Here is a 166028-nt window from a genome sequence, read left to right as displayed (position 1 = left end):
CCTTGAAAATTGGCCATCGCCATCGCGATTTCGTCATTCTATGGCGAAGCAAGGAGCGAAGCGACGCGGCGCAGACCATAGAATCCATTCCGTGACGTTGAGGCGTTACCACGGTCCAGAATTCTGCTCCGCTGCACCCCTCGCGCGAGGTCACGGAATGGATCCTCGGGTCTGCGCGCGTCGCTTCGCTCCTTGCTCCGCCCGTGGATGACGAAGTTCGGGCGCTTCGGCTAATCTCTGAGGTCTGCGATCCGCTTCGTTCGGCAAAGGTGTCGATCACGTTCGTGATTAGCCGGAACGCTCGTCAGGTTGTCATTCTATGGCGTCGCTCGCCCGTGGATGACGAAGTCTACGCTTGCAAAATCCGCGTGACAAAGTTTGACGTTTACGTAAAAAGAAGGTGCGAGATCGACGGATGGTTTCGCTTCGGCCATGCACTAGGATTGGCTGGAACGCAGGAGGAACAGATATGTATCGCGCGCCGGTCGAGGACATCGCCTTCACGCTGAAGCAGGTGGCCGGGCTGAAGCCGGCGCTGGACGCCGGCACCTTCGGCGATCTCGGCGAGGATATTGTCGATGCGATCCTGGCCGAGGCCGGGCGCTTCGCCAGCGAGGAGGTCGCTCCCCTCTACAAGATCGGCGACGAGCAAGGTGCTGTGCTCAAGGACGCCTCCGTCACCACGCCGCCCGGCTGGAAGGAACTCTACCGGCGCTGGATCGACGGCGGCTGGAACGCGCTGTCCGGGCCGGAAGAATTCGGCGGCCAGGGCCTGCCGACGATGCTCGGCGTCGCCGCGCTCGAAATGTGGAATTCCGGCGCCATGGCCTTCGGCATCGGCCCGACGCTCACCATGGGCGCGGTCGAGGCGCTCGACAAGCACGCTTCGCAGGAACTCAAGGCCAAATACCTCGCAAAACTCGTCTCCGGCGAGTGGATGGGCACGATGAACCTGACCGAGCCGCAGGCGGGCTCGGATCTCGCGGCCTTGCGCAGCCGTGCCGAGCCCGTCGGCGACGGCACCTACCGCATCTTCGGCCAGAAGATATTCATCACCTATGGCGAGCACGATTTCACCGACAACATCGTGCATCTGGTGCTGGCCAGATTGCCCGACGCGCCGGCCGGAACGCGCGGCATCTCGCTGTTTTTGGTGCCGAAGTTCTTCGTCAACGACGATGGCTCGCTCGGCGCCCGCAACGACGTCTTCTGTTCCAGCCTCGAGCATAAGCTCGGCATCCATGCCTCTCCGACCTGCACTATGATCTATGGCGACGGTTTCCAGGGCGCCAACCCCGGCGCCATCGGCTGGCTGATCGGCGAGGAGAACAAGGGCCTGGCCTGCATGTTCACGATGATGAACAACGCCCGCCTTGCCGTCGGCATGCAGGGCGTGGCCGTCGCCGAGACAGCCACGCAGAAGGCGATCGCTTATGCCAATGAGCGCCGCCAGGGCAAGGCCTCGAACTATTCCGGCTCCGGCATGGCGCCGATCGTCCATCATCCCGATGTGCAGCGCAGTTTGCTCACCATGCGGGCGCTGACCCAGATCGCCCGCTCGATCAGGTATTCCTGCGCGCATGCGCTCGATCGCGCGCGCCTCGGCGAGGGCGAGGCCGCCGCCAATTGGCGCGACCGCGCCAACCTGCTGACGCCGCTTGCCAAAGCCTTCTCGACCGATGTCGGCGTTGAGGTCGCCTCGCTTGGCGTCCAGGTGCATGGCGGCATGGGCTTCATCGAGGAAACCGGTGCCGCGGCGCTTTATCGCGATGCTCGTATCGCGCCGATCTATGAAGGCACCAACGGCATCCAGGCGATCGACCTTGTGGCGCGAAAGCTGCCGCTTGGCGGCGGTGAGCATGTGCATTCCTATATCGGCGAGTTGAAAGCGATGGCCGATGCGGTGCGCACGTCCAACATCGAAGGCTTCGGCCGCACCGCAGACAATCTCGACCGCGCGCTGTCCGATCTCGACGAAGCGACCCGCTTCTTGCAGAAGCTGCTTGCCGGCGGCAAGGCGGACGCCGCCATGGCCGGCGCCACGCCCTATCTGCGCCTGATCTCGCTCGCCGCCGGCGGCGCCTATCTGGCGCAAGGCGGGCTCGCCGACCGTGGCCGCATCGCGCTTTGCCGCTTCTTTGCAGAAAACCTGCTTGGCGAGACGCGCGCGCTGAAGGAGCGCGTCATCGACGGCGCCGAAAGCCTCGCTGCAGCCGGCAAGGCGCTGATCTCCGCCTGAATAGCCCGACATTCGAAGGAACCGATAGTGACCGACCATATCCTCGTCGAGCGCCAGGGCGCCGTGCAGATCATCCGCATCAACCGCCCGGACAAGAAGAACGCGCTGACGCGCGCCATGTACGCGAAGATGTCGACCGCGCTTGCCGAAGGCGATGCCGATCCGGCGGTCCGCGTGCATGTGTTCCTCGGCGTTCCGGGCGCCTTTTCCGCCGGCAACGACCTTGCCGATTTCCTGGTCATCGCCACTGGCGGCGAGGGCGGCAACGAGGTCTGGGATTTCCTGATGGCGCTGGCCAAGTCCGAGAAGCCGATTGTGTCGGGCGTCGACGGTATTGCGGTGGGCATCGGCACCACGCTCAACCTGCATTGCGATCTGACATTCGCTACGCCGCGCACGCTGTTCCGCACGCCCTTCGTCGATCTCGGCCTTGTGCCGGAGGCCGGCTCAAGCCTGATCGCGCCGCGGCTCCTGGGACGGCAGGGCGCCTTCGCGCTGCTCGGCCTCGGCGAAGGCTTTTCGGCCGAGCGCGCCAAGGCGGCCGGTCTGATCTACGACGTCGTCGAAGAGAGCGCTCTGGAAAGCGCGGTGCTGGCCGCCGCCGGCGACATCGCCGCCAAGCCGCCGCAGGCACTGAAGATCGCGCGCGACCTGATGCGCGAACCGCGCGAGGAACTCGTCGCCCGCATCAAGGTAGAAAGCGAGCATTTCCGCGAGCGGCTGAAATCGGACGAGGCGCGCGCGGCGCTGACTGCGTTCATGACCCGCAAGAAGGGATAGGCGCGAAGCCCATCCGGAAAGGGGCGCCCTCTGTGGCGGACGCCCGCGGACTTGTCACGTTAGCTTCTTGGCCGCCTGTTCATCTAGCGCCTTGCCGAAAGCCTCTGCTGTCCATCCGGCTTCGAGCGCGCGGTGGAACAGCGCTTGCTGCGTTTCCGGCGCCAGCCCGCCGATCGGCGGATCGCGATCGAGATTGGTCGGGAAGGAATAGCCCTCCGCCGTCGAGGCGATCGCGTTGGCGGCCGCTGCCTTCGAAATCGCGCCTTCTGCCAGCATTGTCTGGATCGCGGGATAGAGCGCGCGGCTCATCCTAGTGCGGTCCACGCTCTCCATCGCGCGGCCGTAACCCGAAGACACCTGCAGCAGATTGGCCATGCGCCGGATGTCGGCGGAGCGGTTGTTGCCGGCGGCATGGAACAGCGCCGGGTTGAAGAAAGCGGCATCGCCCTTTTCCAACGCAAGCTGCACGTGATGCTCGGCGAAATACGCCTTGAACTCCGGCAGGCCGGTGGCGAGATATCCGGGCAGATAGGCCTGCGAGTAGGGGAGGTAGAGCGTTGGGCCGCTCTCCAGCGGCATATCGCAATGGGCGACGGCCCCCTGCAGCGTCAGCACCGGCGAGATGGAGTGCACATGCACCGGATAGCGCTCGATCACTTCGGGGGTCTGGAAGCCCAGATGATAGTCGCGATGCGCCGATTGCGCGGCGCCTCCGGGATTAACGCAGTTGATCTGCGAGGTCATCTGATAGGCCGGCCCAAGCCAGGCTTCCGAGATCAATGCGATGATGTCGTTGCCGTAATAGGCGGCGAAGGCTTGCGGATCGCGCAGGCAGAATTTCTCCAGCGCATTCCAGATGCGATCATTGGCGCCCGGCTTGGCGAAATGGTCGCCGCCGCCGGTCCCGATGGCGTGCTGCTCGGCGATCATCTCGTTGAAGAGCTTGGTCGCCCTATCGATCGGCGCCGTGTCGGCGAACGCTTTCTTGAAGGCCACGACGCCAGGCCCGCTGGTCATCGCCTCGACCCACTCCGCCAGCAGCGCCTTGCGTGTCTCGGGCTCGGCCGCCGCCTTGCAGACAGCATCGCCGTCATAGACGAGCACGTTCTTTTCGACGCCGGCGGCGAAGGGGTAGTCGGCGAGGTTGGTCGCTTGCTCGACGATCGCCCGGAAGCCTTCGATGTCGCACTGGTCCTTGGTCAGCCAGACCCGTTCGGACCTGACCTTGGCTGGGTTGTCGGCCTTCATGACGCATCCTCCTGTTGCGATCCCGGTTGTCGTTGCCGTATACCGCAATCTGCGGCGCCGGTTGCCTCCAAAACACCTCAAAAACACCTCAGAAGATGTCTCGCCCCTTTCTCGTCAAGGATATCGCTCTCCAGGCCGGGCTCAGCCTGGCGACGGTCGACCGCGTCCTCAACGAGAGGCCGGGCGTGCGCGAGCACACCGTACGGCGGGTCAGGCAGGCTATCGGCGAGCTTGAAAAGCAGCGCGCCCAGATCGGCCTTTCCGGCCGCAAGCTTGTCCTGGACGTCGTCATGGAAGCGCCGTCGCGCTTCAGCGAGGCGGTGCGCCAGGGGCTCGAGCAGGCGATGCCGTCGCTGCAGCCGGTGATCTTTCGCGCGCGCTACCATTTCGCCGAGACGCGCGGCGTCGGCGACACGGTCGCCATCATCGAGACCTTGCGGCGGCGCGGCAGCAACGGCGTGTTCCTCAAGGCGCCCGATGTCGCGGAGGTCAGGAGCGCGACGGCCGGGCTCATCGCCGCCGGGATTCCCGTCGTCACCCTGGTGACGGATCTTCCCGACACCGGGCGACAGGCCTATGTCGGCATGGACAATCGGGCGGCCGGCGAGACCGCGGCCTATCTTCTCGGCGAGTGGCTTGGCGGCGGACCGGCGCGCATCCTCGTCACCATCAGCAGCAACCGGTTTCGCGGCGAGGAGGAGCGCGAGATAGGCTTCCGGCAAGCGCTTCGCGAGCGCTATCCGGCGCTCGGCATCGTCGAGGTCAGCGAGGGCCATGGCCTCGACCGCAACACCGGCATGCTCGCGCTCGCGGCCTTGCGGGCTAACCCCGACATTGCCGGCGTCTATTCGATCGGCGGCGGCAACCGTGCCATCGTCGAAGCCTTCGCCGCGCTCGGCCGCACGTGCCGCGCCTTTGTCGGGCATGATCTCGACGCCGACAATCTCGCGCTCCTACGCGCCGGACGTGTCAGCGCCGTGCTGCATCACGATCTCGGCCACGACATGCGAAACGCCTGTCTGCATGTCATGCGCGCGCATGGCTTGCTGCCGAAATCGCCGGTTTCGGGCATGGCCAACATCCAGATCATCACGCCCTTCAATGTGCCGCAGGCGGCTGGCAACACATAGGGGCAATGCCACAGTGCTTCAGGGATAAAGCCTGACCTTGTCCCAACCGCCTTGCGCGTTGCGCGAAAAGACGACCCGGTCATGCAGGCGGAACGGCCGGTCGTGCCAGAACTCGATCGTTTGCGGCATGATGCGGAAGCCCGACCAATGTTTCGGCCGCGGGATCTCGCCGATCGCGTAGCGCGCCGTGTATTCGGCCACCGCCTTCTCCAGCGCGAAGCGGCCCTCCAGCGGCCGCGACTGTTTCGAGGCCCAGGCGCCGATGCGGCTGCCGCGCGGCCTGGTCGCATAATAGGCGTCGGCCTCTGCGTCGCTGACGATCTCCACCGGCCCGCGCACCCGCACCTGGCGGCGCAGCGATTTCCAGTGGAAGCACATCGCCGCCTTCATGCTGCCAAGAATCTCGCGGCCCTTGGCGCTCTCGAAATTCGTGTAGAAGACAAACCCCTTTTCGTCGAACCCCTTGAGCAGCACCATCCGCACATCCGGCATGCCGTCGGCATCGACGGTTGCCAGGGCGACGCCGTTGGCGTCGTTGATCTCGCTTTTGGTTGCGTCCTCCAGCCATGCGGCAAAGAGCCGGAACGGCTCCGCAGCCTCTGTGAAGTCACTGCTTGTTAACTCGGTTTCGTTCATAGTTTTCCAAATTTTTAATATTGCGGGAGGAGTTCGCCGATTGTCGCGTATCGCGCAAGCTTTTGACAGCGGGCAATGGAGCGTTATCGCTTCGGCCAGTGCCAAGGCTGCGCTGTTGACGTTGGCGCTTCCTCTTGCCGCCTGCGGCGCCGGCGGGTTCAGCCTGGAAAAGGCGGAGGTCGATCGCTCGATCATCACCTCCAGCGCGCCGTCCTCGCCCGCGGCTCCGGCGGCGGCCGACAAGGACTCCGATCAGACCACCATCGGCAACGCCGTTTCCTCCGCCGACATCAAGGAACTGGGCGGCCAGTCCGTGCCATGGGCCAATGCCGACACCGGCTCGCGCGGCGCAATCACCGAATTGGTGGAACTGAAGGATGGCGGCCTGACCTGTCGCCGTTTCAGCGCCACGCGCGAGAGCTTCGACGGCGTTGCCCTCTACAAGGGCGAGCTGTGCCTGGCCGGCGCCGGCGGCTGGCGCATGCAGGAATTCAAGGCGCTCTGATTTCGGGCACTCTGATTTTCGGGCGCCAATTCCCCTTGCGCCACTGGAATTTCTTCCTATGCGAGCGCATATAGGGGGCGACCCGTGAATTCAATCTCTCTTGCAGGCAGGAAGCATGCGCGACCCCTATGAGGTGCTGGGCGTTGCCAAGAACGCATCGGCCAAGGACATAAAATCGGCTTATCGCAAGCTCGCCAAGAAGCATCATCCGGACCAGAATCCGGATGATCCCAAGGCGAAGGACCGTTTTGCCGCCGTCAACCAGGCATACGAAGTCGTCGGCGACGAGAAGGCGCGCGGCGCCTACGATCGCGGCGAGATCGACGCCGAGGGCAAGCCGAAATTCCAGGGTTTTGAAGGCGCGGCCGGCGGCGATCCATTCGCCGGGTTCCGCCGTCAGCAGGGCCCGGGCGGCGCGCATTTCGAGTTCCGTAGCGGACGTCCGGGCGGCGATCCGTTCGACGGCAACAGCGACATCTTCAGCCAGATCTTCGGCGATGCCTTTTCCGGCGCCCGCGGCGCCGGCCGGGGCGATCGCCGCCAGCCTGTCCAGGCGGCCGACCTCAACGTCACCATGGACATCAGCATCGAGGAGGCAGCCAGCGCCGATAAGGTGACGGCGATGTTTCCGGACGGCCGCAAGGTGGCGGTCAAGCTGCCGGCCTATGTCGAGGACGGCCAGACGATTCGTCTGAAGGGCCAGGGCGAGCAGGGCCAGGGCCAGCCGGGCGATGCGCTGGTCAAGATCCACATCCGCCGCCACGCCCGCTACCGCATCGAAGGGCGCGACCTGCATGTCGATCTGCCTGTCGATCTGGCCGACGCCGTGCTCGGCGCCAAGGTGGCGGTCGAGACGCCGACCGGCAAGCTCGCGGTCAACGTTCCGGCATGGTCGAGTTCCGACAAGGTGCTGCGCCTCAAGGGCAGGGGCCTGCCGGAAAAGGCCGGCGGCCATGGCGATCTTTATGCCCATGTGCGGCTGATGCTGCCGGAAGGCGGCGATACCGAGCTTGAGGCCCTTATGCGCCGCCAAAAAGGCTGATCGGCGGAATTTTGTTCCTGGTGCAGTGTCTTTTGGGCGCTTGAAGGGGCTTTGTGCCTGTGCGATAGGGCTCTCCACAAAGCAGATATTCTTGCGGAGAGCTTGCACATGGCAGGTGGACAGGGCCTGATGGCCGGTAAGCGGGGCCTTATCCTGGGCGTTGCCAACAATCGGTCGATCGCTTTCGGCATCGCCAAGGCGTGCGTCGATCATGGCGCCGAGATTGCGCTGACCTATCAGGGCGAGGCCTTCAAGAAGCGCGTCGAGCCGCTGGCGGCCGAGCTCAACGCGCATGTCGCGGGCCATTGCGACGTGACCGACCCGGAAAGCCTCGACGCCGTCTTTGCCGACATCGCCGGGCATTGGGGCAAGCTCGATTTTCTCGTCCACGCGATTGCTTTCTCGGACAAGGACGAGCTGACCGGCCGCTACGTCGAGACGACGCGCGACAATTTCCTGCGCACCATGGACATTTCGGTCTATTCCTTCACCACCATCGCCAAGCGCGCCGAGCCGCTGATGACCGATGGCGGCTCGCTTTTGACGCTGACTTATTACGGCGCCGAGAAGGTGATGCCGCATTACAACGTCATGGGCGTCGCCAAGGCGGCGCTCGAAGCGAGCGTGCGCTATCTCGCCGTCGACCTCGGCGCCAAGAAGATCCGCGTCAACGCGATCTCGGCCGGTCCGATCAAGACGCTGGCCGCCTCCGGCATCGGCGACTTCCGCTATATCCTGAAGTGGAACGAGTACAATTCGCCGCTCAAGCAGACGGTGACGCAGGAAGAGGTCGGCGATTCCGGCGTCTACTTCCTGTCGGATCTGTCGCGCGGCGTGACCGGCGAGGTCCATCATGTCGATTCCGGCTACCATGTCGTCGGCATGAAGGCGGTCGACGCGCCGGATATCTCGACCGTCAAGGACTGATCGCCTCCGCTTATCATCCGTCCAGGCCCTGGCCCGACCTACGGAAGACCTGATGTACCCGCTCGTCTACATCGCGCGCCACGGCCAGACCGAGTGGAATGCCGAGCACCGCCTGCAGGGTCAGGCCGACACCGACCTCAACGATTTTGGCCGCGAGCAGGCGAGGCTCAACGGCCGGCGGCTGGCGGAGCTCGTCAGAAATCCTGCGGATTTCGACTTCGTCGCCAGCCCGATGCGGCGCACCCGCGAGACGATGGAACTGGTGCGCGAAGCGATGGGGCTCGATCCCTCCGCCTACCGCACCGATGCGCGCCTGGTGGAGATAAGCTTCGGCGACTGGCAAGGTTTTACCTTCGCCGAGCTCGAGGAACGCGCCCCCGGTTCAACCAACGGCCGTCGCCACGCCAAATGGGATTTCCAGCCGCCCGGCGAGGGCGCGGAAAGCTACGAGATGCTGCTCGAGCGGATCAAGCCGTGGCTCGACGCGCTGCGTCAGCCGACCGTCTGCGTCACCCACGGCGGCGTCATCCGCTGCTTCTTCCGCTTCGTCGCGGGCTTTTCCAAGCAGGAAGCCGCCGGCCTCGAGGTGCCGCAGGACCGACTGCTGCGACTGGAAGGCCGGAGCTTGGAGTGGTTGTGAGGAAGACGCCTCTGCTTCGTCATTCTAGGGCGAAGCAGGAGCGAAGCTCCGTCGCGGAGACCCTGGAATCCATGCCGCGACCTAGGTCAAATGGTAAAAACGGTGCAGAAGAGAACTCGTTCTGCACCGCTGCAAAGCGTCGACGTAACGGAATGGATTCTAGGGTCTGCGCGCGTCGCTACGCTCCTTGCTTCGCCCTAGAATGACGAAACACGGACGCTTCAGCCTCCAACTCGAAAGCTAATTCTGGTCGCTGTCCGGCAACTGCATGTCCGTCACGACATTCTCGCCATTGGTCACGTCAAAGGCGATGACGATGTCCATGCCGGGCTTCAGCGAGTCGATATCGGTCTCGGCGTTGAGCTTGTAGGCCTTGCCGTCGTCAAGCGTCAGCGTCAGCGTGTCCTTGTCGACCTTCTTGATCAGGCCTTCGGTCTGGCCGGCGAACGCGGCGGCGGTGGAAATCAGCAACATGGCGCAGGCGGCGCCAATCAGGGTACGCATCGTCGTCCTCTTTGGTCATTGCGCCGGCTGGTCAGCGGCGGATCCTCAACGGCGGATGGGAAGAGAGCAGAAACCAACCGAATGTGTCAAAACTAAATCCGCCAGATCACAGTTTGATGCAGCCGTTTGACCACTGTGGAAAACGCCAATAGAAGGCAAGCCGGCAGCGCCGCGCGTGCTTTTGGATGCGCAGGGGATGCTGCACCACTTCAGGTTGCCGGCTCCGCCGCCGGGCAGGGCGTTTTCCATGTCTCATAACACATTCGGCCATCTCTTCCGCGTCACCACCTGGGGTGAAAGCCACGGCGCCGCGCTCGGCTGCGTTGTCGATGGCTGCCCGCCTGGCATTCGCTTCAAGCGCGAGGATATCCAGGCCGAGCTCGACCGCCGCCGCCCTGGACAGTCGCGCTTCGTCACCCAGCGCCGCGAGCCGGACGAGGTCAAGATCCTGTCCGGCTTCATCCTCGACGAGGACGGCGAGACGATGATCACCACCGGCACGCCGGTGTCGATGCTGATCGAGAATGTCGACCAGCGTTCCAAGGACTATGGCGAGATCGCCCGCCAGTACCGGCCGGGCCATGCCGACTATACCTACGACGTCAAATACGGGCTGCGCGACCACCGCGGCGGCGGCCGCTCCTCGGCGCGCGAGACGGCAGCCAGAGTGGCGGCGGGCGCCTTGGCGCGCAGGATAGTTCCCGGCATGACGGTGCGCGGCGCGCTGGTCTCGATGGGCGAAAAGTCCATCGATCGCGCCAACTGGAATTGGAATTTCGTAGGCGATGCCGAAAACCCGTTCTTCACACCCGATCCTGCTTCGGTGCCTGTCTTCACCCGGTATCTCGACGGCATCCGCAAGGCCGGCTCCTCGGTTGGCGCGGTGATCGAGATCGTCGCCGATGGCGTGCCGCCGGGCCTCGGCGCGCCGATCTACGCCAAGCTCGACCAGGACATCGCGTCGGGCCTGATGTCGATCAACGCCGTCAAGGGCGTCGAGATCGGCAACGGCTTCGAGGCGGCCCGCATCACCGGCGAACAGAACGCCGACGAGATGCGCATGGGCAATGACGGCAAGCCGGTGTTTTTATCCAACAATGCCGGCGGCATCCTGGGCGGCATTTCGACCGGACAGGCGATCGTCGCCCGCTTCGCCGTCAAGCCGACCTCGTCGATCCTGACCCCGCGCCAGTCGATCGACAAGGACGGCAAGGATGTCGAGGTGATGACCAAGGGTCGCCATGACCCTTGCGTCGGCATCCGCGCCGTGCCGATCGGCGAGGCCATGGTTGCCTGCGCGGTCGCCGATCATTATCTGCGGCACAGAGGACAGACAGGGAAGGCAGTAGGCAGTAGGGATTAGGCAGTAGACCGCCCGACACAGCCGTTTTCTTTCTTCTACTGCCTACTGCCTACTGCCTACTGCCTAATTCCTGCGAGCGAAGCGAGCGCGCCATGCCATACGACCAGAAGAAGATCGTCGAAGCGATCCGCGCCTTCGAGCGCGGCGAGATCGTCGTCGTCATGGACGATGACGGGCGCGAGAACGAAGGCGATCTGATCGTCGCCGCCGTCCACTGCACTCCGGAGAAGATGGCCTTCATCGTCCGCAACACCTCCGGCATTGTCTGCACGCCGATGCTGCGTGACGATGCCAGGCGGCTGAACCTCGCGCCGATGGTGGCGGACAATGACTCCGCCCACACCACCGCATTCACGGTCAGCGTCGATTTCAAGCACGGCACCACGACCGGCATTTCCGCCGACGACCGCACGCTCACCGTGCGCAACCTTGCCAACGGCAATGTCGGCCCGTCCGATTTCGTGCGTCCCGGCCACATCTTCCCGCTGATCGCGCGCGAAGGCGGTGTCTTGATGCGCTCCGGCCACACCGAGGCCGCGGTCGACCTCTGCAAGCTTGCCGGCCTGCCCCTGGTCGGTGTCATCTCCGAACTGGTCAACGACGACGGCACGGTCAAGCGCGGCCCTGAAGTGCAGGCCTTCGCGGAACAGCATGGCCTGAAGCAGGTCTCGGTCGCAGACCTCATCGCCTACCGCCAGCGCAAGGAAACGCTGGTCGAGCGCGTCGCCTGCTCCGACATCGACACGCCCGGCGGCAAGGCGCAGGTCTTCACCTACACGCTGCCCTGGGATTCCATGCACCATGTCGCGGTCGTCTTCGGCGATATCCGTGACGGCGAGGACGTGCCGGTGCGCCTGCATTCGGAAGATGTCGTCACCGACGTCTTCGGCACCAGCCATCGCCTCGACGGCATCATGAAGGCGATGGGCGAGCGCAGGCGCGGCGTCATCGTCTATCTGCGCGAAGGCTCGGTCGGCGTCGCCCACCAGGAGCGCAAGCGGCCCGCGAGTGGCGAGCGCGAGGACCATGAGGAAGCCCGCCGCCGCGAGAACGAATGGCGCGAGATCGGCCTCGGCGCCCAGATCCTCAAGGATCTCGGCATCTCCTCGATCAACCTGATCGCCTCTCGCGAGCGCCACTATGTCGGCCTCGAAGGCTTTGGCATCCACATCGCCAAGACCGAGATTCTTTAGGCTGCCGGGGCGCCGAAGGTCCTGGCGGCAGCCCCGCCGGCGTTGCTGATTGACCAGAGCCTCCGCGACGGAGGCGATTGGCCGGGGCCTCCGCGACGTCGTCATCTCGGGTCTATGCCCCGCTTCGAGTCGCTCCGCCCGTGAATGACGAAGTCGCGTAGGTCTCGGCTAACTTCCAACGTCTGCGATGATGATCGGACGGCCGAATAATCGTCACTCCGCAGGCACCACCGCTTCGCCCCTGTCCGCGTCGCAATCGCCCGTCGCCAGCCGGCACTGCCCGGCAAGCACGGTGGCCAGCGCGATCGCCCCGGCCGCCACCGACACCCAGAACCCGTTCTGCGGACCGAAATTGTCGACCATCCAGCCGGCGGCGAAGGAGCCCAGCGCCATGCCGATGCCGATGCCGGTGGTTACCCAGGTGACGCCTTCGGTGAGCATTGCCGGCGGCACGTGGCGCTCGATCAGGCCGAAGGCTGTGATGAAGGTCGGCGAGATCGCGACGCCGCTGACGAAGACCGCCAGCGCCAACGTCGGCACCGTGTCGGCGAAAAGCAATGGCAGCGTGGTGAGCGCGATCACCGTGACCGCGACCGCGAGTTGCCGCTGCAGCGGCGCCTTCAGGCTGAGCGCGCCGACGATGATGCCGAGCACGAAGGATCCAAGCGCATAGACGCCGATGACGAGGCTTGCAGCCTCGGGCTGGCCGAGCGCCTTGGTGATGGCGACGGTGGTGACTTCCGTGGTGGCGAAGGTCGCGCCGACGAAGATCAGCGCGAAGGTGATGATCTGCACCGGCCGCAGGCGGATCGCCGAACCGGCCGCGCCATGTTCCGCCGGACGTACCGGTGGCTCGGACGAGCGCTGCAGCAGGAATGCCGCCGAACCGAGCGCGAGCAGCAACGTGCTGACCACCATGCCGGCTTCGGGAAACAGCGCCGCGCTCAAGCCCACTGACAGCGAGGCTCCGGCGACATAAACCAATTCGTCCGCAGCCGATTCGAACGCGAAGGCGGTGCTCAACTCGGGACGATCGCGAAAAATCTCGGTCCAGCGAGCCCTGACCAGCGCCGGGATGTTGGGCATGGCGGCGGCAAGCAGCGCCGACCCGAACAGGGTCCAGGCCGGCCAGTGCTGGTTGGCCGCCACGATCAATGTCGTGAAGGCAAGCACCGAGACAAGCGTGGTCGGCAGGGCAATCGCGCTTTGGCCAAGCTGATCCACCCATCGCGAGATCTGCGGTGACAAAACAGCATTCACAAGGGCGTAGGTCGCGGAGACCGCCCCGGCCAGCCAATATTCGCCATGCGTCTGCGAGAGCATCGCCACGATGCCGATCGGCGCCATGGCGATCGGCAGCCGCGCGATGAAGGCGGCCGCGGCAAAGCCTTTCGTGCCGGGAGCCCGAAAGATGTCCGCATAGGGGTTTCGCATGATCCTGCTCCTCGACAAGGTTGCATACTAAAACTACATGCGCTGCGTATGAATGTGAGATAGTTCATACGCTGCGTATGTCAATTGGCATACGAGGCGTATGTTAGTAGAGCCAGAGCCATGCACAGACCGCGCAAGGAGATGATCGCCGAAACGCGCGCCAAGCTGATCGCGGCCGCCCGCCACGCCTTCGGCACGGTCGGCTACGCCGAGGCCTCGATGGACGATTTCACCGCGTCGGCCGGCCTGACGCGCGGCGCGCTCTACCATCATTTCGGCGACAAGAAGGGGCTGCTGCAGGCGGTGATCGCCGAGATCGACGGCGAAATGGCTGTACGGGTGAACGAGGTGGCTTCGAAGGCGCCGACCCGCTGGCAGCATTTCGTCGATGAATGCACCAGCTATATCGAAATGGCGCTGGAGCCGGAAATCCAGCGCATCATGTTCCGCGACGGCCCGGCGGTGCTCGGCGACCCGGCGCAGTGGCCGAATGCCAGCGCCTGTATCGCCTCGATGACCGACCATCTGACGAAGCTGCAGGACGAGGAGGTGGTCGTTCCAGAGCTTGATCCCGAGACGACCTCACGGCTGATCAATGGCGCCAGCAGCCAGGCCGCGCAGCGCATCGCCAATTCGAACGATCCCGAAGCGACGTCGAAGAAGGCGATCGCGGCGTTCAAGCAACTGCTCGAAGGCTTGCGCAAGAGGGTTTGACGGCACGCTTGGGTAACCAAGCCACCGGGTTGTGCACCGCTTTCCGGCCGGCACAACCCCGCCGCGATTGACAATCAATAGGGCGAGCGCATCCTCCACCGCCAACTCTTACAGCGCCGCGCGTTCTTTGAACGCGCAAGGACGCTGTAAAAACTTTGATTCAGCGCATGGCCCTTCCCGAAATCGATTCCGATTTTCGGGATCATGCGCGGGGGTGTGGAGAGTCGGGGCATGTGGGACTTCAGCATCGCCAAGTCGGTGTCCATCATGATGCGGACATGGCCGTTCATCGTCTTTCGCATGATCGTCTATTTCGGCATCACGGTCGCCTACATCATGGCGACCGGCACGGGCGCCAGCGTCGGCTACGGCGTCGGCCACATCTCGACCGATCCCGACGGGCCGATGTCCTTCGCGCTGTGGGGCGGCGTGGTCGGCTTCGGCGTCGTGTCGATCGCCGTCTACTGGATCCGCGAATACATCCTCTATGTGCTGAAGGCGGGCCATATCGCCGTCATGGCGCATCTGATAGACGGCCACGATGTCCCTGACGGGCAGAACCAGATCGCCTATGCCAAGGAAGTGGTCACCCAGCGTTTCGCCGAGGCCAACATCCTTTTCGTCGTCGACCAACTGGTCAAGGGCGCCATCCGCGCCATCACCGGCCTGATCGGCGGCATAGCCGCCTTCCTGCCGATCCCGGGCCTGAGCGGCCTGGTCGGCTTCATCAACACCGTCATCCGTATCTCGCTGACCTATGTCGACGAGATCATCCTCGGCTACAACATCCGCATCAATTCGAACTCGCCCTTCGAGACGGCCAGGCAAGGTGTCGTCCTCTACGCCCAGAACGGCAAGCACATGGTCAAGAACGCCGTCTGGCTGGCGGCGATCATGTGGGGCGTGTCCTTCGTCATCTTCCTGTTGATGCTGGCGCCCGCGGCCGCGATCCTCTGGGTCATGCCGGGTCAGCTTGCCGGCTGGGCTTTCGTGCTGGCCATCGTCTTTGCCTGGGCCTTCAAGGCGGCCTTCATCGAGCCCTTCGCCATTGCCTCGCTGATGCAGGTTTATTTCGAAGCCATCGAGGGCCAGGTGCCCAATCCCGAATGGGACCACCGGCTGGCCGAGGCCTCATCCAAGTTCAGGGAACTGCGCGACAAGGCGCTGGGCTCCTTCGGCGGCGGCTCGCGCTGGGATACGCCCCGGGCCGCTTGATCAGGATTTCGAAGGACCGCCTAAAGCGCGTCGCGTCGAAACGGATTCACGCGACGCGCTTTAGGTCGTTGCTTGATGCATGTCGTTGTCGCAAAACCGAGGTCACTTTTGCGCGACATGCATTAGCCTTGCGATCGCCGATTTGAGCGGCGCCTCGCCGGCGCCGCGGAAAGTCTCGCTCATCACAAGCTCCGGCAGCGGCAGGCGCTTGCCCCAGCCATGCGCCTCGAGATCGGGCTTCGGCGCGAAGGCTGAGACGCGGCCGACGCAGAGATAGGCGATCGGCGTCACATGTTCCGGGATCGACAAGAGCTGCTTCAGCGCTTCCGTCTCGATGATGCTGACCCAGCCGACGCCGACACCCTCGGCCCGCGCCGCCAGCCAGAAATTCTGCACCGCGCAGACGGTGCTGTAGAGGTCCATCTCCGGATTGTGCCAGCGCCCGAGCGGCGAATCCTTCGACCGCTGCCGGTCGCAGGTGATGCACAAATTGAGCGCGCTTTCGCAGATGCCCTCGAGCTTAAGCTTGCGGTACAGCGCCTGCCGTTCCGCCTCGATCGCCGGCAGTTCCTGCTCGCGCGCGGCGAGGAACAGGTCGCGCACCTGCCGACGTCTGCCTGCGTCGCGGATGACGATGAAGTTCCACGGCTGCATGTAGCCGACCGACGGCGCATGATGCGCGGCGGTGATGAGCCGCGCCAACACGCTGTCATCGAGGTCGTCGGGGACAAAATGGCTGCGCACGTCACGCCTGGTGAACATCGCCCGATAGACCGCGTCGCGCGCCAATTGGTCAAAGTCGTCGCCGCTCGCGGCGATCGCTGCTGCCGTCATCGCTTTTCCCCTTGCGACAAGCAGTCCCCCGCCTGACCAAGCGGAAAACCATGTCTGCCGGGCCGGTCTTCTGGCTCGGGATCCTCCCGCATCCGGCGCCTTCCCGTCATCGACAGTGGCTTTGCCGGCGCGGTCCCCCTCACAGCGTTGGGCACGCCACGGAGTTCAACCGTGTTCCCGATTCTCCCGCGTCGCGGGCACCAGGCAGCGAAGAACCTTACCGCGAAGCTTGCGCCGCGCCAATGGCGCCAGCGACATGGGCTGGCGCAATTTTCCCCAGCCATTCGGCTTTCAAACATGGTCATCCGCGCCGCCGGTGCCTAGATTAGGCGCCATGGCCACCCGTCTCTACACGCACCCGATCTTTCTGGAACACCTCACGCCGCCCGGCCATCCCGAGCGGCCCGACCGCCTGCGCGCCATCGAACGCGTGCTCGACGACGAGGCTTTTTCGGCGCTCGACCGCGTCAAGGCGCCCGAAGGCGATGAGAAAACGATCCTCTATGCGCATCCCGAGGATTTCGTCGAGCGCGTGCGCGCGGCGATCCCTGAGAACGGCATCGTCTCGATCGACGCCGATACCAGCGCCAGCCCGAAAAGCTGGCAGGCCGTGGTGACGGCGATCGGCGGCGCCAACGCGGCGGTGGACGACGTCTTCGAGGGCCGTGCCGCCAACGTCTTCGTCGCCGCCCGTCCGCCGGGTCACCACGCCGAAAAGACCACCGCGATGGGCTTCTGCCTGTTCAACACGGCCGCGATCGCCGCCCGCTACGCGCAGAAGAAGCATCAGGTCGAGCGCGTCGCCATCGTCGACTGGGACGTCCACCACGGCAACGGCACACAGGACATTTTTTGGGACGACCCGTCGGTTCTCTATTGCTCGACGCACCAGATGCCGCTTTATCCCGGTACCGGAGCGAAAAGCGAAACCGGCGCCGGCAACATCGTCAATGCGCCGCTCGCGCCGCAGACCGGCAGCGACCTGTTCCGCGACGCCTTCCTGTCGCGTGTGCTGCCCTCGATCGATGCGTTCGCGCCGGACTTGATCATCATTTCCGCCGGTTTCGACGCGCACCACCGCGATCCGCTCGCCGAGATCAACCTGACCGAGGACGATTTCGACTGGGCGACCGGGCAATTGATGGAGCGCGCCGGCCGCCACAGCTCCAACAGGCTCGTCAGCCTGCTGGAAGGCGGCTACGATCTGCAGGGACTGGCATTTTCAGTCGCCGCCCATGTCGGGCGGCTGATGAAGGGATAGGCTATGGCATTGGAAGGCAATGAGGACGTCAAGGCGATGAGCTTCGAACAGGCGCTCGACGCGCTGGAGAAGATCGTCGATGATCTTGAGCGCGGCGACGTCCCGCTCGACCAGTCGATCAAGATCTACGAGCGCGGCGAAGCGCTGAAGGCGCATTGCGACCGTCTGCTGAAAGCGGCCGAGGACAAGGTCGAGAAGATCAGGCTGTCGCGCGACGGCAAACCGGTTGGAACGGAGCCGCTCGACGCTGAGTAATTTGGACGACGGTGGGGCAAAGAAAGCAGGTAAGGAGTTCAAGCTATGTGCCGCAACATCAAGACCCTGGCCAATTTCGAGCCGCCGGCGACCAATGACGAAGTGCATGACGCAGCGCTGCAATTCGTGCGCAAACTGAGCGGCTCGACCAAGCCCTCCAAGCGCAACGAACATGCCTTCCACCATGCCGTCGAGGCGATCACAGCTGTCGCGCGCGAATTGATCGATTCGCTCGAAACCAACCAGGAACCGCGCAATCGCGAGGAAGAGGCGGCCAAGGCGAAGGCCAGGTCGGCGCTGCGTTTCGCCTGAGGATCCGATATGAGCTTTTTTCCGGGAAACGATCCTGAACCGGGCGATGCCTTCGCCTGCGACCAGATCGAGCTGATGGTCGTCCCCAACGCCAAGGACATTGGCGGCTTCGAGGTGCGCCGCGCCCTGCCGACGGCGAAGCGCCGTCTGGTCGGGCCGTTCATCTTCTTCGACCGCATGGGACCGGCGATCCTGCGCGCCGGCCATGCGCTCGACGTGCGCCCGCATCCGCATATCGGGCTGTCCACCGTCACCTACCTGTTCGACGGCAAGATCAGGCATCGCGACTCGCTCGGCACTGAAATGGTGATCGCGCCGGGCGACGTGAATTTGATGACCGCCGGGCGCGGCATCGTCCATTCCGAGCGCACGCCGGAGGAGTTGCGCGGCGCGCCGATGTCGGTCTCCGGCCTGCAGACCTGGCTGGCGCTGCCCGACGGCAAGGAGGAAATTGCCCCGGTGTTCGCGAACACATCGGTGGCCCGCTTGCCGCAGATCGATGCCGAGGGCGTCAGCGGCCGCGTCGTCATCGGCGAATTCTCAGGCCTGCGCTCGCCCGTGGCGACCGCCTCGGACACGCTTTATGCCGATCTGCGCTTAGCGTCGGGCGCGAGCGTGAAGATCCCGGCCGATGCCGAGGAGCGCGCCATCTACACACTGGAAGGCGAAGTCTCGATCGCAGGCGATATTTTCCCGGCCGAGCGGCTCCTGGTGTTCAAGCCGGGCGAGGAGATCGTCGTTTCCTCCGAGCGCGGCGCGCATTTCATGCTGTTCGGCGGGGCTTCGCTCGGCTCCAAGCGCTACATCTGGTGGAATTTCGTCTCGTCCTCCAAGGAACGCATCGAACAGGCCAAGCAGGAATGGAAGACAGGCCGCTTCGATATCGTTCCCGGCGATGAGGAAGAGTTTATCCCGTTGCCCGAAGGTTAGGATAGGCGTCGTCGGCGCGTCACTGGCGCGCATTTACATTCGTCCGCCGGCGGCCTATTCCGCGCATGATTATGGCGCAATCTGCTGATAGCGCCGTGTTCGATCGATAAGGCAGGACGCGCCCGAGTGAAGCCAGACACGCCGCTGCTCGACAAGGTCCGCATTCCGGCGGATTTGCGGACGCTCGATGAGGGCGCGCTGCCGCAATTTGCCGCGGAACTGCGCGCCGAGCTTATCGACGCCGTCTCGCAGACGGGCGGCCACCTCGGCGCCGGCCTCGGCGTCGTCGAGCTGACGGTTGCCCTGCATTATGTCTTCGACACCCCGGCAGACCGGCTGATCTGGGACGTCGGCCATCAGGCCTATCCGCACAAGATCCTGACCGGCCGCCGCGACCGCATCCGCACGCTGCGCCAGGAGGGCGGCCTCTCCGGTTTCACCCGGCGCGCCGAGAGCGAATACGACCCGTTCGGCGCCGCGCATTCGTCGACCTCGATCTCGGCCGGCCTCGGCATGGCCATGGCGCGCGACCTGTCGGGCGGCCGCAACAATGTGATTTCCGTCATCGGCGACGGCTCGATGTCGGCCGGCATGGCCTTCGAGGCGCTGAACAATGCCGGCGCGCTCGACGCCCGGCTGATCGTCATCCTCAACGACAACGACATGTCGATCGCGCCGCCGACCGGCGCCATGAGCGCCTATCTGGCCAGGCTCGCCTCCGGCAAGGCCTATCTCGGCCTGCGCGATTTCGGCAAGAAGCTGACATCCTATCTCGGCAAGCGCGCCGACCGCGCCATCACCCGGGCGGTCGAGCATGCGCGCGGCTACGTCACCGGCGGCACCCTGTTCGAGGAGCTCGGTTTCTATCACATCGGCCCCATCGACGGGCACAATCTCGAACATCTGATCCCGGTGCTGAAGAACGTGCGCGACAACGGCAAAGGCCCGGTGCTGGTCCATGTCGTGACCCAGAAGGGCAAGGGCTACGCGCCGGCGGAGGCCGCGGCCGACAAATATCACGGCGTCAACAAGTTCGACGTCATCACCGGCGCGCAGGCCAAGGCGCCGGCCAACGCGCCCGCCTACACCAAGGTGTTCGCCGAAAGCCTGATCCAGGAAGCGCGTGAGGACGACCGTATCGTCGCCATCACCGCCGCCATGCCGAGCGGCACCGGCCTCGACCTGTTCGGCGAGATATTTCCGCTGCGGACCTTCGATGTCGGCATCGCCGAGCAGCATGCGGTGACCTTCGCCGCCGGGCTGGCCACCGAAGGCTACAAGCCCTTCGCCGCCATCTATTCCACCTTCCTGCAGCGCGCCTACGACCAGGTCGTCCACGACGTTGCGATCCAGAAATTGCCGGTGCGCTTTCCCATCGACCGCGCCGGTTTCGTCGGCGCCGACGGCGCCACCCATTGCGGCGCTTTCGACACCACCTTCCTCGCTACGCTGCCGGGCTTCGTCGTCATGGCCGCCGCCGATGAGGCGGAACTGCGCCATATGGTGCGTACCGCGGCGTCCTATGATGACGGCCCGATCGCCTTCCGCTATCCGCGCGGCAACGGCGTCGGCGTCGACATGCCGGAGCGCGGCTCGCTGCTCGAAATCGGCAAGGGTCGTATTCTCAAGGAAGGGACCAAGGTCGCCCTGCTTTCCTTCGGCACGCGGCTGCAGGATTGCCTTCTGGCCGCTGAGGAACTCGGCGCGGCTGGTCTCTCCACCACGGTTGCCGACGCCCGCTTTGCCAAGCCGCTGGACGAAGATCTCATCCGGCGCCTCGCCCGCTCGCACGAAGTGCTGGTGACCGTGGAGGAGGGCGCGATTGGCGGTTTCGCCAGCCAGGTGCTGCATTTCCTCGCCCATGAAGGCCTGCTGGAAAGCGGCCTCAAGGTGCGCCCGCTGGTCTTGCCGGACATGTTCGCCGACCATGCGAAACCCGAAAAGATGTATGCCGATGCCGGCCTGGATTCGGTGGGTATCGTGCGCACGGTCTTCGCGACGCTCGGCCGTGGCGTTCAGGCGCAGCGTGCCTGAATCAGGACTTCAAGACCTGAATCGTTTTGCCGGCTTCCGGATGTAACTATCTGTTAACGCTCCCGTTTGGCGGTTCGCTTACCCTGTCTCTTGGCCGATTTTCAACGGCGCCCTGCTAGAAGCTCGAGCCAGGCAGGGAGACAACAAAAATGAAAACGCTTCTGTGCGGCGTGGCCCTTTTGGCTGCCATGGCCGCGCCTGTGACAGCCGAAACGCGTTACGACCGCAACCTTGAAAAGGCGGTGCTGGATATCGTCGCCGGCAAGATGGGCAACATCCGCGGCGCCTTCTCCTACAGGCAGGTTCCTCAACTCGTCATGGTGCCGGAAGCGACGACGCCGGCTGTGCCGGCGCCGGTCGAGCCGCCGCGCAAGGAAGCTTCCGGCAATGATGGCCTGACGCCGGCCGTCGAGCGCCGGGTTTCGCGAACCGTATTTTAGAACCACATATCGCGCACGCAGCGGCCGTCGCGCGGCAGGTCGTCATACGTATCGAGGCCGTCGAAATGGTCGATCGGCAGGTCGGCGACGTCCTCGGGCGGCGCCAGTCTGACATTGACGGCGATGCGCGTGCGGCCGCTCTTGCCGGAACGCAGGCCGCGCCAGGCGACGACGCAGGCGCAGGTCGGGCAGAACAGGATCTCCAGCGAAGGTTCGGCCACCCCGGCGCGCGTATAGGATTTCAGCGGCCCGGCGACGCGAATGCGCTCGTCGACATAGTCGTAGGCCCAGAGCGTGCCGTAGCGGCGGCAAAGCGTGCAATTGCAGGCGGTGATTCCACCGGGATCGCCTTCCAGCGTCCAATGGACCGCGCCGCAATGACAGGTACCCTTCAGCATCGCCACCTCCACCGACTGACGAACGGCCCGTTCCTGTCCGCATTCTGCAGCCTGTCGCCCGATATTCAAACCCATTGCGTTCGCGCCCGGCCTTCGCCAATGAAGGCCGATGAGTTCCCCTTTGCCAGCCAGCCAGCGCCAGCGGCTCGACGAATTGCTCGTCGGGCGCGGCCTGTTCGCCAGCCGCTCGCGTGCCCGCGACGCGATCGAGCGCGGCACGGTAACGGTTGACGGCATCGTTGCCCGCAAGCCCGGCCAGGCTGTCGCGCCGGACTGCCTGGTCGCCATCGACGATCCGGCGCAGGCCTATGTGTCGCGCGCGGCATTGAAGCTGATCGCCGGCCTCGATCGTTTCGGCCTCGATCCTTCCGGAAGCGAGGCGCTCGACATCGGCGCCTCGACCGGCGGCTTCACCCAGGTGCTGCTCGAGCGCGGCGCGGCGCATGTCACGGCGATCGATGTCGGCCACGGCCAGATGCATCCCGACATTGCCGGTAACCCGCGTGTGACGGTGATCGAGGGGCTGAACGCCCGCGACCTGACGGCGGCCGATCTCGGCGGCCGCGCTCCCGCTTTCCTGGTCTGCGACGTCAGCTTCATCTCGCTGAAGCTGACGCTGCCGCCGGCGCTGCAATTGGCGGGCGAGGGCGCCAGGGCAATTCTTCTGGTCAAGCCGCAATTCGAGGCCGGGCGCGAGGCCATCGGCAAGGGCGGCCTGCTCAGGCAGCCAGAAGACGCTGAGCGCATTGCTGTCAGCTTGGCTGATTGGCTTGCCGGCATTCCCGGCTGGCGGGTGCTCGGGCTGCACCCGTCGCCGATCGAAGGCGGCGACGGCAACCGCGAGTTCCTGCTCGCCGCCATAAAGGATGCGGGGTCGCGATGAGCACACGCTTCACCGTCGCCAGACTGGGCTCGCAAGGCGACGGCATCGCCAACGCCGAGGGCGGGGAGGTCTTCATCCCCTTCACGCTGCCGGGCGAGACGGTCACGGCCGCGCGCCAGAGGGATCGCGCTACGTTGATGTCGGTGTTGGAAGCCTCGCCGCTCAGGATCTATCCGGCCTGCCGTCATTTCACCGAATGCGGCGGCTGCGCGCTGCAGCATTACGAGGCTGAAGCCTACCGGCAATGGAAGCGCGAGAAGGTCGTGCAGGCGCTGAAGGCCAAGGGCATAGCTTGCGAGATCGCTGCGCTGGTGCCGTGCGTGCCGCACACCCGCCGCCGCGTCACCTTCAGCGCCAGGCGCACCGATGCCGGCATGCTGCTCGGCTTCGTGCGCGCCCTGTCCTCCGAGATCATCCCGATCGACGAATGCCCGATCTCGCTGCCGGCGATTGTTTCGGCGCTCGATAAATTGCGTGCTCTGGCCGGATTGGTCTGCGCCACGCCGAAAGCGTTCCATATGACGGTGACCGTCACGGCTTCGGGCCTCGACATTGCCGTCCATGATGCCGGCAAGCTCGGCGACCACCAGCGCCGCATCGCGTCGAATTTCGTCATGGCCGAGGGCCTGGCGCGGCTTTCCGTCGACGGCGAGATCGTCGTCGAACCGAAGAAGCCGGTGGTGCAGTTCGGATCCGTCGCCGTCGCCCTGCCGCCCGGCGCCTTCCTGCAGGCGACGGAAGCCGCCGAGCAGGCGATGGCGGACCTTGTCGGCCAGCACCTGTCGCGCGCCAGGAAAGTCGCGGACCTGTTTGCCGGTTGCGGCAGCTTCGCGCTGCGGCTTGGCGTGAAGTCGGAGGTCCATGCCGTCGAAGGCGATGCGCCGGCGCTCGCCGCACTCGACCGCGCCTTTCGTTTCGCCGGTGGCCTGAAGCGGGTGACCAGCGAACGCCGCGACCTTTTCCGCCGGCCGCTGACCTTCAAGGAGCTGAACGCTTTCGACGGAGTGGTCTTCGATCCGCCGCGCGCCGGCGCCGAGGACCAGTCGAAGCAGATCGCCCGTTCCGACGTGCCGCTGGTCGCCGCCGTCTCCTGCAATCCGGTGACGCTGGCGCGCGATCTGCGCATCCTGATCGATGGCGGCTATACGCTGAAGAGCGTCACGCCGATCGATCAGTTCCTGTGGTCGCCGCATGTCGAGGCCGTGGCGCTTTTGGAGAAGCCGAAGCGGCGGCGGTAGCCTTGCCGGTTGCAGCTCACTTCACTCAAATGGCGACTTGCCTTACGAGCTCGGCAAACGTTTCGCCGTGCCGCCGCGCTGGTTGATCGAAACCCAGCTGTTCGGGTTCTGCTGCGACTGCCGTTTCAGGAAATAATAGCCGGTGGCGTTCCAGGGGCGGATCTCGTCGACCAGATTGTCCAGGACGAGATCGCCCTTGTCGGTCTTCACCGTCAGGATGGTGTGGCCCTCATCGTGAAGGTCGCGCACCACCGTCATCAGCAGCGCCTGCCGGGGAAATCCCGCTTCCTGGAGAAGCTTGCGCTTGTAGAGCGCGTAGATCTTGCAATCGCCCTTGCCGTCCACCGGATAGTCCCAGTGGTCCATCATCGTGCCCCAGTGGTCGTAATTGCTGACGGGCTTGATGGAGCGGTTCGCCTTCTGGTTGATCCGCTTGAGGATGCTCATGTTCTGCGCGGTCAGCTTGACGCTCGTGGCAGGCAAAGCGCGCACCTTGCACTCTTTCGGCCGGCGATGGCAGAAATCGAGCCAGCCGTAGGGGACGCTGGTGCTTGCGCCGACCGTGGCGTAGCTCGCAGCAGGTCGTGTCGTCGTTAGCTTGAACAGCGACGACTGCGCCGCTGCAGGGCCTATTTGCAGCGAAGTCGCACCTATCAACGAAACAAAACCAAGGAGGAGGGAAGAGGTCAGGACACCAGGGGAACGCTGCATTGCCGACACCACCGCAACGAGAAGACTGGCGAGAAGCTAATGCGCAAACGCCCGCCCCGCCAATTAAACAATTAATAATGTCCTAACACGATTGTGTCTGGCGTAAGGCAGAGGCTGCCCCTCTTCCGGAGTTGGCATCAATCCGAGCGTGGCACTGCCGCGCTTCGGCGAGTACGCTCGCGTCCATATCTTCAAGTGTTTTTGGCCCGCCAGCACGCTGTAGGATTCCAAACACGTCCTGCGGCCGCATCGGTGCAAAGGCCGGCACCGGTTTCAAATCAACGCCCTCTGGCGCGTTCTCGGATTTGGATATGATGGCTACACGCTCGAGTGAAATGTCTTTGGCAGACGATTCTACCGGAACGGCGCCAACCCCTCAAACCCTCGTCCCGCCCACCGTCATCTGGTTCATCCGCAGATGCGGCTGGCCGACCCCGACCGGCACGCCCTGTCCGGCCTTGCCGCACATGCCGATGCCGCTGTCGAGCTTCAGGTCGTTGCCGATCATGCTGACGCGGTGCATGGCGTCCGGCCCGTTGCCGATCAGCATCGCGCCCTTGATCGGCTGCGTCACCTTGCCGTTCTCGATCATGTAGGCCTCGGTGCAGCCGAACACGAACTTGCCCGACGTGATGTCGACCTGGCCGCCGCCGAAGGAGACGGCGTAAATGCCGTTCTTGACCGAGGCGATGATCTCCTCCGGCTGCATGTCGCCCGCGGTCATGTAGGTGTTGGTCATGCGCGGCATCGGCTGGTGCGCATAGCCCTCGCGTCGGCCGTTGCCCGTCGCCTTCATGCCCATCAGCCGCGCGTTCTGGCGGTCCTGCATATAGCCGACCAGTTTGCCGTCCTCGATCAAGACGTTGCGCGCCGACGGCGTGCCTTCGTCGTCGACGGTGAGCGAGCCGCGCCGCTCGGGGATGGTGCCGTCGTCGACCACGGTGACGCCCTTCGCCGCCACTTGGCTACCCATCAGGCCGGCGAAGGCCGATGTCTTCTTGCGGTTGAAGTCGCCTTCGAGCCCGTGGCCGACCGCCTCGTGCAGCATCACCCCCGGCCAGCCGCTGGACAGAACGATGTCGAACGTGCCCGCAGGCGCCGGGACCGCTTCCAGATTGACCAGTGCCTGCCGCAGCGCCTCGTTTGCCGCATGCTTCCAGCTCTCCTCGCTGACGAACTCGCCGAAACTCTTGCGGCCGCCCATGCCGTAGGAGCCGCTCTCCTGCCGGTCGCCATCGCCGACCACGACGGAAACGTTGATCCGGACCAGCGGGCGGATGTCGCGCACGATCTGTCCGTCGCCGCGCACGATCTCGACATGCTGCCACGAGGCGGCGAGCGAGGCCGTCACCTGGCGCACGCGCGCATCCTTTGCGCGTAGCCAGCCGTCGATCTCCTGCAACAGCTTGGCCTTGGCCTCGAAGGAAGGCGAGGGGATCGGGTTCTCGTCGCCATAGAGGTGGCGGTTGGTGCGGGCGGGCGCTCCGGCCAATGTGCCGGAATAGCCGCCCTTGACCGCCGAGACGGCGTCGGCCGCGCGCAGCAGCGAGGCTTCGGAGAGATCGCTGGAATGCGCATAGCCGCTGGCCTCGCCGGCCACGGCGCGCAGGCCGAACCCCTGGTCGGTGTTGAAATTGGCCGTCTTCAGCCGGCCATTGTCGAACATCAGCGCTTCGCTTTCGCTGTATTCGAGGAACAACTCGCCGTCGTCGGCGCCCTTGATGGTCTCGGCGACGATCTCCTTGACGCGATCGTCGGAAATGTCGAATTGGCCGATCAGGCTGTTCATGGCAAATCCATTCTTGGAAACAAATCGTTCCTCGGCATGTAGGCGCGAAGCCGCCGTCGCACAATCGTCAACAAGGCCAAGTCGGCGATTACCCCGCCATCACTTGCCGTTGACGAAGTCCTTGATGTTGGCGGCCATCGCGTTCCAGTTGGAAAACTGCTCCTCGAGATTGGCCCTGGTGATGCCGCCGGCGAAGCTGACATCCATCCTGAAATTCGAACCGTCGCCGGCATAGGCCTTTACCCAGCGGTATTTCGCGTTCCAGACATTGGCCTGGTCGGCGGTCAGCGGGTCGGTGTAGCCGGTCGAGAATTGCAGCGACTTGCAGTTGTCGTGATCCTCGCAGCCATAGAAATAGATCACGTATTTGACGCCCTCGATCCGGCCGGAAAGCATCGGATCGCCATTGTCGTCCTTGTCCATCCTGGCCGAGCCGAAGCCCTTGGCGATGTCGAGGATCGCCGCCGGGTCGGGCGTCTGGAGGATTTCGGCATCCTCGGCCCGTACGGCCGAAACCGTGCCGATCAGCGCCAGACCGATAATGAAAGCGGATAAATTCGCGCGCATTGAGCCTCCTGCCGCCAAATGCGCATTCGCCACCGACCTCAGCGTCAGGAGCGGCGCATGGGCAAGAAGATCAAGGTAGGGCGGCGAAACCTTCCGCAAAGCCCTTGAGGTCGACGGGAATGCCGATGCCTTCCTCGGGCGTCTGGAAGACGATGAAGGTGGCCGAGGTGCCGCTCTTCAACGTGTCGAGCAGCGGCTTTTCGAGGATCACCTCGGCATAGCAGCCATCCTGGAAGCAGCGCACGAAATAGGCGCGGCCGATATCCTTGCCATCGACATTGAGACCGAGGCCGTTGGGGAGCAGCACGCCGAGCGGCGCCAGCACGCGCAGAATCTCGGCCTTGTTGTCGGCGGTGCGCAGCACCACGACCGAAAGCCCCATTTCAGGGCGGTCCTCGGCGACGACGTTCTGCATCATCACGCATTGCTCGGAGGTAGCGCCTGCAGGCGTATCGCAGATGATCGACCACGCGCCATGCGTCGACTTCACCGTGCCGCTCGGCGGCGTGGCGTTGTTCGGCGAGGCAGCGGCGCCAACGGCTACGCCGACACCGAGCAAGGCGATGGCAAGGACGACCTTCGCCAGGGTTCTCGAAAGCCAGGAAGTCATAACGGCTCCATTGCGAATCACGGCACTTTAAGCCGCGCCGGGGCCAAGTAAAGGACGAGACCGCCGCCGGTCCGCCCCGATACCGGCAATTCCATGCTTTTCCAAAGCAAATTCGCCCGAATTGCGACCGTGGCGCATATAGCGCGGCGAGCGCCGAACACGGCCTTCGGCTTGCGCGCAAAAATGCCGCACGGTTTCCTCCGCTCCTTCCTTGCGGAGGGAAATAGAGTATGGTTTGAACCACCCTAGGGACAGACCGGGATTCCCGATCCCGGCATCATCGATTATTGGTGCGATCGGATCGCGGGAAGTGGGAGACGAGAGGGCGATGAGGAAATTCCTGGCAAGCGCTGAATTCTTTGCAGGTGCGGCAGCTTCGGCCGTGCTCTTCTCCAGCGCGGCGGCCCATGCCGACCAGCCGCGGCCATGGGAGATGACCTTCCAGGCTCCGGCCACCGACATGATGCGGCAGATCGAGCGGTTCGGGAACTACACCATGTGGTTCATCGTCCCGATCACCATCCTCGTTCTGCTGCTGTTGCTGGTTTGCATCGTCAAGTTCCGCGCCAGCGTCAATCCGGTGCCGTCCAAGACCAGCCACAACACGCTGATCGAAGTGATCTGGACGGTCGGGCCGGTGATCGTGCTTCTGCTTATCGCCATTCCCTCCTTCCAGCTGCTCACCGCGCAATACACCCCGCCGGAAGAAGCCAAGCTCACCGTCAAGGCGACCGGCAACCAGTGGAACTGGGATTATGAATACCAGGTCGACAAGACCTTCTCCTTCAATTCGGCGGTTCTCCAGGATGCCGACCGCGCCAAGGCCGGCAAGGAAGATCGCGGCCTCTATCCGCGCCTGCTCGCGGTCGACAACGAGCTGGTCGTGCCGGTCAATACCTTGACCCGTGTGCTGATCACCGCCACCGACGTCATCCACTCCTTCGCCGTGCCGTCCTTCGGCATCAAGATGGACGCCGTGCCCGGCCGCACCAACGAGACCTGGTTCAAGGCGGAGAAGGAAGGCCTTTACTACGGCCAGTGCTCGCAGCTCTGCGGCAAGGACCATGCCTTCATGCCGATCGCCGTCCGCGTCGTGTCCGACGCGCAGTTCAAGACCTGGCTTGATACGGCCAAGACCGACGTGCCGGCCGCCAACAAGGCGCTGATGGCCGAGATCGATGGTACCAACAAGGTAGCGGCCGCCGGCAACTGATGCCGCGGGTTAGCAAGATTTAGGGAACGGAGCGGAACATGGCAGAGGCTGCAGCTCACGATCACGGCGACCACAGGCCGCATGGCTGGGTCCGCTGGGTCTACTCGACCAACCACAAGGACATCGGCACGCTCTACCTGATCTTCGCGATCATTGCCGGCATCATCGGCGGCGCGCTCTCGGTCGCCATCCGCATGGAGCTGCAGGAGCCGGGCATCCAGATCTTCAGCGGCCTGGCACAGATGGTCTATGGCATGCAGGGCGACGCCGCCATCGACGGCGGCAAGAGCATGTACAACGCCTTCGGCGCCGCGCACGGCCTGATCATGATCTTCTTCATGGTCATGCCGGCGCTGATCGGCGGCTTCGCCAACTGGATGGTGCCGATCATGATCGGCGCTCCGGACATGGCCTTCCCGCGCATGAACAACATTTCCTTCTGGCTGCTGCCGCCGGCCTTCATCCTCTTGCTCTCCTCGATGTTCGTGCCGAGCGCGCCGGGCGCCTTCGGTGTCGGTGGCGGCTGGACGATCTATCCGCCGCTCTCGACCTCCGGCCAGCCCGGCCCCGCGATGGACCTCGCGATCCTGTCGATCCACATTGCCGGCGCGTCGTCGATCCTCGGCGCCATCAACTTCATCACCACCATCTTCAACATGCGCGCTCCCGGCATGACGCTGCACAAGATGCCGCTGTTCGCCTGGGCGGTGCTGATCACCGCCTTCCTGCTGCTGCTCTCGCTGCCGGTCCTGGCGGGTGCCATCACCATGCTGCTCACCGACCGTAATTTCGGCACCTCCTTCTTCGTGCCGGACAATGGCGGTGACCCGATCCTCTTCCAGCACCTGTTCTGGTTCTTCGGCCATCCCGAGGTGTACATCCTGATCCTGCCGGGCTTCGGCATCGTCAGCCATATCGTCTCGACCTTCTCGAAGAAGCCGGTGTTCGGTTATCTCGGCATGGCCTACGCCATGGTCGCGATCGGCGCCGTCGGCTTCATCGTCTGGGCGCACCACATGTATACGACCGGACTGTCGCTCGACACGCAGCGTTACTTCGTGTTCGCCACCATGGTCATCGCGGTGCCCACCGGCGTGAAGATCTTCTCCTGGATCGCCACCATGTGGGGCGGCTCGATCTCCTTCAAGCCGCCGATGCTGTGGGCGCTGGGCTTCATCTTCCTGTTCACCATCGGTGGCGTCACCGGCGTTCAGCTGGCCAATGCCGGCCTCGACCGCTCGCTGCACGACACCTATTTCGTGATCGCCCACTTCCACTACGTGCTGTCGCTGGGCGCGGTGTTCGCGATCTTCGCCGGCTGGTACTACTGGTTCCCGAAGATGACCGGCTACATGTACTCGCCGGTGATCGCCAACACCCACTTCTGGGTGACCTTCGTCGGCGTCAACCTGATCTTCTTCCCGCAGCACTTCCTCGGCCTCGCCGGCATGCCGCGCCGTACCGTCGACTATCCGGATGCCTTCGCCGGCTGGAACATGGTCTCGTCCTACGGCTCCTACATCTCGGCCGTCGGTGTTGCGATCTTCCTCTACGGCGTGTTCGAGGCCTTCCAGAAGAAGCGCGTCGCCGGCGCCAATCCGTGGGGCGAGGGTGCCACCACGCTCGAATGGCAGCTGCCTTCGCCGCCGCCGTTCCACCAGTGGGAACAGCTGCCGAAGATCAAGTAAGCAGCGTCCCGACGCATACGAGGCCGCCGGCTTGTCCGGCGGTCTTGGCCAACGGAATGATGGACTTTAAGTACGCATGGCCCTTGCCGAAGACAGATTGATGGAGGAAGCGGGTTTTCGCATGTCGGAAGCGACCGCAGCCGATTTCTTCGCCCTGTTGAAGCCGCGCGTGATGTCGCTGGTCGTCTTCACGGCCTTTGTCGGCTTGGTCGCGGCGCCCGTCGCCATCAACCCGCTGCTGGCGATGATCGCCATCCTGGCCATTGCTATCGGCGCTGGCGCCTCCGGCGCGCTCAATATGTGGTACGACGCCGACATCGACGCGGTGATGACCAGAACCGCCGGGCGCCCGGTGCCGGCCGGCCGCGTCACGCCGGGAGAGGCGTTGAGCTTCGGCCTGGTGCTGTCGGTGCTGTCGGTGATGACGCTGGGCGTGCTGGTCAACTGGCTGTCGGCCGCGCTTCTCGCCTTCACCATCTTCTTCTATGCCGTCGTCTACACCATGTGGCTGAAGCGCTGGACGCCGCAGAACATCGTCATCGGCGGTGCCGCCGGCGCCATCCCGCCGGTAATCGGCTGGGCCGCGGTGACCGGCTCGGTCAGCCTCGAAAGCGTGATCCTGTTCCTGATCATCTTCCTGTGGACGCCGCCGCATTTCTGGGCGCTGGCGCTGTTCAAGTCCGACGACTATGCCCGCGCGGGCATCCCGATGATGCCGAATGTCGCTGGCCAGGCTTCGACCCGTCGGCAGATCTTTGCCTATGCGCTGATCCTGGCGCCGGTCGGCGTGCTGCCCTGGGCGCTCGGCTACACCACGGCCGGCTATGGGGTCGTCTCGGCGGTCCTCGGCGCGGGCTTCGTCTGGTATGCCTGGAAAGTGCTTGCCATGGCCGACGACGACCGCGCGATGAAGCCGGCCAAGGCCCTATTCGGCTACTCGCTGCTCTATCTCTTCGCGATCTTCGCCGCCTATCTCGTCGACTGCGTGGTCGGGCGCGCCCTTATGATGGGGGGAATATGATCGTGGCCGACAAGAAACTCGAACTGGTCACGCTGACCGAACGCCAGCAGAAGGCGCGTCGCAACCGCTCCATCGCCATCGGCGTCGCGCTGGCGGCATTGGTCGCCATCTTCTATGCCGCCACCATCGTGCGCTTCGGCCACACCGGGGCCAGCATCACCGGCTCCGGCCTGTTGGGAGGCGGCTGATGGGCGGCGAGACCAGCAGCAAGCCCCGCAAGGTGAACAACGGCATCGTCGCCGCCGTCTGTCTCGCCTTCTTCACCGGCATGGTCGGCATGGCCTATGCGGCGGTGCCGCTCTACAAGATGTTCTGCCAGGTCACCGGCTATGGCGGCACCACGCAGCGCGCCGAAAAGCAATATGCCGGCCGCGTGCTCGACCGCGACATAACAATCCGCTTCGACGCCAACACCAACGGCATTCCGTGGCGGTTCGAGCCTGTCGCCCGCTCGGTGACGATCAAGATCGGCGCGACGGCGCAGGCGCATTACAGCGCCACCAACAAATTCGACCGCACCATCACCGGCCGCGCCTCGTTCAACGTGCAGCCGGAAATGGCCGGTGCCTATTTCAACAAGGTGGAGTGCTTCTGCTTCACCGACACGACGCTGAAGCCCGGCGAGACACTGGACATGCCGGTCGTGTTCTATGTCGATCCAGACATCGTCAACGTGCCGGAACTCAAGGACTTGAAGACGATCACCCTGTCCTACACGATGTTCCCGGTCGAAAAGAAACAGCCGGTCGCCTCGTCGGCGCCGGCCGCTGGCAGCAGCAACAAAGTTCCAGATTCCGACGCAAGCCTCGGGGGTTGATATGGCAGACGCGCACGCAAAACCACAACACGACTACCATCTCGTCAACCCGAGCCCGTGGCCTTTCCTGGGATCCATCGGCGCGCTGGTCACCGCCATCGGCGGCGTCTGCCTGATGCAGTATCTGAAGGCCGGCAACTTCCCGGTCTTCGGCCACAACATCGCCAATCCATGGCTGTTCTTCATCGGCCTGATCATCGTGCTCTACACGATGTTCGCCTGGTGGTCGGACACCATCAAGGAAGCGCATGAGGGTCATCACACGCGCGTCGTGTCGCTGCACCTGCGCTACGGCATGATCATGTTCATCGCCTCGGAGGTGATGTTCTTCGTCGCCTGGTTCTGGGCCTTTTTCGACGCCAGCCTGTTCCCGGGCGAAGCCTCGCAATATGCCCGCGCCGCCTTCACCGGCGGCGTCTGGCCGCCGAAGGGGTTGGAGGTTCTCGATCCCTTCCACCTGCCGCTCTACAACACCATCATCCTGCTTCTGTCGGGCACGACGGTGACCTGGGCGCACCACGCGCTGCTGCATGGCGACCGCAAGGGTCTGATCAACGGCCTGGTGCTGACCGTCGGCCTCGGCATGCTGTTCACTATGGTGCAGGCCTACGAGTACATGCACGCCCCCTTCGCGTTCAAGGATTCGATCTACGGCGCCACCTTCTTCATGGCGACCGGCTTCCACGGCTTCCATGTCATCATCGGCACCATCTTCCTGCTCGTCTGCCTGGTGCGTGCGATGCGCGGCGACTTCACGCCGAAGCAGCATTTCGGCTTCGAGGCGGCCGCCTGGTACTGGCACTTCGTCGACGTGGTCTGGCTGTTCCTGTTCAGCGCGATCTATGTCTGGGCCTCGAACGGCGCGCTGATCGAAGGCCACTGATAAAAAGCAATCCGGGAAAGCACGTAGCGATTTTTCCGGAATTTGCTTTCGGGAGTTTTGAAGGCGGCCGCGGCGACGTGGTCGCCTTCTTCTTTTCGGCGCAATGGCCGGCCATCGGTAGGTCATGTGGGCGAAAATTCCCTTGGCCATCTGCGCGTATCTGATCACCACAGGCTCACTGCTCGACAGGGGTATGTGGCCCGGACAGACGGTCGATCTGGTGCGTGTCGAGAAATCGCAACGGCAGTTGCAACTGATCGGCGGCGGCCAAATCCTGCGCCGCTACAGCATCGCGCTCGGCGGCGATCCGGTCGGCCACAAGCACCGCGAGGGTGACGGGCGAACGCCGGAGGGGCGCTATGTGCTCGACTGGCGCAATCCCAACAGCGTCGCGCACAGGTCGATCCATATCTCCTATCCAAATGCCGACGATAAGGTGGCGGCGAAAGCGCTGGGCGTCGATCCAGGCGGCCTCATCATGATCCACGGCCAGCCGAACGGTTTCGGTTGGCTGGGCAGGCTGCTTCAAATGGTCGACTGGACCGACGGCTGTATTGCGGTTACGAACCCCGATATGGATGAAATCTGGACAAGGGTGGCCGACGGCACACCGATCGAGATCATGAAATGAGCGAAGCTCTCTAAATGAGTGAAGACAAGGCGATCTGGCCACCCATAGATCCGATCTCGGCCGGCCTGCATGGCCGCTGCCCGCGCTGCGGCGAAGGCAAGCTGTTCTCGAGTTTCCTCACCGTCGGCAAGCGCTGCTACAATTGCGGGCTCGACTATTCCTTCGCCGATGCCGGCGACGGACCGGCGGTGTTCGTCATCCTGATCATCGGCTTCGTCGTCGTCGGCCTCGCATTGTGGATGGAGGTGACGTTCAGTCCGCCGCTCTGGCTGCACTTCATGTTGTGGATACCGCTGGCGCTGGTGCTGTGCCTGACGGCGCTGCGCCTGATCAAGGGCGTGCTGATCACCTTGCAGTATTCGAAGAGGGCCTCCGAGGGCAGGCTGGATTCCAACGAATGAGCGGGACGACCAGTTTGGTTGCCGGCCGTTCACGGCCGCGTACGGCGTTGCTGCTCGGCCTCGGCCTTGTCCTGTTCGCCGTCCTGATCGGGCTCGGCACCTGGCAGGTTCAGCGCCTGCATTGGAAGGAAGGCCTGCTCGCAACCATCGATAAGCGCACGCATTCCGCGCCGTTGGCTCTAGCGGACGTCGAGAAGGAATTCGCCACTTCCCATGATGTCGATTACACGCCGGTGACGGTGACCGGCACTTTCCTGCACCAGCGCGAGCGGCACTTCTTTTCCACCTGGCAAGGCGACAGCGGCTTCAACGTCTACACGCCCCTGCAGCTCGAGGATGGCCGCTTCGTGCTCGTCAACCGCGGCTTCGTTCCCTACGACCTCAAGGATCCGGCCAAGCGCCGACAGGGCGAAATTGCCGGCAAGGTGACCCTGACCGGGCTTGCCCGCAATCCGCTGCCTGGAAAACCGTCGATGATGCTTCCCGACAATGACGTCGCCAAGAACATCTTCTACTGGAAGGACCGCGACGTCATGGCGGCGACCGCCGGCCTGCCCGCCGGCTTCGTGCTGGTGCCGTTCTTCATCGATGCCGACAAGACGCCGAACCCTGGCGGCCTGCCGGTCGGAGGCGTCACCATCATCGACCTGCCGAACAACCACCTGCAATATGCGGTCACCTGGTATGGCTTGGCCGCCGCCCTTGCGGCGGTGCTTGTCCTCAGGCTTCGCCGCCCAGCGAATGAAGCATGAAGCCTCCTGCTCTTGACAGGGCGGGGGTGTGCACCTCATTTCGCCTTGAGCAATTCCGGGAAAGGTGTGAGCGGCTTTCCGTCCGGAATTGCGTCAAAACAAAGAGATCGATTCCGACCGAACCGGCCCGTTTTAATGACTGAGAAAAAGCCACCGCTGACGATCAGGCTCTGCCAGCCACGCGGCTTTTGCGCCGGCGTCGACCGTGCCATCCAGATCGTCGTGCTGGCGCTGAAGAAATACGGCGCGCCGGTCTATGTCCGCCACGAGATCGTGCACAATCGTTACGTCGTCGAAGGGCTGCAGAGCCTGGGCGCGGTCTTCATCGAGGAACTGTCCGAGATTCCGCCGGAGCATCGCCAGTCGCCGGTGGTCTTTTCCGCGCATGGCGTGCCGAAGTCGGTGCCGGCGGATGCCGAGGCGCGCAACCTTTTCTACCTCGATGCCACGTGCCCGCTCGTCTCCAAGGTGCACAAGCAGGCGATGCGCCACCAGCGGCTCGGTCGCCATGTGCTTTTGATCGGCCACGCCGGGCACCCCGAGGTGATCGGCACGATGGGCCAGTTGCCGCAAGGCGCCGTGACGCTGATCGAGACCGAGGCCGATGCGGCGCGCTTCGTGCCGGTCGACGCTTCGGCCCTTGGCTTCGTCACCCAGACGACCTTGTCGGTCGAGGACACCGCCGGCATCATCCGGGCGCTCCAGGAGCGGTTTCCCGAATTGCACGCGGCCGCGGCCGAATCGATCTGCTACGCCACCACCAACCGCCAGGAAGCGGTGAAGGAGACGGCGGCGGGCGCTGATCTTTTCCTTATCGTCGGTGCTCCCAATTCGTCCAACTCGCGTCGCCTTGTCGAAGTGGCGGAGCGCGCGGGTGCCACGATGTCGCTTCTCGTGCAGCGCGCCGCTGAAATTCCGTGGGATGAGATCGCGGGGATCGGGACGCTCGGCCTGTCGGCCGGCGCATCGGCGCCGGAGATCATCGTCGATGAGATCATCGACGCGTTCCGCCAGCGTTTCGACGTCACCATCGATCTGGCCATCACGGCCACGGAAACGGAGGATTTTCCGGTGATGCGGGTTTTGCGCGATGTCGAACTGACGGCGGCCGACATGGCCTTCGTCAATGGAGCGGCGTGAAACCGGATGGCCGTCTACACCGACGTCAACGAGAACGAACTCAGCGCGTTCCTCAAAGCCTATCCGGTAGGCGAATTGCTCTCCTACAAGGGCATCGCCGAAGGCACCGAGAATTCCAATTTCCTGGTCCACGCCTCGACCGGCTCCTACATCCTGACGCTCTACGAAAAGCGCGTCGACAAGGCCGACCTGCCGTTCTTTCTCGGCCTGATGGGCCATCTCGCCAGGAAGGGCATTTCCTGCCCGCTGCCGGTCACCGCCGATAACGGCACCGTCATCGGCACGCTCGCCGGCCGGCCCGCCGTCATCATCACCTTCCTCGAAGGCCTGTCGTTGCGGCGGCCGACGGCCGCGCATTGCGCGGAAGTCGGCAAGGCGCTCGCTAGCCTCCATCTTGCCGGCCAGGATTTTCAGATGAGACGGCCGAACGCGCTGGCGATCGACGGCTGGCGCAAGCTCTGGGCGGCCTCGCGCGAGCGCGCCGACGAGGTCGAGCCGGGCCTGGCGGCCGAGGTCGATGCCGACTTTGGCGATTTCGAGCGCAACTGGCCGACCGGCCTGCCGCGGGGCATCATCCACGCCGATCTGTTCCCGGACAATGTCTTCTTTCTCGGCGAGAAGCTGTCCGGGCTGATCGACTTCTATTTCGCCTGCGACGACCTCTACGCCTATGATGTCGCCACCTGCCTCAACGCCTGGTGCTTCGAGAAGGATTTTTCCTTCAACCTGACCAAGGGGACGGCGCTGCTGGCCGGCTACCAGTCGGTGCGGCCGCTCCAGGGTGACGAGAAGGCGGCGCTGCCGATGCTGGCGCGCGGCTCGGCGCTGCGCTTCATGCTGACCCGTCTCTATGACTGGCTGACCATTCCGGATGGCGGGCTGGTGATGAAGCGCGATCCGACCGAATATATCCGCCGCATGCGCTTTCACCGCGCGATCCGATCTCCTTCCGAATACGGACTGACATGAGCAAGCACGTTGAAATCTTCACCGACGGTGCCTGCTCCGGCAACCCGGGGCCGGGCGGCTGGGGCGCGATCCTGCGCTTCAATGGCGTTACCAGGGAATTGTCGGGCGGCGAAGCCGAGACCACCAACAACCGCATGGAGCTGCTTGCCGCCATCACCGCGCTCGATGCGCTGAAGGAGCCTTGCACAGTCGATCTCTACACCGACAGCAAATACGTCATGGACGGTATTTCCAAATGGATCCATGGCTGGAAGAAAAACGGCTGGAGGACCGCCGACAAGAAGCCGGTGAAGAACGGCGAGCTATGGCAAGCGCTCGACGCAGCCAACCGCCGCCACAACGTGACCTGGAACTGGGTCAGGGGCCATGCCGGCCATCCCGAAAACGAACGCGCCGACGAACTCGCGCGCGAAGGCATGGCGCCGTTCAAGAAGGGCTCGGCAGTGTCTGCAACGCCGAAGCCGGCAGCGACGCCGAAGCCGGCCACACCGGCAAGGCAGACGGCAACCCCAAGGGCACGTCGCTCCACCCAGAGCTATTGATTTCGGCGGGCTAGCTTGCACTCTGACCGGAGAAGCACGTCGTGCCGATAGCCTATTACATCACACACCCGCAGGTGCGCATCGACGCCGACGTTCCGGTGCCTGAATGGGGATTGTCCGACGTCGGCCGGGCGAGGGCGGTCGCCATGCTCGACCAGCCCTGGGTCGGCTCGATCGGCCGCATCGTGTCGTCCGCCGAACGCAAGGCGATCGAAACCGCGGAAATCCTGGCGGGACGTCTTCATCTTGCGGTCGAGGTGCGCGAGCGGACGCACGAGAACGACCGGTCGGCAACCGGCTTCCTGCCGCCGCCGGAATTCGAAGCGGTCGCCGATCAGTTCTTCGCCAGGCCGCACGAGAGCATCCGAGGCTGGGAACGGGCTATCGATGCGCAGAGCCGCATCGTGGGTGAGGTCGAAGCCGCGCATGCGGCCAGTGAAGCCGACATCGCCTTCGTCGGCCATGGCGGCGTCGGAACGCTGTTGCTCCTCCATCTCGATGGACGGGAAATCAGCCGCAAGGCGGATCAGCCGGCGGGCGGCGGCAACTACTTCGCCTGGGATATCGGCTCACGCCGCTTGATCCATGGTTGGCTGCCGATCGACTGGCCAGCAGCGCGGAGCCTCTGATTGTCGGCTGAACTCAGAGAAGCAGCAGCACCATTGATTGCATCTCCGAAAAGGGAGTATTATTTACTACCATAGAGCAAGGATAGCACCCCATGCCAAACGTGGAAAAGTTAAGCGTAGCCGTCACGACGCAACAGGCGGCCGTCATGCGCGAAGCTGTGGAAGCTGGCGAATACGCGACAGCCAGCGAAATCGTGCGCGAAGCGATGCGGGACTGGTTGGCCAAGCGCGAACTTCGGAAAGAGGATGTGCGGCGGCTTCAGCGCTTGTGGGACGAAGGGAAGGCAAGCGGAAAACCGGAGACTTTGGACTTCGATACCTTACGAAGGGAAGCGCGGCAGAAGCTGAAGGACGCTTCACCAAATGGTCGTTAGGATAGTCTGGTCGCCAACGGCAAAAGCCGACCTGATCGATATCTATACCACTATAGGCGCCGAGAACTTAAAGGCAGCGGACCACTACTACGAATGGATCGAGGATCGAGTTGCACAACTCGTGGATCAGCCACGCATGGGCGTCAGACGCCCCGACATTCGCCCTTCGGCGCGAATGCTTGTCGCGGCTCCGTTTTTGCTCCTTTACGAAACGGTCCCAGATACGGACAGCGGTCCGGTCGATTTGGTGGAGATCGTACGCGTTGTCGACGGTCGCAGGGATTTGAACCGTCTCTTCTGACCAATCACCTTATCAGCAGCGCCGTCGAGAACATGCCGAGCGCGAACACCGTGTGCGCCACGAGGTTGAGCGCGCGCACCTTCGTCGGATTGGGGAGCTTGGATGCCGCCCAGCCGGCGCCCATGCCGGGCGCCAGCAGGAACCAGCCGGCCCCGACGGTGACGATGCCGAGGATGAAGGCCGGCAGGAAGGTCGGCACCGCCAGCCAGCTTGCGCCGGCAAGCATCACAAGGATTACGCCGTAAAGGATGCCGACCAGGTAGTGAAAAACCCAACCCAGCGCCTTTTCATGCGCATAGGGCGCGGCCTTGCCGATGTCGTCGTGGAAGACCTTTCCGGGCAGATGCCGAACCCAGCGCCCGACCATGCCCCAATTGGGCAAAGGCTGGCCGATCGCCTTGTTGAGGACGATCGCCCAGATATCCATGAATACCGTGGCGCCGATGCCGATCGCCACCGCGCGCCAGATTGTGTCGAGCATCAGAGCATGATCCCGAACCGGAGGTCAGCGCACGCAAAAAGTGAGAACCGGTTTTCGGACAAGATCATGCTCCAACAAAGAGTGAGATCAGGATGTCGGGTCAACGAAACGTCATCCTGATCTAGAGCTGCTCGAGGATTTTTGCCGCGCCGCTCTCGTCGACGCCCGGCTTGGTTTCGACGTTGATCGCGACGACCTTGCCGTCGTCGACGATCATCGAAAAGCGCTTCGAACGCAGACCCATGCCGGCTGCGGAAAGGTCGTTGTCGAGTCCGACCGATTTGGCGAAATCGCCGCTGCCGTCGGCGAGGTAGAGGATCTTGCCTTCGCCGCCGGTGAAACGCGCCCAGGCGCCCATGACATGCACGTCGTTGACCGAGACGACGGCGATCGTGTCGACGCCGCGCGCAAGAATGGCGTCATGGTTTTCCAGATAGCCCGGCAAATGGTTGTTGCTGCAGGTCGGCGTGAAAGCGCCGGGGACGCCGAACAGCACGACCTTCTTGCCGGCGAAGATCTCTTTGCCCTTTATATCCTTCGCGCCATCAGCGGTCATCGTCTTGAAGGTCACGTCGGGCAGTTTTTCGCCAACCGCAATGGTCATGGGAGCCTCGCTTGGGGGATGGGAAGGATCGATGCCTTCGATATCGGACCGGACGATTTCCCGCAACCGCTGACCAAATGCTGGATCAAGGGAAAGGCAGCAGCCCGTCCACCGAACCCTCGGCACTGGTCAGCGTGTAATAGAGCCCACCATCGGTCGGCGTCGCCGACGGCCGGTCGAGGATCGGCACGGTGAAGACGAGCTTGCCGTCCTTCTCGCTGCGCACCGGCGCGCCGAACATGTAGTCCCGCTCGCCGGCGATGAAGAAGTCGACGGATTCCGGATTGCCTGGCGACTGCGCCTGGACGACAAGGGTTTCGTGGTCGCCGGGCAGCACGCTGACGCCGAAATCGGACCGGGCCGGAGAGGGCAACGTCGCGAGCGCGGTTTTCACCAATGCGGCGTCGGTGGCGTTGTCGGGATCGGCCCCAGGATCGACGCTGAGCCGGGTCTGCACCGGAATGCAGATCGTCTCGCAGATGCCCAGGAAGACATGGGCGTCGATGGTCGCCGGCTGGTCGGGCGAAGACAGCGTGAAGGTCACCGGCAGCGACACCGGACGGTCGTACCCGGCCCATTTGCCGTAGCCGTCGTCATGCCGCTGCGGCGGCGGGAACGACAATTGGGCGTCTGAGATGTTGGTGCTGCCGGATATGTCGAGCTGCGGCGGCACGCCGGCGTCGCCCGGATCGCGCCAATAAGTCTTCCAGCCGGGCTTCAGCGCGATGTCGAGCACCCCGTGGATCTTGCCGGCCTCGTCGGGCTTGCCGGTGGTCACCAGCCGAACCTTGCCGCCTTCACTGTTGTACCAGATTGAGGAGGAGGCCTCTGCCGGGAGGCTTGCAGCCCACCCGAAAACGACGCCGAGAACCAGTATTTTCATGTATCGCATGGCGGTGATTTGACCGTCCGTTCTTGGCCGCGCAATGACTTCATCGCTCTCCCGGTATCATATTTGCGTTACATCGGGGACTGGCACCATCTTTTCGGCGCAGCCGAAACGCGTTACGCTCAAGCCATGGACTTGCTGCGCCACAAGAAGTCGACCGCCGGACGCGGTTTTCTCGACGACCAGTTCCTGATTGCCATGCCTGGCATGAAGGACGACCGTTTCGCGCGCTCCGTCATCTACATCTGCGCCCACAGCGACGAGGGCGCGATGGGCCTGATCATCAACCAGACGCAGCAGATGCTGTTTCCGGACCTGCTTGTGCAGCTCGGCATCATGAACGAGCAGGAAGCGATCCGCCTGCCGGCGCATACGCGCGATTTCGTCGTGCGCAACGGCGGGCCCGTCGACCGCAGCCGCGGCTTCGTGCTGCATTCGGGCGACTATCGCGTGGAATCCTCGCTCAACGTCTCCGACGACGTCTGCCTGACGGCAACCGTCGACATCCTGCGCGCCATCTCGACCGGCCGTGGCCCGCGCCATGCGCTGATGGCGCTCGGCTATTCCGGCTGGGGCGCCGGCCAGCTCGAAACGGAGATCGCCGAGAACGGCTGGCTCACCTGTCCGGCGACGCCCGAGCTTCTCTTCGACACCGACATCGAGCGCAAATACGGCCGTATCCTTGCCTCGATCGGTATCGACCTTGCCCATCTCAGCGCCGCCGCGGGACACGCCTGAAGCCCAACGCTCGCGGTTGGCAGGAACGCTCGCGACTTCGCCATTCTCGGGTCAAGCCCGAGGATGACGAAGCGATGGGCCTCTAATGCATGTCGCGCAAAAGTGTGTGGCGGTTTTGCGATAACGACATGCATGAAAACAAAGGGCTTAAAGCGCGTCGCCTGAATCCGCTTCAGCGCGACGCGCTTTAAGCCTGCGTCAGCGGATACTGCTCCTTCAGCGTCTTCAGCACCTGGTCGCCGGGCATCGGCGCGCCGAACATGAAGCTCTGGACATATTCGCAGCCCATTTGGCGCAGCTCCAGCGCGTCGCTTTCGTCCGAAATGCCTTCCGCCACGACCGAAAGCCCGAGCTCATGCGCCATGTTGACCATGGATTTGAGCAGCACCGCGCGCTTCGGCGTGGCGTCGTCGACGAAGCTCTTGTCGATCTTGATCGTGTCGAAGGGGAAGCGCGTCAGATAGGAAAGCGAGGAATAGCCGGTGCCGAAATCGTCGAGCGACAGCCCGATGCCGAGCTGCTTCAGCTTGCTCAGCACATGCGCCGTCTGCTCGGGATTGTCCATCACCAGCGATTCGGTGAGTTCCAGCCGGAAGCAGCGCGGCTTCAGATTGGCACGCGCGATGACGGAGCGGACGTCGCTGACGAGGTCGCGGCGGATGAGCTGGCGGCTCGACAAATTGACCGAGACCGAGAGCGGCGCGTCGCCGATCTGCTTCTGCCAGGAGGCCAGGTCTTCGGCCGCCTGCTGCATGGCGAACAGGCCGAGCTGCACGATCAGCCCGCAATTCTCGGCCACCGGGATGAAGTCCCCCGGCGGGATCATGCCGCGGCGCGGGTGGTCCCACCGAAGCAGCGCCTCGAAGCCGGCGACGCTGCCGTCCTCCAGCCGCACGATCGGCTGGTAGGCAAGCGTGAACTCGCGCCGCTCGATGGCGCGGCGAAGGTCGGATTCGAATTGCAGCCGGTCGGTCCCGACGGTGCGGAAGGCGGGCCGGAACGGTTCGATCCTGTCGCCGCCGAAGCGCTTGGCCTGGTGCATGGCAAGCTCGGCGTCCTTGACCATGTCCTCGGCCGAGGTCTGCGCCGTCGTCCAGGTGATCAGGCCGATCGAGGCGGTCAGCACGATCTCGCGCTTGGCGAAGGTGATCGGGTTGTTGATTGCGTGTTTGATGGCGTCGGCGATTGCCGCGATGCGGGCAGGGTCCTGCTCCGAAAGCAGCATCAGCGCGAACTGGTCGCCGGCAAAGCGCGACAGCGAATCCTTCGGCTTCAAGAGCCGGTGCAGCCGGCGCGCGACGGTGAGCAGAATGGTGTCGCCGGCCGAAATTCCGAGACCGTCATTGACTTGCTTAAAGCGGTCGATGTCGATGATGAAGACCGTGGGGCGCACCTTCTCCTCGGTGCGGGCGATCGAGATGATCGCCTCCAGCCGGTTCATGAACAGTTCGCGGTTCGGTAGGCCGGTCAGGTTGTCGTGCACGGCATCGTGCAACAGCCTTTCCTCGGATTTCTTCTGTTCGGTGACGTCGACCATGGTGCCGACGCAGCGGATCACCTCGCCGTCGGAGCCGATAACCGGTCGGGCGCGCAGCGAGAACCAGTGGTAGTGGCCGTCGGCGCCGCGCAGGCGGAAGTTCTGCGCCACCTTGCCGCGGCGATGCTCCAGCACCACGTCGAGCGTGGTGCGGAACGTGTCGCGGTCGTCGGCATGCAGCACCGGCAGCCAGTTGCGCGCCGCACCCCCAAGGCTGTTGGGCGCAAGGCCGAGCTGCAGGCTGATGTCCGGCTTGGTCACCACCCGGTCGCGCAGCACATCCCAGTCCCAGACGATGTCGCCCGAGCCGGCGACGGCGAGCGCCTGCCGCTCGAGGTCGGAGAACAGGCCCTGGTGCAGCGCGCCGCCGGCAAAGGCGTGCTGCATGACGGTGAAGCCGATCAAGAGGATGATCAGGATCAGCCCGCCGCCCAGCGCCGGCTGGGCGATGTCGTTGTCCAGCATGCCGGTGATCGCCATCCACGACCCGCATAGCCATAGGAGCACCATCACCCAGCTCGGCACCAGCATGATCGCGCGGTCATAGCCGCGAATGCCGAGGAAGATGATGAGGCCGAGACCCGTGAGCGCGGTGGCGGCGAACGAGATGCGGGCAATGCCGGCGGCGACCGCCGGATCGACTATGGCCACGCCCGCGATTAACAGCAGTCCGAAGATCCAGACCAGCGCGCCATAGCTGAAATGGCCGTGCCAGCGGTTGAGGTTGAGATAGGCGAACAGGAACACCACGAAGGTTGCGGCCAGCGCCACCTCCGTGCCGGCCCGCCATATCTGCTCGTTGCCGGGCGATATCTCGATGATCTTGTTGAGGAAGCCGAAGTCGACGCAGATATAGGCCAGCACCGCCCAGGCGAGCGCCGCGGTCGCCGGGAACATCGAGGTTCCCTTGACCACGAACAGGATCGTCAGGAACAGCGCAAGAAGCCCCGAAATGCCGATGACGATGCCGCGGAACAGCGTGTAGGAATTGACCGAGTCCTTGTAGGAGTCCGGTTCCCAGAGATAGACCTGCGGCAGTTTCGGCGAGGCGAGCTCGGCGATGAAGGTCACCACCGTTCCGGGGTTCAGCGTCACCCGGAACACGTCGGCGTCCGGGCTTGTCTGGCGGTCGAGCGCGAAACCCTCGCTGGGCGTGATCGCGGCGATGCGCGTCGAGCCGAGGTCGGGCCAGAAGATGCCGGAATTCACCAAGCGGAAATGCGGCGCGACGATCAGCCGGTCGAGCTGCTGGTCGGTGGTGTTGGCGAGCGCGAACACGGCCCAGTCGCCGCTCGAGCGCGCGTCATTGGCCTCCACCTCGATGCGCCGCACGATGCCGTCGGGGCCGGGCGCGGTCGAGACCTGGAAATTCTCACCCTGGTTCCGGTAGATCTCGACGGCGCCGGACAGGTCCAGCGCCTTGTCGTCGCGCGCGATCTTGATCGGCTCGACGGCGAAAGCCGGCATGGCCGAAAAAAGCGTGACGACGACCGTCATGATGAGGGCGAACAGCGACGCTAATCGCGGAAAATTCGTCACAGTCAGCCCTTCGTTCCATCGCCCGGCGGATCGTCCGCGATCCGGGCGTAGAGGTAGTGATCCTGCCAGATGCCGTTGATCCTGAGATAGGATCGCAGAAGTCCTTCGCGCCGGAATCCGGCTTTTTCAAGCACGCGGATCGACCGGGCGTTTTCGGGAATACAGGCAGCTTCGATCCGGTGCAACCGCAGCGTATCGAAGGCGAAGCGCGAGACGAGCTTGACCGCATCGGTCATCAGGCCGCGGCCGCCGAATCGTTCGCCGATCCAGTAGCCGATATGGCCGCTCTGGGCGACGCCATGGCGGATGTTGCCGAGCGTGATGCCGCCGGCAAGCTTGCCGCTCGATTTCTCGAAGATGAAGAAGGCGATCGCCGTGCCTTGCGCGTAATCCTCGCGGTAGCGGCTGATGCGCAGGCGCCACGCGGTGCGGTCGAGCTCGTCCGGCTGCCAGCGCGGCTCCCAAGGTTCGAGGAAAGCGCGGCTTTCGCCGCGCACCGCCGCCCATTCGCGGTAGTCGTTGGTCAAGGGCACGCGCAGCGTGACCTTGTCGCCCTTCAGTGCCGGCAGGTCACGGCGAAAGAAAGGGAGCGCGAACACGGCGCTTGTTCTAAGCGGATATTCGTGGGATGCCCCACGAATATCTGCTTAGATTCCCTGGTTTTTCGCAGGCCCTGATCGCAAAATGGGACACTTTTGCGGAACCTGCTTAGGGGTCAGACGGCGAGCCGGCGGGCCGTCGTCTGCGGGCCCGCAAGCGATTCGAGGATCGCCTCGTAGGGCGCAAGCGTGCCCACGGGGCCGACCGCGGTAAGCGTCGGCTTGGTCGAGAACAGCCGCGAGGAGAGGTCGGTCAGCCGCTCGACGGTCAGCGCCGAAAGCCGCTCCATCAATTCCTCCTTGGCGATCGGCCGTCCGAACAACAGCAATTGCCTTGCGATCTGCGAGGCCCGGCTGGCCGGGCTTTCGGCCGACATGATGAGCCCGGCGCGGTATTGCGCCCGGGCCCGGTCGAGTTCTTCCTGCAGGATGCTTTCGCCGGCCTTCTGCAACTCGCCGATGATCACCGGCACCAGCTTGGCGATGTCGCTCTGGCCGGTCGCGGCATGCACGCCGAAGATGCCGGTGTCGGAAAAACCCCAGTGGAAGGCATAGACCGAGTAGCAGAGGCCGCGCTTTTCGCGCACCTCCTGGAACAGCCTCGACGACATGCCGCCGCCCAGGATCATCGACAGCACCTGCGAGGCGTAGAAATCGCGTACATGATAGGCGCGGCCCTCGAAGCCGAGCACGATCTGCGCATCCATCAGGTCGCGATCCTCGCGGAAGTCGCCGCCGACATATTGCGCGTATTGCGGGATGTTGCCGGCCGCCTTGGCGCGGAAACCGCCGAGCCGCTTCTCGACCTCGCGCACGAAATTGTCGTGCTTGACGTCGCCGGCGGCCACGATGACCATCCGCTCGGCGTCATATTGCCGCTCGATGAAGTCGTGCAGTTGCTTGGAAGTGAAGGATTTGACCGTCTCCGGCGTGCCCAGGATCGAGCGGCCGATGGTCTGGTGGCGGAAGGCCGTTTCGGTGAAGCGGTCGAAGACGATGTCGTCGGGCGTGTCGTGCGCGGCGCCGATCTCCTGCAGGATCACATGCTGCTCGCGCTCCAGCTCCTCCGGATCGAATTCGGACTCCTGCAGGATGTCGGCCAGGATATCGACCGCCAGCGGCACGTCGCCGGACAACACTCTTGCATAGTAGGACGTCGTCTCGACGCTGGTGGCGGCGTTGATCTCGCCGCCGACATTCTCGATTTCCGAGGCGATCTCGAAGGCGCTGCGGCGCTTTGTGCCCTTGAACGCCATGTGCTCGAGCAGATGGGCCATGCCATGCTCTTCGTCGCGCTCGTTGCGGGCGCCTGACTTGACCCAGGCTCCGAGGGCAACCGATTCGATGCTTGGAAGGGTTTCGGTGGCGACTGTCAGGCCGTTCGACAGACGGCTTACCTCAACACCCATATGGCAAGTACTCCCTAACGCGCCGCCCGCGAGTGGCGGTTCACATAATCTTCCACCATTTTCAAGTCGGATGGAAGTATCGTGTATTTTTCGTCGGCTGTCATCAAGCCGCCTAGCCATGCGGGCAGGGCAGGGGTGACGCCGCTCGCTGCCTCGACCGCTGCCGGGAATTTCGCCGGATGCGCGGTGCCGAGCACCACCATGGGCACCGGACCGGAGGCGTGGGCGGCCGCGACATGAACGGCGGCGGCCGTGTGCGGATCGAGCAGGTAGTTGCTCGCTTCCAGCGTCGCGCGGATGGTGGCGGCGACCTCATCGACGCTGGCGCGGCCGGCGTCGAATTCGGCGCGGATGCGCTTGAGTTGGCCTTCCTCGATGGTGAAGGCGCCCGACTGCTTCAGGCCGTTCATGTAGCGCCTGACCGTCTCGGCGTTGCGACCGGCCGCCTCGAACAGCAGCCGCTCGAAATTCGAAGACACCTGGATGTCCATCGACGGCGAGGTCGTGGCGAACACGCCCTTGGTGCGGTATTCGCCGCTCGCCAATGCGCGCGCCAGGATGTCGTTGTCGTTGGTGGCGATGATCAGCCGCTCGATCGGCAAGCCCATGCGCTTGGCGGCGTAACCGGCGAAAATATCGCCGAAATTGCCGGTCGGCACGGTGAAGGAAACCGGCCGATCCGGCGCGCCAAGCGAGAGGGCCGACGAGAAATAATAGACGATCTGGGCCATGATGCGGGCCCAGTTGATCGAATTGACGCCCGACAGCGACACCCGGTCGCGAAAGGCGTGGTCGTTGAACATGTCCTTCACCAGGCCCTGGCAATCGTCGAAATTGCCTTCGACCGACAGCGCGTGGACGTTTGCCGCGCTCGACGTCGTCATCTGCCGCTGCTGCACCGGCGAGACCTTGCCGTGCGGGAAAAGGATGAAGATGTCGGTGCGGTCGCGGCCGGCGAAGGCGTCGATCGCGGCACCCCCGGTGTCGCCGGAGGTCGCGCCGACGATGGTGGCGCGCTGGCCGCGTTCGGCAAGCGCATGGTCCATCAGTCGCGCCAGCAACTGCATCGCCACGTCCTTGAAGGCCAGCGTCGGGCCGTGGAACAGCTCGAGGATGAAGGTGTTTTTCCCGGTCTGCACCAGCGGGCAGACGGCCTCATGCCGGAAAGTCGCATAAGCCTCGCGCACCAGCCGCTCGAAGACGGGCGCCGCGATCTCGCCGCCGAGGAACGGCGTCAGCACGCGGATGGCAAGGTCGGGATAGGCAAGCCCGCGCATGGCGCGGATGTCGGTGGCTGAAAATTGCGGCCACTCGCGCGGCACGTAAAGCCCGCCGTCGCGCGCCAGGCCGGCCAGCACCGCGTCGGAAAATCCAAGCGCGGGCGCATCCCCGCGGGTACTCACATATTGCATCTTCAAAGGCCCATTGTTGCCGGTCGCGTCATCCACGGCAATTGGTTAATTTTCCGAGCCGGCTCAGTCGCATTTTTGCCGCGCGGTTGCTATACGTCACCGGCTTTGTGAGAGGGAAGTGCAGTTTCATGGCGTTTTATTCGGTCAACCGTCGTTTTGTCGCGGGTCTGGCGCTCGCCGGCTTTATGCTTGCCGCCGCCGGCTGCCAATCGAGCGACAATGGCATCCTGGACCTCGGTTTCGGCAAGAAAACGGATCCGACCGCGCCGCCACCGCCGCCGGATCCCAAGATCCTCGCCAGCCAGCTGCGCGCCTATTGCCCGAAAGTGACGCTGCGCGACGGCACCGCCTATTTCAACACCTACGCCAAGGGCACCGCGGCGAAGCCGAAGAAAAAGAAGCTTGATCCCGCGGCGCAAGCCGAGGCCGAGGCAGCCGCCACGGCCGCCCAGACCGGACCAAACGGCCAGCCGATCGACCCCGATCACGATCCGTCGAAGGTCATCTACCAGGCCTCGATCACCGACGTGACACGCGATTGCACCCATGCCAACGGCCAGATGTCGATGAAGATCGCCGTCGCCGGCAAGGTCGTGCCAGGGCCAGTCTTCGCGCCCGGCACCGTCACCATGCCGATCCGCATCGCGGTTCAGCGGGGCGACGAGGTGCTTTATTCCCAGCTGCATCAGTACCAGGTGCAGGTCACCGACCCGTCGGCCGCTACCCAGTTCGTCTTCGTCGACAGCAATGTCGTGGTGCCGGAGCCTTCCGCGCGCGACTATCAGGCCTATGCCGGCTATGACGAGAACACGCCGGCTACGGCCGCCGAAAAGTCCAAGGGCAAGAGGAAGAAGCGCGCTCCGGCCACGAACTAGCCTAGGCGTCCTCGGACCACTCCGACAGCGCGGCGATGGTGCCGTTCAGTTCCGCCCAGCGCCGGATGACCGTCTCGGCGCCGGCCTCGGTCAGCGCGTCGGCATGGCCCGGATAGCTGTGTCCCGCGCCGGTGAAGCCGATGACGCGCATGCCGGCCGCCCTGGCGCCGGCGATGCCATGCACGGAATCCTCGATGACGAAAGTGTTCTTCGGGTTGGCGCCGAGTTGCTCGGCGGCGTAGAGGAATACGTCAGGCGCCGGCTTGGTCTTCTTGCTGGGAATGTCCAGCCCCGAAAAGATGCGGCCGGCGAAGAACGGCAGCAGCCGCACCTTCTCCAGCATGAATTCGACCCGTTCGGTGCGCGAATTGGAGCAGACGGCGCGCGGCGCGGTGACTGCGGCTACCGCCTCGCGGGCACCCTCGATGATGCGCACGTCTGCGCGCAGCTTGCGGTCGACCAGTTCCTCGGCGCGGTCGATCAGCGAGGCCTGGAATGGAATCTGCGACTTCTCCTCGACCCGCAGCATGATGTCCTTGAAGGTGAGACCGGCATAGGTCTCGGCAAGCTCCTCGGCCGAAATCTCGAATCCGGCCGACGTCAGAAGCTCGGCCTCGACCCGCGCGGCGATGATTTCGGAATCGACGAGCACCCCGTCGCAATCGAAAATGACAAGATCTGGCTGGGGCATGGCAATCCGGGAAATGTTGGGGAAAAGGCCTATTGGCTTAGAGCATGACGCCGAAAAGTGTGGAGCGGTTTTCGGAGGGCATCATGCTCTATTTCTTTGATCTAGGCGGCGCGGCATACACCAATGGACCGGCCTGCGCAAACCGCGTGAGCCGGGCGGCGAGCCTTCACCGAATGTTTACGCTGATCGGTAACCATAACAGCCAGTAAACCGTAACGCGTTCTTTTGGGTGTTTTGATGTCTGCCGTGCGTCTTATCGACGAGCTTTCCCAATCTCCCCAGCAGTCCGAATGGCTGGACACGATCCTGAAGGGCGATTGCGTCGCCGCGCTGGACAAGCTGCCGGAAAAATCGGTCGACATCATCTTCGCCGACCCGCCCTACAATCTGCAGCTCGACGGCGACCTGCGCCGGCCCGACCAGTCCAAGGTCGACGCCGTCGACGACGACTGGGACCAATTCGAGAGTTTCGAGGCCTATGATGCCTTCACCCGCGCCTGGCTGCTCGCGGCGCGGCGCGTGCTGAAGCCCAGCGGCACCATCTGGGTCATCGGCTCCTATCACAACATCTTCCGCGTCGGCGCCCGCATGCAGGATCTCGGCTTCTGGATCCTCAACGACATCGTCTGGCGCAAGACCAACCCGATGCCGAATTTCCGCGGCCGCCGCTTTCAGAACGCGCATGAGACGATGATCTGGGCCTCGCGCGACCAGAAGGCCAAGGGCTACACCTTCAATTACGAAGCGCTCAAGGCCTCGAACGACGATCTGCAGATGCGCTCCGACTGGCTGTTCCCGATCTGCACCGGCGGCGAGCGGCTGAAGGACGAGAACGGCAACAAGCTGCATCCGACGCAGAAGCCGGAAGCGCTGCTTGCCCGTATCATGATGGCCTCGACCAAGCCGGGCGACGTCGTGCTCGATCCCTTCTTCGGCTCCGGCACCACTGGCGCCGTCGCCAAGCGCCTTGGCCGCCATTTTGTCGGCATCGAGCGCGAGCAGGCCTATATCGACGCTGCCAATGAGCGCATCGCCGCGGTGCGTCCGCTGGAAAACGCCGACCTCACCGTGCTTTCGGGCAAGCGTGCCGAGCCGCGCGTCGCCTTCATCAGCCTGATCGACAACGGCCTGGTGACGCCGGGCGCCACGCTTTACGACGCCAGGAAGCGCTGGGCGGCGAAAGTGCGCGCCGACGGCACGCTGGCGATTGGCGACAGCGCCGGCTCGATCCACAAGATCGGCGCCGAAGTGCAGGGGCTGGATGCCTGCAACGGCTGGACCTTCTGGCACTATGAGCGCAGCGGCGGCTTGACCCCGATCGACGAATTGCGCCGCATCGCCCGCCTCGGCATGGAGCGGGCAGGGGCCTGAGCCGCCAGCCCCTCTTGAATCAACACCTCAACGGATCGCCGCAAGCGATTCAGTTCAGGCCGCAATCCCGAACCGCTGAAGGTCTGCTTTAAGCGTCCTGGCGTCGGTGAACAGCACCGACTGCCAGCCGGCGGCCCTGGCGCCGTCGACATTCTTCTGGCTATCGTCGATGAACAATGTGGCGGATGGCTCGAGACCGAACGCAGTCACGTGATGATCATAGATGGCGCGGTCCGGCTTGATCTGGCGGATGTCGGCCGACACGGTCACGCCGCGCGGCCGGTTGAGAAAGTCGAAACGCTGCCGTGCTTCGGCAAGCGTGTCGGCGGCGAAGTTGGTCAGCATGGTCACATCGTGGCCGCGCTCGATCAGGCCGAGCATGATGGCGACGCTGTCGTCATAGGCATGCGGCACCATCTCGTGCCAATGGCGGCGGAAGTTACGGATGTTCTCGGCGTGATCGGGATGCTCGGCGATCAGCAACGCCTCTGCATCTTCCCATGTGCGGCCGCGATCCTGCTCGATGTTCCACTCGCTGGTGCAGACATTGTCGAAGAACCATTTGCGCTCTTCGGCATCCGGTATCAGCCGGCTGAACGCAAGGTCCGGATCGTAATGGATCAGCACCTTGCCGATGTCGAACACGATATGGCGGATTTCGGTCATGCAGGCCTCTTTGCACTGTGCGGCGACGGTTTCTTGGTCGCGCCCGGTATCGCCACCTCGATTGCCTTTTTCATGACAGTCGGCAGCGCTTCCCCGGAAATATCATGAGCCAGCGACCAGAAATGCCCGTCCGGCGCGTCGCCTTTGACGCGGGCATGGAAGATTTCGAGTTCGAGCGCGAAATGGGTGAAGACGTGCCCGATCTGCCCGGCGCGGCGCCAATCGGCGACAAAAGGCGCGGCCTCGGCCGTCGTGGCGCCGTCAACCCGCGCTGTCCAGCCGGTGGTCGGCACCTCGGTCATACCGCCGAGCAAGCCCTTCTCGGGCCGCTTGCGGAGCAGGATGGCGCCGTCCTCGCGCTCGGCGACGAAGGCGGCACCCTTGCGCAGCGGCTTGTCGTCTTTCGGCAGCCGGACCGGGAAACGTTCAGGATCGCCGGTGAGAATGGCGCTGCAATCCTCGCGGATCGGGCAGAGCATGCAGCGCGGCCGCTTCGGCGTGCAGATCGTCGCGCCGAGATCCATCATCGCCTGGGCAAAGTCCCCGGGCCGCGTCTGCGGCACCAGTTTTTCGACCAGCGCGCGGATCTGCGGCTTGGCCTCGCCGAGCGGCGTTTCGATCGAATAGAGACGGGTCACGACCCGCTCGACATTGCCATCGACGACCGCCGCTGGCCGGTCGAAGGCGATCGCGGCGATCGCCGCCGCGGTATAGGCGCCGATTCCGGGCAATTCGCGCAGACCCGCCTCGGTGTCGGGAAAACGGCCGCCTCGGAGCGCCACCAGGTCGGCGCAGGCTTTCAGGTTGCGCGCCCTGGAATAATAGCCGAGCCCGGCCCACGCCTTCATCACATCCTCGGCGGGCGCCGCCGCCAACGCTTCGACCGTCGGCCATTTCTCAACGAAATTGCGGAAATAGGCTTTCACCGCCTCGACCATGGTCTGCTGCAGCATCACCTCGGACATCCACACGCGATAGGGATCGGCCCTTGCACCGCGCGCAAACGCAGCGGGCGTGACGCGCCAGGGCAGGTCGCGGTGATGCGCGTCATACCAGGCAAGCAGGCGGGAGGCGATATCCGGGGATCCAGCTTTGCTGGTATCTCCGGATCCGATATCGCCGAATGCGGCCTTCTGTGATGCCTTGCAGGTCTGATCGAGCGGTGCCATTGATCGGATGAGCTGGGGAACTGGAGAACGCACATGGCAGGGAAAAGGCGCTTCGGCAATCCCGTTCCGGTGAGCGATCTCGCCACCGAGATCCTCGACCCGGTGCTGAAGAAGCGCGCCGGTATCTCGATCGGGCTGGTGCAGTCCTGGGAAGAGATCGCCGGGCCGCGCCTGGCCGCCCACTCGCGGCCGGAGAAGATCCAGTGGCCGCGCCGCTTGCACGAGGACGATCCGTTCGAGCCGGCGACCTTGATCATCGCCTGCGAAGGCATGGCGGCGTTGCATCTGCAGCACGAGGCCGGCGAGGTGATCAACCGCGTCAATGCCTTCCTGGGTTTCAACGCGGTCGGCCGCATCAAGATTCTGCAAAAACCGGTGCTTTCGCAAAAGGCGCGGCCGAAGCCGGCGCCGCGCCCTCTGAGCGAGGCGGAGAAGTCGAAGCTTTCGGTTCTGGTCGGCCAGATCGAGGATGACGGCCTGCGCGCTTCGCTGGAGCGGCTCGGCGCCACGATTATGGGTGAAAGGAAGCCCAAAGGGTCGTAAGAAGCGTCATGAATGCGTCACCAATCTCGCGCATTCGTGATGCTTGTGATCAAGTTTCGCGATTGGATTGGGGATCGCGATGCCTTAATTCGCGCCAACTCTCGCCTTTTCTAGCCCTTGCATTGCAAAATCCAACCGATATCAGGTGATTCGCATGAACCGTGCCCCGTCTGGCAAAAGCTTGTCTCGCAGAAACCTTCTGACCGCGCTGGCTGCTGTTCCTGCGGTGGCGCTGCTTGCCGCATGCAGCGAGTCCGGCGAGGAGGCGAAGGCAGCCGATGTGAAGCCGGCCAACCCGTCGACGCCTGCCAAGCCGGCCGCCACGCCGGCGGCGGTCCAGGTGCCCGAGGCGCAGGGCACCGTGGACATGACGGAACTGCTCAAGCCTGGCGCGCTGCCCGACAAGCAGCTCGGCAAGGACGACGCCAAGGTCACCATCGTCGAATACGCATCGATGACCTGCCCGCATTGCGCGCATTTCAACGACACCACCTTCCCACAGTTGAAGTCGAAATATATCGACACCGGCAAGGTCCGTTACATTCTGCGCGAATTCCCGTTCGACCCGAGCGCCGAGGCCGGCTTCATGCTGGCGCGCTGCTCGAAGGACAATTACTTCGCCATGGTCGACGTGCTGTTCAAGCAGCAGCCGAGCTGGGTCGGCGTCAACAACACCAAGGAAGCGCTGCTGCAGATCTCGAAGCTGGCCGGTTTTACACAGGAGTCCTTTGAGTCCTGCTTGACGGACCAGAAACTTCTGGACGATGTGAGAGCAGTCCAGAAACGCGGAGCGGACGAGTTCAAGGTCGACTCGACGCCGACCTTCTTCATCAACGGAAAGACCTACAAAGGGGCGATGTCGATTGAGGAAATGTCGGCCATCATCGACCCTCTGCTCTGACATCCAGGCCGCGCCGAAGCGGTCCGGCTTCGGCGCGCACGCCTGTAGTGTTGGGCGGCGCGAATGAAATTTTCGCGCCTTCGCCTCCTCGGTTTCAAATCCTTTGTCGAGCCCGGCGAGTTCGTCATCGAACGCGGGCTTACCGGTATTGTCGGGCCGAACGGCTGCGGCAAGTCGAACCTCGTCGAAGCTTTGCGCTGGGTGATGGGCGAAAGCTCCTACAAGAACATGCGCGCGTCCGGCATGGACGACGTGATCTTCTCAGGCTCCGGCGCGCGCCCTGCGCGCAACACCGCCGAAGTCACGCTTTTCCTCGACAATACCGACCGCACGGCGCCTTCCGCCTTCAACGACGCCGATGAACTGCAGGTGTCGCGCCGCATCGAGCGCGAGGCGGGCTCGCTCTACCGCATCAACGGCAAGGAAGCGCGCGCCAAGGACGTGCAGCTTCTGTTCGCCGACCAGTCGACCGGCGCACGCTCGCCCTCCATGGTCGGCCAGGGCCGTATCGGCGAGCTGATCCAGGCCAAGCCGCAGGCCCGCCGCGCCCTGCTCGAAGAAGCCGCCGGCATCTCCGGCCTGCACACGCGCCGGCATGAGGCCGAGCTTCGGCTCAAGGCGGCCGAGCAGAACCTCGAGCGGCTGGACGACGTCGTCGGCGAGCTGGAAGGCCAGATCGAGAGTCTGAAGCGCCAGGCCCGCCAGGCGTCGCGCTTCAAGAACCTGTCGGCTGATATCCGCAAGGCCGAAGCGACGCTGCTGCATCTGCGCTGGACGCTGGCAAAAACCCAGGAAGGGGAGGCGCGTTCCGCGCTTGCCGTCGCCACCACACTGGTCGGCGACCGCGCCGCCGACCAGATGGCGGCGGCCAGGGAGCAGGGCATCGCAGCGCACCGGCTGCCGGACCTGCGCGACGCGGAAGCCGCCGCTGCTGCCGCCTTCCAGCGCCTGTCGATCGCCAAGACCCAGATCGAGGAAGAGGCCGGCCGCATCCGCGCCCGCCAGACCGAGCTCGAACGCCGCCTGCAGCAGCTCGACGCCGACATCGCCCGCGAGGAGCGGATGGTGCGAGACAATGCCGACATCCTGGAGCGCCTGCGCACCGAGGAAGCCGGGCTCAATTCGGAAAACGCCGGTGCCGCCGAGCGCGAGGCGACCACGCGCGCCGCCTTCGAGCAGGCCGGCGCGACGCTCTCGCAGAGCGAAGCAAAACTTGCCGCGCTGACCGCCGAGCGCGCCGAGGCGGCCGCCTCGCGCCACCAGATCGAGCGCTCGCTACGCGAGACTGCCGAGCGCCGTGATCGCTTCGCCCGTCAGCTCGCCGAGGTCGACCGCGAGCTTTCCGACATCGTCGCGCGCATTTCCGGCCTGCCGGATCCGGCCGAGAAGCGGCTGTTCGTCGAGGATGCGCTTGCCCGGCTGGAAGAGAGCGAGGCCGGTGCCATTGCCGCCGAGCAGGCCGTCGCCGAGGCCCGCACTGCTGAAAGCGCCGCAAGGCCTCCGCTGCAGGATGCAAGGGCCGAACTGGCGCGCATCGAGACGGAAGCGCGCACGCTGGCGAAGATCCTCAATGCCACCAGCGGGGGCGATCTTTTCCCTTCGGTGCTGGAGCAGATCAGTGTCGAGCGCGGCTACGAAACCGCACTTGGCGCGGCCCTTGGCGAGGACCTCGACGTTCCGCTCGACCGCAGCGCTCCGGTACATTGGGGCGAAAGCTCGGTCCAGCCCGGCGATGCGTCGCTGCCCGAAGGTGTGAAGAGCCTGGCCAGCGTCGTTCGCGCGCCGGCGCAGCTTGCCCGCCGCCTCGCGCAGATCGGCATCGTCGACGCCGTCGACGGCCGCCGGTTGCAGGCGCTTCTGGCCCCCGGCCAGCGGCTGGTCAGCCGCGATGGCGCGCTCTGGCGCTGGGACGGCTTGACGGCGAGCGCCGACGCTCCGACCGCCGCCGCGCTGCGGCTGGCGCAGAAGAACCGCCTGGCGGAGCTCGATGCCGAAGCCGTGCAGGCGACGCTTGTCGTACGCGAGGCCGAGGAGGCGTTGACGCATGCCGAGCAGGCGATGCGCCAGGCAAGCGATGCCGAGCGCAATGCGCGCCAGGCCGGCCGCGACGCCCAGCATGCGCTGGATGCGGCCCGCAACGCGCTGGCCGAGGCCGAGAAGGCCGGCGGCGAGCTGTTGAGCCGGCGCGCCGCGCTTGAAGAGGCACGCGCTCGCATTGTTGACAGCCATGAGGAGACGCAGGCCGCTTTCCTCGAAGCCGAGGCGATGTTGCAGGACGCGCCCGATCTTGGCGACCTGCAATTGCAGCTCGAACAGGCCTCCGCCAACGTCTCGCGCGACCGCGCTACGCTCGCCGATGCGCGCGCCGTGCATGAAGGGCTGCGGCGCGAAGCCGAGGCGCGCATGCGCCGGCTGGACGCCATCGGTGCCGAACGCAAGAACTGGCTGGAGCGCGCCGAGAATGCCTCGACGCAGATCGCGGCCCTTGGCGAGCGCAAGGCCGAAGCCGAGGCCGAGCGCGAAAGGCTGGCCGACGCGCCGGACGAGATCGACGCCAAGCGCCGCGCCCTGCTGACGCAGCTTTCCGAGGCCGAAGCTTTGCGCCAGGCGGCGAGCGACCGCCTGCAGGAGGCGGAGAGCAAGCAGGCCGAGCTCGACAAGGCGGCCACCGCCGCCATCCAGTCGCTCGCCGAATCGCGCGAAACCCGCGTCCGCGCCGAGGAGCGGCTCACCGCGGCGGATGAACGCCGCGCCGAGGTCGAGGCGCGCATCCAGGAAGCGCTCAACACGCCGCCGCGTCTGGTCATCAAGCATACCGGCCTCGAAGCCGACGACCCGATGCCCGACATGGCCGAGATCGAACGCCAGCTCGACCGATTGAAGATCGAGCGCGAGCGGCTCGGCGCCGTCAACCTGCGCGCCGAGGAAGAGCAGAAGGAATTGTCGGAGCGGCTGGAGACCATCGTTTCCGAGCGCGAGGACATCATCGAGGCGATTAGAAAACTGCGCCAGGCGATCCAGAGCCTCAACCGCGAGGGCCGCGAGCGGCTGCTGTCGGCCTTCGAGGTGGTCAACGGCCATTTCCAGCGGCTGTTCTCGCATTTGTTCGGCGGCGGCACGGCCGAGCTGCAGTTGATCGAGTCCGAGGATCCGCTGGAGGCGGGGCTGGAAATCCTCGCCCGTCCGCCTGGCAAGAAGCCGCAGACCATGACGCTGCTTTCCGGCGGCGAGCAGGCGCTGACGGCGATGTCGCTGATCTTCGCCGTGTTCCTCACCAACCCCGCGCCGATCTGCGTGCTCGACGAGGTCGACGCGCCTCTCGACGACCACAATGTCGAGCGCTTTTGCAATTTGATGGACGAGATGTCGAAGACCACCGAAACCCGCTTCGTCATCATCACCCACAACCCCATCACCATGGCGCGCATGGACCGGCTGTTCGGTGTCACCATGGCCGAGCAAGGCGTCAGCCAGCTGGTCTCGGTCGACCTGCAAGCGGCCGAGGCGATGCGCGAGGCGAGCTGAGCTCGCCTTTCTCACGTTCAACGACCAATCCTAGTTCTCCGGCGCCGTCGCCGGCGCCGTATAGCGGCGGCGCACGGCGTCGATCACCAGCTTGCGGCTCTCGTCGGCCGACAACGCCTTGTTCTTCTCCGCGTCTGCTGTTTCGTTGGCGAGTTCCTTGTCCCTGATCTGCTGGCGGAACCATTTGGAATAATCGCCGGCGCGCAAATGGTATTCCCATGTCTTGTCGTCGATACCTTCCGCCATCTGGGCGAAGATGATGAGATTGTGAGCTCGCAGATTCATCGCCTTCTTCGGCCCGGTGAAATAGAAGCTGCCCGCCTCGTCGAGCTCGCCTTCGGCATATTTGCGGCTGTGCCGCTTCAGCGACTGGTCGGGCTCGACCGCCTTGACCGTGAACGGCTTTTTGTCGTCATGCGGCCGCCAGAACAGCACCCGGTCGCCCTTGGGCAGCGGAATGTCCTTCGGCGCCTGGAGCCCTGTTTCCTTGCAGAAGGTCTTGATCACGCCCTTCGCGTTGGGCCCAAGCGCAATCACCGCCGTCACAAGGCCGAGCGCATCGGTCGAGATTGCTTCCGGATGGACAGTGATCAGCACCGTGCCGGGCAGCTCGATCGAAAGCACGGATCGCGTATCTCCGCGTCGCTTGGGCATCAAATGATGCGCCTCGTCGATGATCAGCCAGTGCGGCCTTGCCGTGCGATAGCGGACATTGCCGAGGCCGGGTAGCAATTCGGCGAAGAAATCGGGACGCTCATCGACCTTCAGCGCCAGGCCGTTGACCACGACATTGTTCTGCGGTTTCTCGATCAATTCCAGCAATTGTTCCTTGTTCGGCGCGGTCGAGCCGTTGCCGAGCGGCACCGCGCCTTTCAGTCCGTCATAGTCGCCCTCGGGGTCGAAAATGCAGAATTGCAGACCTTTTTCGACCAGCCGCTCGGTGAGCGCCGTGGCCAAGGTCGATTTGCCGATGCCCGAGCTGCCGGCGATCAGCACTGTTTCCATCGGCGACAAGTAGATGTCCTTGCCGCGTGAGGTCCCGAGCAGCACGCCGCGCGAGCGCTTTTTGGCCAGCGGATAATCGCGCTTGGTCAGCTTGCGGATCAGTTCCTCGACGCCTTTGCCGCGCGGCGCCTTGGTGACAAGGTCGGCGGTTTCCTTGACCGCGGGCAGCGCGTTGGCCACCGCGACGCTGCAGCCCGAGGCCCTGAGGAAAGCGTGGTCGTTCTCGGCGTCGCCGACGGCCACGACATTATGCGGCGACAGCTTCAGGTCCTCGAGCGCAGCCGCCAGTCCGGTTGCCTTGTTGATGCCCGAGGGCAGGATCATCACCGCGCCCTTGTTGAAGATGATCTCCAGCTCCAGCCCGAGCTTCTTGATGACGTCGAGCACCGTCACCTGGTGCGGCTCCCAGGTGGCGACGATCGAGCGCCCAACCGACAGCGGCTTCACGCCGCGCTTCTTGAGCCCGTCGATGAGATCGACGGAAGGCGAGGGCGAGATCGTGCGTTCTTCCTCGCTGGCCGGCGTGTAGATCAGCGCGCCGTTTTCAGCGACGACCTTGTCGAACAGGAAAAGTTCGGGAAAAACCTCCTTGAGGTCGGGCAGTTCGCGGCCGGTGACCAGGATGAGCTTGCGCCCCGATTTCTTCAGCTTTTCCAGCGCCGAGATCGTGCTGGCCGTGACCAGGCCATCATGCGCCAGCGTGCCGTCATAGTCGGTGGCCAATGCCATGAAATACATCGGTTTAACCTCTCCGCCGGCTGTTTTTCGCGCCCGCCGGGAGTATCCGGCTTGGCGGACAACAACGCCTGGAGGCGGAAAAGGTTTAGGTCGAGCACTGGATTTCTCGGGCCGGCGCTAGGCCGTCGCGCATCGCAGCGACTCGCCCATGCGAACGAAACGATCGGCCACGAAGAGCTCAATCCGCCCACTTGCCGTACGTCGACGCCTTCGTTACTGCGATCTGATGGCGACGCACAAGCTTACCAACACCACTTGGCACAATGTCCTCGGTACGATCGCGCCGGCGCTCACAATTGCATCCGGCGATGTCGTGAGGACGGAAACGCTCGACGCTCAGGGCTTCGACAAGAACGGTGTGCAGCGGTCACGAGGGCCGAACCCTATGAACGGCCCGGTCTTCGTGACGGGAGCCGCACCTGGCGATGCGCTGCGTGTGGAGATCCTGCGCATGGACCCGATCCGCTCTTCCGGCTGGACGATCTCGTCACTGGCTGCAAACGTTGTCGATCCGGAGGCTAGTCGTGGGCTGCCTGCAAGGGACAAAGTCACTTGGCAGATCGACCTGGAAGCTCGAACTGTGGTGTTGCAGGAGCCGCCGCCAGGTCTCGAGCACTTCATTTTGCCGGTCGAGCCGATGATCGGCTGCTTCGGCGTGGCGCCATCGATGGGCCAGGCTTTCTCCACCGCGACCAGCGCAGAAAATGGCGGGAACATGGATTACCGCGGGTTTCGGCCCGGCGCGACCGTTTGGTTCCCCGTTGCCGTAGAGGGTGCGCTCTTCTTCGCGGGCGATTGCCATGCGGCGCAGGGCGATGGGGAGATCGTTGGAACCGGGATCGAAACCTGCTTTGAAGTTGAGCTTCGCTTGACTGTGGAAAAAAACAGACGGTTGACATGGCCTCGTGGCGAGAACGAGACCCACATTTTCTCTGTTGGTAATGCTCGTCCGCTTGATCAGGCCCTCCAGCACGCGACCACGGATATGTTCGACTGGTTGACCAGTGACCACGGCTTGTCCGCCGCTGCCGCATCGCATCTGATGGGACAGGTTGTCCGGTATCACGTCGGAAACGTTTTTGACCCTGCCTATACGATGGTTTGCCTGATCGAAAAGCGATGGCTTCGGGCCTCCACCGGCTGACGGGAGCAATTCCAGGAAAAGCGTGAGCGGTTTTCCGTTCGGAATTGCGTCAAAACAAAGAGGTAGGGCGGTTCGCTGTTTCCGTGAAACCGTGAAACGCACGAGTGCAAGCCACGGCGCCAACAACCATACCATCCGTTTTGACTGGCCGATGGCAGTTGGCTGGGGCGCCAGGATTCGAACCTGGGAATGTCGGTACCAAAAACCGATGCCTTACCACTTGGCGACGCCCCAGCAGGCGGGGCATGCCCGCTGCGCGCGGCCTTATAGGACGAGGCGGAGCAAAGCTCAATGCCGGCTGTGCATGAAACACGACGGCAATTCGTCCCGGCTGCTCAGGCGCGGCGATTGATTAGCCGAAGATAGAGCTCGGCATAGGCTCGTCCCATCTTGTCGGCGGTGAAGAGGTTGGAAAACCGCTCGCGCGCCGCCCGTCCCCATTTTTCCGCTTCCTCGGGCGAATCGAGCAGGCGGTCGATCGCTTCGGCAAGGCGGGCGGGATCGGAAGGCGGGACGATAAGGCCGGTGACGCCGGCCTTATTCACATAGGAGGTTCCGGTTCCGATCTCGCATGAGATCATCGGCTTGCCGCACATCGCCGCTTCCGCCAGCGAGACGCCATAGGCCTCGGAACGCTGGTTTGAGGGGAAGACGAAACCGCTGCAGGTGTGAAGCAGGGCCATCTTCTGTGGTTCGGAAATTTCACCGAGGAAGATGACGTTGTCGCGGCCGAGTCTTTCGGCCTGGCGTTTCAACTGCTGCCCGATCGGTCCCGACCCGGCGATGACGATCTTGCACCGCACCCGGTCCGCGGCCTCGACAAGGATATCCAGCCCCTTATAATAACGCAGCACACCGACGAAGAGCACGAAAGGCTCCGACACCATCGATTGGCACCAGGCGTTGTCTGCAGCCGTCGGCACGGGATAGGCGCTCTGGTCTATGCCGATCGGGATGACCTGCGATTTGGCCCTGAATTTTCTCAGCGTCGCGCTCGAGCCCAGATAATCGGGCGATGTCGCCACGATCGCGTCGACATCGCCAAGGAAGCGCTGCATCAGCGGATTGTAGAACGGCAGCAGCAGGCGCTGCTTGACGATATCGGAATGGTAGGTGACGACGGCCGGCTTGCCGTGGCGTGATCTGAGATGCGCTATGTCCATGACCGGCCACGGAAAATGGTAGTGCACCAGGTCGGATTGCCGTGCGAGCCTGTCGAATTTACGAAAAACCTCGCGCGAAAACCCTGTCGATGCCAGCTCGAAATCGAGCTTCGCTTTGACGGCTATATGGCCGTCGATCCGCCCGGTGTTTTCCTCAGGCGCGCTGCTCAGTGACAGCACCTGCGTTTCGATGCCATAGCCGGCCGTGCTTTCGGCGATGGCATGGATGGTCCGCTCGACGCCGCCGAAGCTGTCCGGCCAATATGTCTTGAAGAAATGCAGGACTTTCAAACAGGCGTCTTTCGTCTTAACCGGATGGCCTGCTCGAAGATATGCCGCATGCCTTCGGCGTGATTCTTCCAGGTGAAGCGCTCCACGTTGCGGCGCGCGCCGGAAGCAAGCTTTTGGCGCGATTGCGCATCGAGGCAAAGATGACGAAAGCCACTGGCGATCGCCGCAGCATCGCTGGGGTCGACCAGAACGGCGCCTTCGCCGGCCACTTCCGGCATCGACGACGTGTTCGACGTCAGCACCGGTTTGCCGTAGGATTGCGCCTCGACGATCGGGAAGCCGAAGCCCTCGTAGAGCGATGGCATGGCCAGAAAGAGGCAGTTCGCATAAAGCGTCGACAGCACGCTGTCGTCGACGAAGCCGGTGAAGAAGATCTGTTCCTCGAGGCTGCCGCGGCGTACCTCGTCCGCCAGGCCGGTTTGCTTCCAGCCGGTGCCGCCGACGATGACGAGATCGCAGCCCGAGCGGACGCTTTCAGGCAGCAACCCGTAGGCCTTGATGAGGTTGCCGAGGTTCTTCCGGGGCTCCAGCGTGCCGACGAAAAGCGCGTAGGGTCTCGCGATGCCGAGAGGCGCTAGGCTGGAAAAGCCGCCCGGCGCGGGCAGGGGCGTGGTGCCGGGAGCGATCGTGCGGATCGGCGTCTGCAGCCACGGAACCGCTGTTTTTAACGCGCTTGCCGTGGCGTCGGAATCGGTCACCACGACATCGGCCCGGCGTAGCGCGGGTTTCATCAGCAGGCGCTCGCCGAGCAAAGTCCGCATACGCATGGTTTCCGGCGCATGCAGCCAGACTAGATCGTGGATGGTCACCACCCGCGCGATCCGGCTGTCCAGCACCAGCGGCAGGCGGTGGGACGGCCCCCAGAAAACCTCAACCGCGTCGCGCGCGGCCCAGGCCGGCAGGATCGCTTGCCCCCACAAGGCCCGGCCTGAAAGCGATCGGTATCGATCCGTCCGCAAGGTAACGGCGCGCGGCAACTCGTAATCGGCATTGATCGGGGCCGGAGCGTAGACGCAAACCTCCGCGCCGAGTCCCGACAGCGCCTTGATCGACTTGTGGACGAACCGGCCGATACCATCCGTGGCCGATAAGAGGTTCCTGCCGTCGACGCCGATTCTCAAAATCGTCTCTGGAAGCGAGTTATATTAGGAATTTCGGATGCTTGCACTGTGTGACCAAGGGCCAGTTTTGAATGCTTCTTCCATTTCGACTCTGTCGCGAGCCTACTCCAAACATACATCCGGTCAAATCAGTCGGATTCGAAGGGAAGAGGCGAACTCTATCTGGGAAAAATTCTTGCGCCTCAGCCTCAGGATGGTAGATGCACGGAGTATCCGCCCCAAAACTCGACGAGTGCACAGCTGCCGAAACTTATTATCCAGATCCCATGCTACAACGAGGCGGAGACGCTTGCGACGACACTGGCCGATCTGCCGCGCGACATCGCGGGGTTCGACAGTGTCGAGTGGCTGGTCATCGACGACGGAAGCACCGACAGCACCGTGAAGGTGGCCGAGGAAAATGGCGTTGATCACATCGTGCGCCATACCAGCAACCGTGGCCTTGCTTATGCTTTCATGACAGGCATCGAGGCTTGCCTCGCGCGCGGGGCCGATGTCATCGTCAACACGGACGCGGACAACCAGTATTGTGCCGAGGATATCCCGTCGCTTGCCAAGCCCGTACTCGAAGGCCAGGCGGATATGGTCGTCGGTGCGCGTCCAATATCCGAGATCGAACACTTCTCGCCACTCAAGAAGCTTTTGCAGAAGCTGGGCAGCTGGGTGGTCCGAGTGACCAGCAAGACCGACGTGCGGGACGCCCCGAGCGGCTTTCGTGCGATATCGAGGAACGCCGCGCAGCGGCTGATCGTATTCAGCAACTACACCTACACGCTGGAAACCATTATCCAGGCCGGGCGCAAGAACATGCGCGTGGTTTCCGTGCCGGTCCGCGTCAACGGCGACTTGCGGCCGTCACGGCTGGTCAAGAGCATCCCCTCCTATCTGAAGCGTTCGGTCTTCACGATCGTGCGCATTTTCGTCATCTATCAGCCGGCGCGGTTCTTCGGTGCCGTGGCGGCCGTGCTCTTCGGACTGGGCTTCCTGATCGGGTTGCGCTTCCTTTATTTTTATCTGACGGAAGGCGTCAGCGGCCATGTTCAATCAGTTGTTCTGGCGGGCGTGCTTCTGACCATGGGCTTCCAGTCCCTTCTGGTCGCCTTCCTGGCCGACGTGATCGCTGCCAATCGCAAACTTCTCGAAGACATCCGCTACACACAGCGCGTCATGCAGGGACAAGCCGGCAACGAATCTTCTGCCTCGAACGAAAGGAAGGGCTGGACATGAAGGTGGCTGGCGGACAGGCAGAAGACGGCATCGTTATCGGTAACACCTACGACAAATATGGCACGCGAAACCCGATCGCGCGCCGGATGGTCGAAGGTTTCGACAACGCGCTTTCCGGGCTGGTGGCGAAAGTTAAGCCCGGCACTATTCACGAGGTCGGATGCGGAGAAGGATATTGGATCATCCGCTGGCTTGGTGAGGGCATTGACGCGCGTGGCACGGACTTCTCGAGACAAGTCATCGACATGGCGAAGGCGAATGCTCGCGGGCGCGACATGGATCCGGGACGTTTTGCCGTCCGCAGCATCTATGATGTCGTGGCAGAACGCGACAGCGCAGACCTGATCGTATGCTGCGAGGTGATGGAGCATCTCGAGAAGCCGCAACAGGCGCTGCAGGCGCTGCAGCGTATAACGACTTCGGACCTTATCCTGAGTGTGCCTCGCGAGCCGCTTTGGCGGATCCTCAATCTGGCGCGCGGCAAATACGTGTCGGCGCTGGGAAACACGCCGGGTCATCTGCAGCACTGGTCGCAGGGCAGTTTCGTCTCGCTGGCGTCCCAATTTTTTGAGGTCGTCGAGGTCGTGTCGCCGCTTCCGTGGACGATGTTGCACTGCAAGCCGAAGAAAAGGCATTGACGATGGCGCTTGGCCCGCGTGCCAAGACCTGGCTTGGCCGCATTGGGGCTTTCCTGGGGTTGGCCGGTGTCGTGTTCGTGGGGATCAGGCTCCACGGCTACGCCGGAGAGATCGACTTTCGCCGAATGGGAGCTGGTAGTTACGCCGCCATCGCGGCCCTGGCGGGCGTCTATGGAGCGTCCAACCTGCTGCTGGCTCTCGGCTGGCGGCACCTCATGCATCACGCTGGCGTTCAGGTTTCACGGTCTTGGGCCGTTCGCGCTTACGCTGTCTCGCAATTGGCCAAATACGTTCCCGGCAATATCTTCCAGTTCGCGGGACGGCAGGCGATCGGTCTGGCGGCCGGTATCGGCAACGGACCGCTGGTCAAGTCCACCCTTCACGAACTTGCCTTTCTCGTCGCCGGTGGGGTTCTCTTTTCGCCACTTGTGTTGCCGCTGGTCCTGACCGGCCTGCCGAATTGGCTCGGGTGGATTTCTTTCATAGCGGCAGTGGCTATCGTGCTTTGCGTGGCCGTTCGTGCCGGCGGTGCGGATTTTGGCGCGGCCGCGGTCTTCTATCTCGCCTTCCTGGCGCTCTCGGGTGTGGTCTTTGCCGCGGCCTGCGATCTGGCGGGGGGCACCGGCCGCGTGGCGCTCTACCCTGCAATAGCCGGCGCCTATGTGGTTGCCTGGCTCGTGGGTCTAGTCACGCCGGGCGCGCCGGCAGGCATAGGCATCAGGGAGGCGATCCTGCTCGTCCTTCTCGGCGGTTTGAGCACTGGTCCGATCATCCTGCTGGCGGTGGTGATCGGGCGGATCATCACTGTGCTGGGCGATCTTCTTTTTTTTGCCGGCGGGCAGATCGCCGGGTATTTCTATCGAACAGGCGATGAACGAGGCTGAAGAACGCAGCAGATCGTTGGATGATGCTGGCCGTTCAGGGTAAATCACGAGAGGCGACGACAATGCTCAAGACCGCTGCGCTCAGAATCCCGCAGATCAGGAGGTTGTGGCAGGATCGTGCCGATCTTCTGGCCCAACGCGATGTTTTATATCGGGAGAACGCGCATTTGCGATCAAGGGGGGCGGAGCAGGGCAGTATATTCTTCCACTACAACTGCGGTTTCGATGCGATGGGCACCATCAACAGCCATGCGCGGACCGACCTGCAGCCGGATCCGTCTTACGTGACGAATTTTCTTGGTGTCAAAATTTCACCCCGGTTCTTTCCGGGCATTCTTGACGGCAAGGCGGGGAGCATTGAGCCAGTGCCTATCCCCGCCAACTGGCATGCCGACATTGCCGAGTGGGCGGCCACGCTCAGAGCGGTCGACCTCGCGTCGGACCGGTTCCGCGTGGTGGAACTTGGATGCGGTTGGGGGTGTTGGCTGAACAACACCGGTGCCGCCGCGCGCCACAAGGGACTTGCGGTCGAACTGATCGGCATCGAAGGCGACAGCGAGCATGTGGCCTATGCCCACGAGGCGATGGCCGCCAATGGCTTTTCAGGCGGTGAGTACCGCATCATCCATGGCGTCGCCGCGCCGCAAAAAGGCGTGGCGCTTTTTCCCGTGGTCGAAAATGCGGGCGCATCCTGGGGCTCCGAGCCGATCCTGAATGCGACGCCCAGACAGATCCAGGAGGCGTCGGCGTCCGGCGATTATCAACGGCTCGATGCTTTTCCTCTGTCCGAAGTCGTCAAGAACGAGCCGGTCGATCTGCTGCATATCGATATCCAGGGCGGCGAGGCAGATTTCATCGCCGCCGCCATCGCCGATCTCAACCGGTTTGTCCGCTACATCGTTATCGGGACGCATTCACGCCAGATCGAGGGCCGGATCATGAGCACACTTCTAAGCCATGGCTGGAAGCTCGAGATGGAGCGCCCCGCCATTATCAGGCTGGCCGACGGGCAGCCGCAAATTCTGGTGGATGGCGTTCAGGGTTGGTGGAATGCCGGCACCACGTAAGGCCACGGCAACTCGCTGAGACACTTGGGGTTTCAGACTGTATGGGGAACTCTGGGTGGTATGCCGATCAATTTTACGCGCCTCACTTGAAGAGCGCGATCGCGGATGGTGGCGAATTCGTTGTAGCCATCAGGGTTGCCGCGCTCCCATTTTATCGATGTCCGTTCGTTCCTGATCGCGATCGTTCCTGCTTATCCAGCTTTTTCCGCGGCAGCCAGCGACGCGTCACCCATCAAGCGCAACTCTTTCTTCAGGTGCAAACCAATCGGCAGCAATCGACAGTTACGGATGGTCTTGACGATAGCGGCCCCGCGCCATACTGCAAGGCATGTTTGAATTTGAAAAATGGTCGCACGCGCGACCGACTTTGGCGGACGTTCGCTTCATTGCAGGGGTGCTTGCGTTCGAAGTGGCCTTCGTCGGCGCAGCCTCTGGCGGCGACGACATTACCGAAATCCTACCATCCTAGACCGCTGACATGTGGCTGTGGAACGTGGATTTACGGAAGCCGGCCGCCTTCGCCGGGCTGATGATTGTGTGCCTGCTCTTTCCTAGGTTCGGCCAAGCCTATCAAATCGCCCAGGTTTGGTACGATCAGAAAGAATACCTGACACTCCTGATGGCGGCAGATCAAGGTCAGGCGGCGTGGGCCACTGCACAAAATTATATGGGGCCGGGTTATCTAGCGGCGGTCCAGACACTCAAAAGCGCATTCGCGCTCGATTCAATTGGAGCGCTTGTTTTCCTCAACCGGGTTTGCGCGGCGGCGGCCATCGCGCTTCCAGCGTTCGTTTACGGTATGCGTGCGCCGTTCGATATCTCGCGTTTCCCCCTATCGACGGCGGTGTTCGCCATCTTCGTGACCTCGACCCTGTACCTTTATCAGTCGGGTGTGCCGTGGTCGCATTTTGTCGCGGCGCTTCCGGCAGTCGCTTTCGTCTTGCTGCTGTCGAATAGGCGCAAAACACCGATGGTTATCGGCGCGGCTGGCGCAGCCTTCGGTATCCTCGCGTCGATCCGAGCGTTTGAGGCGCTGGCGCTTGGTTCGCTGTTGGTGACCTACGCCATGGTCTGGTCGCTGATCAATTTCCGCAGGATTTCGAAGATTAGCCTGCTCGGTTCAGCCGCAATGTTTCTAGTTTTTGCTACAGTTGGCTATAGTTTGCACGGTATCGTTCTTGGTCACGTTCATGTATATACGCAATATGCCGGTGGCATGGATCCAGAGTCTTTCAAAGGATCGGTGCTCCGGATCAAGGATTTTCCGGTGAAGTTCGTGCAATTCTTCATTGATCCTTGTTTCTACTCAATCTGCAGCGAGGTTAATTATACGGCCGGCACGCCATTCATTTTCCAACCAGACCCGACACTGATGAACTGGTGGAAACCCTTCGCGCTGCAGATCCCGTTCTTCGTTGCGACGACGATTGTGGGACTGCCACTGCTACTTGCATGGCCCCGCGTGCTGAGGTCAGTCTTCACGGATCCGGTTCTGTTCGTCAGTATCGGTGGCGCCTACGGGATCACCTTCGTCTATATGTGCTTCATCGTCGGCGGGGGGGATCAGCTGAAGTACGGATTTGCGCGGGAACTCTTCACGCCGTCACTCCTCCTAATGATCGCCATTCTGCATATACTTGAGGCCGGATACCTGTCGCTCGTCAGGCGGGCAGTCGCTGTTTTCGCGATGGCGCTTATCGCGATCGGGGGGTTGCAAGTGGTCCCCGCGATCTATGGGTTTGTTCGGCTGGACAGCACCTATATCGCGAAGGCAACCGGCGAGCAGGATTGCAATGGCGATTCCTGCCATTTGAGCCTGCACTATTTCAATTCGGCCGGCGAAGAACTTGATATCCCTCTCGATGACCTAGTAATGGTCAAGGTCACCTGTGGCGACGAAACGACGTTCTCGGGCGTCGTTGATCCCGACGACTTTTCCTACAGCCCAAAGGACTGCGCCACAGGTGCTGTCGTGACAGCACTTTCCACCACTACCGGAATAACGAGACGGACACGCGATCTCGGCGTCGGCGCAATCATAACGCAAGCCGCACGCTGATCCTGCAACTAGCCTGCCTTGCGGGCGATCATGATCCAACCAATCGAGCCTGGCTCGGCCTCGAAATGCTCGATCTCGAAGCCGCATCGTTTTACGCATCTTGAGATGAAATCGGCGCTCCAGCCGCTTTCAAACCAGCCGAACTTGCGAATGCAATAGACGGACAGCGGGTCGGTGCGAATGCCCCAATGCTTCCACATATCGTTAACCGGTTCGCCCGCCAGCATCAGCTTGCCGCCGGCCTTCAGCCTGCTGTGGACCAGCGACAGCGTCTCCCATGGCTTAACCGCATGGTGCAGGCTTTCATAGTAGAGCGCGGCGTCATACAGGCTGTCGCCGGGAATGTCCTCGAAGCTGCCTTGCACCGCTCCAACTTTGTGCCCGATACGCTTCGCCCTTGTGTTGACCAGTTCGACGAAGCGCGGATTGATATCGAGACCGGTGACTTCAAGCCCACAAAAGGCCATCAGCTCGCAGCTCGTACCCCAGCCGCAGCCCATGTCCAGAACGTGATCGCCAGACATTAGTCCAGAATATTGAACAGCGCGCGAGACTCGTACCGTGTGTAGTGCTACCGAAGTGGGCGGAAAAAGCGTGTATGGGTTCGCGCCGGCAACATGGTCGGCCAGAATGAAATCGGTCAGCTCATTGGCTTGCTGGTTCAAGTCACGCACAGAGATTTCCTTATAAAGCTCAATCTGTTGCGCAACATATTCCTCGCCGAACGGATCCAGCTTCTGATTTACCTTAGTCTCAGGAGCATAATGAGTTCCACGCCAGAACTCATCGGTCTGAGGGGAGCCTGGCGGCCCAACATTGTCGGAACTTGCTACGAACGAATCGAGAGTGTTCCGCGTAATTATCTTCGTTTGCCGCCAGTCCTGTGTCGTCTTGGGGCTTTTGCGAGGCGCGCCGCTTTTTATGAGGTATTCGGGGGATTGTCGTAGACTCGCTCGAAACGCTTCGACGCTTGTGTGAGTGGCTAAATGCGCCGTCACCACGGCGTCAGACTCGGGGGAGCGATCGAGCAGTTCTTTGTAACCGGCGATGATATCGTGGCGTTCGATCATGCGTTCCGGTTTCTGCCCGACCCGCGACGTGGCGAGCCGGCCTTGGAGTCGCCGCAAGAACATTCGAGCCGTCCTCGTTTTTTTGCACGAGCGAAATTTAATGACCAGTACCAAGCACGATTTGCATCCACTGCCGCTGCCGTCAATCCCGGTCGCTCCTGTGAAGCTGCGGCCTCCTCAACATTGGCTACTAGACGCCCTTGCGTGCGTATTGGATAACGTTAATCGCCCGAGCAAGAGATATCTGGTGCGCAGTTCGAAGAGTTAAAATCGACTGATACAGAGATGGGAAATATGACGCGGATTTGGCGGTATTTAGGGATTAATCCAGGTTCCAAGATCCAGGGGTCGCCGGCCCCAGAAGAGAAGAGAGCGGAAAGCGCGATGCACGGTGACTTTTATTTGCCGACCGAGGTTTTTGCCAGAAGCGGGTCGGAGCCGTACATGGAGTATTCCCATCCGGTCGCAAGCGATTTTTATCATCCCCTATTTGGCGATATGCTGGCTAGGTTGGGTCACCCGTTTCAGATGCATCGCAAGCTTTGGGAGTATGCGTACATCGATTTTCAGCTGCGAAAGCTGAAGAAAATTTCGCCTGGAACCCGGGGTCTGTGCTTCGGTGTCGGTCAGGAAAAATTGCCGGCGATTTTTGCTGCCTCAGGATGTAAAATCATGGCAACCGATGCTCCACCTGAGATAGGCGAACATTGGGCCGGGTCAAAGGAGTATGGTAGAGACGTTATGGATTTGAATTACGATGGGGTCATTTCCCCAGATGAATTCAAGAAACTTGTGCAGTATCAAAATGTAGATATGAATAATATTGGCGAAGAATTAGCAGAATACGACTTTTGCTGGTCCGCTTGCTGCCTGGAACATCTCGGAAGCCTGAAACTTGGCCTCGATTTCATAAAGAACAGCATATCCACTCTAAGAGTGGGCGGTGTTGCGTGCCATACGACGGAGCTGAACCTTTCTTCGAACACAGAAACTGTGGAGACGGGGGGGACGGTCCTGTACCGTTTAGCGGACCTTCAAACGTTTGAGGCCGAAATCCAAGCAATGGGCCATGAGATGCAACCACTCCGAATTGCCGCTCCCGCTTCGCCCGTGGATCACCATATTGACGTACCGCCGTACCAGCACAATCCTCATTTAAAACTGTTGCTTGAGGGTTATGTCTCGACTTCGGTTGGAATCACCATTGTCCGGCGCAAATAAGCGGCTCTTCAATTTTACAAAGGCACACGTAGCGGGCTGCCAAACCAGGCCACCCCTTCTTGCACCAGTTCGATATCCATGAATTCGGCGCCCCGCGCTTTCCACTCCATCGGCACCAGAATCGGAAGAAGGATCGTCTCGCCCGGCGGCAGCACGAGCGGGATTGGCGTACGCGGATTGTCGTAAAACAAATCGCCGCCTTCGCCGTTGAGCAGATGGTAGCTTAGCGCTATCGCTAAGGAGCCGTCTTCCTTGCCGGCGCTCGACCAGACTTCGGGGCTGAGGTTGGAGACGGCGACGATCGCCTTCAGGGCCTTCGCGTCGTCGGTGGGGTAGGGACCCTCGACCAGGCGCAAGCGATGCTCTCTTCCTTCCGGCGGCAGCGGCTTGGTCATCTTCGTACGGCCAAGGTACGAAGGCGGTGCGAACGGCTTTGGCGAGCGCGGCTCGTAGGTCTTGTACCACCTGTCACCCAGCACCACGTCCCGCAACTGCTGCGCGCTTTCCGCCCAGGTCGGCCATGCCGCTGCGTGGTGTTCTCTCCCTTGCGGTGTTTTGTCGGTCGTAAATCGCCGCACCTGGTCGGCCATCGCTTCGGAATTGCCGGTTTCGAAAAAATAGGCTTTCGCGGCGCCCTGGCCGACTTCGCGGAAGACGGCTATGTCGCTTGCGATTACCGGTTTGCCGAAATGGCCCGCCTCCACAATGGGCAGGCCGAAGCCTTCGGCAAACGAAGCCGCGACCAGCGCGTCACATTCGGCGTAGAGCTGTTGCAGTTGGCCATCATCGGCCTTTTCGTGCCAGAAAAGGCGGTGGCCGAATTCGGGGTGGGAGCGGATGCGTTCGGCAAGGTAGGACACCCCCCAGCCCAGCTTGCCGACGATAACCAGCCGGTCTTGCCTTCCTTCCGACCACAGTTTTTCGAAGGCGGCGAGAGCGACGGCATGTCCCTTGCGCGGCTCGAGCGTGCCGACCATCAGGAATGAAGCCGCATCCTGTTTTCGCGGCGCCGAACCGGTAGGGGCCGGCGGAGCGCCGCCGAAATCGGCTCCGAGTTGCCAGTACCCGACCTTCATGCGGCGCGGGAAGTCGATTGCCTCCAAAAACGCCAGCAATTCGTCCGCGACGGCCCGCGAAATACAGATGAAAGCAGAGGAGTTGGAGAGGGCGGCTGAGAGCCAGTGCGCGAAAACAGGAGGCACGGCGGGGTTGCACATCGCCGGAGCGAACAGCGGTACGGTGTCGTAAAGGCAGGTTACGATGTTGCCGCCGCGAAGCCTGCACGCCCGCCATTGATGTTGGTGGATTGAGTAAAGGTGCCAAGAACTGTCAAGCATCAGCAGAGTGTCGTCGCCGACATAAACCCGATTGCGATCGAGCTTCTGCGGGACTCGAAGATTTCGACCGTTCAGTTCGTAGAAACCCGACTCGTCATCGCAAAAAACAAAGCCAACCTTATCCTGCTTCGCAGGAGGCGCCGCAGCTAACTCCCGGCAAATATTCGTGACCACGCGCTGGATGCCGGTTCTATGGTCGATGAGCGACGTGGCCGTGGCGTCGACCAACAGACGTTCCTCTCGCGAAGTCCACGGTTCCGCCAGACTGAAAACGGTCGGAGCCGTTGTCTCCAGGCTTCCCTCTTTCCTGAGCGTCTTGGCGATACGCTTTCTCGACGCTTCGATCGTGCTCACATCGGCTCGCCTGAGGCCCGCCAGACTTTCGATCGTTGTTGTGGCCGTCTTTTCCCAGGTAAACTGACCGGCCCGCTCCTTAAGCAAAAGCTTTGCTTGATGATGTTTCTTTTCCCTGACGGCAAGTATCATCGCATCCGCCAGTTGATCGGCTGACGCCGGGTCAAAAAGCAACTCCTCCTGCCCGACGACTTCCGGCAGCGCGCCGGCCCGGGCGGCGACTACGGGGGTTCCGCAATACATGGCTTCGAGCGCGGTCAGTCCAAACCCTTCCATCAGTGAGGGCTGGACGAGGAGCTCCGCCTTTTCGTAGAGGGAAACGAGATCTTCATCGGATACATGGCCAAAGGCCATCAAACGCTCAGGCGTAAGACCCAATTCCAGCCAGCGAGAGGTGAGGCCGCTAAGCAAATGGCGCGGCGCGTCGCCCGCCAGCACCAGGCTCAACCGGTTGTCCGGCCACCGCTTGTCTAAGAGCTGAAAGGCGTCGATCAGGGTCTTTACGTTCTTCCTCCCGTCAAGCGCTCCAACATACAAAACAAAATTACCCGGAAAAGCTAAACTGGAATTGGTCTGGCCATGCAGGCGAATGAAGCCCGACGAAATTCCGGCGGAGATGTTCTGGGATGGAACCTGCCCGAGTATGTCCTTGAGCTCTGCTTGCGAGAACGCGGAAATACAAAGGTTTAAGTCATACCTTTTGTGGGATTCGAGCCTTCTTTTATAATATTCTCTGTTGGGATTTGTATCGAGATACAGATCGCTGAAGCGGTATGGAATAGCATCATAAAAGATCGAAGCAATTGGCGCGGCGCAAAGGCGATCCGGAAGCAGGGGTACGCTGGGATCACCTGCCCCCTCGAACGGGCTGGTGGAGAGCGCAACGTCGGGTGCCAGGCAGTTGACATGATGGGCCAGCGCGAATTCGCTGTGGCGCCGTTCGGTCGTATAGCCTTCGATGGCCTCTCCCGACCGGGCAGCCCCGTGCCAGACGTGAATATTGTCGGGGGCAATCAATTCCCTCACGGCTTCCCTGGCGAGCAGGGCCTCGTCGGGCATCGCCGCGTTGAATGAAATCAACAGCTCGACCTCGGGGTGCTGCCTGGCGATGGCGCCGATGAGCTCCGTCACATAGCGCCCGATCCCGCGCAGGCGGCTCGCCGTTTGCAGGCACTGGCCGTCGACCCAAAGTCGCATGGTGGCTCCTATTGACGCGGCAGGCCGAGCAAACGGCGCCACTCATGCAACGTGGTCGGGTCCGGCTCGAGCGACCAGAAAGGCCGTGCTGGATCCACAGGGTGCAAGCGCGCGTGCGAGTAGAGAATAAGCTGCCGTTCGAGCGGCGGCGCCAGCCGCACAACACCTCGCAAGAGACTGAGGATCCTCGGTCTGCGCCTCACCCACAGCAAGCCATGATCCATGAAGAGCGTCACCCCTTGTTTGGGCGCGCGGCTCATCCGCATGGCGCGGGCCTTCACTGAACGCAGCGGCGCCGTCATCCTCCATGAGCTTGTGCGGGCAATGGCCTCCAGTTCGGCGGTCCGCTGGCCGAGCATTGCGAGCGTCGCGGCATGGCCCTTGCCGGTCTCTGCGATATAGTGATGGAGCCGGCCGATCTCGGTGTCCTTTTCCTCGATCGCGGCGACCTGCTTGGCGAAGGTGGTCCGTTCGGCGGCGTGGCTTTTCTCGGTCTCGGCGATATGGTGATGGAGCCGGTCGATTTCGGCGTCCTTTTCCTGGCCGAGCTTCTCGATCGCGCCAGCGAGCTCGGCATAAGCGGCTCGCTCGACGGAGTGGCCGTTCTCGCTCTCGGCGATATAACGGTGAAGACGGGCGATCTCCTTAGAGGCGTGAGCGGCACCTTGGTTCCGCTCGTCAAGCGCCGTTTTCAGATTGGTGATCTCGCCGTTCAATCTATGTGCGAAAGGTGAGTTCGACAGTCCACTCAGTGTGAAATCGTCGAAAATGTTGGGAGGTGCGCCGAAGACTGGTCTCAGATCGGAATGCGCTTCATGAAGATAGAAGCGATTGAGACCGTCGAAATAGACAAACGTATAACCCATCGCGAGCACGGCGGGTTCCCAATCGAAATAACTCTCGTCCCTCGAAAGTGGAATGGTGCTTTCGATGACGAGAACCCATGGCCTGACTGGAGATGGCTGCCAACTTGCGATGGTTTCGGCTTCCATGCCCTCGACGTCGATCTTCAGCCAGTGGATTTCCCGGTCGGAATAACGATCGAGCAGTATCGACAGAGGCAAGGTGGTGACTTCGATGGATTTAGATACGAAACCCATATTGGCGTGCATTGCCGCGATCTCGTCATTGCCAGTGCTGAGACCGGTTTCGGGAATTTCGTGGAACGTCGCGGTTCCCTCATGCCGCGCGATCGCGACTTCGAGCACCTCCTCGTCAGATCGCGCGACGCGGAGCTTTGCCGCATTTGACGATATCGGCTCGACATGGACGCCCCGCCAGCCATGTTCATAAAACGCCAGGCTGACTGAATCCACGATCGGGTCCTGGGCGCCGATGTCGATGTAGAAGCCGTGCTCGACAGACTTGAGGGCACGCCACAATATGACGTCTTCGAAGTTCTGTGCGTATGAGGTGATCATCGGAGCTCGCGAAACATCTGTTCCTGTTTCAAGCCGTGCCCCACGCCAAAATACGCCGATAAGACCTCGCTGGCAGGCCCGTCCATGCGCACGCGGCCATGCTCCATCCACAGAATGCGGTTGCAATTCTTCTGCAGTAACTCGCTAGAGTGGCTGGCAAGGATCAAGATCTTGGTCGTGTTGACGATCTCGCGCAGCCGCTTGTCGGCTTTCTGCTTGAAATCCTCGTCACCGGTCGAAAGCCATTCGTCCATGACCAGTATTTCCGGTCGGATAGCCGTGGATGTCGAGAACGCCAGGCGAAGCTGCATGCCGGACGAGTAGGTCCGGAACGGCATGTCGAGAAAGTCACCCAGGCCGGTGAATTCGGCGATATGGTCGAACTGCTCGCGCAATTGTTCCCGCCGCATGCCCATCATCGCTGCGCGCAGCTTGATGTTTTCGCGGCCCGTCGCTTCCGGATCGATGCCAAGCGAGATGTTAATGAGCGACACGCACTCGCCGTGTATCACGGCAGATCCGCTGGTCGGCCTGTAGATGCCGGATAACACGCGAAGCAGTGTCGTCTTGCCGGAGCCGTTGTGGCCGACGAGGCCGATTCGGTCTCCCTCTTTCACCGAAAAGCTCACATCCTCGAGACCGCGCACGATGACATGGCCGTCACCCCGGCGGTCGATTGCACCTCCGGTCGCGACGCTGAGTACCCTGTTCTTGAGAGAACGGCTGGCCGCGTTGAATACCGGGAATTCCACCGAGACGCCGGTCAGTTTGATGGAAGCCATGCTCAGAGCCAATAAGGAATACGATGACGGTAGCGGCCGAACAGCAGCAACGCCACGATCCAGCCTACGACTGCGAGCGCGATGCATACTACCCAACTGGTCGCAAATGGCACCCCGCCCAGTAGCGGATCCCGCACGACACTGATCAAATGGTAGAAAGGGTTGAGGTCCAGAAACAGGTGCGAAATGCCCTCTGGCAGTGTCCGTGCCATCCACATTACTGGCGTCAGGTACATCATCACCTGCAGCAGGTTCTGCATCACTTGCGTCATGTCGCGATAACGCGCGCACAAAACGCCGAGAATGAGCATGATCCACAGCAAGTTGAGCGACAAAATGACAAAGCCGGGCACAGCCAGGAAAACGTTCCATGTCGGAGCGCGTCCGACCACTAGGAGGACGATGGGATAGATGAGAATATTATGGCCAAGAATGATGGCGTTGCGATACTGCGTCCGCAGCACATGGGTGAACAGCGGCATGCGCACCTGAAGGATGATGCCCTCGGCCCCTATGAAGGCGGTGCACCCCTCGTTGATCGCGGTCGAAATGAAACTCCAGATAATCAGGCTGACGCAGATGTAAGGAAGGAACTCGTCCATTGGCGAGCGGAAAAGGCTGCCAAAGACAAACCCGAGCGCGCCGATCAGGACGCCCATGTTGATCGTCAGCCAAAACGCGCCCACGCGCGAGCGGCGATAGCGCTGGGCTACGTCCTGCCAACTGAAAGTTGTCGCCAGATAATGTTTCTCGAGCGCGGTGCCGATATCGGCGAATGCCTCTGCAAGGAAGCCTGTTCTGGTTGGCAGCATATATCCCGTTCGTTTTCTGCCCAGGCCCGACTGTGCGAGAGGTGCGATACATTATTGGCCGGGAGACATCAAGTTTGGTGAGCCATTTCTGCGACCGGATTTTGCGAGGCGCGTCGCAGACAAAATCGCATGGCTTATCCGACGATGGTCTTCTTACGGCATCCGCCTCGAACAGCTAAAGAGATTTCTTCATGTCCCACAAGTACGGGCCTGGCGCCCAATATCGGCATGAGCGCGGAAGGAGAATACGATGATATTCCGCCTCATGCGGCCCGGCTGGTTCGGCAGACGAACGCAGGCGCAGGACCGTCCAATTTACTTCCAGCATATTCCTAAAACAGCCGGCACTTCCATAAGGACTTGGCTACATTCCCACTACGGCGACCGGTTCTGCCCAGCAGGCCTTGCGGACGAGTTGGTGGCGCTTCCACCGGAAAAATTGCGCAGCTATCAGGCATTTGGGGGTCATTTTCATGGCTATCTCCAACCCTATCTTGGTCGCGACTTGATGACGGTCACCGTGTTGCGCGAGCCCATGGCCAGGACACGGTCCCACTGGCATCACGTCCGCCGTGTGCTTGTGCATCCCCATCATCCCAGGGTGAAAGGCCAGACCTTCGCTGAGTTTGTGATGGATGACCTCAATCGGGAGATGATCGAGGACTACCAGGCTCGGTACCTGATAAAACTGCCGCTGAGCATGGCGACGATGGCCACTCGCTTTTCCGAAGCCGAATACGCGCGGTTCGCCCTCGCCGTGTTGTTGGAACAAACGTCGCTGTCTGTGCTCAAGCCGGAATTGCTGGAGGGCGCCAGAACGACGCTCAAGGGTATGGCGGTAATCGGAACGACTGAGCGCCTTCATGATTTCCTCGTCGAAGTCGCCAATTTGGCAGATATCCCGCCGCCCACGGCCGAGGAAGTGCCTCGGGCGAACGTCACCGAACGAGACGGCGCCGAGGAATTGCCGGGAGAAGCACTCCGGAGGCTACGAGACCTAACGCGAATTGATCAGGAGCTATACGATGCAGCCATTTGATCTTCCGATACCAGGCTTCGTCGTTTAGTCGCGACACGGGCATTGCCGGCTCGATTTTCTGTTCCGCCCATTGGCCTCAGGCTGCGCCTATTGAGGGACGGATCAAATGACTTCTTCGTTTTTCGTTGAGGAAAGAAAACATGAGTGCTCTTACGCCTGAGGAGTTCGTCACAGTGCTATATCGTTGCTGTTTGGGCAGAGAGCCGGATCCGGATGGACTTGCAAGCTGGTCCGGCCAGATGCGCTTGCACGGCGATCCAACTGCGGTGCTCGCAGGTATCATGGCCAGCGAGGAGTTCCGCCTCAAATCTGCAGGGGATCGCGGAATCGAGACGCGGTGCGCTGCAATCGCCGACGGTGCGCATCGCGCTCTGCGCAGGCCGCTGCGCATTGTCGACGTCGGTGCCCAACTGCTTGGCGCCGGATCCAATCCATACGACCCTTTGGTATTTCATCCACCCGTGGAGATCATCGGCTTCGACCCGCTCGAGGAACGCCTTGTTGAGCGGGCTGAGGTCGAGGGACAGCAAGGGATCAAGCTGCTTCCCTACGCCATTGGCGATGGCGACAGGCATACGCTTTACATCAACAATGACGATGCAACCTCGTCGCTATATCCGCTAAACACGACATTCAACGCCTCCTTCAACCACCTGCGCGAACTGCACACCGTCGATACGCAGGCTGTCGACACAAGACGCCTTGACGACGTCCTTCCGCCGGGCGCTGTGGATTTCCTTAAGCTCGATGTGCAGGGCGGAGAACTGATGGTCTTGAAATCCGCCCGGCGGACCCTGGGTGGCACGGCCGTCGTGCATTGCGAGGTCGAGTTCGCGCCGATTTACGCTGGCCAACCGCTCTACCCGGAGATCCAACAATTCCTCAACGAATACGGATTCGAGCTGATAGACCTGCTCATTCCCGGCCGCTACCACTACGTTGCGCATGACAGTGGAACGGCCCAGGATCGGTTGCTTTGGGCCGATGCCGTGTTTTTTCGCGTGACCGATGACCCCGACACACTGCGCGCCCAGTCATTGATCGCCGCAGCGGTGTATCGCAAGCCCACACTCGCCGCACGGCTGCTTAGCGCCTCCGGCTGACACGCGATAGTCCAGGTCAGGCATCTGGGGATGCAGGCCTGTTCACGCCTTGGCCACCTGTGCACGGCAATCCGTCAGAATCGCTGCAAGCGTATCTTCGAAGCGATGTTCGGGTGCCCAGCCAAGCAGGGCCCGGGCGCGGCTCGCATCACCCACGATCGATGGCAGGTCGCTCGGCCGCATCCGTGACGGATCCCGCTCGGTGACGATCCTGACGCTGCTTTGCGCCAGCAGTCGATCGAGAATGTCTCCTATCCGCCAGGAAAGGCCGGATGCGACATTGAAAATGGTGTTGGGCGCCATATCTTTGCTATTTGAGACCGCCCGGGCATAGGCATCGGCGATGTCACGCGCGTCTAGGAAGTCGCGCCGCGCGTCAAGGTTGCCGACGCGGATGACTGGAGCGGCCAGGCCTGCCTCGATCCGAGCGATTTGCATGGCGAAGGCCGGCACGGCGAACGCCTCTGTCTGGCCCGGCCCGGTATGGTTGAAGGGCCGCATGCGAACACATTTCAGGCCGCGGCACGCCAGCGCGCCCACGGCAAGATCGGCCGCAGCCTTGGTCACAGCATAGTCGTCGATCGGGGCAAGTAACGTGTTTTCATCGAGCGGCCGTCCGGTATTGGCGCTTTCGCCATAGACCAGGCCTGACCCGACATGGATCAGCCAGCAATCCGGAACCTTGTCGAGGATGGCATGGGCGACATTGAGCGCGCCCTCGACATGAATGCGCCATGTGTTCTGCGGGTTGGCCTGGGCGGCGCCGAGCGCCGCGAGGGCCGCCAGGTGAATGACATGCGTCGGCCGATGACGGACAATGGCGTCATGGACGGCGGTCGCGTCGGTGACGTCCAACGGCTCGACCTCGCCGAAGGCAGGGTGCGGACCGCCATCCTTGGACGTGGCGACAACAACGACATCGGGACCGCAAATTCTGCGCAGCGCGTCGCAAACATAGGGGCCGACGAACCCGCTCGCGCCGGTGATCAGAACACGATACGTCAAGTTGCTGCCGACCATAAATGCGGGGCCTTCCTCTGCCTGGAGCGTTTCCATCGTTTCACGGAACCGGTGACCGCTCTATCTCTTTGTTTTGACGCAATTCCGGACGGAAAACCGTTTCAGACTTTTCCTTGAACCTGCTCTAGGTGCGACGGGCGGAATGACGCACGAGATCGGCGTCCATCATCTCCTTGATCATCTCTTCCAGGGAGATCGTCGCTTCCCATCCGAGCTTCGCCTTGGCCTTGCCAGGATTGCCGAGCAGGATTTCGACTTCCGCCGGCCTGAACAAGTCGGAATCGATCACAAGATGGTCATCCATCTTCAGCCCCACATGCTCGAAGGCGATACGGCACATGTCGCGAACCGTCGTCGTCCTGCCCGTGGCTACCACATAGTCGTCGGGCTGGTCCTGCTGCAGCATCAGCCACATGGCGCGGACATAGTCTTTCGAATGGCCCCAGTCGCGCTTGGCGTCGATGTTGCCCAGGCGCAGTTCCTTTGCCAGGCCCTTCTTGATGCGCGCGACGGCGTCCGTGACCTTGCGGGTCACGAATTCGATGCCCCGAAGCGGCGATTCGTGGTTGAACAGGATGCCGCTCGAAGCGTGCAGGCCGAAGCTCTCGCGATAATTGATCGTGATCCAGTGACCGTAGAGCTTCGCCACCGCATAGGGGGAGCGGGGATGGAAAGGCGTCGTCTCCGACTGCATCGGCTCCTGGATAAGGCCGTACATCTCTGACGACGAAGCCTGATAGAAGCGCGCTTCGGGGATTTCGAGGCGCAGCGCCTCGAGCACATTGGTGACGCCGATGCCGGTGACGTTGCCCGTCAGTATCGGCTGCTGCCACGAGGATTTGACGAAGGATTGTGCGGCAAGGTTGTAGACCTCGTCCGGCCTTATGTCGCGCATGGTTCGGGCAAGGCCCGACAGGTCCGTCAGGTTGCCGTCCACGATCCGCACGTCTTTCTCGATGCCCAGCCATTTCAGGCGTGTGGTGTTGACGTCCGCCGTGCTCGAACGCCGCGCAAGTCCGTGGACCTCATAGCCCTTCGCGAGCAGGAGCTCAGCCAGATAGGCGCCGTCCTGCCCGGTAATGCCGGTTATCAATGCTGTCTTTGTCATCAATGCTCTCAGTATGTTTTGGTGATTCTCTCCCAAGCCCTGTTGCGTCGCGGCCCGCCCCAGCCCTGCGGGCACCAATGAATCGCTATGCGCGACCGTATACGTCGTCGAAGCGCACTATGTCATCCTCGCCAAGATAATCGCCGCTCTGAACTTCGATGATCACCAGATCGATCTTGCCCGGATTTTCCAGCCGGTGCTTGTGGCCGCAAGGGATGTAGGTCGACTGGTTCGTCGCCAGGAACAGTTCCTGATCGCCGTTGACCACTTTCGCCGAGCCGCTGACCACGACCCAATGCTCCGAACGATGGTTGTGCATCTGCAGGCTTAGGCGCCGTCCGGGCTTCACTTCGATGCGCTTGATCTTGAACCGGTCGCCTTCCTCCAGAACCGTGTAGGTACCCCATGGCCGGTGCACCGTCGAGTGCAGCAGGTGCGCCTCATGTCCTGAAGCCTTGAGTCCTTCGAACAGTTTCTTGACATCCTGGACGCGGTCGCGGGATGCCACCAGCAATGCGTCCGGGGAATCCACGATGACCAGATCGTTCACGCCGACAGTGCCGATGACGCGCTTGTCCGAGCTGATGTAGCTGCCGGCCGTGTCCACCGTGTGGACATCCCCCCGTATCCTGTTCCCGCGATCGTCCGCCGGGGTCAGTTCCGCCATGGCGTTCCACGATCCGATGTCGTTCCACTCCATCTCGCAGGGAACCACCGCAAGATTGCGCGTCTTCTCCATTACCGCGTGATCGAGAGAGATGCGGGGCGCAAGCGCGAAATGCTCGGACGAAAGTTCGATCTTGTCGGACTGCCCGTTGTTGAATTGTCCCTGCTCATAGCTCGCGGCAACCGCCTTGAGGACGGCAGGGCAGTGTGCGGCCATAGCATCGAGCATGGTTTGCGCCTTGAAGCAGAAGATGCCGGCGTTCCAGAAAAAACTCCCTGACGCTAGGTAGGTCTTAGCCGTGTCGAGGTCCGGTTTCTCTACGAAACGGATGACCTTCTCGCCGTCGGCCTCGATATAGCCGAAGGCGGTGTCTGGACGGCTTGGCCATATGCCAAGCGTGGCGATCAGCCCTTGCCGCGCATGCTCGATGGCCCGGCCCATGACATTTGTAAATGCGGGCAGGTCGCCGATCATGTGGTCCGCCGGGAAGACGCACAAAATTGCGTCCGGACCCTGCGTTGTATTGGCGTGAACAACAGCCGCAGCAACCGCGGCGGCCGTGTCACGCGCTTCCGGCTCAAGAAGGAAAGTATGCGGCGGTATTGCCGGAGAAAGTTCGTCGAAATCGTCTTTTGTCAAGAAAAGATGATCCCTTGACGTTACCGCGACAAGCTCCGCGACATCCTTCAGCGAAGCGGCACGCAGCACGGTGTGCTGAATCAGCGAGTGCCCATCCGCAACCTTGAGAAAAGGCTTTGGATGCGACTGCCGCGACGCCGGCCAGAGCCGCGATCCGGCGCCGCCGCTGATGATGACGGGGACCACTTTCATTCGATAGCCTCTCGCTCGTCTGATACTGTGCTGTCCCGCGCCCGTTCCAGCGCCATTGCCACAATTTTGGTCGCCCTGTCATGGCTGGCGGCCTCGGCATAGCAACGAAATTCGGGGGCGTTGCCGGAAGGCCGCAGATGGATGATCTCGCCGCTGCTCATCCGTGCCCTGAGGCCGTCGGTCTCATCGACGTCCGTGACGGTGCCGAAGGGGGCAAGGAATTGCCGCAACGCATCGCGGTCGGCGAGCTTGCGCATCAAGCCGCGCGATGCCTCGACAGGGAAGTTCTCGAGCCGCTCGCTGGCGCAGACCGGAAGGTTCCAACTTTCGCGCAGGCCCGACAGCGTTTTTCCGGTCGATGCCGCCGTGCCCAGCACCGCCAGGATGGGCAAGAACGAATCCCGCGTCGGCAGCGCGGACAAGACCCTGCCGTTCACCTGGCAGTCCGACCCCAGAAGAACCCCGCCATTGGCTTCGAAGCCGACGACGATGCCGCGGGTCGATTGCGCGCCCTCCATGCCCGCTATGACGAAGGGGGACCCGACCTTGGTTCTCCTGACGTTGAACCCGAAGGCCTCGGAAATGCCTGAATTGGAGGTGACCGGCGTCACCACGATGTCGGCCTTGAGGAACAGCGCCGTCGCCAGCCCGATCAGGTCGCCGCGGAACAACTCGCCCTTGTCGTCGATGACGAGAGGGCGATCGGCATCGGCATCGGCCGAGAGCACGGCGTTGAATTTGAATTCGCGCACCCAGGCTTTCATCTTCGCCATCATTTCCGGGCCGACGGCCTCGGTATCGACCGGCACGAACGTTTCCGTTTTGCCTACGGGGATCACATCGGCGCCGTAGGATCGCAGAACCTCGACCAGCAGCGCCGCCGCAACGGTGCTGTGCTGGTAGACGCCGAGCCTCATTCCGGACAGGGCGCCAGGGGGGAGAATGCCGCCGACCCGGTCTCGGAAGGCCACGCGCGCCTGTTCGTGGGCGGTCTGCCACTCGGCGGGAGCCGGCGGCCACGGATACTGGTCCGACAGTTCAGCGACATAATGGGTGATCGCTGCCTCGTCCGCCTTGTCGATCTCGCCCTTCGGCCCGTAGAACTTGATGCCGTTGCGGTCGGCGGGGATATGCGATCCGGTCACCATCAGCGCCGCGGCGCCGTGCAGGCGGGCATAAAAGGCGAGCGCGGGTGTAGGGATGGGGCCGCAATCGACCGGCTGGAAGCCGGCTGCGGCCAGGGCCGCCATGCAGTCCTCTGCAATTGCCGGACTGCTGTCGCGCAGATCGCGTCCGACGAAGACCTTGCCTTGCTGAAACCCGGTCGACCGCAAGCGCCGGGCGAAACCCTCGGTATAAAGCCCGCTTGGCCTCCCAACCAATTCGGAAGCCAAACCCCGAACGCCGCTTGAGCCGAATTTCATCAGTCTGCTTTTGCCGTTGGAAGATCGCCGCTACTTATTGGAGTGAGCAAGACTGTCAACAGCAAAAGATACCTTGAAATCCGCGTCTTTCCTAATATCCCCATACACCCAGTTCGTTGCCGGCCGGATCTGTGAAATGAAACCGTCTACCACCGGGAAAGGCGAAAATTGGCTTGATGATGGTGCCGCCGGCACTCTCGACAGCGTCCAGCGTTTCCTCGAGGTTTTCGCAGTAGATGACCGGAAGCGGCTTGGCCGGCGCTTCTCCGGCATCCGCCTGGAAGCCGCCGTCGAGCCCTTCGGCAAAGGCGGCATAGGTCGGACCGTAGTCGGTGAACGACCACGAAAAGGCGGCGCTGTAGAAGGACTTGACGCTGTCCAGCCTGCCGCCTGTCGCCGGCAGTTCGAGATAGTCGAGTTTTCCGTTGAGTTTCATCACGCTACTCCACTATGTTCCCTTTATGTTCTATATCGCACCGCCCCCCTCCCGCAAGTCTTTTTGACGCAGCTTTTGCTTAATCGATTGTAGTTGCGATGCCCGCTGGGCCGGTGCCTTGCCTTTCGCACTGCAGCATCCTATCGCTCGGGTCGGGGAAGGCGGGGAACCGGGCAATCATCCGGATGTTCTATCTTCCACGAACTGGAGGGCAAGCATGACCAAGTGGGTTTACACCTTCGGCGACGGCGCTGCCGAAGGCCGTGCCGGCGACCGCAACCTTCTCGGCGGCAAGGGTGCCAATCTGGCCGAGATGTGCAGCCTCGGGCTGCCGGTGCCGCCCGGTTTCACCATCACCACCGAAGTCTGCAACGCCTATTACGCCAACGGCCGCACCTATCCCGACGCACTCGAGGCGGATGTCGTCTCCGCTCTCGATCATCTCGGCCGCATCACTGGCCGCCGCTTCGGCGACCCGTCGAAGCTGCTCCTGGTTTCCGTGCGCTCCGGCGCCCGGGCCTCCATGCCCGGCATGATGGATACGGTGCTCAATCTCGGCCTCAACGACGAGACGGTCGAGGCCCTGGCCGCCGATTCCGGCGATGCGCGTTTTGCCTATGACAGCTACCGCCGCTTCATCCAGATGTATTCCGACGTCGTGATGGGCCTGGACCACGAAGTGTTCGAGGAAATCCTCGAGGACGAGAAGGCGAGCCTCGGTCACGAGCTCGACACCGGGCTCTCGGCCCAGGAGTGGCAAGGCGTGATCGGCCTCTACAAGGCCAAGGTAGAGGAAGAGCTCGGCAAGCCGTTCCCGCAGGATCCGCGGGAGCAGCTCTGGGGCGCGATCGGCGCCGTGTTCTCGAGCTGGATGAACAACCGCGCCATCACTTACCGGCGCCTGCACGACATCCCGGAAAGCTGGGGCACGGCCGTCAACGTCCAGGCCATGGTGTTCGGCAATATGGGCGACACATCCGCGACCGGTGTCGCTTTCACCCGCAATCCCTCGACCGGCGATCGGCAGCTCTACGGCGAGTTCCTGGTCAACGCCCAGGGCGAGGACGTGGTGGCCGGCATCCGCACGCCGCAGAACATCACCGAAGCGGCGCGCATCGCCGCCGGCTCCGACAAGCCGTCGCTGCAGAAGCTGATGCCCGACGCCTTCCAGGCTTTCGTCGACATCTCCGACCGGCTGGAAAAGCATTACCGCGACATGCAGGACCTCGAATTCACCATCGAGCGCGGCAAATTGTGGATGTTGCAGACCCGCTCCGGCAAGCGCACCGCCAAGGCGGCGCTGAAGATCGCCGTCGAGATGGCCAGGGACGGGCTGATCACCAAGGAGGAGGCGGTCGCCCGCATCGATCCGGCTTCGCTCGACCAGCTGCTGCATCCGACCATCGACCCGAAGGCCGCGCGTGACGTCATCGGCATGGGCCTGCCGGCCTCGCCGGGTGCGGCCACCGGTGAGATCGTTTTTTCCTCCAGCGATGCCGAGGATGCCAAGGCGCAAGGCCGCAAGGTAATCCTGGTGCGCATCGAGACCAGCCCCGAGGACATCCACGGCATGCATGCCGCCGAAGGCATCCTCACCACGCGCGGCGGCATGACCAGCCACGCCGCCGTGGTGGCGCGCGGCATGGGCAAGCCCTGCGTGTCGGGCGCAGGCTCGCTGCGTGTCGACTACAAGGCAGGCACGCTGCTCTCGATGGGCCAGACCTTCCGCAAAGGCGACATCATCACCATCGATGGCGCCAACGGCCAGGTGCTGAAAGGGGCGGTCGCCATGCTGCAGCCGGAGCTGTCGGGCGATTTCGCCGCCATCATGGAATGGGCCGACGCGGCGCGCCGCATGAAGGTGCGCACCAATGCCGAAACGCCGCTCGACGCGCGCATGGCGCGCTCCTTCGGCGCCGAGGGCATCGGGCTGTGCCGCACCGAGCACATGTTCTTCGATGGCGACCGCATCGTCGCCATGCGCGAGATGATCCTGGCCGATACCGAGAAGGACAGGCGTGCGGCACTGGACAAGCTGCTGCCCATGCAGCGCTCGGACTTCCTCGAACTGTTCGAGATCATGGCCGGCCTGCCGGTGACGATCCGCCTGCTCGATCCGCCGTTGCACGAATTCCTGCCCAAGACCGAGGCCGAACTCGCCGAGGTCGCCGCGGTCATGAACGTGTCGGCGGACAAGCTCAGGCAGCGCACGGAGGCGCTGCACGAATTCAACCCGATGCTCGGCCATCGCGGCTGCCGGCTCGCGGTCTCCTATCCGGAGATCGCCGAGATGCAGGCGCGCGCTATCTTCGAGGCGGCGGTCGAGGCCGGCCACAAGGCCGGCGCGCTTGTCGTGCCGGAAATCATGGTGCCACTGGTCGGCCTCGTGAGGGAGCTGGAATATGTCAAGGCGCGCATCGACGCGGTCGCGCAGAGCGTGATGCAGGAGAGCGGCACCAAGATCGATTATCTGACCGGCACGATGATCGAATTGCCGCGCGCGGCGATCCGCGCCCATGTCATCGCCGAGGCGGCCGAATTCTTCTCCTTCGGCACCAATGATCTGACGCAGACCACCTTCGGCATCTCGCGCGACGATGCGGCATCCTTCCTCGAAACATACCGGCAGAAAGGCATCATCGAGCAGGATCCGTTCGTGTCGCTCGATGTCGACGGCGTCGGCGAGCTGGTGCGGATCGCGGCCGAAAAAGGCAAGGCGACGCGGCCCGGCATCAAGCTCGGCATCTGCGGCGAGCATGGCGGCGATCCGGCCTCGATCCGTTTCTGCGAGGAGGTCGGCCTCGATTACGTCTCGTGCTCGCCCTACCGGGTGCCGATCGCCCGGCTGGCGGCCGCGCAGGCGGCCGTGGCGGCGGCGAAGGGCGCTGCAAAACGCGCTTCCTGATGCATGTCGCCCAGAAGTGCGCAGCGGTTCTGGGACAACGACATGCATCAAGACAAAGACTTGAAGCGCGCGGCCTGAATTCGTTTCAGCGCGGCGCGCTCAAGGGGCATTCGGATACCTTACGGTTTTGTATGCAATGTCACGCGAACGTGCGCGTGACGGCCCTGAATCTCGACACCGTTTCAAGCGACCTTCCGACACCGAATTTATTGGTGTCGGAAAATCCATGTTGCAGATTTCCCCATCCGCTTACCGCTCGATCCTGATCCTGCAGACCAAGTTCATCGGCGACATCGTGCTTGCCTCCGCGCTGGCGAAGAACCTGCGGCTTCAATATCCGGGCGTCCGGATCGTGTTTCTTTGCGAAGCGCATTTCGCCGGCTTCCTGACTGCCCATGGCATAGCTTCCGAGGTCGTCCCCTTCAGCCGTGCCAAGATGCGTGGCTCGCCGCTCGAGCGGGGTCGCGAGCTCTTCCGCATGGTGCGCACATTGCGGCAGCACCGTTTCGACATGACCATCGACATCACCGATTCCAAGACCTCGCGGATCATTTCCGAACTGGTCAACGCTCCGGTCAGGGTCGGCTATTTTCCGACGGAGCGGCCTTTGCGCTGGCACGAGCGTCAACCCGCCAACGTCAGGATGAAGCCCTTCGGATTTGGCAAGACGCATTATCTCTACCGCTATCTGTCTCCGTTGGAGGCGCTGGGCGTCGATCTGCGCGTCAGGGCGCCGGCCATTCGCCCGCTGCCCTTCGAGACGACGCGCGCCCTGGCCTTGCTCGCCAGGCACCAGATCCGGCCAAACGCTTTTGTTGCGGTCCATGCCGGAGCAAGCTTCGTGGGCCGCCGGTGGCAGCCGGAGCGGTTTGCCGAGGCAATCGACAGGATCGTCCGCGAAACCGGCCTGCGCGTGGTTCTGGTCGGCGGCCCGGACGAGAACGAGGCAACCGACAGGATCATGGCCGCGGTCAAGACGCCAGTCCTCAACCTGGCAGGCACGCTGCGGTTGGAAACGCTGCTGGCGCTGCTCAGGGAGGCTCGGCTGTTTCTCGGCAACGAAAGCGGGCCGATGCATATGGCGGCCGCGGCCGGCACGCCGGTCGTCGGCCTGTTCGGCCTGACCAGCCCGGTTCGCTGGGCGCCGATCGGGGTGCCCAGCATTTCGTTACGGCCATCCATGCCTTGCGACTGCGTCGGCGGCGACCTTTGCCGCCGGACCGACCCGCGCAAGGCATGCTGCGTCTGGCGCCTGGAGGTCGATCCGGTCGTCGACGCTACGCTCGAACTGCTGGCGCGCACCGAGATGCTCCTGGAGGCCGCGGTCTGACATTCGCCGGAAAGTTGCCCGTCGGCGGCGCGCCCTTTTGGACCAATCCCAGGAAGGTATGAAACGTTGGGCGCGGCCCCTTCGCCTTTTCCGTGAAAGGCGCCTGTCGGCGCGCGAGTCACTCTGGTCCACGATCTTGCCATCTTGTATATGAGAGCCACGTGAAACAAGCGCATGACGGCTCCACATGTCGACGTCTCAGCCCAGCTTCGTGGACTCCGATCCATCCGGCGCCCGGACACGGGTGTCGCAGCTTCTCTCCGGCCCTGTCCGGTCGATCCTGATCCTGCAAACGAAGCACATTGGCGATCTCGTTCTTTCCTCCGCGTTGGCGAGGAATCTGCAGCTCGAATATCCCGGCGTGCGCATCGTCTTCCTCTGCGATGGCCGCTTCGCCGGCCTCCTCACGGCCAACGACATCGCCTCGGAGGTCGTGACATTCCGCCGTTCCCATATGCGCGGCACGCCGCTGCGGCGCACGCAGGAGCTCATTCTCACGCTCCTTAAGTTACGCCGCGGCCATTTCGATATGGTCGTCGACATCACCGACACGAAGACGTCGCGATTCATCTCAGGACTGGTTGGTGCACGGGTTCGCGTCGGATATCACCCGTCAGAAAGGCCGCCGCGTTGGCTCGAGCGCCAACCTGCCAATGTCAAGGCAAAGCCGTTCGGCTATGGCGAGCAGCATTTTCTCTATCGTTACCTTTCGCCGCTGGAGGCGCTTGGCATAGAGTTGCGTGTGCGGGATCCCGACATTCGGCCGCTGCCGTTCGAGACGACGAAAGCCTTGGCCCTGCTGGACAAGTTCTACCTTCGGCCGAACGCCTTCGTCGCGGTGCATGCCGGTGCAAGCTTCCCCGGACGCCGCTGGCAGCCGGAGCGCTTTGCCGCCGCGATCGACCGGATATCGGCTGAGACAGGTCTGGACGTCGCCCTGGTCGGCAGCCCGGACGAGAACGAGGTGATCGAAAAGATCCTGGCGGCTGCGAAGACGCCGATCGTCAATCTGGTCGGAGCGCTCCCGCTCGACACGCTGCCGGCGCTGTTCAAGCAGGCGCGGCTGTTTCTCGGCAACGACAGCGGCCCCATGCACATGGCCGCCGCGGTCGGCACGCCCGTCGTCGGCCTGTTCGGCCTGCAGAGCCCGGTCCACTGGGGGCCCGTCGGCGTGCCGAGCATCGCGGTGCGCCCGGCCATGCCTTGCGATTGCATCGGCGGTGACCTGTGCGAACGGCCTGACCCCAACAAGGCGTGTTGCGCTTGGCGCCTGGAGGTCGACACGGTCGTCGATGCCGTGCTCCAGCTGCTGGCGCGAACAGAGTTGGCGCTGGAGACCGCGGTCTAAGCGAAAGCAAATTTTCGCGATTGCTGCTTTTTGCGCTGTTTGCCGTCCCGATTTTCGCCTAGATGCGGGCTTTGTAGAGGCAAGTTTTGTTGGCGCGGCGCGGAGAATGCCCGAACGTGCCGGTTTGGAACGAATGATGGGCGTGCTTCGAAATTCCCTTTGCGCGATGGCGCTGTCGCTGTTCGCGGCGTCGGCGGTCAAAGCCGCGCCGCTGCTCGAGCCGACGCTGCATGTGAAGCCGCAGGGCCTCGAGGTCGGCGGCGGGCGCGTCGCGCTGACGCTCGATGCCTGCGGCGGCAAGACCGACACGAGGATACTTTCGGCGCTCGTCGACAACAGGATACCGGCGACGATCTTCGTTACCGGCATCTGGCTGAAGCGCAATGCCGAAGCCGTCGAGATCATGCGGGCGCATCCCGATCTGTTCGAACTGGAAAACCACGGCGGCCGCCACATTCCGGCGGTCGATACGCCGCAGAAGATCTACGGCATCCGCAGCGCCGGCAGCCCGGACGCCGTGCAGGCCGAGGTCGAATCCGGCGCCGCCGCGCTAGCCGGCGCAGGCGGGCCCGCGCCAAAATGGTTTCGCGGCGCAACCGCCGAATACAGCCCCTCGGCGATCGCCATGATCCGCAGGCTGGGCTTCAAGATCGCCGGCTTCTCGGTCAATGGCGACGGCGGCTCGCTGCTCGGCGCGAAGGAAACCGCGCGCCGCATTGCCGCCGCCAAGGACGGCGACGTCATCATCGCCCACATCAACCAGCCGACCCATGCGGCCGGCGAGGGCGTGGTTCAGGGGCTGCTCGCCTTGAAGCAGAAGGGCATGACCTTCGTGCGCCTCGACGATGCCGAGGGCATAGGCAACGACGGCACGACGGACTGAGTTGCCATGATATTCAGGTGAAGCCGGCCTGCGAACAGCGAGTTCCTGCGCTTCCGACCTTCGCCAGCCGAAGCACTCATGAATGGCACGTCAGTTAAGGTTACGGCCGGCGTAGGCCGGTTCTCGGAACTCGCTTTTGTCGGCTCGGCCTGACCTGAATCTCAAGGCACCTCTGGCGGGCCAACAAAGGCTCAGCCCGGCTCAGCCTCGACCGTTACCTTGCTCGTATAGAATGCGCCGTGATTGCGGATTTCGGCCATCTCGTCGAATGGCGTCTCATAAGCCCACATTGCATTTTCGCCGACGTCGCCGGCTTCGCGGACGCTCCAGTAGCTGGCATCCCCTTTGTACGGGCAATGCGTCGAGTGCTCGGTGGCGGCCAGCTTGTTGAAATCGATGTCGTCGAACGGGATGTAGAAGGCATCCGCGTAGGGCGGCTCCGACAGCACCTTGGCCCGGGTCGACCGGGCGATGACGGTATCGCCCGCGCGCACGATGACGCTGCCGCGATAGGGTTCGACGGTGATCGCCTTGTCCGGGTTGCGCTGGAAGCCGGGGGCGGGGTTGGCGAGCTTGTCCATGAATGGGTCTCCTTGGGGGAGATTTACATGTGTCGGACAAGCGCGTCGCGCAAGCCCGCGCGGCGCGAGGTGTCATCACCATTCATTGAATGTCTGTCACGCAGCCGTCAGGCGGCCGTCTTGAAGGCATCCATGAGGCTGGCATAGGCGGCGGCAATGCCCGCAACCGGATTGGTGCTTCTCGCCGCGGTTTCGACCTTCAGCGCGCCGCCGCTGGTCGGCAGCGTCAGCAGCAGGAACTGACGATTGTCGGCGTTGCCAACGCAGGCCGCGGCGACATGTTCACCCTCGGTCCCGTTTTCGACGCGCATCTTGAACAGCAACGTTCCGCCGACGGCCTCCAGCGCGCCGCCGACGACTTCGGCAAATTCATCTTCGGAAACTGTTTTGGTGTCCGGCGTCAGAACGTCCAGACTTTCGGCAAGCGTGCTTTCGAGAGCCTTATCGTCGAGCTGCGCGTCCATGCGAACCACTCCATTCGCCAATCTCACCCAGCCCGTTAATCAAGCTTAACGGCGACGATGGCCGGATTATGGCGGTTTTTCAGGTTCTTCGATCCATCCACGGGCTTCTACTTATAGCGGCTGGACAAACCGCCGGTTCGTTCCACAATGCGTGAAACAAACGACGCGAATGCGCAAAGGGGAGGAACAGATGCTTGGATTGATGCAGGAATGGCCGCTGCTTTGCCACAAGCTGCTCGACCATGCCGAACGCCAGCACGGCGGCAGGGAGGTCGTGTCGCGTTCGATCGAAGGCCCGATCGTGCGCACCACCTTCGCCGAAATCCATCACCGGGCGCTCAAGGTGGCGCAGCGGCTGGAGCGTGACGGCTTCAGGCTCGGCGACCGCATTGCAACCCTTGCCTGGAACACGGCCCGCCATATCGAGGCCTGGTACGGCATTATGGGCATCGGCGCGATCTATCACACGCTCAACCCGAGGCTTTTTCCCGAGCAGATCGCCTGGATCATGAACGATGCGGAGGACAAGGCGATCTTCGTCGATTTGACCTTCGTGCCGCTCCTGGAAAAGATCGCCGGCGCAATCCGGTCGCTGAGAAAGGTGATCGTGCTGACCGACCGGGCGCATATGCCGCAAACGTCGCTGGCGAATGCCGTCGCCTATGAGGAATGGCTGGCCGAGGCCGATGGCGCCTTCGCCTGGAAGGCGTTCGACGAGAACACCGCCGCCGGCATGTGCTACACCTCGGGTACGACGGGCGACCCGAAGGGTGTGCTCTACAGCCACCGCTCCAATGTCCTGCACGCCATGATGGCCGCCATGCCCGACGCCATGGGCATATCCACCCGGGATGTGATCCTGCCTGTCGTGCCGATGTTCCACGCCAATGCCTGGGGTCTCGGCCAGAGCGGACCGATGATCGGCGCCAAGCTGGTGATGCCCGGCTGCAGGATGGACGGAGCCTCGATCTATGATCTGCTCGACACCGAAAAGGTGACGTTCAGCGCGGCCGTGCCGACCGTCTGGATGATGCTGCTGCAATATCTGGAGGAGACCGGCAAGAAGCTGCCTCACCTGAAGAAGGTCGTCATCGGCGGCGCGTCCTGTCCGCGCGCCATCACCGCCAAGTTCCAGGACAACTACGATGTGCAGGTGGTGCATGCCTGGGGCATGACCGAGATGTCGCCGCTGGGCACGCTCTGCACCCTGAAGCCGCAATATGAGACGCTGACTGGCGAGGCGCGGCTCGATGTCCAGGGCAAGCAGGGTTTTTCGCCCTTCGGCGTCGAAATGAAAGTGACCGACGACGACGACAACGCGCTGCCCTGGGACGGCAAGACCTTCGGACATCTCAAGGTGCGCGGCCCCGCGGTGGCCCGCGCCTATTATGGCGGCGCCGGCGCCGAGCAGTTCGATGCCGATGGCTGGTTCGACACCGGCGATGTCGCCCATATAGACGCCAGCGGCTACATGCAGATCACCGATCGCGCCAAGGACGTCATCAAGTCCGGCGGCGAATGGATATCGACCATCGATCTCGAGAATCTCGCCGTCGGCCATCCCGACGTGGCGGAGGCGGCGGCTATCGGCATCCCGCATTCGAAATGGGGCGAGCGGCCCTTGCTGGTCGTCGTGAGCAAGCCCGGCAGGGAGCCGAGCAAGGGCGACATCCTGACCTTCATGAGCGGCAAGGTGGCGAAGTGGTGGATGCCCGACGACGTGGCTTTCGTCGGCGAAATTCCGCACACCGCCACCGGCAAGATCCAGAAGACCAGTTTGCGCGACCAGTTCAAGGGTTACCGCCTGCCGACGGATTGACCAAAAATGTTTGATCTTTCGGCTTCAAGCCGGCGTCAAAAACCGCTAACTCTCGGCGCGGGTTGGGACGACACGGCACAGAATGGCATCTATTCCTGAACGGCAGACGTCGAGGGCGGCCGGCTGGTCGCGGCGGATCGGGGCATTTTCCCTCGTCCTTTTGCTCACCGTCATTGCAGCCTACAGGCTGGGTCTCGTCGACACACCGCCTTTCCTGTGGGTGCTGGCGGTCGTGGCGCTGCTGGCGGCGCTTGCCCTGTTGCTGGCTGGTCTCGGTCTGTCCAGGGTCTGGAGTTTCGGCGATCGCGGTGGCCGCGATCTCAGCATCGGCGCGCTGCTGGCGCTTCTGGTGCTGGCGCCATACGGCGTCGCCGTCTACTGGGCGACGATCTATCCGCCGCTGCGCGACATCTCGACCGATCTCGACGATCCGCCGGTACTGGACACCAGCGAACGCACCGCCGACATGAACGAGCTGTCGCCGCCCACCCCGGGCGAACAGAGCCTGCAGGCCGACGCCTATCCGCTAGTTAGCGGGCGCAGCTACAACCTGCCTTTCGAAACCGTCGTCGACGCTGTCGAAACCGTGCTCGACCGCCGCGACTGGCAGCTGACGGCACCTTATCCCGACATCAACGGCCAGAGCGAGGCGACCATCAATGCGCTGGCCAAGGGCTTCGTGCTCGGACTGCCGGCCGACGTAGCCATCCGCGTCACCGACGACGGCGAGCAGGTCGTCGTCGACATGCGCTCGGCCTCGCGCTACGGTCGCTACGACCTCGGCGACAACGCCGCCCGCATCACGGATTTCCTCGGCGAGCTCGACCAGGAAGTCGCCGGGCAAGTCGGCGCGGCGCCGGCCGAGTGATCAGCCGGCGGGACTGAAAACACCGTCGATGGCAGGCTCGCCGTCGGTTGCGACCAGGCCGCGCGCGACCAGATCCTCGAGATGGGCAAGCACCGAAAGCCCCGCGGCGCCGTGCAGCCGCGGGTCCGTGTCGCGATAGATCGCCCCGACCATCTCCTTGATCGTCCGGTCTCCGGAACGGATCCGCTCCAGGATCGCCCTTTCGCGCATCTTGCGATGCGTCTTGAGGCCGCGCATGAACCTTCGCGGCGCGGTCACTGGCCCGCCATGGCCCGGCAAAAGCAAGCGATCGTCGCGCGCCAGCAGCCTGTCGAGGGAGCTCATATAGTCGGCCATGGCGCCGTCCGGCGGTGCGACGATCGAGGTCGACCACGCCATGACATGGTCGGCTGAAAACAGGGTTCCGGTTCCCTCGAGGGCAAACACGGCGTGGTTGGCGGTGTGGCCGGGCGTCAGCACGGTGCGGATTGCCCAGCCGTCGCCCTGGGTCAGCGCATTGTCGGCCAGCACGACATCGGGAACGAAGCCAAGGTCGGCGCTGGCGTCGAGCGGATTGACCTCGGGTAAAGGCCGGGCCGGTCGATGCGGGCCTTCGGCAAGCGTTGGCGCGCCGGTCAGCTCTTTCAATCGCGCCGCGAGCGGCGAATGGTCGCGATGGGTGTGGCTGACGAAGATGTGGCTGACCGGGCGGCCAGCGATCGCGGTAAGCAACGTCTCGAGATGGGCGTCGTCTTCCGGGCCTGGGTCGATCACCGCCAGAGTCTCGCGGCCGACGAGATAGCTGTTGGTGCCGTGGAAGGTGAACGGGCTCGGATTTATGGCGGTGATGCGCAGCACATCCGGCGCAACCGCAACCGCCCGGCCATAGGCGGGATCGAAACTGGTGTCGAATTCAAGGGCCATGCCGGCGGGCTCCGTTGCAATGCGGCAAAGTGATTGCCGCCCGATACGGAAGCCAATATAGGAAAATTAGTGCATGTCGCCCAAAAGTGCGCAGCGGTTTTGGGAGAACGACATGCAGCGACACAAAGTTTGAAGCGCGTTGCCTGAAATCCGTTTCTGCGCGGCGCGCTTCAAGCTAGCAAATCAGCCACCCAATAGATTAGCCAGAATGGGGAAGACCATGGCAACTGCAACCACGATGCGCCCGCTTGTTTCTCTCACTCTGCCGGATCGGGGCGCTGCCCGGCTCGCGACTCAGCTCTTCCTGGCACTCGTCGGAACCCTGCTGCTGACGCTTTCGGCCAAGACCAAAGTGGTGCTCGGCCCGGTCGACATTTCGCTGCAGACGCTGGCCGTGCTGTTGATCGCCTCGGCGTTCGGCCTGCGGCTGGCCGTCGCCACGCTCCTTCTCTACCTCGCCGAAGGCGCTTTTGGCTTGCCGGTTTTCCAGGGTACGCCGGAAAAGGGCATCGGTATCGCCTATATGCTGGGTTCGACGGGCGGCTATCTTGCCGGCTTCGTGGTCATGGCGGCGATCGCCGGCTGGGCCGCGGATCGCGGCTGGGACCGCAATCCGTTCAAGCTGTTCGGCGCCATGCTGACGGCGGAGGTCGTCATGATGGCCATGGGCTTTGCCTGGCTGGCGATCCTCATCGGGCCGGAAAAGTCCTGGCAGTTCGGCGTCCTGCCCTTCATCGTCGGCGACCTGATCAAGGTGGCTTTGGCCGCCAGCCTTGTGCCGGCCGTGTGGACATTGCTCAAGCGCGGCTGAGACAATCGGCGAGAAAAGGGCCGGCGGGCGACAAGCGCCGGCCGGCCCTTTTTCATGGCGCTGTCGGATTTCGCTCGAAACCGCCTTATGCCAGATGATAGAAAGCGATGAAGTAACGTCGGGAAGCAGTCGAAGCCGACATTGACAAGCCAGCGCCCGAAAACTAAGCACGGGCAACTTGGCGTCGAGGCGGGGGCCGCGGTAGTTCAAGGAGAGCTTGTTGAAAGGAATTATCCTTGCGGGCGGCAGCGGAACACGTCTCTATCCGCTTACATTAGCGATTTCTAAGCAGATACTGCCGATCTACGACAAGCCGATGATCTATTACCCGCTGAGCGTGCTGATGCTCGCGGGAATTCGCCAGATTCTCATCATCTCGACTCCGCGCGACTTGCCGGTCTTTCAGGCATTGCTGGGCGACGGTTCCGAATTCGGGCTGGAATTGTCCTATGCCGAGCAACCGCAGCCCAACGGTCTCGCCGAAGCCTTCATCATTGGCCGCGAGTTCATTGGCAACGACAGCGTGTCGATGATCCTTGGCGACAACATCTATTTTGGCGGCGGCCTGTCGCAACTCTGCCGCGAGGCGGCGATCCGCGAGGGCGGCGCCTCGGTCTTTGCCTACTATGTCGACGATCCTGAGCGTTATGGCGTGGTTTCCTTCGACAAGGCGTCCGGTAAGGCTCTGACGATCGAGGAGAAGCCGCAAAAGCCGAAGTCCAACTGGGCCGTGACCGGTCTTTATTTCTACGACAACAACGTGGTCGACATTGCCTCGACGATCCGCCCTTCGGCGCGCGGCGAGCTCGAGATCACGGCGGTCAACAACGTCTATCTCGAGCGTGGCGAACTGCATGTCCACCGTCTCGGCCGCGGCTATGCCTGGCTCGACACCGGCACGCATGACAGCCTGCTCGAGGCATCGTCTTTCGTGCGCACGATCGAGCATCGCCAAGGCATCAAGATTGCGTGCCCCGAGGAGATTGCGCTGGAGCAGCACTGGATCAGCGCCGACAAGGTTCTGGATCGCGCCTTTCGGCTCGGCAAGAACGAATATGCCGCCTATTTGCGCCGGCGGGTGGCCGATCTGATGGAGGAACGCGGTGCTTGAGGTCAGGCCGCTCGGCCTCGATGGCGTGCTGGAGATCGTGCCGAAGCGGCATGGCGACGCGCGCGGCTTTTTCAGCGAGACCTGGAATGCCGAACGCTTCGCCGAAGCCGGCATCGATCTCGCCTTCGTGCAGGACAATCATTCCTATTCCGCCGCCGCCGGTGTGCTGCGCGGCCTGCATTACCAGTTGCCGCCGCGCGCGCAAGCCAAGCTGCTGCGCGTCATCAGGGGCAGCGTCTTCGATGTCGCGGTCGACATCCGCCTTGCCTCGCCGAGCTTCGGCAAATGGGTGGCGCTGGAGATATCGGCCGAAAAGGGCAACCAGGTCCTCGTGCCGAAGGGTTTCGCGCATGGTTTCGTCACGCTCGTGCCGGATACCGAAGTTCTCTACAAGGTGACCGACGCCTACTCACCCGGGCACGACCGCTCGATCCGCTTCGACGACCCAGCGATCGGCATAAAATGGCCGGCGATCGCGGGCGGCTTCCAGCTTTCGGACAAGGACCGCAACGCGCCCTTGCTCGGCCTGGCGGAGGTGTTCGCGTGAGGAGGGATGGCGGCATGAATTTTCTGGTCACCGGAGGCGCCGGCTTCATCGGCTCGGCCGTGTGCCGGCATCTGTGCGCCAATCCGGCCTATCGCGTCACCAATCTCGACAAGCTCACCTATGCCGGCAACCTCGCTTCGCTGAGGCCGATCGAGAACGCGCACAACTACCGCTTCGAGCAGGCTGATATCTGCGACGAGCGCGCGGTGCTGGAGATCTTGCGCCGTGACGACATCGACATCGTCATGAACCTCGCCGCCGAGAGCCATGTCGACCGCTCTATCGACGGCCCCGGCGCCTTCATCGAGACCAACATCGTCGGCACCTACCGCATCCTGAATGCCGCGCTGGAATACTGGCGCGGACTGTCCGAGACTCGCCAAGGCGGCTTCCGCTTCCATCATGTCTCGACCGACGAGGTCTTTGGCGACCTGCCTTTCGACGGCGGCATGTTCGTGGAGGAGACGCCTTACGCGCCGTCCTCGCCCTATTCGGCCTCGAAGGCGGCATCCGACCATCTGGTGCGGGCCTGGCACGAGACCTATGGCCTGCCGGTGGTGCTTTCCAACTGCTCGAACAATTATGGCCCCTATCATTTCCCGGAAAAGCTGATCCCGCTGGTCATCCTCAACGCGCTCGACGAGAAGCCACTGCCCGTCTATGGCGCCGGCGCCAATGTGCGCGACTGGCTGTTCGTCGAGGACCACGCGCGGGCCCTTGAACTGGTGGCCACCAGGGGGCAGCCGGGCGAGAGCTACAATGTCGGCGGCAATTCCGAGCGCACCAATCTCGGCGTCGTCGAGGCGATCTGCGATCTTCTCGACCTAAGGCGGCCGCGCGCCGGCGGCAAGCGCTATCGCGAGCTGATCGCCTTCGTCACCGACCGCCCCGGCCATGACCGGCGCTATGCGATCGACGCCTCCAAGATCGCGCGCGACCTCGGCTGGGCGCCGCGGGAGGACTTCGACAGCGGCCTGGCAAGGACCGTCGACTGGTATCTCGACAACAAATGGTGGTGGGGGCCGATCCGCGAGCAGCGCTACGACGGCGCGCGGCTGGGCCGAGCTACGGCGGAAAAGCGCCCGATCGAAACGTCCCGGTCGAGAACGCCCAAAATGCAGGGGTCGAAAGCAGCCCGGCCGGGAACGCGGCCGAGAGCAGGAAGGTAACCACGTGAGGCTTGCCGTCACCGGACGCGAGGGCCAGGTAGCCGCAAGCCTGGTCGAGGCGGCGCGGGGCCGCGACGATGTCGAGGTCGTGGCCGTCGGCCGGCCGGCGCTCGACCTGGCGCGGCCAGACACGGTGTTCGCAGCCCTCGAAGCGGCAAGGCCCGACATCGTCGTTTCCGCCGCCGCCTACACCGCCGTCGACCAGGCCGAGGACGAGAAGGACCTGGCCTTCGCCGTGAACGCCGCCGGCGCTGGCAAGGTGGCCGAAGCCGCGGCAAGGCTCGGCGTGCCCGTCATCCATCTGTCGACCGACTATGTGTTCGACGGCACCAAGAACGGCGCCTATGTCGAGACCGACCCGACCGCGCCGCTCGGCGTCTACGGCGCCTCCAAGCTCGCCGGCGAAGAGGCCGTGGCGGCCGCCAACCCCCGCCACCTCATCCTGCGCACCGCCTGGGTGTACAGTCCCTTCGGCAGGAATTTCGTCAAGACGATGCTGCGCCTCGCCGCCGACCGCGACGAGATTCCAGTCGTCGCCGATCAATGGGGCAATCCGACATCCGCGCTTGATATTGCCGACGCCATCCTGCATGCGGCGGCGAAACTGGCGAATGACAAGAATTTTGCCGCCTTTGGCGTCTATCATCTGGCGGGCGAGGGCGACACCAACTGGAGCGGCTTTGCCCGTCACATCCTGGATACGAGCCAGGCCCTTGGCGGTCCGCATGCCCGTATCCTCGACATCGCAACCGCCGATTACCCGACAAAGGCAAGGCGGCCGGCCAATTCGCGGCTATCGAGCGCGAAATCGGCGGCCGCATTCAGGTGGAACGCTCCGGATTGGCGGGAATCGACCGGAGCTGCCGTAGGTCGTATCGTCGCCGACCGTTCGGCCTCGGGACGTTGATCGACAGCCCGTGCCATGGAATAGGTCCGAAGCGATCTGGCGCGCCGTATAGAGACAGTCCGATGCGATGAACGAGGCGTCGTAGAAGGATGCTCTGAGATGACCGCGGGGGAGCAAATGGCCATGCCCTGCCCCTTCGTCAACACCACAGCGCAATGCAAACAAAAAACCTCTGGCTCTCCCGCTCGCTCCGCGCTAAGGCGATAACCGGGTTACGGGGGTAGGGGATTTGCAATCCAGGGTGGTGGCGGACGCTGGTCGGGCCGGCGCCGTTCTGGTAGGCATATCCCGCGCCTGGAGCCAGTACTGCCCAATGACCGCATACGTAGAAGCCGTATCGGAACTCCGACCGAGGATGCGGCGCGCCATCATCATGATCCAGGACCTCGTCATGGTCCTGGTCGCGGTTGCGCTTAGCCTCATCCTGTCGCAGTCGCGGCTTTCCTTCGACGCGTTCTCTTCCGGCGGGCTGGCCTGCTGGGCGCTCATCGTGCTCATCGCCCATCTGCTGTTCCGATCCAGCGGCCTCTACAACACCGTCTGGCGCTTTGCCTCCACGCCCGACTTCTTCAACATCCTGAAGGGCTGCGGCAGCCTGACGGTGATTCTCTATCTGGCCTCGCTTGCCTTCCGCTTCTTCTTCCAGCCGGTCGCCGGCCTCAACGAGCGCCAGTTCATCGTCTTCTTCCTGGTCTCCTTCACCATCATTTCGGCGCCCAGGCTCTATTATCGCTTCCTGCGCGACGGCGCGAGCTGGCGCATCCTGCGCCGCGCCGCCGGCGATGCCTCGACCAAGCAGGCGCTGTTCATCGGCCGGCTGAGCGAGGCGGACCTGATCGTCCGCTTCACCCGCACGGCCATGCCTGCCGAATACGCCATCGCCGGCATCATGGCCACCGAGAGCGACGCGCCGCTCGGCACGCGGATCCAGGGCGTTCCGGTCGTGGCGCTGCGGCCGCGCCTGGTCGAGGTGCTGGAGGAATATGTCAAGGGCACGGAAAACCTCGACCTCCTGATCTTCGGCCAGGGGGTCGAGCGCGAGATCGAGGACTATGCCGAGCTGGTGCGCATCGCCCGCCACAGCGGCATCGCCGTCGTCCAGTTTTCCGGCCTGTCGGAACTGGGGCAGGGCGGCAAGCTGGTTCTCGATGCCGTCGAGATGGCGACCATCATGCGCCGTTCGGCGGTCGCCACCGACATCACGCGCATCGGCGCCTTCGTCGGCGGCAAGCGCGTGATGGTCACCGGCGGCGCCGGCTCCATCGGCCGCGTGCTGGTCAAGCGCGCGCTGGAACTGGGCGCCGAGGCGGTGCTGGTGGCCGACAATTCCGAGTTCGGCATCTTCCAGCTCGATCAGCAGACCGACGACGGCGAACGCGACCGGCTGACCAGCCGCATCGTCGACGTCACCGACCGGCCTCACATGACGCGCCTCGTCAGCGAGTTCAAACCCGCGATCATCTTTCACGCCGCGGCGCTGAAGCACGTGCCGCTGCTCGAGGAGAACTGGGAAGCGGCGATCGAGACGAATGTCTTCGGGACGCTCGCCTGCGCCGAGATCGCCGCCGAATGCGGGGTGCCGCAGTTCCTGCTGATTTCCAGCGACAAGGCCGTCGACCCGACCTCGGTGCTGGGCGTCACCAAGCGGGCGGCCGAACAGGTCGTCTCCTCGCTGCATGAAGCCCAGGCGGCCTCGCGGCCGCCGCGTGCTGGCGCGGCAAATGGCCACCATGCCGGCGCCCCCGATCTGCATCATTCGGGCACGAAATTCATCGCCGTGCGCTTCGGCAACGTCTTCGGCTCCAACGGCTCGGTGGCGACCATCTTCCAGGCGCAGATCGAGGCCGGCGGGCCGGTCACCATCACCGACCGGCGCATGACCCGCTATTTCATGACCGTGGCCGAGGCCGTCGACCTCGTCATCATGTCGGCCGCCGACGCCGAGCAGCGCCGGGGCGCGGATGACTACGCCATCTACATGCTCGACATGGGCAAGCCCGTGCCGATCCTGGAAGTCGCCGAAACCATGATCCGCATGGCCGGCAAAAGCCCCTATACCGACATTCCGATCCGCTTCACCGGCATCAGGCCCGGCGAGAAGCTGCACGAGACGCTGCATGCCGAGAACGAGGAGGTGGTCAAGCTCGACACCGCCAAGATCTTCGGCCTCAGAACCGGCGTCATCGAATGGCCGAAGATCGAGGCGGCCCTGCCGGCGCTGGTGGCCGCGATGCATGATCGCGACAAGGGCGCCGCGCTTACGGTGCTGGCGGGGCTACATCAGGACCAGAACATTCCAGATCGCGACATGCCGAAAGCGGCAGGGCAAACGGCTTAGCCTGACTTGTTCATGCGCAGCCACCCAAGTGTACCCGAATACAGGCTGGATGTGCCGCTATTGTTCCCCTTTTGGCGACGGATCTGAGCGATGACCGCGAAGCGCGCGCTCGACCTCGCGGTCGCCGTTCCGATGCTGGTGGCGGCGGCTCCCGTCCTGCTTGTCGCGATGCTGGCAATCCGGGCAACATCGGCCGGCCCCGCCATCTTTTCGCAGATCCGCGTCGGTCGGGGAGGAGCCCTCTTTGCCTGCCGCAAATTGCGCACGATGTATCGCGCAACGCCTTCCTTGCCCACGCACGAAGCGCCGGCCGGTTCGGTCACCGCGGTCGGCAAGGTGCTGCGGGCAACCAAGATCGACGAATTGCCGCAGCTCTGGAACGTGCTCAACGGCGAGATGAGCCTTGTCGGCCCTCGTCCATGCCTGCCGACGCAGGCGGAACTGATCGAACGGCGCAGGGAACTGGGCGTGCTCACCGCACTTCCAGGCATCACAGGGCTCGCGCAGATCAAGGGGATCGACATGTCCGATCCAAAACTTTGCGCGGAAACCGACGCGGCCTACATCAAGGCCGCCTCGACCAGCCTGGACCTCAAGATATTGCTGGCTACGTTCTTTTGAGGCGCTCCCGGAAGGAAAGCTACGGCGAAGGCGCCGAGCCTGGCCGCTTTCCGGAATCGTTCTGACCGGCCTGCCGCGCCAGTTCCTCAAGCCGGCCGAGCGTGTCGGTTTCCGGCATCCAGCCCTCCGAGGCCAGCAGGGACGGGTCACAGATCTGCGTCGCCATCAAGGCTTGCCATGGCGCCTGCCGGCCAAGCAGCGTGGCCAGCAGGCGCAGCGGCAAGGCCGGCATGGGGAAAAGCCGGGCCGGTCGGCCGTATCCGCGCCGGAACGCGGTGATGATTTCGGACACCGCAACCGGCGAAGCATCGCTGAGCACATAGATCGGGCGCAGCGGCGTGGGACGGGTCAGAAGATGCATCACGGCGCCGGCCACGGCGTCTTGCGAGACGAGCGAGCGAACCGCCGTCAGGGCGGCTTCTGGCAGCGGCAGGCCGTTGGCAGCGAGGCGCGTCAGCCCGCGCAGATTTCCCTTCATGCCTTCGCCATAGACCGGCGGCAGCCGCAGCGCCGTCGCCCCGGCGCGCCCTGCCGCTGCGAAAGCCTCCAGCGTTTTGATCTCGCCTTCGCGCTTGGAGCGCCCATAGGCGTCTTGCGGGGCAGGGGGCGTGGTCTCGTCGATGGTGCCGCTGAAACCGGCGCCCACCACGGCGCGGAGCGAGGAGAGATAGATGAAGCGCCCGTCGGTGCGCGCGGCCGCCGCCCGGGCGAGCCGTCCGGTCAGCATCGCATTGACGGCCTGGAAGTCGGCCTCGCCGGCGTTGCGGTCATTGTTGAGCGCCGCACAGTGGACGACATGCGTCACCTCGCGCATCAGCGCCAGGAAGGCTTCGTCCGACGCATCGGCGTTGGGCAGCGCGACGGCATCGTCCACGCCCGCCAGTTGCTGCGGCTGGCGAGAGGCGATCCGTATGCCGAATCCGGCCTCACGCAACCGGCTGACGACCCGGCGTCCAATGAAGCCTGTCGCGCCGGTGACCAGGACCTTCATGGTTGCAGGCTGGCGTCCGGCGCCGCCGCAGGCGCGCTTCTCCCGGTTGGCGCTGCCGTCCGCCCGGATGCAAGGTAGGTCCCCGAGATCAGGAACACCATCAGCGTCGCGTCGAGGATGTCGTGGCCGACCAGGATGCCGGCCATTCCGCCGGTGAGATAGGTGATGACCGCGACAAGGACGATCGTCGCGCCGAACCGCTCCACCGGATCGACGCTGAGGCGCAGCGTCCGTGCCGCGTTCCAGGCAGCGACGACGAAAATCGACGCCAGGGCCAGCGCCCCCAGCAGACCGGCCTCGACCAGCGCGGTCAGGAAGCCATTGTGAAAATGGCTGAAACCCGCGCTTAGGCCGAACTGCTCGTGAAAACCCTGCTTCATCAGCGCCCGGCTCGCCGAGATGCCATGGCCGAAAATCGGCATGTCGCGAAACGCGGCAAAGCCGATTTCCCACATCGCTACGCGCAGGCCGAGCGCCGTCGAATGGTCACCATTGGCGTTCAGCGCATCCCAGTCGCTGACCAGGAAGTCGGTTCTATCCAGCACGGCGCGGGAGCCGATGGCGGCGATCACAAGGGCGACCACGACGCCGATCGCCACGAAGCGTGCCAGGCTGGCGCCGGTGAACCGGCGACGGTTGATGAGAAGCACGACGATGCTGGCGATCGGCACGGCCACCCAGATCATGCGCGATCCCGAATAGACAATCGCAATGACTCCGGCGACCGCCGCCAGGACCAGCAGCTTCCAGCGTTTCTCGATGCCCGACAGCGCGCCGGCAAGGCATGTCATGACGGCAAGGCAGGTAACGGTTGCGAAGACGATCGGATTGCCGGCGCCGCCCTCCGCCCTCACGCCGAGCCGATGATACTGGAACACGGCCATCGCCAGCGCGCCGAAGCAGGCCGCGGTGCTGGCCAGAATGGCGATGCGTGCCAGCGCGCTCTTCTCGGTGATGCTCCAGGTCGAATAGGAGATGGGGAAAAGCAGGAAGGTGATCAGCGGCAGGAAAAACCGTAGATCGGCGGCCAGCGTGCCGTTGACGATCGAAGCCAGAACCATGGCCGCGCAATAGGCATAGATCGCCACCGTGACGGCGAGCATCGGCCGGTCGATGTTGAAGCGCCGGCGTTTCGCGGCCAGAAGCATCGCGGACCACACACCACCGGCATTGAAGGCGATGCTGACCAGCGATCCAAGCACCGGCGGCGAGAAAAAGCAGACGATCGAGAAATAGATGTTGATCTGTGTGGGCGTGAGGTGGCGCCGGAGCGTTGTAAACGGGTTCAAATGCTTGCTTCGCAATTTTCCAGGTTGCGCCCGGATCCATGGAGCCAGCCAGAGGCCGCCTCGCCGATCTCCGTTTGCCGCGCCTTGCCCGTTCCCCGAGCCCGTATAGCGGCTGGCGCCGCTCCGCGATAGTGCGGTCGACGATGTTGCGGCAGAAATCCCCGATCCAGGCCACGATCGGACGGCCTCGGAATTCCCCGGACGCCACGGGCTTTCTCCGCTTCCGCGTTTTCGATGGCTCCGGCAGGATTTTCCGCTTTGCCGGCCGCGCTTGGAAAATTCGTTCTCTAATCACCTCGCGCCGCGCGGGTCTTGCATTGTTATCGGCGGCGCCGATCTGTTAGAACGCCCGCACGAAACAGTTTGTCTGAAGTGAAATCTGCGCCCGGGGGGCATGGAATTGCGCCTGCGATGCAAGATTTCCGCTCCACGGCACGAAAGAACGCTCGACGCTCCATGAATATCGCGCTCACGCATCTGCAGCGGCTCGAGGCCGAATCCATCCACATCTTCCGCGAGGTCGCGGCATCTTTCTCCAAGCCGGTGATGCTCTATTCGGTCGGCAAGGATTCGTCCGTGCTGATGCATCTGGCGATGAAGGCCTTCTATCCGGCCAAGCCGCCTTTCCCGTTCCTGCATGTCGACACCACCTGGAAGTTCCGCGAGATGATCGCCTTTCGCGATCAGATGGCGCAGAAGCTTGGCTTCGACCTTTTGGTTCATGTCAATGAGGATGGTGTTCGCGAGGGCATCAACCCCTTCGATCATGGCTCCAACACCCACACCCATGTGATGAAGACGGTGGCGTTGCGCCAGGCGCTCGACAAATACGGCTTCGACGCCGCATTCGGCGGCGCCCGCCGCGACGAGGAGAAGTCGCGCGCCAAGGAGCGCATCTTTTCCTTCCGCAACGCCCAGCACGCCTGGGACCCGAAGAACCAGCGGCCGGAAATGTGGAAGATCTTCAACACCCGCATCGCGCCGGGCGAATCGATCCGCGTCTTCCCGCTGTCCAACTGGACCGAGCTCGATATCTGGCAGTACATCCTGCAGGAAAACATCCCGATCGTGCCGCTCTATTTCGCCAAGGAGCGGCCGGTGGTCGAGCGCGACGGCATGCTGATCATGAAGGACGATGACCGCATGCAGCTGCGCCCCGGCGAGGCGGTCGAGAACCGGCTCGTGCGCTTCCGCACGCTGGGATGCTACCCGCTGACCGGCGCGATCGAGTCCGACGCCGACACGCTGGAGGCGATCGTCGGCGAGATGCTGACCGCGCGCACCTCCGAGCGCCAGGGCCGCCTCATCGACCGCGACGAGGCCGGCTCGATGGAAAAGAAGAAGCGCGAGGGTTATTTCTGATAATGCGCCACATCATGGCAAAAAGCCTCGCCCCGACCGATTCGATCCGCGACTACATGGCCGCGCAGGAGAAGAAGTCGCTGCTGCGCTTTCTCACCTGCGGCTCGGTCGACGACGGCAAGTCGACGCTGATCGGCCGTCTGCTCTCCGACACCAAGCAGATCTTCGAGGACCAGCTTGCGGCGCTCGAGAAGGATTCGCGCAAGCACGGCACCACCGGCGACGACATCGACTTCGCGCTGCTGGTCGACGGGCTGGAGGCGGAGCGCGAGCAGGGCATCACCATCGATGTCGCCTATCGCTTCTTCGCCACGCCGAAGCGCAAGTTCATCGTCGCAGACACGCCCGGTCATGAGCAGTACACGCGCAATATGGCAACGGGCGCCTCGACCGCCGATCTCGCCATCGTGCTGATCGACGCGCGCCAGGGCGTGCTTCGCCAGACCAGGCGTCATTCGATCATCGCCTCGCTGCTCGGCATCCGGCACATCGTGCTTGCGGTCAACAAGATCGACCTCGTCGGCTTCGACGAGACCGTGTTCGACCGGATCGTCACCGACTATGGCGAGTTCGCGAAGGAGCTCGGCTTCGTCAGCATCGCGCCGATCCCGATGTCGGCGCGCTTCGGCGACAACGTCACCAGCCGTTCGGAGCGCACGCCCTGGTATTCCGGGCCATCGCTGATCGAGCATCTCGAAACCGTGTCGGTCGACGAGGCCGCCGTCGAGCTGCCTTTCCGCTTCCCAGTCCAGTATGTGAACCGCCCGAACCTCGATTTCCGCGGCTTCGCCGGGACCATCGCCTCGGGTGTGGTCTCTGAAGGAGACGAGGTCGTCGTGGCCAAGTCGGGCAAGGCGTCCCGGGTCAAGCGCATCGTCGCGCAGGGCGGCGACCTCGAGCAGGCGGTCGCCGGCCAGGCGGTCACGCTCGTCCTCGAGGACGAAGTGGAGGTGTCGCGCGGCAACCTGCTGGTGTCGCCGGCCGCGCGGCCGCAGGTCGCCGATCAGTTCGCCGCCAACATCGTCTGGTTCGACGAGCAGGCGCTGCTGCCCGGCCGCTCCTACGTCCTGCGCACCGAAACCGATCAGGTCAGCGCCACGGTCACCGAGCTTAAATACCGGGTCAACGTCAACGATTTCGCGCATGAGGCGGCGAAGTCGCTCGACATCAACGAGGTCGGCGTCTGCAACCTCTCGACCCGCGCGCCGATCGCCTTCGATCCCTTCGCCGAGAACCGCACCACCGGCGCCTTCATCCTGATCGACCGCATCACCAACGCCACCGTCGGCGCCGGAATGATCCTGCATTCGCTGCGCCGCGCCGAAAACATCCATTGGCAGTCGCTCGATGTCGGCAAGCGCGGCCGCTCCGACCTGAAGAACCAGCGCCCGGCGGTGTTCTGGTTCACCGGCCTTTCCGGCTCCGGCAAGTCGACCATCGCCAATTTGTTCGAGAAGAAGCTGTTCGCGTCCGGCCGCCACACCTACATCCTCGACGGCGACAATGTCCGCCACGGCCTCAACCGCGATCTCGGCTTCACCGACGCCGACCGCGTGGAAAACATCCGTCGCGTCGCCGAGGTGGCCAAGCTGATGGCCGATGCCGGCCTGATCGTCATCGTCTCCTTCATCTCGCCCTTCGCCGCCGAACGACGCGTAGCGCGCGAGCTGATGGCCGAAGGCGAGTTCGTCGAGGTCTTCGTCGATACGCCTTTCGAGGAATGCGCAAGGCGCGATCCGAAGGGCCTTTACGCGCGCGCCTTGAGCGGCGAGATCAAGAATTTCACCGGCGTGGATTCTCCTTATGAGGTGCCGCAGAATCCGGAAATTCACCTGAAGACTCTCGGCAGGAGCCCGCAGGAGATGGCGGAAGCCCTGGAACACTGGCTGACCGAGCGCGACATTGCCGAGGAGCAGTACGACAATGGCGGCGGTATCTGACGACGAGGCGATGTTGGGCGTCTTCGAGCGCCTGGCACTCGAAGCCGGGCGCGAGGTGATGCGCGTCTTCCACGAGGGCTGCGCCGTCGACAGTAAGGCCGACTCTTCGCCGGTGACGGAAGCCGATCGCGAAAGCGAGAAGATCATCCTGGCCGGCCTGCGCGCTGCCTATCCCGAAATCCCTTGCGTGGCCGAGGAAGAGGTGGCGGCAGGCATCGCAACGCCTGATCTTGACGGCGCTTTCTTCCTGATCGATCCGCTCGACGGCACCAAGGAATTCGTCAACCGCCGCACCGATTTCACCGTCAACATCGCGCTGGTCCGCCATGGCGTGCCGGAAGTCGGCGTCGTTTTCGCGCCGTGCACGGGGCGCTTTTTCTCCGGACGACCCGGCAAGGCCGAGGCGCTCGAGGTCGATCCCGATTATCGCGTGGCCGGCCGCCGGCCGATCACGGTGCGGGCAGGCGGCTCGCCGCTCGCCGTCGTCGCCAGCCGCTCGCACAACACGCCGGAGACCGATGCCTTCATCCGCGATCTCGGTGCCGCCGAGATCGTCTCGGTCGGCTCGTCGCTGAAATTCTGCCTGCTCGCCGCGGCGGAAGCCGACGTCTATCCGCGCTTCGGCCGCACCATGGAATGGGATACGGCGGCGGGCGACGCGGTGTTGCGCGCCGCCGGCGGCATGACCCGCACCCTGGACGGCGAGCCGCTCGTCTACGGCAAGCGCAACCAGGCGAGCGACAGCGATTTCGCCAACCCGCATTTCATTGCAACGGGGAAGACCGCGGCTTAGGGCAGCGTTGCCAATTATCGATGCTGGCGGGACAGAGGGGGGGCGGCGCCGACCTTTCAGGCTTTAAGCCGCCGCCACATGCGCCGAGTTCGACCCGATATAATTGCGGATCGTCTCGATGATGCGGTCCTGGTCGGCCTCGCTCAAATAGGCGTGCATCGGCAGGCAGAGGATCTGCTTTGGCAATGCCTCCGAGACGGCGAGGCCGGTCGGCGTGCGCGGATAATCCTTGTAGGCCACCTGCTCGTGCAGCGGCTTTACATAATAGATCACCGACGGAATGCCCTTTTCACCGAGATGGGCCTTGAGCCCGTCGCGTTTCGGCGTCTCGATCGCATACTGCGCCCAGGCCGAGCGGCCATGGCCAAGATTGCGCGACGCCTTGACGATGTCGCCGAGGCCCTTGGCATAGCGGTCGGCGACGGCCTGGCGCGCCACCATCTCATCCTCGAGGATGGCGAGCTTTTCGATCAGGATCGCCGCCTGCAGCGTGTCGAGGCGCGAATTGATGCCGACGCGGACATTGTCATATTGCGTCTCGCCCTTGCCGTGGAAGGCGAAGGAGCGGAGCTTGTCGGCCAGCGCGCCGTCATTGGTGAACATGGCGCCGCCGTCGCCATAGCAGCCAAGCGGCTTGGCAGGATAAAAACTGGTCGAGCCGACATGGCCAAAAGCACCGCACATCTTGACGTCGGCGGAACCGCCGATCGACTGGCCGTCGGCGGAACCGCCCATCGACTGCGCGGCATCCTCGATCACCAGAAGGTTCTCGCGCTTGGCGATCGCCATGATCGCCTCGTAGTCCGCGGAGAGCCCGAACAGGTCGACGGGGATGATCGCCCTCGGCTTCAGCCTTCCTTCCTTCTTGATCATCTCGATCGCCGCTTCGAGGCTGGCGATGTCGATGTTGTAGGTGTCGCGGTCGACGTCGACGAAGACCGGCTCGGCCTTGGCCAGCGCGACGACTTCAGCCGTCGCGGCAAAGGTGAAGCTCGGCACGAACACCGCATCGCCCGGGCCGATGCCGGCGGCAAACAGCGGCAGAAGCAGCGCGTCGGTGCCGTTGGCGCAGGCGACCACATGCTTGACGCCGATATAGGCCGCCAGCTTGTCCTCGAATTCGGCGACCTGCGGGCCGAGGATATAGCGGCCGTCCTCGACGACTTTGTCGATAGCGACCTTCAGCCGGTCGCGGATACGTTCGCGCTGTGCGCCAAGATCGATGAACTGCATGTCGGCCTCAATGCCTGTAAAACCGGCCCGCTGGTAACAGACTTGAACCGGCTGAGAAAGCCGGCGGCGGCCGGGCGCAAATTGCCCATGTGTCGCAGCGTGTTACCGACTTTGCCGGCGCAATGCTTGAAAAAGCCGGAAATCCGAGCTTTGAGAGGTGTTTTCCGGCCCCTCTTGTCGCGTCGTTCCACCGATGGGAAACATAAAGTGATCGGCCGCGAAGGGCGGGCTCACGTCAGTCCCCGCGCCGGATCAGGCGATCTCGTGCCGCCATGGCGGGTTGGCGCCGGCCCGCGAAACCGTTACCGCGGCGGCCTTGGCGCCGAGTTCCAGCGCCTTGCGGATGGCGTCCTCGGAGAGGCTGCCGATCGCCGCCTTGGTGAGCAGGCCCTGCTCGTGCAGCGAAGCCAGGATGCCGGCATTGAACGTGTCGCCGGCGCCGACCGTGTCGATGACCTTCACCTTCTGCGGCATGACGGTGACCTTGTGCGCCTTGCTGTAGCCGACGGCGCCTTCGCCGCCATGCGTGACGACGATCAGCTGCGGCCCACGCTCCAGCCAGTTGCGCACCACATCCTCGTGCGAGCCGGCCTCGTCGAACCATTTCAGGTCCTCGTCCGACAATTTCACGATGTCGGCCATCGCCATCATCTCGCGGATGCGTCTGAGATGCTTGGCCTTGTCCGGAATGAAGTTCGGCCGGATGTTGGGGTCGAGCATCATGACGCGGCTTTGGTGCTCGCGTCGCATGAATTCCTCATAGGCCGAGCCCGCCGGCTCAGAGATCAGGCTGATGGCGCCGAACAGCATCGCCTCGATCTCGGCCCCGAGCTTCGGCAGGTCCTCGATGGTCAGCATGCGCCCGGCGGTGTTCTCGTCATAGAAAGTGTAGGCCGCCTGGCCGTTGGTGAGCCGCACGAAGGCGAGCGTGGTCGGACGAGGCGAGGTGTGCGCATAGGTGGAACTCACCTTGCTGGCGCCGAGCGCGTCGCGGAATTGGCCGCCGAACAGGTCGGAGGAGAGGCCGGAAAAGAAGCCTGCCGGGGCGCCGAGCCGGCCGAGCGCGATCGCCGAGTTGAACACCGCGCCGCCGACATAGGGCGCGAACGCCGCTTCGCCTTCCGTCGTGGTGCGCGGCAGCATGTCGATCAGGGCTTCGCCACAGCAAAGGATCATGTCGTCTTGGTCTCCGGCGGATGGATCACGCCCTTGCGGATGATGATGTTGGCAAAGAGCCTGGGTTCGCTGGTCGCCACGATGGCGTGCGCGGCCTTGACGCGTGCATAGAAGTCGGGCCCGGCCAGCGCAACCACCTTGTGGCCCGGCGCGCGCACGGCGCAAACCGCTTCCATCTCGCGATGCACGGGGTCGGCGAGCGCCGGGTCGCCCTGCACCGAGGCCCGGAACAAAGCCTCCGGCACCGCCTCGTCCACCGGCAGCACGCTGAGCACGGCGTCGAGGACGGCTATGACGTGGTGGCCGTCCGCGCGGATCAGCCGCCGCGCCTGTTCCTCGGCCGGATAATTGCCGTCGACGATCGCGATCTCGTCGCCATGGCCCATTGCCCTGAGCGTCGCCAGGAACTGGGGCCCGAGCAGCGGCGGGATGCCGATCAGCATGTCAGGCGCCCCCGGACGTGTTCGGTCCGATCAGGAAGCGCTCGGAGAGCGGCAGGCTGGCGCCGCCCATGGCGCGTGCGTGGATGCCGACCGTTCCCTCGCGCACGACAGGCAGTTTCAGTCCTTCGGCATCGATGCGGGCGATCGCTTCCGTGACGGCATCGACCAGCCGGCGCCGCACATCGAGCGGCATCCAGCCATCGATGACCGCCGCTTCGAAATCGATGACCGACGAGGCAGCGACGATGGCATAGGCGAGCGCCCGCGAGGCGCTGGCGATCCACTCGTCGAGATCGGCGCCGATCTCGCCCCATTCCTGCGGCGAGGTCCAAAGATAGGAGCCGTCGATGCCCTTGGCGGAGAGCGCCCTTTCCAGCATCGCGATCGAGGCGACGTCGATAAGCTGCGTCGGCTTGCCGTCCGGCCCCGGCACTGGCATCGAGCCCAGCGCGCCGGCGTTGCCTTTCGGCCCGCTGTAGAGGCGGCCGTTGAGCACGATGCCGCCGCCGGCGAAGGCGCCGATATAGAAATAGACGAAATCGCGCGCCGCGCCGGCCTGCCCGAAGACGAGCTCCGCGCCACAGGCCGACGTCGCGTCGTTCTGCAGGTAGACGGGAAACTCGCACTGCCCTTGGATGTCGGCGCGGATGTCGCGATGGCGCCATTCGTCCATGATCTCGCGCGGCGCGCCGGCCGTGTCGACCCAGTTCCATAGCTCGAACGGCATGGCGATGCCGAGCCCGGCGATGCGCGTGTCCTGAGCCGGCGTAAGCGCGCCGCGCATCGTCTTGATGCCGGCGGTGACGAACTCGACGGTCTCGCGCGGTGCGGGATAGCGGTAGGAATGCTGCAGCATGGCGCGCACATTGCCGAGGAAGTCGATCAGCACGAGCTCGGCGCTGCGGCGGCCGATCTTGAGGCCGATGAAAAAGGCGCCTTCCGGATTGAGCGCCATCGGGATCGAAGGTTGGCCGATCTTGCCGCGCAGCGGCGCCTGGCGCACGAGCAGCTTGTCTTCCTCGAGCTCGCGCATGATCACCGACACTGTCTGGGCAGACAGCCCGGTCATGCGCGCAATGTCGGATTTGGCCAGGCTGCCATGCTGGCGCACCAGGGACAGCACGAGCCGCTCATTGTGGTCGCGCATGCCGCTCTGGTTGGTGCCGCGATGCAGCCGGCTTTCCAAAGCCTCGGGCGAACCGTGCCTCGCAATGCCGGTCTCCACCCTGTTCCTCCCGTCTGTTTCCCCTCGATGCTTTTCGTTCAGAATGAGTGAACAGCGCAAGAGTGTCAATAATAAATAAGAGTGATTTAATTATTGACAGCCGTTACGGACTGGTGTCTCTTTGACATCGCGCCCACACTGGGAGAACTTCGGTGGGCGCTCCGCAGGCGCCGGTTGGCCGGCGCCGGAGTGGTTCACTGGGAGGAAATCATGCGTAAATGGACTATCCTGAAGGCGGCCGTTGCCGGTCTTGCCTTTTACGGCGCGATGGCCACGGCCTCGTATGCCGCCGACATCGTCGGCCTGATCACCAAGACCGAGGGCAACCCGTTCTTCGTCAAGATGCGCGAAGGCGCGCAGGCCAAAGCCAAGGAGCTCGGCCTCACGCTGCAGACCTTTGCCGGTAAGTTCGACGGCGACAATGACAGCCAGGTCGCGGCCATCGAGAACCTGATCTCGGCCGGCGCCAAGGGCTTCGCCATCGTGCCGAGCGATTCCAGCGCCATCGTGCCGACCATCAAGAAGGCGCGCGATGCGGGCCTGCTGGTCATCGTGCTCGACACGCCGCTCGATCCGATCGACGCGGCGGACGCCACTTTCGCAACCGACAATTTCAAGGCCGGTGAGCTGATCGGTGAGTGGGCCAAGGGCACGCTGGGCGACAAGGCCTCCAGCGCCAAGATCGCCTTCCTCGATCTCGCCACCAACCAGCCGACCGTCGACTATCTGCGCGACCAGGGCTTCATGAAGGGCTTCGGCATCGACATCAAGGATCCGAAGAAATACGGCGATGAGGACGACGCGCGCATCTGCGGCCATGAGATGACCGGCGGCGCCGAGGATGGCGGCCGCACCGCCATGGAAACGCTGCTGCAGAAGTGCCCGGACGTGAGCGTGATGTATACGATCAACGAGCCGGCGGCGGCCGGTGGTTACCAGGCGCTCAAGGCGGCCGGCAAGGATGACGGCTCGGTCCTTGTGGTTTCGATCGATGGCGGTTGCCCGGGCGTCAAGAACGTCGCGGCCGGCGTCATCGGCGCGACCTCGCAGCAATATCCGCTGAAGATGGCCGCCATGGCCATGGAAGCGATCGAGAAGTTCGCCAAGACCGGCGAAAAGCCGAAGCCGACCCCCGGCAAGGAGTTCTTCGATACCGGCGCCACGCTGATCACCGACAAACCCGTCAACGGCGTCGAGTCGATCGACAGCAAGAAGGGCGCGGAACTTTGCTGGGGCTGATGCCCTTCCTAATACCCGCAACAACGGACTAAACTCACCGAAAGGGCGGCTCCGGCCGCCCTTTCCCGAAACACGGGATCCTGGGAGGGGATAGAGATGAGCGACGACGCAACCGGCTCAGTCTCGGCCGAGCGCGGCCTTCACGGCAGCGATCAGTCCGTGGCGAGCTTCGACGAAGACCGGGGCTCGGTGCTGAAGAGCATCCAGCGCTTCCTGCACGAATACCCTACGGCCATCCCGTTCATCGTGCTGGTCATCGGCATTCTGATCTTTTCGGTTGCGGCGGGCGGACGGTTCTTTGCGCCGTTCAATCTTTCGCTTGTCCTGCAACAGGTCACCATCATCGCCTTTCTGGGCATTGCCCAGACGCTGGTCATCCTGACCGCCGGCATCGATCTTTCGGTCGGCGCGATGATGGTGCTGTCGTCCATCGTCATGGGCAGGCTGACCGTCACCTACGGCGTGCCGGTCGAATTGAGTTTCATGCTGGGCCTGCTCACGGGTCTTGTCTGCGGCCTGATCAACGGCGTGCTGGTGGCGGTGATCAAGCTGCCGCCCTTCATCGTCACGCTCGGCACCTGGAGCGTCTACGGCGCGATGGTCATCTACGTCTCGCATTCCGAGACCGTGCGCGCCCAGGACATCGAGGCGGCGGGACCGCTGCTGCAGTGGCTGGGCCACACGATCAGGTTGGGAGGCGGCGCGGTGCTGACCTACGGCGCCATCGCCATGATCCTGACGGCTCTGATCATCTGGTATGTGTTGAACCGCACCGCCTTCGGCCGCCATGTCTACGCCACCGGTGACGACGACGAAGCCGCACGCCTCGCCGGCATCAACACCCGCGGCGTGTTCATTGCCGTCTACACGCTGGCCGGCTTCATCTGTGCCGTCGCCGCCTGGGCGCTTATCGGCCGCATCGGCGCCGCAAGCCCGCTCGGCAACCAGACCGCCAATCTCGATGCCATCACCGCCGTGGTGATCGGCGGCACCTCGCTGTTCGGCGGGCGCGGCTCGATCGTCGGGACATTGTTCGGCGCGTTGATCGTCGGCGTCTTCCGCAATGGCCTGGCGCTCGCCGGCGTCGACTCGCTCTGGCAGGAGTTCACCGTCGGCATCCTCATCATCCTCGCCGTCACCATCGATCAGTGGATCAGGAAGATTTCGGCATGAGCACCCAGTCGATTCATCAGGTTCCCATTCTTCAGGCCAAAGGCCTCAACAAGCGCTACGGCAGGGTGGTCGCTCTCGACAATGCCGATTTCGACCTGATGCCGGGCGAGATCCTTGCCGTCATCGGCGACAACGGCGCCGGCAAGTCGACGCTGGTGAAGGCGCTGTGCGGCGCGGTCATCCCGGACTCCGGCGCGATCGAGCTCAACGGCCAGCCGGTGCATTTCCGCTCGCCGATCGAGGCGCGCATGGCCGGCATCGAGACCGTCTACCAGAACCTGGCCTTGTCGCCGGCGCTGTCGATCGCCGACAACATGTTCCTCGGCCGCGAGCTGCGTAAGCCGGGTTTTGCAGGGCAATGGCTGAGGAGGCTTGACCGCTCGGCCATGGCGCGCATCGCCCGCGAGAAATTGTCCGAGCTTGGGCTGATGACCATCCAGAACATCAACCAGTCGGTCGAAACGCTCTCGGGCGGCCAGCGCCAGGGCGTGGCGGTGGCCCGCGCCGCGGCGTTCGGCAGCCGCGTCGTCATCATGGACGAGCCGACCGCGGCGCTCGGCGTCAAGGAAAGCCGCCGCGTGCTGGAGCTGATGCTCGACGTCAAGAAGCGCGGCCTGCCGATCGTGCTCATCTCGCACAACATGCCGCATGTCTTCGAGGTGGCCGACCGCATCCACATCCATCGTCTGGGCCGTCGCCTCGCCGTCATCGATCCTAAGCAATATACAATGTCCGACGCCGTCGCTTTCATGACCGGCGCCAAGGCACCGCCGGAAGTTTTGGAGACGGCCTGATTGGGCCGTCTTGTTCCGGCACACGACCATTGGCCAGCCGTCTAAATCGATTGAGTATATGTTGCAATGCACTAGGATGGGCTGGGAGGAACGATACAAGCCGTTATGATCACGCCAGTTGAACGAGAGGCGAAATGACATCCGCCATGACGATCGAAGCCCCTGTTCTCGACAATCCCGATCCCAAGACCCTCGCTGAGGAGGTCTTGATGTCGCTCAAGTACCGGGTCGGCAAGGACACAACCGTCGCCACGCCCTATGACTGGTTGACGGCTTCGATCAAGGTCGTCCGCGACCGCATCGTCGACCACTGGATGCAGGCAACCAAGGAAGCCTATGACCAGCAGGAAAAACGCGTCTATTACCTTTCGCTGGAATTCCTGATCGGGCGCCTGATGCGTGACGCCTTTTCCAATCTCGGCCTGATGGAGAACATGCGCGAGGCCCTGTCCTCCCTCGGCGTCGACCTCGACCTCATCGCGGGGCTCGAGCCGGACGCCGCGCTCGGCAATGGCGGCCTCGGCCGTCTCGCCGCCTGCTTCATGGAAAGCATGGCGACCGTCGATATCCCCGCCCATGGCTACGGCATCCGCTACGCCAACGGCATGTTCCGCCAGGAAATCCACGGCGGCTGGCAGGTCGAGCTGCCGGAGACCTGGCTCGATCACGGCAATCCCTGGGAGTTCGAACGGCGCGAGCGCTCCTTCGAGGTCGGCTTCGGCGGCTCGGTGGAATCGATCACCTCCAAGGACGGCCGGCTCGAACGCCACGTCTGGAAGCCGACCGAGCATGTGCTGGCAGTTGCCTACGACACGCCTGTCGCCGGCTGGCATGCCAGGCGCGTCAACACGCTGAGACTTTGGTCCGGCATGCCGATCGATCCGATCCTGCTCGACAAGTTCAACGCCGGCGACCACATCGGTGCGCTGGCCGAAAGCAACAAGGCCGACGCGCTGTCGCGCGTGCTCTATCCGGCAGATTCCCACATGGCCGGGCAGGAGTTGAGACTGCGGCAGGAGTATTTCTTCTCCACCGCCTCGCTGCAGGACATCGTGCAGCGTCATCTCAGCCAGTATGGCGACCTGAAATCGTTGCCCGACAAGGCGGCGATCCACCTCAACGACACCCATCCCGCGGTCGCCGTGGCGGAGCTGATGCGGCTCCTGATGGATGTCCACGGCATGGACTTCGACCAGGCCTGGGACATCACCAAGCGCACCTTCGGCTACACCAACCACACGCTGTTGCCCGAGGCGCTGGAAAGCTGGCCGGTGCCGCTGTTCGAACGTCTGCTGCCGCGCCACATGCAGATCGTCTATGCCATCAATGCGCAGGTGCTGCTCGAGGCCCGCGCCACCAACCAGTTCTCGGGCGATCAGATCGCCCGCATCTCGCTGATCCAGGAAAATGGCGACCGCCGCGTGCGCATGGGCAATCTGGCCTTCGTCGGCTCGCATTCGATCAACGGCGTCTCGGCCCTGCACACCGAGCTGATGAAGGAGACGGTGTTCGCCGATCTCCACAAGCTCTATCCCGACCGCATCAACAACAAGACCAACGGCATCACGCCCAGGCGCTGGCTGATCCAGTGCAACCCGGGCCTGACCTCGCTTGCCCGCGAGGCGATCGGCGACCGCTTCATGGACGACATCGAGGCGATCAAGGATCTCGATCCGCTCGCCGACGACGCGGCGTTCCGTGAGAAATTCGCCGCCGTGAAGCGGCAGAACAAGGTGAAGCTCGCCAACCTGATCGCCGATCGGCTCGGCGTTCGGCTCGACCCGTCGGCGTTGTTCGACATCCAGGTCAAGCGCATCCACGAATACAAGCGCCAGCTCCTCAACATCATCGAGGCGATCGCGCTCTACGACCAGATACGCTCGCATCCCGAGCGGGACTGGATGCCGCGCGTCAAGATCTTCGGCGGCAAGGCGGCGCCGAGCTACCACAACGCCAAGCTGATCATCAAACTGGCCAACGACGTCGCGAAAGTCATCAACGGCGATCCGTCGGTGCGCGGGCTGCTCAAGGTGGTGTTCGTGCCGAACTACAATGTCAGCCTAGCCGAGGTGCTGATGCCCGCCGCCGACCTCTCCGAGCAGATCTCGACCGCCGGCATGGAAGCATCCGGCACCGGCAACATGAAGTTCGGCATGAACGGCGCGCTCACCATCGGCACGCTCGACGGCGCCAATGTCGAGATGAAGGAACATGTCGGCGACGACAACATCTTCATCTTCGGCCTCACCACCGCCGAGGTCGCCGATCGGCGCAACAATGGCTACAACCCGCGCGGCATCATCGAGGCGTCCCCTGAATTGTCGCAGGCCGTCGCGGCGATCTCGTCCGGCGTCTTCTCGCCCGATGACCCCAATCGCTACCGCGACCTCATGAACGGGCTCTACAGCAGCGACTGGTTCATGGTGGCGGCTGACTTCGATTCCTACGCCGCCTGCCAGCGCGACGTGGACCGCGTCTGGCGCGACAGCCCCGATTGGAACGCGCGCGCCATCCGAAACGTTGCCCGCATGGGCTGGTTCTCGTCCGATCGCACGATCCGCCAATATGCGAAAGAAATCTGGAACGTACCCGTCTGATATGATTGCATGAGATCACGAACAATGTGGTGTCGTGCATGTCGCCCAAAAGTGCGTTGCGGTTTTCGGGCAACGACATGCACAAAACAAAATAACTCCCGGGGAGGGAACACCGCCTGATGAGGAAGCCGCGCGCGACCGCTGCGACAAGCGGGCCGGACGGACTGGCGCCAGCCGGCGATGTCGCGGCGATTGTCGCCGGAACGCATGGCGATCCTTTCTCGGTCCTGGGCGTGCAGGAAGCCGGCAAGGGCTTTGTCGCCCGCTGCTTCGTGCCCAACGCGGAATTCGTCACCGCCTATACGCTGGCCGGCAAGGAGGTCGGCGAGCTCTCGCGCCGCGACGATGCCGGCTTCTTCGAGGGCAAGGTCTCGATCCGCAAGCGCCAGCCGCTGCGCTATCACGCCAGCAACGCCGGCGGCGACTGGTGGCTGACCGATCCCTATTCCTTCGGCCCGGTGCTCGGTCCGATGGACGACTATTACATGGCCGAAGGCTCGCATCTCAGGCTGTTCGACAAGCTCGGCGCCCACATCGTCGAACACGAGGGCGCCACCGGCGTGCATTTCGCCGTCTGGGCGCCCAATGCCAGGCGCGTCTCCGTGGTCGGCGCCTTCAACGACTGGGACGGCCGCCGGCACACCATGCGCGACCGCAGGGATACCGGCATCTGGGAATTGTTCATTCCCGATCTCGGCGCGGGCCAGCCCTACAAGTTCGAGATCATCGGGCCCGACGGCGTGCGCCTGCCGCTCAAGGCCGATCCGTTCGCCTTCGAGTCAGAGCTGCGCCCGGCGACCGCCTCGGTGACGGCGCCGCCGATCGCGCATCAGTGGGGCGACGAGGCGCATCGCGGCTATTGGCAGAAGGCCGATCCCCGGCGCGAGGCGATCTCGATCTACGAGGTCCATGCCGGTTCCTGGCAGCGCCGCGACGACGGCACTTTCCTGTCCTGGGACGAACTGGCCGCGCGGCTCATCCCATACGTGGTCGACACCGGCTTCACCCATGTCGAGTTCCTGCCGATCTCGGAGCACCCTTACGACCCGTCCTGGGGCTACCAGACCACCGGCCTTTACGCGCCGTCGGCTCGCTTCGGCGACCCCGACGGCTTCGCCCGCTTCGTCGACGGCGCGCACCGCGCCGGCATCGGCGTCATCCTCGACTGGGTGCCGGCGCATTTCCCGGTCGACGAGCACGGGCTGGTGAAGTTCGACGGCACCGCGCTCTACGAGCATGCCGATCCGCGCCAAGGTTTCCATCCCGACTGGAACACGGCCATCTACAATTTCGGCCGCCGCGAGGTGGTGTCGTTCCTCGTCAACAACGCGCTGTTCTGGGCCGAGAAGTACCATGTCGACGGCCTGCGCGTCGACGCGGTCGCCTCGATGCTCTACCTCGATTATTCGCGCAAGGCCGGCGAGTGGATCCCTAACGAGAAGGGCGGGCGCGAGAACCTGCAGGCCGTCTCGTTCCTGCAGAAGATGAACAAGGAGCTTTACGGCCACCACCCCGGCGTGATGACGATCGCCGAGGAATCGACCTCATGGCCGAAAGTGTCGCGTCCCGTGCATGAAGGCGGCCTCGGCTTCGGCTTCAAGTGGAACATGGGCTTCATGCACGACACGCTGGAGTATCTCTCCAAGGAGCCGATCTTCCGCAAGCACCATCACAACGACATCACCTTCGGCCTGGTCTACGCTTTCTCGGAAAACTTCGTGCTGCCGCTGTCGCATGACGAGGTCGTGCACGGCAAAGGCACGCTGCTCAACAAGATGGCCGGCGACGACTGGCAGAAGTTCGCCACGCTGCGCGCCTATTACGCCTTCATGTGGGGCTATCCCGGCAAGAAGCTCCTGTTCATGGGCCAGGAATTCGCCCAGCGCCGCGAGTGGAGCGAGGAACGCGCGCTCGACTGGGACCTGCTCGAATTCGCGCCGCATCGCGGCGTCTGGCAGGCGGTGCGGGATTTGAACTACCTCTACCGTTCGCGCCCGGCGCTGCATGCGCGCGATTGCGAGCCGGAGGGCTTCTCCTGGCTGATCGTCGACGACCGCGACAATTCGGTCTTCGCCTGGCTGCGCAGCGCGCCGGACGGCAATTCGATCGCCGTCATCTCCAATTTCACGCCGGTGCCGCGCGAGAACTATCGCGTGCCGCTGCCGAAGGCGGGAAAATGGCGCGAAATCATCAATACCGACGCCGAGGTCTATGGCGGCTCCGGCATGGGCAATCGCGGCGTGGTCGAGGCGAGCGGGGAAGGGGGAGGCATATCGGCGACGATGCTCTTGCCGCCGCTGTCGACGATCATGCTGGAATTTGTCGCGGATTAAAGCAGATGATGTCTCATCCTGCTCTTGCAACGGTCCGGGCAGCTTGTTTGGGAGGGTAACAAAATGGCAGAGATCAAAAGAACCCAGCCGCTGGCGCGCGATGCCATGGCCTATGTGCTGGCCGGCGGCCGCGGCAGCCGCCTCAGGGAGCTGACCGACCGGCGCGCCAAGCCCGCCGTCTATTTCGGCGGCAAGACGCGCATCATCGATTTCGCCCTCTCAAATGCGCTCAACTCCGGCATCCGCCGCCTCGGCGTCGCCACCCAGTACAAGGCGCATTCGCTGATCCGCCACCTGCAGCGCGGCTGGAACTTCCTGCGGCCCGAGCGAAACGAAAGCTTCGACATCCTGCCGGCATCGCAGCGCGTGTCCGAAACGCAGTGGTATGAAGGCACGGCCGACGCCGTCTACCAGAACATCGACATCATCGAGGCCTACGGGCCCGAATACATGGTGATCCTCGCCGGCGACCACATCTACAAGATGGATTACGAGCTGATGCTGCGCCAGCATGTCGACGCCGGCGCCGACGTCACCGTCGGCTGCCTGGAAGTGCCGCGCATGGAGGCGACCGGCTTCGGCGTCATGCATGTCGACAAGAAGGACAACATCATCGCCTTCGTCGAGAAGCCGGCCGATCCGCCGGGCATTCCGGATAAACCGGAATTCGCCCTGGCCTCGATGGGCATCTACGTCTTCAAGACCAAGTTCCTGATGGAACAGCTGCGCCGCGACGCGGCCGAGCCTGGCTCCAGCCGCGACTTCGGCAAGGACATCATCCCTTACATCGTCCAGCACGGTAAGGCGATCGCTCACCGTTTCGCCAAATCCTGCGTGCGTTCCTCGCACGAGTCCGAGCCCTACTGGCGCGACGTCGGCACGGTGGACGCCTATTGGGAGGCCAATATCGACCTCACCGACGTCACACCCGAGCTCGACCTCTACGATCGCGACTGGCCGATCTGGACCTATGCCGAATTGAAGCCGCCGGCAAAGTTCGTGCATGACGAGGACGGCCGCCGCGGCGAGGCGATCTCCTCGCTGGTCTCCGGCGACTGCATCGTCTCCGGCGCCTCGCTGCGCCGCAGCCTTATCTTCACCGGCGCCCGCATCAATTCCTATTCCAAGCTCGAGGAAGTGGTGATGCTGCCCGACGTTACTGTTGGCCGCAAGGCGCGCCTCAGGCGCGTCGTCATCGACCATGGCGTGCAGATCCCCGAGGGGCTGGTGGTCGGCGAGGATCCGGCACTGGACGCCAAGCGTTTTCGCGTGTCGGAGAAGGGCATCTGCCTGATCACCCAGGACATGATCAACAAGTTGTCGACCTGATAAGGTTGATCAGCTGTCGATCTGATAGGGTCGATCAGCAAGCTGTCGGGTCGATCAGCAAGCTGACGACTTGATCAACAGATTGTCACTTTGACCTGTCACGTTGAGATCGGAATATGGAGCGCATGCAGGTTCTGTCGGTTACGCCCGAAATCTTTCCGCTGGTCAAAACCGGCGGGCTTGCCGACGTGACCGGCGCCCTGCCGATCGCGCTGGTCGGGAAGGGCGTGGCGATGCGCACGCTGGTCCCCGGCTATCCTGTCGTGATGGCGGCCTTCGCCAAGAAGAAGGCCGTTTACCAGTACCCGCTGCTGCAAGGCGGCAAGGCTTCGGTCCATGCCGTCAAGATCGGCGAGCTCGATCTCTTCGTGCTCGACGCGCCGCATCTCTTCGATCGCCAGGGCGGCCCCTACGGCACCGCCTCCGGCGCCGACTGGCCGGACAATTGGCGCCGCTTCGCGGCCTTGAGCCAGGTCGGCGGCGACATTGCCGGCGGCGCGATCTCCGGCTACCAGCCGGACATCGTTCATGCCCATGACTGGCAGTCGGCGATGACGCTTGCCTATATGCGATACGGCAAGGCGGTCGGCGTGCCGTCGCTGATCACCGTGCACAATCTTGCTTTCCAGGGCCAGTTCGGCGCCGGCATCTTCGGCGAGCTCGGCCTGCCGGCCATGGCTATGCAACTCGACGGCGTCGAATATTATGGCGGCGTCGGATTTCTCAAGGCCGGCCTGCAAGCCGCCTGGGCGATCACCACGGTAAGCCCGACCTATGCGCAGGAAATCCGCTCGCCGGAATTCGGCATGGGTCTCGACGGGCTGATCAACATGCGCTCCACCGATCTCTACGGCATCGTCAACGGCATCGACGTCGACATCTGGAATCCCGAGACCGACAAGCATCTGGTGGCCAATTATTCGGCCGAGACGCTTGCTGCGCGGGCCAAGAACCGCAAGGCGGTCGAAGAGCGCTTCAACCTGGAGGCGGACGGCAGCTCGATCGTCTGCGTCGTCAGCCGGCTGACGTGGCAGAAGGGCATGGACATCCTGGCCGCGGTCGTCGACGGCATCGTCGCCGCCGGCGCGCGCCTCGCCATCCTGGGCTCGGGTGACGCCGGTCTCGAAGGCACGCTGCTTGCCGCCGCCGCCCGTCATCGCGGCCGCGTCGGCGTCGTCGTCGGTTACGATGAAGGCCTTTCGCACGTCATGCAGGGCGGCTGCGATGCCATCATCATTCCGTCCCGCTTCGAGCCCTGCGGCCTGACCCAGCTCTATGGCCTGCGCTATGGCTGTGTGCCGGTCGTCGCCCGTACCGGCGGTTTGGCCGACACCATCATCGACGCCAATGAAGCCGCCTTGTCGGCAGGCGTCGCCACCGGCTTCCAGTTCGCGCCCAACAATGGCGGCGCGATGGTGCATGCCATCCAGCGGCTCGTCGAGCAGCATGCGCGGCCGGCGACCTGGGCCTCGATCCAGCGCCAGGGCATGAAGGCCGATGTCTCCTGGGACAAGAGCGCCGAAAAATACGTCGAACTCTATCGCTTGCTGCTTTCGAAAAGGGCTGCCTGAGGCATGATCAGAACCGTCCCCACCAAACCCTATACCGACCAGAAGCCAGGCACCTCCGGCCTGCGCAAGAAAGTGCCGGTCTTCCAGCAGGAGCACTATGCCGAGAACTTCATCCAGGCGATCTTCGACGCGCTGGACGGTTTCGAGGGCAAGACGCTGGTGATCGGCGGCGACGGCCGCTTCTACAACCGCGAGGTCATCCAGAAAGCCATCGCGATTGCCGCCGGCAACGGCTTCGGCAAGGTGATGGTCGGGCAGGGCGGTATCCTGTCGACCCCCGCCGCCTCCAACATCATCCGCAAATACAAGACCTTCGGCGGCATCATCCTGTCGGCCAGCCACAATCCCGGCGGCCCGCACGAGGATTTCGGCATCAAGTACAATGCCGGCAATGGCGGCCCGGCGCCCGAAAAGATCACCGACGCGATCTTCGCCAAGTCGAAGGAGATCAAGAGCTTCAAGATCGCCGATATAGGCGCCATCGACATCGACACCATCGGCACCGTCAAGGCGGGCGACATGACGGTCGAGATATTCGATCCGGTCAAGGACTATGCCGAATTGATGGAAAGCCTGTTCGACTTCGATGCGCTGAAGAAGCTCTTCAAGTCGGGCTTCCGCATGCGCTTCGACGCCATGCACGCGGTGACCGGCCCCTATGCCAAGGAGATCCTCGAACATCGCCTCGGCGCGCCCGAAGGCACCTGCCGCAACTTCAAGCCGCTTCCCGACTTCGGCGGCCATCACCCGGATCCGAACCTGGTGCATGCAAAACACCTCTATGATGAGATGATGGGGCCGGACGCGCCGGACTTCGGCGCGGCCTCCGACGGCGACGGCGACCGCAATCTGATCATCGGCAGGGGCATCTTCGTCACGCCGTCGGACTCTGTGGCGATGCTTGCCGCCAATGCCCAACTGGCGCCGGGCTACAAGGACGGCCTGAAAGGCATCGCCCGGTCCATGCCGACCAGCGGCGCGGCCGACCGCGTCGCCGAAAAGCTCGGCGTCGGCATCTACGAGACGCCGACCGGCTGGAAGTTCTTCGGCAACCTGCTCGACGCCGGCATGGCGACCATCTGCGGCGAGGAAAGCGCCGGCACCGGCTCCAACCACGTGCGCGAGAAGGACGGTCTGTGGGCCGTGCTCTTGTGGCTCAACATCCTCGCCGCGCGCGGCGAGAGCTGCAAGCAGATCGTCACCGAGCATTGGGCAACGTATGGCCGCAATTACTATTCGCGCCACGATTACGAGGAGGTCGAGAGCGACCGCGCCAACGCGCTGGTCGACGAACTGCGCGCCAAGCTTGGTTCGCTCCCCGGCACCGGCGTGCGCGGCCTGAAGATCGCCAAGGCCGACGATTTTGCCTATCACGATCCGGTCGACGGCTCCGTGAGCGAGCATCAGGGCATACGAATCCTGTTCGAGGGCGGCTCGCGCGTTGTCCTGCGCCTCTCCGGCACCGGCACGTCAGGGGCGACGCTGCGCGTCTATATCGAGCGCTACGAGCCGGACAAGGCCAGGCACGATCTCGACACCCAGGAGGCGCTCGCCGATCTCATCGCCGCCGCCGACGACATCGCCGGCATCAAGAGCCACACCGGCCGCAACAAGCCGAGCGTGATTACTTGAGGGTGGCGGCGCGGCGGCTCCCCCTTCTCCCCTTGTGGGACAAGGTGTCGCCGAAGGCGACGGATGAGGGGTGCTCCAGCTTGGCGCAAACCGGCGTTGGCACCGCCGGCGCCTCATTTCTTCCAACACCCCTCATCCGTCTCGGCGCCGCGCGCCGGTCCACCTTCTCCCCCAAGGGCAGAAGGGGAGCGCTCGCATGACCCAGCTTGGCGCTACCATCACCCCCGAAGGCATACGCTTTGCCGTCTGGTCTTCATCGGTGCGGCGTCTCTGGGTCTCGATCTTCGACGACACCGGCGCGCGCGAACTCGACCGGCTGGAGCTCAATCCGGAAGACGAGGGCGTGCACGCGCTCCTCGTCTCCGGCCTTGGCGAGGGCACGCATTACGGCTTTCGCGCCGATGGCGACTATGCGCCGGAGCGCGGCCTATGGTTCGACCCGAACAAGCTTCTCACCGACCCCTACGCCGTCGAGCTGGACCGTCCATACCAATACCATTGGCGGCTCGCAGCCAAGCGCAACGAAAGCGCCGACACCGCCTCGCTGATGCCGAAGGCGATTGCGCGCCCGCTGCCCAAGCCGCAGCCGGCCAAGCCGCCGCTGTTCCAGGCCGGCGGGCTGATCTACGAGCTCAACGTCCGCTCCTTTACCAAGCTGCATCCGGACGTGCCGGAGGCTGAGCGCGGCACCATCGCGGCGCTTGCCCATCCGGCTGTCGTCGCGCACCTGAAGGGTCTCGGCGTCTCCGCAGTCGAATTGATGCCGGTCACCGCGTCGATCGACGAGCGGCACCTGCCGCCATTGGGGCTGAGCAACGCCTGGGGCTACAATCCCGTCACCTTCATGGCGCTCGATCCGCGTCTCGCGCCCGGCGGCCTCGAGGAACTGCGCGATACCGTCGCCGCGTTGCGCAAGGCGGGAATCGGCACCATCCTCGATCTCGTCTTCAACCACACCGGCGAAAGCGACCGGCTCGGGCCGACACTGTCGCTGCGCGGACTGGATGCGATAAGCTACTACCGGCATCAGCCGGACGGCAGGCTGGTCAACGACACCGGCACCGGCAACACCGTCGCCTGCGACCGTCCGGTGGTGCGCGAGATGGTGCTCGACACGCTCCGCCACTTCGTCCGCTTCGCCGGTGTCGATGGCTTCCGTTTCGATCTGGCGCCCGTGCTCGGGCGGGTCGACGGCGCCTTCGAGCCGGACGCGCCGCTGCTTCAGGCCATCGCCGGCGATCCTGTGCTCGCCGATCGCGTGCTGATCGCCGAGCCCTGGGATATCGGTCCGAACGGTTACCAGCTCGGCAGTTTCCGTCCGCCATATCTGGAATGGAACGACCGCTACCGCGACGATGTCAGGCGCTTCTGGCGCGGCGATACCGGCGCGATCGGCGCTCTGGCCACCCGGCTTGCCGGTTCCTCCGATGTCTTCGGCAGGGACGGCCAACCGGCGAGCCGCAGCGTTAATTTCATCGCCGCGCATGACGGCATGACGCTGACCGACATCGTCGCCTATGAGCGCAAGCACAACGAGGCAAATGGCGAGCAGAATCGCGACGGCCACAACGACAATTTGTCTTGGAACAACGGCGCCGAGGGCGAGACGGACGACGCGGCGATCGCCATGGCCCGCTTCAACGACCAGCTCGCGCTGCTCGCCACGCTCTTTGCCTCGCGCGGCACCATCATGCTGACTGCCGGCGACGAGTTCGGCCGCACGCAGAAAGGCAACAACAACGCCTATGCGCAGGACAATGCCATCACCTGGCTCGACTGGGCCGGCCGCGACCGGGCGCTCGAGCAACACGCATCGTCGCTCGCTGCGCTGCGCCGGGCCTTTCCTGCGCTGGCAGATACACGCTTCCTGAGCGGCGAACCCGCCGACGGATCGGAAATCCCCGACGTGGCCTGGCTGACCGAGATCGGCGCGCCGCTCGGCGAGGCTGACTGGAACGATCCCGGGCGACATCGCCTCGTCATGATGCTCGGCGATAGCGGGGGCGGCCGCCTGGCTGTGTTGATCAACGGCGACCGCCGCCAATGTGTCTTCAGCCTGCCGGCGCGCGACGGATTTGAATGGCGCCCGGCAATCGAGACGCAGCCGGTCGATCTGGCGCGGCCGTTGCCCGGTCGCAGCGTCGGTTTCATGATCGAGCGGCGAGCCGCTAAATCGCGCAGCAGGAAGGGGTCGTGATGGCTTGCGGCAATCCAGAGCAAGGCGCCGAATGGTGGCGCGGCTGCGTCATCTACCAGGTCTATCCGCGCTCCTTTCAGGATACGAGCGGCGACGGCAGCGGCGACCTGAAGGGCATCACCGCGCGGCTCGCCCATATCGCTTCGCTCGGTGTCGACGCGGTCTGGCTGTCGCCCTTCTTCAAGTCGCCGATGGCCGACATGGGCTATGACGTGTCCGATTACCGCGATGTCGATCCGATCTTCGGCACGTTGGAGGATTTCGACGCGCTGGTCGCCGAGGCGCATCGACTCGGCATGAAGCTCATCATCGACCAGGTGATCTCGCATTCTTCCGACAAGCACGAATGGTTCGTCGAAAGCCGCGCCAGCCGCGACAATGCCAAGGCCGACTGGTATGTCTGGGCCGACGCCAGGCCGGACGGCAACGCCCCCAACAACTGGCTGTCCGTCTTCGGTGGCCCGTCCTGGGAATGGGACGCCACCCGCCGGCAATATTACATGCACAATTTCCTGGCCGCGCAGCCGGATCTGAACTTCCACAATCCTGACGTTCAGGACGCGCTGCTCGACACCGTGCGCTTCTGGCTGGAGCGCGGCGTCGACGGCTTCCGGCTGGATACCGTCAACTACTATGTCCACGACCGCTGGCTGCGCGACAACCCGCCCTTGGCATCAAGCGTCGCCGGCACCAACGGTTCGACCAGTACCTATGCCTTCCAGGAGCATCTCTTCGACAAGACGCGGCCCGAGAACCTCGACTTCCTGAAACGCTTCCGCGCGCTGCTCGACGAATATCCCGACCGCGCCGCGGTCGGCGAGGTGGGTGACGAGGAGCGTTCCTTGCAGACGCTCGCCACCTATGTATCCGGCGGCGACAAATTGCAGATGTGCTACACGTTCGACCTGCTCAGCCCGCAATTTTCCGCCGCCCATGTGCGCGGCTGCGTGGAGGCGTTCGAGACGACCGCCCCGGACGGCTGGGTCTGCTGGGCCTTCTCCAACCATGACGTCGTGCGCCACGTCAGCCGCTGGACACGGCCCGGCGAGAGCCCGGACGCGGTGGCGAAGTTCTCGATCGTGCTATTGTCATGCCTGCGCGGGTCGATCTGCCTCTATCAGGGCGAGGAACTGGGGCTGGAGGAAGCCGAGCTTGCCTATGAGGATCTGCGCGATCCGGTCGGCATCCGCTTCTGGCCGGGCGTGAAGGGTAGGGACGGCTGCCGCACGCCGATGGTATGGCAGGCGGAGGCGGACAATGCCGGCTTCTCCACCGGCAAGCCTTGGCTGCCGGTGCCGCAAGCACATCGTGTGCGTGCGGTCGATGTCCAGCATGGCGAAGGCGGTTCCGTGCTGGCGACTTATCGCTCGATCCTTGCCCTGCGCAGGCGCCATCCGGCGCTGATCCAAGGCTCTATCCGTTTCCTCGAGGCCGAGGGCGATGTGCTGGCTTTCATCCGCCAGCACGAAGACGAGAAATTGCTGTGCGTCTTCAACTTCGCCGCGGAGCCGGCGAACTGGGCGCTGCCGGCCGAGATCAGGGATACCGAGGTAACGGCTCTTGCCGTTGACGTCGCCGGCGTTCTTGGCGGTGTTCTCGAGGAGGTTGCCCTGGCACTGCCGCCCGTGGGGTGCTTCGTCGGGAGAATTGCCTGAAAGGCGGCTTACTGAACCAGCACCGAGCGTCCGCACGTCGCGCCGGTGACCCGGACGTCGGCCTCGCCGACACCGACCCCAAGCGCCCCAAGCACATTGTAGACCAAGCTGTCGACCGGCGCGGTCACGCCGTTGAGCAGCGTCGTCACCGCCGGCTTCACCGTGCCGAGCACGGCGGTCACGTCGAGGCCTAGCCCCAGCGCATTGACCGAAAGCGACAGGTTGTTGACCAGCGATGTCGTCAGCGACTGCGTCAGGTTCTTCGTCGACACCGTCTTGATCGCCTTGTTGGCGATGTCGGTGGCGTTGTAGGTCAGGGTGGTCGGCGCCATGTTGGTGACCGAGAAGGCCGACGAGCCTGTCACCTGCAGCACCGGGATGAGCAACGGCTTCAGGTCCGCGATATCGGCGTCGGAGAAGGACTGCGGCTTGGTGAAATCCGCGAAGCCGCTTGCGCTGCTGTTGGCGAGATGGGCTGAGACCACGCCCGGCTGCGCGGCGATCGAAACCTTGATGCTGGAGGGACCCGTCGGGCAACTGATATCGGTCAGCTTCGCTTCGGCATAGGCCACTTCGACATTGAGCGGCAGGTGGACGGCGACAAGACTGGCGCCGCCGCCGAGATTGGAATTGCCAAGTGTCACGCTGGCGTTGAGCTTGATGCGAGTCTGCGCCGTGCGCACCACGGTGCCTGCCTCTCCGACCGCGAGCCAGGGCGAGTTCTGCATCGGCTCGCCGATGGCGATGGCAAGCGTCGTCGATGCCAGCCCCGGTATCGTGGCGCCGAGATTGACCGGGACCTGGTTCGTGCCGTTGGCAAGCGCCGCCGCCGCCGTCAGCATGCTGAGCGCGCTGGCGTCGACCGACAGCCCGGCGGGTTTCTGCCCGAGGCCGAGGCTGCCCACCGAGCCCAGGTCGACGAGGCTGCCGAGCGGAATCTTGACCGTGTTGGTGGCGCTGGAGGCCATGGTCTGCAGGGCGATCTTGGCTGTGCGGTCCAGCCCTGGCACATTGGCCATCGCGGTGGCGATCTGGCCGATCGTTGCCTTGGAGGCGAGCACGTCGGAATAGCTGACGCCAGTCAGGTGCAATTGCGTGGCCAGCGCATCGGTGAACGAAAGAACGTCGACGTCAGCTGAGATCAGCGAATTGTAATCCATCACGCTGAGCGAGATGCCGTTGCCGCCGAGAAGGCCGCCGAGAAGCGCGTTGAGAATGCCGCCATTCAGGCTGGCAAGCCGCGAGCCGACCGAAAAAGCCGCTTGCGGCTGCGCGCTGGCGATAGCGGTCGTGCCAAGAGTGGGCGGCGACATGATCGAGCCGGCGAAATAGAGCGTGCCCTGCTTCTTCAGCGACACCTGCACGGCATTGTAGGGCAGCTTGCCCGCCTCGAACCGGTTGCCGGCGGCAATGGTGCTGACGCCCGTGTAGCGCCCCGGCACGATCTGGACGACCGCCTTGCTGGCGGTTGGCGCCGCGGTGGTGCCTTGCTGCTGCACGGCGACCGAGGTGATGCCGTTGTCGCTGAGCGTCGTCAGCACCGCCTGCTCGGCATTGGTGATGTTCGAGGCCGCGGTGATGGCGGCAAGGTCGACGATCGACTGCGCGGCGCGGCGCTCGTTGTAAAGTGAACCTTCGTCGATCGCGAAGGCGGTCAGCGCCAGCGCCACCGGCGTGCATAGCGCCGTCATGACGGCGAAATTCGCATTACGGTCGGCGAGCAGTCTCCGCGTCGCCGCCATCAATCCCCCCTTGATGGGCATCATATGCCTCCGACGCGGATCGTCGATTGACTCTGGATCGTCGTGCCCGGCAGCGGCAGTGTCCGGAACAGGTTCCAGATCGGCAGGTTGCGTGCATCGTAGCTGACCGAGACGACGAACTGGCTGCCGTCGGCGACACTGTCCTGTGCGTTGATGGTCAGCTTGTTGGGATCGACGAAGGGGTACCCCGCGACGTCGTGGGCGATGAAATCGGTGACCAGTGCCTGCCGCTCGGTCTGGTTGAGGCCGGCAATCGCCGTGCGCGCCGCATCGGCGGCGATCTGCTGCACGGAGTGGCTGGCACCGAAATAGATTCCATATGCAACCATGCCGAGCAGAAGCAGGATGAAGATCGGCGCAAGCATGGCGAATTCGATTGCCGACGTCCCCGAGGCGTCCGCCCGGAAACGAGACCAAGAAACAGGGAATTTTCGGTTTTTCAGCATGTTGCGGAGAATGCCAACACCTGCCTGCAAAAATAGAAAACACATCGAACAACCGGCAGGTGTGCCAAGTTGAAGGCAAGCTATAAGCTTTAGGTTTCGCTGTTTTAGCGTGATGACGCTCACTCTGCGTCAAGCAGGCAATGGTTGAAATAAGATTTCGCTCTGTCTAGTCTCCTGCCACCAGCCGCCGGAACGGATCGGCGGCACGCCTGAAACGGGGCCGTTTCAACGGTTCCGGGTGTCAAAACTTAAAAAGGCGCGGCTGAGGGGCCGCGCCGACAGGGAGAAACTTCATGCTGAAAAACATGCTGAAGGCGACGGTGTTCGCCACCACCATGGCTCTGGCCGCCGGCACCTTGTACACGCCGGCCTTCGCCGAGACCGTCTACAACCGCGGCGCCGCCGCCGAGGCGGAGACGGTCGATCCGCACAAGACATCGACAGTCTATGAAGCCGATATCATACGCGACCTGTTCCAGGGCCTCGCCATGCATGACCAGAAGACGAACCTCATTCCGGGCGCCGCCGAAAGTTGGACGGTATCGGATGACGGCACCGTATACACCTTCAAGCTGCGCAAGGACGGCCTCTGGTCGGACGGCACCCCGGTGACAGCGGACGACTTTGTCTATTCGTTCCGTCGACTCGAAGATCCGGCCACCGCTGCGGAATACGCCTCGATGCTCTATCCGGTGAAGGGCGCGGAGGACTTCAACACCAAAAAAGGCAAGGCCGAGGATATGGGCGTGAAGGCGATCGACGCCAACACGCTTGAAGTCACGCTGAAGGCTCCGACACCCTACTTCCTGGAGATGCTGACCCACCAGGCGACCTATCCGGTCAACAAGGCTTCCATCGACAAGCTCGGCGCCGACTGGATCAAGCCGGGCAAGCTGGTCTCCAACGGCGCCTATACGCTGGCGGAGTGGGTTCCCAACGACCATATGAAATTGGTCAAGAACCCGAAGTTCTGGGACGCCGCGAGCGTCAAGCTCGACGTGGTCAACTACATCCCGACCGAGGATCGCTCGTCGGCGATGAAGCGTTTCGAGGCCGGTGAACTCGACAGCTATGGCGACCTGCCAACTGAGCAACTCGCCGATCTCAAGACCAAATTCGGTGACCAGGTCCGTGTCGGGCCATATCTCGGCACTTATTATTACGCGATCAAGACAGACAAGGCGCCGTGGGACAATGTCGAGTTGCGCAACGCAATCTCGATGGCGATCGACCGCGACTTCCTCGCCGAGAAGGTCTGGCAGAACTCGATGCTGCCCGGATATTCGATGGTGCCTCCGGGCATCGAGGGCTACACGCCGGCACTGGCCAAATACGCCGACATGCCGCAGATCGACCGCGAGGACGAGGCCAAGAAGATCCTGGAAAAACTAGGCTATACACCCGAGCATCCGTTGAAGATGGAGATCCGCTACAACACCTCGGAGAACCATAAGAACACGGCGGTCGCCATCCAGGAACAGTTGAAGCCGCTCGGCGTCGAGGTGACTCTGCTCAACACCGACACCAAGACCCACTACGGCTTCCTCGAGCAGAAGGGCAATTACGACGTCGCCCGCGCCGCCTGGATCGCCGACTACAAGGATCCGGAGACCTTCCTCGGCATCTCGCGCAAGGCAAGCGGCAACAACTACTCGAACTACAACAGCCCTGCCTATGAAGCCGCCATGGACAAGGCGGCCGCTGCGGGCGGCAAGCCTGAGGAGCGCATGAAGGACCTCGCCGCAGCCGAGCGCATCCTCGTCGACGATGTCGGCGAGATCCCGCTTCTCTACTACAGCTACCACGACATCGTTTCCTCGAAGCTGCATGGCTTCGACGACAATGTGATGGACATTCATCCGTCCCGCTTCATCTCCAAGGACTGACAAGAAACCTTGGCCGTGCCGCCGCTCTCTTTTTGGGAGCGGCGGCCTCGGTCTGTCATCGTGCCGGGCCGAAAGTCGGATTGGATTTTCGGGCATGCCGGTGCGAAGATCAGAGATGCCAGCGCGCCACGGTCTCGTCTGGAGAGCTGTCGCCCTGGCTGAAGCGGGGCGCCGATGCTGCGTTATGTCTTCCGGCGGCTGTTGACCGCCATCCCCACGCTATTCGTCATCGTGACGGTGGCGTTTTTCCTGATCCGCGTCGCCCCTGGCGGCCCGTTCAACCAGGAGCGGGGCCTGAGCCCCGAGATCAGGGCCAATCTCGAAGCCCAGTTCGGCCTCAACGATCCGCTCTGGCTGCAATATGTTCACTATCTCGGCAATCTTTTGCGCGGCAGTTTCGGCCCGAGCTACAACCTGCCGGATTTCACCGTCACCGAACTCTTCGCCAAGGGCCTGCCGATCTCCATCCAGATCGGCACCTCGGCGCTGGTGCTGGCGCTGCTGCTGGGCTCCATCCTGGGCACCATCGCCGCGCTCAACCAGAACAAAATAGGCGATTATTCGGTGATCGCCTTGGCCACCGCCGGCAGCACCATCCCGACCTTCGTCATTGCGCCGGTGATCCAGCTCGTCTTCGGGCTGTCCTGGAAGCTATTGCCGATCGGCGGCTGGGGCGACGGCGCCTTCATCAACAAGGTTGGCCCGGTGCTGACGCTGGCCTTGCCGCAGGTCGCCATCGTCGCCCGCCTGATGCGCGGCTCCATGATCGAGAGCCTGCGTTCGCACCATATCCGCACGGCGCGCGCCCTCGGTCTCTCCGACTGGTCGGTGGTGGTCAAGCACGCGCTGCGCGGCGCCGTGCTGCCGATAGTCTCCTTCAGCGGCCCGGCGGCCGCCGCGCTGTTGACCGGTTCGATTATCGTCGAGACGATCTTCTCCATTCCCGGCGTCGGCCGCTACTTCGTCGATGCAGCCCTCAACCGCGACTATACGCTGGTCATGGGAACCGTGGTGGTGATCGCGCTCTTCACCATCGTCTTCAACCTGATCGTCGACCTGCTCTATGCGGTCGTCGATCCGAGGGTGCGCTATGACTGACTTCGCCGTCGCCGTCCCCGAGCCGATCGTCGGCCGCTCGCTCTGGGGCAATGCCTGGGCTCGGCTCAAGCGCAACCGCGCCGCGATGCTCAGCCTCTATTACCTGGCCTTCATCGCCGTCACCAGCATTTGCGGCCCGTGGGTCGTGCCGCATGAATACACCACCATCTATGGCGACTATGTGCGCATGCCGCCGAGCCTTTCGGCCTATCCGAAACCCGACATGATCCAGGGTGCGCTGGGCGACGCCATCAAGCGCATGCGCGCCGACATCAAGGAATGGCACCAGGACGGCAATCGCGTCACCGTAACCGTCACCTCGACCAAGCCGATCGACGACCGCAACATCCGCTATCTCGACCGCTCCGACGCCTTCGATGACACCAGGATCGAGAACAAGTCGCCCGACGGTCTCGAAGTGACGATGAGCTCGGCCGTGAAGCAGCAATATTTCTTCTTCGGCACCGACAACACCGGCCGCGACCTGCTCTCGCGAACACTGATGGCAGGACGCATCTCTTTGGCCATCGGCCTGCTCGCCGGCGTCGTCGCCGGCGTCATCGGCGTCATCTATGGCGCCACAGCTGGCTTGGCCGGCGGCCGGGTCGACGAGGTGATGATGCGCATCGTCGACGTGCTCTATTCGCTGCCCTTCATCTTCTTCGTCATCATGCTGGTGGTGTTTTTCGGCCGCAACTTCGTGCTGATGTTCCTCGCCGTCGGCGCTGTGCTGTGGCTCGACATGGCGCGCATCGTGCGCGGCCAGGCGCTGTCGATCCGCAGGCAGGAATATGTCCAGGCGGCGGAAGCCATGGGCGTCGGCCAGCGCGGCATCCTGTTGCGCCATGTCATCCCAAACCTGCTTGGCCCCGTGGTCATCTACATGACGCTCTTGGTGCCGCAGGTGATTATCCTGGAAAGCTTCCTCTCCTTCCTCGGTCTCGGCGTGCAGGAGCCGATGACCAGCTGGGGCGTGCTGATCTCGGTCGGCGCCAAGAACATCGGCTACGCCAACTGGCTGCTGCTGTTCCCGGCCTTCTTCCTCGTCTCGACGCTGTTCGCGCTGAATTTCGTCGGCGACGGCCTGCGCGACGCCCTTGACCCGAAGGACCGTTGACATGGCCACCGAAACGATCCTCAGCGTCAAGGACTTGCGCGTCCGTTTCCAGACCCTCGACGGCACGGTCGAGGCGGTCAAGGGCATCAACATCAAGGTCAATGCCGGCGAGACGGTCGCCGTCGTCGGCGAATCCGGCTCCGGCAAGAGCCAGACGATGATGGCGGCGATGAGCCTGCTTTCCTCCAATGGCGAGGCGACGGGCCATGTCGATTATCGCGGCCGGAACCTTCTGGCCATGTCGAAGAGCGAGCTGAACCAGGTGCGCGGCCGCAAGATCAGCATGATCTTCCAGGAGCCGATGACCTCGCTCGACCCGCTCTACACCATCGGCAACCAGCTGATCGAGCCGATCCGCCGGCATCGCGGGCTTGCCGCCGCGGCCGCACGGGAGGAAGCGCTGAAGCTCCTGAGGCTGGTGCATATTCCCGATCCCGAACGGCGGATGAAATCCTATCCGCACGAGATGTCGGGCGGCCAGCGCCAGCGCGTCATGATCGCCATGGCTCTGGCCAACGATCCCGACATCCTGATCGCCGACGAACCGACGACGGCGCTCGACGTCACCATCCAGGCGCAGATCCTGACGCTGCTGGCCGAACTGCAGCGCAAGCTCGGCATGGCCATCGTCTTCATCACCCACGATCTAGGCATCGTGCGCCGCTTCGCCGATCGCGTCTATGTCATGCGCCAGGGCGAGGTGGTGGAGGAGGGCGCGGCGGAAGCGCTCTTCGCCAACCCGCAGCATGCCTACACCAAGATGCTGCTCGCGGCCGAGCCTACGGGCACCAAGGCGGCGCCGCCCGCCAGTGCGCCGGTGCTGCTCGAAGGCCGCAATGTCGAGGTGGTGTTCAAGATCGGCGGCGGTTTCTTCGGCGGCGAGCCGCTGATGCTGCGCGCGGTGGACAGGATCTCGGTCCGGCTGAAGCGCAATCAGACGATCGGCATCGTCGGCGAGTCCGGCTCGGGCAAGTCGACGCTCGGCCGCGCGCTGCTCAGGCTCTTGCCCAGCGACGGCGTCATCCGCTTCGGCGACCGCGATATTTCCGAGGCCGACCGCCAGGCGATGCGGCCGCTCAGGCGCGAATTGCAGCTCGTCTTCCAGGATCCATTCGGTTCGCTGTCGCCGCGCATGACCGTCGGTCAGATCGTTACCGAAGGCCTTTTGGTGCACGAGCCCTCGCTCACGGGCAAGCAGCGCGACCAGCGCGCCATCGGGGCGCTGCGCGAGGTCGGCCTCGATCCCAACGCGCGCAACCGCTACCCGCACGAATTCTCCGGCGGCCAGCGCCAGCGCATCGCCATTGCCCGCGCCATGATCCTGAAGCCGAAAGTGGTGGTGCTGGACGAGCCGACCTCGGCGCTCGACCGCTCCGTGCAGAAGCAGATCGTCGAGCTGTTGCGCAAGCTGCAGGCCGACCACGAACTGTCCTATCTCTTCATCAGCCACGACCTCGCGGTGGTGCGCGCCATGGCCGACTACATCATCGTCATGAAGCAGGGAAAGATCGTCGAGGAAGGGCCGACGCAAGAGATCTTCGACAATCCGCGCGAAGCCTATACGCAGACGCTGATGAACGCGGCGATCGATTCGACAAAGTTCCGCATGAGCGCTTGAGGCGGGCGAGCCCAGCCAGGCTAATGCATGTCGCCCAAAAGTGTGCGGCGGCATCGCCTGTATCCGTTCGGCGCGACGCGCTTCAGGTTCACTGCGCGGATGGGCACCTCTGCTTCCGCGTGGCGACGATCGCCTGCTGCTGTTGCTGCAGCCTGTCGATCCGGGCGGTTTCGCGATTGGCCACCACCGTCTTCACGCGCTCGCCGCCGAGCAACCACGTCGGCACGCTCGTGTTGGCGACCTTGCCGCGGGCTATTGCGGTCCGTGAAATATCAGTGGCGGTGTCGCCGACCGCATTATTGAGCTCGGGGCAGTTCATTTTGTCGTACTTCGCCGGGCTGATCGACGCCGTGGTCGATGAACAGCCTGCCGCGAACAGGAGGAACACGAGTGTCGGTGCAATGGCCGTCGGCGTGAACTTCATACTCTCAACCCTGGTTCGCCGTCTTACAGTCCCGCGCATCTCGAAAGCATAGCGGGTTGCCATTAGGCCAAACTGAGAAACTGTTGTCGAGCGTTGCCGCGCGATTCTGTTTCGAAGGTCAGGCCATCCTTCGACGGCGCTGACCGCAATAACTATTGGCATAATATGCCATGTCCCTGTATCGTGCCTGTTGAATTGGAGCTGATATCGCGATGCCGACACGCAATGTTGTCCTGACGGAACACCTCGAAGAGATGATCGACCGACTGGTGAAAACCGGGCGTTATCAGAACGCCAGCGAGGTATTGCGTGACGGCTTGCGGCTGGTCGAGCAGCGCGAGGCGAGGGAGTCGGCAAAGCTGGCTGCGCTCAGGGAGGCCGCCAACATAGGCTTCCACGACATCGAACAAGGCCGTTTCGAGGATGTTACTGAAGACGGCGTCGAAAAATTTATGGATGGCCTGGGGCAACAGGCAAGCTTACGCGCGAAAAAAACCGGCTTGTAAGGCCATGGTCCTATACCGGCTTTCCGCGGCCGCGAAGGAAGACATCGTTCAAATACTCGCCTACACGGAAGTCAAAGTCGGCGAGATTGCGCGTATTCGCTACCAACGGCTGCTGATGGTCGCCCTGGCGACATCGTCGCCGATCCCCAACGGGCCGGCAGCATCGCCCGCGCGGAGCTGGGAAACAAGATCCGCAGCTACCACCTGCGCCATAGTCGGGACCGCGCGCGGACCGAACATGGCATCGTGCTACGACCGCGCCATTTCCTGCTCTATCGCATGACGCTCCAGGTCATCGGAATTGGCCGCGTTCTCCACGACGCGATGGAACTACAGCGTCATCTGCCGGAGAGCTACGGCGACGATTGACGCCAGTCTTGATTTCAGGCGGGGAGCAATTTCGGGAAAAGCCAAGTGCTTGTTTTTTCTGGTCGGAGTGGCAGGATTTGAACCTGCGACCCCCTCGTCCCGAACGAGGTGCGCTACCAGACTGCGCTACACTCCGTGACCAGACCGCGGGCTTATAGCTGCCGCTTTCCGATCCTGCAAGCGGCAATGGCAGCACTTGTGTCGCATTTCCTTTCTTTCGCGAAGCTTGCCCGAATGGCATAGGATTGGCTGTCAGCTAAAGGGGGGCTTAAAGGCTTTTGTCGTAAGGCCGTCCCATCGGAGCCAGACTTTTGACAGGGTCGTTCATGAGCCAGCGCATCGTCAGTTTCGTCATGAGCGGCGGCGTCGGCTCGCGGCTGTGGCCGCTGTCGCGCGAGGACAACCCCAAGCAGTTCCACGACTTCTCGGGCGACGGCTCGATGCTGGCTAAGACCTTGCGCCGGCTGGCGGCGCGCCCGCAAGGCGAGACACCGATTTTCCTGATCGCCGCGGAACGTCACGCCGACCGCGTCCATGCCGACCTTGCCGGCCTCGATCTTGCCGGCGGCGGACCGCTGTTCGAGCCGACAGGCCGCAACACGGCCGCCGCCGTTGCGCTGGCCTGCCTGCGCACGCTCTCCGAATATGGCGACGAACTGGTGCTGGTGGTGCCGTCCGACCACGAAATATCGACGCCTCGTCAGTTCTGGCAAAGCATCGAGGCGGGCGCTGGCGCGGCAAATGCCGGCCGGCTCGTTGTGTTCGGCCTGAAACCGACACAGCCCGAGACCGGCTATGGCTATATCGAGGTCGGGGCGGGCAAGGACGGCGTCTTCGACGTCTCGCGCTTCGTCGAAAAGCCCGATCTCGCCACCGCGCAGGCCTATCTGGACGCCGGCAGCTTCTACTGGAACACCGGCATCTTCCTGTTCCGCGCCGGCGCCATGCGCGATGCCTTCGCGGCCCATGAACCGAAAATCTGGCAGGCGACGGAGGCCGCCTACAAGGCTGCGACCAGCGATCTGTCCGGCCTCTACATGCCGCTGGAACTCTATTCCGCGATCCCGTCGACCTCGATCGACTACGCCATCATGGAACGCGCGAAAGACATCGCCATGGTGCCGGCCGGCTTCCGCTGGAACGATCTCGGTTCATGGCAGTCGCTGCTCGATGTCGGCCCGTCCGATGGGCAGGGCAATGTCATCGTCGGAGACGTCGTCGCCATCGATTGCGAGAACTCCTATATCCGCAGCGAGGGGCGCCTGCTGTCGGCGATCGGCATGAAGGACGTGGCGATCGTCTCCACCGCCGACGCCACTTTCGTCGCGCCGGTCAGCCACAGCCAGCACGTCAAGAAGGTCGTCGAGCAGTTGGAGAAATCCGGCCGGCTCGAAACCAGGTTCACGCCGGCGCATGACCGCGTCATCGAGAGCGGCGCCTGGCGGCGGCGCGTGCGCCACTGGCTGTTCGAGGAGACGCTGCCGCTATGGTCTACCATTGGCGTCGACGAGCGCCATGGCGGCTTCCACGAGGCGCTGGGCTTCGACGCCTCGCCGCTGATGAAACCCAAGCGCATGCGCACGCAGGCGCGTCAGGTCTATGCTTTCGCGGTCGCCAAGGAGCGCGGCTGGGATGGCCCGGCGGACACGCTGATTGCGCACGGCATCGACTTCATGGCGGGTCAGGGCCGCACCGACAAAGGCGGCTGGGTGCGCACGCTCAACATCGACGGCTCGGTCGCCGATCCGGTCGAGGATGCCTACGATCATTCCTGCGTGCTTCTGGCGCTGGCCCACGCCCATATGTCAGGCCATCCCGATGCGTTGCGGCTCGGCGAGGAGACGTTCGCCTTCCTCGATGCGCATCTGGAAGATGCCCGCATGACCGGCTTTCTGGAAACTTCCGACAGCGAGGGCGAGCGCCGCTCCAACCCGCACATGCATCTGCTCGAAGCCTTCCTTGCCTGGCACCGGGCGACCGGAGACCGCGCCTATCTGCGCCGCGCCGCGCGCATCATCGATCTTTTCCGCAGCCATTTCTTCGACCCGGAAAGCTGGACGTTGGGCGAATATTTCGACGCCGGCTGGAAGCCCGCCGCCAGCGACAAGGGCGCCTGGACCGAGCCCGGTCACCATTTCGAATGGGCCTCGCTGCTCATCGATTTCGCCGCCCGCAGCGGCCAGACGGAGCTCGGCGGCTTCGCCAGGAAACTCTATGCCTCGGCGATCGCCAACGGCCTCAACCGCGCCACCGGCCTTGCCTATGGCGCTGTCTCGCGCCAGGGCGTGCCGCTCGACACGGTCTCGCGCAGCTGGCCACAGGCCGAAGCGGTGAAGGCGGCGATCGCGCTCGACGGTTCGGGCGGCCCGGATCTCAAGCCGGAGATCGAGGCGCGCGTCGGCCGGCTGTTCCGCTGGCACATCGACCCGGCGCCGCTGGGCTTGTGGATCGACCGCATCGACGAACGCGGCCGCTCACTGGCGAGCGACGTGCCGGCCAGTATCTTCTACCATCTGGTCTATGCGCTGACGCAGTATCTGGATGGCACCAGCGATAAGTCGTAGGCCGTTTGCCCCATGCTCGGACCTTGACGTCACTGCATGGTGGCGGGTGCGCTTTCCTGCATGACAAGGGGCACGATCGCAACGACCGGCGGCAGCGCAAAACACCACATTCCGGCTTGTGAATAGAGCAAAGCGGCTGTCCCACATCCCAGCGCGAAGACGAACACGGCGACCGACATTCGCGCCAGGCGCGATCGGGACGCGGCCTCGCTCTCGGGCAGTGCGCCGTGGATGAGATCGGCGAGGTCGAGCATGATCTGGGTCGTGGTGCCAGTCATCAGCGTCGATGGCGGCGCACTGGGAAGATGGACGCGATGCGCGGCATTCTGCACCGCCATGGCCGAAACCAGCACCATGCCGGTGACGATGGCGGCCCAGCTGTTTCCGTCGGGGAACGGGCCAAGGCGGATTGCCAGGATCGCACCTGCCGTCAGCAGCAACAGTTTGATTGCCAACAATGACCGGAAGACCGGCAGCTTCCGGCTTTGTAACGGATACGATAGGAGTCGGCTAAGGATAACCATGAAGCAGAAGACCGGCAAAGCCAGAAGTTTTGCAAAGGCGCCTGACGTGCCAAGCGCCAGCGAAGCGCCGAGCGTGACGAAATTGCCGGTGACATGCGCCGTGAACAGTCCCTGCAGCGCCAGGAAGCCCGCGGTATCGACATAGCCTCCATTGAAGCTAAGCAGCAGCGGCAGCGTGGCCGCCTTGTTGTCCTTGGCTTCGCCCGCCATTTTCGCTTCCTCGATTGCCCCCGTCAGAAAACCTACGGCAAGCCGGCAGCAAGGAGAACTGCCTTCTCGGCAAATCGCGTCCTTCAGCAGAGGCTCAGTAGGGGGCCACTACATCCCCCGTCTCGACATAGACGGACTTCAATTGCGAGTAATGCGCCAGCGCGGCCAGCGAATTCTCCCGCCCTATGCCGGACTGCTTGACGCCGCCGAACGGCATTTCCACGGGCGTCAGATTGTAGGCGTTGATCCAGCAGGTGCCGGCCTGCAACTCGGCGATCACCCGATGCGCGCGCGGCAGGTCGCGCGTGAACACGCCGGCGGCCAGCCCGAATTCGGTGTCGTTGGCGCGCTCGATCACCTCGTCCTCGCTGTCGAATTTGAGCACGCTCATCACCGGCCCGAAAATCTCCTCGCGCGCGATGCGCATGGTGTCGGTGACGCCTGAAAACACCGTCGGCTCGATGAAGAAGCCGCCGTCGAAACCCTGCAGTGACGGCACGTTGCCGCCGCAGGCGAGGCTGGCCCCTTCCTGCTTGCCGGCTTCGATATAGGACACGACCTTGTCCTGCTGCGCCCTGTTGACCAGCGGCCCCATCTGCGTTTCGGGATCGAGCGGATCGCCGATGCGGATCTTTTTCGTCCGCTCGACCAGCCGCTCGACGAAACGGTCGTGGACGCCGCTCTGCACGAAGACGCGTGTGCCGTTGGAGCAGATCTGCCCGGTCGAGTAAAAATTGCCGAGCATGGCGCCGCCGATGGCGTTCTCGAGATCGGCGTCGTCGAAGACGATCAGCGGCGACTTGCCGCCGAGCTCCATCGTCGCGTGCTTCATCTTCGAGCCGGCAAGCGACAGCACCTTGCGGCCGGTCGGCACCGAGCCGGTCACCGAGACCTTTGCCACGACATCATGATCGACGAGGCCGGCGCCGACATCGCCGTAACCCTGCACGACATTGAACAGCCCGTCCGGCAGTCCAGCCTCCGAGTAGATTTCGGCCAGCGCCAGCGCCGAAAGCGGGGTGTTTTCCGACGGCTTGAACACCATGGCATTGCCCATGGCCAAGGCCGGCGCCGATTTCCAGCCGGCGATCTGGATCGGATAATTCCAGGCGCCGATGCCGACGCACACGCCGAGCGGCTCGCGCCGCGTGTAGGCGAAGGGTCCGCCGAGATCGATCATCTCGCCGTTGAAGGCGGCGACCGCGCCGGCGAAATATTCCAGGCAGTCGGCGGCCGACGGAGCGTCGGCCACCAGCGTCTCCTGGATCGCCTTGCCGGTGTCCAGCGTCTCGATGCGGGCCAGATCGGCATTGCGCGCCCGCAGGATGTCGGCTGCGCGGCGAAGGATGCGGCCGCGTTCGACCGGCTTCAGCCGCGCCCAGGCCGGCTGCGCGGCGCGTGCGGCCTCGATGGCGAGTTCCAGCACGTTGGGCGTCGCTGAATGCAGCGTGGCGATGGTCTCGCCCGTCGCCGGATAGATCACGGGCAGTGGCGCGCCGCCTTCGTCCTCGATGTAGCGGCCGTTGACGTAATGCGATGCCGTGGGTTGGGCGCGCATGGCTTTCTCCAAGTCTGTTCGCCGAGCGGGCGGTCTGCCCGACAATGCCCTATCGGTCCGCCACCTGCCAGCGTGGATTGATCCACGGTTCCTGGTTGGATGGCGCCAGCGGCGTGCGGCCGAGGATGTGGTCGGAGGCCTTTTCGCCGGTCATGATCGATGGCGCGTTGAGATTGCCGTTTGTCACCCGCGGAAAAATCGAGGAGTCGGCGACGCGCAGCCCCTCGACGCCGATCACCCGGCATTCCGGATCGACGACGGCGGTCAGATCGTCGGCGCGGCCCATCCTGCAGGTGCCGCAGGGATGATAGGCGCTCTCGGCATGGTCGCGGATGAAGGCGTCGAGCTCGTCGTCCGATTGCACATGGCTGCCCGGCGAAATCTCCTTGCCGCGAAAGCCGTCGAAGGCTTTCTGGCCAAAAATCTCGCGCGTCAGCCGGACGCAGTGGCGGAACTCGCTCCAGTCGTCCGGATGCGACATATAGTTGAAGCGGATCACCGGCTTCGTCTTCGGATCGGGCGAGCGCAGGCTCACCGACCCGCGCGACTTCGAGCGCATCGGCCCGACATGCGCCTGGAAGCCATGCGACTTCGCCGCCGACTTGCCGTCATAGCGCACCGCCGCCGGGATGAAGTGGTATTGGATGTCCGGGTAGTCCACACCGGCTTGCGAGCGCACGAAGGCCGCCGCCTCGAAATGGTTGGTGGCGCCAAGTCCGGTCTTGAAGAACAGCCACTGCGCGCCGATCAACGCCTTGGAGAAAGGATTGAGCACCGAGTTCAGCGTGATCGGCTTGGTCGATTCCTGCTGGATGTAGAGTTCCAGATGATCCTGCAGATTTGCGCCGACGCCCGGCCGGTCGGCAATCACCTGGACGCCGTTTTCCTGCAAATGCACGCCCGGGCCGATGCCGGACAGCATCAGGATCTTCGGCGAATTGACCGACGACGCCGCGACGATCACCTCACGCCGCGCCTTAACGACCTGAATCTGTTTGTTAGCTTCGATCTCGACGCCGATCGCGCGTTGATTCTCGATCACCACGCGTCGGGCGAAGCCTTTGATCAGACTCACATTCCTGCGTTTGAGAGCCGGCTTCAGATAGGCGTTCGCCGCCGACCAGCGGCGGCCGCCAAGAATGGTCTGCTCCATCGGTCCGAAGCCTTCCTGCTTGGAGCCGTTATAGTCGTCGGTGAGCTCGAAACCGGCTTGGCGGCCGGCCTCGACGAAGGCGCCGTAGAGCGGATTTTTCCGCGTGCCGCGCTGCACATGCAGCGGTCCGCTTTTGCCCCGCCAGCCGTCCTCGCCGCCGTCGGAATCCTCCATGCGCTTGAAATAGGGGAGCACGTCGGCGAAGGCCCAGCCGGCGGCGCCCTGTTCGGCCCAGTGGTCGAAGTCATGCGCATGTCCACGCACATAGACCATGCCGTTGATCGAGGAGGAACCGCCGAGCACCTTGCCGCGTGGCGTGGCGAGCACGCGCCCGCCGAGATGCGGCTCGGGCTCGCTGGCGAAACCCCAGTCGTACAGGCTCATATTGAGCGGGATCGACAGCGCCGACGGCATCTGGATCAGCGGCCCCATATCGGTGCCGCCGAACTCGATGACGATCACCGAGTGCTTGCCGTCTTCCGACAGCCGGTAGGCCATGGCCGAGCCGGCGGAGCCGGAGCCGATGATGACGAAATCCGCTTCAAGCATTGTTCATATGCGCCATGAAGTCGGCGAGCGAGACATTGCCGCCGGTTGCAACCACGAGGACAGTCTTGCCCTTCACATCCACCTTGCCGCCGAGCAGCGCCGCCAGCGATGCCGCGCCCGACGGCTCCAGCACCAGCTTCATCCGCTCGAAGGCGATCTTCATCGCGCGCCGCACCGAGGCATCGTCGACAGTGACGCCGCGCACCCCGGCGGCGCTCACCGCCGCGAAGGGCGCGTCGCCTGGCTTGCGCGCCATCAGCCCGTCGCAGATCGATTTCGGTCCGATCGGCATCGTTTCGATAGCGCCATGCGCGAGTGAAGAGCCCATGCCATTGAAACCCTCCGGCTCGACCGCGATGATCTCGGTACCGGGCGACACATAGTGGAAGGCGAGCGAAACGCCGCCGATCAGGCCGCCGCCGCCGACCGAGCAGAACACCAGGTCCGCTTGCGTCCTCTTCGCTGTCAACTGGTCGAGCGCTTCCAGCCCGGCGCCGGCCTGACCCGCGACGATCTCCGGATCGTCGAAGGGATGCAGCAAGGTGAGGTGCTCGGTCTCGGCGATCTCGCGCGCCTTGGCGGCCGCGACCTCCTCGCGGGCGCGGTCGCCATGATCGGTCAGCACCACGCGCGCGCCATAACCGGCTGTCGCGTCACGCTTGGCGGCCGGCGCGTCGATCGGCATGACGATGGTGACCGGAATGCCCAGCGCCTGGCCGGCGGCCGCCAGCCCCTGCGCGAAATTGCCGGAGGAATACGCCACCACGCCTTTCCTCGCTTCATCCGGTGAAAGCCGGTTCAGCCGCCAGTAGGCGCCGCGCACCTTGAAGGAGCCGGCCCATTGCAGCGACTCCGGTTTGACGAAGACGCGCGCGGCGCCGGTCTCCTTGGCCAAAGCCGCCGACTCCAAAAGCGGCGTCACCTGCGTGGCCGTCGAGGTGACGGCGTAAGCCTGCTTCAGATGATCGAGGGTAGGGATGAGAACGTCTGCCATCATTCGCCTCTCGGATACCGTTTGCTCTCTTCGAGATTGTCGAGGTTCATGTGATTGCGCATGTAGCGTTCCGATGCCTTCTGCAGCGGCTGGAACTCCCACGGGTAGTAAGCGCCGTTGCGCAGCGCCGGGTAGACGACCCAGCGGCGCGCCTGGCTTTCGCGCACGGCGGCGTCGAAGCTTGCCATATCCCAGCGGCCACGGACCTTTTCCATGAAGGTCGAGACCAGATCGGCGTAGGCCGGATTGGTCGCGAGATTGTCGAGCTCGCGCGGATCGGCATCGAGGTCGAAGAGTTGCGGCGGATCGAGCTCGCAATGGACGAATTTGTATTTGCCCTCGCGGATCGCAACCATGGGTGCGGAGGAGCCTTCGGCCGCATATTCCATCAGCACCGGCGCCGAGCGCTGCTCGCCGCCGGCAAGCGGCAGCAGCGACTGGCCGTCCGTCCAAGGCGCGATTCCGCTCATATCGATGCCGGCGAGGTCGCATAGCGTCGGCGTCACGTCGAGATTGGAGACAGGCGCCCTGATCGGCCCGGCCTTGATGCCCTTGCCGGCCATCATCAAGGGCACCCGCGCCGCGCCTTCATAGAAGCACATCTTGAACCACAAGCCGCGCTCGCCCAGCATGTCGCCATGGTCGGAGCAGAACATCACGATGGTGTCGTCGGCCATACGGGTGCGCTCCAGCACCGACAGCAAGTCGCCGACCTTGTCGTCGAGATAGGAAATGTTGGCGAAATAGCCGCGCCGCGAGCGGCGCACCTGCTCCGGCGTGATGTCGAAACTGTCGTAGTCCGAGGCCTTGTAGAGCCGCTTCGAATGCGGATCCTGGTTGTCATAGGGGATGAAACCCACCTCCGGCTCCAGCGCCGGGCAGTCTTTGTAAAGGTCCCAGTATTTGCGCCGCGCGACATAGGGGTCGTGCGGATGCGTGAAGGAAACAGTCAGGCACCAGGGACGCCGGTCTGCGTCATCTGACACGCGCGCAAACTCATAGAGCTTTTGCGTCGCGTGGAACGCGACCTCATCGTCATATTCCATCTGGTTGGTGATCTCGGCGACGCCGGCGCCAGTCACCGAACCAAGATTGTGGTACCACCAGTCGATGCGCTCGCCGGGCTTGCGGTAGTCCGGTGTCCAGCCGAAATCGGCCGGGTAGATGTCGGTGGTGAGCCGCTCCTCGAACCCGTGCAACTGGTCCGGTCCGACGAAATGCATCTTGCCGGAGAGCACCGTGTGATAGCCGGCGCTGCGCAAATGATGCGCGTAGGTCGGGATCGAGGAGGCGAACTCCGCGGCGTTGTCATAGACCTGGGTGCGCGACGGCAGTTGCCCGCTCATGAACGAGGCGCGGCCCGGGGCGCAGAGCGGCGATGCGGTGTAGTTGTTGGCGAAGCGCGCCGAGCGCGCGGCCAGCGCCTTCAGGTGCGGCGCATGCAGGAAATCCGCGGGCCCGTCCGGGAAGAGCGTGCCGTTGAGCTGATCGACCATGACGATCAGGAAATTGGGTCGCCGGGTGGTCAAGGAAGGCTCCGTCCGTTGAGCTTGGTTTCGAGATAGTCTTCCACGAGCGCGATCGCGGTCTGCGCATCCGGCACGCCGTCCTTCAGCGCGCGGCGGATGTAGAGCCCGTCGATCAGCGCCGCGGTCGCTTCCGCCACGCGGTCGGCCTCGGTCCGCAGCAGGATGCCGGTCAGCCCGCTCATCAGGTTCGAATGCAGCCGTCGCGCATAGATGCGCAGCAGCCGCCGCAGGTCGGAGGACTTCTGCGCCTCGACATAGAAGGCGAGCCAGGCCGCTATGATCTGAGGCTGGAACTGGTCGTCGGAAAAGCTGACGGCGACGACGGCCAAGACGCGCTGGCGCGGCGTCACCGCAAGGCCGAACGCGCGCCTTGTGTCCGCGTTGAGCTCGGCAAGGATGTGCCGCATCGTCGCGAACAGCAGCTCGTCCTTGGCGCCGAAATAGTGATGCGCCAGCGCCGACGACACGCCGGCGCGGCCGGCGATCTCCGACATGGTCACGTCCAGCGATCCGCGCTCGCCGATCGCCGAGATCGTCGCGTCGATCAGCGCCTTGCGGCGCACGGGCTCCATTCCGATTTTCGGCATTTTGGGGATCCGGTTCGAGCCGAGATTATTTTTTATTGACGCATCAATCAATAAAAAACTGGCGCTGGGATCAACCGATCGTGTCGTTCTGGACCATGGCATGGGGCTGGAAAACGGTTCATTATTGAACAATATTGAATCACGTGCCGCGCGCGATCGTGCTAGGTTGCGGCGCAAATGGAGGTTGCCATGACCGCATGCATCGTCGGCTGGGCGCATTCGCGCTTCGGCAAGCTCGAAGGCGAGACGCTGGAGGGCCTGATCACCAAGGTTGCCGTCGAGGCCCTCGACCACGCCGGCATTGGTCCGGACGATGTCGACGAGATCGTCCTTGGCCACTTCAACGCCGGCTTCTCGCCGCAGGATTTTACCGCAAGCCTCGTGCTGCAGGCCGATGACCGCCTGCGCTTCAAGCCGGCGACACGCGTCGAGAACGCCTGCGCCACAGGCTCGGCCGCCGTCCGGCAAGGCATCCGCGCCATCGACGCGAACGCCGCCCGCATCGTGCTGGTGGTCGGCGCCGAGCAGATGACGACCACGCCCGGTCCCGAGATAGGCAAGAACCTGCTCAAGGCATCCTATCTGCCTGAAGACGGCGAGACGCCTGCCGGCTTCGCCGGCGTCTTCGGCAAGATCGCGCAGGCCTATTTCCAGCGCTACGGCGATCAGTCGGATGCGCTGGCCATGATCGCCGCCAAGAACCACAAAAACGGCGTCGAAAACCCTTACGCCCAGATGCGCAAGGATTTCGGCTATGAGTTCTGCCGCCAGGAAAGCGAGAAGAACCCGTTCGTCGCCGGTCCGCTGAAGCGTACCGATTGCTCGCTGGTTTCGGACGGCGCGGCCGCACTTGTGCTCACCGACACCGCGACGGCGTTGAAGATGCGCCGCGCCGTGACTTTCCGCGCCAACGAGCATGTCCAGGACTTCCTGCCGATGTCCAAGCGCGACATTCTCTCCTTCGAGGGCTGCGAGCGTGCCTGGGAGCAGGCACTGAAAAAGGCCGGCGTCACGCTCGACGACCTCTCCTTCGTCGAGACGCATGACTGCTTCACCATCGCCGAATTGATCGAATACGAGGCGATGGGCCTGGCAAAGCCAGGCGAGGGCGCCAGACTGGCGCTGGACGGCTCGACGGCGAAGGACGGCCGCCTTCCGGTCAATCCGTCCGGTGGCCTGAAAGCCAAGGGCCATCCGATCGGCGCCACCGGTGTGTCGATGCATGTGCTGACCGCCATGCAACTGATGGGCGAGGCCGGGGGCATCCAGGTGCCGGGCGCCAAGCTCGGCGGCATCTTCAACATGGGCGGCGCGGCGGTCGCCAACTACGTTTCCATTCTCGACAGGATTCGCTAGAAGCGGCCCGCATTGAAGCGGCGCACCCCTGGGTGCGCGTGCGGGAGGCAAAATGACAAATCCGGTTCTGGTCGAAGTCACGCGCGGCGCGGTGGTCGAAAGCAGGCATCGCGGCGTGGTTTCGATCTTCGACGCCGACGGCAAGGCCGTCTGGGAGATCGGCGACACGGACCGTCCGGTGTTCCCGCGCTCCGCGGTAAAGGCGATCCAGGCATTGCCGCTGGTCGAATCGGGCGCTACCGACGCCTATGGCTTCGGCGACCGCGAACTGGCGCTGGCCTGCGCCTCGCATTCGGGCGAGCCGGCCCATGTCGGGCTGGCAACGGCGATGCTCGCCAGGGCCGGGCTCGACAGGACGGCGCTGGAATGCGGCGCGCATTGGCCCTCGAGCCACGACGCCACCATCGCGCTCGCCCGCGCCGGCGGCGTGCCCAACGCTTTGCACAACAATTGCTCCGGCAAGCATTCCGGCTTCCTCTGCACCTGCGTCCATTCCGGCATTGCGCATGGCGGCTACGTCAAGGCCGGCCATGCGCTGCAGGAGATGGTGCGCGACGCCATGCAATCCGTGACGGGCGCGGCGCATGACGTCGACCATTGCGGCACCGACGGCTGCTCGATCCCGACCTACGCCGTACCGTTGAAGAGTTTTGCGCTGGGCTTTGCCCGCATGGCGACGGGCAGGGGCTTTTCGCCCGAACGCGCCAAGGCGGCGAAGCGGCTGATCTCGGCTTGCATGGCCGAGCCGTTCCTCGTCGCCGGCACCGGCAAGGCCGATGTCGCACTGATGCAGGCAGCAGCGGGCCGCATCTTCGTCAAGACCGGCGCCGAAGGCGTTTATTGCGCGGCACTGCCCGAACTTGGCCTCGGTATCGCCTTGAAATGCGATGACGGCGCGGGCAGGGGGGCGGAGGCGATGATCGCCGCGGTGCTGGCGAAGCTGCTGCGCGGCGATGAAGCGGCTGCGGCAAGGCTCACCGAGCTCGCCCATCCTCCGGTCGAAAGCCGTATCGGCGCCAAGGTCGGCATGCTGCGGCCGACGGCGGCGCTCAACTAGCCGTCCTCAGCGACAGCACCAAAGTCATCGGATTTTTTGGCGAAGCCCGGAAGCCATACTGCTCATAAAACGCCTTGGCTTCATCCGATATGGCATGAACCAAGAGACCGCGAATGCCGAGAATGGCTGCCGCTTGACCGGTCCGCAATACCGCGTCCTGCAGCAGAGCGACACCCAGGCCTTTTCCCTGCCAACTTGCATCGACAGCCAAACGGCCGAGCACAGCCATAGGCACGGGATCGGGCATATTGCGCCGGATCGAACCGGGCGCATCCACAAGGTCAAGTCCGCCTGATGAAAGGCAATAGTAACCGACGACGCGCGTGCCTTCTGCAATCACATAGGTTCTGGACGCACCGCTGACTTGATTGGCACGCGCCCGCCGTCGGAGCCATTGATCCAGGCTGTCGGTTCTGCTTTGAAAGAAGTCGAGTTCGTGACTATCGGCAAGAAGGACCGGTGCCGAAAGCATCAGTCCCGCCAGGGCTTGGGCGCATTCATCAGGCGCGCAAATCCCTCGCCGCTCGGTGGCTGGTCGAGGATATCGAGATAATGCTGATAGCTCTCGGCATCGACCTTGACGAGCGTCTGGTCGAGCAGCGTGTCTTCTGCGGCGCGGTAAGCGGCGTCGATCATGAAGTCGGAGCGGGTCTTTCCGCGGATCTTCGCGGCACGGTCGATCAAGATACGGACATCCTCGCGGATGCGCAGATTGACGGGCTTGGCGTGGGTGTTGTGGTCTTTGGTGGCCATGGCGATGGATCCTTACCTTTACCGATATAGCAATTTGCATACACAATGTGTATCTAAATTTATGGGTTACCCGGATTTAGGTCGCTGACGAGCCGGAAAAACGCTGGTCTACGACAAAACGGAACAGCAAGTTCGTTTTTTGCTAGTCTCCCTCCACCATTGAACGGGCGCTGGGTGATGAGCATGCTCGAAGCGGACAAGGTGTTTGCCGGCTCGATCCCGGAAAACTACGATCGCCATATGGTGCCGCTGATTTTCGAGGCCTATGCCGCCGAGACCGCACGACGGGCCGTGTCCTTCTCACCGTTGGCCGTTTTGGAGACCGCCGCGGGAACCGGGGCCATCACCCGCGCGCTGGCGCCACAGCTTTCTCCGGGCGCCAGCTACACCGTAACAGACCTCAACCAGCCGATGCTCGACTACGCCGCTTCGCGCCAGGGGCCCGACAGCCGCATCACATGGCGCCAGGCGGATGCCCTGAAGCTGCCTTTCGACGACGCTGCTTTCGACCTCGTCTGTTGTCAGTTTGGCGCGATGTTCTTTCCCGACCGCGCCGCCGCCTATCGTGAGGCGAAGCGGGTTCTGAAGCCGGGCGGGCATTTCCTCTTCAGCGTCTGGGATCGCATCGAGGAGAATGTATTCGCGGACGACGTGACGAATGCTCTGGCGAGGATTTTTCCGCACGATCCGCCGCGTTTCCTGGCGCGCACGCCGCATGGTTACCACGACAAGGCGCTGATCCGCAGCGATCTGGAGACCGCCGGCTTCTCCGATGTGGCGATCGACACGAGGGCCGAGCAGAGCCGCGCATCCTCGGCGCGCGTTCCCGCCGTCGCCTATTGTCAAGGAACCCTGCTTCGCAACGAGATCGAAGCGAGGGAGGCAGGACGGTTGGCATCCGCGACCGACTACGCCGAATCCGCGATCGCCCACAGACATGGCAGCGGCGAGGTTGTCGCAAAAATCCAGGCACACATTATCATCGCCGCGGCCTAGCTCACCTTGTTGCGCTCGACCGTGAGATGCGCGTAGCCGGTGTCGGTTGACTGGGATAGATCGCCGGTCACCGGATCGGCCCAGCGCTGGCCGATGATGGCGCCGTTCTGCGCGCCGTCGATGACATTGTCCGAGATGACGGCGCTGCCGGAACCTTCGACGACGGAAACGACGATGCCGGTGCCGGCCTGGCGGATGATGTTTCCACTTGCCACCACATTGCGCAGATAGGGGCCCCAGCCGAGCTGCATGCCGTAGAGCGGCGCGTTCTCGACGACATTGCCGGAGACCGTGGTATCGGCCTCGGCGCTGATGCCGACACCGAAGCCGGGCGGGTCGGCGGTGTATGGACCGGTGGTGGAGAGGTTGCGCACGATGTTGTTCGAGCAGACCGCCATCCGCCCGCCTTCGTTGAAATTGACGATCGAGATACCGTTGGCGGCGCCGTCGACCAGATTGTTGCTGAGGATCGCGCCTTCGAAGGAGAATTCCGAATAGATTCCGGTCTCGCCCGAGCGCGAGCAGGTGTTGCCGGTGATCTGCAGATTGCTGGAACTGTTGGCGCGGACTGCAGTGAAGGCGCAATCGGAGACGACATTGCCCGAGATGATCACATTGCCGGCGCGGAAAGCATTGATGCCGTTGCCGTTCTGGCCGGTGCCGCCGCTGCGCGCGCCGATCCGCTGGACGCGGTTGCCGCTGACGATGGTGCCGTCCTCCGCCGCCTGCCAGCGATGCACCAGGATACCGCCATTGGCGCAGTCCGAAACGCTATTGCCCGAAATCTCCAGACCCCCGGCCTCGACCGAATAGATGCCGGCATCCGCGGCGCCAGAAATATCCGAGCGGCCGATGCGGCCGACGGCATGCTCGAGCGCCAACCCGTTCTTGCCGCTGCCGGTCAGCTGGCAATTGTCGATGACGAGATGGCCGACGCGGCGCAAATCGAGCAGGCCCTGCGTGTAGTCGGCCAGCCAGCGGTTGGCGCCGTCCAGCACCAGCCCGCTGAACTCGATATGCTCGGCCTGTTCGGCCATCATCAGATGGCCGTTGCCGCCATAGACGATGCGCGTCGCGCCGGGCACGCCCGACAGGCGCACGCGGGCAGGCAGCTTGAGGTTCGAGACGAGATAGGTGCCGGGCGGCAGGAACACCGGCTGGTCGCGATCGCTGGCCTCGGCCAGCATCTTGGCGAAGACCTTGCTCTGGTCGTCGACCGCGCCGGGCTGCACGCCGATCTCCGTGGCGTTGATCGAGCCGCGCATAGCGGCCATTTCGATACCGGGCAGCGATTTCGCCAATGCTTTGCCGGCGAAGACGCCGGCGACGGCGAAGCCGGCGGTCCGGGCAAGCAGCGTTCGTCTGTTCAACATCGGCACAGGTCCTGGCGTTTCGCCCCTCGTCGCAGGAATCGTGCCAAGGCGGGCCCATCGGCAAACCGCTTGTGCAGTCGCCTCGCCAAGCCTAAGTTCATTGCATGAGCAGAGCTTTCACGCGCGAAGAAGACAGCGAGAACGCCATCGCCGGCGTCGGCGAACGGCCGGTCAGCACGCACCGCAATCTGGTGACGGAGCGCGGCCTTGCGATGATCGAGGACAACCTCGCCGAGCTGCGCGACATACTGGGCAAGGCGGAGAGGAAGGGCGACCGCGAGCGCATCGCGGTGGTTTCCCGCGACCTGCGCTATTGGACCGCGCGGCGCGAGAACGCCGAGCTTTCGGTGCCGGAGCCCGGCAGCAACGTGGTGCGCTTCGGAATGGGCGTCACACTGGAAGGCGACGACGGCAGGAAGGTGCATTGGCGCATCGTCGGCGAAGACGAAGCCGACCCGTCAAAGGGCAGCATTTCCCATGTCTCGCCGATGGCCGTGGCCCTGTTCGGCAAGAAGGTCGGCGAGGTCGTCAAGGTCAACGGCAAGGAATGGGAGATCGTCAAGCTCTCGGACAAGGCAGAGAACTAACCGCAGCCCTTTACTTTGCCAGCTTCCGCAGTGCGGTTTCGTATTTGTCCATGACATCGCGAGCGGCGTTGATCTGTCGTTCGTGATTGTCGTCGCGGACTGGCCTTAGAACGAAGCCGTCGTCGGTTTCGATGACCTGAAGCTGGTCGCCGACTTGGAGGTTCAGACTGTCAAGCATTTCGCGTGGCAAGAATACGGCTCCTGATCCGTCCTCAAGTCCGTAGATGGTCGTTTTGATCATGATCGCGCCGCCCTGGTTGTATCTGTCGTTATAGAACAACCTTCAGCCAATTCGGCAAGCCTTCACTGATCGGCCAGCAATCGATCCATTAGCCGGTTGGCCGCTTCCGGGATGACGGTCCCCGGTGGGAAGATTTCCGCCGCGCCTGCCGCCAGCACCGCGTCATAATCCTGCGGCGGGATGACGCCGCCGGCGACGATCAGCATGTCGGCATGGCCGAGCTTCCTCAGCGCTTCCTTGAGCTCGGGGATCAGCGTCAGGTGCCCGGCCGCGAGCGACGACGCGCCGATGATGTCGACATCGTGCCGCGCCGCCAGCTTGGCGATCTCATCCGGCGTCTGGAACATCGGCCCGACGGTGACGTCGAAGCCCAGATCGGCGAAGGCGCTGGCGATCACCTTTTGGCCGCGATCGTGGCCGTCCTGGCCCATCTTGGCGACCAGGATGCGCGGCTTGCCGCCGGATTTCTTCTCGAACGCCTCGATCTTCTCCTGCAGCCGCGCAAGCGCCGGATTGTCGCCGAGCGCGTCGCGATAGACGCCGGAGATCGTCTGCACCGCCGCCGTGTGGCGGCCGAATACTTTTTCCAGCGCCAGCGAAATCTCGCCGACGGTAGCGTTGGCGCGCGCCGCGCGGATCGCGAACTCAAGCAGATTCTCGTCGCCCTCGGCGGCACGGGTCAGCGCCGCCAGCGCATCCTCCAGCGCCGCGACGTCGCGTGTGCCTTTGAGCCGCTGCAGCTTCGCCAATTGCCTGGCTTTCACCTCGGCATTGTCGATCTTCAGCACATCGACTTCGATGTCGGTCTGGGGCCGGTGTGCGTTGACGCCGACCAGAATTTGCTCGCCGGAATCGATGCGCGCCTGGGTGCGGGCGGCCGCTTCTTCGATGCGCAGCTTGGGAATGCCTTGCTCGATCGCCGCCGCCATGCCGCCGAGGCTTTCGACCTCCTCGATATGGGCCAGCGCGCGCGCCGCCAGATCATGCGTCAGCCGCTCGACATAGGCCGAGCCGCCCCATGGATCGATCACGCGCGTGGTGCCGGATTCCTTCTGCAGGATGAGCTGCGTGTTGCGGGCGATCCGCGCCGAATGATCGGTCGGCAGCGCCATCGCCTCGTCGAAGGAATTGGTGTGCAGTGATTGGGTATGCCCCTGCGTCGCCGCCATCGCCTCGATCATGGTGCGGGTGATGTTGTTGTAAGGATCCTGCGCCGTCAGCGACCAGCCCGAGGTCTGGCAATGGGTGCGCAACGACAGCGAACGCTCGTCCTTCGGCGCAAAATTCTTCTTCATCAGGCTCGACCACAGCAGCCGCGCGGCCCTGAGCTTGGCGACCTCCATGAAGAAGTTCATGCCGATCGCCCAGAAGAAGGAAAGGCGCGGCGCGAAACGGTCGATGTCGAGGCCGCCCGCAACGCCGGCGCGCGCATACTCGATGCCGTCGGCGATCGTATAGGCAAGCTCGAGGTCGGCGGTCGCGCCGGCTTCCTGCATGTGATAGCCGGAGATCGAGATCGAGTTGAATTTCGGCATATGCCTGGAGGTGTAGGCAAAAATGTCCGACACGATCCGCATCGAAGGGTTCGGCGGATAGATGTAGGTGTTGCGGACCATGAACTCCTTCAGAATGTCGTTCTGAATGGTTCCGGCGAGATCCTTCTGCGCGACGCCTTGTTCCTCGGCCGCCACGATGTACAGCGCCATAATCGGCAGCACGGCGCCGTTCATGGTCATCGACACCGTCATTTCGTTGAGCGGAATGCCGTCGAAGAGCTGGCGCATGTCGAGGATGGAATCGATCGCCACACCCGCCATGCCGACATCGCCGGCGACGCGCGGATGGTCGCTGTCATAACCACGATGCGTGGCGAGATCGAAGGCCACCGACAGGCCTTTCTGGCCGGCGGCGAGGTTGCGCCGGTAGAAGGCGTTGGATTCCTCCGCCGTCGAGAACCCGGCATACTGCCGGATCGTCCAGGGCTGCTGGACATACATGGTGGGGTAGGGGCCGCGCACGAAGGGCGGCAGGCCGGGATAAGTATCAAGATTTGCCAGGCCCTTGAGGTCGCCTTGGCCGTAAAGATGCTTCACGGCGATGCCTTCCGGCGTCATCCGCTGGCCTTTGAGCTCGACCGGCGCGCAACGCGGCGCCGACCAGCCGATCTGGCTGAAATCCGGGATCATGACCCGGCTCCGATCGACTGATCGATGCGCACCGGAAACAGCGGCTCGCAGGTCGCGACGCCCTCCGTCAGCGCTGGACGCCGCTCTTGCGGCAGTGTCTCGACCGGGCGCTCCGCGCCGACGCGGTAAAGCGTCGTGCCGACAATGCCGCGTTCGCCCGACCGGTAGGCGCCGTTGCGCTTGGCCGCGGCCGTCTGAACGCGATTTTGGATATAGCCCTGCTGCAGGCTGGCAAGCACGCCGCCCTCGGCCTCGATGCGCTGGAATTCTTCCCAGGCCGCGGCGCAGAGATCGTCGGTCAGCGCTTCGACCGCGCCCGAGCCGCTGGCCGGGTCGACGACGTGGCCGATATGGCTCTCCTCGGCCATGATCAGTTGGGCGTTGCGGGCAACGCGGCGGGCAAAGCCGGCCGGCAGCCCATGCGCGATCGTGTGCGGCAGGATCGAGATCGAATCGGCGCCGCCGGTTGCCGCCGCGAAGGCCGCGATCGCCGTGCGCAAAATATTGGTTTCCGGGTCGGCCATCGTCATCATGCGATAGGAGGTCTCGGCATGGATGCTGGCGGTCGAGGCCGGGATCGAGCAGGCTTCCTGGATGCGCGCCCAGAGCGTGCGCAACGCCCGCACCTTGGCCATCGACAGGAACTGGTCCTGGTCGACGCTGAGCGCGAAGCCGATATAGGGCGCCGCATAGACCAGTGGCTGGCGCGCCTTCTCGAACATCCTGAGATAGGACACCACGGAAGCCATCATCGTGCCGAGCTCCTGCGCCTCGGTGGCGCCGGCATTGTGGAAGACACGGCCGTCGGCCTCGAGCAGCACGCCCGGCACGCCCATCGAGAAGAAATGCGCCAGCGACTGCGGCATCGATTCCTGCAGCGCCTCGATCGAGGTGCGCAGCCGCCCGGTGCCGGCGAAGATCGCCGCCGGGTCGATGCCGAAGGAAAGGTTGAGCTTGGCCGGATCGGAGCGGCGGCGGCTCAGGAAAGCGAGCAGCCAGTCGGCCACGGCGCGGCTCCAGGGATGCGCGTCGATGCGCACCTGCACGCGGTTGAGCGGCACGCCGTCGAGCACCCGTTCCAACGCTTCCGCGGTGCGCGGCAGGCCATAGCCGAAGGCATTCGGCGCGCCCTCGAAGACCAGCGACAGGCCGCTGGCGCCTTGGGCGATGTCTTCCAGGGCTTGCGCGCTGGCCCGGGCAATATCCGGGTCGTCGACCCGCTGGCTGACGATCCAGCGCGCGGTCGGATTTGTACGCGGCAATGGCTCGGCGGTCGTCGAGCGTTGTCTGAGCGGCTCGATGCGGATGCCGTCATCGGTGCGGGAGACGAGCTTTTCCTCGAAGGAACCGCCGGCAAGCGCCTTTTCCGCCAGCGCCTGCCAACGCTTGGCGTCCGGGTTCGGAAGGTCGACATCCCTGGTCAAGGCGCCGGCGCCCATCGCTCTCCTCGCTTCTCGGCCGCATCAGCCGGGTCCAGCCAATCTAAGGTCAGGAACCGGATATCACAATGCGTCATCCGGCCAATCGATTGCCAAACATGCGCGGAATCCGCAAGCGCCAAAGGCCGAATTCGCTGCGCCCCAAAATCGATGCTGGGCATTGCCGCATGTGACGAGCGTTACTATACCTCCGAATGAGGCCTTTGAGCGGAACAGATTGCGGAGACAGGATATGGTTGACGAGACCAGCATCTTCATCGGCGCCAGCCGCAAGCCCGACGATTCCTATCAGCGCGCGGAGGAGCTGCTGCTGCGCTACGGCAACCGCCACGGCCTTGTCACCGGAGCCACGGGCACCGGCAAGACGGTCAGCCTGCAGATCCTGGCCGAGGGCTTTTCCAATGCCGGCGTGCCTGTCTTCTGCGCCGACATCAAGGGCGACCTTTCCGGCATATCCATGATGGGCGAGGCCAAGGATTTCCTGGTCAAGCGCGCCGAGCAAGTGAAGCTCGATCCCTACCAGTTCCAGGAATTCCCGGTCATCTTCTGGGATCTGTTCGGCGAGCAGGGCCACCCGATCCGCGCCACCATTTCCGAGATGGGGCCGCTGCTTTTGTCGCGGCTCATGAACCTCACGGAGGCGCAGGAAGGCGTCATGAACATCGCCTTCCGCATCGCCGACGAGGAAGGCCTGCTGCTGCTCGATCTCAAGGACCTGCAGGCGCTGCTCGCCAACATGGCCGACCGCGCCGACCAGCTCAGCGCCCGATACGGCAATGTCACCAAACCCTCCGTCGGCGCCATCCAGCGCACGCTGCTGGTGCTGGAGAGCCAAGGTGCCGCGAACTTCTTCGGCGAGCCGGCGCTGCGCATCGCCGACATCATGCGCACGACGCGCGACGGCCGCGGCGCGATCAGCGTTCTGGCCGCCGACAAGCTGATGATGAACCCAAGACTCTACGCCACCTTCCTGCTGTGGCTGATGTCGGAACTGTTCGAGGAACTGCCCGAGGTCGGCGATCTCGACCGGCCGAAGCTGGTGTTCTTCTTCGACGAGGCGCATCTTTTGTTCGAGGACGCGCCGAAGGTGCTGATCGACCGTGTCGAGCAGGTGGTGCGGCTGATCCGCTCCAAGGGCGTCGGCGTCTATTTCGTCACCCAGAACCCGCTGGATATTCCCGAAAAAGTGCTGGCCCAGCTCGGCAACCGCGTCCAGCATGCGCTGCGCGCCTATACGCCGCGCGAGCAGCAGGCGGTGCGCACGGCCGCCGAGACCTTCCGGCCCAACCCCGATTTCGATTGCGCCACCGCCATCACCCAGCTCGCCACCGGCGAGGCGCTGGTCTCGATGCTGGAGGACAAGGGCGTGCCGGCCATGGTCCAGCGCACGCTGATCCGGCCGCCGTCATCCCGGCTTGGACCGATCACGCCCGACGAGCGCCGCAAGATCATCGCCGAGAGCCCGGTCGCCGGCCAGTACGACGAGACCGTCGATCGCGAATCGGCTTTCGAAATCCTGCAGAAGAAGACCAAGGAGGCGCAGGACGCCGAGGCGGCAAAGCAGCGGAACAGCGGCGGCTCGCGCTGGACCATTCCCGGTTTCGACGATGTTTTGGGAACAGGCAACCGGCGGTCCTCCAGCCGCCAGACCGTGGCCGAAGCCGCCATCAAGTCGGTGGTGCGCTCGGTCGGCTCCTCCGTCGGCCGCGCCATCGTACGCGGGATTTTGGGAAGCCTTGCGCGAGGCCGCTGAAGCGAAGAGGCGGCACCGAGCGGAGCGCGACGCGAATCACGCCCCGCAACCTTTGATGTCAGGCGAGGACCCGCTTGCCGTCGGGCGAACCCGTCACGGAAATGCGCCACCCCGGAAGGCTATCCGCGTTACCTCCCGACGATCAAATCTTACCCGTCGACGGGTGAGCCGCATCAGTGGCAGCTGAAACTTTCCGCAAGGGAATTTTTCCCGGCGGAACCGCAATTTCATGAAATACCGGACGCGCCAAATCATGGCCTTTGACGTGCTGTTGCCGGGGGGCAAACTCGATAGCGCCGACAGCACGTGCGATCACGAATTATTGTGGCAAGGGAACCGAAAGCGCCCTCTAAGGTTGGGCAAAGGCCGCGGAGGGCTGAGCATCAGGAGTCCGAGTTGCGGCGCGATGACGATCTGCCAGCTTGGTATTCGGAAATTCCTGCTGAAAGGCGGCCACTGCTAAACGCGAAAGGCGGGCTGTCGTTCGGCCACACTCGCCTCATGCAGCAATTCTTGAGCGAGAACTTTTCGCGCAAGCTTTCGCTCGCCGAGATGGCGGCTGTGTGCGGGCTGTCCCCCTACCACTTCGCCCGTGCTTTCTCCAAGACGTTCGGCATGACGCCGCATCAATATGTTCTTACCCTTCGCCTTGACTTTGCCGAGAAGCTGCTGGCCGACAGGCGCGTCTCGATCACGGACATCGCCTATCTGAGCGGCTTCTCGAGCCAGAGCCACCTCACCACCACGATGAAGAAATATCGCGACGCCACCCCACAGCAGGTGCGGGCAAGGCATGTTCGGTCGCGGTCCGGATAGGGAAACTAATTTAGCAGTATGGAAATTAAGCGGATCTCTTATAAAGATTCGGCTAAAGTAATTTACTGTTAACCTCCAGAAAACCTGCGGTATATTTTCAGATAAACAGCAATTTATTGGAATACGAAGCCCCTGAAAACGTGTCTTTTTGCAGCAAATCCGGTATTCGGATTCTAAGCTGGCCGAGGGGACATGAGCGACGAGACGGCGATTCGCCGGAGCCTTTCCGAGGAGATCGGTTACTGGCTGGAGTCGGCATCGCGGACGCTTGAGAAGCGCTATGGAAATGGCGTGCCCCTCGCCAAGCAGGACATGCTGCTGGCCCATTATCTTTATGGCCTCACGGCTGTCGTTCACGCGCATGACGCGCCTGCCGTCCATCTGGCGGCGGTGCGGTCCTATCTCGAGCGGCTGATCCCAACGGAGCGGGTTGCGGCGGCGCTTCAGGCTGTGCCCGAGGCGGGTGACGCCTGGCTTGAAAACACGCTCGATCGCGTCGAGGCGATCGGGGAAAAACAGGGCCACGCGCTGCTGGTGCGCAGCGCCGATATCGTCATCCCATTTTCGAGCAGACACGCTTTGGCGGCAGGATCGGCGGAACCTGCCGTGATCGAGCGCGACCCACCAAAGGAGGCATTCTCGCAATGAACTTCAGGCAGGAACGTATCAGTCAGCGCGGATCGGCCCGATTTGCAGGCAATTGGATTTCCAGCGCCGGCGACAGCCGCTCGCTCCGGCGCCGCCTGATGGCGGCGCTGCGCAACGCGCATCGCGTGCTTGGCATTCAGCGCAGGGGGCTGGGGCTTGGCACGCTCGGCGGTGGCAGGATTCTGGCGGCGGCGCTGGGTGCAATTGCATTCGGTGGCATCGCCACGCCGGCATCGGCACAGGTTTTCGGCGGCGGCGGCACGGCAAACGGTGTGCGCGGTATCGCGTTTGGATCTGGAGCCGTGCAAAACGGAGCCGATTCCATCGCCGAGGGTACCAATGCCAGCGCGGGCAGCCAGAATGCCGTCGCGATCGGCTTCCAGTCGATCGCCTCGCAGATCAACTCCATCTATCTCGGCTCGCGGACTGCTGCGGGAACGGGTGCCACTGCCACGAGCGCCATCGGCATCGGCACGGATGTCACGGCATCTCAGGCCGACGCAATTGCCATGGGACGTTCGTCCGTGTCGTCGGCACAATATGCGATCGCCATCGGTCTGAATGCGCGAGCTACGGGTACCGGCGGCGCGATCGCGTTGGGTCAAGGCACTGTCTCGAGCGGCGTCAATTCGGTCGCGCTCGGTGTAACCGCCAATGCCACTGGGGCTGGCGCAAACGCCTTGGGCACCTTCTCCCTTGCTTCTGGGGGGAACTCCACTGCCCTCGGCACCAGTTCCACGGCCAGCAACAACTATGCGACAGCCGCGGGCTGGGGATCTGTCGCCAGCGGCGCCAACTCCACTGCCGTCGGGCGTGAGGCCGCTGCCAGCGGCATAAACGCTTCTGCATTCGGGGAAGGGGCAAAAGCGGTAGCAGACAATTCTCTCGCTGCCGGCGTCAGCGCCAACGCAGGCGGAGTCGGCAGTACCGCGCTCGGCATCGGCACCTCGGCCGGCGGCGCCAGTTCGGCAGCCGTGGGCTTCCAGGCCCAGGCAGCCGGCACCAATGCAATCGCCGTTGGCCCCCAGGCAAATGCATCGGCGTCAAACTCGGCAGCGTTCGGCAACGTTGCCACGGCTTCGGGTCAGTTCGCGCTGGCTCTGGGCAATTCGGCCGTGTCGAGCGGCGTCGGCTCGGTCGCGGCTGGTTCTGGAGCCCAGGCGACGGACGTCTCCACCACCGCGATCGGCAACAACGCAGCGGCGATAGCCGCCAACGCAAGTGCCCTGGGATTGGGCGCCACTGCGAGCGGTGTAGACGGCACGGCGGTCGGCAGGCAAGCCACTGCGAGCGCTCAATCGGCCATCGCCATAGGCACCAGCTCCGCTGCGAGCGCCGCCGCCAGCACGGCAGTTGGCAACACGGCCGTCGCCAGCGGCATAAACTCCTCCTCATTCGGATCTGGATCCAAGGCGGCAGGAGACAACTCTCTTGCCGCCGGCGTCAGCGCCAGCGCCGGCGGGCTAGCCAGCACCGCACTCGGCATCGGTTCCAATGCGTCGGCGCAGAGCGCCATCGCCGTCGGCAACAATGCCAAGGCCGATTCCGCCGAGGCGGTTGCCATGGGCACCAATGCGGTCGCAACCGGTGGCAAAGCGGTCTCGATCGGCTCTGGCAACACCGCCTTTGGCGACGGCGCGGTCTCGATCGGCGATCCGAGCTATGCCAGCGGCACCGGCGCCTTCACCGGCGGTGCCAACAACATCGCCAACAGCGACGGCACGGCGAGCGCCACCGCCGCCAACCAGGCCGCCGGCGCAGTGGCGATCGGCAACAACAACAAGGCGATCGGGCAAGGCTCCGTGGCGCTGGGCAACGGCTCTACCGCGGGCGCCGCCGGCCTCGCCGGCAATATCGCCCTGGGCGACGGCGCGACCGCGGCGGCGAAGTCCGGCGATGTCGCCCTGGGCTCCGGCTCGGTGACCGTCGCGGCGGTCGGCACGAGCGGCACGACGATCGGCGGGACGGCCTACAGTTTCGCCGGAACGGCTCCGACATCGACCGTCAGCATCGGCGCTCCGGGCGCGGAGCGGACCCTCACCAATCTCGCGGCGGGCCGGCTCAGCAACGCCTCGACCGACGCGATCAACGGGTCGCAGCTTTTCGCGACCAATCAGCAGGTGACGCAGAACACGACCGATATCGCCAACATCGGAAATACGATCACCGACATCAACACCGGCGCCGGCATCAAATATTTCCACGCCAATTCGACGCTGCCCGATTCCCAGGCTCTGGGGACGGATTCGGTCGCGATCGGCCCGAATGCCGTCGCCAACAATGCGGGCGACGTGGCAATCGGCCTGAACTCCGTATCCGGCACCACGACCGTGGTCGGCGGCACGACGATCGGCGGTGTGAACTATACCTTCGCCGGCGGAACGCCGGCCGGCGCGTTCTCGGTCGGCTCGGTTGGTGCTGAACGCCAGATCCAGAACGTTGCGGCCGGGCGGTTGAGCAACTCCTCGACCGACGCGGTCAACGGCTCGCAGCTGTTCGCGACAAACCAACAGGTGACGCAGAACACAACTGATATCGCGGCCAACACCGCCGACATCACCAATCTCGGCAACACGATCACCAACATCAACACCGGTGCCGGCATCAAGTATTTCCACGCCAATTCGACGCTCGCCGATTCTCAGGCGCTGGGGACGGACTCCGTCGCGATTGGCCCGAATGCCATCGCGAACAACGCCGGCGACGTGGCTATCGGCTTGAATTCGGTATCGGGCGCTACGACCAATGTCGGAGGCACGACGATCGGCGGCGTCAACTACACCTTCGCTGGCGGAACGCCGGCCGGCGCATTCTCGGTCGGTTCGGTGGGCGCGGAGCGCCAGATCCAGAACGTCGCGGCCGGGCGGTTGAGCAACTCCTCGACCGACGCGGTCAACGGCTCGCAGCTGTTCGCGACCAACCAGCAGGTGACGCAGAACACGACCGATATCGCGGCCAACACCGCCGACATCGCCGCCAACACTGCCGACATCACCACGCTCGGCAACACCATCAACAATTTTGCCGGCGACACCTCGACTGCCTACACG

145 protein-coding genes, 2 tRNA genes, 2 pseudogenes and 1 riboswitch are annotated in these 166028 nt (G+C 63.6%); of the genes and pseudogenes, 89 read left to right on the top strand and 60 right to left on the bottom strand.

Features of this window, described 5'->3' with window-relative positions; genetic code table 11:
* Positions 1 to 469 precede the first annotated feature (469 nt).
* A complete protein-coding gene (locus FJ417_RS11245; protein ID WP_140783444.1) occupies positions 470 to 2239 on the top strand; it encodes an acyl-CoA dehydrogenase in 1770 nt (589 codons plus the stop codon).
* Positions 2240 to 2266: 27 nt separating this feature from the next.
* Positions 2267 to 3019 (top strand): crotonase/enoyl-CoA hydratase family protein, encoded by a 753-nt coding sequence (locus tag FJ417_RS11240; protein ID WP_140783443.1) that lies wholly within the window; start codon positions 2267 to 2269, stop codon positions 3017 to 3019.
* 54 nt (positions 3020 to 3073) lie between these two features.
* Here FJ417_RS11240 and FJ417_RS11235 read toward each other — a convergent pair whose 3' ends face one another.
* Positions 3074 to 4267 carry a phytanoyl-CoA dioxygenase family protein gene (locus FJ417_RS11235; protein WP_140783442.1) on the bottom strand — a complete coding sequence of 398 codons (1194 nt, stop codon included), beginning with the start codon at positions 4265 to 4267 and terminating at the stop codon, positions 3074 to 3076.
* A 95-nt stretch (positions 4268 to 4362) separates the two neighbouring features.
* On the opposite strand from FJ417_RS11235, the gene FJ417_RS11230 reads away from it, so the two are divergent.
* Positions 4363 to 5397, top strand: a complete 1035-nt coding sequence (locus tag FJ417_RS11230; protein ID WP_140783441.1) for a LacI family DNA-binding transcriptional regulator — start codon at positions 4363 to 4365, stop codon at positions 5395 to 5397.
* An 18-nt stretch (positions 5398 to 5415) separates the two neighbouring features.
* On the opposite strand, the gene pdxH is transcribed toward FJ417_RS11230, so the two are convergent.
* Positions 5416 to 6033: a pyridoxamine 5'-phosphate oxidase gene (gene pdxH, locus FJ417_RS11225; RefSeq protein WP_140783440.1), complete on the bottom strand. Its 618-nt coding sequence runs from the start codon at positions 6031 to 6033 to the stop codon at positions 5416 to 5418.
* A gap of 40 nt (positions 6034 to 6073) precedes the next feature.
* Here pdxH and FJ417_RS11220 point away from each other — a divergent pair, with 40 nt between their 5' ends.
* From FJ417_RS11220 to FJ417_RS11205, 4 genes are all read left to right on the top strand, one after another.
* Positions 6074 to 6538, top strand: coding sequence for an RT0821/Lpp0805 family surface protein (locus FJ417_RS11220; RefSeq protein ID WP_140783439.1), 465 nt, complete (start codon positions 6074 to 6076; stop codon positions 6536 to 6538).
* Between the two features lie 115 nt (positions 6539 to 6653).
* Positions 6654 to 7580, top strand: a complete 927-nt coding sequence (locus FJ417_RS11215) for a DnaJ C-terminal domain-containing protein (RefSeq protein WP_140783438.1) — start codon at positions 6654 to 6656, stop codon at positions 7578 to 7580.
* Positions 7581 to 7688: 108 nt separating this feature from the next.
* The gene (fabI, locus tag FJ417_RS11210) at positions 7689 to 8507 is read left to right on the top strand and encodes an enoyl-ACP reductase FabI (RefSeq protein ID WP_140647257.1); all 819 of its coding nucleotides are present in this window, start codon (positions 7689 to 7691) and stop codon (positions 8505 to 8507) included.
* Positions 8508 to 8559: 52 nt separating this feature from the next.
* Entirely contained in the window at positions 8560 to 9147 is a 588-nt protein-coding gene (locus tag FJ417_RS11205) for a histidine phosphatase family protein (RefSeq protein WP_140783437.1), read from the top strand.
* A 240-nt stretch (positions 9148 to 9387) separates the two neighbouring features.
* On the opposite strand, the gene FJ417_RS11200 is transcribed toward FJ417_RS11205, so the two are convergent.
* The gene (locus tag FJ417_RS11200) at positions 9388 to 9651 is read right to left on the bottom strand and encodes a DUF1344 domain-containing protein (RefSeq protein WP_140783436.1); all 264 of its coding nucleotides are present in this window, start codon (positions 9649 to 9651) and stop codon (positions 9388 to 9390) included.
* Between the two features lie 247 nt (positions 9652 to 9898).
* Between FJ417_RS11200 and aroC the strand changes: the two genes are divergently transcribed.
* Both aroC and ribB read left to right on the top strand, forming a co-directional pair.
* On the top strand, positions 9899 to 11014 hold the full coding sequence (aroC, locus tag FJ417_RS11195; RefSeq protein WP_140647259.1) for a chorismate synthase: 1116 nt from the start codon (positions 9899 to 9901) through the stop codon (positions 11012 to 11014).
* Between the two features lie 92 nt (positions 11015 to 11106).
* Positions 11107 to 12207, top strand: a complete 1101-nt coding sequence (gene ribB / locus FJ417_RS11190; RefSeq protein ID WP_140659136.1) for a 3,4-dihydroxy-2-butanone-4-phosphate synthase — start codon at positions 11107 to 11109, stop codon at positions 12205 to 12207.
* A 213-nt stretch (positions 12208 to 12420) separates the two neighbouring features.
* Here the strand turns inward: ribB and FJ417_RS11185 are convergent, their stop codons facing one another.
* Positions 12421 to 13641, bottom strand: a complete 1221-nt coding sequence (locus FJ417_RS11185) for an MFS transporter (protein WP_140783435.1) — start codon at positions 13639 to 13641, stop codon at positions 12421 to 12423.
* Positions 13642 to 13761: 120 nt separating this feature from the next.
* Between FJ417_RS11185 and FJ417_RS11180 the strand changes: the two genes are divergently transcribed.
* Together FJ417_RS11180 and FJ417_RS11175 are read left to right on the top strand one after the other, a co-directional pair.
* A complete protein-coding gene (locus tag FJ417_RS11180; RefSeq protein ID WP_140783434.1) occupies positions 13762 to 14355 on the top strand; it encodes a TetR/AcrR family transcriptional regulator in 594 nt (197 codons plus the stop codon).
* A gap of 231 nt (positions 14356 to 14586) precedes the next feature.
* Positions 14587 to 15570 (top strand): hypothetical protein, encoded by a 984-nt coding sequence (locus FJ417_RS11175; protein ID WP_140783433.1) that lies wholly within the window; start codon positions 14587 to 14589, stop codon positions 15568 to 15570.
* A 102-nt stretch (positions 15571 to 15672) separates the two neighbouring features.
* Here the strand turns inward: FJ417_RS11175 and bluB are convergent, their stop codons facing one another.
* The gene (bluB, locus tag FJ417_RS11170) at positions 15673 to 16404 is read right to left on the bottom strand and encodes a 5,6-dimethylbenzimidazole synthase (protein ID WP_140783432.1); all 732 of its coding nucleotides are present in this window, start codon (positions 16402 to 16404) and stop codon (positions 15673 to 15675) included.
* A gap of 42 nt (positions 16405 to 16446) precedes the next feature.
* Positions 16447 to 16624: riboswitch (cobalamin riboswitch) on the bottom strand.
* Between the two features lie 114 nt (positions 16625 to 16738).
* Here bluB and FJ417_RS11165 point away from each other — a divergent pair.
* The 6 genes from FJ417_RS11165 (at position 16739) to FJ417_RS11140 (ending at position 21636) form a co-directional block, all read left to right on the top strand.
* Complete coding sequence (locus FJ417_RS11165) at positions 16739 to 17665, top strand: histone deacetylase family protein (RefSeq protein ID WP_140783431.1); 927 nt, start codon at positions 16739 to 16741, stop codon at positions 17663 to 17665.
* A 3-nt stretch (positions 17666 to 17668) separates the two neighbouring features.
* On the top strand, positions 17669 to 17920 hold the full coding sequence (locus FJ417_RS11160) for an exodeoxyribonuclease VII small subunit (protein WP_140647267.1): 252 nt from the start codon (positions 17669 to 17671) through the stop codon (positions 17918 to 17920).
* A 45-nt stretch (positions 17921 to 17965) separates the two neighbouring features.
* Entirely contained in the window at positions 17966 to 18232 is a 267-nt protein-coding gene (locus FJ417_RS11155; protein ID WP_140647268.1) for a DUF2277 domain-containing protein, read from the top strand.
* Positions 18233 to 18241: 9 nt separating this feature from the next.
* Positions 18242 to 19162 (top strand): pirin family protein, encoded by a 921-nt coding sequence (locus tag FJ417_RS11150; RefSeq protein ID WP_140783430.1) that lies wholly within the window; start codon positions 18242 to 18244, stop codon positions 19160 to 19162.
* Between the two features lie 126 nt (positions 19163 to 19288).
* Complete coding sequence (gene dxs / locus FJ417_RS11145) at positions 19289 to 21196, top strand: 1-deoxy-D-xylulose-5-phosphate synthase (RefSeq protein WP_140783429.1); 1908 nt, start codon at positions 19289 to 19291, stop codon at positions 21194 to 21196.
* Positions 21197 to 21345: 149 nt separating this feature from the next.
* Positions 21346 to 21636, top strand: a complete 291-nt coding sequence (locus FJ417_RS11140; RefSeq protein WP_140783428.1) for a hypothetical protein — start codon at positions 21346 to 21348, stop codon at positions 21634 to 21636.
* On the opposite strand, the gene FJ417_RS11135 is transcribed toward FJ417_RS11140, so the two are convergent.
* A complete protein-coding gene (locus FJ417_RS11135) occupies positions 21633 to 22034 on the bottom strand; it encodes a GFA family protein (RefSeq protein ID WP_140783427.1) in 402 nt (133 codons plus the stop codon). The genes FJ417_RS11140 and FJ417_RS11135 overlap by 4 nt on opposite strands.
* A gap of 109 nt (positions 22035 to 22143) precedes the next feature.
* Here FJ417_RS11135 and FJ417_RS11130 point away from each other — a divergent pair, with 109 nt between their 5' ends.
* Positions 22144 to 22917: a TlyA family RNA methyltransferase gene (locus FJ417_RS11130; protein WP_140783426.1), complete on the top strand. Its 774-nt coding sequence runs from the start codon at positions 22144 to 22146 to the stop codon at positions 22915 to 22917.
* Positions 22914 to 24155, top strand: coding sequence for a class I SAM-dependent RNA methyltransferase (locus tag FJ417_RS11125; protein ID WP_140783425.1), 1242 nt, complete (start codon positions 22914 to 22916; stop codon positions 24153 to 24155). The genes FJ417_RS11130 and FJ417_RS11125 overlap by 4 nt, the downstream gene beginning before the upstream one ends.
* 42 nt (positions 24156 to 24197) lie before the next feature.
* Here FJ417_RS11125 and FJ417_RS11120 read toward each other — a convergent pair whose 3' ends face one another.
* From FJ417_RS11120 to FJ417_RS11100, 5 genes and pseudogenes are all read right to left on the bottom strand, one after another.
* Positions 24198 to 24866: a transglutaminase-like cysteine peptidase gene (locus tag FJ417_RS11120; RefSeq protein ID WP_181167076.1), complete on the bottom strand. Its 669-nt coding sequence runs from the start codon at positions 24864 to 24866 to the stop codon at positions 24198 to 24200.
* An 82-nt stretch (positions 24867 to 24948) separates the two neighbouring features.
* Positions 24949 to 25158: pseudogene (locus FJ417_RS33490) on the bottom strand (hypothetical protein); the annotation flags it as partial.
* 84 nt (positions 25159 to 25242) lie between these two features.
* The gene (gene tldD, locus FJ417_RS11110; protein WP_140783423.1) at positions 25243 to 26655 is read right to left on the bottom strand and encodes a metalloprotease TldD; all 1413 of its coding nucleotides are present in this window, start codon (positions 26653 to 26655) and stop codon (positions 25243 to 25245) included.
* A 99-nt stretch (positions 26656 to 26754) separates the two neighbouring features.
* A complete protein-coding gene (locus FJ417_RS11105) occupies positions 26755 to 27222 on the bottom strand; it encodes a YbjN domain-containing protein (RefSeq protein WP_140783422.1) in 468 nt (155 codons plus the stop codon).
* Positions 27223 to 27292: 70 nt separating this feature from the next.
* The gene (locus FJ417_RS11100; RefSeq protein ID WP_140783421.1) at positions 27293 to 27832 is read right to left on the bottom strand and encodes an invasion associated locus B family protein; all 540 of its coding nucleotides are present in this window, start codon (positions 27830 to 27832) and stop codon (positions 27293 to 27295) included.
* A 328-nt stretch (positions 27833 to 28160) separates the two neighbouring features.
* On the opposite strand from FJ417_RS11100, the gene coxB reads away from it, so the two are divergent.
* The 15 genes from coxB to FJ417_RS11025 all read left to right on the top strand — a co-directional run bounded on the left by coxB (position 28161) and on the right by FJ417_RS11025 (position 39193).
* Positions 28161 to 29045 carry a cytochrome c oxidase subunit II gene (gene coxB, locus FJ417_RS11095; RefSeq protein WP_140783420.1) on the top strand — a complete coding sequence of 295 codons (885 nt, stop codon included), beginning with the start codon at positions 28161 to 28163 and terminating at the stop codon, positions 29043 to 29045.
* Between the two features lie 38 nt (positions 29046 to 29083).
* The gene (gene ctaD, locus FJ417_RS11090) at positions 29084 to 30733 is read left to right on the top strand and encodes a cytochrome c oxidase subunit I (RefSeq protein ID WP_140647280.1); all 1650 of its coding nucleotides are present in this window, start codon (positions 29084 to 29086) and stop codon (positions 30731 to 30733) included.
* Positions 30734 to 30809: 76 nt separating this feature from the next.
* Positions 30810 to 31754 carry a heme o synthase gene (locus FJ417_RS11085; RefSeq protein WP_140783419.1) on the top strand — a complete coding sequence of 315 codons (945 nt, stop codon included), beginning with the start codon at positions 30810 to 30812 and terminating at the stop codon, positions 31752 to 31754.
* Positions 31751 to 31942: a hypothetical protein gene (locus tag FJ417_RS11080; protein ID WP_140783418.1), complete on the top strand. Its 192-nt coding sequence runs from the start codon at positions 31751 to 31753 to the stop codon at positions 31940 to 31942. The genes FJ417_RS11085 and FJ417_RS11080 overlap by 4 nt, the downstream gene beginning before the upstream one ends.
* Complete coding sequence (locus FJ417_RS11075) at positions 31942 to 32571, top strand: cytochrome c oxidase assembly protein (protein WP_140783417.1); 630 nt, start codon at positions 31942 to 31944, stop codon at positions 32569 to 32571. Before FJ417_RS11080 ends, FJ417_RS11075 begins: the two co-directional genes overlap by 1 nt.
* Position 32572: 1 nt before the next feature.
* Positions 32573 to 33454: a cytochrome c oxidase subunit 3 gene (locus tag FJ417_RS11070; protein WP_140647284.1), complete on the top strand. Its 882-nt coding sequence runs from the start codon at positions 32573 to 32575 to the stop codon at positions 33452 to 33454.
* 193 nt (positions 33455 to 33647) lie between these two features.
* On the top strand, positions 33648 to 34085 hold the full coding sequence (locus FJ417_RS11065; protein ID WP_226892262.1) for a L,D-transpeptidase family protein: 438 nt from the start codon (positions 33648 to 33650) through the stop codon (positions 34083 to 34085).
* A 14-nt stretch (positions 34086 to 34099) separates the two neighbouring features.
* Positions 34100 to 34486, top strand: coding sequence for a DUF983 domain-containing protein (locus FJ417_RS11060; protein ID WP_140647286.1), 387 nt, complete (start codon positions 34100 to 34102; stop codon positions 34484 to 34486).
* Positions 34483 to 35238: an SURF1 family protein gene (locus FJ417_RS11055; RefSeq protein WP_181183198.1), complete on the top strand. Its 756-nt coding sequence runs from the start codon at positions 34483 to 34485 to the stop codon at positions 35236 to 35238. Before FJ417_RS11060 ends, FJ417_RS11055 begins: the two co-directional genes overlap by 4 nt.
* Positions 35239 to 35373: 135 nt before the next feature.
* Entirely contained in the window at positions 35374 to 36378 is a 1005-nt protein-coding gene (gene ispH / locus FJ417_RS11050; RefSeq protein WP_140647287.1) for a 4-hydroxy-3-methylbut-2-enyl diphosphate reductase, read from the top strand.
* A gap of 6 nt (positions 36379 to 36384) precedes the next feature.
* Positions 36385 to 37347 carry a homoserine kinase gene (locus tag FJ417_RS11045; protein ID WP_140783415.1) on the top strand — a complete coding sequence of 321 codons (963 nt, stop codon included), beginning with the start codon at positions 36385 to 36387 and terminating at the stop codon, positions 37345 to 37347.
* The gene (rnhA, locus tag FJ417_RS11040; RefSeq protein WP_140783414.1) at positions 37344 to 37889 is read left to right on the top strand and encodes a ribonuclease HI; all 546 of its coding nucleotides are present in this window, start codon (positions 37344 to 37346) and stop codon (positions 37887 to 37889) included. The genes FJ417_RS11045 and rnhA overlap by 4 nt, the downstream gene beginning before the upstream one ends.
* Positions 37890 to 37930: 41 nt before the next feature.
* Entirely contained in the window at positions 37931 to 38518 is a 588-nt protein-coding gene (locus FJ417_RS11035) for a histidine phosphatase family protein (RefSeq protein WP_140783413.1), read from the top strand.
* A 92-nt stretch (positions 38519 to 38610) separates the two neighbouring features.
* Positions 38611 to 38892, top strand: coding sequence for a type II toxin-antitoxin system ParD family antitoxin (locus FJ417_RS11030; protein ID WP_140647291.1), 282 nt, complete (start codon positions 38611 to 38613; stop codon positions 38890 to 38892).
* Entirely contained in the window at positions 38882 to 39193 is a 312-nt protein-coding gene (locus FJ417_RS11025) for a type II toxin-antitoxin system RelE/ParE family toxin (RefSeq protein WP_140647292.1), read from the top strand. Before FJ417_RS11030 ends, FJ417_RS11025 begins: the two co-directional genes overlap by 11 nt.
* 4 nt (positions 39194 to 39197) lie before the next feature.
* Here FJ417_RS11025 and FJ417_RS11020 read toward each other — a convergent pair whose 3' ends face one another.
* From FJ417_RS11020 to FJ417_RS11010, 3 genes are all read right to left on the bottom strand, one after another.
* On the bottom strand, positions 39198 to 39674 hold the full coding sequence (locus FJ417_RS11020; RefSeq protein ID WP_140783412.1) for a DUF2938 domain-containing protein: 477 nt from the start codon (positions 39672 to 39674) through the stop codon (positions 39198 to 39200).
* 121 nt (positions 39675 to 39795) lie between these two features.
* On the bottom strand, positions 39796 to 40278 hold the full coding sequence (locus FJ417_RS11015; protein ID WP_140783411.1) for a peroxiredoxin: 483 nt from the start codon (positions 40276 to 40278) through the stop codon (positions 39796 to 39798).
* 85 nt (positions 40279 to 40363) lie between these two features.
* The gene (locus FJ417_RS11010) at positions 40364 to 41170 is read right to left on the bottom strand and encodes a protein-disulfide reductase DsbD domain-containing protein (protein WP_140647295.1); all 807 of its coding nucleotides are present in this window, start codon (positions 41168 to 41170) and stop codon (positions 40364 to 40366) included.
* A 126-nt stretch (positions 41171 to 41296) separates the two neighbouring features.
* On the opposite strand from FJ417_RS11010, the gene FJ417_RS11005 reads away from it, so the two are divergent.
* Entirely contained in the window at positions 41297 to 41905 is a 609-nt protein-coding gene (locus FJ417_RS11005; protein ID WP_140647296.1) for a YqgE/AlgH family protein, read from the top strand.
* A 187-nt stretch (positions 41906 to 42092) separates the two neighbouring features.
* Here FJ417_RS11005 and FJ417_RS11000 read toward each other — a convergent pair whose 3' ends face one another.
* From FJ417_RS11000 to thrC, 4 genes are all read right to left on the bottom strand, one after another.
* Positions 42093 to 44939 (bottom strand): EAL domain-containing protein, encoded by a 2847-nt coding sequence (locus tag FJ417_RS11000; RefSeq protein WP_140705348.1) that lies wholly within the window; start codon positions 44937 to 44939, stop codon positions 42093 to 42095.
* Between the two features lie 44 nt (positions 44940 to 44983).
* Complete coding sequence (locus FJ417_RS10995; RefSeq protein ID WP_140647297.1) at positions 44984 to 45580, bottom strand: GNAT family protein; 597 nt, start codon at positions 45578 to 45580, stop codon at positions 44984 to 44986.
* 116 nt (positions 45581 to 45696) lie between these two features.
* The gene (locus tag FJ417_RS10990; RefSeq protein ID WP_140705350.1) at positions 45697 to 46989 is read right to left on the bottom strand and encodes a pitrilysin family protein; all 1293 of its coding nucleotides are present in this window, start codon (positions 46987 to 46989) and stop codon (positions 45697 to 45699) included.
* A gap of 14 nt (positions 46990 to 47003) precedes the next feature.
* Entirely contained in the window at positions 47004 to 48401 is a 1398-nt protein-coding gene (thrC, locus tag FJ417_RS10985) for a threonine synthase (protein ID WP_140783452.1), read from the bottom strand.
* Positions 48402 to 48529: 128 nt separating this feature from the next.
* On the opposite strand from thrC, the gene FJ417_RS10980 reads away from it, so the two are divergent.
* Positions 48530 to 49276: a hypothetical protein gene (locus tag FJ417_RS10980; protein ID WP_140783410.1), complete on the top strand. Its 747-nt coding sequence runs from the start codon at positions 48530 to 48532 to the stop codon at positions 49274 to 49276.
* Position 49277: 1 nt separating this feature from the next.
* On the opposite strand, the gene FJ417_RS10975 is transcribed toward FJ417_RS10980, so the two are convergent.
* Positions 49278 to 49967 (bottom strand): HAD family phosphatase, encoded by a 690-nt coding sequence (locus tag FJ417_RS10975; RefSeq protein WP_140659162.1) that lies wholly within the window; start codon positions 49965 to 49967, stop codon positions 49278 to 49280.
* Between the two features lie 237 nt (positions 49968 to 50204).
* Between FJ417_RS10975 and FJ417_RS10970 the strand changes: the two genes are divergently transcribed.
* Positions 50205 to 51338: a site-specific DNA-methyltransferase gene (locus FJ417_RS10970; protein WP_140783409.1), complete on the top strand. Its 1134-nt coding sequence runs from the start codon at positions 50205 to 50207 to the stop codon at positions 51336 to 51338.
* Positions 51339 to 51392: 54 nt separating this feature from the next.
* On the opposite strand, the gene FJ417_RS10965 is transcribed toward FJ417_RS10970, so the two are convergent.
* Positions 51393 to 52004 carry an HAD family phosphatase gene (locus FJ417_RS10965; protein ID WP_140657140.1) on the bottom strand — a complete coding sequence of 204 codons (612 nt, stop codon included), beginning with the start codon at positions 52002 to 52004 and terminating at the stop codon, positions 51393 to 51395.
* Entirely contained in the window at positions 52001 to 53173 is a 1173-nt protein-coding gene (mutY, locus tag FJ417_RS10960) for an A/G-specific adenine glycosylase (protein ID WP_140783408.1), read from the bottom strand. Before mutY ends, FJ417_RS10965 begins: the two co-directional genes overlap by 4 nt.
* Before the next feature lie 33 nt (positions 53174 to 53206).
* On the opposite strand from mutY, the gene FJ417_RS10955 reads away from it, so the two are divergent.
* The 3 genes from FJ417_RS10955 to smc all read left to right on the top strand — a co-directional run bounded on the left by FJ417_RS10955 (position 53207) and on the right by smc (position 58142).
* A complete protein-coding gene (locus tag FJ417_RS10955; RefSeq protein ID WP_140783407.1) occupies positions 53207 to 53716 on the top strand; it encodes a DUF721 domain-containing protein in 510 nt (169 codons plus the stop codon).
* Between the two features lie 154 nt (positions 53717 to 53870).
* Positions 53871 to 54617, top strand: a complete 747-nt coding sequence (locus FJ417_RS10950; protein WP_140783406.1) for a DsbA family protein — start codon at positions 53871 to 53873, stop codon at positions 54615 to 54617.
* Between the two features lie 63 nt (positions 54618 to 54680).
* Complete coding sequence (smc, locus tag FJ417_RS10945; RefSeq protein WP_140783405.1) at positions 54681 to 58142, top strand: chromosome segregation protein SMC; 3462 nt, start codon at positions 54681 to 54683, stop codon at positions 58140 to 58142.
* Between the two features lie 30 nt (positions 58143 to 58172).
* Here smc and FJ417_RS10940 read toward each other — a convergent pair whose 3' ends face one another.
* Positions 58173 to 59885 (bottom strand): HAD family hydrolase, encoded by a 1713-nt coding sequence (locus FJ417_RS10940; RefSeq protein ID WP_140783404.1) that lies wholly within the window; start codon positions 59883 to 59885, stop codon positions 58173 to 58175.
* A gap of 226 nt (positions 59886 to 60111) precedes the next feature.
* Here FJ417_RS10940 and FJ417_RS10935 point away from each other — a divergent pair, with 226 nt between their 5' ends.
* Complete coding sequence (locus FJ417_RS10935) at positions 60112 to 61029, top strand: acetamidase/formamidase family protein (RefSeq protein WP_140783403.1); 918 nt, start codon at positions 60112 to 60114, stop codon at positions 61027 to 61029.
* A 159-nt stretch (positions 61030 to 61188) separates the two neighbouring features.
* Here the strand turns inward: FJ417_RS10935 and FJ417_RS10930 are convergent.
* The 3 genes from FJ417_RS10930 to FJ417_RS10920 form a co-directional block, all read right to left on the bottom strand.
* A tRNA-Gln gene (locus tag FJ417_RS10930) sits at positions 61189 to 61263 on the bottom strand.
* 101 nt (positions 61264 to 61364) lie between these two features.
* Positions 61365 to 62483: a glycosyltransferase gene (locus FJ417_RS10925; protein ID WP_140657130.1), complete on the bottom strand. Its 1119-nt coding sequence runs from the start codon at positions 62481 to 62483 to the stop codon at positions 61365 to 61367.
* Positions 62480 to 63604, bottom strand: coding sequence for a glycosyltransferase family 1 protein (locus tag FJ417_RS10920; RefSeq protein ID WP_140783402.1), 1125 nt, complete (start codon positions 63602 to 63604; stop codon positions 62480 to 62482). Before FJ417_RS10920 ends, FJ417_RS10925 begins: the two co-directional genes overlap by 4 nt.
* Before the next feature lie 240 nt (positions 63605 to 63844).
* On the opposite strand from FJ417_RS10920, the gene FJ417_RS10915 reads away from it, so the two are divergent.
* The 5 genes from FJ417_RS10915 to FJ417_RS10895 all read left to right on the top strand — a co-directional run bounded on the left by FJ417_RS10915 (position 63845) and on the right by FJ417_RS10895 (position 69479).
* A complete protein-coding gene (locus tag FJ417_RS10915; RefSeq protein WP_140783401.1) occupies positions 63845 to 64831 on the top strand; it encodes a glycosyltransferase family 2 protein in 987 nt (328 codons plus the stop codon).
* Complete coding sequence (locus FJ417_RS10910; RefSeq protein WP_140783400.1) at positions 64828 to 65469, top strand: class I SAM-dependent methyltransferase; 642 nt, start codon at positions 64828 to 64830, stop codon at positions 65467 to 65469. The genes FJ417_RS10915 and FJ417_RS10910 overlap by 4 nt, the downstream gene beginning before the upstream one ends.
* On the top strand, positions 65430 to 66353 hold the full coding sequence (locus FJ417_RS10905) for a hypothetical protein (RefSeq protein ID WP_246687429.1): 924 nt from the start codon (positions 65430 to 65432) through the stop codon (positions 66351 to 66353). Before FJ417_RS10910 ends, FJ417_RS10905 begins: the two co-directional genes overlap by 40 nt.
* A 20-nt stretch (positions 66354 to 66373) precedes the next feature.
* Positions 66374 to 67420, top strand: a complete 1047-nt coding sequence (locus tag FJ417_RS10900; RefSeq protein WP_246687428.1) for a class I SAM-dependent methyltransferase — start codon at positions 66374 to 66376, stop codon at positions 67418 to 67420.
* Between the two features lie 478 nt (positions 67421 to 67898).
* The gene (locus tag FJ417_RS10895) at positions 67899 to 69479 is read left to right on the top strand and encodes a hypothetical protein (protein ID WP_140783399.1); all 1581 of its coding nucleotides are present in this window, start codon (positions 67899 to 67901) and stop codon (positions 69477 to 69479) included.
* An 8-nt stretch (positions 69480 to 69487) separates the two neighbouring features.
* On the opposite strand, the gene FJ417_RS10890 is transcribed toward FJ417_RS10895, so the two are convergent.
* A complete protein-coding gene (locus FJ417_RS10890) occupies positions 69488 to 70549 on the bottom strand; it encodes a class I SAM-dependent methyltransferase (RefSeq protein ID WP_181183197.1) in 1062 nt (353 codons plus the stop codon).
* A gap of 285 nt (positions 70550 to 70834) precedes the next feature.
* Here FJ417_RS10890 and FJ417_RS10885 point away from each other — a divergent pair, with 285 nt between their 5' ends.
* Positions 70835 to 71770, top strand: coding sequence for a hypothetical protein (locus FJ417_RS10885; protein ID WP_140783397.1), 936 nt, complete (start codon positions 70835 to 70837; stop codon positions 71768 to 71770).
* Between the two features lie 14 nt (positions 71771 to 71784).
* Here the strand turns inward: FJ417_RS10885 and FJ417_RS10880 are convergent, their stop codons facing one another.
* The 4 genes from FJ417_RS10880 to FJ417_RS10865 are packed head-to-tail and all read right to left on the bottom strand — an operon-like array spanning position 71785 to position 77673.
* Positions 71785 to 74658 carry a glycosyltransferase family 1 protein gene (locus tag FJ417_RS10880; protein WP_140783396.1) on the bottom strand — a complete coding sequence of 958 codons (2874 nt, stop codon included), beginning with the start codon at positions 74656 to 74658 and terminating at the stop codon, positions 71785 to 71787.
* 8 nt (positions 74659 to 74666) lie between these two features.
* Positions 74667 to 76190: an FkbM family methyltransferase gene (locus tag FJ417_RS10875; protein WP_140783395.1), complete on the bottom strand. Its 1524-nt coding sequence runs from the start codon at positions 76188 to 76190 to the stop codon at positions 74667 to 74669.
* A complete protein-coding gene (locus FJ417_RS10870; protein WP_140783394.1) occupies positions 76076 to 76861 on the bottom strand; it encodes an ABC transporter ATP-binding protein in 786 nt (261 codons plus the stop codon). The genes FJ417_RS10875 and FJ417_RS10870 overlap by 115 nt, the downstream gene beginning before the upstream one ends.
* 2 nt (positions 76862 to 76863) lie before the next feature.
* Positions 76864 to 77673, bottom strand: coding sequence for an ABC transporter permease (locus FJ417_RS10865; RefSeq protein ID WP_140783393.1), 810 nt, complete (start codon positions 77671 to 77673; stop codon positions 76864 to 76866).
* Positions 77674 to 77923: 250 nt separating this feature from the next.
* On the opposite strand from FJ417_RS10865, the gene FJ417_RS10860 reads away from it, so the two are divergent.
* Together FJ417_RS10860 and FJ417_RS10855 are read left to right on the top strand one after the other, a co-directional pair.
* A complete protein-coding gene (locus FJ417_RS10860; protein ID WP_140783392.1) occupies positions 77924 to 78712 on the top strand; it encodes a sulfotransferase family 2 domain-containing protein in 789 nt (262 codons plus the stop codon).
* Between the two features lie 140 nt (positions 78713 to 78852).
* On the top strand, positions 78853 to 79815 hold the full coding sequence (locus FJ417_RS10855) for an FkbM family methyltransferase (RefSeq protein ID WP_140783391.1): 963 nt from the start codon (positions 78853 to 78855) through the stop codon (positions 79813 to 79815).
* 42 nt (positions 79816 to 79857) lie between these two features.
* Here FJ417_RS10855 and FJ417_RS10850 read toward each other — a convergent pair whose 3' ends face one another.
* The 5 genes from FJ417_RS10850 to FJ417_RS10830 all read right to left on the bottom strand — a co-directional run bounded on the left by FJ417_RS10850 (position 79858) and on the right by FJ417_RS10830 (position 85301).
* Positions 79858 to 80820, bottom strand: coding sequence for a GDP-mannose 4,6-dehydratase (locus FJ417_RS10850; protein ID WP_246687427.1), 963 nt, complete (start codon positions 80818 to 80820; stop codon positions 79858 to 79860).
* A 139-nt stretch (positions 80821 to 80959) separates the two neighbouring features.
* Positions 80960 to 81943 (bottom strand): GDP-mannose 4,6-dehydratase, encoded by a 984-nt coding sequence (gene gmd, locus FJ417_RS10845; protein WP_140783389.1) that lies wholly within the window; start codon positions 81941 to 81943, stop codon positions 80960 to 80962.
* Positions 81944 to 82028: 85 nt separating this feature from the next.
* On the bottom strand, positions 82029 to 83441 hold the full coding sequence (locus FJ417_RS10840) for a mannose-1-phosphate guanylyltransferase/mannose-6-phosphate isomerase (RefSeq protein ID WP_140657112.1): 1413 nt from the start codon (positions 83439 to 83441) through the stop codon (positions 82029 to 82031).
* Positions 83438 to 84865 carry a phosphomannomutase gene (locus FJ417_RS10835; protein ID WP_140783388.1) on the bottom strand — a complete coding sequence of 476 codons (1428 nt, stop codon included), beginning with the start codon at positions 84863 to 84865 and terminating at the stop codon, positions 83438 to 83440. Before FJ417_RS10835 ends, FJ417_RS10840 begins: the two co-directional genes overlap by 4 nt.
* A 91-nt stretch (positions 84866 to 84956) precedes the next feature.
* A complete protein-coding gene (locus FJ417_RS10830; protein ID WP_140783387.1) occupies positions 84957 to 85301 on the bottom strand; it encodes a VOC family protein in 345 nt (114 codons plus the stop codon).
* 217 nt (positions 85302 to 85518) lie between these two features.
* Between FJ417_RS10830 and ppdK the strand changes: the two genes are divergently transcribed.
* From ppdK to FJ417_RS10810, 4 genes are all read left to right on the top strand, one after another.
* Positions 85519 to 88206 (top strand): pyruvate, phosphate dikinase, encoded by a 2688-nt coding sequence (gene ppdK, locus FJ417_RS10825; RefSeq protein WP_140783386.1) that lies wholly within the window; start codon positions 85519 to 85521, stop codon positions 88204 to 88206.
* Between the two features lie 226 nt (positions 88207 to 88432).
* Positions 88433 to 89536, top strand: coding sequence for a glycosyltransferase family 9 protein (locus FJ417_RS10820; RefSeq protein WP_140783385.1), 1104 nt, complete (start codon positions 88433 to 88435; stop codon positions 89534 to 89536).
* A 187-nt stretch (positions 89537 to 89723) separates the two neighbouring features.
* A complete protein-coding gene (locus tag FJ417_RS10815; RefSeq protein ID WP_140783384.1) occupies positions 89724 to 90884 on the top strand; it encodes a glycosyltransferase family 9 protein in 1161 nt (386 codons plus the stop codon).
* A gap of 136 nt (positions 90885 to 91020) precedes the next feature.
* Positions 91021 to 91767, top strand: coding sequence for a polysaccharide deacetylase family protein (locus FJ417_RS10810; protein WP_140643344.1), 747 nt, complete (start codon positions 91021 to 91023; stop codon positions 91765 to 91767).
* Between the two features lie 191 nt (positions 91768 to 91958).
* On the opposite strand, the gene FJ417_RS10805 is transcribed toward FJ417_RS10810, so the two are convergent.
* Positions 91959 to 92348 carry a DUF427 domain-containing protein gene (locus tag FJ417_RS10805; protein ID WP_140783383.1) on the bottom strand — a complete coding sequence of 130 codons (390 nt, stop codon included), beginning with the start codon at positions 92346 to 92348 and terminating at the stop codon, positions 91959 to 91961.
* A gap of 107 nt (positions 92349 to 92455) precedes the next feature.
* Entirely contained in the window at positions 92456 to 92812 is a 357-nt protein-coding gene (locus FJ417_RS10800) for a hypothetical protein (protein ID WP_140643350.1), read from the bottom strand.
* 190 nt (positions 92813 to 93002) lie between these two features.
* Between FJ417_RS10800 and FJ417_RS10795 the strand changes: the two genes are divergently transcribed.
* Both FJ417_RS10795 and FJ417_RS10790 read left to right on the top strand, forming a co-directional pair.
* Entirely contained in the window at positions 93003 to 94631 is a 1629-nt protein-coding gene (locus FJ417_RS10795; protein WP_140783382.1) for a fatty-acid--CoA ligase, read from the top strand.
* Positions 94632 to 94713: 82 nt separating this feature from the next.
* Positions 94714 to 95499 carry a DUF1499 domain-containing protein gene (locus tag FJ417_RS10790; RefSeq protein WP_140783381.1) on the top strand — a complete coding sequence of 262 codons (786 nt, stop codon included), beginning with the start codon at positions 94714 to 94716 and terminating at the stop codon, positions 95497 to 95499.
* Here the strand turns inward: FJ417_RS10790 and FJ417_RS10785 are convergent, their stop codons facing one another.
* On the bottom strand, positions 95500 to 96402 hold the full coding sequence (locus tag FJ417_RS10785; protein WP_140783380.1) for an MBL fold metallo-hydrolase: 903 nt from the start codon (positions 96400 to 96402) through the stop codon (positions 95500 to 95502).
* Positions 96403 to 96622: 220 nt separating this feature from the next.
* Between FJ417_RS10785 and FJ417_RS10780 the strand changes: the two genes are divergently transcribed.
* The 7 genes from FJ417_RS10780 to FJ417_RS10750 all read left to right on the top strand — a co-directional run bounded on the left by FJ417_RS10780 (position 96623) and on the right by FJ417_RS10750 (position 103906).
* Positions 96623 to 97213 carry a biotin transporter BioY gene (locus FJ417_RS10780; protein WP_140783379.1) on the top strand — a complete coding sequence of 197 codons (591 nt, stop codon included), beginning with the start codon at positions 96623 to 96625 and terminating at the stop codon, positions 97211 to 97213.
* A gap of 220 nt (positions 97214 to 97433) precedes the next feature.
* A complete protein-coding gene (gene rfbA / locus FJ417_RS10775; RefSeq protein ID WP_140657092.1) occupies positions 97434 to 98324 on the top strand; it encodes a glucose-1-phosphate thymidylyltransferase RfbA in 891 nt (296 codons plus the stop codon).
* Positions 98317 to 98871 (top strand): dTDP-4-dehydrorhamnose 3,5-epimerase, encoded by a 555-nt coding sequence (rfbC, locus tag FJ417_RS10770; protein ID WP_140783378.1) that lies wholly within the window; start codon positions 98317 to 98319, stop codon positions 98869 to 98871. Before rfbA ends, rfbC begins: the two co-directional genes overlap by 8 nt.
* Before the next feature lie 14 nt (positions 98872 to 98885).
* Positions 98886 to 100040: a dTDP-glucose 4,6-dehydratase gene (gene rfbB / locus FJ417_RS10765; RefSeq protein WP_246687426.1), complete on the top strand. Its 1155-nt coding sequence runs from the start codon at positions 98886 to 98888 to the stop codon at positions 100038 to 100040.
* A gap of 4 nt (positions 100041 to 100044) precedes the next feature.
* Positions 100045 to 100947: a dTDP-4-dehydrorhamnose reductase gene (gene rfbD, locus FJ417_RS10760; RefSeq protein WP_140783377.1), complete on the top strand. Its 903-nt coding sequence runs from the start codon at positions 100045 to 100047 to the stop codon at positions 100945 to 100947.
* Positions 100948 to 101260: 313 nt separating this feature from the next.
* Entirely contained in the window at positions 101261 to 103285 is a 2025-nt protein-coding gene (locus FJ417_RS10755) for a nucleoside-diphosphate sugar epimerase/dehydratase (RefSeq protein ID WP_181183196.1), read from the top strand.
* A 90-nt stretch (positions 103286 to 103375) separates the two neighbouring features.
* Entirely contained in the window at positions 103376 to 103906 is a 531-nt protein-coding gene (locus tag FJ417_RS10750; protein ID WP_140783376.1) for a sugar transferase, read from the top strand.
* A 19-nt stretch (positions 103907 to 103925) separates the two neighbouring features.
* Here FJ417_RS10750 and FJ417_RS10745 read toward each other — a convergent pair whose 3' ends face one another.
* Both FJ417_RS10745 and FJ417_RS10740 read right to left on the bottom strand, forming a co-directional pair.
* Positions 103926 to 104897, bottom strand: a complete 972-nt coding sequence (locus FJ417_RS10745) for an NAD-dependent epimerase/dehydratase family protein (RefSeq protein WP_140783375.1) — start codon at positions 104895 to 104897, stop codon at positions 103926 to 103928.
* Positions 104894 to 106186, bottom strand: coding sequence for an O-antigen ligase family protein (locus FJ417_RS10740; protein ID WP_140783374.1), 1293 nt, complete (start codon positions 106184 to 106186; stop codon positions 104894 to 104896). Before FJ417_RS10740 ends, FJ417_RS10745 begins: the two co-directional genes overlap by 4 nt.
* Before the next feature lie 456 nt (positions 106187 to 106642).
* Here FJ417_RS10740 and cysD point away from each other — a divergent pair, with 456 nt between their 5' ends.
* Genes cysD through cysQ form a run of 3 tightly spaced genes read left to right on the top strand, consistent with a single transcriptional unit; the run spans position 106643 to position 110281 of the window.
* A complete protein-coding gene (cysD, locus tag FJ417_RS10735; RefSeq protein WP_246672342.1) occupies positions 106643 to 107548 on the top strand; it encodes a sulfate adenylyltransferase subunit CysD in 906 nt (301 codons plus the stop codon).
* A gap of 2 nt (positions 107549 to 107550) precedes the next feature.
* Positions 107551 to 109488, top strand: a complete 1938-nt coding sequence (cysN, locus tag FJ417_RS10730) for a sulfate adenylyltransferase subunit CysN (RefSeq protein ID WP_181183195.1) — start codon at positions 107551 to 107553, stop codon at positions 109486 to 109488.
* Between the two features lie 10 nt (positions 109489 to 109498).
* Positions 109499 to 110281, top strand: a complete 783-nt coding sequence (gene cysQ / locus FJ417_RS10725) for a 3'(2'),5'-bisphosphate nucleotidase CysQ (RefSeq protein WP_181182644.1) — start codon at positions 109499 to 109501, stop codon at positions 110279 to 110281.
* A gap of 63 nt (positions 110282 to 110344) precedes the next feature.
* On the opposite strand, the gene FJ417_RS10720 is transcribed toward cysQ, so the two are convergent.
* From FJ417_RS10720 to FJ417_RS10705, 4 genes are all read right to left on the bottom strand, one after another.
* Complete coding sequence (locus tag FJ417_RS10720; RefSeq protein WP_140783372.1) at positions 110345 to 111514, bottom strand: DegT/DnrJ/EryC1/StrS aminotransferase family protein; 1170 nt, start codon at positions 111512 to 111514, stop codon at positions 110345 to 110347.
* Between the two features lie 252 nt (positions 111515 to 111766).
* Positions 111767 to 112690 carry a carbohydrate kinase gene (locus FJ417_RS10715; RefSeq protein WP_140783371.1) on the bottom strand — a complete coding sequence of 308 codons (924 nt, stop codon included), beginning with the start codon at positions 112688 to 112690 and terminating at the stop codon, positions 111767 to 111769.
* Positions 112687 to 113133, bottom strand: a complete 447-nt coding sequence (locus FJ417_RS10710) for an RbsD/FucU domain-containing protein (RefSeq protein WP_140783370.1) — start codon at positions 113131 to 113133, stop codon at positions 112687 to 112689. Before FJ417_RS10710 ends, FJ417_RS10715 begins: the two co-directional genes overlap by 4 nt.
* A 1-nt stretch (position 113134) precedes the next feature.
* A complete protein-coding gene (locus FJ417_RS10705; protein WP_140783369.1) occupies positions 113135 to 114358 on the bottom strand; it encodes an ROK family transcriptional regulator in 1224 nt (407 codons plus the stop codon).
* Between the two features lie 210 nt (positions 114359 to 114568).
* Between FJ417_RS10705 and FJ417_RS10700 the strand changes: the two genes are divergently transcribed.
* From FJ417_RS10700 to FJ417_RS10655, 10 genes are all read left to right on the top strand, one after another.
* Positions 114569 to 115597, top strand: coding sequence for a sugar ABC transporter substrate-binding protein (locus FJ417_RS10700; RefSeq protein WP_140643399.1), 1029 nt, complete (start codon positions 114569 to 114571; stop codon positions 115595 to 115597).
* Between the two features lie 96 nt (positions 115598 to 115693).
* The gene (locus FJ417_RS10695; RefSeq protein ID WP_140783368.1) at positions 115694 to 116770 is read left to right on the top strand and encodes an ABC transporter permease; all 1077 of its coding nucleotides are present in this window, start codon (positions 115694 to 115696) and stop codon (positions 116768 to 116770) included.
* Positions 116767 to 117564 (top strand): ATP-binding cassette domain-containing protein, encoded by a 798-nt coding sequence (locus tag FJ417_RS10690; protein ID WP_140643403.1) that lies wholly within the window; start codon positions 116767 to 116769, stop codon positions 117562 to 117564. The genes FJ417_RS10695 and FJ417_RS10690 overlap by 4 nt, the downstream gene beginning before the upstream one ends.
* A 134-nt stretch (positions 117565 to 117698) precedes the next feature.
* Positions 117699 to 120161, top strand: coding sequence for a glycogen/starch/alpha-glucan phosphorylase (locus FJ417_RS10685; protein ID WP_140643405.1), 2463 nt, complete (start codon positions 117699 to 117701; stop codon positions 120159 to 120161).
* Positions 120162 to 120280: 119 nt separating this feature from the next.
* Positions 120281 to 122494, top strand: coding sequence for a 1,4-alpha-glucan branching protein GlgB (gene glgB, locus FJ417_RS10680; RefSeq protein WP_140783367.1), 2214 nt, complete (start codon positions 120281 to 120283; stop codon positions 122492 to 122494).
* Between the two features lie 63 nt (positions 122495 to 122557).
* Positions 122558 to 123823: a glucose-1-phosphate adenylyltransferase gene (gene glgC, locus FJ417_RS10675; protein ID WP_140783366.1), complete on the top strand. Its 1266-nt coding sequence runs from the start codon at positions 122558 to 122560 to the stop codon at positions 123821 to 123823.
* 125 nt (positions 123824 to 123948) lie between these two features.
* Positions 123949 to 125394 carry a glycogen synthase GlgA gene (gene glgA, locus FJ417_RS10670; RefSeq protein WP_140783365.1) on the top strand — a complete coding sequence of 482 codons (1446 nt, stop codon included), beginning with the start codon at positions 123949 to 123951 and terminating at the stop codon, positions 125392 to 125394.
* A gap of 3 nt (positions 125395 to 125397) precedes the next feature.
* Positions 125398 to 127026 carry an alpha-D-glucose phosphate-specific phosphoglucomutase gene (locus FJ417_RS10665; RefSeq protein WP_140783364.1) on the top strand — a complete coding sequence of 543 codons (1629 nt, stop codon included), beginning with the start codon at positions 125398 to 125400 and terminating at the stop codon, positions 127024 to 127026.
* Positions 127027 to 127222: 196 nt separating this feature from the next.
* On the top strand, positions 127223 to 129223 hold the full coding sequence (gene glgX, locus FJ417_RS10660) for a glycogen debranching protein GlgX (protein ID WP_140783363.1): 2001 nt from the start codon (positions 127223 to 127225) through the stop codon (positions 129221 to 129223).
* A complete protein-coding gene (locus FJ417_RS10655; RefSeq protein WP_140783447.1) occupies positions 129223 to 130878 on the top strand; it encodes an alpha-glucosidase family protein in 1656 nt (551 codons plus the stop codon). The genes glgX and FJ417_RS10655 overlap by 1 nt, the downstream gene beginning before the upstream one ends.
* 8 nt (positions 130879 to 130886) lie before the next feature.
* Here FJ417_RS10655 and FJ417_RS10650 read toward each other — a convergent pair whose 3' ends face one another.
* Both FJ417_RS10650 and FJ417_RS10645 read right to left on the bottom strand, forming a co-directional pair.
* Positions 130887 to 132620 carry a pilus assembly protein TadG-related protein gene (locus FJ417_RS10650; protein ID WP_246687425.1) on the bottom strand — a complete coding sequence of 578 codons (1734 nt, stop codon included), beginning with the start codon at positions 132618 to 132620 and terminating at the stop codon, positions 130887 to 130889.
* Between the two features lie 20 nt (positions 132621 to 132640).
* On the bottom strand, positions 132641 to 133210 hold the full coding sequence (locus tag FJ417_RS10645; protein WP_226891935.1) for a TadE/TadG family type IV pilus assembly protein: 570 nt from the start codon (positions 133208 to 133210) through the stop codon (positions 132641 to 132643).
* 170 nt (positions 133211 to 133380) lie between these two features.
* On the opposite strand from FJ417_RS10645, the gene FJ417_RS10640 reads away from it, so the two are divergent.
* The 4 genes from FJ417_RS10640 (at position 133381) to FJ417_RS10625 (ending at position 138806) form a co-directional block, all read left to right on the top strand.
* On the top strand, positions 133381 to 134973 hold the full coding sequence (locus FJ417_RS10640) for a peptide ABC transporter substrate-binding protein (protein ID WP_140643423.1): 1593 nt from the start codon (positions 133381 to 133383) through the stop codon (positions 134971 to 134973).
* A 174-nt stretch (positions 134974 to 135147) separates the two neighbouring features.
* Positions 135148 to 136071, top strand: a complete 924-nt coding sequence (locus FJ417_RS10635) for an ABC transporter permease subunit (protein ID WP_140783361.1) — start codon at positions 135148 to 135150, stop codon at positions 136069 to 136071.
* Positions 136064 to 137188 carry an ABC transporter permease subunit gene (locus FJ417_RS10630; RefSeq protein WP_140783360.1) on the top strand — a complete coding sequence of 375 codons (1125 nt, stop codon included), beginning with the start codon at positions 136064 to 136066 and terminating at the stop codon, positions 137186 to 137188. Before FJ417_RS10635 ends, FJ417_RS10630 begins: the two co-directional genes overlap by 8 nt.
* Before the next feature lies 1 nt (position 137189).
* Positions 137190 to 138806: an ABC transporter ATP-binding protein gene (locus tag FJ417_RS10625; protein WP_140783359.1), complete on the top strand. Its 1617-nt coding sequence runs from the start codon at positions 137190 to 137192 to the stop codon at positions 138804 to 138806.
* 88 nt (positions 138807 to 138894) lie between these two features.
* Here the strand turns inward: FJ417_RS10625 and FJ417_RS10620 are convergent, their stop codons facing one another.
* Positions 138895 to 139230, bottom strand: coding sequence for a hypothetical protein (locus FJ417_RS10620; RefSeq protein WP_140783358.1), 336 nt, complete (start codon positions 139228 to 139230; stop codon positions 138895 to 138897).
* 212 nt (positions 139231 to 139442) lie between these two features.
* Between FJ417_RS10620 and FJ417_RS10615 the strand changes: the two genes are divergently transcribed.
* A complete protein-coding gene (locus FJ417_RS10615) occupies positions 139443 to 139736 on the top strand; it encodes a type II toxin-antitoxin system ParD family antitoxin (RefSeq protein ID WP_140783357.1) in 294 nt (97 codons plus the stop codon).
* Between the two features lie 428 nt (positions 139737 to 140164).
* On the opposite strand, the gene FJ417_RS10605 is transcribed toward FJ417_RS10615, so the two are convergent.
* Positions 140165 to 140241, bottom strand: a tRNA-Pro gene (locus FJ417_RS10605).
* 190 nt (positions 140242 to 140431) lie between these two features.
* Here FJ417_RS10605 and FJ417_RS10600 point away from each other — a divergent pair.
* Positions 140432 to 142669: an AGE family epimerase/isomerase gene (locus tag FJ417_RS10600; RefSeq protein WP_140783356.1), complete on the top strand. Its 2238-nt coding sequence runs from the start codon at positions 140432 to 140434 to the stop codon at positions 142667 to 142669.
* A 29-nt stretch (positions 142670 to 142698) separates the two neighbouring features.
* On the opposite strand, the gene FJ417_RS10595 is transcribed toward FJ417_RS10600, so the two are convergent.
* The 6 genes from FJ417_RS10595 to betI all read right to left on the bottom strand — a co-directional run bounded on the left by FJ417_RS10595 (position 142699) and on the right by betI (position 149773).
* Positions 142699 to 143403, bottom strand: a complete 705-nt coding sequence (locus tag FJ417_RS10595; RefSeq protein ID WP_140783355.1) for a YoaK family protein — start codon at positions 143401 to 143403, stop codon at positions 142699 to 142701.
* A gap of 94 nt (positions 143404 to 143497) precedes the next feature.
* Complete coding sequence (gene betB / locus FJ417_RS10590; RefSeq protein ID WP_140783354.1) at positions 143498 to 144961, bottom strand: betaine-aldehyde dehydrogenase; 1464 nt, start codon at positions 144959 to 144961, stop codon at positions 143498 to 143500.
* Between the two features lie 49 nt (positions 144962 to 145010).
* Entirely contained in the window at positions 145011 to 146663 is a 1653-nt protein-coding gene (betA, locus tag FJ417_RS10585; RefSeq protein WP_140783353.1) for a choline dehydrogenase, read from the bottom strand.
* Positions 146656 to 147660 (bottom strand): threonine/serine dehydratase, encoded by a 1005-nt coding sequence (locus FJ417_RS10580; protein WP_181183194.1) that lies wholly within the window; start codon positions 147658 to 147660, stop codon positions 146656 to 146658. Before FJ417_RS10580 ends, betA begins: the two co-directional genes overlap by 8 nt.
* Positions 147657 to 149186 (bottom strand): choline-sulfatase, encoded by a 1530-nt coding sequence (betC, locus tag FJ417_RS10575; protein ID WP_140783352.1) that lies wholly within the window; start codon positions 149184 to 149186, stop codon positions 147657 to 147659. Before betC ends, FJ417_RS10580 begins: the two co-directional genes overlap by 4 nt.
* Complete coding sequence (gene betI / locus FJ417_RS10570; protein ID WP_140783351.1) at positions 149183 to 149773, bottom strand: transcriptional regulator BetI; 591 nt, start codon at positions 149771 to 149773, stop codon at positions 149183 to 149185. Before betI ends, betC begins: the two co-directional genes overlap by 4 nt.
* 189 nt (positions 149774 to 149962) lie before the next feature.
* Here betI and FJ417_RS10565 point away from each other — a divergent pair, with 189 nt between their 5' ends.
* Positions 149963 to 151129 carry an acetyl-CoA acetyltransferase gene (locus FJ417_RS10565; protein WP_140783350.1) on the top strand — a complete coding sequence of 389 codons (1167 nt, stop codon included), beginning with the start codon at positions 149963 to 149965 and terminating at the stop codon, positions 151127 to 151129.
* Between the two features lie 52 nt (positions 151130 to 151181).
* The gene (locus FJ417_RS10560) at positions 151182 to 152186 is read left to right on the top strand and encodes an asparaginase (protein WP_140783349.1); all 1005 of its coding nucleotides are present in this window, start codon (positions 151182 to 151184) and stop codon (positions 152184 to 152186) included.
* Here FJ417_RS10560 and FJ417_RS10555 read toward each other — a convergent pair.
* Together FJ417_RS10555 and FJ417_RS10550 are read right to left on the bottom strand one after the other, a co-directional pair.
* The gene (locus FJ417_RS10555; protein ID WP_140783348.1) at positions 152179 to 152658 is read right to left on the bottom strand and encodes a GNAT family N-acetyltransferase; all 480 of its coding nucleotides are present in this window, start codon (positions 152656 to 152658) and stop codon (positions 152179 to 152181) included. The genes FJ417_RS10560 and FJ417_RS10555 overlap by 8 nt on opposite strands.
* Positions 152658 to 152939 carry a DUF1778 domain-containing protein gene (locus tag FJ417_RS10550; RefSeq protein WP_140783347.1) on the bottom strand — a complete coding sequence of 94 codons (282 nt, stop codon included), beginning with the start codon at positions 152937 to 152939 and terminating at the stop codon, positions 152658 to 152660. Before FJ417_RS10550 ends, FJ417_RS10555 begins: the two co-directional genes overlap by 1 nt.
* A gap of 183 nt (positions 152940 to 153122) precedes the next feature.
* On the opposite strand from FJ417_RS10550, the gene FJ417_RS10545 reads away from it, so the two are divergent.
* Positions 153123 to 153935, top strand: coding sequence for a methyltransferase domain-containing protein (locus FJ417_RS10545; protein WP_140783445.1), 813 nt, complete (start codon positions 153123 to 153125; stop codon positions 153933 to 153935).
* Here FJ417_RS10545 and FJ417_RS10540 read toward each other — a convergent pair.
* On the bottom strand, positions 153932 to 155308 hold the full coding sequence (locus FJ417_RS10540; RefSeq protein ID WP_140783346.1) for a TIGR03808 family TAT-translocated repetitive protein: 1377 nt from the start codon (positions 155306 to 155308) through the stop codon (positions 153932 to 153934). The genes FJ417_RS10545 and FJ417_RS10540 overlap by 4 nt on opposite strands.
* Before the next feature lie 104 nt (positions 155309 to 155412).
* Here FJ417_RS10540 and greA point away from each other — a divergent pair, with 104 nt between their 5' ends.
* On the top strand, positions 155413 to 155895 hold the full coding sequence (gene greA / locus FJ417_RS10535) for a transcription elongation factor GreA (protein ID WP_140643462.1): 483 nt from the start codon (positions 155413 to 155415) through the stop codon (positions 155893 to 155895).
* Between the two features lie 10 nt (positions 155896 to 155905).
* Here the strand turns inward: greA and FJ417_RS10530 are convergent, their stop codons facing one another.
* From FJ417_RS10530 to FJ417_RS10520, 3 genes are all read right to left on the bottom strand, one after another.
* On the bottom strand, positions 155906 to 156136 hold the full coding sequence (locus tag FJ417_RS10530) for an AbrB/MazE/SpoVT family DNA-binding domain-containing protein (RefSeq protein WP_140783345.1): 231 nt from the start codon (positions 156134 to 156136) through the stop codon (positions 155906 to 155908).
* 62 nt (positions 156137 to 156198) lie between these two features.
* Positions 156199 to 158322, bottom strand: coding sequence for a methylmalonyl-CoA mutase (scpA, locus tag FJ417_RS10525; protein ID WP_140783344.1), 2124 nt, complete (start codon positions 158320 to 158322; stop codon positions 156199 to 156201).
* Positions 158319 to 159761 (bottom strand): methylmalonyl-CoA mutase subunit beta, encoded by a 1443-nt coding sequence (locus FJ417_RS10520; protein ID WP_140783343.1) that lies wholly within the window; start codon positions 159759 to 159761, stop codon positions 158319 to 158321. Before FJ417_RS10520 ends, scpA begins: the two co-directional genes overlap by 4 nt.
* Before the next feature lie 232 nt (positions 159762 to 159993).
* On the opposite strand from FJ417_RS10520, the gene FJ417_RS10515 reads away from it, so the two are divergent.
* From FJ417_RS10515 to FJ417_RS10500, 4 genes and pseudogenes are all read left to right on the top strand, one after another.
* The gene (locus tag FJ417_RS10515; protein ID WP_140783342.1) at positions 159994 to 161514 is read left to right on the top strand and encodes a helicase HerA-like C-terminal domain-containing protein; all 1521 of its coding nucleotides are present in this window, start codon (positions 159994 to 159996) and stop codon (positions 161512 to 161514) included.
* A 396-nt stretch (positions 161515 to 161910) separates the two neighbouring features.
* Positions 161911 to 162330 (top strand): AraC family transcriptional regulator, encoded by a 420-nt coding sequence (locus FJ417_RS10510; protein WP_226891934.1) that lies wholly within the window; start codon positions 161911 to 161913, stop codon positions 162328 to 162330.
* 192 nt (positions 162331 to 162522) lie between these two features.
* Positions 162523 to 162978 (top strand): hypothetical protein, encoded by a 456-nt coding sequence (locus FJ417_RS10505; RefSeq protein ID WP_140783341.1) that lies wholly within the window; start codon positions 162523 to 162525, stop codon positions 162976 to 162978.
* A pseudogene (locus FJ417_RS10500) lies at positions 162975 to 166028 on the top strand (hypothetical protein); the annotation flags it as partial. The gene FJ417_RS10505 and the pseudogene FJ417_RS10500, both read left to right, overlap by 4 nt.

Origin of the sequence: Mesorhizobium sp. B3-1-7, from assembly GCF_006439385.1 — a bacterium.
In the GTDB taxonomy this organism is placed as follows: Bacteria; Pseudomonadota; Alphaproteobacteria; order Rhizobiales; family Rhizobiaceae; genus Mesorhizobium.
The sequence above is the reverse complement of the archived record's forward strand: the minus strand, read 5'-3'. Positions and strand labels throughout refer to the sequence as shown.

What these genes read in the sequence shown, in the direction of transcription:
- FJ417_RS10980 (WP_140783410.1), top strand. Translation starts at nt 48,530, where the DNA reads ATGGCGTTTTATTCGGTCAACCGTCGTTTTGTCGCGGGTCTGGCGCTC.
- FJ417_RS11060 (WP_140647286.1), top strand. Translation starts at nt 34,100, where the DNA reads ATGAGTGAAGACAAGGCGATCTGGCCACCCATAGATCCGATCTCGGCC.
- FJ417_RS11160 (WP_140647267.1), top strand. Translation starts at nt 17,669, where the DNA reads ATGGCATTGGAAGGCAATGAGGACGTCAAGGCGATGAGCTTCGAACAG.
- FJ417_RS11100 (WP_140783421.1), bottom strand. Translation starts at nt 27,832, where the DNA reads ATGACTTCCTGGCTTTCGAGAACCCTGGCGAAGGTCGTCCTTGCCATC.
- FJ417_RS10975 (WP_140659162.1), bottom strand. Translation starts at nt 49,967, where the DNA reads ATGCCCCAGCCAGATCTTGTCATTTTCGATTGCGACGGGGTGCTCGTC.
- FJ417_RS10990 (WP_140705350.1), bottom strand. Translation starts at nt 46,989, where the DNA reads ATGGGTGTTGAGGTAAGCCGTCTGTCGAACGGCCTGACAGTCGCCACC.
- FJ417_RS11045 (WP_140783415.1), top strand. Translation starts at nt 36,385, where the DNA reads ATGGCCGTCTACACCGACGTCAACGAGAACGAACTCAGCGCGTTCCTC.
- coxB (WP_140783420.1), top strand. Translation starts at nt 28,161, where the DNA reads ATGAGGAAATTCCTGGCAAGCGCTGAATTCTTTGCAGGTGCGGCAGCT.
- glgA (WP_140783365.1), top strand. Translation starts at nt 123,949, where the DNA reads ATGCAGGTTCTGTCGGTTACGCCCGAAATCTTTCCGCTGGTCAAAACC.
- FJ417_RS10855 (WP_140783391.1), top strand. Translation starts at nt 78,853, where the DNA reads ATGAGTGCTCTTACGCCTGAGGAGTTCGTCACAGTGCTATATCGTTGC.
- FJ417_RS11025 (WP_140647292.1), top strand. Translation starts at nt 38,882, where the DNA reads ATGGTCGTTAGGATAGTCTGGTCGCCAACGGCAAAAGCCGACCTGATC.
- FJ417_RS10580 (WP_181183194.1), bottom strand. Translation starts at nt 147,660, where the DNA reads ATGATGGCAGACGTTCTCATCCCTACCCTCGATCATCTGAAGCAGGCT.
- FJ417_RS10635 (WP_140783361.1), top strand. Translation starts at nt 135,148, where the DNA reads ATGCTGCGTTATGTCTTCCGGCGGCTGTTGACCGCCATCCCCACGCTA.
- FJ417_RS10615 (WP_140783357.1), top strand. Translation starts at nt 139,443, where the DNA reads ATGCCGACACGCAATGTTGTCCTGACGGAACACCTCGAAGAGATGATC.
- FJ417_RS10815 (WP_140783384.1), top strand. Translation starts at nt 89,724, where the DNA reads ATGTCGACGTCTCAGCCCAGCTTCGTGGACTCCGATCCATCCGGCGCC.
- FJ417_RS10785 (WP_140783380.1), bottom strand. Translation starts at nt 96,402, where the DNA reads ATGGCCCTTGAATTCGACACCAGTTTCGATCCCGCCTATGGCCGGGCG.
- FJ417_RS10940 (WP_140783404.1), bottom strand. Translation starts at nt 59,885, where the DNA reads ATGTATTTCATGGCATTGGCCACCGACTATGACGGCACGCTGGCGCAT.
- FJ417_RS10805 (WP_140783383.1), bottom strand. Translation starts at nt 92,348, where the DNA reads ATGGACAAGCTCGCCAACCCCGCCCCCGGCTTCCAGCGCAACCCGGAC.
- FJ417_RS11150 (WP_140783430.1), top strand. Translation starts at nt 18,242, where the DNA reads ATGAGCTTTTTTCCGGGAAACGATCCTGAACCGGGCGATGCCTTCGCC.
- FJ417_RS10810 (WP_140643344.1), top strand. Translation starts at nt 91,021, where the DNA reads ATGGGCGTGCTTCGAAATTCCCTTTGCGCGATGGCGCTGTCGCTGTTC.
- FJ417_RS10880 (WP_140783396.1), bottom strand. Translation starts at nt 74,658, where the DNA reads ATGCGACTTTGGGTCGACGGCCAGTGCCTGCAAACGGCGAGCCGCCTG.
- FJ417_RS10560 (WP_140783349.1), top strand. Translation starts at nt 151,182, where the DNA reads ATGACAAATCCGGTTCTGGTCGAAGTCACGCGCGGCGCGGTGGTCGAA.
- gmd (WP_140783389.1), bottom strand. Translation starts at nt 81,943, where the DNA reads ATGACAAAGACAGCATTGATAACCGGCATTACCGGGCAGGACGGCGCC.
- FJ417_RS10520 (WP_140783343.1), bottom strand. Translation starts at nt 159,761, where the DNA reads ATGGGCGCCGGCGCCTTGACCAGGGATGTCGACCTTCCGAACCCGGAC.
- smc (WP_140783405.1), top strand. Translation starts at nt 54,681, where the DNA reads ATGAAATTTTCGCGCCTTCGCCTCCTCGGTTTCAAATCCTTTGTCGAG.
- FJ417_RS11155 (WP_140647268.1), top strand. Translation starts at nt 17,966, where the DNA reads ATGTGCCGCAACATCAAGACCCTGGCCAATTTCGAGCCGCCGGCGACC.
- FJ417_RS10600 (WP_140783356.1), top strand. Translation starts at nt 140,432, where the DNA reads ATGAGCCAGCGCATCGTCAGTTTCGTCATGAGCGGCGGCGTCGGCTCG.
- FJ417_RS10870 (WP_140783394.1), bottom strand. Translation starts at nt 76,861, where the DNA reads ATGGCTTCCATCAAACTGACCGGCGTCTCGGTGGAATTCCCGGTATTC.
- FJ417_RS11125 (WP_140783425.1), top strand. Translation starts at nt 22,914, where the DNA reads ATGAGCACACGCTTCACCGTCGCCAGACTGGGCTCGCAAGGCGACGGC.
- FJ417_RS10550 (WP_140783347.1), bottom strand. Translation starts at nt 152,939, where the DNA reads ATGGCCACCAAAGACCACAACACCCACGCCAAGCCCGTCAATCTGCGC.
- FJ417_RS11070 (WP_140647284.1), top strand. Translation starts at nt 32,573, where the DNA reads ATGGCAGACGCGCACGCAAAACCACAACACGACTACCATCTCGTCAAC.
- FJ417_RS11105 (WP_140783422.1), bottom strand. Translation starts at nt 27,222, where the DNA reads ATGCGCGCGAATTTATCCGCTTTCATTATCGGTCTGGCGCTGATCGGC.
- FJ417_RS10530 (WP_140783345.1), bottom strand. Translation starts at nt 156,136, where the DNA reads ATGATCAAAACGACCATCTACGGACTTGAGGACGGATCAGGAGCCGTA.
- FJ417_RS11175 (WP_140783433.1), top strand. Translation starts at nt 14,587, where the DNA reads ATGTGGGACTTCAGCATCGCCAAGTCGGTGTCCATCATGATGCGGACA.
- FJ417_RS11165 (WP_140783431.1), top strand. Translation starts at nt 16,739, where the DNA reads ATGGCCACCCGTCTCTACACGCACCCGATCTTTCTGGAACACCTCACG.
- FJ417_RS11185 (WP_140783435.1), bottom strand. Translation starts at nt 13,641, where the DNA reads ATGCGAAACCCCTATGCGGACATCTTTCGGGCTCCCGGCACGAAAGGC.
- FJ417_RS10865 (WP_140783393.1), bottom strand. Translation starts at nt 77,673, where the DNA reads ATGCTGCCAACCAGAACAGGCTTCCTTGCAGAGGCATTCGCCGATATC.
- FJ417_RS11130 (WP_140783426.1), top strand. Translation starts at nt 22,144, where the DNA reads ATGAGTTCCCCTTTGCCAGCCAGCCAGCGCCAGCGGCTCGACGAATTG.
- FJ417_RS11065 (WP_226892262.1), top strand. Translation starts at nt 33,648, where the DNA reads ATGTGGCCCGGACAGACGGTCGATCTGGTGCGTGTCGAGAAATCGCAA.
- FJ417_RS11140 (WP_140783428.1), top strand. Translation starts at nt 21,346, where the DNA reads ATGAAAACGCTTCTGTGCGGCGTGGCCCTTTTGGCTGCCATGGCCGCG.
- FJ417_RS10625 (WP_140783359.1), top strand. Translation starts at nt 137,190, where the DNA reads ATGGCCACCGAAACGATCCTCAGCGTCAAGGACTTGCGCGTCCGTTTC.
- FJ417_RS11005 (WP_140647296.1), top strand. Translation starts at nt 41,297, where the DNA reads ATGGACTTGCTGCGCCACAAGAAGTCGACCGCCGGACGCGGTTTTCTC.
- FJ417_RS11180 (WP_140783434.1), top strand. Translation starts at nt 13,762, where the DNA reads ATGCACAGACCGCGCAAGGAGATGATCGCCGAAACGCGCGCCAAGCTG.
- FJ417_RS11200 (WP_140783436.1), bottom strand. Translation starts at nt 9,651, where the DNA reads ATGCGTACCCTGATTGGCGCCGCCTGCGCCATGTTGCTGATTTCCACC.
- rnhA (WP_140783414.1), top strand. Translation starts at nt 37,344, where the DNA reads ATGAGCAAGCACGTTGAAATCTTCACCGACGGTGCCTGCTCCGGCAAC.
- FJ417_RS10800 (WP_140643350.1), bottom strand. Translation starts at nt 92,812, where the DNA reads ATGGACGCGCAGCTCGACGATAAGGCTCTCGAAAGCACGCTTGCCGAA.
- FJ417_RS11085 (WP_140783419.1), top strand. Translation starts at nt 30,810, where the DNA reads ATGGCCCTTGCCGAAGACAGATTGATGGAGGAAGCGGGTTTTCGCATG.
- FJ417_RS10640 (WP_140643423.1), top strand. Translation starts at nt 133,381, where the DNA reads ATGCTGAAAAACATGCTGAAGGCGACGGTGTTCGCCACCACCATGGCT.
- FJ417_RS10900 (WP_246687428.1), top strand. Translation starts at nt 66,374, where the DNA reads ATGATGCTGGCCGTTCAGGGTAAATCACGAGAGGCGACGACAATGCTC.
- FJ417_RS10780 (WP_140783379.1), top strand. Translation starts at nt 96,623, where the DNA reads ATGGCAACTGCAACCACGATGCGCCCGCTTGTTTCTCTCACTCTGCCG.
- FJ417_RS10565 (WP_140783350.1), top strand. Translation starts at nt 149,963, where the DNA reads ATGACCGCATGCATCGTCGGCTGGGCGCATTCGCGCTTCGGCAAGCTC.
- FJ417_RS10700 (WP_140643399.1), top strand. Translation starts at nt 114,569, where the DNA reads ATGCGTAAATGGACTATCCTGAAGGCGGCCGTTGCCGGTCTTGCCTTT.
- ctaD (WP_140647280.1), top strand. Translation starts at nt 29,084, where the DNA reads ATGGCAGAGGCTGCAGCTCACGATCACGGCGACCACAGGCCGCATGGC.
- FJ417_RS10745 (WP_140783375.1), bottom strand. Translation starts at nt 104,897, where the DNA reads ATGAAGGTCCTGGTCACCGGCGCGACAGGCTTCATTGGACGCCGGGTC.
- FJ417_RS10630 (WP_140783360.1), top strand. Translation starts at nt 136,064, where the DNA reads ATGACTGACTTCGCCGTCGCCGTCCCCGAGCCGATCGTCGGCCGCTCG.
- cysN (WP_181183195.1), top strand. Translation starts at nt 107,551, where the DNA reads ATGCGCCACATCATGGCAAAAAGCCTCGCCCCGACCGATTCGATCCGC.
- FJ417_RS11120 (WP_181167076.1), bottom strand. Translation starts at nt 24,866, where the DNA reads ATGCAGCGTTCCCCTGGTGTCCTGACCTCTTCCCTCCTCCTTGGTTTT.
- betI (WP_140783351.1), bottom strand. Translation starts at nt 149,773, where the DNA reads ATGCCGAAAATCGGAATGGAGCCCGTGCGCCGCAAGGCGCTGATCGAC.
- FJ417_RS11245 (WP_140783444.1), top strand. Translation starts at nt 470, where the DNA reads ATGTATCGCGCGCCGGTCGAGGACATCGCCTTCACGCTGAAGCAGGTG.
- FJ417_RS10860 (WP_140783392.1), top strand. Translation starts at nt 77,924, where the DNA reads ATGATATTCCGCCTCATGCGGCCCGGCTGGTTCGGCAGACGAACGCAG.
- ppdK (WP_140783386.1), top strand. Translation starts at nt 85,519, where the DNA reads ATGACCAAGTGGGTTTACACCTTCGGCGACGGCGCTGCCGAAGGCCGT.
- FJ417_RS10655 (WP_140783447.1), top strand. Translation starts at nt 129,223, where the DNA reads ATGGCTTGCGGCAATCCAGAGCAAGGCGCCGAATGGTGGCGCGGCTGC.
- thrC (WP_140783452.1), bottom strand. Translation starts at nt 48,401, where the DNA reads ATGCAATATGTGAGTACCCGCGGGGATGCGCCCGCGCTTGGATTTTCC.
- FJ417_RS10965 (WP_140657140.1), bottom strand. Translation starts at nt 52,004, where the DNA reads ATGACCGAAATCCGCCATATCGTGTTCGACATCGGCAAGGTGCTGATC.
- FJ417_RS10620 (WP_140783358.1), bottom strand. Translation starts at nt 139,230, where the DNA reads ATGAAGTTCACGCCGACGGCCATTGCACCGACACTCGTGTTCCTCCTG.
- FJ417_RS10935 (WP_140783403.1), top strand. Translation starts at nt 60,112, where the DNA reads ATGGCGACGCACAAGCTTACCAACACCACTTGGCACAATGTCCTCGGT.
- FJ417_RS11205 (WP_140783437.1), top strand. Translation starts at nt 8,560, where the DNA reads ATGTACCCGCTCGTCTACATCGCGCGCCACGGCCAGACCGAGTGGAAT.
- pdxH (WP_140783440.1), bottom strand. Translation starts at nt 6,033, where the DNA reads ATGAACGAAACCGAGTTAACAAGCAGTGACTTCACAGAGGCTGCGGAG.
- FJ417_RS10515 (WP_140783342.1), top strand. Translation starts at nt 159,994, where the DNA reads ATGGTTGACGAGACCAGCATCTTCATCGGCGCCAGCCGCAAGCCCGAC.
- scpA (WP_140783344.1), bottom strand. Translation starts at nt 158,322, where the DNA reads ATGATCCCGGATTTCAGCCAGATCGGCTGGTCGGCGCCGCGTTGCGCG.
- FJ417_RS11000 (WP_140705348.1), bottom strand. Translation starts at nt 44,939, where the DNA reads ATGACGGTCGTCGTCACGCTTTTTTCGGCCATGCCGGCTTTCGCCGTC.
- FJ417_RS10715 (WP_140783371.1), bottom strand. Translation starts at nt 112,690, where the DNA reads ATGATCCTTTGCTGTGGCGAAGCCCTGATCGACATGCTGCCGCGCACC.
- betA (WP_140783353.1), bottom strand. Translation starts at nt 146,663, where the DNA reads ATGCTTGAAGCGGATTTCGTCATCATCGGCTCCGGCTCCGCCGGCTCG.
- FJ417_RS10690 (WP_140643403.1), top strand. Translation starts at nt 116,767, where the DNA reads ATGAGCACCCAGTCGATTCATCAGGTTCCCATTCTTCAGGCCAAAGGC.
- FJ417_RS10820 (WP_140783385.1), top strand. Translation starts at nt 88,433, where the DNA reads ATGTTGCAGATTTCCCCATCCGCTTACCGCTCGATCCTGATCCTGCAG.
- cysD (WP_246672342.1), top strand. Translation starts at nt 106,643, where the DNA reads ATGAATATCGCGCTCACGCATCTGCAGCGGCTCGAGGCCGAATCCATC.
- cysQ (WP_181182644.1), top strand. Translation starts at nt 109,499, where the DNA reads ATGTTGGGCGTCTTCGAGCGCCTGGCACTCGAAGCCGGGCGCGAGGTG.
- rfbB (WP_246687426.1), top strand. Translation starts at nt 98,886, where the DNA reads ATGAATTTTCTGGTCACCGGAGGCGCCGGCTTCATCGGCTCGGCCGTG.
- ispH (WP_140647287.1), top strand. Translation starts at nt 35,374, where the DNA reads ATGACTGAGAAAAAGCCACCGCTGACGATCAGGCTCTGCCAGCCACGC.
- FJ417_RS10830 (WP_140783387.1), bottom strand. Translation starts at nt 85,301, where the DNA reads ATGAAACTCAACGGAAAACTCGACTATCTCGAACTGCCGGCGACAGGC.
- greA (WP_140643462.1), top strand. Translation starts at nt 155,413, where the DNA reads ATGAGCAGAGCTTTCACGCGCGAAGAAGACAGCGAGAACGCCATCGCC.
- FJ417_RS10970 (WP_140783409.1), top strand. Translation starts at nt 50,205, where the DNA reads ATGTCTGCCGTGCGTCTTATCGACGAGCTTTCCCAATCTCCCCAGCAG.
- FJ417_RS10555 (WP_140783348.1), bottom strand. Translation starts at nt 152,658, where the DNA reads ATGCTTTCGGCACCGGTCCTTCTTGCCGATAGTCACGAACTCGACTTC.
- tldD (WP_140783423.1), bottom strand. Translation starts at nt 26,655, where the DNA reads ATGAACAGCCTGATCGGCCAATTCGACATTTCCGACGATCGCGTCAAG.
- FJ417_RS11235 (WP_140783442.1), bottom strand. Translation starts at nt 4,267, where the DNA reads ATGAAGGCCGACAACCCAGCCAAGGTCAGGTCCGAACGGGTCTGGCTG.
- betB (WP_140783354.1), bottom strand. Translation starts at nt 144,961, where the DNA reads ATGCGCGCCCAACCCACGGCATCGCATTACGTCAACGGCCGCTACATC.
- FJ417_RS10695 (WP_140783368.1), top strand. Translation starts at nt 115,694, where the DNA reads ATGAGCGACGACGCAACCGGCTCAGTCTCGGCCGAGCGCGGCCTTCAC.
- FJ417_RS10650 (WP_246687425.1), bottom strand. Translation starts at nt 132,620, where the DNA reads ATGGCGGCGACGCGGAGACTGCTCGCCGACCGTAATGCGAATTTCGCC.
- bluB (WP_140783432.1), bottom strand. Translation starts at nt 16,404, where the DNA reads ATGACGGCAGCAGCGATCGCCGCGAGCGGCGACGACTTTGACCAATTG.
- FJ417_RS10790 (WP_140783381.1), top strand. Translation starts at nt 94,714, where the DNA reads ATGGCATCTATTCCTGAACGGCAGACGTCGAGGGCGGCCGGCTGGTCG.
- glgB (WP_140783367.1), top strand. Translation starts at nt 120,281, where the DNA reads ATGAGGAAGCCGCGCGCGACCGCTGCGACAAGCGGGCCGGACGGACTG.
- FJ417_RS11080 (WP_140783418.1), top strand. Translation starts at nt 31,751, where the DNA reads ATGATCGTGGCCGACAAGAAACTCGAACTGGTCACGCTGACCGAACGC.
- FJ417_RS10895 (WP_140783399.1), top strand. Translation starts at nt 67,899, where the DNA reads ATGTGGCTGTGGAACGTGGATTTACGGAAGCCGGCCGCCTTCGCCGGG.
- FJ417_RS11015 (WP_140783411.1), bottom strand. Translation starts at nt 40,278, where the DNA reads ATGACCATTGCGGTTGGCGAAAAACTGCCCGACGTGACCTTCAAGACG.
- FJ417_RS10755 (WP_181183196.1), top strand. Translation starts at nt 101,261, where the DNA reads ATGACCGCATACGTAGAAGCCGTATCGGAACTCCGACCGAGGATGCGG.
- FJ417_RS11020 (WP_140783412.1), bottom strand. Translation starts at nt 39,674, where the DNA reads ATGCTCGACACAATCTGGCGCGCGGTGGCGATCGGCATCGGCGCCACG.
- FJ417_RS10835 (WP_140783388.1), bottom strand. Translation starts at nt 84,865, where the DNA reads ATGAAATTCGGCTCAAGCGGCGTTCGGGGTTTGGCTTCCGAATTGGTT.
- FJ417_RS11215 (WP_140783438.1), top strand. Translation starts at nt 6,654, where the DNA reads ATGCGCGACCCCTATGAGGTGCTGGGCGTTGCCAAGAACGCATCGGCC.
- fabI (WP_140647257.1), top strand. Translation starts at nt 7,689, where the DNA reads ATGGCAGGTGGACAGGGCCTGATGGCCGGTAAGCGGGGCCTTATCCTG.
- FJ417_RS10545 (WP_140783445.1), top strand. Translation starts at nt 153,123, where the DNA reads ATGCTCGAAGCGGACAAGGTGTTTGCCGGCTCGATCCCGGAAAACTAC.
- FJ417_RS11075 (WP_140783417.1), top strand. Translation starts at nt 31,942, where the DNA reads ATGGGCGGCGAGACCAGCAGCAAGCCCCGCAAGGTGAACAACGGCATC.
- FJ417_RS10950 (WP_140783406.1), top strand. Translation starts at nt 53,871, where the DNA reads ATGAACCGTGCCCCGTCTGGCAAAAGCTTGTCTCGCAGAAACCTTCTG.
- FJ417_RS11030 (WP_140647291.1), top strand. Translation starts at nt 38,611, where the DNA reads ATGCCAAACGTGGAAAAGTTAAGCGTAGCCGTCACGACGCAACAGGCG.
- FJ417_RS10840 (WP_140657112.1), bottom strand. Translation starts at nt 83,441, where the DNA reads ATGAAAGTGGTCCCCGTCATCATCAGCGGCGGCGCCGGATCGCGGCTC.
- FJ417_RS10795 (WP_140783382.1), top strand. Translation starts at nt 93,003, where the DNA reads ATGCTTGGATTGATGCAGGAATGGCCGCTGCTTTGCCACAAGCTGCTC.
- glgX (WP_140783363.1), top strand. Translation starts at nt 127,223, where the DNA reads ATGACCCAGCTTGGCGCTACCATCACCCCCGAAGGCATACGCTTTGCC.
- FJ417_RS11230 (WP_140783441.1), top strand. Translation starts at nt 4,363, where the DNA reads ATGTCTCGCCCCTTTCTCGTCAAGGATATCGCTCTCCAGGCCGGGCTC.
- FJ417_RS10955 (WP_140783407.1), top strand. Translation starts at nt 53,207, where the DNA reads ATGGCAGGGAAAAGGCGCTTCGGCAATCCCGTTCCGGTGAGCGATCTC.
- FJ417_RS10685 (WP_140643405.1), top strand. Translation starts at nt 117,699, where the DNA reads ATGACATCCGCCATGACGATCGAAGCCCCTGTTCTCGACAATCCCGAT.
- FJ417_RS10505 (WP_140783341.1), top strand. Translation starts at nt 162,523, where the DNA reads ATGAGCGACGAGACGGCGATTCGCCGGAGCCTTTCCGAGGAGATCGGT.
- FJ417_RS11055 (WP_181183198.1), top strand. Translation starts at nt 34,483, where the DNA reads ATGAGCGGGACGACCAGTTTGGTTGCCGGCCGTTCACGGCCGCGTACG.
- FJ417_RS10910 (WP_140783400.1), top strand. Translation starts at nt 64,828, where the DNA reads ATGAAGGTGGCTGGCGGACAGGCAGAAGACGGCATCGTTATCGGTAAC.
- FJ417_RS10750 (WP_140783376.1), top strand. Translation starts at nt 103,376, where the DNA reads ATGACCGCGAAGCGCGCGCTCGACCTCGCGGTCGCCGTTCCGATGCTG.
- FJ417_RS10710 (WP_140783370.1), bottom strand. Translation starts at nt 113,133, where the DNA reads ATGCTGATCGGCATCCCGCCGCTGCTCGGGCCCCAGTTCCTGGCGACG.
- glgC (WP_140783366.1), top strand. Translation starts at nt 122,558, where the DNA reads ATGGCAGAGATCAAAAGAACCCAGCCGCTGGCGCGCGATGCCATGGCC.
- ribB (WP_140659136.1), top strand. Translation starts at nt 11,107, where the DNA reads ATGCCATACGACCAGAAGAAGATCGTCGAAGCGATCCGCGCCTTCGAG.
- mutY (WP_140783408.1), bottom strand. Translation starts at nt 53,173, where the DNA reads ATGGCACCGCTCGATCAGACCTGCAAGGCATCACAGAAGGCCGCATTC.
- FJ417_RS10720 (WP_140783372.1), bottom strand. Translation starts at nt 111,514, where the DNA reads ATGCAGTTCATCGATCTTGGCGCACAGCGCGAACGTATCCGCGACCGG.
- aroC (WP_140647259.1), top strand. Translation starts at nt 9,899, where the DNA reads ATGTCTCATAACACATTCGGCCATCTCTTCCGCGTCACCACCTGGGGT.
- FJ417_RS10595 (WP_140783355.1), bottom strand. Translation starts at nt 143,403, where the DNA reads ATGGCGGGCGAAGCCAAGGACAACAAGGCGGCCACGCTGCCGCTGCTG.
- FJ417_RS11010 (WP_140647295.1), bottom strand. Translation starts at nt 41,170, where the DNA reads ATGCGATACATGAAAATACTGGTTCTCGGCGTCGTTTTCGGGTGGGCT.
- FJ417_RS10890 (WP_181183197.1), bottom strand. Translation starts at nt 70,549, where the DNA reads ATGATCGAACGCCACGATATCATCGCCGGTTACAAAGAACTGCTCGAT.
- FJ417_RS11135 (WP_140783427.1), bottom strand. Translation starts at nt 22,034, where the DNA reads ATGCTGAAGGGTACCTGTCATTGCGGCGCGGTCCATTGGACGCTGGAA.
- FJ417_RS10885 (WP_140783397.1), top strand. Translation starts at nt 70,835, where the DNA reads ATGGGAAATATGACGCGGATTTGGCGGTATTTAGGGATTAATCCAGGT.
- FJ417_RS10665 (WP_140783364.1), top strand. Translation starts at nt 125,398, where the DNA reads ATGATCAGAACCGTCCCCACCAAACCCTATACCGACCAGAAGCCAGGC.
- FJ417_RS10540 (WP_140783346.1), bottom strand. Translation starts at nt 155,308, where the DNA reads ATGTTGAACAGACGAACGCTGCTTGCCCGGACCGCCGGCTTCGCCGTC.